Origin of the sequence: Flavobacterium hungaricum, assembly GCF_015182285.1 — a bacterium.
Lineage (GTDB): Bacteria > Bacteroidota > Bacteroidia > Flavobacteriales > Flavobacteriaceae > Flavobacterium > Flavobacterium hungaricum.
In genome coordinates, this window is sequence record NZ_PRDM01000002.1 from 1,095,757 (window position 1) to 1,261,348 (window position 165,592).

Genomic DNA, 165,592 nt, shown 5'->3' on the forward strand with positions numbered 1-165,592 from the left:
AAAGAAGCATTAAAAGTCCTCTGAATTCAGTAGTTTCAGTAACTTCTGTTTTTGCTGAAGCTACTGAATTAGAGTGTCTTAAAATTTAGAAAAGCGAGGTTTGAAGATTACTTTTACATCCTGAAAAAAAAAACGTAGCGATGAACAAAAATGCAATCCACAATTTTAATATTTCAATAGAAAATAGTGCTGATATACAAAGCTCAGAACAGCTGACTCAAACCATGATAAAAGAGCTGGCAAAAGTTTCAAAAGAAATCAATCAGCAAAAAGACATAGAACAGCTTTGGAACGAATACAAGGAGCAAAATGTTGTTCTAAACCTTTCTAAATCCTCAACCGAAAAAGGCGCCAAAGACACCACTGCTGCAATGTTCGAAAAAACAGCAATTTCTGAAGGCACTACTTTTTCGGTTTTTGGAGACAATATTTCAACTACAAATAGTGGAGGTATTTCTTCAATGACCACTTCAATTTCAAATGCTCTAAACGGAGGAGATGCTGATCATTCTGATACATCAGCCGGCATTACTTCTCTGTTCTCGAGAGCAGAGGAAAGTCTGATCAATTTTACCAGTACCACAGAGCAGGTTTATGGAGCTGCAGGACAACAAAGTTTGATGGTACCTCAGATGTTTCAAACCAATATATATGATCCTTCTATAGAAGTTATTAAAGCCGAAATCAAAAAGAAATTAGATTTTGCAAATGAAGTAAAGGATGTAGTAGGAATTGAATATTGGACGCGAATTTCTAAAGCTTTTGAGAATAGGGCTGTGGCTTCAGATTTTATTGATAAACCAGGAGAAATATTGTTTACAGAAATGTACACTGCTTTGAAAAAGTCAGCTCCAATTGTAGAAATTCGAAATTTTGATTGGGAAATCGTTCGTCCCAAGATGATTAAAGCAATTGATGATAAAATACTCAAAGGTCCTATTTCTAAGGAAAATAAAAAAAGATGGGAAATCATTAGAGGCCAGCTGGCAGACGATAAAGTTGATATTGCGAACCTTTTTCAACATGATGAACTGTTTTTATTACTTAAAGAGGTTGAAGGATTAGATATCCTTCCTGGCATGATATCAATCACAACTAAAACAAAAGTATATCCTAATTTAAGCCCAAGCAGGATGTACGCTCCTATCGGAAAAGAAAATGTTTATGCATTCCTTAAAAAAATAGATGAAATTGATGATAAGGGAAGAAGTGTAAGCAAAGGAGCAGTAAGGATTAAAAATACAGAAGCTCTATCATTTATAGTGGGAGAAAGTTTAGAATTTTTCCTTGACGAGAAATTGATTACTGAAAGTTCTAATAAAAAAGAAGACATTAATTGGATTGTTTACAAAGATTCAAAAAAATTAGGTGCTGATTTTATAAATGAAGGTACAACATTCTCGTATAATTTTGATGCTCCAGGAGCCTACATTGTAGAAGCATTTGGATCAAGTCCCGGCGCAAATAGAAAGGCAACATCAAATAAATCAGCATTTGTAAAATTTAATGTAATTGCTCAGGAAATTAAAATTACAGCTCCAGTTAATGTTAAAGATAAATTCACAAGACCTTTTAGTGAAGAGAAAACATTTAAAGTGTCTCTTAAAAATACTACCGTCCAAACATTAAATCCTTTAAAACTTTATTATCAGATCGAAACTGCAATTAATGGTAAAGTAGCTGTAATTTCAGAAGAAAGAGAGTTAGATGCGACAGGAATTATCAAACTAGCTATGCCTGATTTAGCTGCTTATAAAATTAAAGTTTCTAGTAAAGATCAATATGGATTGGTTAAGGAATTTAAAACTTCAGTAATTAAAAACGAAGTAACCAGTATCGGCTGTCTTAATGGTTCTCCGAAGAGAAATATATTCCTGGTTGGTAATTCGGGAAGTAAATTAACCTTAGAAGCGAAAACGTATAAAATACCACCTACAGAAAAGGAAAAACAAGATGTAAAATGGATGATTTACGATTCTAATAATAGGCCTTATATTCAATCTTGGGAGACTATTACAAACGAAAATGATGATCCTAAAAGGCCATTTATCCTCAGATGGGAATCTTTTATTGTATCTATTCCCCAAAAAGAAGGGCATTATACAGTAGAGGCTTACTATGATACTAAAAAAGGGCCCAAAGATGGTGCAGTTTTTAAGATGGAAGTGAAACAGCCGGAAATAAAGGAAGCTTATTGGGCTTCTAAAGATGGCAGCAAAAAAATAACCTCTGGTTTTTCTGGAGAAAGCAATTGGATAAAAGCCAATATTCCCTATTATGAAAATCAATTGGTTAGAATCTATTTTTATTTGAATAACAAAAAAACGAATCATTATTGTGATGTTAAAACCAATGAGAATGGGGAGATCTTACAAGAAGTAAAATTTGATTCTAACTTTAAGAAACTAATTGGTTTTCCAGATAATGGAACTGCAAAAGTAGGATTTAAATTATTAGGAATTCAAAATAGTAATCCGTACACGTTTAAGAAACCAGCCAATTATGAATTTAGTACTATTTTATATGTTACTACTGATAAAAAAGTAGTTGATGTTTACTTTAGACATGATGGCAGCCGATTAAAATCTGAAGATCAAGTTCCGTTTGGCAAAAATGGAGCAATGATTGCTATAGCGGCTAAAACCCAAAATATGGTAGGAGATGAAGTAACACTGAAGGTTCATAAAGTGGGAGAAGATCCTGTTTATATCAGCAAAGTAAGGGTTGATTCAGAAGGAGTAGCTGCCGCAAGTTTTCTTATGAGAAACGTTGATAAAAAACTTAAACTTGGGGAAACAGTAAAGTATTATGCTGGTGTTGAAGGACATTCTACAAAACATTTAGATAATAAAGTTTTGGTTATGATTGTGGGGGAAAGTAAAAGGAAAGAGAAGCCGGAAATTATTTTTCCACTGTTAGAGAAACCAATAAATGACACTAATGAAAAATGGGGTGAGAATTATAACTGGACAGCTGATGATGGACGTAATCAAGCAACATTTGATTCTTACAGAGAGAATCGAACTAGAAAACATGCAGCAAGAGACTTGTATACAGAACCTGAAACAGAAGTGATTGCTATTGCTGATGGAAAAGTATTAGAAACAAGATATTTCTATGCAGGAACAGATCAAGTAACAGTTTTACATAAATTAAAAGATGGGAGAAAATTTATTGCCAGGTACGGTGAATTGAAACCTAATAGTGTTGAAGTAAAGGCAGGGGATGTAATCAAACAAAAAACAGTAATTGGAAAAACAGGAAAATTAAGAGGAAAATCTGTTATAACGGGACAAGATATTTATATGCTGCATTTTGAAATTTTTTCGGCTGAGGAAGATGAAAGTATTGGTGATCCTCTTACAAACACACTAAACGGCTCACCTTTTAAGCGTAGAAAAGATTTAATAGATTCTATAGATATTTTATTAGAAGGATATAAAAATACTTTTGAAGTTAATAAAGGAACTAGAAAAGAAGTTCAGATGCTTAGTATTAGCGAAAAAGGGAAGCAATTTATAAAAGATTGGGAGCTTTTCAAAAGGGAAATGTATGATAAAGACGGAGATAACAATTCAAAAGGTAACTGTACCATTGGCTATGGACACTTAATACACACTGGTGAGTGTGACGGAAGTTCTTCTGAGGAAAAATTCAGAGATGGAATTTCAGAGAATGAAGCAAGTAAGTTATTTGATAAAGATATTTTAAAATTTGAAAAAGTAGTTAAAAATAAAATTAAAGTGCCCCTTTACCAACATGAATTTGATGCTTTGGTGAGCTATGTTTATAACATAGGCCAGGCATTTAATGCTCCAAACTTGATAGGTCATTTAAATTCTAAGAATTATAATTTGGCAGTTGAAGATATTGAAACAGGCTCACAAAATATTAAACGACGCAAGCAGGAAAAAAATATGTTTTCAAATGGGAATTATAATTCAGCACATTAAAAATTTATAAAAAAAATGTATTTTCGTTAGTAAAAACTATAAAAAATGATAAAGAAAATAAGTAACATATTGATAATTTTAATAGGATTATCAAGTTGTAAACAAGAGAAAAGTAAAATCCAAAATCCTTTAACAAATCAAAATGATAGTGTTACTTCAAATTATATTTTAGAGAAAAATAAAGATACAGAATTCTTTAATCCAGCAACTCTAGAGGGTAAATGGGAACTTAAAAAATCATTAATTGTAAATTCTAATAGTTCTAAAATAAATAAATTTGAAATCTTAAACAATGAATTTATTTTAGGTGATGAAGATTGTAATGCCCATTTTAAAATTGATTCTATACATAATTTGGAGTATTATATTGAGGGACATTTTTATGGTCATTCATTAAAAGACGAAATGAAAATTTTAAATAGAAAACTTTATGATTCATTCAAAATTAATAGTAATACATTCAAAGGAGCTATAACTACAACATGTGATACTCCATTCCATGAGTTGTATTTATTTGGAGATAATTTAGTTGTTTGGTACTATGGAAACTATATGCAGTTTGTTAAAAAGAAAGAAGATAATAAAGTACTTCTTTTTAAATGTAAAGAAAATGATAATGGTAAATCTATATATGATGATCCTTTAAACAAGATTTGTGAATGCAACGAAAGCACATTTGAGAATGCTTATAAAATCTTTTATGATGAATCACCAGATTATTTGAAGAAAGATCTATTAAAAAAACTTCCTGCTAAAAACTTTCAATGGAAATCAGAAGATGCAGATGTTAGCTACAAATGGATAGCTAATGATACTTTAAAAATTGATATGAATTTTCAAGGAGGAGAAAATCATTATGTGTTTTATCAAAACATTAAAAATAAAATAGAGTACAAAGAATATTTATCCTTGCCGTAATTTTAACATAATTAATTTAAGAAAGCTTATAGGAAAATATTAGATAAAAACAAAACTGCGTAAAGGCTAAAGGGTATTTATGCAGTTTTGTTTTTGTTTAAAATCTTACAATAAAACAAGTAGTCATAAAAAGTTGACTTCTTGTAAGAATCAACTAATTAAATCATTTTTGCTTAAACTAATCAAATCAATAAATTTATTATGAGCAAAACAGTATCAGAATTAACGACAGAACAATTAATAAAAAGAAAACAATTATTGAAAGGAGTTTTAATCGGAAGCGCAATTGTCTGGTTTTCATTGATTGGAGCTATTTTTTTTCTTTTAATAAAAAAATCAAATAGTTTCCTTCCAGGAATGATTCCGGTTTTTGCTTTACCAGTTGTTTTAATGCCGCTTTTTATTCATTTAGGGCAATTGAGTAAAGAAATCAAATCTAGAAAAGAAAACTAATTTTTTAAGTTATGAGTGAAGGAAAATGCTTGAATTGCGAAAGAATTGTAACGGAGAATTATTGCCCAAATTGCGGACAAGAAACCAGCACGCACCGCTATTCTCTAAAACATTTTTTTGTTCACGATTTTATTCACGGAATTTTCCATTTTGACAGTGGCTTTTTCTATACCATAAAAGAGCTTTTTACAAGACCGGGACATAGTGTAAGGGAATTTATTCAAGGAAAAAGAATAAAACATTTTAATTACTTTGCCACTGTAATTATCCTGCTTACTCTCAATTACTTTTTAGCCAAATGGTCGAAAGTAGATTTGACTGAAGTTTTTAATAGCGCTTCTGGTCTTTCTAAAGTGATTAAAGATTATTCAAAAATTACAAACTTTATCGTGATTCCGATTTATGCTTTATTCACTTATGTAATCTTTAGAAAAAGCAAGCAGAATTTTACTGAAAATTTGGTATTGAATATATTCCTTCTTGCAGGAATCATTACTTTTCGTGTTTTTATTTATTGCAGTATGATTTTGACAAATAATGTTGAGGTAATCCAGATCACAAATCTTATCGTAACCATTTTGGTCTATATATACATTGCTGTTTTCTTTTATCAATATTTTTCGGCATACAATTACAATAAAATCAATTTGTTAATTAGAGTATTCTTAATAGCTGCTTTGTTTTTACTTACAAAACAAGGAGTCAATAATTTAATTAACGAAATTGGAATGCGATACATGCATTAAGATATTCTGCGTGACTCAATAAAAAAAGCTTCAGATTGCTCTGAAGCTTTTCGTTAATTATTTATAAAATACTTTTAGAAATTAGTATTTACCTTTTTAGAGCGGTCTGCAATGTAAGAGATTAACCAAGTTACTTGTCCGTCTTTTACAAAATAAATTTTCTTTGATGCTAAATCTGGAATACTTTCAAGACAAGTTAAAAGTATATTGTTTGCAGAAATCAGGTATTTTTGGTCGTAAGTGCTTAAAACTCTTGCAGCTTCTTTGTTTGTTTTTCCAAGATTAGTATACTTATTAAAGTTGTTTTTTAAAATAGCATCATAATCGATAACATCCTGAAGAGTTAAAGTAATATAGTGGTCTTTAACATTTTCGTCATAAAAAAGAGTTGAAAACGCCCAAACAGCACCACCAGATAAATATAATTTATCCTTTTTGGCTAAAGGAGGGTTGGCATCAAATAATTCTTTGGTCTTTTTGCGTAGGATAACATTATAATCAAAAGATTTTTCCTGAAAAGTCGACATATCGTTTACTTGGCTTTTATTTACCACTGTTTTTTCTACAGCATCGGTAAGTGTCATTGTACCAAAACTAAGCTCCAAAGGAACAAACTCTAATTTATTGTCTTTAAGTTCATCAATATAACCTCCTTTAGTAGTTTGAGCACCGATATCAAGTAGGAAAGCACTAGCAAAATCAACCGGCGGAATTGCACCTTTTACCAATGTTTTAGCTTCTTCGTTCACGTTAAGAACATCAACATTTTTGTTGGTTAGAGTAGAAATTTTGTTCGTTAAAACATCAATGTTGCGAGCAGAAGAAAAAACCGGAGCGGCAACGATAAAAATATTTTCTTCAAGAATCTTGTGGTTGGCTCTTATTTGTTTTAATTGATCTACAACGATGACACTCGTTTTAGTAATATCTTCCTGAGTAAGTTCTCCGTTAGCGGCAATATGATCCGCAAACGGAATTCTCTCTGTCCAAAAAGAAAGAATTTTATAGTCTGCTTTTCTGATATTGCTTACGTCCAGAACAGAAACCTTTATTGCTCTGCGTCCGATTTCAATTCCAGCGTAAATGTTTTTTTGAGAAAATACGTTGATGGAAAAAAATAAATTTAAAAGAATAAAAAATAAAATCTGGGGTTTGTTTTTTTTAAGCATTATAATATAATTGTGGTATTAGTATAATTTGATAAGACTATAAATTATAGCTCAATATCAAGTTTAAAAAAGTATAAAGTAAACATTATTCAATATGAGATCGCAAATTTATAAAAACATCTAGGAATACAAACTTAGTTGTAAAGAAAATGTGATTATTAAATCATTAAATTTATCTGATTCTTAAGATTTGTGCAGGAAAAGCAGAGCTGGGATAGCTTTTTTTGGATTATTTGTAATTATTTAGATTCAAATTGAATCACCTAACAATTAAGTAAGAGTTTGCTTTCAAATTGATATTTAAGACTAATCTTTAGTATTATAACTTCCGAAATAATTCTGAAATTTCAACATTTAAAGCCGTACTGATACGAATAAGCTTATCAATACCCATTATTTGCTTTCCGAGCATATACCTTCTTAAGGCTTCTATATCTAAATCTGACTCGTGAGCTACGTGTCTTACTTTAAGATTTTTTTCTTTTATAATTTCTCTTATATTATCCCCGACAATTTTCACAGATTCAGGTACTTCTTTCTTTCTCATTTCTAAATTATTTAGAATTGAAAAATAGGATTAAGTAGTTAAAAAAACAGGAACGTATAAATCCAGTTAAATATGACTGTTTTTTTTATATATTTGTTTTTTTAAAGTTTGTAATGAATGGATTAAAAATTGATAATAAGAGTATTAATATGGAAAATCAGGAGATAAGAGATCTAGAATACATTAAAAGAATGTCAAACCAATATTTGAATATCTTAAAATTAAATACGGATAAAAATTATAATGCACAGAAATTAAAGTTTTAAATTATTCTGAATTTGGTTTTTATTATCACTAACCTACTAAAGCTTTGTATACTGTCCTTGGAATACGATCATAATGAAAAATTATCTTTAGACATTGGATTGGTTTTAGAACAAGTACTTCATTTATTTCCAATTGATGAAATGGAATTGCCGGATATAATTAAAGAGGTATAAATATATGGGTCTAAATAAAATTTAATGAGAGGTGTTTTATTAGTGAAATAATTCATCTGTTATATTGCGTTTTTTTTAAAATACTTTTTATTGTCAAATCTTTTGTTGAATAAGTGTCTTTACTTTTATAAAAAAGAGTTATATATTAGCTTTCTAATGATTTTTAAATCAAAAACAAGTAAATGAAAATCAATATTCTAAAGTCAAAAATTAAGCGCAGTAATTTAAAAGAATATTCAGGAGATTATTTTAGAGATGATAGTTCGCAAATTGTTGTTTTTTTGAATAAAGAAGGTAAATCAGCCTTATTTGGAATCCAAAAAGAGGAGGGAATATATACCATTGTTGGAAAAAAATCGGTTTATTACTCTACGATCTTTAGTAATCCTAAAGAAATACCATTAAGCAGTTTCTCCGAAATTTTGCATCAGAATGCATTAAAAAGGGGGAAAGGTGTAGAATTCGAGTTTTTGCAGTTAAATGATAATGAAGATTCGGTTTGGCTGCATAACCAAGAAACAATGAATGCGCTTTGGAATATTATTCTTTGGATTAATGGGTAAAGCATACCAAGATAAGGAAGAATGTCAATTATTACATTTATTAAGAAAGATTTGAAATCAATTCTTTAGAGCCCAAAAGCAAAAAATAATGACACTGGAACATAAATTACTGTCCAATGAATTTGGGAGTATACCCTTTTGTTTCGAGAAAGTGATGTGATTTAAATCTTTCAATTAAATTGGAAGTAAAATCGGTATAAGTTTTCATGAATTTTTCAGAATAGAGAATGTAGACAACAAATTCATCCATATCACAAATGTTATAAAAAAAAACACCACTTACAGTAAGTGGTGTTTTTTGTAGTAGCGGGAAGCATTCAAATATCTAACCAGATTGTCTTGGATTATTACAGTATTTTAGGATGCGTATCTTAAATTTTTTTAAGCTTGTTGTTTGTTTAGCCATTTGTACAAATGCCAAAAAGCATCACTCAAATTAAAAAGTCTTTTGAAAATTTGTAGTGAAAAAAAAATATATTTGAGAGATAAATAAGGTATGAAATTTATCATGCATAGCTATCCAAATTTGGATGGCTTTGTGTGGTTTTGTCACACATATAAAATAAGTTGGTCGCAATTTTGCGAGACATCTCACTTACATTAATTAACAAGAAATAAAAAATGAAATTAACAATTACAATTGGACTTCTTTTAATTGGACATCTTACATTTGGGCAAGATAGAATTCAAAAAATTGACAGTTTACTCAATTCTCTTTATTCAAAAGAGAAAATCAATGGAAATTTTCTAATTGCAGAAAAAGGGAAAGTTATTTATAGCCATAGTTTTGGACTTGCAAACGAAACAACAAAAGAAAAATTGAATGAAAATTCGATTTTTGAATTGGCATCCTGTTCAAAACAGTTCACTGCTATGGGGATAATGATACTTAAAGAAAAAGGAAAATTGAATTTGGACGATGACATCGAAAAATACTTACCCGAACTTTCTTTTTATAAAGGTGTAACTGTAAGAAACTTATTGAATCATACTGGAGGTCTGCCAGACTATATGCAGCTTATGGATAGTTTATTTGACAAATCTAAAATTGCCACTAACAAAGACATAATTAATATATTTAGTAAACATCAGCCAAAAATATTATTTGAACCAAATACTAAATGGGAATATAGCAACACGGGCTATGCACTATTGGCATCAATAATTGAGAAAGTATCGGGTTTGACATACGCTGACTATCTAAACACAGCTATTTTCCAACCGTTGAAAATGAAAAATACCTTTGTTTACACTCGTAGATTGTCGCCAAAGAAAATAGACAATTATGCTTTTGGTTATGTTTACTCAGATAGTTTGAAAAAATATGTTTTACCAGACGAATTGAAAGAAACTAAAATGGTTATTTGGCTTGATGGTATTGTTGGAGATGGAACAGTTAATTCAAATGTAAAGGATTTATTGATTTGGGATAGGGCATTATACACCAATAAATTACTCACAAAAGAGGGGATGAAAGAAGTTTTTGAATTAGTAACTTTGAAAGACGGAGCTAAAAGAAATTATGGTTTTGGCTGGGGAATTGAAGAAAATGCTGATTTTGGAAAAATTGCAAACCATAATGGTGGTTGGCCGGGTTATGTAACTTTTATCGATAGACATATTACAAATGATAAAACAATAATAATACTTCAAAATCACAACAACGTTACAATTCCTTCAAAAGCAATTAGAAATATTCTGTATAATAAACCATTGCCTGTGCAAAAAATCAGAAAAGAAGTTATTATTACAACTGAAGAACTTCAAAAGTTTGTTGGGACTTATCAAGTTGAAAAAGATTTTGAAATCAAAATTTCATTAGATAAAGACCAGCTATTTTCACAATTGACAGGACAAAATGTGTTCCCGATATTTGTAGAAAGTGAAATGTTATTTTTCTATAAAGTAGTAGATGCGCAAATTCAGTTTGAAAAGAACGAAAAAGGAGAAATTTCAAGTTTGTTTTTATTACAGAATGGAAATAAGATAGAAGCAAAACGGACGAAATAAAAACTGCCAAAAGTCTCAGACTTTTATAAAATAAAATCGATATAAAACAAAAAAGCTTCAGATTTCTCTGAAGCTTTTCTCGTTGTAGCGGGAACAGGACTCGAACCTGTGACCTTCGGGTTATGAGCCCGACGAGCTGCCTACTGCTCTATCCCGCGATGTTTCGGGTGCAAAGATACGCCGATTTTTGAGAAAAACAATGAAAACTTAAAAAAATGTTTTATTTTCTGTATTAACTTGATATGACTACCTTTGCAGAATAAATTATATTCAAAATGTCACATAAAGCAGGTTTCGTAAATATTATCGGGAATCCAAACGTTGGAAAATCAACTTTGATGAATGCCTTTGTTGGAGAAAGATTATCCATCATTACGTCAAAAGCACAAACTACACGTCATAGAATTTTAGGAATCGTAAACGGAGAAGATTTTCAATTGGTCTTGTCCGATACTCCCGGAATCATTAAACCGGCATACGAAATGCAGGAATCGATGATGAATTTCGTAAAATCGGCTTTTGAAGATGCTGACATTTTAATCTACATGGTCGAAATAGGGGAGCAGGACTTAAAAGACGAAGCTTTTTTCAATAAAATTATTTATGCTAAAATTCCGGTTTTATTATTATTGAATAAAATCGACAATTCAAACCAAGAACAATTAGAAGAGCAAGTGGCTTTTTGGAAAGAAAAAGTGCCAAATGCAGAAATTTTTCCAATCTCGGCTTTACAGAATTTTAATGTTCCCGAAGTTTTTGGCAGAATTATCGAATTGCTTCCAGAATCTCCAGCCTATTACCCAAAAGACCAATTAACAGACAAACCAGAACGTTTCTTTGTAAACGAAACCATTCGTGAGAAAATCTTGTTGAATTACAGTAAAGAGATTCCGTATGCCGTAGAAATTGTTACAGAAGAATTTCACGAAGACGAGAATATTATTAGAATCCGTTCGGTAATCATGGTCGAGCGCGATACCCAAAAAGGAATTATTATTGGCCACAAAGGTGCAGCTCTAAAAAAAGTAGGGATGGATTCTCGTACCGATTTAGAGAAATTCTTCGGAAAACAAATTCACATCGAACTTTACGTAAAAGTGAATAAAAACTGGAGAAGCAATGCCAATATGTTAAAACGTTTCGGTTATAATCAGTAATAGGTTTTGGGCGTGTCCGTCCGCCATCAGTTTCAAACGAAATTTACTGAACGCTGCTTCAAAATATAAATGAAGTGAAAATCCTTTTGTACAATGAAATAGAACAAAAGGATTTTTACTTCTATCCCTCAGGCATATTTAACTTAAAAGAACATTCATTTTTTAATCGGCATAAATGAAAATTAAAAAGATTACGCTTTTAATAATTTCGGTTTTAGCTTTAAGTTTTGCAGGCATAAAAACGATAAAAAAAATAAACCTCAATCGGAAGTACAAAATAGGTCAGGTATTGGATAGTTTAAATGGCGTAAAAGTTTTTTATAATGGCGGTGTAGACAATGTTATGGAACGAAACGTTACAAAAGACAATTACAATTTAGGCCTTAAATACCAATGTGTCGAATTCGTAAAAAGATATTATTACGAGCATTACAATCACAAAATGCCGGATGCATACGGACATGCAAAGGACTTTTTTGATAAAAATGTTAAAGATGGAGAATTAAACGAAAAACGAAATTTGATTCAATTTACAAATCCATCCAAATCAAAACCTAAAGTTGGAGATTTGGTTATTTTTTCGGGTTCGTTGTTAAACAGATTTGGGCATGTGGCCATAATTTCTAAAGTTTCTGAAAATGAAATCGAAATTATACAGCAGAATCCAGGACCGTTTAGCAGTTCAAGAGAAATATTTGCGTTAGATCACAAAGACAAGAGTTATAAAATTGACAACAACAGGCTTTTGGGATGGCTGCGAAAAGAATAATGCCGAAAGGTTCTTAATCCTGTAAAGTCCTAGCCCTGATAGAAGTGGAAATCCTTTTTTATTGTTTTTTCTACAATAAAAAAGATTGAAACGGATAGCAGGAAACAGCTCCAGAAAAAGTAATCCGTTTTTGGTTTTCAATTCCAATTTAGGGAATGTTTTTGGAAGATAGTACAATCAAAAATCAAAAAAAAACTTAGGTACTTAGAAACTTAGCATCTTAGGAGCTTTTTTTAACTACCTTTGCAAAAAATTAAAACACAGTATTTTGGGTTTGCAATTTATATGATTTTGTCAAAAGCGAAATCTAAAATCTAAAATCCTGAATCTAAAATTCAAAAAAATGAATAACATTGTTGCGATAGTAGGAAGACCTAATGTAGGGAAATCGACCCTTTTTAATAGGCTGATACAAAGAAGAGAAGCTATTGTAGATTCTGTATCTGGGGTTACCCGTGATAGAAACTATGGTAAAAGCGAGTGGAACGGAAAAGAGTTTTCTGTCATTGATACCGGAGGATACGTTCGCGGATCTGATGACGTTTTTGAAGGCGAAATCCGTAAACAAGTAGAGCTTGCTATCGACGAAGCCGATGTTATTATTTTTGTGGTTGATGTTGAAGAAGGAATTACGCCAATGGATGAAACCGTGGCAAAATTACTTCGTAAAGTAACAAAACCAGTTTTGCTGGCTGTAAATAAAGTGGATAACGCCATGCGTGAGAAAGATGCAGTGGAGTTTTACAACCTTGGTTTGGGCGAATATTTTACGTTTGCCAGTATTTCTGGAAGCGGTACGGGAGATTTGCTAGATGCTTTGATCGAAGCATTTCCAGATAAACCAGAAGTTGAGGTTAAAGAAGACTTACCTCGTTTTGCAGTAGTAGGGCGTCCGAATGCGGGTAAATCAAGTTTTATCAATGCTTTGATTGGTAAAGACAGGTATATTGTAACCGATATTGCGGGAACAACCCGTGATGCAATTGATACCAAATTTGACCGTTTTGGTTTTGAGTTTAACTTGGTTGATACTGCGGGAATTCGTAGAAAAGCCAAAGTAAAAGAAGATTTAGAATTTTATTCTGTAATGCGTTCTGTTAGAGCTATTGAGCATGCAGATATTTGTATATTGGTTATCGATGCAACCCGTGGATTTGAAGGGCAGGATCAGAGTATTTTCTGGCTGGCTGAGAAAAACCGTAAAGGTGTTGTAATCTTGGTAAACAAATGGGATTTGGTAGAAAAAGATACTATGTCTACAAGAGATTACGAAGAGAAAATTAAAAAAGAACTAATGCCTTTTACAGATGTGCCTATTCTTTTTGTTTCGGCTTTAACCAAACAGCGTTTGTTGAAAGCACTAGAAGCTACGGTTCAGGTTTTTGAAAACAGAAAACAAAGAATTCCGACTTCAAAATTCAATGAATACATGTTGAAGGTTATTGAGGCGTATCCGCCGCCAGCAACAAAAGGGAAATATGTAAAAATTAAATATTGCATGCAATTGCCGACAGAGGTTCCTCAGTTTGTATTTTTTGCCAATATGCCGCAATATGTAAAAGAGCCTTACAAGCGTTACCTGGAAAATAAAATTAGAGAAAATTGGGATTTTTCTGGAGTTCCGATCGACGTTTATATCAGAGAAAAATAAAAAAAAATGAGTCCCCGGAATAGGGGACTTTTTTATGTTTGGTGTCTTCATAAATTAGAAGATTGCTTTTTTATTGGCACTATATTTGGATAAATGTGAAAAACACAATTAAACCTTTTGCGTTTTATTAAGTCTTATTGATCTAACTAACCTAATTTTATGACCAGAATTTATTCATTTTTATTGTTTTTAGTTTTCGCTTATTCGGCAAATGCCCAAAACAATATCGTTATCAAAGGAACTGTGATTGATATTAACTCGCAGTTACCGCTAGAACTGGCGACAGTATATTTTACAACTGTAAAAGATTCTACTATTATTGAATATGCTACTACAGACAAAAACGGAAACTTTGTAATAAACACTAAAAAATACGATAAACCAGTATTTTTAAAAGTGAACTACACGGGCTACCAAGCTTATTTTGAAGAACAAAAAGGACTTTCTGAAAGTAAAGATTTTGGTAAATTGTACATGATTGAAAATACCAATGTTCTGGATGAGGTGGTGATTAAAACCGAAGCACCGCCAATTACGATCAAAAAAGATACTTTAGAATTTAATGCCAATTCGTACAAGGTTCGTCCGGATGCCAATGTAGAAACGTTACTAAAACAACTGCCGGGATTTGATGTCGATAATACAGGAAAAATTACCGTAAACGGACGTGAAGTAACGCAGTTTTTGGTTAACGGAAAAACATTTTTTGACAAGGACGGTGCCATTGCGATTAAAAACCTTCCAGCAGATATTATAAAAAAAGTGCAGGTTTCTGATTTTAAAACCAAAAAAGAAGAGCTGGCCAAACAGGAATCAACTTCAGATTATTCGACTGTAAATATTACGATTGACGAAAAAAAGAATAAAGGATATTTTGGTAAAGTGCTTGGCGGATACGGTTCTGACGAACGTTACGAAAGCAGTTTGATGATGAATTTCTTTAAAAATAAACAAAAAATCAGCGTTGTAGCTTCGTCAAATAATATCAACTCCACAGGTTTTTCTATGGATGAGGTTTTTGATAATATGGGCGGCGGCCGAAATGCCAAAGGCGGCGGACAGGGAGCTTCTAGCGGCGGTAAAGGAATTACGCAGTCTACTTTGGCAGGAATTAATTATTCTGATGACTGGACCAAAGAGCTGGAATTTATGAGCAGTTACAATTTTACAAATTCGGTAACTAAAAATGACAGCAAATCGAATCAAGTAAGCTTTTTGCCAACCGGAAATATTATTACAGAAGCAGATTCTAAAACAAAAAATGAAAATACGGGGAATAATGTCAATTTTGAATTAGAATACAAAATTGACCCTACGATGCGCCTTGTTGTGGCTCCAAAATTGAATCTGTCGCAATCTACCAGCAATAATGCTTCTTCTTCTTTTTCTGAAAATGAAAATGGAGAGGCATTGAACGAAAGTACGGGGATATCGCATACTGACGGTTCTAATACGAACTTTGCCAACAGCATTAATTTCAATAAAGTTTTTGAAAAGAAATCACGAAATCTAAGTATTGTTTTTAATAACAATAACAGTAAAAATGATTCTAACGGAATCAATATTTCAGAGACCATTTTTTATCAGGATCAGAAGCCGAATGATGAAAGAAATCAAAATGCAAAAAATACTGCAAAAACTGATACGTATGCCATTGATGTAGAATATACGGAACCTATTACAGATTCGCTGCGTGTGCGTTTCGGAACTGATTTTAACTGGCAGTCTTCGATCAATGATCAAAAAACATTTGATTTTGATGAGGCGGAGCAGCAATATTCTGATTTGAATTTATCGTTGACGAATTATACAACATCCAAACAGAATTCGATTTCGCCAAAAGTTGGAATCACATTACAGAAAAATAAATACACGCTGAATTTAAATTCAAGAACTTCGATTGTTGAATTTGACAATCATTCTTTTTATCTTAATCAAGCGACAGATTTGAATAAAAGATACATGCTTCCGTACGGCAGCGCACAACTGCGATACAAATTTAATCGTTCAAAGAATTTGAGTTTTAAATATGATTATTCTAATTCGCTTCCGTCTGCAACACAGTTAATGCCGGTAGCCAATTTAAACAACCCATTAAATAGTGTAATCGGAAATCCAGACTTAAACCCGATTGAGAAAAACAGTGCCGGTATCGATTTTAAGAACTTTGATTTTAGAACACGTTCGGGCTACAGTGTTTATCTTAGAGGAGATTATTATAACAATGACATCGTTTCTACTTCAATTTACGATGAAAGCGGTAAAAGAAATACCACTTATGTAAATATTTCTGGAACATATTCGGCTTCGCTTGGAGGAAACTGGAACCAGCAGATTAAAAAAGACGCACATACGATTAGATATGGTCTTCGTCTAAGCGGAAATTACAATTTTGATAAAGGATTTACGAATGATGTTTTGTATTACGCAAAATCGGTTGTACTAACACCGAGCCTCTATGCATCTTATGATTATGGCGAGGTATTGTCGATTGCGCCTTCTTATAGTTTGTCTTACAATGAAACACGATACGAGAACTATTCAAGAGATGCTACTTCGAATGTAATTCATAGAATTAATCTGCAGACAACATCGTATTGGCCGGCTAATCTGATCTTTGGAAATGATTTTGGATATACGTATAATTCAAACATTTCTGATGATTTCAAAAAAGATTTTTTCCTATGGAATACAAGTTTATCGTATGGATTTTTAGATAAAAAATTATACGCAAAAGTAAAGGTATATGATGTTTTAAATCAAAACCAAAGTGCTACAAGAACTATCTCGGCTACCTCTATCCGTGATGAAGAAAATACCGTTTTAAAGCGTTATGTAATGTTCTCATTAGCGTATAAGATAGGAAACTTTGCCGAAAGCAAAAAAGGAGGGAAGAGACAAAGAGGATCTTAATTTTTTAGGTTCAAAGGTTTACAGTTCCAAAGCGACATAAATATTAAAAAGCCTCAATCCAATTCAAATGGATTGAGGCTTTTTGATATTCAATATTTAAAATTGATCGATTTAGTGATTGTTCAAAGACTTGTTGTTTCTTCTGAATCAAAAACGGCTGTAATTTTTTTATTTAAACCTAAGAACAATTCAAGCTGCGGGAGTATCTCCATTTGTAAAAACCGAACTTCTGGATTGTCTTGTTCTTTGTATCTTATTCGTGGAGTTAGTTTAATTGCAACAACAGAATTTCGCTTTTGGACTGTCAAAATATAATTGAAACTATTTGAACTTGATTTTGAAACAACATCCATTACGTTGTTTAGTAAAGTTATTTTCTTTTTTCCGAGAGGTGTAATTTTGAATAATATGCCTTTATTTTTGTCGAATACCAAAGTAGTTTTACTGCGAATCAACAAATGATATAAACTGCTTAGAATTACAAAAAATAGGATAGCGGAGGCTATGGGCAAAACAATTTGAAGATGATTTTGTTCTAGTAAAATGATGCCGCCGGCTATGATGATTATTCCTATTGTGAAACTTATCAGCAGGTTTGAATTTTCATACCAGTACGGATCATAAGAAATTTCATTTTCAGATATTTTAAAATTATAATAGTTCTCCATTGCCGCCTTAATTCGTTTACATTTAAAACGTATACAATCTGTGTGACTTAGATTTGAAACGAGATAGTACGTGTATATTTTGAAGTAAATTTCAGGGATTAATTTTGTGCAAAGTGCCTCTAAAAGTTTTTAAAATAATAGTTTAAGACATTTTTCTATTTAAAACATTTGACATAAAAAAAAACGAGATACATTTTTAAATGCATCTCGTTTTTAAGACTAAAACTAACTAACCGCTTACAGCGAATATTTTATTGTAACTCCGTACGTTCTTTGATCACCAATTACACCAGCATATTGTCCTGCATTACCTCCAGCAGGCAATAATTGCTCATAATAATCTTTGTTTAGTAAGTTACGTCCCCAAAAGTGAACAGATAGTCCTTGTGAAGCGCGGAACCCCAAACGAGCATTAAAAATAGCATAACCTGGAACAACTAGATACTTAGAAGCAGAAGGGCTTGACGAGAACTCAGAACGGGCATAAGAATCAACAGCTAAGAAAATTTTTCCAGCATTTCCAAAGAATCTTGCGTTATCAGAAAGTTCACCTCCCAAAGATCCTGCCCATCTTGAAGCTCCTGGAAGCGCAGATCCAGAAACATCTTTAAATGATACTGGAGCTCCAGTTTCTTCTAATGGAAGTGGTGCATTTGTGAATTTCACATATTTACCATCTGTATAAGTTGCGGCACCATTTATGGTTAAGTGTGAGCTTACTACAAAACTTGCATCAACTTCTACACCTTGTACACGTACTTTATCTGCATTAGCAAGATAACCTCTGTTTACACCCAATTCTGCAGCCTGAACGTTAGTTTGGAAATCATTAATATCTGTTTGGAATAAAGCCAAGTTGAAGATTGAATTTCTAAAAGGAGATGTTTTTACCCCAACTTCATAATGATATACTTTTTCAGGTTTGATAACAGCCAATTCTAGTAATGGCTGTCCAGCCGAATTTGTTGGAAGTCCGGCAACGTTTACACCAACTGGTTTGTAACTTTTAGCAAAAGTTCCATAAGCATTAATCTTATCCGAAGCTTTTACAGTAACCGTAATATTACCAGAAAAATCAGTGTTGTCGATAGCCGAATCAAATGCTTGATCTGAGTATACTTGTTTTTTTAAAGCCAGTAATGCAGGATCTGTTGTTTGTAAACCTCCGTATGTTGTACGTGCATAATGTGCATCTTTTTTATCGAAATTATATCTTAATCCTGGTAAAACATGTAACCAGTCTGTAATAGCCCAGTCAATTTGTCCAAATACTGCAGCACTAGACGCTCTGATATTCGCATCTGTTTTGATTCCGTATCCTTCAAACAATCCTGGTGTTTTCCATAAAGCACTAGTAGAACTTTGCGCAAATCTCCATTGAGCACTTCCAGATTCTTCAGTTCCGTCCGTTTGTGATGTTTGGTCAATGAAGAAAACACCTGCAACACCGCTGATTCTAGAAGTCAACTGTCCTGCGTAACGAACCTCTTGGGTGATTTGTGTTTGTCTTGTAGGGTTTTGAGATTTTGCCAATACTTGTAATCCTGTAAAATCCCTGTCATTTGACGGATCCCAGTTCCAAAAACGCCAAGCTGTTGTAGAAGTAAGCGTTCCGCCTCCAATTTTAGTGTCAATATTCAAAGAGAAACCTCCCATATCCTGATTAGAACGCCATGGAGTATCTTGATCTATTTTACGATCAAATGCATTTTGACTTGGAAGCTGGTAATTCAAATCCTTAATAATAGCATCAAACTGACGATAAGCTGCTCTTTGCGTTGGTGCTACTCCGGCAACTACCTGCGCATATCCGTCAGGACGCTGTGTTGTAATATCGGCAGCAAAAATAATATTTGTATTTACAGTTGGAGTCCAAAGTAACTGACCTCTAATTCCTTGATTGTTTAATGTATTTGTAGGTCTTCCTGTTGCAACATTATCTACCAGACCATCACGTTGTGTTCCTGAGAAAGATATTCTTCCGGCCACTTTTTTTCCTAAAGCACCTGTTAAAGAGGCTTTAGCCTGCAAGAAAGAATAATTTCCGTAGCTTACTTCAAAATCAGCACCAGAAGTAAAACTTGGCTTGCGAGTAGTGATGTTGAATGCTCCAGAAGTAGTGTTTTTTCCGAATAAAGAACCTTGCGGCCCACGTAAAACCTCAATTTGTTCCACGTCGATAAAGTCAAGAGTTGTAGCTGCCGGACGAGCGTAATAAACGCCGTCAACATAAAAACCAACACCAGGATCAATTCCGTCATTGGTTAATCCGAATGGTGAACCCAAACTTCTAATATTGATACCTGTATTTCTTGGATTTGAAGAATAAAGTTGTACTGAAGGAACTAATTCTTTAATACGATTCACATTAAAAGCTCCTGTTTGTTCTGCTTGTTTTCCTGTAATTACAGAAATAGCAATAGGCACATCCTGAACTTTTTCGATTCTTCTTCTTGAAGAAACAACAACTTCAATAAGTTCATTTTCTTCTTTAAGAGCAACTTGAATTGGATTTACCGGAATGGCAGTTAATTCAATTTCAGTTGTTTTATAACCAACGTATTGAATCAAAAGAGTCAATGGTAATCTTCCTTTAGAATCAATTACAAATTTACCGCTGTTGTCTGTAATCGCGCTGTTAGTAGTTCCTTTAATCACCACGTTTACGGCTTCTAAAGGTATATTTTCGCTTGTTGTAACTACGCCTTCAACGTTTTGCGCAAATGAAATAGAGAAAGTTAAAAAGAATAATAGTGTAAAGATATTTTTTATAGATGTTTTCATTTTTATATTAAGTATATGTGATTAGTAGAATTTAAAATTATTTTTTTTAAAATCAACACATACACATTACAAATGAATTGCTTTTAACAGCTGCTAAAAGTCTTGTTTGTTTGTTTTGCAAAATTTTTGATACACCAGATGGACTAAAATGTACTTTCATGTTAAAACTTTTGTAAATGGTTAGTTAAATATTTTGTGCAAATATAAATATTAATTCTATCGATTTACTAGGAATTAAAAAATATTTTTTTATTTTTTTACTAATGAGGCGATTGTGATGCCCTCCATAGCTTTTAAAGTTTTGTCACGAATAAGCATTAAACCGTGGCGCAGACTGCATTCGTCCTCGGTTTTGCAATCAGAGCAAGGTTCGTAGAAGTTCAAAGAAGCACAAGGTAAAAGTGCAATTGCACCGTCAAATAATCGGTGAATTTCTGCTAGAGTAATATCATTTTTTGATTTTATCAGATAATAACCGCCAAATTTTCCCTGCTTACTGCTAACAAAACGACCGCGTTTTAGATCTAGTAAAATCTGTTCTAAAAACTTTTTAGGAATATTGGCTCCGTCAGCAATTTCTATCGTTCTAGAAATGTGATTTTCGTCTTGTTCTGCTAAATAAAGTAAGGCCTTAAGGGCGTATTTTGCTTTATGTGATAACATCTATATTGAATTGTAAATTGTAAAAGTAAGATTTTTTAAACTTGAAACCTAAAACAAAGAAAACTTGAAACAAAATTATTGTTTTACCAGCTGCCTCCAGAGCCTCCTCCAGAGAACCCGCCGCCGCCAAATCCACCGCCGAAACCGCCTCCGCCACCAGATGATCCGCCTCCAAAACCTCCGAAACCGCCGCCGCCGCTTCTTCCAAGATTACTTAAAATAATAACATCAAGAAGACTTGGTCCGCCGCCACTGCTGTTTCCAGAGTTACCGCCTCCGCGTTTGTTTCTAGAAAGTAAAATCAATATGATGACAATAATTACGATAAAAGGCAGGATAGGAAAACTTTGTCCTTTACTTTTTTTGCGTTCGCTCTTGTATTTGCCTTTAAAAACATCAAATAAGGCATCGGCACCTTTATCTAATCCTTTATAATAACTTCCTGCTTTAAACTCAGGAATAATAATATTTCGGGTTATCTCACCGCCAATTCCCGCAGTCAGCCTGTCTTCTAAACCATAACCAGGCGAAATCCAGATTTTTCTTTCGGTTTTGGCCAATAAAATCAAAACGCCGTTATCTTCTTTTGCCTGACCGATTCCCCATTCCTGCGCCCATTTTGGCGTAAGGATTCCGATGTCTTCTCCTTTTAAACTTTCGATAGTAATAACGACAATTTGAGTTGAGGTTGAGTCAGAATAACGAACTAGTTTTTCTTCCAGCTGCGTTTTTTCAGAAGCACTCAAAACATTCGCGTAATCGTAAACAGAAGTCTGAAAACTTGGTTTTTTCGGAATATCAAATTGTGCAAAAACACTTGAAAAGGTAAAAAAAGCGATTAACAGAAAGGATAATTGAAAGATTCCTTTAGAATTGAAAGTTTTAAGAGTGGAAATTTTCATTAGTTATCCTTTAGAGATTTCATTAGATAATTCGTTTACATCATCTTCAGATGAAGGGAAATATTTTTTCAATTGTTCACCGGCATTTAAAATCCCATCAACAATTCCTTGTTTAAATTTTCCCGCTTTAAAATGGCTGGTCATAATATCTTTGGTACAATCCCAAAAATCGTTAGAAACCAAATCATTAATTCCTTTGTCACCGCAGATCACAAAGTTTTTATCATCAACTGCAAAATAGAGTAATACTCCATTTTTAAGACTTGTTTCATCCATTCGCAATTCATGAAAAACTTCTAAAGCTCGATCATAAGGAGCTTTAGAAGTTGTTTTTTCTATATGTACTCTAATTTCGCCAGAAGTATTTGTTTCGGCTACGCGGATAGCTTCAACAATTTCTTGTTCTTCTTCTTTCGTTAAAAAATCTTCTACTTTTGACATGACTGATTTTAGAGTTTAGAGGGTTGATTTTAGATGTAACGTCTAAAATTTTTTTCTTAGAATTTTACTTCAACTGGTTTATCTGCTCCAGTAGAAGCTTCAAAATATGGTTTTTCTTTGTATTCACTCAAGAACCAATTGTTAGGAATCTTTAACACATAACCATTGTAAACTTGAACAGACTCATTAAAACGAGTTCTTGCAGTAAGAATCTGGTTTTCAGTACTTGCTAATTCGTCTTGTAATTTTAAGAAATTCTCGTTTGCTTTTAAAGTTGGATATTGTTCAACAGAAACCAATAATCTTGATAATGATGAAGATACACCGCTTTGCGCCTGATTAAATTCTTTTAATTGCTCAGGAGTTACGTTACTTGGATCAATTGTTACCGAAGTAGCTTTTGCACGAGCTTCTATTACTGCTGTTAAAGTCCCTTTTTCAAAATCTGCAGCGCCTTTTACCGTGTTTACTAAGTTCCCGATAAGATCGTTACGTCTTTGGTAAGCTGTTTGAACATTTCCCCATTCTTTATTTACTGCTTGACTGTGCTGTAATGCAGTGTTTTTAATTCCAATTGACCAAAAAGCAATTATCGCAATCAGTGCAACAATAATTCCTACAGGGATTAACCATTTTTTCATATTAGTTTAATTTAAGTTTATTTCAATTTTTAATTACAATTCGTTTTTGATGTCGTTTAATTGTGTTTTTATGGATTCTAATTTACGGATTATTTCGAATTTATCTAATGTTTTCTTCTGACCTTCCTTTAAGTGAATTTTAGCTCCCTCGAGTGTAAAGCCTCTTTCTTTTACCAAATGATAAATCAGCTGTAAATTAGTAATATCATCCGGCGTGAACATCCTGTTTCCTTTGGCATTTTTTTTCGGTTTCAGGATATCAAATTCACTGTCCCAAAATCGTATTAATGATGCATTGACATTAAAAGCTTTGGCAACTTCGCCAATGCTGTAATATCTTTTGTCTTTGGAAAGTTCAATATGCATGATTTGTTTTTTTCTTATTTATTTCAAAATTACTATTTTTTTAACAATACTAATCTAATGATTGATTTTCTTGGTTTGCCATTTGTGAAATTGCAATATATTCTACAGCCGAAATATTTCCGTAATAAAAATTCAACGGATTGACTACTTTTCCATCTTTATGCACTTCGTAATGACAATGCGGTCCTTCAGATCTTCCTGTGCTTCCTACATAACCAATTACATCGCCGCGTTTTACTTTCTGCCCAGGACGACAATTGTATTTGCTCAAATGCGCGTACAAACTTTCGTATCCAAAACCATGCCTGATTACAACATGATTTCCGTAGCCAGAAGCCGTATTATCGGCTCTTTCTACTACGCCGTCGCCAGTGGCATAAATCGGAGCGCCGGTGTTGGCCGTAAAATCCATCCCGTTGTGCATTTTTCGCACTTTCGTGAAAGGGTCAATACGGTACCCGAAACCAGAAGCAACACGTTTCAAATTCTCATTCTGCACCGGCTGGATTGCCGGAATGGCTAATAACAAATTCTCTTTAGCTCCAGCTAATTTTAAAATTTCATCCAGAGATTTAGACTGAATGGCTAACTGCTTAGAAAGTTTGTCAACTCTTTTAGTCGTGTTTAATACCAGCTGCGAATTATTGTATCCTTCCAGTGCTTTGTATCTTTCAGGATTTCTGAAACCGGCTTTTCTAATAGAATCTGGAATTTCTGTTTTATTAAAATAAACGCGGTAAATATTATTGTCTCTTTCTTCTAAGGCGTCTGCTGCTTCATCAATTGCGTCTAGTTTTTTATTTAAAATAGCATATTGCAGTTTTAAATTTTCAATTTCACGTGCTTGTAAACGATCTTTGGGAGTTTCAAAATAAGGAGTGTTAATCAATAATACAAAAACTAAAAAACCGAACAACGCCGAAGCTACTAAAAACAGTAATGCATAACCTATTTTTATTCTTTTTCTGGTTTTTATTTTCGTATAAGCCAGATTTTCTGAGTCGTAATAATATTTTACTTTCGCCATATTTTAAAATACCCTATTTTTGCAGCTTGTAAAAACTAGTTAGTCGACAAATTTACTAAATGTTACGGTCGTTAACTGCTTTTTTTCAAGATTAAAATAATTAGATAATTGAGTCAATTAGATAATTAGATAATGAATAAAGTAAATGATTTATTGCTTAGACTATGAGTTTTTCAATTTAAATTTTCTAATTCTCACATTATCAAATTGGCAAATTAATAAAAGATACATTTTCTTAATTACAATATGAAATCACAAGACGTACGTAAACAATTTCTAGACTTTTTTAAAAGCAATGGGCACTTAATTGTTCCATCGGCTCCTATCGTCCTTAAAGACGATCCAACTCTTATGTTCAATAACTCGGGAATGGCCCAGTTTAAAGAATTTTTCTTAGGGAATGGAACTCCAAAAAGTAAAAGAATAGCCGATACGCAAAAATGTCTTCGTGTTTCAGGAAAACATAACGACCTTGAAGATGTAGGTTTTGACACCTATCACCATACGATGTTTGAGATGCTTGGAAACTGGTCTTTTGGAGATTATTTCAAAAAAGAAGCCATCAATTGGGCTTGGCAGTTACTGACAGAAGTTTATAAAATTCCAAAAGAAAATCTGTATGTTTCGGTTTTTGAAGGAAGTAAAGAAGATAATGTTCCTTTTGATCAGGAAGCTTGGGATATCTGGAAAACATTAATTGATGAAGACCGAATTATCCTTGGAAACAAAAAAGATAATTTCTGGGAAATGGGAGATCAGGGACCATGCGGACCTTGTTCTGAAATTCACGTTGATTTACGTCCGGAAGCTGAAAAAGCATTAGTTACAGGGAAAAGTCTGGTAAACAACGATCACCCGCAGGTAGTTGAAATCTGGAATAATGTATTCATGGAATTCAACCGTAAAGCAGATGGATCTTTGGAAAAACTTCCGGCACAACACGTTGATACCGGAATGGGATTTGAGCGTTTGTGTATGGCTTTGCAAGGAAAAACATCCAATTATGATACGGATGTTTTTACACCGCTTATCGAAAAAGTGGAGCAGATTACAGGTTTAAAATATACTCCAAACGATGTCACTCTGAGCGGAGTCGAAGAGTCAGAAGAACAAGATAAAACTAATATTGCGATTCGTGTAGTGGTAGATCACGTTCGTGCGGTTGCGTTTGCAATTGCCGACGGACAATTACCATCAAACACAGGAGCTGGTTATGTAATACGCAGAATTTTGCGTCGTGCTATTCGTTACGGATTTACATTTTTAGGCACAAAAGAGCCTTTTATTAACAAATTGGTTGAGGTTTTAGCAAACCAAATGGGCGAGTTTTTCCCAGAGATCAAATCGCAGCAGCAATTGGTTACCAACGTAATTCGCGAAGAAGAAGCTTCTTTCTTAAGAACATTAGATCAAGGACTGCAGTTGTTAGAGAATGTTGTGAATGAAACTTCTGGAAAAGAGGTTTCTGGAGCTAAAGTTTTTGAATTGTATGATACTTTTGGTTTCCCGAAAGATTTAACAGCTTTGATTCTAAAGGAAAAAGGATTCTTTTTTAATGAAGAAGAATTTGAAGTTGAATTACAAAAACAAAAAGCACGTTCCCGCGCTGCTTCTGAAGTTTCTACAGAAGACTGGAATGTTTTAATTCCTGGAAATGTAGAAACATTTGTAGGTTATGATAAAACTGAAAATGAAGTAAAAATTACGCGTATCAGAAAAGTAGATTCTAAAAAAGACGGTATTTTGTACCAAATCGTTTTAGATAATACGCCATTTTATCCAGAAGGAGGAGGACAAGTTGGTGATAAAGGAACGTTGGTTTCTGCAAACGAAACAATTGAAATTATTGATACGAAGAAAGAAAACAACTTAATTCTGCATTTTGCAAAACAACTTCCAGAAAATATTGAAGCAGGTTTTGCTGCAAAAGTAAATACCGATTTAAGAACATCGACTTCAAAAAATCACTCGGCTACGCACTTGATGCATTTGGCTTTGAGAAACATTTTGGGAACTCACGTAGAACAAAAAGGTTCATTGGTAAATCCAAATTACTTACGTTTTGACTTTTCTCATTTCAGTAAAGTTTCTGATGATGAAATTAAGCAGGTAGAAGCTTCTGTTAACGCTCAAATCGAAGCGCAGCTGCAATTGGTAGAACACAGAAACATTCCGATTAAAGAAGCTTTAGATAAAGGCGCAATGGCTTTATTCGGCGAAAAATACGGAGACAATGTCCGTATGATTGAGTTTGGAGAAAGTAAAGAATTATGCGGTGGTATTCACGTAAAAAATACCTCAGACATCTGGCATTTCAAAATCATTTCTGAAGGTGCTGTAGCGGCAGGAATTCGTCGTATTGAAGCGATTACTGGTGATGCAGTTAAGAACTTCTATGTAAGTCAGGAAAATACATTAGCAGAGATAAAAGAAACACTAAAAAATCCGCAGGATATTTTAAAATCGGTTGCATCACTTCAAGATGATAATGTAAAATTGAAGAAACAAGTGGAGCAGTTGTTAAAAGAAAAAGTAAATGCTTTAAAATCTGTTTTAGAAAATGATTTCCAAGAAGTAAACGGCGTAAATTTCCTTGCAAAACAAGTAGATTTAAGCATGGCTTCGACTAAAGATTTAGCACAGGCAATTGGAAGTTCTAAACCAAACGCATTTGTTTTCTTAGCTTCTATTGAAGACGGTCAGCCAAATATTCACTGCTACATCACAAAAGAATTAGCAGCAGCAAAAGGTTTAAACGCGAATGCAGTGATTAAAGAATTAGGGAAATACATCGACGGAAATGGAGGAGGACAGCCTTTCTTCGCTTCTGGAAAAGGTAAAAACGCTGATGGAATTGCTGAGGCTTTGGCTAAAGCAATTGAATTTTTGAATTAAAGATACTAAGGGTCTAAGGTTCTAAGTTGCTAAGATTCTAAGATTTTAAAATTATAGATAAAGTAAACCCGACAGGCTTTTAAAACCTGTCGGGTTTTGTGTTTATATATTTATTTTTTCTCATTTTATGTCATTTCGACGAAGGAGAAATCTCCGCGAGAAGCTCGACAAAGATTGGATTCAAATTGCGGAGTTACTTGCGGAGATTTCTCCTTCGTCGAAATGACAAATAGTAGGTTTGTTAGGTTCTCTTAATAAAAAACTCAAATCAATAGCAGGTTAAAAGAAAAGGCTTTAGCCAAACTATTACGTTTGGCTAAAGCCTTTCAGCTTTATTTATAATGCATCCAGCTAAACCTGGACACTATTCAAAACTTAGTATCTCAGAAACTTAGCAATTTAGCAACTTAGAATCTCAGAAACTTAGAATCTTAGCAGCTTAGAACCTTAGTAACTCAGCAACTCAGAACCTTCAATTACTTTCTTTCCCCAATCTGCTGACGCCACATAGCGTAATACAAGCCTTTCTCAACGATCAAATCCTCGTGTTTACCCTGCTCGATGATTTTACCTTGCTCTAAAACAAAGATTCTATCAGCATGCATTACGGTAGATAATCGGTGAGCGATTAAAACTGTAATTCTATTTTTATCTGAAATATTTCGGATTGTAGCGTTAATTTCTTCTTCGGTAATAGAATCCAAAGCAGAGGTCGCTTCATCAAAAATCAATAAATTCGGATTTCTTAAAATGGCCCTTGCGATTGATAAACGTTGTTTTTCACCGCCAGAAACTTTAATACCGCCTTCACCGATTGTGGTGTTTAAACCGTCTTCGGCACGCTTAAGAAGTTTGTCGCAGCTTGCTCGTTTTAAGGCATCGTATAAATCTTCGTCGGTTGCGTTTGGTTTTACGAAAAGTAAATTTTCTCGAATAGTTCCAGAAAACAATTGTGCATCCTGAGTTACAAAACCAAGCTGCTTTCTTAAATCAAGTAAATCAATTTCGGTAGAATCGATATCATTGTATAAAATTTCTCCTTCTGCCGGAGTATACAATCCAACCAAGAGTTTTACCAAAGTTGTTTTTCCAGATCCAGAAGGACCAACAAAAGCGACAGTTTGTCCCTGTTTGATTTCGAAATTGATATTTTCGACCGCTTTAAATTTTGCTGTTCTGTGCTGAAAACTCACATTAGAAAAAAGTAATTTCTGAATGGCACCAACATGTTTTGGCGTTTTCGGACGAAATTCTTTTGGAGCGTTCAATAAGTTTCTGAAATTTTCCATAGAAACTTTTGTTTCGTTCAAAGCAATAATAAAATTCCCTAATTCTTGTAAAGGACCGAAAATGAAGAACGTAAAAAATACCATCGTCAATAAATCACCAACAATGATTTTTCCTCCAAACAAGAAATAATACAATGCAAAAACAACACAAGTTCTTAAAAAGTGAACCGTTGTTCCCTGAATAAAACTTAAACTTCTGATAAAACGAATTTTTTCTAATTCTAATTGCAGGATTTTAAAGGTATTTAAATTCAAACGCTTTTCTTCCTGATACGTTAATCCGAGACTTTTTACGAGTTCAATGTTTCGCAAACTTTCTGTTGTAGAACCCGCCAAAGCATTAGTTTGATTCACAATTTTTCGAGAAACGATTTTAATCTTTTTACCCAAATATAAACTCACCAAAGCAATAATAGGCGCTGTAACTAAAAAGATAATTGAAATACGTAAATCAATTCGGGCTACATAGACAATGACGAAAATGAATCCGATAATAGTTTGAAAAATTAATGAAATCGAAAGTGTAATTAGTTTCTCCGAATCAATTCGAACTTTGGTCAATTTACTTAAAGTTTCGCCGCTTCGCTGGTCTTCAAATTCAGCATACGGAAGATCAAGCGATTTTTTGATTCCGTCAGTATACATCTGTGCCCCAGTGCGCTGAATGACAACATTAGTAAAATAATCCTGAAAGTTTTTGGTAATTCTGGAGATCATTGCAGCACCAAGCGAAAGCCCAAGCCAAAAAGCCAGTGATTTGATAAAACCCATTTCGTTTCCTTTGTATTTTGCCAGGCCGACACCGCAGTCCTGCATTAATTTTCCTGTAATTACAGAGTCTGACAAACTGAAACAAATGTTGATCGTAGCCATAATCAAAGCAAAAAACAACAACATTTTATGTTTGATGATGTAGGTATATAATAATTTCATATAAGTTTTTAGAAAAATGGAAGATGCAAAAGTAAGGAATTGTTTTAGTTTGTGATTATGTTTTTTGTTATTAAAAATGTAATTTTTTAACGCTGTTAAGTTCCAGTAAAAGTTGATAATTATTTGTTTTTCTATAAAAGATATTTTTTTAAATGTAGCATTTAAAACAGAAAAACTATTTGCTTGTAATGAGGAATCCCGTAAGGTTATTGTTTTTGCTTGCATTACGTTTGCTTAAATAACAAAAACAAATTTAATACCATAACAAAATGAAAAAAATTTTATGTCTTTTTGGAGCTTTGACTCTAGTGTTGACTTCTTGTTCTAGTGATGATTCTTCTTCAGAATCAAGTGATAATGTTTTACTAAAAAAAACAATTATCACAAATTCTGACGGAGAGAAAACTACGATTAATTATAAATACGATGGTAATAAAATAGTAAGCGCAATAGATGATTCTGGAGATTCGAATATGTATTACACTTATACAGGAGATCTAATTACTAAAATAGAATACAAATATCCTGACGGAACAATTGATCAAATAAATACTTATTCTTATAATGCAGAAGGTAAATTAACAACTTTTTTAAGAGTCGATCCAGAAATGGATTGGGGAAATAAAGAAGTTTATACTTATAACACAGATGGTACAATTACTGCTCAAGCATATTCAGGTGATTCTAAAACTCAAACACTGAAAGGAACGGTTAATACCATTAAATTTATAAACGGAGAAGTTAGCGAGATAGTAAGTGCAGCAAGCTGGGAAAATCATAAATACACTTATGATGATAAAAATAATCCTGAAAAAAATATTTTAGGAATGGATAAGATTGCATTTGTTGACGGAGAAGCAAATGGAGTTAAATTTAACATTTTAACAGATACATCAGAAGGTGATTTATGGACAAATAGCACCTTTACTTATAATGATAAAGGATATCCAACTAAAGAAGTTGATAAAGGATCTGATAGTTTAGGTACTAGTGAGTATTTCTATTAAAAAAAAATCTTTATTTCTACAAGCCAGATTATGTCTGGCTTTTTTTTGTTATTTAAAAATGTAATTTTTACTAATTTACATAATTTAACTAAAATATTTTTAATTAAATCACTGGTTATTATTCTTTTAAGTGGTGTGCGGGTTAAATTATATATTGTGATGCGGAATCCCGTAAGGTTATTGTTTTTGGTTGCATTACGTTTGCAGCATTAATATTTAACATCAAAACAAAATGAAAAAATTTTTATGCCTTTTCGCTGCATTAGCTTTATCTCTAAACTCTTGTTCAAGTGATGACAGCAGCTCTGAAGGAGGATCTTCTGCAACAGCTTTGCCATCAAAAATTACGCTGACAACTGTTGAAAACGGAAAATCAGGATCTCTTGATTATACCTTTACTTATGACGGAAACAAATTGAAACAAATTTCACTTTCTGACGCTTCAAAATACGTTTACACTTACACTGGAGAGGTTATCACTAAAGTAGAATATTTTAGATCAAGTGTTTTAGTTTCTACAGACGTTTACGCATACGAGAATAGCAAATTAGTTTCTAAAATTACTACACAAGCTTTTGGTTCTACAATTCAGGATAAATTGACATTTGTGTACAATGCCAACGGAACAGTAAATGCAAATCTGTCTCAGATAGAAGACAGAGTAGAAACTAAATACGATACTACAACTCTTTATACATTTGCAAATGGAAATATCGTTTCTACTGAATATTATGATGGTCTAAAAGAAAAAATCACCAATACATTTGACGATAAAAAAAGCCCATTTGTTAATATTACAGGTTTAAAACTTTTATTAGATTTAGCTCAAGTTGACAGTGATGATTTTCAATTTGATTTTCATTCTGGAAATAATGCATTGACTAGCGTAACAGTAAATTATGATGAAGACGGAAAAGCTGTTCAAACTGTAAGTACAGACTATAAAAACAAATACAATGCTAATAATTTCGTAAGTGAAGTATTTGCTGGAGATGCTAATGACTCTTTCAAAATTCAAATTACTTACTAATAATTAGTAAAATACTTTTTAAAAATCCTCATAATCTGTTTTTGATTATGAGGATTTTTTTTATTGCTGAAAAATCGTGAAATTCGTGTTCAAATAAAAAGTATGCAATTCAGAACACAAATTCCTATTCAGAAAAGTAAAACTCCAATCGATTATAATTCGAAAGTACTTTCTATTGGTTCCTGTTTTGCAGAAAATATGGCGGAGAAATTCGATTATTTTAAATTTCAGAACGAGACCAATCCGTTTGGAATAGTTTTTAATCCCGTTTCGATTGAGAAGATTATTCAGAGAGTAATTCATCAGGAATTTTATCAAGAGAAAGATGTGTTTTTTCACAACGAGCGCTGGCATAGTTTTGAAGTACATTCAGACTTAAGTAATGCCGATCGTCAAGAACTTTTAGAATCTTTAAATAAAGCCGTTCAGGAAACGCATAGACAACTAAAAGAAGCAACGCATATCATTATTACCTACGGAACTTCGTGGGTTTATAGAAGCTTAGAAATTGATGAAATTGTCGCCAACTGCCATAAAGTGCCTCAAAAGCAGTTTTCAAAAGAATTATTATCAACAGAAACAATTCAGAAAAGCATTCAAAACACAATTGATTTAATTCAGACTTTAAATCCAAATATCCATTTCATTTTTACGATTTCTCCCGTACGTCACATTAAAGACGGTTTTGTCGAAAATCAATTAAGCAAATCGCATTTATTTGCAGCCTTGCATTCTAATCTAAAATCTAAAATCAACAATCAACAATTATATTACTTTCCCTCATACGAAATCATGATGGATGAGCTTCGTGATTATCGTTTTTATAATGAAGATATGCTGCATCCAAATCAGATTGCGATCGATTATATCTGGAAACTTTTCAGTGAAAATTATATTTCAGAAAACAGTATTTCTACAATGAAAGAAGTAGATGAAATTCAGAAAAGCCTTCGTCATAGAAGTTTCAATCCAGAATCAGAACAACACGAGAAATTCCTTCAAAAATTGCGACAGAAAATAGAAATTTTAAGTGCAAAACTGCCTCATATAAAATTTTAGCGATTTCAATATTTTGTTCTTTCACCATCATTGGTTACAAAAAGCTTTGTGCCACAGCTTCTTTGTGGCATAAAAGAACCAATTTGCAGTAAAATTTTAGAATAATCCCCCGAAATTATGTAAATTGTTAAGGTTTAAATTTTACATTTTTGTAAAATGTATAATCCTGCTTTTTTCAGAAGCAATCAAATCCTGTATTTAATTGACGTATGAATAAGAAAACGACTCATTTTCTAAAAAAAACATTGCGTGTACTTTTATGGTGCGTCGTTTCTATAATTGCACTTTTATTACTTCTTATCATTTTAATTCAGGTTCCGTCGGTTCAAAATTTTGTCAAAGACAAGGCAATAACCTATCTGCATAACAAAATTAAAACTAAAGTTTCTTTAGATCATATCTCTATTAAATTTCCAAAAGATGTAGTTCTGGAAGGGTTTTATTTTGAAGACCAGAAAAAAGATACACTGCTGGCGGGTAAAAGGCTGGAAGTAGATGTCGATCTGTTTAAATTGATAAGCAGTGAACTCGAAATCAATTCTGTTATTTTAGAAAATACTACTGCCAATATCTCTAGAAACAAAGAAGGCGTTTTTAACTTTGATTACATCATAAAAGCTTTTGAATCTAAAGAACCAAAAGTTGAAGATCCAGACAGTAAGCCTTTTAAAATCTCAGTCGTAAAAGTAAATCTCGACCAAATCAATTTTAATTTTAAAGATGATTATTCTAAAAATGATATTCGGGTAAAACTGACTCATTTTGATACCAAGTTTAATAAATTCGATCTGGATCAAATGAATTTTGATATTCCGAATATTGCCTTAGACGGATTAAAAGTCGTTTTAAATCAAGATGTTGTAGAGAAAATCGCAGAAGTTTCTATTAAAACAGTTGATACTGTTTCGAAACGGCCGGATTTTAAATTAAAATTAGGAAAAATTGCATTATCAAAAATTGATATAGCTTATGATAATAAAGATTCCAGATTAGATTCTGGAATAAAATTAGGAAACTTAAATTTAGCAGTAAATGAAATCGATCTTACAAAACAGCTTTTGGATTTTGATACTTTTGAAGTTAAAAATCTTAAAGGAAATCTACGTCTGGGTGCAAAAGATAAGCAGATCCAGGCACCAAGCCTCGACACCACAGCCATAAAACAAGCGGGATGGAAAGTAAAACTCAATCAAGTTGATTTAGAAAATATTGCGTTCCAATTTGACGATATGCAGTCAAAACCTGCGGCAAAAGGAATTGATTATGCGCACATGGATTTGAGTAAATTCAACTTTGAGGCCGAAAAGCTCTATTATTCAAGCGATACCATTTCGGGAAATATTAAAACGTTGACTGTAAATGATAAAAGCGGTCTTCAGATTCAATCCCTTAAAACCGAATTCTTTTACGGGCCCAAAAATGCTTCTTTGCACAATCTGTATTTAAGAACTCCTCAGACACTCGTTCAAGATAAAATTGACGTGAAATATGCTTCTCTGGAGGCGCTTAAAAAAGATTTAGGTAATCTGAGTTTAGATGCCAATTTAAAACAATCTAAAATCGGTTTTAAAGATATTCTTCTTTTTGTGCCTGATTTGCAAAAACAAAATCCTTTTAAAAGCAATCCCAATGCAGTTTTGAGTTTGAATGCAAAAGTAAAAGGAAAAGTAAAAGATTTAAATATTGCGCAGTTTGAAATGAGTGGTATCGGAACGACAAGAGTTTCCCTTTCGGGGAAAATCAAAGGACTTCCTGATGCGCAAAAATCGTATTTCGATTTAAATATTAAAAAACTTTCCAGTACTTCAAAAGATATCAATTCGTTTGTGCCGGCAGGAACAATTCCGAAGAACATTGAGATTCCGTCACAAATTAGTTTGACAGGAAAGTTCAAAGGTTCTGTGCAGAATTTCAATACCAACTTAGCTTTAAACAGTAGTTTTGGAAATGCAAAAGTGGATGCGCTTTTTGATCAGCGCATTAAAAAAAGAGAGAAATACGACGCAACGGTTTATTTATTAGATTTCGATTTAGGCCGATTAATCAAAAACGATTCTATCGGAAAAATTACGCTTAAAGCGAAAGTAAAAGGAACAGGTTTAGATCCAAAAACGGCAAATGCAGCGATTGATGGTTTGGTTAAGAAAGCCGTTTTTAATCGATATGAATACAAAGATTTAGCTTTAAAAGGCAGTATAGAAAACGGTTCTTTTGCAGTGCAATCTGGAATGAAAGACCCGAATCTTAAATTTGAATTAACAGCCAGCGGCGATACAAAAGATAAATATCCGTCAGTAAAACTAAAACTGAATTTGGATATTGCCGATTTAGAAAAATTAAATCTGCACGCGGGACCAATGAAATTGCGTGGTAATGTAGATGCAGATATTGCCAACAGCAATCCGGATTTCTTAAATGGGAAAGTGTTTCTTTCGAACATTCAAATTTTAAAAGAAGCAGAACCAATCGTTTTAGACTCGATTCGCGTTGTGGCTTTTGCCGATAAAGACAGCAATTCGATTAAAATTTCGTCGCAGTTTTTAAAAGCAGAGGTGGTCGGAAAATACAAACTGACGACTTTGGCCAATTCAATTCAAAATTCATTATCAAAATATATTGAGCTGCAGAATCCAAAAGTAAACGCGGAGTCGGATGAACAAAGATTAGCATTTACATTAAAAGTAGACAACGATCCGATATTGTTTAAATTATTGCCAAAACTTACCGGTTTAGAGCCTTTTACAATAACGGGGAATTATAATAATAAAACCGATTCTCTGGCTGTAAAAGGAACAATTCCGCGCATTGTTTATGCTGAAAATACCATTTCTGATGCCAAAATAAATATCGAAGCCAAAGAAAATGCGTTAGAATATTTGGTTTCTGTGGCCGGCATCGAAAGCGGTTCGCTTAGAATTCCGTTTACTAGTCTGTCTGGAAACGTTCAGAATAATATTTTGACTTATGCGCTGGAAGTAAAAGATGCGAAAGAAAAACAGCAATACTATATCGCCGGAAATTTGAACCATGAAAATGCTAAAAACATTTTTAAAATTGATGCAGAATCTTTTGTCTTGAATTATGATAAATGGAGCATTGATCCCGAAAACGCCGTTGAATTTGGAGATAAACGACTTTACATCAATAAATTTTATTTGGATAATGCAGGGAATCAATTAAAAATACAATCGGAAGGAACTGAAAATAATGCGCCCCTCAAAGTGGAGTTTGTAAACTTCAACATTGAAACCATTATGAATATCGTTAAAAAGGACGAGAAATTAATGCAGGGTTTGATAAACGGTTCTGCTTTGGTAGAAAACGTAATGACAAGTCCAACATTCACTTCAGATTTAAAAATTGATGATTTTACTTTTAAAGGAGAAAAAGTCGGTGATCTAGAAGTAAAAGTAGACAATAAAACGGCCAATACGCTTGCAGCAAATGTGGTATTAAGTGACGAAGGAAACGATCTGAAACTTACAGGAGATTATCAGCTCGATGCCGGAAATTTTGATTTGGATTTAGTTATTAATAAGCTGAACATCAAAAGTATTCAAGGCTTTAGTATGGACAATATCAAAGAAGGAAGCGGCTATTTGTCAGGGAATTTTAAAGTTACTGGAAATACTGCAGCGCCAAAGGTTAACGGTGAATTAAACTTTAACGATGCTGCTTTTAGAGTAACGCAGCTCAATTCGTATTTTAAAGTTAAACAAGAAAAAATTGCCATCAATAACGGTACTATTTCATTTGATAAATTCTCACTTTTAGACGAAAATGATAACGAATTATTTGTAGACGGCGATATTAAGACACCTGATTTTAAAGCGTATAATTTTAATTTATTAGTACAAGCTAATGATTTTAGAGCTATAAATTCTAAAGCAGCAGACAATGATTTGTTTTACGGAGATTTATTTTTAGATACCAAATTAAATATCAAAGGAAATCTGGATGCTCCAGTAGTTGACGGAACAATCAAAATCAATAAAGAAACTAAGTTCTCTGTGGTATTGCCGCAATCAGATCCGTCAATTGCTGATCGTGATGGAATTGTAGAGTTTGTCGATGAAGATAATATGTATCTCAAACAAACTGTTGAGATGCAGAATCAGCTCAATCAATCGGAATTGAAAGGAATGAACGTAAATGTAGCCATTACCATCGACAAAGAAGCCGAACTGAATTTGATTATAGACAAAGGAAATGGGGATTATCTGAGATTGAAAGGAGAAGCAGAACTAGTAGGCGGAATTGATCAATCGGGTAAAACAACTTTGACGGGGAAATATGAGTTTAATGAAGGTGCGTACGAAATGAATTTCAACGGAATCAAAAGAAAATTTGACCTTCAGAAAGGAAGTTTCATAACGTGGAACGGCGAACCGACCTTAGCAAATGTAAATATTACGGCTATTTATAAAGTAAATACAGCTCCAATAGATTTAGTAGGAAGCCAGCTTCCAACTAATGATTCGGCAAAAAGAAATGTGTACAAACAAAAGCTTCCTTTTCAGACTTTATTGAAAATGAATGGTGAATTAATGAAACCTGAGATTTCTTTTGGAATTGTATTGCCTGACGGAAATTACGACGTTTCTTCTGATGTGGTAGAGACGACTCAAGCCAAATTAAAACAGTTGGAACAAGATCCTGCAGAATTAAATAAACAGGTTTTTGCACTCTTGTTATTAAACCGATTTGTGGGCGAAAATCCTTTTGCGAGTGAAAGCGGCGGTACAAGTGCAGAAACCTTAGCGAGACAGAGTGTGAGTAAAATACTTTCGCAGCAATTAAATAATTTGGCGGGCGAACTTATTACCGGTTTTGAAGTGAATTTTGATTTAGAATCTACAGAAGATTATACTTCTGGAAACATGCAAAATCGTACAGACTTGAATGTAGAAGTTTCTAAAAGATTATTAGACGACCGATTGAAAGTAACCGTTGGAAGTAGTTTTGGCGTAGAAGGGAATGAGCGTGCTAATGAAGAAAGTACTAACATTGCCGGTGACGTTGCGCTGGATTACCAATTGACAAAAGACGGACGTTATGTAGTCCGCGCTTACAGAAAAAATCAGTATCAGGTTGCCGTTGAAGGTCAGGTGGTAGAGACAGGTGTTGGTTTTATCATCACGATGAGTTACAATAAATTCAGAGAGCTCTTTCATCGTACCGAAGCTGAAAAAGAATTGATTAAAGAAGAAAAAATCCGAAAAGAGAAAGAAAAGCAGAAAAAGAAAGAGGAGAAGGAAAAAGAACAACTGCAGGAAAATAAGGAAGAAAACAAAATTGAAGGAAATGAGCAAAAAACATAATCATACAACAAACTATTTTACAAAGTGTGTGGCACTGTTTTCCTTGTTTTTTATTTTAGGATGCAGTAACACGAAATATCTTCCAGAAGGTGATTTTTTGTATGTTGGAGGTTCTGTAAAGGTGAAAGATTCGATTATCAAAAAGAAAGACAGAAAAGCGCTGGAAACGGAATTGGAAGGTCTATTGCGCCCAAAACCTAATAAATCGTTCTTAGGATTGCGCCCAAAATTATGGTTTTACAATATTGCGGGCGAACCCAAAAAACAAAAGGGATTAAGATATTGGCTGAAAAATAAGGTTGGAGAAGAACCTGTACTTTTCAGCAAAGTCGATTTGGATTACAATGCATCGGTTTTACGAAATTATACCGAAAACAAAGGCTTTTTCAAAACCCGTGTCAGCGCCGATTCTACTGTTAGAAACAAAAGGGCAACGGCAGAATATGTGGTAACGCCAAGGAAACAATACATCATAAAAAGCGTGACTTTTCCGGACGATTCGCTAAAAATGTCGAAAATTATAGGACGTTCGAGTCGAAGAAGTCTGCTGAAAGTAGGAAAACCGTATGATTTGGATTTAATCAAAGCAGAAAGAGAACGTATCGATGCGAGATTAAAAGAAAAAGGATATTATTATTTTAATCCCGATTATCTTCTGGCACAGGTCGACAGCAGTAAAGGCGATCATGAAGTTAAAATTAAAATTGTAATCAAAAACGAAACGCCGGCAAAAGCCCTGAGAGCTTATACCATTAATAATATATTTGTCTATCCTAATTATTCTCTGGCAAACGATACCATGGTTTACAGACAGAGAGATATTGTAAAATATAAAGATTTTACGATAATTGATACCGCAGATACTTTTAAACCAAGAGTTTTTGACCGAACAATTTACTTTAAAAAAGGCGATTTATACAATAGAAAAGATCATAATTTAACGCTCAATAGATTTGTCAATCTCGGAACCTTCAGTTTTGTTAAAAACGAATTCAAACCTTCTGACAGTATCGATAATGCTTTAGATTCGTACTACTTTCTAACACTTTTGCCAAAGAAATTCATTCGTGTTGAGGTTTTAGGAAAAACCAATTCAGCTAGTTATACCGGAACCGAGATAAACCTGAATTGGAACAACAGAAACTTTTTTAGAGGGGCAGAATTATTTACTGCTTCTGTTTTTGGAGGAGCCGATTTTCAGCTTGGCGGACCTAATAAAGGGAGAAACATTTATAAACTTGGAGGCGAAGTTAGTCTGACTTGGCCGAGATTTATCACGCCTTTTAATATTGAAGGAAACAGCGAATTTGTGCCCAGAACCAAAGCAACGCTTCGTTACGAATATCAAAAAAGAACACAATTGTATGCATTAAATTCGTTTAATACATCGTTTGGTTATTTGTGGAAAGAAAACATTCGTAAAGAACATCAATTAAATGTGATTGATGTGACGTATGTGAGTCCGAATCATGTAACTCCAGAATACCAGCAGGATATTGATGAAGATCCAGCCCTAGGCAGAGTAATAGAAAAACAATTAATTTTTGGACCAACCTACAATTATACGTATACCAATACGATGCAGAAACGCCGAAAAAACACGATCTATTTTAATGGTGAATTAGATTTGGCGGGAAATATCACGGGTTTGGTTACAGGTGCAGATTATAAAAAAGATAATGTAAAAACAATTTTCGATGTTCCATTTAGCCAATATGTAAAAATCAGAACCGATTTTAGGCATTATTTAAAATTGGGAAAAGAAAGCGAATTAGCCAGCAGATTAATTGTAGGTGCAGGATTTGCATATGGGAATTCGAAAACCCTGCCAACGTCCAAACAATTTGTGGTGGGGGGAACCAATAGTATTCGAGCTTTTAGAGCAAGAACTTTAGGGCCTGGAAGTTATGTTATTCCGCCGCAAACAAATCTCACTTACACGCCTGATCAATCTGCAGATTTAAAATTGGAATTCAATACCGAATATCGTGCTAAACTTTTTAGTATCGTACGAGGAGCTGTCTTTTTTGATGCAGGAAATATTTGGCTCTTAAACGCGGATCCCGATAAACCAGGTGCCGAAATTTCAAAAGATTTTATGAAAGAAATTGCAATTGGTGCAGGAGTAGGTTTGCGTTTTGATTTGTCTTTCTTAATTTTAAGAACAGACTTAGCAATCCCGCTTAGAAATCCTGCGTTGCCAGACGGACAAAGATGGTTAATCGATAAAATTGATTTTGGAAATGGTGCTTGGAGAAAAGACAATCTGATTCTGAATATTGCGATTGGATATCCGTTTTAAGTTTTTTAATTTTTTCGCCGCGAATTCACGAATTAGCTCAATTCACAGTTTGCTAAATTTTAATTTCACGAATTTGAATTTGTGAAATTAAATATATTTATCTCAAAGAGGTTAGCGAAAATTCGTGAATTCGTGGCGAAAAGAAAAAAATCATGGCGAAAGATCTCAGAAAAAAGAGCTAAATTGGTCTAAAATATTTTAGAGAATGCAAAACTTGATCAAAAGAATTATAGGTGTTGGTGTTATTGTTTTACTCATTGTGCTCGCTTTTAAGTATTGCGAATTCAAGAAAAGTGATGATTCTGATATCGAATACAATACCAATTTAATTCAACAGCAGATTCTTAACGTAGGAAAACTGGTGGTGACCGAAGGACATTTCTCTGAAGTGGTGACGTATAAAAACCAGCAGAAGTATTTTCTGGATATGCTTTCATTTGAAAAGAAAGCGCTCATTGTAGTCAATGCCGATGTAACAGTTGCTTACGATTTACACCAAATGAAATACGATATCGACGAAAAAAACAAAACAATCACGATTTTAAATATTCCGAAAGAAGAAATTAAAATCAATCCCGATATTAAGTTTTATGATGTTGAACAAAGTAAACTGAATCCGTTTACGGGTGATGATTATAATAAAATCAACAAATCGGTAAAAGCCAATCTGGCCAAGAAAATCGAAAAATCTTCACTTAAAACAAATGCGCAAAACAGACTTATCAGTGAATTGTCTAAGATTCTAATCCTTACAAATTCAATGGGCTGGAAACTGCAATATAATGGCAAAACTATTGAATCTGAGAAAGAGTTTACTGAAGATTTGAAGCTTTAAGTTACTCCGCCATGAAGGCGCTAATACACTAAGTTTTTTTTCCTCATTATTGTCATTTCGACGAAGGAGAAATCTCCACAAGTAGCTCCACAAAGTTTTTACAATCTTTGTGGAATTGTCGCGGAGATTTCTCCTTCGTCGAAATGACAACTGTAAGTAACTTTTAATTGTCGAAAATAAAAAAATCTTTGTGTCTTAGCACCTTCGCAGCAAAAAAAACTAAACTTTCGCAGCAGAAAAAATCAAATCCAAACCGCCAGAAATTAAATGAGAAACTTCAGGGCGTTTTTCTTTTAATTGCTCTAAATATGAAACAACTTCTTGTAAAAGGGCATCAGAAGAATCTTTTAAAAGCTCCGCAATTTCAACAGAAAGCAGCCAATCGTTGGTATGATTTTCTTTTAATTTATGAAAGATGTTTTGAAGTGCTGCAGTTGACTTTTTATTTATACGAATTTCACGAACAGCAGCGTACAGATTTTCCAATTCGTCACGTTCCTCTGTGTGTTTTGTTTTAATGGTCTGTGTAGTTGGGACATTGTTGATCAAATCAAAACTATTGACATCGGCAGGCCCAGAAAAAGCAGAAACTACTTTTTTACCAATGGCCATATCATAATTACCCCATTCTGGCTGAAACAAAATCGTTTCGCCATGCGTTACGGTACAATTTCTAAAACTAATCAGGATAATTTCTCCGTGCAGGTTTCTAGAACCTGTGATAATTTCACCTTCAACAATAATATTGCCTTCAAACTCCAGTTTTACCGTTTCATTTTCGACAATGCTATAAGCTTGTAAATCCTTCGGACTCATATCTTCGATAGCCAGATTAAAACCTTTCAATTTCCCAATCGGACTTCCAAATCCATGCGGATGCGTTAACGTTCCGTGCCCTACCAGTTCTTTTTCTCGGTAAGCCAAAGCCGTTTTTCCCGTAGTCTGAATATAAACCGGTTTATGATCTTCTTCAATAACATTTGTAAAAACACCAGAAATTTGTAAACCTGTACTCAATTCAATTGTTCCCAAAGCATTGGATTGAATCAATTTCTGAATTCCAGAAAGTCCTCCAGTTCTCAGAGCCATTTTATTAGCAAATTCTTCCAGAATCAAACTCAAATAAGAGAAGGTCGGAGTAACATACAATTGCGGTTGTAACTGCGTAATATCAAAATTTTGATTCGCAGCAGTAATATCGTAAGGAATTTTCTTGACGTTATCTGTCATGCACCAGGCACTTTCACCAATAGAAGAAAGTAATCCGGCACCGTATATTTTTGGATTTTCAACCGTTCCGATTAAACCGTATTCGACTGTCCACCAATGTAAATTACGAATCTGTGCCATTTCAGACAATTCGCCCATATTATTTTGTAAATCGGCAACCGCTTTTTCTGCTTCTTCTATTTTTTCCTGCGGTGTATCTTCGGCTTCTTTCAAAATAGAAAGCAGTCGAATTGCCTCATACATCTGGTAATCTTTGTGAGACGAAATCGCTTTACAGCCAATTTCTCCAAAACGTCTTAAATATTCTGCATATTCAGGATTAGCAATTATAGGAGCGTGGCCGGCACCTTCGTGAATAATATCGGGTGCGGGTGTATATTCGATATGTTCCAGCTGACGGATATCTGAAGCGATAACCAAAACATTATAAGCCTGAAATTCCATAAAAGCATTTGGCGGAATAAATCCGTCTACTGCAACAGCAGCCCATCCAATTTCGCTTAAAATGCGATTCATGCCGTACATACTCGGGATAGAATCAACTTCGATTCCCGTTTTCTTTAGTCCATCCAAATAAGAACTGTGTGCGACTTTAGACAGGTAATCTACGTTTTTGCGCATCACATAGCGCCAAACGGCCTGATTAATCGGACTGTAGTCACTATAATCTTGCGGCTTAATAAATTGCTTTAAATGTTTTGGCAATCGATCTAATAGCGGATTAGTTTCAATATTTGGATTCATTTCGAAAACGTTGTAGATTAAAATGTAAAATTACGAATTTCAAGTGCTAAAATAAATTTTTTCTAAATAGATTTTTAAAAATAAGATCGTTTTCTTGCGCAATCTTTAATTTGAAGACTTTGGTATAAAAAACATCTTGATAATTTTTCTTTATCTATTAATGCTAAATATTTCTTGCAAGAAAATGGTTAGTTTTACACCTGCTGTCATTTCAGATCCAATACATAATTATGAAAGTTATTTTAATCGTTTTAGTCCTAGTCATTCTGATTGTTTTAGGTTTTAGATATTTGTTTTTTAAAATCGGGAAACCTGTAAATTTAGAAGTATCGAATTCTTATTTTCATCATTACAGAAAAAGTATAATCGTTTATTCTCCAATGGGAAATTGGTTTGAATTAGGTTATTTTGAGTTAGATGCAGATGTTGCTACTTTTCAGCCTTTAAATGTTGATTTTGGGAAAGATAAAAATAATATTTTCTGGAAAGGAAGAAAGCAGCTGGTTGATTATGATACTTTTGAAGTTGAAGATTTTTATCTCATTAAAGACAAAAATCATGTTTACAGTCGGGATGGCAGAAACTTTAACGAGTTAGAAATAATCAAAGATGCTGATCCTAAAACATATCAGTTGCTAGATCCGTCGATTACAGATTACCGACGTTATTATTGGTTTAAAGACGCTCATTCTGTTTATTATAAAAATAAAAGAATCACTGTAAGTCCAAAAACTTTTAGGCCTTTAAACGACACAATTGCTGTTGATGCTGATTTTATTTATGCAGTTCTCAACTTTAGAGGAGAAGGAGCGAAAATGATTGAGGTTGATGAGGTGGTCCAAAAACACAAAATGATTGAAGGCGAAATTCATGCTATAAACGAAACGTACGCTAGAATTGGTAATTCAGTCGTTTCTGCTTTTACAAAAGCGGAGTTTGAAATCAACACTTTTGATGCTATTACAGTAATCCGTGAAATTGATTATTGGCGAATTATAGTGAATAATCTATTGATTGATAAAGGTGTAATCTATCCCGAAATTGATGCGGAAAGTTTTGAATCATTACGATATGATTTTTCAAAAGACAAAAACGGCGTTTATTATAACTTCAAAAAAATTGCTGGAGCAGATTCTTCAAACTTCGAAATTCTTTCAGATCAATATTCTAAAGATAAGCAAAATGTGTATTTTGAAGATGTGATTTTAAAAGGAGCAGATGCCGAAAAATTCAAATTCTCGTCAGAATATAAAAAATGGGAAGACGGCAAAAATCAATATAAAAATGGACAAATTATAGCATCTACAAAATAAAAGTATTGCTTTTATAATCCCTGATTTCTAAAATATTCAATTTTATGGCTGAACATAAACGCCATATTGGTCGCGCGCATTTTAGCTTCTTCGGTAATTGGGCCGGCAAATTGAGCATCGATTGTTGAATTAAAAATAGCAATCCAGCGATCAAAATGCGTCTTATCTACAGGCAGTTGTTTGTGCGGCGGAAAAGGGGTTCCAGAATAAGCGCGGACATCAAATAAAATGGTCTGCCAGAAATTGTACATTTTTTGTAAATGCGGTTCCCATCGGTCTTGCAGTTTATCGTTAAATATAGGCCCGATAAGGTCATCTTTTCTTACGTTACCGTAAAAAGTATCAACCATTTGTTTAATGTCTTCTATAGTGGTTATATCTTTAAGAGCTGTCATTTTCTTTAGGAATAAAATTGAATGCAAAAGTACGATAACTTTTTTTTGGCTGGCTGATATTTATCATAATCAAATTGTCTAGCCAATCAATTGTGTAAACAAATCCTGATTGTCGTTTAGGTATTGAAATTCAAATCCGTTTTGTGTCATATTGAGTTTGATTGACATGATATCATTTTTGTTTTTCAATTCTAACCCCACAACAACAGAGCCTACTTCGCGGTTGTTTTTTTTATGAAACTGAAAATAAGTGATGTCATCATCGGGTCCTAAAATGTTATTTACAAACTCTTTTAAAGCACCAGGACGCTGTGGGAACTGAATCATAAAGTAGTGCATTAGTCCTTCATACAATAAAGAACGTTCTTTAATTTCTGCCGTTCTTTCAATATCATTATTACTGCCGCTTACAACACAGACTACAGTTTTGCCTTTTATTTTATCTTTATAAAAATCCAAAGCAGCAATGGTTAATGCGCCAGCTGGTTCAACGACCATTGCTTCTTCATTATACAATCTCAAAATAGTAGTGCAGACTTTACCTTCGGGAACCAAAATAATATCGTGAAGATTCTGTTTACAGATTTCAAAAGTTGTGTCGCCGACTTGTTTTACAGCAGCACCGTCAACAAATTTATCAATGGTTTTTAAAGGCGTGTTTTTGTTTTCTTCAATCGAAGTTTTCATAGACGGTGCACCTTTTGGTTCAACGCCGATAATTTTAGTATGCGGACTTAAATGTTTGAATACTTCAGAAAGGCCAGAAGCAAGTCCGCCGCCGCCAATCGGTACAAAAACGTAATCAATAGGTTCTTTATAACTTTCTAAAATTTCCAAACCTACAGTTCCTTGACCTGCAATTACTTTTTCATCATCAAAAGGATGAATAAAAGTTTTATGGTTTTTAATGGCATCCGCAGTTGCAGAGGCGTAGGCATCATCAAAGGTATCTCCGGTAAGCACAATTTCGACAAACGATTTTCCAAATAACTGAACTTGTTTTACTTTTTGTTTTGGAGTTGTTTTGGGCATGTAAATTTTGCCTTGAATCTGAAGTAAACTGCAGGAATATGCAACGCCTTGCGCGTGATTTCCGGCACTTGCGCATACAATTCCGTTTGCTTTTTCTTTTTCGTTTAACGAAGAAATCTTATTGTAAGCACCTCTAATCTTGTACGAACGTACAATCTGTAAATCTTCCCGTTTCAATAAAATGGTTGATTTGAATTCGTCTGAAAGATTTAAATTTTGGGTCAAAGGCGTTGCAGCAACTACACTTTCGAGCTGCTTTTTTGCATTAAGTACTTCGTTAAATAAACTCATCATGTTTTGTTTTTTTGCCAAGAATTACACGAATTGAAACTAATTTTATTCTCTTGGAAAAAACAATTCGTGCTAATTGGTGCAATTCGTGGCTATTTTAAAATCTTTTTTAAAATAAAAAACCTCCCAATTGGGAGGTTTCTATAAATTATATTTTACTTACTTATATAACACCTCGCCATTACTGCTGAATTGCAATAATGCTGCTAATAGCGATAATAATGTTAGTAGAATTAGTCATTTTTTCTTGATTGAAAAACAAATGTACTTAAAATTATTTTTTTACAGGCGGGTATTGCGCTAAAATTTTGTTTACAAACTCTGCTACTTTTTGATCTTTTTTATCAATATTTCGTGTCAAAGTACCTTGACCTTCACCTTGCCAGATCATTTCTTTCTTTTTAGCATCGATTAAATCAATATACAAAGTTCCTTCTGTAGAAGTAGAAACCGTAGTTTGATTACCTCCATACATCATCCAAGGATTCCATCCCCATCCCCAGCCGTAACCCCAGCCGGCGCTGAATTGGTTTACATTTACCTGCTCTCTCGATTTGGTAAAAATATTGATTAATAAATCTGGGTTTTCACTTTTAGTCAACCCTTTGGCCTGCATTTCATTGTCAATTGCATGCAGGATTCTTCGTTTATCTAAATCGGAAATTTCAACCTTATCAATTCCGGGCTTAAAGAAAGCATACGTTTTATAAGGCGCAAAATCTACATTTTTATCGTAGTCAGAATATACCGTAACACTGCTGCAGGAAGCAAGTACCAAAAGCAAAAAGACAGGAATTAGTTTGAAAGTTCTCATATTATTAAAAATTAAGTGTTCTTGTTGTTAAAGTAAACTCTCGTCAACAAAGTTGGGTAAAGTTACCTTTAGTAAAGGCTCTACGTCCATTGCTCTTTTTATGGCAAAAACAGCACCTTCATTTCGAGCCCAGCTTCTTCTTGAAATTCCGTTGTTAACATCCCAGAAAAGCATTGATGCTAAACGTTTTGAAGCCTCTTTAGAACCATCAAGAACCATACCAAACCCGCCGTTTATGACCTCTCCCCAGCCAACTCCGCCGCCGTTATGGATTGATACCCAGGTTGCTCCTCTAAAACTGTCTCCAATTACGTTATGAATGGCCATATCGGCTGTAAAACGAGATCCGTCATAGATATTTGAAGTTTCTCTGTACGGAGAATCTGTACCCGAAACATCGTGATGATCGCGCCCTAAAACCACAGCTCCGATTTCGCCTTTTGCAATTGCCTGATTAAAAGCTTCAGCAATTTTAACTCTTCCTTCCGCATCAGCATAAAGAATTCGGGCTTGCGAACCTACAACGAGTTTGTTTTCCTGTGCGCCTTTTATCCATTTAATATTGTCCTGCATTTGCTGCTGAATTTCGTCTGGAGCCGTTTTTGCCATTTCTTCTAATACTTGAATGGCAATTGCATCCGTTCTTAATAAATCTTCAGGTTTTCCAGAGGTACAAACCCAGCGGAAAGGACCAAATCCGTAATCGAAACACATTGGTCCCATAATATCCTGAACGTAACTCGGATATTTAAAATCGATATTGTTTGCTGCCATGACAGCTGCGCCTGCGCGTGAAGCTTCTAGTAAAAAGGCATTTCCGTAATCAAAAAAGTAAGTTCCTTTTGCCGTGTGTTTGTTAATTGCATCGGCATGTCTGCGAAGGCTTTCCTGAACTTTTTCTTTGAATAACTCCGGATTTTCAGCCATCATTTTGTTGGCATCTTCAAATGAAATTCCAACCGGATAATAACCGCCTGCCCACGGATTATGTAAGGAAGTCTGGTCTGAGCCTAAATCAATTTTGATATTTTCTTTATCAAAACATTCCCAAACATCAACTACATTTCCTAGATAAGCAATAGAAACGGTTTCTTTATTGGCTTTCGCCGAGTTAACTCTCTTAACCAATTCTTCGGTAGAAGTTACAATTTCATTAATCCAGCCTTGTTCGTGGCGAATTTTGGTAATTTTTGGATTTACTTCGGCGCAGACCGTAATACAGCCGGCAATATTTCCTGCTTTTGGCTGTGCGCCGGACATACCGCCCAAACCAGAAGTTACAAAAAGATTTCCTTCAGGATTAAGTTTTATTTTTCTAAAACCATTCAAAACTGTAATCGTAGTTCCGTGTACAATTCCCTGCGGGCCAATGTACATATAACTTCCCGCAGTCATTTGTCCGTATTGCGAAACTCCCAAAGCATTCATTTTTTCCCAATCGTCAGGTTTAGAATAATTAGGGATCACCATTCCGTTTGTTACCACAACTCTTGGCGCTTCTTTGTGTGATGGAAATAATCCCATCGGATGCCCTGAGTACATTGTTAAAGTCTGCTCATCTGTCATTTCAGACAAATACTGCATTGTCAATAAATATTGTGCCCAGTTCTGAAAAACAGCACCGTTTCCGCCATAAGTGATCAACTCATGCGGATGCTGCGCGACAGCATAATCCAGATTGTTCTGAATCATGTGCATAATCGCTTTTGCCTGCAATGATTTTCCCGGATATTCATCAATTGGTCTTGCGTACATTTTATAATCTGGACGAAGACGGTACATGTAAATACGCCCGTAAGTCTCTAATTCTTCTGAAAATTCAGGAATTAGTTCGGCGTGGTGTTTTGGATCGAAATAACGCAAAGCATTTTTCAGTGCCAGTTTTTTTTCTTCTGCCGAAAGAATTTCTTTTCGTTTCGGAGCATGATTAATAGCGGGATCGTAAACCTGCTTTGGCGGTAATATAGAAGGAATTCCTTGTTGTATTTGTTCTTTGAAAGTCATTTTTTAAGATGCTAAGTTGCTTTTTTTAAAGTTCTAAGTTACTAAGAATCTAAGTTTCTAAGATTTTATTCAATAATCTATTATGAAAGTAAGTAACTTGTTTTATAATTGTGTCGCCCCGCTGGGGCTTAAATGTGCATGATAATTTTATTTCTATAAATATTTCGCTCCTAACGGAACTTATTTAGTATTTAAATTCGCATTACAATTTTATTTCGCTTCAAATGGAAACAGCAATAAGCCTTGGAAAGGCGAAATATTTATAGGAAATTATAGTCATCAAAACAAAAGCTCCATAGGAGCGAAATGTCCATGAAAATTCGAAAAAAATGATTATCTCATTTTAAAATGGACACATTTCATAATTTAAAAAAAACTATGGATAACGAATATCCGACCTATGATAGGATTTGTGGATTTTAATCCTAAATTTTCTTGAGCGGATATCCATGTAAATATTTTAGATTTTAGACTTAGATTTTAAATTGGAATTTGGAATTTGATTCTAAAAATAAACTTCCTCATTAACACAAAAAGGCATTTTTTTATTCTCAAAAAGCGCAATTATATTTTGTGCTGCACAAACTGCCATTCCGTTCCTGGCTTCGTAAGTTGCAGAACCAATATGCGGCAATATACAACAATTTGAAAGTGATAATAGGGGATTGTCTGGCTTCATGGGTTCCGGATTGGTAACGTCAAGTCCGGCACCCCAGATTATATCATTTGTCAAGGCATCAAACAAATCATTTTCATTATGAAATTTTCCTCTTGCGGTATTGATAAAAATGGAATTGCGTTTCATTTTTGCAAAAGCATTTTTATTGAATAGTTCGTTATTTTCTTCGCTGTAATTAGAATGAATACTTAAAACATCACTTTGTGAAAGTAAAGTTTCAAAATCTACATACGCAGCGTCCAGTTCTTTTTCGGCATTTTCATTCTGAGAGCGATTGTGGTAAATAATGTTCATTCCAAAAGCGGCTTTGCATTTTTGGGCCATTTCAAAACCAATTCTTCCCAAACCAAATATTCCGAGTGTTTTCCCGTAAAGTTCCTGTCCTAAATTGGCTAGCGCATTAAAACTTCCCCAATCGCCATTTATAATTCTTTTATGATTGAAAAATGATTTTCGGGCAACACTCTGCATTAGTAAAAAAGCAACATCAGACGTTGCTCTGCTTAAAACATCGGGTGTATTTCCAACAGGAATATTTCGCTTAGTCGCAGATTCCATATTAACAGAATCAAAACCTACAGAAAACAGAGCGATGCCTTTTAAATTTGGACACTGATTAAAAAAATCTTCGTCCAGATTGTTAGAACCTACATTTAGAAGAGCATCATGCTGTTGACAGAATTTTATTAATTCGGCTCTGGATAAAACATTCTCGGTGGGATTTAGGGTAAACTGAATGCCTTTTTCCTGAAGTAATGCAATGCCGGCTTCGGGTATATTTTTATTTATAAAAACGTTCATTTTGTTTATATTTTTAGATGTTAGATTCTTGGACTTCTTAGATTTTTTTGAAGTTAAAAATCATATCTATCTTTAGTGAGGTTAGTTTAATTTAAAATTCACTTTCAATAATTATCTAATTATTAAATTGGTACATTTTCTAATTGGATTATTTCTTAATCCGGCCTGTTTTTTTATCGTATCCGTACGGACAGTGACGACAGCCGCTTTTACAGCAATAACCACGTTTTAAATGGTGTTTTTCGGTAAAGCATTTGTAACCTTCGGGCGTATAGTAAAAATCTTCGCCTTCGATTAATTTATTTTCATTACTTTGCTCTTTCATAAATCTGCTTCGCGTTCATTTTTGTGATAAAGTATAATCAAAAAACAATTATTCTGATTATGATTTTATTGAAATTGAACAATTTTATAGTTACAAATTTATAAATTTTACAGCCAATGTTTCTGATTGTTGCCAAATATTTAATTCCGAAAGGTTATCGAGGAATGGCTGTTTTTCCGTTTGTATTAATGAAATATGATTTTGATAAAACTAATAAAGTCTTTGTAAATCATGAAAAAATACATTTGAGACAGCAGTTTGAGATGTTAATTCTTCCGTTTTTTATTTGGTATGTTTTAGAGTTTTTTATTCGTTTAGTGCAATATAAAAACAAAGATCTGGCTTATCGAAATATTAGTTTTGAAAGAGAAGCTTATGCAAATGAGAACGATTACAATTATTTGAAAAACCGATCGTTATTTCAGTTTTTAAAATATATTAAAGCAAAATGAAAATCTTAAACCAACAGATTCCAATCACTTTTCAGAATGGTATTTCTTTAACTATAAAACGAGAAGATCAAAATCATCCGTTTATTTCTGGAAACAAATTACGAAAATTAAAATACAATTTACTTCAGGCTAAAGCCGAAAATAAAAAAACATTACTGACTTTTGGAGGTGCATTTTCAAACCATATTGCGGCCACTGCTTATGCGGGAAAAGAACAGGGTTTTAAGACTATTGGAGTCATTCGCGGAGACGAACTTTTAGATAAAATTGAAGAAAATCCAACGCTGAAATTTGCTCAGGAAAACGGAATGCAATTTGACTTTGTTTCCAGGGAAGATTATCGTTTAAAAACAGAAATTTCATTTATAGAAAAGCTGAGAGCCAAATTCGGCGATTTTTATCTGGTTCCGGAAGGCGGCACAAATGAATTGGCCGTAAAAGGCTGCAAAGAGATTTTGACCAATGAAGATTCTATTTTTGATTACGTTTGCTGTGCTGTGGGAACCGGCGGCACAATTTCTGGATTAATTAATAGTGCATTGCCAAATCAGAAGATTTTAGGCTTTCCTGCGTTAAAAGGTGACTTTTTACAAGAGGAAATTCGTATTTTTGCAAAAAAAGATAACTGGAATTTAATTTCTGACTATCATTTTGGAGGTTATGGCAAGGTAAATTTAGAATTAATTGAATTTATTAATACTTTTTTTGACCAAACAAATGTTCCATTAGATCCAATTTATACAGGAAAGATGGTTTTTGGCGTTATAGATTTGATACACAAAAATTATTTTCCTGCTAACACAAAAATTTTACTCATTCATACCGGCGGACTGCAGGGAATTGAAGGAATGAATTTGAAATTGAAGCAGAAGAAATTACCAATACTTAAAAGTAATGATTAAAAAAATTGTATTACTTCTCGTAATATTAGCATTAGCAAGCTGTTCTTCCAGTAAGCCTGCAATCGCGACGACTAAAAAAGCGGCTGCTGTACAGAGGCCGAGAGTTGCATCCACCAAAAAATCAACTCCTGTAAAACCAATTGGTAAAAATTACCCTTCTACAAATAATACAACAGAGGTTATTCAGTCTACTTCCAAAACCACTGTAACCATCGATTTGATCAATAATTATGTTTTGCAGTACAAAGATATTGCTGTTGGAAACATGAAAACCTACGGAATTCCGGCAAGTATCATTTTGGCGCAGGGAATTTTAGAATCAGGGGCGGGAAGAGGAGATTTAGCATTAGAAGCAAATAATCATTTCGGAATAAAATGTCATAAAGACTGGCTTGGTGAAAGTGTTCGTCATGATGATGACTCGGCTCAGGAATGTTTTAGAAAATATCCTCACGCATCAGAATCGTATAGAGATCACGCTTTGTTTTTGGTTGGAAAAAAAAGATACGAATCACTTTTTACCTATGAAAAAGATGATTATAAGGCTTGGGCAAAAGGCTTAAGAGCTTGTGGTTACGCAACAGATCCTAATTATCCCGATAAATTAATCAGTTATATTGAGCGTTATAACCTGCATCAATACGATTGTCAGGTTACAGGAAAAACGTATGTTGCGATTAACAAAACGGCACCGGCTAGAAGTTCATCTTCAGCTGTAAATTCTGATCCAAAAATAAATATGAATCCATATGATCCGAATTTATATGAAGTTCAAAAAGGCGATACGCTTTACTCAATTTCAAAGAAATTCAATTTACTAGTTGATGATTTAAAAAGAATAAATAATCTAAGTGATAACGCGATTTCGATCGGACAGAGGCTGAAGGTGAAGTAAGTTTTTTAGTTTTTAGTTTCAGCGGCAGTTTTCAGTTATGTGTAATATGAAAAAGAAAGTTTTAGTACTAATTGCTGCTTTTGCAACAGTTTTAATTATCAGGCTCTTTTTTGGAGTTTACGAGCATGATGAGTTTGCAGAAAGCCATCTTTTTGTAAAACATCGCCCAACCTGGAAATGGAAATTTTATTCTCCTCAGGGAATGTCAGATACAAAAATCGAAGAACTTTCGGAAGAAAAACAAACAGAGCAAAAATATTTTAATGAGTTTATAAGAGATCAGGGCCTAAGTAGGTAATCTAAAATCTAAACTCAAAAATCTAAAATCAAAAATGATATATAAAAGAAGTAGTCAGCTTTTTGCTGAAGCAGAAAAAGTAATTCCGGGAGGTGTAAATTCTCCAGTAAGAGCATTTAAAGCGGTAGGAGGAACTCCGATTTTTGTAAAAAGTGCTAAAGGTGCTTATTTGTACGACGAAGACGGAAACAAATTAATAGATTATATTAACTCTTGGGGGCCAATGGTTTTGGGTCATGCTTACCAGCCTGTTGTAGACGCTGTTATTGAAAAAGCAAAACTAGGAACTTCATTTGGAATGCCTACTGAGTTGGAAACAGAAATTGCAGCTTTGGCCGTTTCTATGGTTCCGAATATTGATAAAATTCGTTTTGTAAATTCGGGTACAGAAGCATGTATGAGTGCGATTCGTCTGGCTCGCGGGTTTACAAAAAGAGATAAAATCATCAAATTTGCAGGTTGTTATCACGGTCATTCTGATTCCTTTTTGATTCAGGCCGGAAGTGGTGCGGTAACTTTTGGAGCTCCAAACAGTCCAGGAGTTACAGAAGGAACTGCAAAAGATACTTTATTAGCGAAATACAATGATTTAGAAAATGTAAAAACTTTAATAGAAGCTAATAAAGGAGAAATTGCGGCCATTATTATTGAGCCTGTTGCTGGAAATATGGGCTGTATTCCGCCTCAAAAAGGATTCTTGCAAGGTTTAAGAGATTTGTGTTCTGCAAACGGAATTCTTTTAATTTTTGATGAGGTAATGACTGGTTTCCGTTTAGCAAAAGGCGGTGTTCAGGAATTATTTAATATTGACGCCGATATTGTTACTTTCGGAAAAGTAATCGGGGGCGGACTTCCGGTTGGAGCTTTTGCAGCACGTGAAGAAATCATGAATCATTTGGCACCTCTTGGGCCCGTTTATCAGGCAGGGACTTTATCAGGAAATCCGTTGGCAATGGCGGCTGGATTGGCAATGTTACAAGCTTTAAATAATGATGCGGCAATCTTTACCCGTTTAGAAGAAAAAACAGCTTATTTAGAAGCAGGAATCGACCGAGTTTTAAAAGCGAATAATGTTGTTTTTACGATTAACAGAGTAGGTTCTATGATTTCTGTACACTTTGATGCAAATCCTGTTGTTGATTTTCAAACAGCAGCAAAAGGAGATAATGAAACGTTTAAGAAATTCTTTCACGGTCTATTAAATGAGGGTGTTTATATTGCGCCATCTGCATACGAAACATGGTTTATTACTGATGCTTTAACGTATGAAGATTTAGATTTTACCATCAATGCAATCGACAAAGTTTCTAAGAATTTCTAAAATTAGAACTATATTTTTTTTCAATTTAAGGCTCTGTTTTTGTTTAAAACAGAGCCTTTTTTATTGCTTTTAGTGAGGAGAGTATCTTAGTTAATGAAAAGTTAATAAGGCTGTTTTTCTGCTTATCTTTAGAATAAAATTTATTTTTGTTTATCATATCACTATTAAAATAACCGTAAATGAAGAAAATTTACATTTTTGCTGCAACGATAGTTTTCACGCTATTGCCCGCAGGCCAATTTGCACAATCAAAAAAAGACAAATCTAAAAAAGGAGAAACTGCTGCAGCACCGCCAGAAAAAAAAGCAGAATCTTCTATAAAAGATTATAATAAAGTAATTACAAAAGATGCTGTTTCGGACCCAGGTCTTTTTACGGTACATAAAGTAGATAAAAAGTATTACTTTGAAATCCCAAACAAATATTTGAACAAAGACATGCTTTTGGTAAGCAGAATTGCTAAACTCCCTGCTAATTTGGGCGGTGGTTATGTAAATGCAGGATCAGAAACCAATGAACAGCTCATTGTATGGCAGCGTTTTCAGGATAAAATTTTAATTAAATCAAAATCATTTAATGCAGTTGCAAATGATACGCTTCCGATTAGTATTTCGGTAAAAAATAATAATTACGAGCCGACATTATTTGCTTTTGATATCGCAGCATTTAGTAAGGATTCTGCCAATACAGTAATCGATGTAACCAAATTTTACAGCACAGATGTTAAAGCAATCAGCGGTATATCCGCAGAAATGCGCGAAACTTATAAAGTAAAAGGGCTTGATGATTCTAGAAGTTTCATTAATAGTGTTAAAAGTTTTCCTATGAATATTGAGGTTATTCAGGATATGACGTATAACGCTTTAAAACCTTCTATGCTGGAAGATACCGAGACGATTAGCATTCAAATGAATCAATCGATGATTTTACTTCCAGAAGTTCCTATGAAACCCCGAATTGCAGATCCTAGAGTGGGCTGGTTTACTGTGAGTCAATATGATTACGGAAGCAATGAATTGAAATCGGATCTTAAAACTTACATTCGCCGCTGGAGATTAGAACCAAAAGATCCAGAAGCTTATAATAGGGGAGAATTGACAGAGCCGATAAAACCTATTGTTTATTATTTGGATCCTGCAACGCCAGCAAAACTTAGAAAATACATCAAACAAGGTGTAGAAGAATGGCAGAAAGTTTTTGAAACAGCAGGTTTTAAAAATGCTATTATCGCAAAAGATGCTCCTACAAAAGAAGAAGACCCCGATTTTAGTCCAGAAGATATTCGTTATTCGGTGATTCGATATGTGGCAAGTACAACAAGAAATGCAGTTGGACCAAGTGTTTCTGACCCTAGAACAGGCGAAATTATAGAAAGTGATGTAATATGGTATCACAATCATTTACGTTCGTATAGAAACCGTTATTTGCTTGAAACTGGAGCGGCAAACCCATCGGCAAGAACTTTGCAGACAAGCGATGAAGAAATGGGCGAAATGATGCGTATGGTAATCGCTCACGAAGTTGGGCATGCATTAGGATTTCCGCATAATATGGGAGCCAGCTGCGCTTTTGATGTTGAAAGTTACAGAAATGGTGCTTTTACACAAGAAAATGGAATCGCAGCCAGTATAATGGATTATGCACGCTATAATTACATAGCACAGCCTGGAGATCAAAACATTCGTTTTATCCGTAAAATGGGGGCTTACGATCATTATGCTTTGAATTGGGGATACAGAGTAATTCCGAATGCTAAAACGCCAGAAGACGAGAGAAAAACGCTGGACAAATGGATCTTGGAAAAAGCGGGAAATCCAGTTTATAAATTTGGAAAACAAAGCAGTGCTTTTGATCCATCTTCGCAGACAGAAGATATTGGAAACAATTCGATGAAAGCCGGTACTTACGGTATGAAAAACTTAGAATTTGTTGCCAGTCATTTAAGTGAATGGACCAGCAGTGTGACCAATAATTATCAGGATTTAGATGAATTGTATAAAGAAATGCTGGATGTTTGGAGCCGTTATGTTGGGCATGTTGTAACCAATGTGGGCGGTGTTTATGAAAATACTAAAAATCCAGACCAGAAAGGAACTGTTTACGAAGTGGTGCCAAAAGCAAAACAATTAGAGGCTATGAACTGGCTTCAAACTAACGCTTTTGCTTCACCAACCTGGATCGTAAATATTAATGTACTTAAAAATACAGATTACGCAGGTTATACAGAGCGTTTTCGAAATATTCAGGTACGTCAATTAAATAATTTAATGAGTCTGGGACGCATTGGGCGATTAATGGACAACGAAATTCTGGGTGCCGAAACTTACAAAGCGCTGGATTTCTTTAAGGATCTTCGAAAAGGAATCTGGAAAGAAGCGAACGCAGCAGGAAATGTTACTGTTTACAGAAGAAACCTGCAGCGTGCTTATATCGATAGAATGGCATTTTTGATGACAGAAGAAATTAAGCCAAACGACCGATCTACAGCTTATTACAATGTATCTCAGTCAGATCTTAGGGCTCTCGTTCGCGGGGAGTTAACTAGTTTAAAAAAGACTTTAACAGCTGCAAAAGCTTTGGGAGGAAATACCGAAACCAAATATCATTATGAGGATTGTATTAAAAGAATTGATTTAATATTGAATCCAAAGTAATACCAAAGTAACAAGAAACAAAAAAGAGGCTTTAAAAGCCTCTTTTTTGTTTAAATGAATGTTATTTTTTATCTTTTTTATGCTCCTTCATTTTGTCTTTGTGCTCTTTTTGAAGTGCGGTCCATTTTTTATATTGATCTGTATTTAAAATAGATTTCATTTTAGCATCAGCTGCTTTGTGATCTTCTTCCATTTGTTTTTTCATGGCTTTTCTTTCAGCTTCAGTTGGTTTTGCATCACCTCTGCTTTTTTTAAGCATTGCCATTTTGGTACTTCTTTCAGATAAAAGCTCGCTCACTTGTTTTTGCTGATCCGCATTTAAATTTAAATCTGTTGTTAATTTTTGCAAATGTGCAGCGTTACGTTCTTCCGGGTTTTTAAAGTCACCTTTATGATTTCTTTTACCATGATGTCCTTTGTGTTCTTTTTTAAGGGCCGTCCATTTTGCATATTGATCAGCATTTAAAATCGCTTTTACTTTTGCATCGTTAGCTTCTTTTTCAGCAGTCATTTGTTTTTTAAAAGCTTCTCTTTCGGTATCAGTAGGTTTTGTTTTACTGTCTTTTCTGGTTTCTTTGAATTTTTGTTCTTTAGCAGTTCTTTCAGCCAAAAGTTGTTTAAATTGTTCTTGTTGTTTTTTATCTAAACTTAATTCAGAAGTTAATTTTTGTAAACGCTTTTCGTTACGTTGTTCTGGAGTTAAATGTTCTTTTTGGGCATGTGATGTTTTTTGGCTCACATCTTGTGCAAAACTTACTATTCCAACGAATAATAAAGCAGCAATAAATAATTTTTTCATTTTTCGTTTTTTTTTAAGGTTATAGCAATTAGACTTCAATGATTATACTAAGTTTAATCGAATTGTCAGATTTGTCTTTTATTTAACACAAATTATTAAAGAAAAGCTAATGATTAGAAATAATAAAAAAGAGGCTTCTAAAGCCTCTTTTTTGTATTAAATTTTTTCTTTGCGATCTTTGATTTTATCCATCATCTTTTCCTTTTTTTCTTCCTGAAGTGTTTTCCACTTAGTGTATTGGTCTGGTTTTAAGATTGATTTCATTTTGGCGTCATTCGCAGCAACTTCGTCTTCCATTTGTTTTTTAAAAGCTGCTTTTTCTTCAGCAGTGGTTTTACATTACTGTCTTTTCTTTCTTTGCGTGCTTCCTTAAATTGTTCCGCTTTAGCACTTCTTTCTGCTAAAAGCTGTTTTACCTGTGTTTGTTGATTTGCATCTAAACTTAATTCAGATGTTAATTTTTGCAATTGTTTTTCATTGCGTTGTTCAGGAGTTAAACGTTCTCTTCTTTCTTGTGCAAAACTTGCTATTCCAACAAATAGCAAAGCAGCAATTAATAATTTTTTCATTTGTAGTTTTTTTAAAGTTATACCAATTAGACTTTTATAAGAGTAATAGGTTTAATTGAAGTTTAAGAATTATAAATTATTTAACAGTTTGAAAACGAATATCTTAAAATGAAATTAGTTCTTTTAAAAGTACGAATTATTTGCTTATTTTTAGAGTATCAACCAATTATAACTAAGAAATAGAAAATATGAACACAGCTGGTAATGTCGAAAATCATAAAATTGCTTTTTTCTCTACACAACCTTATGACAAGGTATTTTTTAATAAATACAATACTGATTTTAAATTTAATCTTGATTTTTATGAAACGCAGTTAAATCCGCAGACTGTAGTTTTAATAGAAAATGCCTCTATTGTATGTGTGTTTGTAAATGATATTGTAAACGAACAGGTTATAAAACAATTGGCAGACAAGAATATAAAAATTATCGCCTTACGTTGTGCAGGATTTAATAATGTAGATCTAGAAGCTGCCAAAAAATATGGTATTAAAGTTTGTCGTGTTCCGGCGTATTCACCTCAGGCAGTTGCAGAACACGCCATGGCCATGATTTTAACTTTAAACAGAAAAACACATAAAGCCTATAACAGAGTTCGTGAGCAAAATTTCTCTCTAAACGGATTATTAGGTTTTGATTTGTTCGGAAAAACAGTCGGAATCATCGGAACGGGAAATATCGGAAAAGCTTTTGCTAAAATTGCATTAGGTTTTGGCTGTAAAGTTCTCGCTTATGATATTGTACAAAATGAGGAGATGAGACACGATGGTGTTTCTTTTGTTGGTTTAGAAGAAATATTCAAATCAAGCGATATTATTTCCCTTCATTGCCCTTTAAATGATCAAACCAAGCATGTGATCAACAAAACGTCAATTTCCTTCATGAAAGACAATGTTATGATTATCAACACCAGTCGCGGCGGATTAATTGAAACTTCGTCGGTTATTGAAGGTTTGAAAGAAGGAAAAATAGCTTATTTAGGAATTGATGTTTACGAACAAGAAGAAAAATTATTTTTTAGAGATCTTTCAGCAGACATTATTCAGGACGATAATATTCAGCGTTTAATGAGTTTTCCCAATGTTTTGGTTACCGCACATCAGGCATTTTTTACCAATGAAGCCCTAACCCAGATTGCATTGGTAACTTTCAATAATATAAAATCATTATTGATCGAAAATGATATAGAAAATAAGGCAGCGCTGCTGGTTTAAATTGAATTAGAGCTGCAAACCGGACACGTTTTAAGTCTGCTGGGTGTATGGTGTCGAATATTTTTTGTAATTTAATAAGATGAAAAGGAATTTAATGAAATTTAAATCACAAATTATGAAACAGATCATCTGGTTTTTTGCATCAATTGTGCTTTTTTCTTCTTGTCAAAGTAAAGAGAAAACCAAAGAAAATATTGTAAAGACGATTGCTTTAGATACGTTGTCTAAAACGGTTGCTGGTACAGCGAATTTAAACGAAGTTCCTGAAAAAGATCATAAAACAGTACAAATGATCAGGGAACAGCTTTTAGTATTACTAAAAAATGATCTGCCTGCAATGAAAAAAGAAGATCGTTTTTTCTTTTACGATGCTTTTGATTTAAATAACGATAAAAAGGACGACTATTTTGTTGGTTTCTCCAATTCTTATTTCTGCGGCAGCGGCGGCTGTTCGGGTTTTATTTTAAATAATGACGGCAGTTTGATCAATAAATTTTCTGTAACCGATTTCCCGATTTTAGTGACAACAACTTCTTCTGAAAAGTTCTACGATCTTTTAATGAAAAGCGGCGGATTGTATCATTTGGTCAAAATGAAAGAAGGAAAATATCCGTCCAATCCTTCAATAGAAGAGAAATGGAAAGGAGAGGCTCCAAAAGAAAGCATTAAAGTTTTGGATATTTATGACAAGAAACTAGAGAAGTATTCTTTTTAAAATAGAAAACCCGACAGGTTTTTAAAAACCTGTCGGGTTTGAAATATTATAAATCTAGATTGGAATTTTTAAGAAAAATTACCCCACCAACTCCACAAATTTAAACTCACCATCAACAGCAACTTTAGTCAAGCCATGTTTAGCTAAGTTTTTCATAGAAGAATCCCATTTTTTACCGCTTAAGTTTGCAGCAACTTTAAGCTGAGCTAATTCCATTTTATTTTCGTTAGCTTTTAATAAAGTAATAATTATTTTCTCTTCATCATTTAATTCCACTTGAGCCAATTTTTTCTCCGGACGCATTTGCGGGAACAATAAAACTTCCTGGATAGAAGCGTTGTTTGTCAAATACATAATCAAACGATCCATTCCAATTCCCATTCCAGAAGTTGGCGGCATACCGTATTCAAGCGCTCTTAAGAAATCTTCGTCGATAACACCATTTGCTTCATCATCACCTTTTTCAGCCAAACGCATCTGGTCTTCAAAACGCTCACGCTGATCAATTGGATCATTTAATTCAGAATACGCGTTTGCAATTTCTTTACCGCAAACCATTAATTCAAAACGTTCTGTAAGATCTGGATTGTCTCTGTGTTCTTTACAAAGAGGTGACATTTCTTTAGGATAATCTGTAATGAAAGTTGGCTGAATATAGTTTCCTTCGCATTTAGCACCGAAAATTTCATCTATTAATTTTCCTTTACCCATTGTTTTGTCAACGTCAATTCCCATTCCTCTTGCAGCCTCAAACAATTCTTCTTCGGTTTTACCAGAAATATCAAAACCAGTAAAATGTTTAATAGAATCGGTCATGGTAACACGTGCATAAGGCGCTTTAAAATTGATTTTATGCTCGCCAAAAGTCACTTCGCTGGTTCCGTTTACGGCAATTGCACAATGCTCAAGCAAGCCTTCTGCAAATTCCATCATCCAGTTGTAGTCTTTGTAGGCTACATATATTTCCATTGCGGTAAATTCTGGATTGTGCGTTCTGTCCATTCCTTCATTTCTGAAGTTTTTCGAGAATTCATAAACACCTTCAAAACCACCAACAATTAATCTTTTCAAATACAATTCATTCGCAATACGCATGTAAAGCGGAATGTCAAGCGAATTATGATGCGTAATAAAAGGTCTTGCAGCAGCTCCACCAGGAATTGATTGTAAAACTGGAGTTTCAACTTCAAGATATCCAGCATCGTTAAAATAACCACGCATTGCAGTATACAACTTCGTACGTTTGATAAAGTTTTCTTTAACCTGCGGATTAACAGTTAAATCTACATAACGCATTCTGTAACGTAACTCAGGATCTGTAAAAGCATCGTGAACGTTTCCGTCTACATCCACTCTTGGTAAAGGCAGCGGACGAAGCGTTTTACTCAAAAAAGTAAATCCGCTGACGCGAACGCATTGCGCACCAACTTGTGTAGTGAACAATTCACCTTCGACACCAATAAAGTCTCCTAAATCAGTTAATTTTTTAAAAACCGTATTGTACAAAGTTTTATCATCACCTTCACACAAAACATCACGATTTACGTACAATTGAATACGTCCTTCGCTATCCTGCAATTCAGCAAAACAAGCTTTACCTTGATCACGAACACTCATTAAACGTCCCGCAACGATAACCTTCTTACCTTCTTCAAAAGTTTCCTTTATCTGCTTAGATGTATGATTTACAGGAAAAAGATTTGCTGGATAAGGATTGATTCCTAAGTTGCGTAAGTTCTGAAGTTTTTCTCTTCTAATGATTTCTTGTTCTGATAATGCCATTTTGTGCTTTATTTTTTTAAGTGCGCAAAGATAAAAAAAAGAATGCAGAATTTAGGATGCAGTTTTTAGATTTTTTGCAGCACCAATTTATTGTATTTCAATGACGTTCAGTCCCGCTATCCGCATGTATCTTTTCCTCCCTAAAGAAGGGAGAAAAAGGATACCGCTTCTATCGGGGCTGGATTAGAGGTTTTTGTTTTCAAAAGAAGTTATAGTAAGGATGTTTAGAAAATAGTAATCTTAGTATCTTAGCTTCTTAGAAACTTAGAATTCTATCCTGATAAATGAAATACGTATCAATTTTTTTACTCCTGATTTTTTTCGCAAGCTGTCAAATTACAGAAACGATTACAATTAATCCGGACGGAAGCGGTGCTATAGAAGTTGAACAGCTTCGTGATGAAAACGGTTATATGCAAATTGCCGGACAAGAATATTCTAAAGAAAATATATTTGAGGATACTACTTATGTCTTTAAAGAATATATAGACAAATACAATGAGAATTTCAGAAAATATCTGCCAGAAGAAAAAAAGTTGTTTCAAAAATATACTAATGTAAAAGTGCATCTCAAAAAGAGTTCTTTCGAAAAAGAATTCAAAACTACATTATCACTGCATTTTGATCAAGTTTCAGAAATTCCAGATTTATACAAAACAGAAAATTATGCTTCAGATATAGAGCATAATTATGCACTAACTGCAGAAAATCATTATTATGTCATCCATTACTATTTTGACGGAAAAATTTTCAAACGCAGTGTTTCAATTACGAATACAGCTGAATTCGAAAATGCAAAAAAGCAGTCAGAAGAATTTGAATCTCAATATGGTTTGTTGAATCTTACGCAGCATTATATATTAAAGTATCATTTTCCTAGAAAAATACAATCATGTTCCAATCCAAAAGCATTCATTAGCTCAGACAAAAAAACGTTGGACTTAGAATTCAAACTTTCTGATTTTTCACGCGATCCACAAATTACTAATATGGAAGTTGTTTTAGAATAAAAATTCTGAATAGTTTTTAAAACAAAGTACCTTCGTCGCTCCATCAACTTAAAATCAAAAAAATATGAAAAAAACATTACTTTGTTTTCTTATAGTACTATGTATGTCAAGCTGTATGCTAAAAGAAAAAATGATTATCAATGAAGATGGATCTGGAACTTTTTCTTACGGATTTGATATGTCACCGATGTTTAAACTCGGAATGAAAAAAACAGATTCTACAAAAATTAATAAAGTAGTAGATACTTCATTTACTTTTAAAGAAGTATTTGCTAAAATACAAGACAGCATCTCTAAGTTGCCAAATGCAGATAAAGAAAAAATGGCGATGCTGGAGAAAGAAAAAGAAAAATTAAAAATTCTGGAAAATTTTAAAGTCAGCATAAAAATTAATGAAGAAAAGCAACAGTTTGAGTATAACATGGCATTTGATTTTCCAAGTACAATGGGCGCACAAAAGCTTGCAACGCCAGCAGAAAGTTTAGAAGCACTTGCCGCTGCAGATAAAAAGCGATTAGGAGCTTTCAGTGCGATGCCAAAACCAGAAGAAAAGTCGAGCGCATCTATCTTCTATGACGGTAAAGTTTTTATCAAGACGGTAATATCTTCTGAAAAAGATAAAAAGGTTAAAAAGAAAAAGGAAAAAAAGGAAAAAAGTGATGATCCATTCTCAAAAAAAATGGACGATATGCTCAAAGAGTGTAAGTATATTGCTGAGTATCATTTTCCGAAGAAGATTAAAACCGTCTCAATCAAAAATGCTGTAATAGCAGCAGATAGAAAAAGTTTTACTGTAGAAGTTCCGTTAGAAAATATGCAGGAAAGTAGTGTGGATTTTGGTTTTAAAGTAGAGTTCGAGCAATAATTGGAGATTTCCTATAAAGCTTATTTTTAAAATTAGTCTTTGTATCTTTGATAAAAAATATACTAAGATGAAATTATATAAACTGCTTTGTTTTTCTTTTTTAATAACAGCCTTAACAAGCTGCACTTTTACTGAGAACATTACTATTAATGAAAATGGAACAGGAAAATTTTCTGTAGACATGGATGGTTCGGCTTTAATGGAAATGGCGGGTGACCAAATAGGAAACCAAATGGGAGCGACTGCCAAAAAAGACATCGATTCTACTTTTACTTTTAAACAAGTATTTGCCGATAAAAAGGATAGTATTGCTAAGTTGTCTCCAGAAGCACAAAAAGAAATTAAAAAGCTGGAAAATTTTGTGGTGACGACTAAAATGAGTTCTGAGAAAAAACAATTTTTTTTAACCATGGCTACCGATTTTAAAAATGTAAATGAACTGCAGGATATTTTGCAAACAGCAAGTGTCTTACAGAAATTAGAGGGTGGTGCAAATGCAAATCCGCTAAGCAGTGGTTTGGGAAATAATAACAGTAAATTGAGTTATAGCTATAATGGAAAGAAATTTACTCGTAAAGCAGTTATTGATCAGCAGAAATTGGCAGAAAAGAAAAAAGACTCGACAGGCGCAGGTGATATGTCCAAAATGATGTTTGCCTCTTCTAGCTATGTGGTCAAATATCATTTCCCGAAAAAAATAAAGAAAGTTTCGAATCCAAATGCATTATTCAGCGACGATCGAAAAACAATGACCATACAATATACTTTTACGGATTATATGGAGAATCCAGACAAACTTAACTTTGAAGTTGAGTTTGAAAAATAATGACGATGAATAAAAAAATTCAGCTTCAAGATTTAGGAAGCAAAGATTATAAAGAGACTTGGGATTACCAAGAAGAGCTTTTTAAAGACATAGTCGATTTAAAAATTAAAAACAGAAGAGAAGAGCTTGAATTAGAAACACCCAATTATCTTTTATTTGTAGAACATCCTCATGTGTATACTTTAGGTAAAAGCGGTGATTTTGAAAATCTGCTCTTAAATGAAAAGCAACTTGAGGCTAAAGGTGCTTCATTTTACAAAATTAATAGAGGAGGAGATATTACCTATCACGGACCGGGACAAATTGTAGGTTATCCTATTCTTGATTTAGAAAATTTCTTTACAGATATACATAAGTATTTACGATTTCTAGAAGAGTCTATTATTCTTACCTTAGAGGAGTACGGATTAAAATGCGGACGAAGCGAAGGTGAAACAGGAGTTTGGCTGGATGTCGGAACTCCATTTGCACGCAAAATTTGTGCATTGGGCGTTCGTGCTTCTCGTTGGGTTACCATGCACGGCTTTGCTTTAAATGTAAATGTAGATCTAGGATATTTTGATAACATTATTCCCTGTGGTATTCGGGGAAAAGGGGTGACTTCTTTAAATGTAGAACTAGGAGTAGATAAAGTTGATGAAAATGAGGTAAAATCAAAAATCTTAAAACACTTATCGCAATTAATGGAAGCAGAAATTCTATAATGTGATTTAAAAAAGACATAGAAAAATAATAAGTGAAAGCTGAAAGAACTGTTGTGGTTTTTTCAGCTTTTTTTGGTTATTTGAATAATGAATTTTGATTGTGAAAAATATAAAGATGCTTAAAAGTCAATAAGAATGTCTTTTTTGAGTCTCATTAAACGCTCAATTTTTTAGATTATTGTCCCTTTTTGATATTTTTTTTCTTTGGAAAAAGCAGTGCCTCACTTTTTTTATAAAATTTATTCATAAAATACTTAGTAAAATAAGTCTTCCTTTTGCTCGCATAGTGCCATAAATACTGTAAAAACGCTCATTTTTGTTTAATTTTAAGGTCCTTAATAAAAAAAAAAGCTTTTACGTTTTTTGATTGGATTATGTGTTGAAATATTTCGATTTTGGATTTGTATTTTATGAATAATTCAATAAAATCAACTTATTTTGAAATTATGGCAAATTGTGCGGCAGGTTTTTGGATAGTAAATAATTTAAGAAGATTTTAAGTTAAATGCCCGTTATTCCTTGTGATTACAGGAAAACAAAAAAAGAGTAAGATTTTTGAGAAATGTGTTTTTTTATTGGTAAAAAAATACAATTTATTAATCAAGTGTTAAACTGCTATTAAAGAATTACAACTTTTATATTGAAAAATGTTTGTTATTTTAAGAAATAATTAAGATGTTTGCGATCTACTAATTCAAAATAAATTAAAATGAAATTAAAATTTAAATGGATTTTTACGCTATTTATAGCGTTATCTATGCAGTTTTCTTTCGCTCAAGAGAGAACTGTGACTGGTACGGTATCTGATAAGACAGGTGCTATCCCAGGAGTAAACGTTTCTGTTAAAGGAACAAAAACTTCTACTCATACTGATTTTGACGGTAGTTATTCAGTAAAAGCAAAAACAGGAGATGTTTTAGTTTTCTCATACGTTGGTATGTCAAACAAACAAGTTACTGTAGGAACTTCAAATTCTATTAGTGTGGTATTAGAATCAGAAGCTCAATTAATGAACGAAGTAGTTGTAGTAGGTTACGGTGTTCAGAAAAGAAAAGAGGTTACAGGTTCTATCTCTAAGATTGCTGGAAAAGACATCGCTAACTTAGTTACTCCATCTTTTGAAGGTGTTTTGGCTGGTAGAGCTGCTGGTGTTCAGGTTTTAACAAACAGTGGTATTATTGGTGGTGCTCCAAAAATTAGAATTAGAGGTATTGCATCTATTTCAGGATTAACTGAGCCATTAATCGTAGTAGATGGTGTTCCAATTTTTTCTGGAGATATTGGTGGTGTTTCTGCTACAAATGGTTTAGCAGATATCAATCCAGATGATATTGAATCTTTTGACGTTTTAAAAGATGGTGCTTCAACAGCTATTTATGGTTCTAGAGCAGCTAATGGTGTAATCTTAATTACAACAAAAAGCGGTAAAAAAGGAACTCTAAAAGTAACTTATTCAAGTGTTTTTGGTGTTGCAAGTGCATCTAAAAAGTATAGTTTACTACAAACACCTGATTTTATTACTATTGCTAATGAAAAGAGAACAAATTCAGGTTTAGCTCCATGGGCAGCTGGAACTACATATAATACAGATTGGCAAAGTGCTGTTTTGAGAGATGCTCCACAAATGACACATAATCTTAATTTTAGTGGTGGTTCTGATAAAACTAAATATTATTTGTCTTTAGGTTACACAGATCAAGAGGGTATCAATCTAGCTAACAGTATGAATAGATTTTCTATCAGAGCTAATATTGATCAAGAAGTTAATAAATGGTTGTCTATTGGTACTAATTTAACTGTTAGTAGAACAGAATATAATGGTTTAAATACTAATAGTAATGGTCTTTCTGGAAATATTTTTAATACTATCAGACAATTACCAAATACGCCTATTTATGATGCAAGTAACCCAACAGGATACAATTTAACGTTGCCATTAACAACTAACGTTGTAGGTAAATGGGATAATGCTACTGTTCAAAGTGAAGGTATTTCAAATATTATTTATATCCTAGATCACAATATTTATAAATCAAAAACTCAAAGAACATTGGCGAGTGTTTTTGCAAATGCAAAAATTACTTCAGATTTGAGCTATAAATTACAAGTAAGTTCTGATAATGCTATTACTACAGGTTTTCAATATTGGAACCCAGTTCACGGTGATGGAGCAGGTAGAAACGGTTACTTGTATAATGATGTAACTGATTTACAAAGATGGAACTGGCAAAATATTTTAAACTACAAACATACTTTTGCTGAAAATCATAATTTAGGTGTTACTGCGGTTGCCGAATACCAAAAAACACAAACTAAAGTATCTTGGGGTTCTGGATCTGATTTATTAAGTGATTTCTATGATAAAAACTTAGTAACTAATTCATATACTACTAAAGATTCTGGAGGAGGAATTACTGAAAAAGGTATTATTTCTTATTTAGGACGTGTAAGTTATAACTATAAAGAAAAATATTTCCTTCAAGGATCTATCAGACGTGATGGAATTTCACAATTCGAATCAGATGTTAGATACAACAATTTCCCTGGAGTTTCTGCAGGTTGGACTGTTTCTAAGGAAAGTTTCATGGAAGGAATTAACAATGTAGTTTCTGATTTTAAAATTAGAGCATCTTATTCTGAAGTAGGAAACGTAGATGTATTAGGTGGAGCTGCTTATCCTTCAAAAGGTTTAACAATTAGTTCTCCATACGGTTCATTAAATGGTATTGGATATTCTCAATTTGGAAATAGTTTATTACAATGGGAAACAAGTAAAAAAATTGACTATGGTGTTGATTTAGGTTTCTTAAACAATCGTTTAACTTTAGGTTTTGATTACTTTAAGAATGATATCGACGGTTTAGTTTTAGCTGCTCCAGTAGCACCTTCATTAGGTATTCCAGGTAGTGTAATCAACAGTAACGTTGGTAAAATGTTCAACGAAGGATATGAATTTTCTGCGGCTTTTAAAGCTATCAATACTCAGAATTTTTCTTGGGACGTTGCTGCTAACTTGACGCTTGCTAAAAATGAGGTAACTCAATTGCCAAGTGGTGATATTATTGGTGGATCTTATACAACAGATACTAATATTGCTCCAAATATTATTATTAGAAAAGGAGAATCAATTAACTCTCTTTACGGATTTGAATACTACGGAGTAAACAAAGCTAATGGTAATCCAATTTACTACAAAGCTGATGGTACTTTAGTACAAGGAAATTTACCAGGTTCTACATATTCTGTGTATGATGCTGCAAATCCTGCTGATGTAAGTAAAGGTGCAACGCTAACAAATTCAGACAAGAAAATATTAGGAAACACACTTCCTAAATATTACGGATCATTCTCATCAACCATGAAGTACAAAAATATTGATTTCGGTTTTATGTTTAGATTCAGTGGAGGTAATAAAGTTTTTAACTCTACAAGAAGAGAATTAATGACTCAAACTTTGAGTAATAACGGAACTGAGATCTTAGGAAGATGGCAGAGTGTTGATAATCCTGGAGACGGATGGACACCAAGATTATATGCTAGTACAAACAACACAACAAACTTAAATGGTAGTGCGACTTCTCGTTTTGTTGAAAAAGGAGATTTTATTTCACTTGATAATATCAGCATAGGTTATTCTTTACCAAGATTAATATTAGATAAAATCGGAGTTGATACATTCAGACTTTTTGTACAAGCTCAAAATATTTGGTTAATCTCTGATTATAAAGGTATTAATCCTGAAATGGAAACGGCTGGTGTGGATATTAATGGAACTCCACGTTCTAAAGTAGTATCAATGGGAATAAATGTAAGTTTATAATAAAGACATATGAAAAATATAATAAAAACAATTTTGCTTTCTGCAGTGGTACTCGGGATGGGTTCATGTACAGAAGAAAAAATATTGGATTTAGAACCAATTAATAACATATCTGAAAGTGCTGCATTTTCAACGCCTTCATTAATTGCTTCATCTATGAATGGAGTATATAATGCAGCTGCAATTGGTCAATATAACTCAACTAGCGCAAACGGTGGTAGAGGTTATATTTGGGGAGCAGCTTTCGTTGAGCAAGGTGATTGTAGAGGAGAAGATGTTGTTAATACACAAGCATTTTTTCAGATCACTTACGAAGGTAGTTACGATGCTAATACTGCAAATAATGTTTACTACTGGATTGATGGTTATAGATTAATCAACAGATGTAATCTTATGATTGAAGGTGTTAATGGAGCTGTTGCAAAAGGAATTATTACTCAGGCTGTTGCTGATGATTATATTGGTCAAGCTAAGTTTTTAAGAGCTATTACTCATTTTGAATTATTAAACTATTTCGCTAGACCTTACAATTTTACTCCTGGTGCTACTCACCCTGGACTTCCATACAGAGAAGTTGGTGTTAATACTGCTGCCGAAATTGAATCTGAAACAGCAAAACCAAGAAATACAGTTGCTGAATGCTACACTAAAATTTTAGCTGATTTAACAGATGCTGAAGCTTTGATAACTTCAAACGGTGTAACTGGAGGTAGAGTAATCGCTAAGGCTACAAAATCTGCAGCAATTGCTTTTAAAACTAGAGTATATCTTCACCAAAGAGACTGGGCAAACGTTATTGCAGAGGGAACTAAATTAACTGGACGCTATAGCTTAACAGCTGCTCCAAATGGTCCTTTTGTTTTTGCTTCTAATTTAAATAATACGGAGTCTATTTTCTCAATTCAGCATTCTGCTACTGCTAATCCAACAACAAATGGTGCATTACCAAGTATGTATAAGCAAAGAGTCTTGATTGCAATTAGTCCAATTATCTGGAGAAATCAATTTTGGTTGGCAGATGATAAGAGAAGACAAGAAGGTGTTATGATTAATACACCTAGCTCAGGTGCTAAATATTCAAACAAATATACAGATGTAACGAATAATTCAGATGCTGCTCCAGTTATCAGATATGCAGAAGTACTTCTAAACATGGCAGAAGCTCAGGCTCGTTTATCTAATTTGTCAGGTGCTTTAACGTTATTGAATTCAGTTAGAGATAGATCTTTGGCTACTCCAGCGACTCAGTCTTATACATCTACATCATTTACGACTAATGCTCAAATGGTGCAGGCTATTATTGCTGAAAGAAGAATCGAATTTCTTGCAGAAGGACGTAGATGGTCTGATATCCAAAGATTACAAGGGGATGATTTAGCTCCTATTAACGGTGTTCCTGCTAAAGTTGCAAATGGTGTTCCTGCAGCTGCAGATTATACTTTAGGTACTCCTTATACTGGTACATTAGCTGTTGCTGCGATCCCTAATACTGATCGTAGAATGTTATGGCCAATACCTCAAGTAGAAAGAAATACTAATCCAAATGTTGCTCAAAACGATGGTTGGGAATAATTAGTATTCTATTATAAAGCAAAGCCCTCAATTTTAAATTGAGGGCTTTTTTTATTTAAAATACAATTTGTAATTAAAATAATTACAAATCCAAAAAATCAAGTTTTAGTTGTTCCGGCAGCAATCTAAAACTCATTCGGTGGTACTTTGTAGTACCGTATTTTTTTATGGCTTCGCGATGTTCTATTGTTGGATAGCCTTTGTTTTTTTTCCAATTGTACATCGGAAATTCTTCATGAATCATATCCATATATTCATCACGATAGGTCTTTGCTAAAACGGATGCCGCGGCAATGCTTAAAAATTTAGAATCGCCTTTTATAATACTTTGGTGCGGAATCGATTTTAAGAGTTCTATTTCTTCCAAAGAAAATTGTTTTCCGCAGTTGCTTTTTAATCCTAGTTTCGAGTTTAATGATCTATTTCCGTCTACAATAATGAATTCTGGTGTATGACTTAATTTTAAAATGCACTCCTGCATTCCTTTCATGGAAGCGTTTAGAATGTTTATTTCGTCGATTTCATCTGGGTATAGATGTGTAACGGAGTGGGTTAAAGCTTGCTCTTCGATAATTGGTTTCAGAAGAAATCTAGTTTTCTCAGATAATTGTTTACTGTCGTTAAGTAGTGCATGCGTAAAGTCATGAGGAAGAATTACCGCAGCTGCAGTAACAGGGCCTGCGAGACATCCTCGTCCAGCCTCATCGGTTCCTGATTCTAAAACAAAACCTGAAAAATTGGATAAAAGCATTGTATTGTTATTTTTGAATTGCAAATATAATTAAGGAACTATAAAGTATGTAGATTTTATTTTTAGGCTTATATTTTTTTGCACTGTTAGATAATAAATTATTTCGAAAAATGTTTAGATGAAGTATAATAAACAAGAAAGTTAGAAGATTAAAAAATAAAAGCTGGCAGTCAGTCAAGTTTCCTTCTTGAGTTTTTGTAGCAGTTTAATAATTGCTATTGAAAAAAAAGTTAATACTTACAGATACTTTTTTATTTATATGCGATTATCTTTTACCTTTGCTCTACAAATTTTATCGAAATAATTATATATAAAGCCATCAAATGAGAATATTCATTTTTCTATATCTTTTAGTTGTTCCAACTTTATTGTTTTCGCAAGAAAAAAACGCTTCTAAGAATAATTTAGATATGAATACAAAATATTCTAGTATAACAGATACAGTAAAAAAGAAAAAAGCAAAAATTGCAACAATCGATCAGTATCAAATTATTACGCTAGAACACGATACTACTTATGTAGATACATCGTTAACCCTAAAAAGTGCTTACAAACAAAATCATCTTAGGAAAGATACTTTCGGACTATTGCCATTTTCTAATATAGGACAGACTTATAATACACTTCAATATAGTTTGACTAGTTTTTCGCCTTATCCTGAAATTGGTTTTAAAGGAAAACATTTTAATTATATGGAGGCTGATGAGATTCGTTATTATTCAGCTGCAACTCCATTAACAGAATTATTTTTTAATACTACTATTAATAAAGGACAAAATGTAGATTCGTTTCTTACATTGAATGTTTCAAAAAATCTTAATTTTTCAATTGCTTATAAAGGTTTAAGGTCTGAGGGTGATTACATCAATCAATTAGTAAGTGCTGGAAATTTTAGATTTACAACGAGCTATGCTACCACAGATAGAAGATACGCAATAAATGCGCATTATACTTACCAAGATATTTTGAATGAGGAGAATGGAGGTATCACAACGACTTCGGATTTTGAAAGTGATAATAAAGATTATAAAAACCGCCAGAGATTACAGGTCTTTTTGACTGATGCAGAGTCTTTTTTAAAGGGTAGACGTTTGTTTTTTGATCATGCTTTTAGAATAAATCCAAGAAATGCTTCTAATAATTTATACGTAACTCATCAATTGAATTACGAAAATAAATTTTATGAGTACAAACAGCCTACCGTAACATCTTCAATTAAAACTGCGACGAATACTTTGCAAGTACAGCGTTTTGGAGATTCTTACTTGACAAGTAATATTAATGATCAGACTAGATTTGAGAAACTCTATAATAGAGTTGGTCTCACCTACGAAAACACACTCTTAGGGAAGTTTAACTTTTTTATTGATGATTACAGGTCAAATTATGAATACAATCGTATAATTGTATTTGCTCCTGATAGTATTATTCCAAATCATTTGTATTTACAGATTAATAATTTTGGAGCTCAATACGAATATCAAAAAAATAAATGGAACGGACGTTTTTTCTATTCAAGATCAATTACAAATCAATCGCTTTCAGATCTTGATGCAAAATTAAGATATAATTTGAATGACAAAATTAAGTTTGATTTTAGATACCGAAACATTAACAAACTGCCTAATAACAATTATAATTTGTATCAAAGCAGCTGGGTGGCGTATAACTGGGCAAACAATTTCAAAAACGAAAAAATTAATTCCTTAAGTGCCGAAGTATTGACACCATGGGTTAATCTGCAAGCGCACTATTCTGTTTTAAAAGATCATCTATACTTTAGAGATAAAACAACAGCTACACAGAAAGATAGTTTGATTCAGATTATAGAGCCTGCACAATATGGCAATGCAATTAATTATTTAGAAATAAAAGCAAACAAGGAATTTAAATTTGGCAAATTTGCATTAGACAACACTTTCCTGTATCAAAAAGTAGATCAGTCAGATTTGATATTAAATGTTCCAGATTTTGTTACTAGGAATACATTGTATTATTCAACCTACTTTTTTAAGAAAGCGTTGTATATTCAAACTGGATTTACTTTTAATTATTTTACCAAATATTACGGAGACAGCTATAATCCTGTAGTCTCAGAATTTTTTGTGCAGACCGATAAGAAAATTGGAGATTTTGCAACTTTTGATTTTTTTGTAAATGCTAGAATTCGCCAGACGAGATTTTATTTGAAAGCAGAACATTTTAATGCTGCTTTTTCGCAGAGTAATTATTATTCAGATCCTAATAATCCGTATCGTGATTTTGTGATTCGATTTGGTTTGGTTTGGAATTTCTTCCAATAAAACCGATTATGACTTTTAGACCAAATTCAAAATTTAAATAAAAATGGACTTTTCAAAAAATATTTTAGAGACAATTGGGAATACACCTTTGGTGAAGCTCAATAAAATTGTTGCAGAAATCGATGCTTTAGTATTGGCAAAAGTCGAAACTTTTAATCCAGGGAATTCTGTAAAAGACAGAATGGCCGTAAAAATGATTGAGGACGCAGAAGCTGACGGCAGATTAAAACCTGGAGGAACAATTATCGAGGGTACTTCTGGTAACACGGGAATGGGATTGGCTCTGGTGGCTATTATTAAAGGATACAAATTAATATGTGTAATCTCAGATAAGCAGTCTAAAGAAAAAATGGATATTCTTCGCGCAGTTGGTGCGAAGGTTGTAGTTTGCCCGACTGATGTTGAGCCGACGGATCCAAGATCTTATTATTCGGTTTCAAAGCGTTTGGCAGAAGAAACTCCCAATTCATGGTACGTTAATCAATACGATAATTTGTCGAATTCATTGGCTCATTATGAACAAACTGGTCCAGAAATTTGGAAACAAACAGAAGGGAAAATTACACATTTTGTCGTTGGAGTGGGAACAGGAGGAACCATTTCGGGAGTTGGAAAATATCTGAAAGAGAAAAACCCAAATATCAAAATTTGGGGAATTGATACTTATGGTTCTGTTTTTAAAAAATATCATGAAACTGGTATTTTTGATGAAAACGAAATTTACTCTTATATAACAGAAGGAATAGGAGAAGATATTTTACCAAAAAATGTTGATTTTTCTCTTATCGATGGATTTACTAAAGTGACGGATAAAGACGCTGCAGTATATACTAGAAAAATAGCTTTGGAAGAGGCAATTTTTGTTGGTAACTCTGCCGGAGCATGTATCAAAGGTTTGCTGCAGTTAAAAGAACATTTTAAACCAGATGATGTTGTTGTGGTTCTTTTTCACGATTCGGGAAGTCGTTATGTCGGAAAAATGTTTAATGACGATTGGATGCGTGAGCGTGGTTTTCTAGAAGAAAATGTAACAAAAGCTGAAGACGTTATAAAAGACCATATTGATAAAGAATTAATTGTTGTTAGAACTGAAGAATTGGTTTCACATGCTATTGAAAGAATGAGAAAATATAAAATCTCTCAAATTCCGGTAGTTGATATTAATGGTTTTGTAGGTTCTGTTGACGAAACAGATTTATTCAGAAGTTATGTTGCTGATAAAAATGTTGCCGAAAAACCAATTAAAGAGGTGATGGGAAAACCTTTTCCAATTGTGAAATTGGGTACGCCGATTGAAGAAGTTTCGAAACTTTTTACAAAAGAAAACGATGCTGTTTTGGTTGATTTACAAAATGGACATCATCATATTATTACAAAATACGATATCATTGGGTCGATAAAATAAAGACCATATTAACTCTTAAAAAGCCATAATTGTTTTATAAAAGTTCATTTATGGCTTTTTTTATGCTTTATTATCAAATTTGTTTTAGTTTTTATTTTAAGAATTAAGGTCTATAAAATATTTTATTTGTAAGATTTTATTTAATTTATTTTGTATTTTTATTTTTTAAAATTCAAAAGCCTAATACAATGAGAGAAGATTTTATTCATTATCTCTGGAGATTTAAAAAATTTGACACAACAAATTTACGAACAACTCAGAACGAGCCAATTACCATTATAAGATCTGGAGATTATTTAGAACTTTCGGGGCCGGATTTTTTTAATGCACAGCTGATAATTGGGAATCAAAAATGGGCTGGAAATGTTGAAATTCATACAAAAGCATCTGATTGGTACAATCATTTTCATGAAAAGGATAAAGCTTATGAAAATGTAATTCTGCATGTGGTTTGGGAAAATGATTCAACCATTTTTAGGAGGAATAACACTGAAATTCCTGTTTTAGTTTTAAAAAATTATGTATCAAAAGACATTATTTCCTCTTACAATTCTTTACTGGTTGCAAAGACTTGGATTTTTTGCGAAAAAGAACTTTCTCAAATAGACAATTTTACTTTTAAAAACTGGCAGGAAAGATTGTTTTTTGAACGATTGGAGCGAAAATCTCAATTTGTAAAAGAATTGCTTTTAGAACTTGAGAATGATTGGGAAGCAGTTCTTTTTTGTTTATTGGCGAAGAATTTTGGTTTAAATACAAATGGAAATTCGTTTTTACAGATCGCTAAAGCAATTCCTTTTTCGATTATAAGAAAAGAAAGTTTTGAGCTGGGAAATTTAGAAGCATTATTATTAGGTACTGCTGGATTATTAGAAAAAGACTATCAAGATGTCTACTGTATCGATTTAAAAATTCGCTACTTTTATTTGGTTGACAAGTATAAGATTTCAAAAGCATATGTTGATAATGTTGAATTCTTCAAGCATCGGCCAGATAATTTCCCGACGATTAGACTTTCGCAGCTTGCAAATTTATATCATACAGAACAGCATTTGTTTTCTAAGATAATTCATTTGAATTCCGCTCAAAAAGTTTATGAAACGATTAAAGTTTCGGCTGGTCTTTATTGGCAGACCCACTATCAATTTGATAAAGAGAGTTCTTTTAAGTCAAAGTTTTTGTCCAAATCTTTTTTAGATTTGATAATTATCAATACTATAATTCCAATTCAATTTACTTATGCGAATACCATTGGTGAGTCTATTTCAGAAAATCTGATTTCATTTATGATGGGAGTTACTTCAGAAAAAAATGCCATTTTAGATAAGTTTGAATCTTTTGGCATTTCATCAGAAAATGCTTTTGAATCGCAGTCTCTTTTAGAGCTTAAGAATGAATATTGTAATAAAAAAGGCTGTTTAAAATGTGCCGTTGGAATGAATCTGCTTAAGGGATAAATTTTGTTTTAGATTTTGTACTTTTGCTTTAAACCCTTTAAAAATTAAATGATGTCGGCAATTTTAAGATTAAAGTTCTTTTTTGAAAAATACGGCTTTCATGTATCTTCTAGATTGGCAGATAAACTTGGTATGCGGGTCACAAGTGTACGATTGTTTTTTATTTACATTTCGTTTGTAACCGCAGGATTGGGTTTTGGGGTATATCTAACATTAGCATTTTGGATAAGACTTAAAGATTTAATAAGATCAAAAAGAACCTCTGTGTTTGATTTATAAAAAAAGCTCCAAATTTAATTTGGAGCTTTTCTATGAAAATTTATTCTTCAATTCTGTCATTATTAAGTCGAGATCTTTTCTTGCTGTATCCAAAATATACAAGAATACCAATTGCAAGCCAGCCTAAAGATAATAATTGAGCATCTATACTTAAATTAATAATAAGGTAAGTGTTAATTGCAATTCCTAATACAGCAATAACAGGTAATGCAGGAACTTTAAAGGTTCTGTTTAATCCAGGTTGTTTAACTCTTAAGATCCAGACAGCGATACAAACCATTGTAAAAGCAAACAAAGTTCCAAAACTTGTCATATCAGCTAATTTGTTAATTGGTGTAAAAGCTGCTACTGTTGCAATAATTCCGCCCAAAATCATTAGGTTCGTTTTTGGAGTTCCCGAAACAGGATTTACTTTAGAGAAAACAGGAGGAATTAATCCATCTTTAGACATTCCTAAGAAAATTCTAGATTGACCCATAATCATTACCATTAATACAGAAACTAAACCAATAGTGGCAGCTACAGTAATAATAGAACCAGCCCATCCTTGTCCTGCAATATCAAAGGCATAAGCAACTGGCGCTTTAATTGCTTCAGGATATTTTCCTAGAGGATTAAAATCTTGATAATTCATCATTCCCGTTAATACTAATGAAACAAGAATATATAAAGTTGTACAAATTAGTAATGACGCAATAATAGCAAAAGGAACATCTTTTTTAGGATTGATTGCTTCTCCAGCTTGAGTAGAAACAGCGTCAAAACCTACATAGGCAAAGAAAATAGCTGCTGCCCCAGAGATGATACCGCTTATTCCGTAAGCATTATGTGTAGTCTCTTTTTCAATAATTTGAGTTGCATCTGGAATAAATGGATACCAATTTGAAGTTTTGATAAAAAACAGACCCGCAACAATTACGAAAATTACAGCAGAAACTTTAAGGATTACGATAGCATTATTAGCTTTTGCGGCACTTTTCGTTCCTCTTATTAGTAATGAAATAACTAAAATTACAATAAGGAAAGCAGGAAGATTCATAGAAAAACCTTCTCCTGTGTAACTTGCAGGATCTGTTGTAAGCCAGTCAGGAAGATGAATGCCAAATATTTTGAGTAATTTATTAAAATAACCAGACCAAGAAACGGCGACGGTCATAGATCCCATAGCATATTCGAGAATAAGTCCCCAGCCAATTATCCAGGCAAAAATTTCCCCAATTGTACCGTAAGCATATGCGTAAGCAGATCCTTCAACAGGCAGAATTGATGCAAATTCAGAATAACAAAGAGCAGCAAATACACAGGCAATACCTGCGATAATAAAAGAAATTGCTAATGCTGGACCAGCGTGATAATAAGCTCCAGTTCCGGTAAGTACAAAGATTCCTCCACCAATAATGGCACCTACTCCAATCGCAGTAAGGCTCCATTTTCCTAAAACCCTCTTTAAATCACTTTTTTTCATATCTGCTTCAAAAGCAGATATTGGTTTAACTCTCATTATTGACATACTATAAATATTGGTTTATTGTTATTAAGCTCCAAATGTATTGTTTTTTGTAAAAAATAAAAACAAATATTTCTTTTTAAGTTATAAAAGATTAAAAAAAAATGTAAGACTCTCAGGAATTTTTCTTCAAGTGCTGAATTTCATTAAATTAATTGGGCTTTTGTAATGGAATAGATAATTTGTAATTAAGCAAGTATTTTTAATAAAATTCTTAATAAATTTATCGATTTTAATAGATAGTAAGTATTCAATAAAAATTTTATTTTTTGATAATGAATTTTAAACAAATAAAACGTTACTTTTTATTTACAAAGCAACAGCAAACAGGAATTTTAGTTCTTTTTGTAATTATCGTTTTACTGCAGTTTTTTTATTTTTTTTCGGATTTCAAAATACCGCCGCACAATAATCCAGAAGAAACAAAGTGGATGGCTTTGCAGGCAGAAATTGATATTATGAAATTAGATAAAAATAAAGAAGTAAAAAAAGTTTATTTGTTTAATCCCAATTATATAACAGATTATAAAGGGTATAAACTTGGGATGTCAACCGTAGAAATTGATCGTCTCTTGGCTTTTAGGAAAGAAAATAAATTTATTAATTCTGCTGAAGAGTTTCAAAAAGTAACTAAAATTTCGGATTCTTTATTAGCAGTTATCGCGCCCTTGTTTAAATTTCCCGATTGGGTTAAAAATGATAAATTTAATCAAGAGAAAGAGAAACGAAATTATAGTAGTACTTCTAAAGTAGAAAAAATTACAATTTTGAATCTTAATGAAGCAAGTCAAGAAGATTTAATAAAAATATACGGAATTGGAGAGGGACTTTCGAAACGAATATTAAAGCAAAAAGAAGTTTTGGGCTGCTTTGTGTCTATGGAACAATTAAATGATGTGTGGGGACTTTCTCCAGAAGTTATTACAGAGTTGAATAACCATTTTAAGGTAATTCCAAATGATAACATTAAAAAAATTAATGTTAATGAAGCCTCTTTAAAAGAGCTCAGTCAGTTTCCGTATTTTAATTACGGATTAGCAAAACAAATTGTTACTACGCGAAGTATGGAAGGAAATTTCGCTAATATTGAAGAATTAATAAAAATTAAAGGTTTTCCTGTTGAAAAAGCAAGAATAATTAGTTTATATTTGAAGTTATAAAAATAGCATATGAATTTTGAATATAATGAAACGCAGTTGATGATTGCAGAATCTATTAAAGATTTTGCTGAAAAAAATATCAGACCTTATATAATGGACTGGGATGAAAACCAAATTTTCCCTACTTCTCTATTTAAACAACTTGGAGAGATGGGATATATGGGGGTTTTAGTACCAGAAGAATATGGCGGTTCTGGATTAGGTTATCATGAATATATTACAGTAATTGAAGAAATTTCAAAAGTAGATCCTTCAATTGGATTGTCAGTTGCAGCGCATAATTCTTTATGTACGAATCATATTTTGACTTTTGGGAATGAAGAACAAAAGAAAAAATGGCTTCCTAAACTTGCCATTGCAGAGCATATTGGAGCTTGGGGATTAACGGAGCACAATACAGGATCTGATGCTGGAGGTATGAATACTACTGCTGTTAAAGATGGAGATCACTGGATTGTAAATGGTGCAAAAAACTTTATAACACATGCAATTTCTGGAGATATAGCCGTCGTGATTGTTCGAACAGGCGAAAAAGGAGATTCTAAAGGGATGACTGCATTTGTTTTTGAAAAAGGAATGCCTGGATTTACATCAGGAAAAAAAGAAAATAAATTAGGAATGCGTGCCAGCGAAACAGCCGAATTAGTTTTTGATAATTGTCGAGTGCCGGATGCTAATAGGTTAGGAGAAGTGGGGCAAGGATTTATTCAAGCTATGAAAATACTAGACGGCGGGCGTATATCAATTGGTGCAATGTCGTTAGGTGTAGCTAAAGGTGCTTATAATGCAGCGCTAAAATATTCTAAAGAAAGACATCAGTTTGGTCAGTCTATAAGTAATTTTCAAGCTATTGCCTTCAAATTATCGGATATGGCTACTGAAATTGAGGCTTCTGAACTATTGTTACATAAAGCGGCATTCTTAAAAGAGCAGCATAAACCAGTGACTTTGAGCGGGGCTATGGCAAAAATGTATGCTTCTGAAGCTTGTGTTAAAATCGCAAATGATGCTGTTCAGATTCATGGAGGATACGGTTTTACAAAAGATTATCCAGTAGAAAAATTTTATCGTGATGCTAAATTGTGTACTATTGGTGAAGGTACTACCGAAATACAAAAGCTGGTTATTTCTAGAAATTTATTGAAAGAATAATAACAAGGAATAAATAATAGCTGTCATAAATCTATTTGTCTTTTCTTTTTTCTAAAAAAAAACAAATTTATAGTTTCTAATTCATAATTAATATATACATTTGCAGCCTTAACGAGAGGAGGTGTCTATATTATGTTAATTATACCAATTAAAGACGGAGAAAATATCGATAGAGCATTAAAGCGCTATAAAAGAAAATTTGATAAAACAGGAACTGTTCGTCAATTAAGAGCACGTACTGCTTTTATTAAGCCTTCTGTTATCAAAAGAGCTCAAATTCAAAAAGCGGCTTACATTCAAGGCTTGAAAGATAGTTTAGAAAGTTAGTAAACGACTTTTTTAAAATAATTACCGTTAGTGATCAAAATGTTTTAATTTTGATGCTAACGGTTTTTTTTGTTCTTAATTTTTAAAATATGAAAACAAATAAAGAGGCTTTTAGTGATTATCTTCTGCTTGAAAAGAAATACTCGCTTCATACGGCTGAGGCTTATATGGGTGATATTTTGTCTTTTGAGGATTTTTGTAAATCTAATTTCGAACAAGAAGGTATTGAACAGGCAGGTTATAGTCAGATAAGGAGTTGGATTGTTGATTTGGTTGATCGAAATGTATTGAATGTTTCTATAAATAGGAAGATGGCGTCTTTGAAAGCTTTTTATAAATTTCTTTTAAAAACGAAGCAGATTGAAGTTAATCCGATGTTGAAGCATAAATCTTTGAAGACGCCTAAAATAGTTCAAATCCCTTTTTCTGAAAAAGAGTTAAAAGATTTGCTGGTTCAGATAGATTCTCCTTTGGGTTTTGAAGAGGTTCGTGATAAGCTTATTGTTGAGATGTTTTATATGACAGGAATGCGTCGAGCGGAATTGATAGGATTGATGGTTAAGAATGTTGATGTTTATTCTGGAGTGGTAAAAGTTTTGGGTAAAAGGAATAAAGAGCGTATAATTCCTGTTTTGCCCATTGTTGCAGATCAGCTTGGTTCTTATTTAAAGGAGAGAGAAGCGTTGAATGAGGTGGTGGATTCTGATTATTTTTTTCTTTCCAAAAAAGGGTTAAAATTAAGCGAATCTTTTGTTTATCGATTAATAAATTCATACTTTAGTAGGGTCTCAGAAAAGGTGAAAAAAAGCCCGCATGTGTTACGGCATACTTTTGCTACTCATCTTTTAAATAATGGGGCAGATTTGAATTCGGTTAAAGAATTGTTAGGGCATTCGAGTTTGGCATCGACACAGGTTTATACTCATAATAGTTTGGCGGAACTAAAAAAAGTATATAAAGGTGCGCATCCTAGAAATAAGTAATAATTCGAAAATGTTAAATCTTAAAATTTGTATTATGAAGGTAGATGTTCATGCGGTTAACTTTACTGTTGACAGAAAATTGGTCGATTTTATTCAAGAAAGAATGGGTAAATTAGAAAAATACTATGATCGTGTAGTGTCGTCTGATGTTTTTTTAAAAGTTGAAAGAACGAGTGATAAGGAGAATAAGATGGTGGAGATAAAGATTAATGTTCCTGGTGACGATTTTTTAGTAAAGAAACAGTGTAAAACTTTTGAGGAGGCGGTTGAGCTTTCGGCGGAATCTTTAGAACGTTTACTTGTAAAAAGGAAAGAAAAAATAAGAGCACATATTTAATTGAAATTTTTTTCGAAAAATGTTTTGATTAAAAGATAAAATACCTACATTTGCAGTCCGTTAGAAATAGCGGACTTTTTTAATGTATTCGCCGATGTAGCTCAGCTGGCTAGAGCAGCTGATTTGTAATCAGCAGGTCGTGGGTTCGAGTCCCTCTATCGGCTCCAGAAAAGTTTCAAATACGATTTGAAATGTGTTCTTTTAAAATATTGAAATACAATAATTTGTGTTTAAATTTTAAGGTTTTGGGTTTTGTCTAAAGTCTGGAATTTATAGTCGTGAATTATTAAAGGGGAGATACTCAAGCGGCCAACGAGGGCAGACTGTAAATCTGCTGTGTGAACTTCGCAGGTTCGAATCCTGCTCTCCCCACAAAAAAAAAGAAGTTGAGATTTTGGATTGTAGGTTTTGGATTTAAAATCTGAGATCTAAATTCAAGAATCTGAAATCAGAACTCTCTGCCGACTTAGCTCAGGGGTAGAGTGCTTCCTTGGTAAGGAAGAGGTCACGGGTTCAAATCCCGTAGTTGGCTCAAGTAAGTAGGAAATTGAAAATTAATATATAACTAAGATTAAAAATTAAGTAAAATGGCAAAGGAGAATTTTAATCGTTCCAAACCGCACTTAAACATAGGTACAATTGGACACGTGGATCACGGAAAAACTACATTAACTGCAGCAATTACAAAAGTATTGTCTGATGCTGGTTACTGTCAAGCAAAATCGTTTGATCAAATCGATAACGCTCCAGAGGAGAAAGAAAGAGGTATTACTATTAATACATCACACGTAGAGTACGAAACTGCTAACCGTCACTACGCTCACGTTGACTGTCCAGGTCACGCGGATTACGTAAAGAACATGGTTACTGGTGCTGCTCAAATGGACGGAGCTATCTTAGTAGTTGCTGCTACAGATGGTCCAATGCCACAAACTCGTGAGCACATCCTTTTAGGTCGTCAGGTTGGTATTCCAAGAATCGTTGTTTTCATGAACAAAGTGGATATGGTTGATGATGCTGAGTTGTTAGAGCTTGTTGAAATGGAAATTAGAGATTTATTATCTTTCTACGAATATGATGGAGATAATGGTCCTGTAGTTCAAGGTTCTGCTTTAGGAGGATTGAATAATGATCCTGCTTGGGTACCAAAAATCATTGAATTAATGGATGCTGTTGATGCTTGGATCGAAGAGCCAGTGCGTGACGTAGCAAAACCATTCTTGATGCCGGTTGAAGACGTATTTACAATTACAGGTCGTGGAACTGTTGCTACAGGTCGTATCGAAACTGGTATTGCTAATACAGGTGATGCTGTTGAAATCATTGGTATGGGAGCTGATAAATTAACTTCTACTATTACAGGAGTTGAGATGTTCCGTAAAATCCTTGATAGAGGTGAAGCTGGAGATAACGTAGGTTTATTGTTAAGAGGTATTGATAAAGAATCTATCAAAAGAGGAATGGTTATCATTAAGCCAGGATCAGTAAAACCACACGCTACTTTCAAAGCTGAGGTTTATATCTTGAAAAAAGAAGAAGGTGGACGTCATACTCCATTCCACAATAACTACCGTCCACAGTTCTACGTACGTACAACTGACGTAACAGGAGTTATTACTTTACCAGAAGGAGTAGAGATGGTAATGCCAGGAGATAACTTGACTATCAATGTTGCTTTATTAAGCCCAATCGCAATGAGCGTAGGTTTACGTTTTGCTATCCGTGAAGGTGGTAGAACTGTAGGTGCAGGTCAGGTGACTGAAATCATAGGATAATCCTATAAAAATTATAAAAAGCCAGTTGATTTTCTTAACTGATATCACTGGCTTTTAATTACGGGCGTAGTTCAAGGGTAGAATAGCGGTCTCCAAAACCGTTGATGGGGGTTCGAATCCCTCCGCCCGTGCAATAAAAAATAGATCAAATGACAAAAGTTACTAATTATTTATCAGAGGCCTTCGAAGAGTTAAAGTCGAATGTTACTTGGCCAGCTTGGGCTGAAGTTCAGAAATTAACAATTGTTGTAGCTGTATTTTCTGTTCTGTTTGCCTTAGCAACTTGGGGAGTTGACGAATTATTTGCTAAAGCTTTGGCTGGATTTTTTAACTGGTTAAAAGCGTAATTTTTTTGTGATGGCAGATAATAATGTGAAAAAATGGTATGTAGTTAGAGCTGTTAGTGGTCAAGAGAATAAAGTGAAAGCTTATATCGAGACTGAAATAGCTAGGCTGGGTATGGAAGATTATGTTTCTCAAGTTTTAGTTCCAACTGAAAAAGTAGTAACTGTAAAAGAAGGGAAAAAATTGTCTAAGGATAAAGTTTACTTTCCTGGATATGTAATGATTGAAGCGAACCTGGTTGGAGAGATTCCTCATATTATTAAGTCAATTACAAGTGTTATTGGTTTTTTAGGAGAAACTAAAGGTGGAGAGCCTGTTCCTTTGAGGCTTTCAGAGGTTAATCGTATGCTAGGTAAGGTCGATGAGCTTACTGTTAGTACAGATACTCGTTCTATTCCATTTACTGTTGGAGAAACTGTCAAAGTTATTGATGGACCTTTTAACGGCTTTAATGGATCGGTTGAAAAAATCAATGAAGAAAAGCGTAAACTTGAAGTAATGGTTAAGATTTTCGGAAGAAAAACACCATTAGAATTAAGTTTTATGCAAGTTGAAAAAGTATAATTTTTTGTTACATATATAATAACCATTGTAATCGCTTCCATTGATTACAGTGTTAAATTTTTTAAAAATGGCTAAAGAAATTAGTAAGGTAGTTAAACTACAAGTTAAGGGAGGTGCTGCGAATCCGTCGCCACCGGTTGGACCTGCTTTAGGAGCTGCTGGGGTAAACATCATGGAGTTCTGTAAGCAGTTTAATGCTAGAACTCAGGATAAACCTGGCAAAATTTGTCCAGTGCAAATCACTGTGTACAAAGACAAATCATTCGATTTTGTTGTTAAGACTCCTCCAGCAGCGGTTCAGTTAATGGAAGCTGCAAAGCTAAAATCTGGTTCTGGTGAGCCTAATCGTAAAAAAGTAGCTAGTGTTACTTGGGAACAAATTAGAACTATTGCTGAAGACAAAATGCCAGACTTAAATGCTTTTACAATCGAAAAAGCAATGAGTATGGTCGCTGGAACAGCTAGATCTATGGGTATAACTGTATCAGGAGATGCTCCTTTTTAATTAAGAAAAAGACATGGCAAAATTAACAAAAAAGCAAAAAGAGGCTGCTTCAAAAATTGAAAAGAACAAATTATACTCTCTAAAAGATGCTGCGGCATTATTGAAAGTTGTTGCTTCTGCAAAATTTGATGAGTCTGTTGATATCGCAGTTCGTTTGGGTGTAGATCCAAGAAAAGCGAATCAAATGGTTAGAGGTGTAGTTACATTACCTCACGGAACTGGTAAAGACGTTAAAGTATTAGCATTGGTTACTCCAGACAAAGAAGCGGAAGCTAGAGAAGCTGGAGCAGATCACGTTGGTCTTGACGATTACTTACAAAAAATTAAAGACGGTTGGACAGATGTTGATGTAATCATCACTATGCCTGCTGTTATGGGTAAATTAGGTCCATTAGGTCGTATTTTAGGACCAAGAGGTTTAATGCCAAACCCTAAAACAGGTACTGTAACTATGGATGTTGCAAAAGCTGTTCAAGAGGTTAAAGCTGGTAAAATTGACTTTAAAGTTGATAAAACTGGTATCGTTCACGCAGGAATTGGTAAAGTTTCTTTTGGAGCTGAGCAAATTGTTGACAACGCACACGAAATTATTCAAACATTAATAAAACTTAAACCAACTGCTGCTAAAGGTACATACATCAAAGGTATTCACCTTACAAGCACTATGAGTCCTGCTATTGCATTAGACCCAAAGGCAGTATAATTGGTAGTTAAAAATTTTTAGTATGACTAGAGAAGAAAAATCAATCGCGATTGAAAATTTAACTGCGCAGTTAGCTGGTACAAATATCATTTATGTATCTGATATTTCTGGTTTAAACGCAGAAACAACTTCAAACTTACGTAGAGCTTGTTTTAAAGCAGGTATCAAATTAGAAGTTGTAAAGAACACTTTGCTTGCAAAAGCAATGGAAGCTTCTGCTAATGATTATGGTGATTTACCTACAGTTTTAACTGGTAACAGTGCTATTTTCATTTCTGATGTTGCTAACGCACCTGGAAAAATTATCAAAGATTTCCGTAAGAAATCTGATAAACCAGTTTTAAAAGGAGCATACATCAATTCTGAAGTATATATTGGAGATAACCAATTAGATGCATTAGCAACTATCAAATCAAAAGAAGAGTTACTTGGAGAAATTATTGGATTATTACAATCTCCAGCTCAAAGAATTATTTCTGCTTTACAAAACAAATTCGCTGGAAGCGAAGAAGAAACTGAAGCATAATAATCAAAACAAGGGAGCTTATTTCCTTGTAGCTTAATTAGCGCACAATAATTAAATTATATTTTTTACAAATCATTTTAAACGATAGAGAAAATGGCAGATTTGAAACAATTCGCAGAACAATTAGTTAACTTAACAGTTAAAGAAGTTAACGAATTAGCAACAATATTAAAAGATGAGTATGGTATCGAGCCTGCTGCTGCAGCTGTAGTAGTTGCTGCTGGTGGTGGAGAAGGTGCTGCTGAAGAAGCACAAACTGAATTTACAGTTGTATTGAAAGAAGCTGGTGCTTCTAAATTAGCAGTTGTGAAATTAGTAAAAGAACTTACAGGTTTAGGTCTTAAAGAAGCTAAAGATGTAGTTGACGGTGCTCCATCAAACGTAAAAGAAGGTGTTTCTAAAGAAGAGGCTGAAGGTCTTAAAAAATCATTAGAAGAAGCTGGAGCTGTAGTTGAGCTTAAATAATTTAACTCAGTTTTAAAACTAGGTTTAGGTCTTGAGTCATAAGCTCAATGGCCTAAACCATTTTTCGTATAATAAAATATATAAAATTTTATTAGCAAATAGTTTAAAATACATAGAGTTTTTGATCAATACGAAGAAAAAAAATTAAACTTAGAATTTTCGTTTATTTTTAAAGATGTATTGATTTTAAAAAGAAAGTATAAATTAAACAATGTGTTTTTACACAAAAATCTACTTTTTTTTAATCAAAATTTTGTTCATTGATGATAACAAATCAGACTGAAAGATTGAATTTTGCCTCTACAAAAAATATTCCTGACTATCCGGATTTTCTAGATGTTCAGGTTAAATCCTTTAAAGATTTTTTTCAATTAGAAACTAAATCAGACGAGAGAGGCAACGAAGGATTGTACAATACCTTCATGGAAAACTTCCCAATTACAGATACAAGAAATAACTTTGTATTGGAATTCCTTGATTATTTTGTAGATCCGCCGCGTTATACAATTCAAGAATGTATAGAGAGAGGTCTTACCTATAGTGTACCTTTAAAAGCTAGGTTGAAACTATATTGTACAGATCCGGAACACGAAGATTTTGAAACTATTGTACAAGATGTTTATCTTGGTACAATTCCTTATATGACTCCAAGCGGTACTTTTGTTATCAATGGTGCTGAGCGTGTAGTAGTATCTCAATTACACCGTTCTCCTGGGGTTTTCTTTGGACAATCATTCCACGCAAACGGAACTAAACTTTATTCTGCCAGAGTAATTCCTTTTAAAGGATCTTGGATAGAATTTTCTACAGATATCAACAGTGTTATGTACGCTTATATCGATAGAAAGAAAAAATTACCTGTTACAACTTTATTCCGTGCTATTGGATTCGAAAGAGATAAAGATATCCTTGAGATTTTCGACTTAGCAGAAGAAATTAAAGTTTCTAAAACAGGTATCAAAAAATATATTGGAAGAAGACTTGCTGCACGTGTATTGAATACATGGCATGAGGATTTCGTTGATGAAGATACTGGAGAGGTAGTTTCTATCGAACGTAACGAAATCATCCTTGATCGTGATACTATTATCGATAAAGATAATGTTGAAGAGATCATTGATTCTAACGTTAAATCTATTTTGTTACACAAAGAGGATAATAATCAAGCAGATTATGCTATTATCCACAATACATTACAAAAAGATCCAACAAACTCTGAAAAAGAAGCTGTAGAGCACATTTACCGTCAGTTGCGTAACGCTGAACCGCCTGATGAGGAAACTGCTCGTGGTATTATAGATAAATTGTTCTTCTCTGACCAACGTTACAACTTAGGTGAGGTAGGTCGTTACAGAATGAACAAAAAATTAAATTTAGATATCCCAATGGATAAGCAAGTGCTTACTAAAGAGGATATCATTACTATTGTAAAATATTTGATCGAATTGATCAACTCTAAAGCAGAGATTGATGATATTGATCACTTATCAAACCGTCGTGTTAGAACAGTTGGTGAACAATTGTCTCAACAATTCGGTGTTGGTTTAGCACGTATGGCTAGAACTATTCGTGAGAGAATGAACGTTAGAGATAACGAGGTGTTTACACCAATCGATTTGATTAATGCTAAAACATTATCTTCGGTTATCAACTCTTTCTTTGGTACTAACCAGTTGTCTCAATTTATGGATCAAACGAATCCATTAGCTGAGATTACACACAAAAGAAGACTTTCTGCACTTGGACCAGGTGGACTTTCGAGAGAAAGAGCTGGTTTCGAGGTTCGTGACGTTCACTACACACACTATGGTCGTTTATGTCCGATTGAAACTCCGGAGGGACCAAACATTGGTTTGATTTCATCTCTTGGTGTTTATGCAAAGGTAAACGGAATGGGATTCATTGAAACTCCATACCGTAAAGTAACTAATGGTGTAGTTGATTTAGAAAGTACTCCAATTTACTTAAGTGCTGAAGAAGAAGAAGGTAAAATGATTGCTCAGGCAAACATTGAAATGGATGAAAGTGGTAAAATTACAGCTAGCAATGTTATTGCTCGTGAGGAGGGTGACTTCCCAGTTGTTGAGCCAAATGTAGTTCATTATACAGACGTTGCACCGAACCAGATCGCTTCAATTTCGGCTTCATTGATTCCTTTCTTGGAGCATGATGATGCGAACCGTGCGTTGATGGGATCTAACATGATGCGTCAGGCGGTTCCGTTGATCCGTCCTGAAGCTCCGATTGTTGGTACAGGTTTAGAGCGTCAGGTAGCTTCAGATTCGAGAGTATTAATCAATGCTGAAGGGCATGGAACTGTTGAATATGTTGATGCAAATATCATTACTATTAAATACGATCGTACAGAAGACGAGAGAATGGTTAGTTTTGATGCTGATGAGAAAACATACAACTTAATTAAATTTAGAAAAACCAATCAAGGTACAAGTATCAACCTGAAACCAATCGTAAGAAAAGGGGACAGAGTTATTCCTGGACAAGTATTGTCAGAAGGATATGCTACTCAAAATGGTGAATTAGCTTTAGGTAGAAACTTAAAAGTTGCGTTCATGCCATGGAAAGGGTACAACTTCGAGGATGCGATTGTAATTTCTGAAAAAGTAGTTCGCGATGATATTTTTACATCTATCCACGTTGATGATTATTCATTAGAGGTTAGAGATACTAAGTTAGGAAACGAAGAGTTAACAAACGATATTCCTAACGTTTCTGAAGAAGCTACTAAAGATTTAGATGAAAACGGTATGATTAGAATTGGAGCAGAGGTTAAACCTGGCGACATTTTGATCGGAAAAATTACACCAAAAGGAGAATCAGATCCTACTCCAGAAGAAAAATTGCTTCGTGCAATCTTCGGGGATAAAGCAGGTGATGTAAAAGATGCTTCATTAAAAGCTTCTCCATCTTTACACGGTGTAGTTCTTGACAAAAAATTATTTGCAAGAGCCGTAAAAGATAAACGTAAACGTACTCAGGATAAAGATGCTTTAGGCGCTTTAGAAATGGAATTCGAAACTAAATTTGTTGAATTAAAAGACAGATTGGTTGAAAAATTATTCTTGATCGTAAACGGAAAAACATCTCAGGGTGTAATGAATGATTTGGGTGAAGAAGTTTTACCAAAAGGTAAAAAATATACTCAAAAAATGCTTTACGCAGTAGAAGATTTTGCTCACTTAAGCAAAGGTCAATGGGTTGCTGATGACGCTACAAATAAAATGGTTAATGATTTGATTCATAACTATAAAATTAAGCTGAACGACTTACAAGGATCTTTAAGAAGAGAAAAATTCACTATTACAGTTGGGGATGAATTACCATCTGGAATCTTGAAATTAGCGAAGATTTATATTGCTAAAAAACGTAAGTTGAAAGTAGGGGATAAAATGGCAGGACGTCACGGTAACAAAGGTATTGTTGCTAGAATCGTTCGTCATGAAGATATGCCTTTCTTAGAAGACGGAACACCAGTAGATATCGTATTGAATCCACTTGGGGTACCTTCACGTATGAACATTGGTCAGATTTATGAGACTGTTCTTGGATGGGCTGGTATGAACTTGGGTAGAAAATTTGCTACTCCAATTTTTGACGGTGCTTCTCTAGACGAGATCAACGCTTTGACTGATGAAGCTAACGTACCACGTTTTGGACATACATACCTTTATGATGGTGGAACTGGAGAGCGTTTTGCACAAAAAGCTACTGTGGGTGTAATTTACATGCTTAAATTAGGACACATGGTTGATGATAAGATGCACGCACGTTCTATCGGGCCATACTCATTAATTACGCAGCAGCCATTAGGAGGTAAAGCGCAATTTGGAGGTCAGCGTTTTGGAGAGATGGAGGTTTGGGCACTTGAAGCTTATGGAGCATCAAGTACACTTCGTGAAATCTTAACAGTTAAATCTGACGACGTTATTGGTAGAGCTAAAACTTACGAAGCTATCGTTAAGGGTGAGTCTATGCCAGAACCAGGTTTACCAGAATCATTTAATGTATTGATGCACGAATTGAAAGGTCTTGGACTTGATATTCGTTTAGAAGAATAGTAAAAGTTTTGTAATCGGTCTCATTTTTTAATGGGACTGATTACTCATTTATATAAGTTTTTAAAGATTTATACCCGTAACCCGTTCCGATTTTTTATATGCATATATAATTAGCACTTCAAATTAGATTTGGAGTTTAGAGAAGTAACTCGAGGTAGTAGCTGAATGATTAACTCTTTTCTTTTAAAGAGTAGATTATAAATCTAAAATCAATTTTTTAATTGCAAATAAATCAATAGTAAAAACTATGATGAATAATAGAAACAATAATAAAGATAAAAATCAGGTAAAAAGATTTAATAAAATCTCTATCGGATTGGCTTCACCAGAATCTATCTTGAAAGAATCAAGAGGAGAGGTTTTAAAGCCTGAAACTATCAACTACAGAACGCACAAACCAGAACGTGACGGACTTTTCTGCGAAAGAATCTTCGGACCTGTTAAGGATTTTGAGTGTGCTTGTGGTAAATATAAAAGAATTCGTTACAAAGGTATCATCTGTGACCGTTGTGGTGTTGAAGTTACTGAGAAAAAAGTACGTCGTGACAGAGTAGGACACATCAACCTTGTTGTGCCTATTGCTCACATCTGGTACTTCCGTTCTCTTCCAAATAAAATTGGTTATATCCTTGGTCTTCCATCTAAGAAATTAGATATGATCATTTACTACGAAAGATACGTAGTAATCCAGGCTGGTATTGCTAAAAATGCAGATGGAGAATCATTACAAAGATTAGATTTCTTAACTGAAGAGGAATATTTGAATATTTTAGATACTCTTCCGCAAGAAAACCAATATTTAGATGATATGGATCCTAATAAGTTTGTTGCCAAAATGGGAGCAGAGTGTATTATGGATTTATTGGCTCGTATTGACTTAGATGCTTTATCTTATGAATTAAGACACAGCGCTAATAATGAGACTTCTAAACAACGTAAAACTGAAGCTTTAAAAAGATTACAAGTTGTTGAGTCATTCCGTGAGTCTAACTTAAACCGCGAAAATCGTCCAGAATGGATGATCATGAAAGTGGTTCCAGTTATCCCGCCAGAATTACGTCCACTTGTGCCGCTTGATGGAGGTCGTTTTGCAACTTCAGATTTGAACGATTTATATCGTCGTGTAATCATCCGTAACAACCGTTTGAAAAGATTGATGGAGATTAAAGCTCCAGAAGTTATCTTAAGAAATGAGAAACGTATGTTACAGGAATCTGTAGATTCATTATTCGATAATACTCGTAAAGCTTCTGCTGTTAAAACAGAATCTAACAGACCATTAAAATCATTATCTGATTCCTTAAAAGGTAAGCAAGGACGTTTCCGTCAAAACTTACTTGGAAAACGTGTGGATTATTCTGCTCGTTCGGTAATTGTTGTTGGTCCTGAGTTAAAATTATACGAATGCGGATTGCCAAAAGATATGGCTTCTGAATTATACAAACCTTTCGTTATCCGTAAATTGATTGAAAGAGGTATTGTAAAAACAGTAAAATCTGCTAAGAAAATCATTGACAAAAAAGAGCCGGTAGTTTGGGATATCCTTGAAAACGTAATTAAAGGACACCCAGTATTACTTAACCGTGCTCCTACTTTGCACAGACTTGGTATTCAAGCATTCCAACCTAAATTAATTGAAGGAAAAGCGATTCAGTTACACCCATTAGTATGTACGGCATTCAACGCCGATTTCGATGGTGACCAGATGGCAGTTCACTTACCATTAGGACCAGAGGCTATTTTAGAGGCACAATTATTAATGCTTGCGTCTCATAATATATTGAACCCTGCAAATGGTGCTCCAATTACGGTACCTTCTCAGGACATGGTCTTGGGTCTTTACTATATGACCAAAGAGCGTATTTCTACAGAAGATCACATTATTTTAGGTCAGGATTTGACTTTCTATTCTGCTGAAGAAGTAAATATTGCATTAAACGAAGGAAGACTAGAATTGAATGCTCGTGTGAAAATTAGAGCAAAAGATTTTAATGACGCTGGAGAATTAGTGTACAAAATTATCCAAACAACTGCAGGACGTGTATTATTCAACGAAGTAGTACCAGAAGCAGCTGGATATATCAATGACGTATTGACTAAGAAAAACCTTAGAGATATTATCGGACACATTTTAAGTGTGACTGATGTACCTACTACAGCAGCTTTCTTGGATAATATGAAAGATATGGGGTATAAATTCGCATTTAGAGGAGGTTTATCATTCTCTTTAGGTGATATTAGAATTCCAGAACAAAAAACTAAATTGATTGCAGATGCCAGAGAGCAAGTTGAAGGTATCTCAACCAACTATAACATGGGTCTTATCACCAATAACGAGCGTTACAACCAAGTTATTGACGTATGGACTTCTGCGAATGCTCAGTTAACAGAATTAGCAATGAAAAATATTAGAGAAGACCAGCAAGGTTTTAACTCTGTATATATGATGCTTGACTCTGGGGCGAGGGGTTCTAAGGAGCAGATTCGTCAGTTAACAGGTATGCGTGGTTTGATGGCTAAGCCTAAAAAATCTACTGCCGGTGGTGGTGAGATTATTGAAAACCCGATTCTTTCTAACTTTAAGGAAGGCCTTTCGATTCTTGAGTACTTCATTTCTACTCACGGTGCTCGTAAAGGTCTTGCGGATACGGCTCTTAAAACGGCCGATGCTGGTTACTTAACAAGAAGGCTTCATGACGTTTCTCAAGATGTTATCGTTAACATCGAAGATTGTGGAACTTTAAGAGGTGTTGAAGTAGCTGCATTGAAGAAAAATGAGGAAATCGTTGAATCATTAGGAGAAAGAATTTTAGGACGTGTTGCATTACAAGATGTAATTAATCCGCTTACTAATGAAGTAATGGTTCAATCTGGACAGCAGATTACTGAAGCAATTATGAGAACGATCGAAGCTTCTCCAATTGAAAAAGTAGAGGTTAGATCTCCATTAACTTGTGAAGCTTTAAAAGGTATTTGTGCTAAATGTTACGGTAGAAACTTAGCTACTGGTAAGATGACACAAAGAGGTGAAGCTGTCGGAGTTATTGCAGCTCAGTCTATTGGTGAGCCAGGTACACAGTTGACACTTCGTACGTTCCACGTTGGAGGGGTTGCTGGAGGTATCTCTGAAGAGTCTAGTATTGTTACAAGATTCAACGGTAGATTAGAAATTGAAGATTTAAAAACAGTTAAAGGAGAAGACGGAGAAGGAAACTCTGTTGATATCGTAGTTTCACGTTCAACTGAGTTGAAATTGGTTGACGAGAAAACTGGAATTGTTTTAAATACACATAACATTCCTTATGGATCTAGTATTTTTGTAAATGACGGAGATACTGTTGCTAAAGGAACTGTAATCTGTAAGTGGGATCCATATAACGGTGTAATTGTTTCTGAGTTTACTGGTAAGATTGCTTACGAAGATTTAGAGCAAGGACAATCGTTCATGGTTGAGATCGATGAGCAGACTGGTTTCCAGGAAAAAGTGATTTCTGAGGCAAGAAACAAAAAATTAATCCCAACTTTATTGGTTTACGGTAAAGAAGGAGAATTGATTCGTTCATACAACTTACCAGTAGGTGCACACCTTATGGTTGAGAATGGTGAGAAAATTAAAGCAGGTAAAGTATTAGTAAAAATTCCACGTCGTTCTTCTAAAGCAGGAGATATCACGGGAGGTTTACCAAGAATTACGGAGCTTCTTGAGGCTCGTAACCCTTCAAACCCAGCAGTTGTATCTGAAATTGATGGTGTTGTATCTTTCGGTAAAATCAAAAGAGGTAACCGTGAGATCGTTATCGAATCTAAATTTGGTGAGATTAAAAAGTATTTAGTTAAACTTTCCAGCCAGATCTTAGTACAAGAAAATGACTTCGTAAGAGCGGGAGTTCCATTGTCTGACGGTGCTATTACACCAGACGATATCTTGAGAATTCAAGGACCGGCTGCTGTTCAACAGTACTTGGTAAATGAAATTCAAGAGGTTTACCGTTTACAAGGGGTAAAAATTAATGACAAGCACTTTGAGGTAGTTATTCGTCAAATGATGCGTAAAGTAAGAGTTCAAGATCCAGGAGATACATTATTCTTAGAAGATCAATTAATTCACACTAAAGACTTTATCGTTCAAAACGATAAATTATATGGTATGAAAGTAGTTGAAGATGCTGGAGATTCTGCTGTATTAAAACCAGGTCAGATTATTACACCTCGTGAATTACGTGATGAAAATTCATTATTGAAACGAAATGATAAAAATCTTGTTGTAGCAAGAGACGTAATTACTGCAACTGCAACACCAGTATTACAAGGTATTACAAGAGCTTCGTTACAAACTAAATCATTCATTTCTGCGGCTTCATTCCAGGAGACAACGAAAGTACTTAACGAAGCTGCTGTAGCTGGTAAAGTAGATGATCTAGAAGGATTGAAAGAAAATGTAATTGTTGGACACAGAATTCCCGCGGGAACTGGTATGAGAGAATACGATAACACTATCGTAGGATCTAAAGACGATTACAACGAAATGATGGCTAATAAAGAAGAATATATTTATTAATTTAGGAAACTATGAGTAATCCGAAACAACAACAAGAGCAAATTAATATTGAGCTAGACGAAACGATTGCAGAAGGAATTTATTCTAATCTTGCGATTATAAATCACTCATCATCTGAGTTTGTTTTAGATTTTGTGAGCATTATGCCCGGTATTCCTAAAGCCAAGGTAAAGTCAAGAATTGTCTTGACACCGCAACATGCTAAAAGATTGTTGAGAGCAATTGGAGAAAACATCCACAGATTTGAAGCAGCCCATGGTGAGATCAAAGAAACGGAGCAAGCACCAATTCCGCTTAATTTTGGTCCTGCGGGACAAGCATAAAGTATTAAAGCCCCTTTTTAAGGGGCTTTTTTATTTTGAAATGTAATGAAATCTATAAATGCAGTTAATCCGATTTTACGTCTCTTTATCGATTATATTAGGATTTTTTGTACGATTTATCTAAATTAGTAATTCCTTATAAATGAATTTTTTTTGAGATATATAATGACTTAGTAAGGTTGCATTAATTCAAATAAAAAAAGGAGCTGTCTAATAATGAGATGGCTCCTTTCTATTTATATAAGCATTACATAAGCTAACAAACATTCTTGGTCAAAAAAAAACGCCTCAAAAATGTGATTTGAGACGTTTTATTCTTGTTTTTGGATGAGAATTAATTATTTGCCAGCTCTTTGATGCTGCAAGGTATATCCATTAAACATTAATTCTTTTACTATCATTGCAGCAGTTTTATCTGTACTCATTTTATATTGCAATACTCCAGCTGTATCAGGTTTTACCTTAAAAACTTTGCTGTCATATGTTATAAATTGTTCGTATAAATAACCATCAAAACCAGGATGTTTACTACTCATGTTATACCAAGTTGCAATCAAATTTCCGTCTAAATCAAATACTTCATATTTTTGAACACCAAGGCTTGTTGTTGAGGCAATTTTTATTGTGCCAATGTTTTTATTGTTAGGATCTTTTGAAGCTGCACTATATATTGATCCTGAATCATCAATTGTAATTTGATAACTCTCCATTCGTTTTTGTTTCTCTATTCCTGCAGCGGCTTCTTCTTTAATTTTGGTTGAAACTCCAGAAGCGTCACCATTTATAAAATTTTCAATAGCGTCAGTATTTAAACCTTCTGAACTTAAAAACCCTTTATCAATAAATGCTTCCATGGCACTTTTTTGCTGATTCAATGGGTTGAATTTTTTATAATCAACTTCATTTGTTTTTCCTGTTTTTGCACTTTTTAAAACCATCCATCTTTTACCTGAAGATTCTAAAAATTTAAGTTCAGCGCTCACTGTATATTGTTTGTCTAAACTTAAAACTTGAAAATTAGGTTTCTTTCCTTCCAAGTAAGCAACTACTTTTTCATCAATTTTTACTTCATCATTTTTAACTTTAATTTCTTGGGCAACGGCACAAATAGTGAAAATTGTTGCAGTAATCGTACAAAGGATTTTTTTCATTTTTTATGATTTAGATTTGGTTATGTTTTTATAAAATATTTTTTACTAAACAAAAGTAGATTATTATTTTAAATACTGACGCTATTAAATTTTATTGGGAATGATAAAAATATCAGGATTAGAACTGATATAAGACATGAAAAAAGGCTGTTTAAATAATTAAACAGCCTTAGTATTTCAATAAAAATAATATTTTAATCAAACTCAGAAGTAAAGTACAACTTAACGCTTGGATATTTACTCTGGGTCATTTGAATAGTAAAATCAGAATCGGCTAAAAATACTAATTGTCCGTATTTATCGTGGGCTAAGAATTTTTGTTTGATACGTTTAAACTCTTTAAACTCTTCATTCTTAGCGTCATCAGGTTTTACCCAGCAAGCTTTATGAACAGGGAAATTCTCATAGGTACATTTTGCGCCGTATTCATGCTCTAGACGATATTGAATAACTTCATATTGAAGTGCTCCAACGGTTCCGATCACTTTACGATTATTCATCTCTAAGGTAAATAACTGTGCTACACCTTCATCCATTAATTGGTCAACACCTTTATCAAGCTGTTTTGCTTTCATCGGATCAGCGTTGTTGATGTATCTAAAGTGTTCTGGAGAGAAACTCGGAATTCCTTTAAAACTCATTATTTCACCTTCAGTCAAAGTGTCTCCAATTTTAAAGTTTCCTGTATCGTGTAAACCAACAATATCACCGGGATAAGAAATGTCTACAATCTCTTTTTTCTCTGCAAAAAACGCATTCGGACTAGAGAATTTCAAATTTTTCTTCTGGCGAACATGGTAGTAAGGTTTATTTCTTTCAAAAGTTCCAGAAACAATTTTAATAAAAGCCAAACGGTCTCTGTGTTTAGGATCCATGTTTGCGTGAATCTTAAATACAAAACCACTCATTTTTTCCTCTGTAGGATCAACCAAACGAGTTTCAGAATCTTTTGGTCTTGGAGAAGGAGCAATTGTTACGAAACAATCTAACAATTCACGAACCCCAAAATTATTCAAAGCTGAACCAAAAAATACAGGCTGGATTTTTCCGTCAAGATAATCCTGACGTTCAAATTTAGGATACACTTCATCAATTAATTCTAATTCCTCACGAAGTTTTTCAGCCGCCTTTTGCCCAACAATTTTATCTAGTTCAGGATTATTCTGAACATCAGAAAAAGCAATTGTTTCTTCAATATTCTTACGACTGTCTCCGCTAAAAAGGTTGATGTTTTCTTCCCAAAGATTGTAAATTCCCTGAAAATCATAACCCATTCCGATAGGGAAACTTAAAGGCGTAACTTTTAAACCTAGTTTTTGTTCTACTTCATCCATTAGATCGAAAGCATCTTTACCTTCACGGTCTAATTTATTGATGAAAACAATCATCGGAATGTTACGCATTCTACAAACTGCAACCAATTTCTCTGTTTGTTCCTCAACCCCTTTTGCAACGTCAATAACCACAATAACACTGTCTACAGCAGTTAAAGTTCTAAAAGTATCTTCAGCAAAATCCTTGTGTCCTGGAGTATCAAGAATATTGATTTTTTTGTCTTTATAATTAAAAGCAAGTACCGATGTTGAAACCGAAATACCTCTTTGGCGTTCGATTTCCATGAAATCAGATGTTGCTCCTTTTTTAATTTTATTGTTTTTTACCGCACCAGCTTCCTGAATTGCACCTCCAAATAACAGTAATTTTTCAGTTAATGTTGTTTTACCAGCATCGGGATGCGATATAATTCCGAATGTTCTTCTGCGTTGTATTTCTTTTAAAAAGCTCATATTTCGTATAAATAGGTTGCAAAAGTACTATTAATTACGGCTTAATAAAAATATTCACTTCGTAAATTTAAAGCCTTGCTTATCATTCAAGAGAAGTTTTTTGGCTGCGACACAACTAAAAAGAAAAGGCTGCTCAAAAAGAACAGCCTTTAGAATAGTCATTTTAAATTACTGATTAATTGACCAAACTGAATATCCTTTTGGAGGACATTGTATTTTTACCCATTTGTCTGCTTGAGTAGTTGGGTACCAAGATGAGTTTCCTGTAAAATCTTTAATCTGTGTGTTTGCCCAATTGGTCTGAATCCATCGTTCCTGCCAAGCATCAGAGTTGTTAATATACACTACCAAACCAGGATTTCCGTTGTACCCGTTTCTTCTTGCAACATATTCGTCATTATCAGAATATAAAATTGAAGTATTTCCGGTTGCTTTATTATTGTGAATCCAGATCAGATTATTCAATTTGTTTTTATCAAGCCATTCTTCATAATCTCTGTAGAAAATAGTAGGGTAGCCTTCGTGAGTTAATATATAGGAGTAAGCTAATAATTTGTTTGAAATTTCGTCTGTATCATGATTGGCAACAAAAGTCACTGCTTTGTACGGATTGCGCTTCCACATCATATCATCGTTTAATAATGCTAAATTATTTCCGTCAAAAGCATCATTCATTTTGTAATAACAAGCAAAATCAAATACAGAACTATTGGCATTATTGGCCCAGTCATTTAGCACATTAACATTTGAATCCCATAATTCACCAACCGAAAAACCTCCTACATTCGCATTCCATGCATTTACAACCCACGCACCAAATCCTTTTACATAGTCAAATCTCCAGCCGTCAAACTTCATGGTATTTTTGTAATATTTACCAACTCCGTCTGATCTTACCCAAAGCCAATCCTGTACATGAGGATTTGCATGGCATAAATCAGGAAAGCCGCCAAATGAGCCTTCATCGTTATTGCCGTAACTGTTTTTATAGAAGTCATTATAATTACGTGTAAATTTTCCAGAAGCCACAGCGCCAAAATTCGTCCAAGTATTGGTGCCTGTAAACGGATTTGCCTCGGATTGTCCGCCACTATTGTGATTAATTACAATGTCAGCGTACACTTTCATATTTTCGGTATGGGCTTTCGTAATTAGACTTACCAATTCAGTTTTAGAGCCAAATCTCGTTTCTGTAGTTCCATTTTGATTATAGTCTCCAAAATCAAAATAATCTGTAGGATCATATCCCATAGAAAAAGCTCCATTTTGTGCTTTAGAAGCCGGTGGAAGCCAAATAGAACCAATTCCAGCATTCGACCAAGCGGTTACTTTTCCGCTTACAGTATTCCACCAAGTTCCGCCAGCAGGAACGTCCCAATAAAAGGCCTGCATCATCACACCCCCTCCAGGATTGTCAACATATTTTCCTGTAGTTGAAGAGTTGGAAATACCTGTGCTAAAAGGTTTTCCGTCGTGATTGGTTACGTTAATAACTTTAAACTGCTGACTTGCAGCTTTTGAATCAATTTCGCTTACTTCATTAGAAGAACAAGCTCCGAAAATAAGAGAAGCCGTGGTTAGGAAAAAGAATAATCCTTTGGTTTTTTTCATAATAGTTTGGGTTACGGTTAAATAGTTAAGTGTGTAATTACTGAATCTGATGTTTTTAAATACGATATTCTTATTTTAGACACCTTAAAAATGATAATTACGCATCTAAAGTATGTTATTTTTGAATTCAATTAATTTATAAGAAAAAATTTATATTACGAAAACGTTATAGTGTTGAAAACTTTCGGATTTAAAGGTTGAAAAATGTCTTTAAGTCTTTCAAAATGTTTTTATTAGAAAATAATTTTAATTTAGATTCACTCCTGTATTTGTATTTTACAATAACAGCCTATAATTTTTTGTTAATAGTATAGCAGATAGTTGTATTATGTAATTGAATTGTTATTTTTGTTCGTTATAAGTTATAAAAGAACTAGACGTTAATTATTTATACAGTTTGATTTAATTCTCGTGTAAAAAATAGCTTCGAGCAAAAAATCTAAAGCAGGTCTTTATATTCAAATAAAATTTTAAAAATGTTATTAAAAAAATTACAGCTAAAAACAATTGATTGCAGCTTAATGCTGGCCGTTTGTTTTTCATTTTTTTTCACTTCAATTGTTACCGCACAAGAGATTATTCCAGATGCTGTAGCTCAAAAACCTGTTGAAACCCCTACTGGCGGTAAGCTAAAAATTGATGGTATTATTGCTACAGTGGGAGATTATATTGTTTTGGATTCTGATATTGATAAAGGATTTTTAGAAATTGCAGCTCAGGGCGGTTCTATAAAAGATATTACAAGATGCCAAATGCTGGGTAAACTTTTGGAAGATAAATTATACGCGCACCAAGCCATTCAAGATAGTATTATAGTAAGTGATGCCGAAGTGAGAACCATGATGGAAGACCGTTTAAACTATATGGTACAGCAAGTTGGTAATATTGATGAAGTTGTAAAATATTATAAAAAAAGTTCTGTAGAGGAGTTTAAAACTTATTTTTCTGATATCTTAAAAGAACAAAAGTTAGCCTCAGAAATGAGAGATAAAATTGTTAAAGATGTTGAAATTACGCCAGAAGAGGTTCGTAATTTCTTCAAAAAAATTCCAAAAGAAGAACTTCCTACTTTTGGCGCCGAAATGGAAGTAGCACAAATTGTGGTTGAACCTAAAGTCTCTGCAGAAGATAAGCAAAAAGTTAAAGATAGATTAATTGCCATTAGAAAAGATGTTTTAGAAGGATCTAGTTTTGCTACTAAAGCTGTTTTATACTCACAGGATCCAGGATCATCAAAAAATGGAGGTTATTATAAAATGACGAGAAAGACACCGTTTGTTAAAGAATTTAAAGACGTTGCTTTTAGTTTGCAGGAAGGTGAGATTTCAGAACCTTTTGAGACTACATTCGGTTTTCATATTATCATGGTAGATAAAATAAAAGGACAGGAAGTAGAATTGCGTCATATTTTAATTTCTCCAACCGTTTCTGAAGCTGCTTTAAAAGAGGCAAAAGAAAGAATCACAAATATTAGAAATAAAATTATCAATAAGGAAATTACTTTTGCAGATGCAGCAAGAACTGAATCTGATGAAAAAGAAACAAGAGCAAATGGTGGTACTTTAGTAAACCCGACAACGCAAGATACTCGTTTTGAATTGACAAAAATGGATCCTACTTTGTACAGTTCGGTTTCTAATTTAAAAGGAGATGAAGTTTCTCAACCGCTGTTGAATACAGACGACAAAGGTAAAAAAACATATAAGCTGATTACTGTAACCAACAGAATCGACGAGCATACAGCAGATTATGCTAAAGATTATACTAAAATTAAAGAATTAGCATTAAAAGAAAAACAAATCAGTGCGATTGCAAAATGGTTTGATACTAAAATTAAAGATACTTACATTAAAATTATTGGAGAATACAGAAGTTGCGAATTTGCAAATAACTGGTTGAAAAAATAATTTTTATTAAACAAATAAAAAGAGTTAGTTTTATGATTTCATAGAATTAACTCTTTTTAATTTTAAATACTTCATAAATGTCTGACGTAACAGCAATTCACAATTTAGTTCAAAAAAGAAACGAATTAAAAAACGAGATAGCAAAGATAATTGTAGGGCAGGACGCCGTTATAGATCAAATTTTACTTTGTATTTTTTCTGGCGGGCATGCACTTTTAGTAGGTGTGCCAGGATTAGCAAAAACCTTAATGATAAACACGTTGTCTCAAGCATTAGGTTTAGATTTTAAAAGAATTCAGTTTACTCCGGATTTAATGCCATCGGATATTTTAGGAAGCGAAATATTAGACGAAAATAGACAGTTTAAATTTATTAAAGGACCTATTTTTTCGAATATTATTCTAGCCGATGAGATCAATAGAACACCTCCAAAAACACAGGCTGCTTTATTAGAAGCCATGCAGGAACGTTCAGTTACTATTGCAGGTCAGAATTATAAATTAGATCTGCCTTATTTTGTTTTGGCTACACAAAACCCAATTGAGCAAGAAGGAACATATCCTTTACCAGAGGCGCAGTTAGACCGTTTTATGTTTGCTATTAAATTAGAATATCCAACTTTTGAAGAAGAGGTACAAGTAGTTAAACGCACCACTTCTGATGTAAAGACACAAATAAATCCGTTATTTAGCGCTCAGGAAATTATAGATTTCCAGCATTTGATCAGAAGGATTCCTGTTGCGGATAATGTTATTGAATATGCCGTAAGCTTAGTAAGCAAAACACGTCCTGATAATGCATTGACAAATGATTTTGTTAAAAACTATTTGGATTGGGGAGCGGGTCCAAGAGCTTCGCAAAACTTAATTTTGGCAGCAAAAGCCCACGCTGCTTTTAATGGGAAATTCTCGCCGGATATAGAAGATGTAAAAGCGGTAGCAATTGGAATTCTGCGCCACCGTATCATTAAAAACTATAAAGCAGATGCAGAAGGAATAACAGAAGAAATTATAATTCAGAAATTATTATAAAAACAAAAGACCTGATAACTTATCAGGTCTTTTTGTTTAGATTAGGTTTGTAAGTTTCGTTTATTAAAACAATTGGCGAGTTATAAAACAATTTCAAAAACATGACTTCAATAAATGAAGTGTATTTTTTGCCGTTGCACTCGTACCACCAGCTGGAGTAATAAAGTTGTTTGTTTTTCTCCATTTTATTAAACCAGATTTCGTCTTTATCATTTAATATTTTTTTAGTTTCAATAATGTTGTAGCCATTTCCTGTCCAGCATACCAGCGGGTTATGCGAAGGGGTTTTTATGTAAATTAATTTTTGATCTGTGTTAATTTTGTAAACCTCATTATTTACCCAAGAGCCATTAGTGTGCTCATATTTTTCAGGGATTTTAATAACTGGCTCGTTTACGTCTTCATTTTTCATTTTTATACTAACGGCTAAGACCACAACGAATGCAATCAAAACCAAAATATTTTTTGAAGGTTTTACGATTTCATTTTGACCTTCGATTTTGGGTTTTATAAAGCGAATAAGCAAAAGCATTGGCAGTATTTGATAGATGACAAAACAAATTAATCCGATGCTGTGATGCAGTGTGTTTTCCTGAGTACAATCGAAAAAAATCAATGTAATTATTCTGAAGTAATTCGCTATTAAGTTGAGAAGTACTGTTAATGAGCAAAAAAGAATGATGGAACCGATTGTGTAATTTCTTTTTTGCTTTTTTTCTTCAAGAGTCATCAAAATGGCAGAGGATAATAGACCTGTTTTAAACATTGATAATCCCATACAGGCAGTGTCAATTGTTATTTTAGATTGATTGATATAGAAATTTACACCCTCAATTTTATCTACAACAATGAAGTTTTTTAATGTTAAGTAGACTACATAGCAAAGGTTTTGTTTGATCTCTGTGGTAAGGTGAATGAAAAAAGTATTGAATAACGTAGAGAAAAGCAGCAGGCAGATAAAAGCAATGAACGAAAATTTTTGGGTGAAATAATGAAAAACTAAGCATAGAAATAAAAGTAAAGCCAAAAAGTGAACCGATTTTGTAAGCAATCTATAACTTACAAATTCAAATAGTAGAAGTAAAGTAAATACGAGATAATTGATCTTAAAATTGGTTTTTCTGCCGCCGATTATAAAAAGGCCTAGTGAAACCACAATTCCAAAGAAATCGTGGTTTGCACTAATAATCAGAATTTTATAATTTATTATAAAAAGTAATAAAATTGCTGACAACCCTAAAAGAATTGATTTGTTTTTCAAAATAAAATCCTTCATTAACTAATGGCTTTTTGTTTTCTGTAATACATTAAAATTATGGTCAATCCGATAATAATCATGGCCCATTCGTATGGTTCTGGAACTGCCCCATCATTGTTAATGGATGCATTTCCTAAAGTATCGATATTCTTTTCGATTCCATTATCTTCATAGTCACGATCTGTTTCCAGAACAAGCAAAGATGAAATAGGAGTGACGATATTGGCATCTTTTGCCAGTTCAACATATTGGTTTTGCGCAAGACTGTCGTTCTGAATTCTGATCTGATCGTTGAGAACTTTTCCGAAACAAAACATTCTGTACAAATGGTTAGAACCTTTTAAGGATGTTTGGTTCGTTTCGGGATTTTCGTGAATAGAAATTCCAGCTGTTTCTAAGTTGATACTGTTGTGCTCAGTTTTAAATTTTATGAAATAATTGTTAGCGATAAGAGCTTTGCTGTTATTGATGTCCGTTTGAAAATAACTTACATATCGCTGTTCTTTTATGGTCTGCCAAAACGGATTTACGTTTTCGGAAATATTAATGACTTTAATATTTTTATCTTTCACACTAGTTTTAATCTTTTGCAAATATTTTGAAGTCTCAAGTTCTTCAAAGTTTGGAGAAAAATTGCCGCATTTTGTAATGACTAAACTGTTATTCTTCAGATCAAAAAGAGGCAGAAGAGAATAGTTTAATTTTTTCAAATCATAAAATAATTCTCGATAATTGGAGAGATTAATTTCCTGTTTAATTCCATTATTGAAAACAAAATAAGTCTTGTTTTTTAGGTGTAAGATCTGTTCTATTTCGCTGATTTCCCATTCGTTGTTAAGATCCATAATAATTTCGCTTGGCGTAAAAACAACTTTTTCTCGAACTAAGGGTTTTGTTTCGTAGTTTTTATTTTTCCATATAAAAGAGCTGCTTGCATTTTTTGGTTTTACGGCAACTTCTGCCTGCCATTTTTCTAATCCAGTTGTTGTATTGATGTAGTAAGTATCAGAAAGCTCGAAATCTTTTGTCGCTTTAAAAGCGGTTTTATCATTGGTTTGAATTCTTGAAACTGTAGAGGCATTATTAATATTGGGGCCTTTTATGCTAAGGCTCTCATAAGTTAAAATATTGTTTTTTGCTTTTAAAGGAGTTGTAAAACCACATTTAAAAGTTCGAGGCAAGTCTTCAGTAATAGGAAAAATTCTTACTGTTACTCTGTTTCCTTCTTTCCATTGCATCAAAGAGGGATCTCGAGCCTCTTCACCAACAATTTTATTGTACGCAGCTTTTGCTTTTTCTTTAGTAGTCAAAACGCCTTTTCTTTCGATACCATTTACCCATAAAGACAGTGAGGTAGCGACAGAACCTTCTGGAAGCTGAAAAGAATAAATAGCCTCTTTTTCTCCCCAGCTGTCCTTTTCACAAGCTACATCAATCGTTAATTCTGTATAAGCCAATCGATCGTTTGGATAGATTTTGACATCTTCTTTTATGTTTTTTGTAATTAAATCTTTTCCGCTCCATAGATATTCTTCCGCTTCAAGTCTTTTGTCAAAGTTTGAACGTAAGATGTTTATTTGATCGTCTGTACTTAAGTTATTTTCTTCGATAAAATAAAAAGCCAAGTTTAAAAAAGGGTCGTGCGTTTTTCTTTCATTATATTGAATATTTCTGCGAAAGCCGTCAAACCCCTTGAGGCTAAAAAAATTATCGGTTGCCATATATACGATGTCTTTTTTTAGGAGAATTTCATTAAAAAAATTAGGTTTCAAATTTTGCGAAATACGAATGTAAGAAGGAAGATCGTCGTTGTTGTCAAATATTTTGGTAATGCCGCTGTTGTTTATTTTTTTGCTTTCAGTGCTTAGAAACATTGTAAAAATTAGAAATCCTGAAGCTATTACAAGTAATCCGGAGCAAAAAGGCAGGAAGTCTTTTTTGTCTAAAGAAAATTGTTTTATGAGTACTAAAGAGTGAATTATAAAAACAATTGCAGGAACTAAACCATAAAAACCCAAGCCTAAAACGATAATGCCAAACAACGAAAAGATGCTAATAGGAATAAGAAAAACAGCATAATATAAAATCAATAAAATAGAACAGCCATTAAGAAAGTAAGAGGCTTTGTTCAAAAGCCTGCTTTCGACTTTATTGTAAATACTGAAATTAGTTATACAGAATATAAAAGTTAAAAGATAAACCCAAATTGGGAGGTTTTCAAAAATATTCATCTGAAAATTTAGAGAGAAACAGCCAATAAACCAGTTAAGAAATAAAAAAGGAATTAAGTGCTGGTATTTTTGAAGATTTCTTAAAACTTTAAAAGTAACAAAGAGTCCGTATGGAACTTGAACCAAAATATTAATAAGAGAACTTTTTTCAAAAGTTTCAGAGTCGAGTTTACTGGCTATCAGAGAGGAGATTAAAAGAGTAATACTGAATAGACTGATCAGCAGACTGAACTTTACTCCAGCTTTATCATTCCAAAAGCGATTTAATTGATTTGTTTCCATATAAAGTTATTTTATTTTTAAAGTACTTTGCATTGCAAAGTTAAATTTTTTAATGAAACAGCAAAAAATATTTTCACCTTTTTTTAATTCTAAATTCACCCAAGAATTACGGATCCGAAAAAGCTTGATTTAGTCCCAAAACAGCAAACTATAACGTTGTAAATTTTAATTTAGAACAATTCTTTATGAAAACAGAGGTAAAATCTTACTTGGTTCGTAACATTAAATTTCGACTTTGTTAAAGAAAAGATATTAAAATATCAATAATTCATTTTTTAAAAGCAAAATTGAGGTATTCGCAAAAACTTACATTGAAAATCGTTTTTTAACAATAATATTTTTTGAAAAGGCGAGTTCTATTATATTTTTTTTAGTTCTCGGCATTAATCATTAAATTTGCATACAAAAAAATAAAAAATACCTTTTACAAGAAAATATGAATATTTATAAGGACTACATTCAAGAAATTGAAGAAAGAAAAAATCAGGGTCTTCACCCAAAGCCAATCGATGATGCGGCATTATTAAGCGAAATTATTGCTCAAATTAAAGATTTGAATAACGAATATCGCAATGATTCTCTTAAGTTTTTCATTTATAATACTTTGCCTGGTACTACTAGCGCTGCTGGAGAAAAAGCTCAGTTTTTAAAAGAGATTATTCTTGGTGAATCTTTAGTAGAAGAAATTACTCCAGCTTTTGCTTTTGAGTTATTATCACACATGAAAGGTGGACCTTCTATCGAGGTTTTACTAGATTTAGCATTAGGTAACGATGCTGCTGTTGCTCAAGAAGCAGCAAAAGTGCTTAAAACACAGGTTTTTCTTTACGATGCAGATACAGATCGTTTAAAAGAAGCCTATAAAAACGGAAGTGTAATTGCTAAAGATATATTAGAAAGCTATGCTCAAGCAGAATTCTTTACAAAACTTCCAGAAGTAGCAGAAGAAATTAAAGTGGTTACTTTTATCGCTGGAGAAGGAGATATCTCTACAGACTTACTTTCTCCTGGAAATCAGGCTCACTCACGTTCAGACCGTGAACTTCACGGTAAATGTATGATTACGCCAGAAGCACAAAACGAAATAGAAGCTTTAAAAGCAAAACATCCTGACGCAAGTGTGATGTTAATTGCTGAAAAAGGTACAATGGGTGTTGGTTCATCTAGAATGTCAGGTGTAAACAACGTAGCTCTTTGGACTGGTAAACAAGCTAGTAAATATGTTCCGTTTGTAAATATTGCTCCAATTGTTGGAGGAACAAACGGTATTTCTCCAATCTTCCTTACAACGGTTGACGTTACAGGAGGTATTGGTGTTGATCTTAAAAACTGGGTTAAAAAATTAGACTCAGAAGGAAATGTTTTACGTAACGAAAATGACGAACCAATCCTTGAGCAGACTTATTCTGTTGCTACAGGTACTGTTCTTACAATCAATACAAAAACAAAAAAACTATACAATGGTGATCAGGAATTGATTGACATGTCGAAATCATTCACGCCGCAGAAAATGGAATTCATTAAGGCTGGTGGATCTTATGCTATTGTATTTGGTAAAAAACTACAGACGTTTGCAGCAAAAGTTTTAGATATTGAAGCTCCAGCTGTGTTTGCTCCATCAAAAGAAATTTCTATTGAAGGACAAGGACTTACAGCGGTAGAAAAAATCTTCAATAAAAATGCTGTGGGTATCACTCCAGGAAAAGTTTTACACGCTGGTTCAGACGTTCGTGTAGAAGTTAATATTGTTGGTTCTCAGGATACAACAGGATTGATGACTGCTCAGGAATTAGAATCTATGGCAGCTACAGTAATTTCGCCAATCGTTGACGGTGCATACCAATCAGGTTGTCATACCGCTTCTGTATGGGATAAAAAAGCGCAGGCTAATATTCCTAAATTGATGAAATTCATGAACAACTTTGGTTTAATCACGGCTCGTGATCCTAAAGGAGTTTATCACTCAATGACAGACGTAATTCATAAGGTACTTAACGATATCACGATCGACGAATGGGCAATCATTATTGGTGGTGACTCTCATACAAGAATGTCAAAAGGTGTTGCTTTTGGTGCTGACTCAGGAACAGTTGCGCTTGCATTGGCTACTGGTGAGGCTTCAATGCCAATTCCGGAGTCTGTAAAAGTGACTTTCAAAGGAGATATGAAAGGGTATATGGATTTCCGTGATGTAGTTCACGCTACTCAAGCTCAAATGTTACATCAGTTTGGTGGAGAGAATGTATTCCAAGGTAGAATTATTGAGGTTCATATCGGGACTCTTACTGCTGACCAAGCCTTTACATTTACAGATTGGACTGCAGAAATGAAAGCAAAAGCTTCTATCTGTATTTCTGAAGATGATACTTTGATCGAATCATTGGAAATTGCAAAAGGCAGAATCCAGATCATGATCGAAAAAGGAATGGATAATGATAGACAAGTGCTTCAGGGCTTAATTAATAAAGCAGATAAACGTATTGCTGAAATTAAATCGGCAGAAAAACCAGCGTTAACTCCAGATGCAAATGCTAAATATTATGCTGAGGTTGTAGTTGATTTGGATCAGATTTTTGAGCCAATGATCGCTGACCCAGATGTTAATAATGTGGATGTTTCTAAACGTTATACTCACGATACTATCAGACCATTATCTTTTTATGGTGGTGTGAAAAAAGTTGATCTAGGATTTATCGGTTCTTGTATGGTTCATAAAGGCGATATGAAAATCCTTGCTCAAATGCTTAAAAATGTTGAAGCCCAAAAAGGTAAAGTAGAGTTTAATGCACCTCTTGTAGTGGCGCCGCCTACTTACAACATTGTAGATGAACTAAAAGCAGAAGGTGACTGGGAAGTTTTACAGAAATATTCTGGTTTCGAATTTGACGATAATGCTCCAAAAGGTGCAGCGCGTACAGAATACGAAAACATGTTATATCTAGAGCGTCCAGGATGTAATCTTTGTATGGGTAACCAAGAAAAAGCAGCTAAAGGAGATACTGTAATGGCAACTTCTACGCGTCTTTTCCAAGGTAGAGTTGTAGAAGATACAGAAGGTAAAAAAGGAGAGTCGTTACTTTCTTCAACGCCGGTAGTAGTTTTATCTACAATCTTAGGAAGAACTCCAACTATGGAAGAATATACAGCAGCTGTAGACGGTATTAACTTAACAAAGTTTGCGCCTTCTAACAAACAGTTGGTTATGTAATTACATAAATGTTAAAATAATTGAGAAGCCCGAGTAATAAACTCGGGCTTTTTGTTTAATTACTCTTGTATTTTTTGTAACTTGTCGTGTTCAAAAAAATAACAAAAACAATTATAAGACTTATGGCTTTTGATATTGAAATGATTAAAAAAGTGTACGAAAACATGCCAGGGCGTGTTGACAAAGCACGTGAAATAGTTGGTCGTCCACTTACTTTGACTGAGAAAATTTTGTACAATCACCTTTGGGATGGAAATCCGACCAAGGCATTTGGTAGAGGTGTAGATTATGTAGATTTTGCACCCGACCGTGTAGCTTGTCAGGATGCAACAGCACAAATGGCGCTGCTGCAATTTATGCACGCTGGAAAAGCAAAAGTTGCAGTTCCGACAACGGTGCATTGTGATCACTTAATTCAGGCAAAAATTGATGCAGCAACAGATTTAGCCAGAGCAAAAACACAAAGTAATGAGGTTTTTGATTTCTTGTCTTCTGTTTCTAATAAATACGGAATTGGTTTTTGGAAACCTGGAGCGGGAATTATTCACCAAGTAGTTTTAGAAAATTATGCTTTTCCAGGCGGAATGATGATTGGTACCGATTCGCATACTGTAAATGCAGGCGGTTTAGGAATGGTTGCCATTGGTGTCGGAGGAGCAGATGCTGTAGACGTAATGTCTGGTATGGCTTGGGAGCTGAAATTTCCTAAATTAATCGGAGTAAAATTGACGGGTAAATTATCAGGATGGACAGCTCCAAAAGATGTAATTCTTAAAGTTGCCGGTATTCTGACTGTAAAAGGCGGTACTGGTGCTATCGTTGAATATTTTGGTGAAGGTGCTACTGCAATGTCTTGTACAGGTAAAGGAACCATTTGTAATATGGGGGCTGAAATTGGCGCAACAACTTCTACTTTTGGTTACGATGATTCTATGAGTCGTTACCTGCGTTCTACAAACAGAGCCGATGTTGCCGATGCTGCGGATAAAGTAGCTTCTTACTTAACAGGAGATCCGGAAGTATATGCAGACCCGCACGAATATTTTGATCAAGTTATCGAGATCAATCTTTCAACATTAGAGCCGCATTTAAATGGTCCTTTTACGCCGGATTTAGCAACGCCGATTTCTAAAATGAAAGAAGAGGCCATTAAAAATAACTGGCCATTACAAATTCAGGTTGGTTTAATTGGTTCTTGTACCAACTCTTCATACGAAGATATCTCTCGCGCGGCTTCATTAGCCAGACAAGTTGCAGATAAAAATTTAAAAACTAAAGCACAGTTTACCATTACTCCAGGTTCTGAAGTAGTGCGTTCTACTATTGAAAGAGACGGATTTATTGATACTTTTCATAAAATTGGAGCAACTGTTTTTGCTAATGCCTGCGGACCATGTATTGGTATGTGGGATAGAGAAGGAGCAGAGAAAGAAGAAAGAAATACCATTGTTCATTCTTTCAACCGTAACTTCTCCAAACGTGCAGATGGTAATCCAAATACCTTAGCTTTTGTTGGTTCACCAGAATTGGTTACTGCGCTGGCAATTGCGGGAGATTTAGGTTTTAATCCATTGACAGATAAATTAATAAACGAAGATGGTGAAGAAGTAATGCTAGAAATCCCAACAGGAGACGAACTTCCTTCTAAAGGTTTCTATGCAGAAGATCCAGGTTTTCAAGCGCCGGCTGCTGACGGTTCGGGTGTTGAGGTAGTAGTAAATCCAGCATCAGAGCGTTTACAATTATTAGCTCCGTTTAATGCTTGGGACGGAAAAAATATTACGGGTGCTAAGTTGTTGATTAAAGCATTCGGAAAATGTACAACAGATCATATTTCTATGGCTGGGCCTTGGCTGCGTTTCCGCGGACATTTGGATAACATTTCAAATAATATGCTGATTGGTGCGGTAAACGCATTTAACCAAAAAACAAACTCAGTTAAAAATCAATTGACAGGAGAATACGATGCAGTTCCTGCTGTAGCTCGTTCGTACAAAGCGGCTGGAGTTCCGTCAATTGTTGTGGGAGATCACAATTACGGTGAAGGATCGTCTCGTGAGCACGCTGCTATGGAACCTCGTTTCTTAGGGGTGAAAGCGGTATTGGTAAAATCATTTGCTCGTATTCATGAAACCAACCTTAAAAAACAAGGTCTTTTAGGATTGACATTTGCGAATGAAGCAGATTATGATAAAATCCAAGAAAATGACACGATCAATTTCTTAGATTTAACAGAGTTTGCTCCAGGAAAACCATTAACATTAGAATTTGTTCACGCAGATGGAACCAAAGATGTCATCTTGGCTAACCATACCTATAACGAAGGGCAAATTGGCTGGTTTGTTGCAGGTTCTGCATTAAACTTAATTGCAGCTGGAAAAGCTTAATAATTAGATTTCTATATATTGCAAAAATGCCCTGTACGAACAGGGCATTTTTATTTTGATGATTTGATTATTTTTAAAATTAGTTTGCCTTGGCTAAATTATTTTGTGATAAAACTCTAATTAGATTAGGTCTTGTGGTATCAAATTCATCCAGAGAAATGCTATATGTTTTTGATGAAGGAGATGTTATGTAATTGGTAAAATCATATCCTCCAATGATGTATAATTTGTCATTTAAAAAATGCATTACAGCAGATTTTAGTTCAAGCTTGATAAGGTATTCTTTAATTAGTTTTGATTTTATATTGTAAACGAACAGTCTTCCGTTTTCAAACATGTAAATGGTATCGTCATTGTATGTAATTGCAGGATTTTCGAGTCGACAAAGCAAAGTTGCTTCATTTTTCCAGCTTTCATTTGTTAAATCAAAGCTCTGAATTTCAGAAAAACCCCTGTTGTCAGTATTGCCAATTGTAAATATTTTATCTCCAATCAAAACTCCATTTACTTCTTGGGCTACTGGCATCTTTGCTAGTTCATACCATAAACCAGAAGTTAAATTGTATAAATGGACCTTATCTGTAAAAGTTTTTAAACCACTTTCAGTTGATCTTATTGAGCCTCCCATAACAATGATATTATCCTTATAAGTAAAAGAAGCAAAGTTTACAGCTTTATGGGGGTTGGTTTTGTCAATTACAAGTTTGTTTGTCTTAAGATCAAAAACTTCAATCTCGTTGTCTAAATATTCGCGTTTTTTAGAGATCGGAGTCCTTTTTCCTCCAAAAATATAAAGTGTATTATTGTGAAGATTTACACTATGATAAGCTCTTTTTTTAAATTTTTGATTTGATTTCTCCCATAAATCGGTTTTTGGGTCATAAATAAATAGATTTCCCATGTAAAAAATTTTATCTCTATCACTTCCTAATTCTAGCAGGTATCTATTTACGTAGTCAGGATCGCTAAATCTAGCGGGATCACCGCCTGTATTTTTTGATCTTATAGTAGTTAAAACATTCCATTGTTCGCTGGTATCACCTCCAGCTACATAGATCTTGCCATTTGCTGTTACAGAACCGAAAGAATAAATGCCGTATTCTAAAGAAGAAAGTTTTGTAAAATCAAGTTTAGATTTTAATTTCGACCAGCTTTTAGTAACATTTACATTATTTAGTGTTTCGATATCTTCTTCAAGTGAAATACTGTTATTTGATTTATGTAAATCTGTAATAGCGATTTTTGATGTAATATATCCAATATGAGAAATCTGAAGAGTGTCGTTTGTTTTTATTTTATTATTCAGTGAAAATTCTCCTTTATCATTGGTTAAAGTCCCAATTTTAGTACGCAATGCATAGATATTGGCATCTTCTATCGGTAAATTAGTCACTTGAGATTTAACAATTCCGCTTACTGCTTGCGCATTTATAATAAATGGCAGTAAAATGATGATGTAAAATAGTTTTTTCAAAGTGAATAAGTTTGGTTTTCGATTGAATTTTTTAATATTAGTTTGCCTGTACTACATTATTTTGTGATAAAATTCTAATACGGTTTGGTGCTGTAGTGTCAAATTCGTCAATAGAAATGCTGTACACTTTTGATGAAGGAATCTTCATGAACGAGCCAAATGAATAACCTCCGATAATATACAATTTGTTATTTATAAAATGCATAGTAGAACTTCTTAATTGAAGATCAACAAAGTATTCTTTAATTTGTTTTGATTTTGTATTGTAAATTGACAGCTTCCCATCTTCAAAAAGGTAAATGTCATTATCGTGGCAAGTAATTGCGGGATTTTCTAGGTGAGAGATCAAGGTGGCTTCATTTTTCCAAGTTTCATTTGTTAAATCAAAACTCTGAATCTCAGATGGATTTTTGTTGTCATGATTTCCAATGGTAAAGATTTTATCGCCAATTAAAACTCCTTTTACTTCTTTGGCAATTGGCATTTTTTCTAGCTCATACCATAATCCAGAAGTGATATTGTACATATGTACTTTATCGGTGAAAGTTTTCAGTCCTTTTTCGGTTGATCTTATTGAGCCTCCCATAACAATGATGTTGTCTTTGTAGACAAAAGAAGCAAAGTCTGCTGCTGGATGAGGATTGGTTTTGTCAATAGTAATTGTATTTTTATTCAGATCAAAAACTTCAATTTCGTTTTCTAAATATTCAAATCTTTGGTTTATAGACATTCTTTTTCCTCCTAAAACATAAAGTTCGTTGTTGTAATAATTTACATTATGATAAGCTCTTCTCTTGAATTTTGTATTTGATTTCTCCCATACATCTGTTTTAGGATCATAAATAAGCAAGTCTTCTCTGTAAAATTTTTTGGCTACTTGCATTTGAAGTAATTGTCGATATTTTTTTTCGAAGTTAGGATCGTTGTCATAGCTTATGCTTCTTTCTTTTAAAATGTTTAGTACATTCTCTTCTTCGCTGATATCACCGCCTACAATATAAATTTTGTCATTTATGACTGTAGAACCAAAAGAATAAAGAACATTTTTTAAAGATTCAAGTGGAGTAAAGTTAAGTTTGGATTTTAATTTTGCCTTATGATTTGTAATTTCTACATTATTTAAGGTTTCAATATCTTCTTTCAGTGAAATAATATAATTGGAATTTTTTAAATCTCTAATCGAAATTTTTAGCGTGATATAACCAATATGAGAAACCTGAAGAGAATCATTTGTGTTAACTCTGTTGTTAAGTGAAAATTCGCCTTTCTCGTTGCTTAATGTTCCAATTTGACTGCTCAGAGCATATATATTAGCATCTTCTATCGGCAGATTGCTGGTTTCAGACTTGACAATTCCATTTATTGTTTGTGCATTTGTAATAAATGGTAATAAGAGGATAGCGTAAAATAGTTTTCTCATAGTTTGCTTTTGGTTTTAGTGGTTGAAAAAAATCTCACATAAAGTTTAATTTTAAAAATATTGGCACAAAATTTATGCCGTAATTTCTTATCTGGTAAAAATAAGTTGTTAAAAAATGTGTTTTTTTTACTTTAAAAAGTTAAATTCGCGATACACATAATAAAATTGATTTTTTTGAGTTTAAAATTTAGCTTTTTGAGCTCTTGAAATAAAAATAAAGATGTAATTCAAGAAAAGTATGGTTTATAAGTTAATAGCAGTATTGTTTTTTTTAAGCTTTGGAGCTTTCGCTCAAGAAAATTTTATAAAGCACAAAATTTCACAAGGAGATAATCTTACTGTTATTGCAAAAAAATATGGGGTTAAGGCAAAAGATATTGCAGACGCTAATCCAAATGCTCCTAAAATCCTAAAATTAAACTCTGTTCTTCTTATTCCGAATAAAAATAAAAACAACTCAAAGTCTAAACCAGTTGAAGCAGTTGTGTCAAATACTCCATCAGGTTCTCATGAAGTAGCGGCTAAAGAAACGCTTTGGGGAATTTCAAAAAAATACAATATTTCAGTCGATGAATTAAAAAAAGCAAACCCGCTTTTAGAAACAGAAGGACTCAAAATCGGTCAGCAGATTGTTATTCCGTCAAAAGAAAATCCTATAATCGAAAAACCTGCCGAGACTGAAATTGCTTCTACAGACGTGGAGCTTTTTAGGGAAGTTAAACCTAAAGAAACCAAATATGGTATTTCTAAAGAATACGGAATTACTGTAGCAGAATTGGAGCGTCAAAATCCCTCAATAAAAGGAAAAGTCCCTGCTGGATATCTGCTTAAAATAAAAGTTACAAAAGAAAAAGCCGATGCGATTCAAGCGTTGCAGCAAGTTCAGCAAGCTAATGCGGTAAATGCTGGTGGTTCATTAGATCAAGTTGCTGAAAATAGTGCTGCAGAAATTAAAAAAGATTCGACTTATGTTCAGAATCCAAGTAATAATTCGGAACTGATAGAGCGTCTGATTGCAAGTGCAACTGAAAATATAGGAACCAGATATCGATCTGGAGGTACTACAAAAGCAGGTTTTGACTGTTCTGGATTAATGATTTGTACCTTTAATAATTTTGATATTAAACTGCCTAGAAGCTCCATAGAGCAATCCCGAGTGGGTACAAGAGTAGCTTCTGAAGAGGCTCAAAAAGGAGATTTGATTTTCTTTAAAACAAACGGAAGGCGCCATATCAATCATGTCGGCATGGTCGTAGAAGTATCAGACGGAGAAATAAAATTTGTGCATTCGTCAACTCACGGCGGGGTTATGATTTCTTCAACAAAAGAAGCGTATTATACACGCGCATTTTCTCAGGTTAATCGTATTTTGAATTAACTAAACTTGTTTTTAAGGAGTTCTATTTGAAGCGGTTTGTTCCAAAACCCCGACACGTATTTGTTTTCTTTGACTTTTTTTATTTCATCTAAATCTAATGTTGAGGAAAGAACAAAAATTTGAATTTTATCTTTTACTTCTTCTTCAAGATTTTGAAATTGATCTAAAAATTCAAATCCGTTCATAATTGGCATTTGAATGTCCAAAAAAATCACCAACGGTTTTTGTCTTGCATTTTTCAAAAGCCAGTCTAAACCTTCTTTTCCGTTGTTGGCAATATAAAGCAGATTGATATCTAATACTTTTTTGAGTATTTTTTTAATGACAAATTGATCAATCAAATTGTCATCGATTAGTATAAATCCCATATTAGACTCCATGTGGTTTCGGAATAGTTACGATAAATTTACTTCCTACATTGCTTTCAGAAAAAACGGCAATTTCTCCTTTGATATTTTCAATGGCTTCTTTTACTATGTAAAGTCCTAGTCCAGAACCTTTGTTTTTGTTAGTTCCAAAATACATATCAAAAATACTCTCTTTAAATTCATCTCGTATTCCGATACCGTTATCCGAAACTTCAATTTTATTTAATCCGTCACTGCTGTATGTTTTGATGCTGATAAACATTTCCTTTTTGCTGCAGTCGGCATATTTTATAGCATTAGAAAGTAAATTGTTGATAATGATTTTTAATCGTAATCCGTCACTTTCTATTTGATCCACCAAAAGCTCTTGCGTTATTTTTATTCGATTCGCATTTTCGATATGCATCAGCTGAAGAATGGCTTCGTTGAACAGCTCCTTCAAGCTTACTGGTTCCATAACAATTTCTTTTCTTTTGTTTTTAGAATAATCGATAATGTCGCTTATAAATTGGTCTTGCCTGGTGAGACTGCAATTCATCATTTGCAGATAATTTCTGATCTGCGAGAGATCGTCCTCTAGGGCTGTAATCTCAATTAAGCCTTTTAGCGAAGTAATCGGCGATCTTAAATCATGAGAAGCACTGTAAACAAAACGATCAAGTTCGCGATTTACAATAACAAGATTTTCATTTTTTACTTCAGTTTCTTTTTTGGAAACTAAAAGTCTTTTTACCATTATCGAATAATAAAGACAGACACTGCATATGATAATCAGTACAAAAAAGACATTAGTAAAAATTAATAAACCTTTTATTTTTCGGGTGCCTTCTCCTAGTATGTTAGAAAAATTACGTTCGTTAATGGTTAAGCTGTCGCTGATAGTGCTTATTTCGTGAAGGAATTTCTGTCTGTCGGACGGGGTTAAGATATTGCGTTTGATTTTAGCATTTATCTGCTCTCCAATCACAAAAAGCCTAAATATTAATTTGTCGCCTTTTCCCCATTCGTCGATTGCCTTAGATAAAAAAGAAACATTTTTAAAGTTGTCAAACAGCCATATAACATCGTCAAGATCTTCTTCATGATTACGGCCAATCAAAAATCCGTTTCTTGCAACTTGATTGTCTCCTGCTTTTAATAGCGTAATCCGGGCAATTCCATCGCCTTGAGGCACTTTTATTTCCTCCAGATATAATTTCCATTGCTGTGGATCTTTGGTGTATAGATAGGTTATAAGATGTCTGGAGGCATCTTTTTGTCCTTTAGAATAATGTGATTCTCCATTTACATAGGCTCTGTTTGCAGAAAGAATTTTAATTGTAAATATATTGATACAAATCAGCAGCGCGCAAGAAATAAAAACAATTAAAATAAGAATAAATACATTTGGAAAACGAAAGTTTTTTAGAGCTTGCAGCTTTAACATAGATTCTTGTTTGTAGGTTAATAATAAAGCGCGTTTATGCTTATTTAAAATAGTAAACAAACTTATGGAGCAAAGCTTGTTGGAGTATTTATTAAACGTTTGTTAAATTGTTTTTTCGTTATAAAAAATGTGATCTCTTTGAATTTGTCAAATATAGTAAAATTTATATTACACTTTTTTAAAAAATAATTAGAAATATTTGTTTTTTAAAAGATTGAAAATTAGTATTTTGATTGGTTTTTAAAGTCTATTGTAATTTTGAAGAATTGAAAAAAAATATTTTGGCGAGGTAATTTTGCTGTAATAACAAATCTTAAAATTTTGTGAAAATTAGTAGCTTAAAATCAACTTTTGTTTAAGGGTTGTCTTGGTTTGTTTCAAAACCAAAACTAAAAGGAAGCATATAAAATCAATCTTCTAAAAGCATAAATAGAAGGAACTGCTGGGAAATAAGCATTGATTCTTTTTTGAAATTCGGCGGTTAACTCGTGAAATTCAAGTTCACTTAAACGCTCCTGATAAACAGTTAGAGCTGAACCGGAAATAAAATCAAAAAAGTCATTTTGATTTTCTGAAATAATAGGATAAACTTTTTCATAAACGACCAGATCTTTACCGCCATTTTCAAAAAGTATTTTGGCATATTGATCTAAATTTAAAACAGGCGAAGGTCTTGTCCAATTTTTTAAGTAAGAAGCAAAGGGCTGTTCTTGAACTAAGTTGAAAAGTATTTTATTGAGGATGTTTTCGTTTTGCTGAGGCATCTGAACGGCAAGCTGTCCTCCAGAATTAATTCGGGAAATTATTTTAGGAAAAAGCGCTTCGTGATGATCAATCCACTGCAAAGCGGCATTTGAAAAAACTAAATCCCACTTTGTATCCTTTTCTAATTGATCTGTAATTGATATTTCCTGAAACGTTACCTGAGTTTGATCAGGAACTTTTGCCAGCATTTCGGCCGAATTATCGATTCCAACCACAATCGGATTAGTAAGTTTTTGAGCAAGTTTTTGAGTAAGTTCACCTGTACCGCATCCCAAATCAATAACTTTAAGATTTGGTTTATCTATAATGTGGCTTGTTAAATCTGCAAAAGGCTTAAAACGGTCTTCTTTAAATTGATTGTATTTAGTAGGATCCCAAGTCATGATAATGTTTTTATTTAAAGATAAAAAAATCTTTAAAGTTTAAAAAATTAATGCTGACTTACTTAGTTAATCTCATGCCAAAAATGACCACAGCCATTTTTGCATTCTGTAGTTCTTCTTTCGGTATCTGTGATTTTAAAGATCCACAGTAAACAAGTTATCGTTTTTTTGTTTTCATTTTCTGGAAGTACAGCCAATTTATTAAAAGCTATTTTGGGAGAAAATTTTTGAAGGATAACAACTGGTGTATAAGTTGGTCTTAGCGGAATGCTGTTTACCGCTTTTTGATACGTTTTGGAATTATAATCTGATTTCTCCGGAATAGAATTTAAGATGTAATAGTGCAGCGTTGTAAAAAGTTGTTTAAAATCATACTTGTCTTCTAACAAAAGATGTAATCCAAGATGAAAGTCGATTTTATCCTGAGCAATTTTATTGATTAGTAGTTCTTTCTGATTCATAAATAAAAAGCAAAATCTCAGCTAAAGATACTGTTTCTCAAAATACAATTGTTTAAAAACTAACGGTGTTGGGAAAAGGGTTTATTTTCCATAAAAAAAGCCGCGAGAGAATCGCAGCTTTAGTAATAGAAATCAAATTTATTTAATTTTTTTAAATCTATAGGAACATCCCTCTATACAATTCATATAGGTTGGGATAGTATTATTTTTCCCTTTTCCATTTTATAATTTTCAATGAAAGTTCCCGGCGTATTCTCTATTCCAGTTGTAAAACCTGCACAATCAAAATCCAAAGTCAGTAAATTGGTTTCCAAAGTATAGTTACCAGATTGGCAGTCATTAAATCTTGTAGAGGTAAAAGTTCCGTCATTTTTAAAGGTATAGGTATAGCCGTTATTTATAGCGATCCATTTTGTATTTACGGTACCGTCTCCTACATAACCTTCGGATAATTTCCAAGTACCCACTATACCATTTTCTTTAGTACCGTTTTCTCTGTCGTTGCTGCAGCTTAATTGTAAAATGATAACAAACAGCAGGAGTATTATTTTTTTCATCTGTTTTAGTGTTTGGTTATTTTATTCTCTTAAAACTACTTCCGAGACCATCATAATTATTATCACTAATGTTCAAAATAAGACCATCATGAACGGTAATAATGCCTCTTGTTGTAAAATAGATTGGTTCGTCTAATTCTTTAACATCAAAATTAATATAATCTTCCTCTTTACCACTGTGAATAGATTTTTCTTTCCTAATCTCAAAATTACCATTAAAAATCTCTTTCCCATTTTGCAGGATCGAAAAGGTTTTGTTTTTCGCTATGATCAATGTCATTGAGCTTTTGGTAGATTCAGGAGTAGTTTTGATGTGGGCTGCAATGCCTCCTCCGGTCCCAGTCCAATCCCATTTTCCGTAGATTTCTGGACTAATGTAAACAGCATCGTCTGAATTGCATGAAACAATACTGCACGCAAGTATAAATATTGTAATAAATTTTCTCATAATTTTTTGGTTTAATTATAAGATGAATAAATTATAATTTGGTTGCGTATTGTATTCTAAAAAAAAACAAAAGGACATAAGAACTTAGTTTAAAGCTCTAATTTATTGATTTTCTTTATCATTAAGAAAATTAAAATACTGACAATTAAAAATGGAGTAAAATAAGAAATAACAATCAGGCCGTCTGTAATTGTTTGGTCTAATGAATGAATAATCATTCCTAAAGACCAAATAGCAATCGCAATGATATTGAATGTTTTTGAAACGCCGATTTTAGAAAGAGATAACAATATTATAGCCAGCACATTTAAAATGGTACACAGCAGCAGGAAAAAATGAATGATAAAAGCTGTTATTCCTTGATAACAAGAACCACCTCCTATATAGAAAATTTTGGGAGTAAAAATTTTGGTCAGAATAGTAACGCTGATTAAAATAAATAAGAGATAATATTTTGTTTTCTTGCTCATGATATTAATTTATTGAAAGGCCTGATCCAAAATTTAGTTCATCTCAAATATATAATATACTTTGATAATTAAAAGTTGTTTTGCGGTATAATTGATAATATGCATGAGGAATAGAGGCGTTATCTCTCGATTAAGAAACATTCATCAAATAATATTGTGAAGATATTTTTATATTTAAGAATGGTGAATTGCAGATTTTAGAAGAGAATTTAAAAATCATTGAATAAAAAAGTAAAATCTACAGTCTAAAAACTAAAATTTATAAAAAAATAATATCTTTAACCAACCTAAACCAAAAAAAATGCAAGAAGAAAACCAAGAAAATTTTAAAAGAGAACTCGGACTATTAGACGGAACTATGCTTGTAGTAGGTTCTATGATCGGATCGGGAATATTTATTGTAAGCGCAGATATCGCTCGTCAAGTAGGTTCTGCGGGCTGGCTGACTTTGATCTGGCTTTTGTCAGGTTTGATTACAATAATAGCGGCAGTAAGCTACGGCGAATTAAGTGCTATGTTTCCAAAAGCTGGAGGTCAATATGTTTATTTGAAAGAAGCTTATAATAAGCTAATTGCATTTTTGTACGGCTGGAGCTTTTTTGCAGTAATCCAGACAGGAACGATTGCTGCGGTTGGTGTTGCTTTTTCAAAATTTGCGGCTTATTTGTATGAGCCATTCAGCGACGAAAACATACTTTATGAGTTAGGAGATTTTAAGCTTAATGCAGCCCAGCTGGTTTCTATTTTCACCATTATTTTATTAACGTATATCAACAGCCGTGGAGTAAAAAATGGTAAAATTCTACAGACGGTTTTGACTATTATTAAAATCCTTTCGCTTCTAGGGCTGATTGTCTTCGGATTAACACTTGCTGCAAAAGCTTCTACTTGGGATGCAAATTGGGTAGATGCATGGACTCCTAAAACCTATAATGCTGCAGATGGTTCTTGGCTTCCTATAAGCGGTCAGGCATTAATTACCGGAATTTCGGCCGCAATGGTAGGATCTTTATTTTCTAGTGATGCCTGGAATGGTGTAACTTTTATTGCGGGTGAAATCAAAAATCCGCAGCGTAATGTTGGTTTGAGTTTGTTCTTAGGAACTTTCATTGTTACCATAATTTATGTTTTAACCAATATCATGTATCTTGCAGTAGTTCCTTTTGAAGAGATTGCAACCGCAAAATCAGATCGAGTTGCTGTAGTAGCTTCGCAGTATATATTTGGTAATATCGGAACTTTGATTATTGCGATCATGATCATGGTCTCGACCTTTGCCTGCAACAACGGATTAATTATGGCTGGAGCCAGAGTATATTATACCATGGCAAAAGACGGATTGTTCTTTAAAAAAGCGGCAGAATTAAATGATTTCAGTGTTCCTGCCTGGGCTTTGTGGGCGCAGTGTATTTGGGCATCGGCTTTATGTCTTACAGGAAAATATGGCGATTTATTGGACTTTGTAATTATCATTGTCTTGATTTTTTATATTTTAACAATTTACGGAATCTTTATTCTACGTAAAAAAATGCCAAATCTAGAAAGACCTTATAAAGCTTTTGGATATCCGGTATTACCAATGTTGTACATTATTATTGCTGCAGCAATTTGTATTTCGCTGCTCATAACAAAGTTTTCAACTTGCGGCTGGGGTGTTTTAATTATGCTGACCGGAATTCCGGTGTATTACATAACCAAACCAAAAGAAAATTAAAATTTAGAATCCAATACAAAAACCGCAGTTTAAATTTTTAAACTGCGGTTTTTTTGTGTCAATTAAAAGGACTTTACATTCGATTTATAAAGCTTAGTGCTGAAGTAAGAATTAAAAAACCGAGCTGTAAAAATCCTTTAATTATTTTAAATATTTTTTTAATTCTGCAGCAGCTTGCAGGAACAAAGCTTTTGTTTGCGGAATTTCGGCCAAGCCATTCAATAAACCAAAATCATGAATTACGTCGTTGTAGCGAACCGTTGTCACAACGACCCCGGCATCACTGAGTTTACGTCCGTATGCTTCGCCTTCATCTCTTAAAATGTCATTTTCTGCAACCTGAATTAAAGTAGGAGGCAAGCCTTTTAACTGTGATAAACTGGCTTGAAGCGGCGACGCATAAATTTCTTTTCTCTTAGACGGATCTACATATTGATCCCACATCCATTTCATCAGCGAGGCAGTCAAGAAGCGTTGTTTACCGTAAAGTTTATAGGATTCTGTTTCAAAATCAGCATTGGTTACCGGCCAGAAAAGAATTTGAACTTTGAATAAATCTGTTCCTTTTTCTTTTGCCATCAAAGCACTTGCCGTGGCTAGATTGCCGCCAGCACTGTTGCCCACAATTCCGAGTTTACTGCCGTCAACATTAATTTCGTTTCCGTGTACCGCAATCCATTTTGCTGCAGCATACACTTCATTTACAGGCTGCGGATATTTGTGTTCTGGCGAAAGCGAATAATTGACAAAAACACCCGTAAAACCCGTTAAAACGCTTAAATCTCGAACCATGCGTTTGTGTGTCGGATAATCTCCAAGAACCCAGCCACCGCCATGAATAAACATAAAAACAGGCAGTTTTCCTTTTACTCCCGATGGGCGTACAATATTCAGTTTTATTTTATAACCGTCAACAGTAATTTCCTTTTCAGATTCTTCAATTCCAGACAAATCAACTTTAAAAGCATTTTGCGCTCCAACAAGTACATTGCGGGCGTCAGCAACGGGAAGTGATTCTAACGGTGGTCCTCCGCCATTTAGCGGTTTCAAAAAAGCTTTTACAGCAGGAGTCAAATGCGAATCTGATGCATAATCGGTTTGCGCGTAGCTTTTCGTTGTCAAAGCGCCTAAAATTATATATGGAATTACTAACATTTTTATGATACTTATATTTTTCATGATCTTAAAATTAAATTTACTTAACAGAATAGGGTAGTGATAAATTACCGCTGGCAACAGCATACACTTTATAGACTCCAAGCATGGGTTTACTGCCTTCACTATCGTGCGAGCCGCCGGCGCCAGTACTAACTTCCATATAACAGCTTACAGCATCAAACTTAAAATTGGTTTTATTATTGATTCTAAAATCAGGTACAATCACTTTTATCGAATTTTCTTTGGTCACGATATTAAACCCCGGACTGTCCATGTACATTGCCATTCCGGGATTCGTAGGAGGCAGTACTACATTTGGATCTCCTTTTTTAAATTCCCTTACAGAAAGTCCGCCGCCAACACGTTTATCCTCTACCAGAAGCACCCAGTGCGCATGCCAGATTAAACCGTCGTTGAGGTAATCTCCATCCAGATTTTCGTCCCAAAGTGGGGTGTCTTCAAAGTCAGGATGCGAAGTAAGCGCCAAAGCTGCAATTCCTTCGGCTTGACCGAAACCAATATCAGCAGCTTTTAAAGTAGTCGGAAAAACATAACCTAAAACTGGAGCGCCATTGAGTTGTCCCACAGCTTTAGGCGTCGTTTTTCCTGCAGATCCTTCTACTTTTATTGTCCAAATCGTAATGCCGAGATCGGTGTTGTGCGTTATCGAAGCCGATTTTATTTTGAAATCATTGTTGTTATAGCTGCTGCATTTATCGCATGCGTTGGAGAGTGAATGATTTAGAAATAGAATAATCAGATAAAGAATTGATTTTTTCATGATGTATGTGGTTTAATGTTAATTGATTTTAAAAAACCAATAGATATGCCACATAAAATAAAAGCCCTAAATAGAAGGATTTAAGGCTTTTGTCCATTTTTATTAAATGTTATATTTCGTGAATTACATTCGATCTAGTGAAATTTCGTTATAATAGAACTTAGAAAAATAGGGTGAAGAATAGAGAATAGAGAATAAAGAATTGTGCCTAAATAATAATCTATAAAAATAAAGTATAGAAAAAAAACTTTGACACTTAGTGCCTTTGCGACAAAAAAATCAGTTACCAGACAAATCGTTGGTAATTCGTTCTTCTGTAGGTCTCAAAAAAATGAGATAGATTATAATCAGTATGCCGAATAATATAAAGTCAGGTTTCAAAAATAGAAGAAGAAAAGCGGCGCCTTCTAAAACAGCCCACCTCATGATCGAAGCTGCTTGATAAATAGGGAGTTTGTCTTCAAGTTTTAACTTTGGATCAATTTGTTTTAACTGCGATTTAAACAAGAAACTGCTGAAAACAAATGCCAAAACAGGTATCAAAGCATATACAATCGAAGAAGAATCAATCGTTGGGATTTTTTTTAAAGTTTCGACAGTAAGATCTCCTATAAAATAATAGACGAGAATTGTTCCTGCGCAAATTGCAAGATGGATAATCTGCAGGGTTTTGATTTTTTCGGTCATGATTTGGTTTAATTTGATTTAATGCAAGTTAAAATTAATTATTTTAAAATGAGTACTTTATGTTCCAGATTCCAGTTTTCAAAATGAAAAAACGAATATTTCCTGAAGCCTCTCCAATTAAATTTAAAGATGCAAAAGTTTTATATCATGCAGATTATGCAGATTTAGAATGATTTATCTGCTAAAATCTTTTAAATCTGCATGAAACAAAAAAGTAATGCAAAAAAAAATGTAAAGTCTTTATTTCTATTGTTTTGCGTTTAAATTTAGGCTCAAATTATATTTCGTCGCACTATTTAGTCTTAAACTTTACGGTTAAGAAACAAAAAAAGACACTCGAAAGTGTCTTTATGAAAATAATGTTATTGAAGCTAGAGAGATTTAAACCACTTCAGATTCAACAGACGATTTTATAGTTGAATTAATAATATTTATGGTAAGCGGATCTGATTCTCCAGAGAAAAACGCCTCCAGAATTTCTTCAAATATCGGATTAGCATTTTCTACCATAGAAAACAAAGTCATGCAGGAGCGTAGTTTTCGCGCATCTAAATCGCCAAAAATCCCATCTGCAGATTTCATTTTAAAGGTTAATAAAAGTTCAGAGATTTCAATTAAATGTTTCCCTAAAATAGGATGTTCCATATAATCAGCGGCTTCTTTTAAATCGTTAATGCCGTATAGAATTGCCGTATCGCTCTGTCCCAATCCTTTTATTTGCGGAAAAATGAACCACATCCAGTGTGTTTCTTTTTTCCCTTTGCTGATTTCAGAAAGAGCGGTAAGATAAAGTTTGTTCTGCGCATCTAAGAAACGCGATAGATCATTGTTCGAATAAGCCATTACGGTATTGTATTTAAAAAAAGGTTGCAAAAATAGTAAAAAAGATAAGTTCTGCCTAATAAAACGTTCATACAGTGTATGTTTTAACTTTTAGAGCAAGTAATATCTTACGTCAGATTTCATGAGAAAAACTTCTTTTTGTAATTTAATTCTATAAAAATCAAAGAATTCTATTCGTTCTTCTAAAGGTAAGATTGATCCTTGGTAAAACATTCCGAGCCGTTTTTGGAACCTGATGCTGCCAATAACTATTGGTCGTTCCTGCCATCAATAAAAAAGATCCATGATGAAGCGGAATCTCTACCTGTGGGATTTCTTTACTGTATTTATGACGAAGACGGAACATTCTGGTTTCGCCAAAAGTGACCGAAGCAATAATTGGGTTAGGTCCCGTATTATGTTCTTTGTCGCTGTGCCAGCCTACTCCGTCGTTCCCATCTCGGTATAAATTAAGCAGTACGGTATTAAAGTCAAGCTGCGTTTCTTTTTCGACACGACCTCTGATCTTTAATAATTCATAGTTCCAGTCAGGTCCCTTGAGATCTGCACCAGGATTATCTTTGTCTTCATACCAGGCAATCATTCTAGGCACGGTATAGGTTTTATCATAAATTTCCATTTCATATTCTCTCCATTTAGTCTTGTGGAGAAGTCTTTCGTAAAAAAGATCAGATTCTTCTTTGGTAAAAAAATTGTCGATCAAAATCAATTCAGAATCAGGAATGTCGAATATTTTTCTTCCTCCCAAACCTGTTGTAAATAATTCGGTGTCGTTAAATAGTGTCATGATTCTATTTATTTTTTGTCAATTTCAATCCATACAGGAGCGTGATCACTTGTTTTTTCCCATCCTCGCACGTAACGATCAACTCCGCCCGAGCGTAAAACTTTAGCAATCTGCGGACTCAGTAAAAAATGATCAATTCTAAGTCCTGCATCTCGTTGAAAAGCATTCCTGAAATAATCCCAGAACGTATAGATTTTCTCGTTGGGATATAAGGTGCGAATTGCATCTGTCCATCCTTGCGAGACTATATCTTTAAACGCTTTTCTAACTTCGGGTAAAAAAAGCGCATCTTTCACCCATTTTTCGGGTTTATACACATCCAGTTCTGTCGGCATAACGTTATAATCGCCAACGAGAATCACAGGAACTTTTAAACTTAATAATGTTTCGGCTCGATGCGCCAGACGATCAAACCACTTTAATTTATACTCTAATTTTGGTCCTGGTGCCGGGTTTCCGTTTGGCAGATAGAGGCAGGCAATTACAATTCCGTCGATCAAAGCTTCGATGTAACGGCTTTGTACATCATCTTCATCTCCAGGAAGAATACGTGTTACTTCTTCAATTTCCATGTTTCTGGCAAGGATTGCAACACCGTTCCATTGTTTTTGTCCGTGCCAGATGGCATTATACCCCGCATCATTAATTGCTTTAACTGGAAACTTATCCTGAGGTGCTTTTAATTCCTGAAGGCAGACAATATCTGGTTTGGCTTCTTCAAGCCATTGTAATAATACATTCAATCTTCCGTTGACTCCGTTTACGTTATAAGTCGCTATTTTCATAGTAGATTTAATTAGTTGTATATTAAATTTACAAGTTTTTAAGCATTAAATATTTTAATGAAATCACAATTGTTATTTTAGAAAGTGTTTGCTAAAGAACATTTTACCGGGATATTTTTCGGCGTAAGCAAAAATTAACTGCTCAATGTATTGATTGCTTTTGTAAAGCGTAACATAACTTTTTACATCTTCAGGATCATTAATGGCAACATCTCTTGGTATATATCCCATTCCGTGAAAATGACCGTTTTCTATCCAAATGCAGCTGCGTTCGTCTGCCGTTCTTCCTTTATCTATAATCGCAAAAGTAGGCCTGTTGTGTAGTAAAAAATCAATCGCATTGTCAACTTGCTCGTTATGAATTAATACATCTGGCAGCTCTTTTGTCTCGGGAGTATAGAAAAATTCTCCTTCTTCGGGTCTTGAGTATTTGCAAAAGCGGTGATCGATTTCAAATTGCTCTGCAAGACTTCGGAGTAAATTTATCCCCACATGCAAGCTGTTAAATTCGTGAATGCAGACTTGAAACTTGCTGACTTTGCCAATAGCCAGATATTTATAACCGTTTCGGGCTTCGTATTGATAAATGCCAAATTTGGCTTCAAAACGTTTTAAAGCCCTGTTATAAGTCGGCCAGAGTTTCTTGATTTCGCTGCATTCTAAAAGAAGCGCCATGAGTTCGGTAGCACAGACTTCAAAAGAAATTCCGTAAATATCCCGAAGAAAATGCTGTCTCTGCGGATTAATATTGTTACCCGTAAAATGCGATGTTACCCGTTTTTTTAAATTAATAGCTTTCCCGACATAAATCACTTTTTTGGCCTGATTGTAAAAATAATATACTCCGGGTTTTTCGGGTAACGCATCAAAATCTTCTGGCGGAAGGTTTGGCGGTAAACGTTGATCTGGTGCTGTTTTTTTAATCATTTGATCGATTATACCTTCATCGTCCCATTCGCGTAAGAGAGAAAATAATTGAGCAGTAGCATCAGCATCGCCGCCAGCACGGTGTCTGTTTTCTAAACCAATATTCAATGAGTTACAAAGATTTCCTAAACTGTAAGAACCCAATCCAGGCTTGATTTTTCTGGCAGCGCGAACGGTGCACAATTTTCTGGCAGTCCATTTAAAGCCAGCTTGTTCCAATTGATGACGCACAAATGAATAATCGAAGTTTACGTTATGAGCAACAAAAATACGATCGGTAAGCATTTCCAGAACTTTTTCAGAAATAGTATCAAAGATTGGAGCGTTGGCTACCATTTCGTTATTAATTCCTGTTAAGCCAAAAATAGAAGGCGGAATCTCTTTTTCGGGATTCACAAGGGTTTCATAACGATCAAGCACAGTTGTTCCGTTGTGAATGATAATCGCGATTTCTGTAATGCGGCTGTGACTGGCATTGCCGCCTGTGGTCTCGATATCTACTATGGCATATTCCGTATTTTTCATCTGTATATAACGTAAATTTTTCTTCGGTTATTTTTAGCCTAAAAATTTCATTCTATGTCTCGGCAGATTAATTTCTTTTGCCTGTGGGTAAGGCTCACGATGCGTGGGACTAACATCTTCCTTAATTAACTGCTGTGTTTTAAACTGATCTTTAGCATCCATATAACGGGGATCCGGAATAAAAGGCATTTTTGCCATTTTGGTTATCGTTATGGTTGGAAAATGATAATCAACTTCTACATTTCCTAAAAGCAAATAACAGCCTCCGCCCTGAAAAGGATGCTGCACCAGACTATCTGGAAAATGTGCCGTATCAAAATAAGTACCTTCATGATCAATCCAGGTGCCAAAATACATATTCCCTTTTTTGGTAGGTACTTGCTTTCTGGCAATGAGATAAGCCAGCATTCGAACCTGTTTTTTATGATGGGAGGCAAGATCCTTTGCCATAACATCGCCGCGATATTTGGTTTGTAATAAATCAAAAACGGTACACGATACAGGAAAGCTCAAAAGTTCGATTTCATCAAAAGCATCTTCAAAAAGAGAACGTTCTAAAGTGGGAAGCTTATATTCTTTAACGGGTTCTTGTAAAAGCATTAAACTTCTGCTTTCTGGTTTAAAATTATTCAGAAGCAAACTTGCAATAACAAGAAGCTGATTTTTGGTTTTTCCTATAAAGCGAAAAGCATCTATAAAAATCAAAATTTTAATGCTTTCAATGCCAATTGGAATTCGATTGATAAAATCCTCCAAAGAAAGAAAATCACCATTTTTTGCTCTATCGGCTTCAATCAAATTTGCTGTTTTTGATTCTAAACCCTGCAAATGCATAAAACCTAGGTAAATATCATTTCCGTAAACTGTAGTTTGATATTCGCTTTTATTCACACACGGATTAAGAATTGCTGCTCCAGACATGCGTGCTTCGTGTACATAAACTTCGGTTCTGTAAAATCCGCCTTGATTGTTGATTACGGCGGTCATAAATTCTACAGGATAATTGATCTTGAGATATAAGCTTTGGTAACTTTCTACAGCATAAGAAGCAGAGTGTGCCTTACAAAACGAAAAACCTGCAAAGGATTCAATCTGACGGTAAATTTCCTGACTAAGTTCTTCAGGATGTCCTTTCTCGGCACAACAGGCAAAGAAATTGTCTTTTACTTTTTGCAAAGCCTCTACAGAACGTCCTTTTCCAGACATGGCACGACGCAGAATATCGCCGTCGGCAGCCGGAAGTCCGCCGTAATGCTGGGCAATTTTAATAACATCTTCCTGATATACCATAATGCCGTAAGTTTCGCCAAGATGCTCTTTAAAAACCTCATGGAAATACTGAAACTGATCTGGATTGTTGTGACGAAAAATATACTCTTTCATCATTCCGGATTGTGCCACGCCGGGACGAATAATAGACGAAGCGGCTACCAGAATTTTATAATTATCACATTTTAAACGACGTAATAAGCCGCGCATAGCGGGACTTTCGATATAGAAACACCCAATGGTTTTTCCTTGTGCCAAATGAACATTGCAAACCGCTTCATCCTTAGAGATTGAAGTGTTTCGAATATCCACTTTTATACCTCGGTTTTTTTCGATTAGCTTTACGCTGTCATCAATATGTCCAATACCGCGCTGACTTAAAATATCGAATTTTTCGAAACCAATTTCTTCCGCAATATGCATATCAAAAAGAACAATTGGAAAACCTTTTGGAGGCATTTCAAGAGGTGTGTAATTGGTAATTGGTTCTTCGGAAATAATAATACCGCAAGCGTGCATACTCCGCTGGTTGGGGTATTTGCCCATCATCAGGCTGTAATCCTGAACGAGTTTTACAATAGAATTGGTTTCTTGTAAAGCCATCGGATTTTTCGCCAGCATATCCAATTCTTCTTTTGGGAGACCAAACACTTTTCCGACTTCCCTGAAAATAGAGCGGTGTTTGAATTCTACATTGGTACCGCAAAACGCAACATGATCACGGCCGTATTTATCGAAAATATATTCTAAAATCGTATTGCGTTCTTTCCAGCTCCAGTCGATATCAAAATCAGGCGGACTTTTTCGATTTAAATTTAAAAAACGCTCAAAATACAAATCCAATTCTATCGGACAGATATCAGTAATGCCTAAACAATACGCAATGATACTATTGGCGCCACTACCTCGGCCAATATGCATAAATCCCTGACTATTGCTGTACTGAACGATGTCCCAGGTAATTAAAAAGTAACCGCTGAACTCTAATTCGTCAATTACTTTGAGTTCTTTTTCTATACGTTTTTTTGCTATTTCATGATTTTCGCCATAGCGCCATAATAGGCCTTCATGAGCCAATTGAGTCAGTTTCGCTATATCGCCTTCGCGATTTTCAGTAAAAAACTTTTTGTTTTTAGGCGTTGAAAAATCATATTGAAAATTACAAGAATCGGTTATATACTGCGTGTTTTCAATGATCTGAGGGTAGTTTTCATAATAAGGCAGCAACGATTCTAAAGGCAGGATTTTTTCAGAAGTCCTGCAGTAATCAGATTCAGTCAGTTTCGATAAAATGATATTCGTATCAATCGCACGCAGAATTTTATGAAGATTAAATTCTCTTTTATTTCTAAAGGTTACCGATTGCAGTATAACCATTTTAGAAATTTTATCTTTATGCTCTGATGTAAAAAGCTTGGAAACTTCATCAGGACGAATGCCGATAAATTCATTTTCACGAAGCGTTTTCGGAGCATTTTCTAAAGTATAAATCACAAAAACCGAATCAAATTCAGGAGCGGTCAATGGCAGAGATGCTCCACTGAAATTATGTTTCGTCAAAAAATGATTCATTTCGCCTAAACCTTCGGCATTTTTGGCCAAACCAATATATCGGAATTGATGATGGCATCGAAATTCCATTCCTACAAGCGGCTTAATTCCTGCTTTACCGCATTCTCTTATAAAGTCATAAATTCCGGTAACGGTATTAATATCTGTCAATGCCATTGTTTTTACGCCAGACAAAACAGCCTGCTCAACCAATTCCTTAAGCGGAATAGTGCCGTAGCGCAATGAATGATAAGAATGACAATTGAGATACATTATTTAATACGTTTTAAAATTTCGTCTTTATTATTAGGTTTAAAAGAAGCTCCGGCACAGCGCATTACGGCGTCAAAACCGTAGCGGCTTTTCATTTTATCCATGGCAGCATAAAGCGAAAGCATTTCCTGAGTATCTTCAAAAAGATCAATTTGATAGGTACCTCGCACGAGTCCGCTAAAGCGAATGCCGATCAGCCGCAGCCGCATACGACGCTGGTACAACTTCTCAAAAAGTTCCATTACATTTTTAGTTAAAAGATGATCTGCAGAAGTATAAGCTACCCTGCATTGTTTTGTTTCGGTATCAAAATTGGCGTAACGTATTTTAACCGTAACCGTTGAGGTCAGCCATTGTTCGGACCGAAGCTGGAAAGAAAGTTTTTCCACCATTCCTAAAAGCACTCTTTTCAATTTGGCAATGTCAATAGTATCCTGAGAAAAAGTATGTTCTGTAGAAATTGATTTTCTTTCGGTATAAGGTTCAACAGGCGTATGGTCGATTCCGTTGGCTTTTTTCCAAATATCCAGGCCGTTTTTGCCAATCATCTGCTGTAAAACCTCGGGAGGCATTTCGGCTAAAGTCTGAATTTTACGAACGCCGATTCGGGACAAAAGCTGAAAAGTGACATTGCCAACCATTGGTATTTTCTGAATTGATAATGGATTTAAAAAATCTTGTACTTTTTGTTCCGGAATTTCAAGATTTCCTACAGGTTTACCTTCGCCGGTTGCAATTTTAGAAACCGTTTTATTAATAGATAAAGAAAAACTAATAGGAAGCCCGGTTTCTGTAATGACAGATTGTGCCAATTCATTTGTCCATTTATAGCTTCCGTGAAATTTATCCATTCCGGTAATATCCAGATAAAACTCATCGATACTGGCTTTTTCTAAAACAGGTGCTTTTTCCTGAAGAATTTCAGTAACATCATGAGATAACTGCGAATACAATTCCATGTCGCCTTTCATAACTTTTGCGTCCGGACAAAGTTTTAATGCCATACGAATTGGCATCGCAGAACGGACTCCAAATTTACGGGCTTCATACGAACAAGAAGCTACAACACCACGATCACCTCCGCCTATAATAAGCGGAATACCATTGAGTTCAGAGTTGGTGCGTCTTTCGCAGGATACAAAAAAAGTATCCAGATCCATATGTACAATTGCCCTTGCCATTTTTTCCTTTTTGTATAAAGCAAAATTAGTACAGATAATAACATTTTTACTATATTTGCTGTTCCAAATTATAACAAATTAATTATGTCCTTATTTTCAGACAACATCAGAGCATTAAGGGTTAAGCATAAAATATCTCAGGAGAAATTAGCTGAAAACCTTAGCATTACCAGAGGAAGATACGTGAAATACGAAGACGGAACTTCGGAAGCACCGTATGATATTTTGAAGAAGATTGCCTTGTATTTTCATATGAGCATCGACTTGATATTATCTGTAGATATTCGTAAAATTGATGTACAAAATTTGATCAAACTAGAAGGTAATCGACTTATTCTGCCGATACAAGTAGATAGTTTTGGAGAAAATTTTATTGAAATTGTATCTCAAAAAGCAAAAGCAGGATACCTTAACGGTTATGCTGATCCGGAATATATCGAAAGTTTACAGCAGATTACACTTCCGTTTTTAGGTCCTGGAAAGCATCGCGGATTTCCCGTTGAAGGCGATTCAATGCCGCCGCATGAAGACGGTTCGATTATTATTGGCCGTTACGTAGAAAAATTAGGAGAAGTTATGGACGGAAAAACTTATATCCTCATTACTAAAAATGAAGGAATGGTGTATAAACGTCTTAATAAAAACAAGAAGAACACTTTGGTTTTAGAATCCGACAACAGTTTTTATCCGAATTATGAAGTGAAAGCTTCTGATATTTTGGAGATTTGGGAATACGAATGTAATATTGGACGTTCTGATAAAAAACAAGAAATGACGGAAACAGAAGCAATGAAAGATTTGCTTTTAGAATTGAAAAGAGAAGTTCGAGAGATTAAGAATAATACTTCGAATGCATAAAAAGTTTATATTAGCTGATATAAACAATATTCTATGAAACGATATTTACCTATTCTGTTCTTATTTGTAATTTTTCACGGATTTGCTCAAGATTTACCCACAGAACCCGCAAATGGTTTTGCTTTTCCGATAGGATCTAAATTCACAATTAAACTGGTTCCAATTGATTCTGTAAGTTTTAAATATTCGATTATAAAGTATGAGCCGTTTAGAGAAACTGTAGATACTTTTTATAATGAAAATTTGTTTGCTAAAAAAGGAGAAAAAGATACGATTGATTTTTATTTCTGTTTAGGAACAAATGGTAAAACAGAAGAGGAAAAGAAAAAGAATATGCAAGTGCTGTTAATTTTCAAAAACAGATCTAAATATACAATGTCGTATGACTCTGATATTCAAAGAAAAGAAGAAGGAGAGTATGAGAAAACTTCTAACATGGGCACGTATAAAGGAGCAATAGGAACTGAAATGTGGCCGTATATGATACATTCAATTGGTTTGAACAATTTTAAAAGAAAATAAACCAAATGAATTCTGAAAGTTATAAATGGACAAAAAGATTTCTAATTCTAACACCTCTGTTTTTATTATTTTGTATGATTGCCGCAGGCGGAGGACATGGATTTGTTCAACCTATTTTTGCTTTATTTCCATTTGCTGCTTTTACCTGTATTTGGTTTGCAGAGCTTTCTTTTTTTAATTTAATTCTAGCCATTCTTCAATTTCCAGCTTATGGATTGTTGATTGACAAATCAAATGATAAAAGAAAGACGATGTTAATGATTTCAATTCTTCATATTTTAATTGTGGGATTGATTTTTGTTTTTGTGAATGAAAATTGGAATTTAAAATAAGGCTTGACCCTTAAAAAAACATTTTAAATGATTCAAAAATGAACATCCAAAAAGCCAAACCCGAAGATCATATCTGTTTAACGGAAATCACTAAAAAGTCAAAAGCTTATTGGGGATATTCTGAAGAACAAATTGAAAAATGGAGTAATAATCTAACCATTACAATTGAGTATATCCAAAATAATGATGTTTTTAATTTAGTAGAAGAAAGCAAAATCATTGGTTATTATTCTTATTTAAAACAGGAAAATAATCAGATAAAATTGGACAACTTATTTCTTCTGCCGAAATATATCGGAAAAGGATTTGGTGTGTTTTTAATGAATGATTTTCTACAAAGAATGCGAAACGAAAAATATGAAAAAATAATTCTTGACTCGGAACCAAACGCAGAACAATTTTACCAGAAAATCGGATTTAAGAAGATTGGAGAATTTGAAACTTCAATCAAAAATAGATTTATGCCGATTATGGAAATGAATCTATAATTTCGAAGAAAAAAAATCTGTCACTAATTCACGAATTTTGATTTAAAATAATTCGTGAATTAGTGGCGAAAAAAAACTTAAAAAACCTTCACAAACCCCAATCCATATTGTTGCCCGTTGTAAAAAGGCATAATCATAGAGGTCGATTTGTTTTCGGTTGATGATTTGAATAATTTTTTAGTGATATACGGATTCATCCAATAAGCAATTTTGGTACTCAAAATCCCAATTCCGGCTCCGGCAGCAACATCAGTCAGCCAATGACGATTGTTGTAAATTCTAAATAATCCCGTTCCGGTAGCAACGGCATATCCGGCAATTCCGTACCAAATCGATTTGTCTTTGTATTCCTGCCATAAAAATTCGGCTCCGGCAAAAGCAGTTGCGGTATGTCCGGAAGGAAAAGAATTGTTCGAACTTCCGTCAGGCCTTTCTTCGTGTACAATCGATTTTAAACCCAAAACTGTCGAAGCCATTATAACATACGAAGTCACAAATATAACAGAACGATCCCGCATATTATTTTTACCTTTTACACCAAAAGCATTCAAAGCATAAACAGATGCCGCAGGCGCATATTGCGAGAAATCATCAATGGTAATTTTCTCGTCAATATCTTCGGTAACCTCTTTTTTTATTTGCGAATTGAAACTCAACAGCTGATCATTTCCAATTCCAATAACACCATATCCAATTAATACACTTGGAATAATTAATTGTTTGTAATTAAATTTTAAACGATTTGAAGTACTGTCAATTTTAGTAATAGAATCGTTTTGCTGTGCATTCGCAGAAAATAATCCGAATAAAAATACAAGGGAAATTGTTTTGTGGAACATTGTTTTTGTCGTTTTACTTTGCAATAGTAACGAATGTTCGACCTTGGTATTTTGGGCTTAATTGAACCTTAAGCGAATATTAATCTATTGGTTTTAAATGAGGTAGTTGAATTAAGATTGGCTAAATATTAGACGATTAATAACTATTTAATTTTTCTTTTTGCCGGGTTTTGACGATTGTCCCAAAAAGATAGTATCTCGATTTGACTATTATTAATTTCATAAAAAATCAAATAAATTTTCATTGGAATAACCCGGGTAATTTTATTGGAAGTAAGCCTTCCTATAAACTCATTATTAGAAAGAGTTTCTAATAAATCTTCAACCTCTTCAAGAATTTTTAAGCTGTAATCAGAATTTTCATTTCTAAGAGCATAAAATTGAAGAACATTAGAAAATTCAAGTTTGGCAAGATCAGACCAGATTATTTCTTTTTTAACCATTCTCTCATTTCTGAAATTACATCTTCATTTTTATGAAAATCACCATTTTTTATTTGATTTCGGCTTGTTTCAATAGAAGATTGCTGTTCAAGATTTAATTCATATAGAGACTGTTCGGAAGAATCAAAAATAGTTTGAAGCGCTTTTAAAAAATTCATGTCTTTTGAATCTCTAATTCTTGAGATCAAATTTTCTTTTATTTGTGCTGTCATGTCCATATCAAATTCTTTTAATACTCAAAATTAAAGATTTCTTTTCAAAGTAGTACTAATAATTATACTTTTAACGAAAACCAAAAAGTACTTCCCAATCCTAAATTACTCTCAACTCCAACATTTCCATTTTGAGCCTCAATAAATTCTTTGCTAATTGCTAAACCCAATCCCGTTCCGGATTTCTGACTTCCCGGAACCTGAAAATATTTATCGAAAACTTTGTCTTTGTATCGCGTGTCAATTCCTTTTCCGGTGTCGATAACCTGAAATATAATTTGGTTGTTTTCTTTTTTTAGTTTGATGATAATCGTACTTTTTTCAGAAGAATACCGAATCGCATTCGATAAATAATTAATTAAAACCCAGCCCGTTTTTTCGCTGTCGGCTTTTACATCTTGCAGATCTTTATCGGCATCAATCAACAGGTTTATTTGTTTTTGATCGGCTTGAACTTTTACAGCTTCAACGGCATAATTTACAATTTCGTGCGGATTGCTTTTTTCAATATTCAGCTGAATATTTCCGGTTTCTAATTGAGACAGATTAAGCAATTCTCCCGTAATTTTCAATAAGCGCTGACTGTCATCTTTTATGCTTTCTACCAATTGTTTTTGGTCGTCGTTCATGTCGCCCGTTTTAGCATTTTCAAGCAATTGAAGACTTAGTTTTATAGAAGCAATAGGTGTTTTTAATTCATGCGAAACGGTCGCAATAAAGTTGGTTTTGGCAAAATCAAGTTCTTTAAAAAGCGTAATGTTTCTCAGAATAATCACATCTCCAATATTAATTTCTTTTTCTTCGCCTGTTGGAATTATGGTAATATTCAGAATTTCTTTTTCAAAATAACTTTCTTTTCCGTGCGCATAAATTTTAAGTGGCTGCTTTTTAGGAGAATCTGCATCCTCTTTTAAAATCAAAGAACGAATCAAATCATTCGACAAAGCTAGAGTAGAAGCCGATTTCCCGATAACATCTTCCAGTTTCAGACCAACAATTTTCAAGGCTTCATCATTGGCAAACAAAACAATTCCTTCATTATCCAAACCAATAATAGGATCGTGCATATTATTGATTAAAGTTTCCAGTCGTTTCTTTTCGAAAAAGAGTTTATACAAATTACTATCATTATATTCCTGAAGTTTTTGCGCCATCGTATTAAACGATTTTGCTAAATCACCGTATTCGTTGTGATTGGTAAAATGTACGCGTTCTGAATAATTTTTATTGGCAATTTCCTTAATACTCAGTGTCAATTCTTTAATAGGATTCGCAATATTATTGGGTAGATTGACTAGTAAATTAAAGGCAATTAAAAAGCATAAACTTCCCACAATAGCAATCCATAAATTAGCATTTTCTGCGGTAAGTTTGGCGATATCGCTTTTCTGTTTTATGGCATCGAGATTCAACTTCATAATCGCAAAAATATCTTGCCTGATTTGCGTTTTTACAGTTTCATCGGCACTATTTTTTTCTAAAAGAGCAAAACTTTTCTCCAGATTCGCAGTTGCTTCTTTTTCGCCCGGCTCGGTTACATTTTGCGTTTGTTTTTCAAGATATTCTCTGAAAACATGAATATTATTATCAGGGCTCGCTTTAATTTCATCCAAAGACAAAATCATATTTCGCGAATATTCCAGCGTATTATAATTCGCTTTTAGAATATTCTCTGTGTCTGCTTTTATCAAAAAAACAGAATAACCGCTAACTAACGAAAGTATAATAATCATTAGAAACAACAATCCAACCCCCAGATTTAATTTGGTTTTAATTCTCATAATTTTAATTTTTGTAAAATGTTGGTTGTGAGATGTAAAATGTATTTCACAAAGATCATTTCACATTTTACATCAAACATTTCACGATAATATAACAAGATCAACATTTGATAAAGACAGTTTATTTAGCAAACGCCTGAAAATTGTTGTAGACAAAATTACTTTAAATAAATTCAAATGCGGTTTCCCGATACATACAGTTGTAATTTGTTTTTCTTCGGCGGTAATCAAAATCGCATCGGCAATATTTTTGTTTTCTAATTTAATAACTTCTGCGCCCAATTGTACGGCGAGTTTAAAATTATTAATTAAATGTCTTTGTTTGTCTAAAGCAATTTTGGTACTGCTTTCTTGCGGTGTTTCTACATACAAAACATACCACGATCCGTTGTAATAACTGGCTAGTCGTGCTGCTTTTCTAATCACAATTTTAGCCGTTTTATCATTACTGCTAATGCAGGCCAATAATTTTTCATGTCTTAAAGCATGAAGATTCGGAACTTCATTCTCAACTTTTCGAACGACTTGACTCGCTACTTCTTTCAAAGCCAGTTCTCGAAGTTGAAGAATTTGTTCCGATTTAAAAAAGTTCGTCAAAGCCGTCTGAATTTTATCCGGAGTATAAATTTTTCCTTCTTTCAAACGCGCAATCAAATCTTCAGAAGACAAATCGATATTGACTACTTCATCTGCCAATCGCAAAACATTATCTGGAATTCGTTCCTGAACATCAATGTTTGTAATACGCTTTACATCCTCATTTAAACTTTCAATATGCTGAATATTAACTGCTGAAATAACATTAATTCCAGCTTCCAGAATTTCTAAAACATCCTGCCAGCGTTTTTCATTTTTGCTTCCTTCAATGTTTGTGTGTGCCAGTTCATCTACAATAACCACTTCTGGACGAAGATTTATTATAGCCTGAACGTCGAGTTCTTCCAATTCTTTCCCTTTATAAAAAATGGTCCGTCTCGGAATTATCGGCAAACCCGCTAATAATTCATGCGTTTCCTTTCGCATGTGCGTTTCGATGTAGCCAATTTTTACATCGATTCCGTTTTTCAATAACGAATGCGCTTCCTGAAGCATACGAAAAGTTTTGCCCACACCGGCGCTCATCCCAATGTAGATTTTAAACTTCCCTTTTCTTGATTTCTGAATTAAATCGAGAAAGTGCTGTGCGTTATTATTTTCTTCTTTCATAGTTTTTGCCACAAAGGCGCTAAGACACTAAGTTTTTTAGCCACAGATTGCACAGATTAAAAGGATTTTTAAATGTCTTTGTGTAGGTTTATTTGCCACGAATTACACAAATTTCCACGAATTATATTTAAATAAAAATTTGTGTAATTCGTAGCGAAAAAAATCCCTCCAATCTGTGTAATCTGTGGCAAGAATATTTCTAGAAACTAATCGCCAGCGAACTCGTTACAAACGTATTCGTATCCGTTGGAAGATTATCTTTATTGGTGAAGATTTGATCTTTACTTGAAAGATTTCTTGCTTCAATTCTAAACATAACATTATCAGTAACTAAGTAATCAAAGTTAGCCGAAAATCCGTAAGTTTTAAAACCATTTGGTGTTTCAGTTGCGATAATTACACCTTTTTCATCGCTGTAATATTCACCGCGCGCTGCAAGCTGAATTTTATCTGTTGGTTTGTATTGTAGAATCAAAACTGGCGAAAACCAAGTATCATATTTTTTACTGCTTTTAGCCGATTGTTGTGATCCAACATCAAAACCAGCAGTTACGTTTGTTTTCTCCGTTACTTTAAACTGTCCGTAAAAATTATTAAAATAACGCCATTTTTTATCAATATCCGGCTGCTCATTTCCAACATAAGTGCTCCAGTTCAAAACAACTTTATCAGACGGTTTGTAAGTAACCTGAGTTCCAAAAGCAGGCGTCTGATTGCCTTCTACTTTTTCAATTCGCTGCCAGCCGTTTAAGTACATTCCTGCCAAATACCATTCTCCAGATTCTGAGGTATAACCAATTTTAACTCCCGTTTCATAATAAGGAGAATTCTCAGCCAAAATACTTCTCGTTAAAGTCTGGCAGTCTTTGCCAATGGCGCTTTCAAAACCAATATGCGACGGCATAATCCCCGCATCAATCCACAAATTATGAGTCGATGAAATCTTTACACCCACATTTGCTTCGTAAACATTTTTCAACAAACCCTGCTCGGCAGCCATATTATATTCGGCATACGTTCCCGCCATCAAGGCAAAATTCCCCCGAATATTTTCTTTCGAATAATTCACTTTTGCCATACCCAAATTCAGGTTTACCTCGTTGCTTTTATTGTAACTGTAAAAAAAGTTTGGCCGTGTATGATCTTCCGGTTTCCCGAAATCATAGCTGTAATAAGCGTCTACATATCCTGAAAATGTAAACGGACTTTTTGATTCTTCTTGTGCGTGTAAATTGCTAAAACCAAAAGCGATTAAAGCAGTAAGTATTATTTTTTTCATTTTTGTGGTATTCTATTATTTATTTGTAGATTTTTTAGGAGCTATTTCCCGCTATCCGTTTCAATCTTTTCCTGGCTAAAGAAGCCAGAAAAAGGATTTCCACTACTATCGGGGCTAGGGCATTTGGGGTAAAAAAGGCGTTTTTGTTTTCTGCAAGGTTTTTAAAATCTTGTAGATATTTAATTTTATAATTTAGTTTTTATCGCTTAGTTTGTCATTTCGACGAAAGAGAAATCTTCGCAAGAAGCTCCGCAAAGAATATCAAATTAATTTTAAAGTTTAGTTTTATCGCTTAGTTTGTCATTTCGACGAAGGAGAAATCTTCGCAAGAAGCTCCGCAAAGAATATCAAATCTGTGACGATCTAGCAACGAAGATTTCTCCTTCGTCGAAATGACAAGAATGCGCATAGAAAACCTTAGTATCTCAGAACCTTAGTATCTCAGTATCTTAGAGTCTCAGAACCTTAGAACCTTAGCATCTTAGAGTCTTACCTAAGCGCATCCAGCGCTACATTCAATTCCAAAACATTAACCGTTTCCGGACCAACAACTGCAGTATTAATTTTAGATTCAACCAAAGCTTTTACTTTAGCTTCATCCAGTTTTCTTTCTTTAGCAATTCGTTTTACCTGAATCAAAGCGCCTTGCGGAGAAACATTCGGATCTAAACCACTTCCTGAAGCGGTAACCATATCTGATGGAATATCAGATTTTTTCAAATAGGGGTGAACCAATAAAAGTGTATCAATTCTTTTTTGAACCAAAGCCAAATATTCGGCATTACTCGGACCTTTGTTACTTCCAGCACTTCCGGCAGCATTATAGTCAACGGCAGAAGGTCTTCCCCAGAAATAATTCGACTTATCGAATTTCTGACCAATTTTTTGATAACCAACCACTTTTCCGTTAACCGAAATCGTTTCTCCTTTTCCTTGATTTGGAGCAATTTGTGCGATTCCGTAAATCGCAAGAGGATAAATAACCGCAAATAAAATCAAAGTAAATACGGTAAGTTTTAATAGTGAAAATAGATTTTTCATTTTTTTTATTTTTAGAGGTTCTAAGGGACTAAGGCTCTAAGGGACTAAGAAAAAAAACTTAGGACCTTAGTATCTTAGAACCTTAGCAACTTTTTTTTACATAAATAGTGCTACTAGTAAATCAATAACTTTAATTCCGATGAAAGGAACGATCAAGCCGCCAAGACCATAAATCAAAAGATTTCTTTTTAAGATCGCACTGGCTCCAATTGGACGATAATCAACACCTTTCAGCGCAAGCGGAATCAAAATTGGAATAATAACCGCGTTGAAAATTACAGCCGATAAAATGGCACTTTCAGGACTATGCAAATGCATAATATTCAAACCTTGCAACGCAGGAATCGCAGTAATAAAAAGAGCAGGAACAATAGCAAAATATTTCGCAACGTCATTTGCAATAGAAAAAGTAGTTAAAGTACCTCGAGTCATTAAAAGCTGTTTTCCAATTTCAACAATCTCAATTAATTTCGTTGGGTCATTGTCAAGATCGACCATGTTTCCGGCTTCTTTTGCAGCTTGAGTACCGCTGTTCATGGCAACTCCAACATTCGCCTGAGCAAGGGCAGGAGCATCATTTGTTCCGTCACCCATCATGGCAACCAGTCTTCCTTCGGCCTGTTCTTTTCTAATGTAATTCATTTTATCCTCAGGTTTAGCTTCGGCAATAAAATCATCAACTCCGGCAGCTTCTGCAATAAATTTAGCCGTAAGCGGATTATCTCCCGTAACCATAACCGTTTTGATTCCCATTCTGCGCAAACGCTCAAAACGCTCTTTCATTCCGGTTTTTATAATATCCTGAAGCTCGATAACACCTTGAACTTCATTGTTTTTAATTACTACCAATGGTGTTCCTCCGTTAGACGAAATTGTAATAACTTGCTGTGCAGTATCTTCAGGGAAAGCATTTCCGGCTTGCTGTGCAATATTTTTTGCTGCATCCTGTGCGCCTTTTCTAATATTGGTTCCGTCTTTTAATACTACTCCAGAAGTTCTTGTTTCAGCTGTAAATTTTATACTATGTGAGATGTTTTCTGTAAGAAGTGAAATGTCTGATTGCATTTTACTATTTACATCTAAGATTTTACCTAACTCGAGAATACTTTTCCCTTCAGGAGTATCATCTGCAAGCGAACTCAAAACAGCTGATTTTACAAAATCATCAAAAGAAATGCCTTTTGTTGGATAAAAATTGGTTGCTTTTCTGTTTCCAATTGTAATTGTTCCGGTTTTATCCAAAAGCAGTACATCAATATCTCCGGCAGTTTCAACCGCTTTTCCAGATTTTGTAATTACGTTGGCACGTAAAGCTCTGTCCATTCCCGCAATACCAATCGCAGAAAGCAATCCTCCAATTGTAGTTGGAATTAAACATACAAACAAAGCAATGAAAGCCGCAATCGTGATGGGTGCGTTGGCATAGTCGGCAAACGGTTTTAGCGTAACGCACACAATCACGAAGATTAAGGTAAATGCGGCTAATAAAATGGTTAGGGCAATTTCGTTTGGTGTTTTCTGACGGCTCGCACCTTCAACCAAAGCAATCATTTTATCCAAAAAGCTTTCGCCTGGTTCAGATGTTACTTTTACCTTAATTTTATCTGATAATACTTTTGTTCCTCCGGTTACAGATGACTTATCACCTCCCGCTTCCCGAATTACAGGAGCACTTTCCCCGGTAATGGCACTTTCGTCGATCGTAGCCAGACCTTCGATAATTTCACCATCAGCAGCAATTAAATCACCGGCTTCGCAAACGAAAATATCGTCTTTTTTTAATGCCGAAGAACTGATATTTCTGATTTCTCCATTTGGCAGAATTTGTCTTGCAGGAGTTTCTTCTCTTGTTTTTCTTAAACTATCGGCTTGTGCTTTTCCTCTTGCTTCGGCAATTGCTTCGGCGAAATTGGCAAATAAAAGTGTTGCCAGTAAAATCAAGAACACAATTAAGTTATAAGTAAAACTTCCCTGATCATTTGCACCCATTAATATTGAAATACAGACAGCAAACATAATGGCTGTTCCAATTTCTACGGTAAACATTACCGGATTTTTGATCATCATTTTTGGATTCAGCTTGACAAAAGACTGCACTAAGGCTTCTTTTACCTGCTTACTTTCAAACAATGATGTGGATTTATTAGTTGTCATTTTCTTGTAAAAAGTTAAATGTTATTTGTTAAATGTTATGCGTTGAAAAAACACATAGATTGTAAAACATAGCCAGTGGTTTCAACCGCTGGGACGCAACGTATATCACAATCTTCGTCCCTGCAATTCGTTTCCCGTGGTTGAAACCACGGGCTATATTGAAATGCGAATGGTAAAATCGTTATTCTAACTATGTGTGAAAACGAGTTTTCTTTTTTATAGATTTAAATTCTATGCCTATGTGTTTAAATTATCCAGCATTTTTATTTTAAAGTAAAGAATTCTGCCAATGGACCTAAAGCTAAAGCTGGGAAGAATGATAAAGCAGCGATAATTGCGATTACGGCAAAAGTCATGATTCCGAAAATTGATGTATCTGTTTTTAAAGTTCCTGCACTTTCCGGAATGTATTTTTTACCTGCCAGTAAACCAGCAATTGCCAATGGTCCAATGATTGGAATAAAACGGCTTAACAGTAATACAATTCCTGTAGTGATATTCCAAAACGGATTATTATCTCCTAAACCTTCAAAACCAGAACCGTTATTAGCCGCGCTCGAAGTGTATTCGTATAACATTTCTGAGAATCCGTGATTTCCAGGATTGTTTAACCAGCCTGTTGCGTTACCGCTGAACCAATATCCCATTGCGGTATCGTGTGCAGCAAAATAAGATGCTAAAGCTGTTCCTGCTAATATTAATAAAGGATGAAGAATAGCGATAAAAGCGGCTATTTTAACTTCCCGTGCTTCGATTTTCTTCCCTAAAAATTCAGGAGTTCGACCCACCATTAATCCAGAGATAAATACAGCGAGAATAATGAAAATGTAGTAGTTCAAAATACCCACGCCGCAACCGCCGTAAAAGGCATTTACCATCATAGATAATAATTGCATTGCGCCAGAAACCGGCATCGAACTATCGTGCATACTGTTTACAGAACCTGTAGAAATTACCGTTGTGGCAATACTCCAGAAACCTGACATGGCCGGGCCAAACCGAACTTCTTTTCCTTCCATCGCTCCAGTTGCTTGTGCAATACCCATTTTTTCGATAGCAGGATTTCCGTTGAGTTCGCTCATAACTGTTGGAACAACCAGAAGTAAGAATCCAACCGTCATTACACCAAAAATAATATTGGCTAATTTTCTTTTGTTTAGGAAAAATCCAAGTGCAAAAATCATTGCAAACGGAATAATCATCTGCGCCCAAAGCTCAACTCCATTCGTAAAATAAGTCGGATTTTCTAAAGGATGTGCTGAGTTGGCTCCAAAGAAACCACCACCATTTGTACCAATATGTTTAATAGCAATAAAAGCTGCAGCAGGTCCGCGAGAAACTTCTACATGATCGCCTTGCAGCGTTGTAATAGCATCTTTACCTTCAAAAGTCATTGGTGTACCGCTAAATACTAATGCGATAGCCACTATTGCTGAAAGTGGTAATAAAATACGAGTACAGCTTTTGATGAAATAATTGTAAAAATTACCCAATTTTTCTGTAGTTCTTTCTTTCATTGCCGTGAAAATCATTGCAGCAGCAGCCATTCCGATACCGGCAGAAACAAACTGAAGAAACATCAAGACGATTTGTGAAAGGTAAGAAACCCCGCTTTCGCCTGAATAATGCTGTAAGTTACAGTTAACCAAAAATGAAATAGCAGTATTAAATGCCAAATCTGGCGTCATAGAAGGGTTGTTGTCCGGATTAAGGGGTAAAGAACCTTGAAACAATAAGACAAAAAAGCAAAGAAAGAACCAAAGCATATTGATACTTAAAAGTGCTTTTAAGTGTTGTTTCCAGTTCATTTCTTCAGCCGAATTAATACCGCTGATTTTAAAAATAAATTTTTCAATGGGATTGAAAATGGGGTCAAGAAGTGTTTTATCTCCCAAATAAACTTTAGCAATATATTTTCCTAAAGGAATCGCTAAAACAATGGTTAGAATAAAAATACCAATGACGCCTAATAATTCTGTGTTCATATTTTTTATTTTTTGTGAGATGTGAAATGTAAAAAGTGAGATGTAATTTGTAAAAAAGGATTGACGCATAACATCTAACTTCTCACTTATAACTTTTCACTAGATTAAAATTTTTCGGGTTTGATTAAGACATAAACCAAATACACGAAAACGGCGATTGAAATAATAAATAGTGCGGTCATGATTTAGATTTTTTCAAAAAATTCGACTGACATAAAACAAATTGCAAACAGCACAACGGCCAATGCGAGTAAAAGAAATGTGATCATAGGATTATTTTAGATTTGTGAAATGTGAAATGTGAGAAGTAAAATGTTTTTTGTGAAAAGTGATGAACATCTTACATTTCACAAAAAACATTTCACTAATTAAACTCCTGAAGCATTAACCTGCTTGATATATTCCGCTTTAAGCGTTTGAGGAAAAAGATGTGAAATGTTGCAGTGACGCATTTCCATAAAAGAAGAAACCGAAAAAACATACACATTAGAAATGGCATTTTTTGTTTCGATGCTTCCGGTTATAAACAAACGTTCGGCAAGAGCCAGACATTTCTTCGCTCTCACGATATTGCCCGAAATAATCGATTTTTTAGTGATTTCGGCAAAGCGTTCAGCTTGTTTGTAGATTGAGGTAACTTGAGTTTTCATTTGGAATGAATTTTAATGTTCTCCCTCCTTATGCCAAAATATGTTCCGAAAAAGTCAAGATACAGCTAAAGTGCTGTCAATAAAAGGAATGTAGTTATGTGCCAAAAATCAGGCATAAAAAAAGCCTATCATTTTGATAAGCTTTTCTCGTTTTGATATGTTATTGTCAAGCTCCGGAGGAGCGAAATATTTATAGAAATAAAGGATCATAGTTATTAGAGCCCCAGCGGGGTGACCTATTTTTTTAGATTGCGTAGGTGTCGCTCCGCTGGAGCTTTTTTTCACTGGCAATAAATAATCTATAAATATTACGCTTCTCCGAAGCTTTAAAAATTGATATTAAAATTTGCCATTGATATTGGAATTTGGAATTTTTTAAATTTTGGAATTTTCAATCCCATATTCTTCTAATTTTCGATACAAAGTCGCAATTCCAATTTCTAATAATCGAGCCGTTTCAGCTTTATTGCCTTTTGTATAATTTAAAACCTTTTGTATGTGCAGTTTTTCAACACTCTGCATAGAGAAAGCCGACATTGATTTGGTAGTTTTCTCCGCCTGATGCTGCATTTCGTATGGCAGAACGTCTGAAGTTAAAGTATCGCCATTACTCAAAATAACCGATCTTTCGATGATGTTTTTAAGTTCGCGGATATTTCCCGGCCAGGAATAATTTTCTAATTTCTGCAGAAAATCATCAGCAATATGTAATGTTTTTTTGTTTGTTTTCTCAGAAAACTGTTTGACAAAATGATGCGTCAAAACGGCAATATCTTTAATTCTTTCACGTAAAGACGGCAGTTTTATTTCGAAGATATTTAAGCGGAAATACAAATCAGAACGGAAACGATGTTCATCGCTTTCTGTTTTCAAATCTCGGTTTGTAGCGGCAATTAACCTGAAATTGGATTTTTTTGGAGTTGTGTCGCCAACCGGAATATACTCAGAAGTTTCTAAAACACGTAATAATTTCGCCTGAAGATCAATTGGCATTTCACCAATTTCATCCAGAAATAAAGTACCGCCATTGGCTTCTTCAATAAAACCCTTTTTGTCTTTCAGAGCTCCTGTAAAAGCGCCTTGTTTATGACCAAAAAGTTCACTTTCTAAAATTTCTTTACTAAAAGTACTGCAGTTTAAAGCGACAAACGATTTCCCTACGCGATTGCTGTTTTCATGAATAGCCTGCGCAAAAACTTCTTTTCCCGTTCCGGTTTCACCCGTAAGCAAAACAGTTGAATCTGTTTTGGCTACTTTTTGAGCGAGATCAATAACTTGTTCGATGCCTTTTGATTTTCCGATAATGGTACTGAAAGAATATTTATCGTTAATACGTTTTTCGAGCTGCTGCACCTTTTTTTGCAAATGCACTTTTTCAACTGCTTTATAAAGAAGCGGGATAATTTTATCATTATCATCGCCTTTTACAATATAATCAAAAGCACCATTTTTCATTGCTTTTACACCATCAGGAATATTTCCAAAAGCGGTTAAAAGAATAACTTCGACAAAAGGAAATCCTGTTTTAATATTTTCAACAAAATCAACTCCATTTCCGTCTGGCAGTTTTACATCACATAAAACCACATCAATATCCATTTGTTCGAGTTTTTTATAACCTGATTTTAAATCTTTGGCTTCAAAAACTTCAAATTCTTCTGATTTTATAATGCGTGCCAGCAGACTTCGTAGTTTTTCTTCGTCGTCTATAATTAAAATTTTGTGTGTCATTTGTAAATAATGCTAAACCGAATTGGTATTTTGATGTACAAATTTAGGTTTTAAATCATTTCCGTTTTTGATTCAATGGAAATTCATGCGAAAATTCAATTTTGATAATGGTACCGTTATTGTTTTCAATTTTTAAATTCGCTGCAAGGTCATCGCTCAAACCTTTTATAAGCATCATTCCAAAAGAATTTGGTTTTGCATTGTTGAGGTTTGCATCAAACCCAATTCCGTTATCAGCAATAATAAGACTATATTTATTTTCAGCTTTAGTTTCCAGCGTAATATAGATCATTCCTGTTTTTTCATCAGGAAAAGCATATTTTATCGAATTTGTAATCGCTTCATTCAAAATCAATCCAATTGGTACTGCGTGTGCAACATCCAATTCCAACGGATCAATTTTTATTTCAAATCGAATTCTTTGTCCAAGCGAAAAAGATTCTTTTAGATATTCAGCCAATTCCTTAATATAATTCGGCATATTGATAGTCGAAATATTTTCAGAATTATATAATTTCTGATGAATAAGCGACATCGAATGTATTCTATGCTGACTGTTTTTTATGGCATGCAATGCCATATCATTATCCAAATAAGCAGATTGCGAATTAAGAAGACTAATCACAGTTTGGAGATTGTTTTTTACACGATGATGAATCTCTTTCAACAGCCATTCTTTCTCCTCTAATAAATGGGTAAGGTTGAGGTTTTTTTGGTGGATTTCTTTTTCTTTTAATTCCAGTTTGGCATGATTTCGCTGTTTTAAACGGTATCGGTTAAATAATAAAGCAATGATAACCAGCAATAAAATCAAACTCCAGATCGATACGCTGTTTAAGAGTTTCGATTTTTGCAATTCGCTTTTTTGCAATTTATCCTGATCATTCAAAAGTTTTATTTTTTGTTCTTTAGAGGCCGTTTCATAATCAATTTTTAGTTCATCAATTTGTTTGTTTTTGTTGATGCCGCTAGTAGAATCACTAAGTTTTTTTACATTTCTATAATGCTCTAAAGCGCCCAGATAATTGCCATTAAGCGAATCAATTTTGTATAATGAATATTGAAAGATTTCTGAATTATAAGGTTTTTTGTGGATTTTAGAAAGTGCAAAAACTTTATCTGCATAAAATTTAGCCTTTTGTGCATCATTTATAAAGGAATAAAAATAGGCCATACTTGCATAACAATGAGTAACTTCTCGAAAGGTTTCGGGCGCATTTAATTGTCGCGCATAAGAATCCATTTCGATAAAATATTTTTCTGCTAAATCATATTTCTTTAATGATCCATAACAGTTGGCTCTTGCATAAGCTACAAGCATTTTGTCAAAAATACTTTTTGGAGGATAGTCAGCAGTTACACTGTTAATATAAGCCAGAGCTTCTTTGTCCTTTTTCTTTATCGACAAAGCCGAAACAGCACCTATAAAACTTTTGTACCAAGTACCTGTATCTAAAGTTTTTTGCCCAATTTTAATGCTTTTTTTATACAATTCCAGCGCTTCTTCATTATGCCCGTAAGTATTATACACATCCCCAAGACGTGTGTAAAAAATATCACCAAATGTATAATCCTTTTCAGCTTCCATTCTTTTTACACTTTTTAAGGCATAATATAGGGCAGTAGGAATATTGTGCTGCCCCAGTTCAATAAAAGTTATGGTTGTTTCTGCAAATTGCTGATGCTTAAAACCAATTTTTCGCAAATCGACTAAATTTTGGTAAAGCCTTTTTTTGGCTTCATTTATTTTTCCTCCCCAAAAATAAATGGTGGTAATCTTCATGTAATTTTCAATTCTTTTCTCTTCCATTCCTAACGAAGCATAAAGAGAAACGGCTTCTTCGAGAATTTTTTCTTTTTGAGGATCTAAATTAAACAGAAGTGTTCCGTAAGCATCTAATGCCTGAGCAAGACCAAGTTGATCCTTTTGTTTTCGGCAATCTTCAATCACTTTCAAAAAGAGTTTATTTCCTTCTGCTTGATTATTAGCTTGATAATAAAATTTCCCTAAAAGAAGTAAACTTTGATTTTGCCATTTTTTAATTTTTAATTGATTAGAAACAGATACTGCTTCATCAATATAAATTTTTGCATTTTTAAGATCTTCTGGTCTTGAACCCGGCTTGAAAAGATAAAAATTAGACAATTGAAGCAATAATTTAAGACGGTCTTCATTTCTTGATTTAGCTAAAAGTTTTTTAGCCGAATCAATAGTGCCATTATGAATTAAGTCATTTCCAATTAATGGTTTTCCATCATTAAAACCTTCATCACACGCTAAGGACAAAGGCAGCTTATAAGCCTTGCAGACTATTACAACAGCACTATCTACATCTATTGCACCTTGATTGGCATTATACAAATACATCGAAGCAGATTGAATAAGCAGTCTTTTTTTCTTTAGGTCATATTGTTTTAGTGCAGAAGTATTTTGTGCAAATGATTGAAATGCAAATGCAATAGCAAAGCAGAAAACATAAAGTGATTTCATACAAGTGTTGAGGATTAATTGGTTAGTGGTTTTTTGGTCTCACAAATATAAAAAGAACACAACTGATTGTTTGATAAAATATCAAGAAAATTCACATTAAAACTCTTTTTCATGAATTTTATTTTGCAAAAAAGTTAATTAAGTACGTTTTATTAACTAATTTTAGCTCAATATTTTATAAAGATATAATACTAAAAATGCTACAATTATGAAAACGGCTTCCGGCTATACTGATAATTCACTTGAAATGACCCCAAAAAAGCGAATTTTAATTGTTGAAGATCAATTTATAGAAGCACATGATTTGCAATTAATTTTAGAAAAGGCAAATTATGAAGTCACTGGAATTGTCCGTTCTGTGGATCAAGCCCTAGAACAGATTGAATTTGAAAAGCCAGATTTGGTTTTTCTGGATATCATGCTTCGAGGCACTGGAAACGGAATAGATCTGGCTCATATTTTAAAAGAAAAACATATTGCCTTTATTTTTGTATCGGCCAATTCGAGCAAAAAAATCTTAGATCAGGCCAAAACAACAGAACCTTATGGCTTTATTGTAAAACCTTTTAGAGATCAAGATGTTTTGACAACGCTCGAAATTGCATTTTACAGAAAACAGTACAGCTTAGAATCGCAGTTAAAACAGCAGCTGTTAATGCAGCATGAAATTATCGAAATAATTGATTCTAAACTAAAATGGGAAGAAGCACTTTTATTATTAGGAAAAAAAATCCAGACTTTCATCCCGTTTGATTATTTAGAAGTTGGTTTTGCCAATTCGACCTATTATGATAATCTCGGAATCATGCGAAAAAATCAAGACGATTATCAAATTATAAATGCCGCTCGGCTTTCTAAGATCGCAGACATTTCGATCGTGGAATTAAATGAAACCTATCAAAAATCTAAAACTGATACTGCACCTATTATATATAGTGAAGAAAATTTGATTAACAGCTTTCAGGCCGCACCCATAAAAAGTATTATTGCTCATAATTTCGGAATCAAATCGTATTTGGTTTTTCCGGTTACTGTTTCCTCACTTCAGAGATTTTATTTTACTTTTTACAGCCGTAATTTTAACATGTACAGCGATGAAAATTTAAAATTACTCTCAGGTTTAGAGAACAGCTTAATTCAATTTATTACAAAATTATATTCTGGAGAGATTATAAAAACAACAGAGAATAATTCTCAAATCAGCAGCCAGAAGAACACAAAATCAGAAAAAACAGTTTTGAACTGTGAAGGAATTATTGGAAACAGCACACACATGATGACTGTTTTTAATTACATTAGAAAGGTAGCTCCGTCTGACACTTCCGTTTTGGTTTTGGGCGAAAGCGGTACAGGAAAAGAAAAAATTGCTCAAAATATTCACGCTTTGTCGCCAAGAAAAGACCAGCCTTTGGTTATTATTAATTGCGGCGCAATACCCGAAAATCTGGCAGAATCGTTATTGTTCGGCCATGAAAAAGGAGCTTTTACAGGAGCTTTAGATAAAAGAATAGGAAAATTTGAATTGGCAGATGGCGGAACAATTTTTCTGGACGAAATAGGGGAGATGCCCTTAGAGCTTCAAGTAAAACTCCTGCGCGTTCTGCAAGAAAGAGAAATTGAGAGAATCGGCGGAAAATCTCCTATAAAAGTGGATGTTAGAATTATTGCAGCAACCAATAAAAATTTAGAAGAAGAAGTGGCAGCCGGAAGATTCCGAATGGATTTGTATTACCGCCTTCATGTTTTTCCGATCATGGTACCGCCTTTGCGAAAAAGAAAAGACGACATTTCTATTCTAGCCGAGCATTTTATCAATCTGTACAGCGGTAAAATGAATAGAAAAGTACCAGCACTTTCAGAAAATGCACTCCAGACGATCTTAAATTACAATTGGCCTGGAAATATTAGAGAACTAGAACATGTAATACAACGTACCCTTTTGCTGACAGATGGAAATGTAATTAAGGACATCGAATTGTCTATGTCATCCAAAATACATCCAGAACAAACCGCAGAATCATTTTCAATTAAAACAATTCTAGAAAATGAACGGGATTATATTTTATATATTCTAAAAAAATGCAACGGAAAAATATCTGGTGCCGGCGGTGCAGCAGAAATTTTAGACATTCATCCCTCAACATTAAATTCAAAAATCAAAAAACTCGAAATAAAACGAGAAATCAATTAAACAATTTTATACAGCCAGTCAACAATACAATCGGCAGTTTCTTTCCAGTTCGATTGTATTAAAACCAAATGATTGGTGTTCTTGCATTCTTTATAACAAGTTATAGAATGCAGATTTCTGTATTTTTTAAAATTTGTATAAATAAGTTTTTGAGGGATCAATTTATCATCAGAACCCGCCAGAAAAAGCAGCGGCACATGAGGTTTTCTAAAATTGATTTTAGCTTTCGCCGAATACAAATCCCGTATTATTAATTTAGACTCTGGTATCACATATGCAGCATAAGCATTTTTTTGTTCTTCAATTAGCAGACAGTTCACAAACAGTTCCTGCCATTCTTTAAAAGTAATCAAATAACTTTTTTGACTTGAAGTAAATAATCCTAACGAATTCCTAATTCGATTGTAAAAAGAAAACTTTCCCGTCCATATATTTTGAGGTGAAAATGAGTGTATGCAGACAGCACAGAGCGCTAGATCTTTTTGCACCAAAAGCTGTGTCACAAGTCCGCCGTATCCATGACCGATCAAAATTGGTTTTTCAGAAAGTGTCTCAATTGTTTCGGTATAATAATCCAATAAATCACCTAACCGATTTGAAATAATTTTAGCAGTATCCTTTTTTCTCAACACAGGCGGAGATTCATTCTTGTAAGGCCAAGGCGGTGCAGTAGTTTTGTACCCGTGAGATTCAAAAAAAACAATCCACTTTTCCCAGCACAAATGACTTATAAAAGCTCCTGTAATAAATACGATTGTTTTATTATTAGATAAATACATATAATTTGGATTTGCAGATTTCTAAAATTATTTCATAGTATTATCTCAAAGACAAACGACATGCCTTTTTTAAAAGCATTGATTTTAAAGCGTTATTCCGTTTTTTGTTTTACACAAATTATTATATATCGTTAAAACCAAATTCTAATTCTTGAAATATCATTTTTTAGATTGATAATTGTAAGGGAATGTATTTCTATATTTGATAAAATGAATCACCTCAATGAAAACAGCCTTACTCCTTTTATTTCTGACTTTTGGAATTAGTTCTTTCGCTTTCGCGGAAAGCGATTCTTTAAAAAAGCTGCCCAAGACGATTACATTCAAAATCAAATTAAAATCGGCTGAAAAAATAAAAGTGACCGCTTCACGATTAAAATACAACAAACATTTTGCCTATAGTTTTACACTTGACGACGGCTACAGGTCAGCTTATTTAAATGCATTTCCATTATTGAATGGAGGAAAAATCAGCAATTCGGATAAAAACGAATGGAAAATCGATCAGGGTGGAGACGGAACAACTTCAAAAGGTCTTTTTTATTCAGACGGATTCGGAAATAAAATCCCATTTAAATTGGCTTTGGCGGTTAACGGTGGTTCAATTCGGGATTTACCGGCAAACCGCGGCCATATTTCCTGGCCTGAAATTAAAGAAATATACAATGCTGGGTGGGATATTCTCAATCACGGTTTCCATCACGCAACAAAACACGGCACAAATTATTTGACAGAAGTTACAGAAAACACCAAATCGATCCAACAGCATCTCGGTTTTACGATGGCACATTTTGTTGTTCCCGGTGGAGAAAGTGATGAGAAATATTATTTAGAATATGAAAAAGAGGCGCTTAATAACGGCTATTTTTCGACAGCGTCTTATTTTGGTGCCGGTCCCGTTTTTAAAGTAAATTCTAAATTAGATTTAGATAAAATGATTTCTGCTCGAACTTTTGTACAAAGTTCAACGGACACGACTAATTTTAAAACGATGGAGCGTTACTTAAAAACAGTGGATTCAATTGTTAAAAAGTCAGATCCCGTTTGGTTTAATGAATTCACACACGGAACAGGAAATGGAAATCTATGGAATTTAAGCATGCGTTTTCCAGATTTTAAATATTATATGACAACCCTTGCCAATAAATACGGAGCAAAAGGAAACGATTCCATCTGGATGGCGCCATGGCAGGAAGTTTACGAATACATTTGGTTAAGAGACAGAATAAAAGTCGATTACAAACAAAAAAATAAAGAAATAGAAGTTACGATTGAATTGCCAGAAATTCCAGAAACATTTAGACATCGAGATATTTCATTAGCAATCGATACTTCTTCAAAATTTGAAATCGAATCAAGTAAAGATTTAAAAATTAAAGACGACGGAAAAACAACTCACAAACAGATTTTAATTCAATTGAAATAAAAGTTTTTTGCCACAGATTAAAGGATTAGAAAGATTTTTTTTGCCACGAATTCACGAGTTTCTCTAATTCCTATTTTTTTTTACTGGTTTTTATTTTAAACATAGCCCGTGGTTTCAACCACGGGCACACAATATGTAATTACACCCGATTCGTAACGTTTTCCGTGGTTGAAACCGCGAGCTATATTTTGAGCATTTGCGAAAACTAAAATTAAAAATTCGTTGAAATTCGTGAAATTCGTGGCAAAAAAAACTAATCAACTTCCTTTTCGTTATCTTTTATAAAAGTATCGATATTCATTAAATACGGATCAATAACAATACGTTGAGGTTTTGTTTTGAGTTTGATTTTGCCTTCAATTGTATTGTTTTTTATTGTAAATGTAAAACGCGATAACTTTCCGTTTTCATCATAAATCACAACATCTATTGTACTGTCGTTTGGAATTGATTTTCGTTCTCCAGTTGCATTTTCTCTGAATTTCTTAGAAAACGCTTTAAAATAAACCTCATAAAAGCCATTCTTTTTACTACTTGAAACCGATTCTATTTTTGAAGAATAGGTAATAATCTGCTTAAACATTTCATCTAATTTTGGATATAGTTTTTTATCCGTTACGGCATAAATCTCTTTTAATAAATCCTCAGAATCAGGAAACGGATTTGGATATTTATAATGATTCAGAAAATTTTTCAAAGCCAGATTGACTTTTTCTTCACCAATTAAAATCCGAAGTTGATGCATCACCAGCATTCCTTTATCATAAGGTAAATGCGGGGTGTCGTAATTGGTTTTGTATAAAGGCGTTTCAGGATCGTAACTTCGGTTGCTCAAGTACAAATCAAGATGGATTTTTAAAGTTTCAAGCGCTTTTTCCAAACCATGTTCCTTTTCATAAAGCATCAATTCTGTGTATTGCGCCAAAGTTTCGGTCAAAATCCAGCTTCCTTCTTTCTGTTCCGGACTTATCTGTGCATTTCCCCACCATTCGTGCGACAATTCATGCGCCGTTAATTGATTGATAACATCTTCTTTATCCTTGTTGTTGAGGTTGCTGTAAAAACCAAAATTCTCTTTCATAAAAACAGTCGATGGATACGAAGTCGCCGCAAATCCATCCGCGAAAGCAGAAACTTCGGCATAACGAATTGTTTTATAAGTATATTTATCAAAATTGTTTTGGCAATAATCTAAAGTGTTTTTTACATCCTGAATTAGTTTTTTGATGTTTCTGGAATGTCTTTTATCAAAAAAAACTTCAATAGAAATTCCTTTATAATTCGTCTTTTTGATTTGATATTCCGCAGAAGAAAAAGCAAATCGAAACGGAATCTTGCCGTTCGATTTATAATGAAAATAATTGCGGTTGTCTTTTTTCCAACTCCCAATAAAATCTCCAACACCAATCGCCGTTTGATTTTTAGAAGTCGAAACCACAGCATCATAATCAACAAAATCATAGTTAATTTCCGATTTGTCTTCCAGTTTTTTAAGAGGCGTCTGCGGTTTCAAATGTCTTTTTGCACGCTCTTTTTTACTGCTGATTTCATTCGATTCCTGATAACCAAAAAGCGGAAAATAACGGCTCATTCGCATAAAAGAACCATTTTCGATTATAGAATTAAAAGCCGTATGTCCTTTAAAAGGTGACCAGTAAGATTCAAAAGAAAAATTCATTTTCATTTTTTGCTTGGGCAGTAAAGGTTTTTGTAATCGATACCAGTAATGATGAAAAGCAGCAACATCATCTAATTTTTTAGAATTTGGAATCTCAACGGAAGTCAGTTTTGAATTTCGATCTATATATAGGAGTAAACTATCAATTGGTTTTTCAGAATTATTGACTAATTCATAAATGCCTTTTACTTCATAACGGTTTTCTTCAGGAAATAAATCGACTTTGCTTTTTACAGAAACAATTTTGGGCTGAGGTAGATTTGTATATTTTTTAAATTGATTTTCATATTTCTCGCTCCAATTATTCTGATCGTCTTCGGTCAAATATGGATATTCAATATTGGTTTTATAAAAAAGATAACTTCCAAAACCGACAAAAAGAATAATTCCGAATCCTAAAATTGCTTTTTGAATACCATTAAATGAATTTCTGCGAAAGGTTTTTACGATTGAAGCATTTCGTTTCCATAAAATTCCAGTCAGGGTTAAAAGGATTAAAGCCAATCCAAAATTGTACAACATCGAAGCATGAAACGGAAAAGTGTATTTTCCGAAACCATTCAAATCAAAATATTCTGTTTTAAAAGCATTTCCAAAACGAAATAAAGGATGTGAAATTCCTAACTTCTCTCCAATTCCGGTACAAAACAAAATGCAGACAAAAACCGAAATCGCAAGTCCGATGTACTTATTTTTGATGAAAGTCTGAATGGCAATGATCAAAATTGAAATTAAAAGCAACGGAAAGCCAATGAAATAAAACAACGAAAAGTAAAGACTAATTTCGATGGGAGCATTCGCATTCATAATTTGAAATCCGCATCCAATGAAAATACTTATCGCAATTATGATTATCGGAATAATAAAAAGAGCCGTCAATTTTGCCAGCAAAACAACAAATGGAGAATAAGGCGCCGTATTTTCTAGCATTTCAAATCTCGAATTTTCACTTCGGTTTAATAATTCACTGCTGTAAAAAAGCAGAATCAAGATCAGAATAAAAGGCAGACGATCCATAATGGTGGTAATCATCAAAGCAGTATCGGTGATTTTTTCAGCCAAGCGGATGCCACCGTCAATTTCATCTGAAATCTCAATCATTAATAATGCAGAGAATAAAAAAATGATCAACAAAAACGGAATTCCTTTCAGAATTAAATAAATATCTAGTTTTATATTGCTTTTAAAAACCGCAAAATTATGCCTGAAAGTTTTGAACTCAATGTTTTCTGGAATTTCCGAAGAAAGGATTTTTACTTCTTTTGAAATAGTTTTTGACGTTTTTATTTTTTTAGTTTTCGTTTTTCGGAATGAAAACAATCGATACGAAACAAAAAGTAAAAGGAGGGAAACAGAAATCCACAGTATTCGATTGAATAAAAAGTTGCCAGAAAGCGAAATCAGTTCGGTATTTTTTTCAATCGAGGTCCAATATCTCGTTTGTTCCAAGAAAGCTGCCAAACCAAACGGATCTATTTTGGCTGCTAAAGACATGGCTTTCGCCGAAGACGGAGAAGCATTTGCAAATAGGGGCGAATTCGAAAAAATCGAACCTGCTATATATAAGATGTAAATTAATAATCCGCCGACATAAATTAAGAGTTTGCTTCGCGTAAGCCAGGCCAGAGCAGTCAAGATAGAAAGGCACAAAAAAATATTCGGAATCACAATTACAAAATACGGCCAGAGATAATTTATTATTTCAAAAGGGCCAATCTCGCTTTTAGAAAGCCATGACATTTGATGTCCAATTATCATTCCTGTAATAAACATCCCTAAAGAAATTATGGCGATTGCAAACGCGATAATAAATTTAGGCGCCAAATAATAAAACTTAGAAATAGGAGAGGAGAAAATAATCGAATCGAATTTCGTTTCATATTCTTTTAAAAAACTCTGTGCCGCTTGAAGTGTAATCGAAAAAATCGTCATCAACGAAATCAGGCCAATTGCATAAGTTAAAACATACGGACTATTTTTGTAAGCACCCGAAAAAGAGAAGTTCGCAAACGCGCTGACAAAAAATCCTAAAACCAAATAAATAATAAACGTGGCATAAAAAGTCCAGCTTCTACTGTTGTTATGCCATTCAAATTGAATTAATTTAGAAAACATAACCTTAATTTTGAAGTTGATTTTGACTTAAAACACTAAAATAAACATCGCTTAAATCTGGAGAAATCAATTCGAACCCAGAACTTGGTCGTGCATCGGAGAAAACATGAATATTGATTTTCCCTGAATTTAAATGCGAAGAAATGATATTGAAATTCAATTGATAATTTTTCAATTCTGTTTTTTGAATCGCTTTTATCCAGATTTTATCTTTCAAAGAATCAATTGCGTCATTAGGTTTTCCTTCCAAAATCAATTTTCCGTTGGAGATAATCGCCATTTTAGGACACAAATCTCGAACGTCTTCTACAATATGAGTTGATAAAACAACGATAATGCTTTCGCCAATTTCGCTCAGTAAATTATTAAATCGGTTTCTTTCCTCTGGATCAAGGCCAGCCGTTGGTTCATCCACAATAATAATCTTCGGATTTCCAAGTAAAGCCTGTGCAATTCCAAACCTTTGACGCATACCGCCGGAGAAAGAATGAACCGCTTTATCTTTATGCTGTAATAAATTAGTCTGCTGTAATAAATATAAAATTTGATCTTGTCGTTCCTTTTTGTTGACGATTCCTTTTAGAACTGCCAAGTGATCGAGCAGACGATAAGCAGAAATTTTAGGATAAACACCAAATTCCTGCGGAAGATAACCTAGGTTTTGTCTGATAAACATGGGATTTTCCAGAATATTAATTCCGTTAAATTCAATAATTCCAGAAGTAGGTTCCTGCAAAGCGGCGATAGTTCGCATTAAACTGGATTTTCCGGCGCCGTTTGGTCCTAATAAACCAAACATTCCGTTTGTAATTTCAAGCGATAATTGGTCAATCGCTTTCGTGCCGTTCTCATACGTTTTGCTGAGATTTTTGATTGATAAACTGTTCATTTTTTGATTGATTTAGATGATTGAATGAATTATGATTTGAAAAAATTAGGCAATAGAATACCTGTCGGCTTCAAAAACCGATTATTATGTTTAGAAATTAAGATTTAAAAGAAAGCTATTCCGATACGTATTCTAAGATATCGCCAGGCTGACAATCCAAAATTTTACAGATAGCTTCGAGAGTATCAAACCGAATCCCTTTTGCTTTTCCAGTTTTTAGAATCGATAAATTGGCAGGCGTAATATCTAATTTTTCTGCCAACTCTTTACTCTGCATCTTGCGTTTAGCAAGCATTACATCAACATTTACAATTATTGGCATAGTTATATAAATAAGTCTTGTTCGTTCTGAAGGTTTAAACCTTGTTTAAAAATGGCGGCTAAAAAGTAAGCAAAAACACCCAGCATTCCGTGCAATACTATAAAAAGTGAAACTTCATTGTCTAAAGGCACAAAAAAGAAAGCTGCAAATATTACAATTCCCGGAATCAATAAATTAGATAAGTAGAAGCGCCTTAAATGAGAAATTCCGTTTGCGGTAAATAATTTAGGCTGAAAAAATACTTTAAAAACATTACTGCTCAATAAAAAGAAAAGTCCATACAAACTCAAAGGTGCCAAAAAATCAAAAAGAATATAGGGCAGGTTATAATCTCCCAGCATTAATGGATGGCTAGTAAAAGGATAGCAAACCTGAAAATACTTTCCGTTATCCTTAAAAGTCAAAAACAATCCCGTTACTAAATTAAAAACAGAATATGCGGCCAAAAAGAAATAAACAACAGCCAAAAATCGGGTAAAGTAAAATAATATCCTAGATACAATATGAGTGGTCTTCATATATTGAAAAGTTAGATTTATATTGCAAATGTATAATTAATTATCGTAAAACAATAATTAATTATTAAAATTACACTTTTGGAAAGCTTTAGAAATATTATAAATCTATTAACATTCGAAAACAAAAGGCATCCGTATAAATGAGTTAATTTTGCATACTAGCATTTTTTTATATGAAAAACCCAATTTCAGTCTCATTATTAGACCTCGCTATCATCACTCAGGATAGCAACGCCGCAGAAACATTTCAAAAAACAAAAGACATAGCGCAATTAGCAGATAATTTAGGATACAAGCGATTTTGGCTGGCAGAACATCATAACATGGCACACGTTGCAAGTACAGCAACGGTTGTTTTAATTGGTTACGTAGCAAGTCAGACCAAAAATATTCGTGTAGGTTCTGGCGGTATCATGCTGCCGAATCATTCTCCTTTAGTAGTTGCCGAACAATTTGGAACTCTGGAAACGCTTTACCCAAACCGAATCGATTTAGGTTTAGGAAGAGCACCTGGAACAGATCAGCCAACTGCCGAAGCAATCAGAAAAGATTTTTTTGAGCAGGCACAGCGTTTTCCGCAAAATGTAAGCAAACTTCAAGAGTATTTCTCTTCCGAAAACGAAACAGGAAAAGTGCGTGCATTCCCAGCTGAAGGATTAAAAGTCCCAATTTGGATTCTAGGTTCAAGTATGGACAGCGCAGCTTTGGCTGCGGCGTATGGATTGCCTTATGCTTTTGCTGGACACTTTGCACCCAAGCTGATGATCCAGGCATTTGAATTTTATCGCGAAAACTTTCAAGCTTCAGAATATTTAGACCAGCCAAAGACAATGGCTTGTGTTAATATCATTGCGGCAGACACAAACGAAGAAGCAGAACTATTGTCTACAAGTTTGTACCAAATGTTTTTGAACTTAATTAGAAACGACCGTAAAGGTTTACAGCCTCCAGTTCCTTCATTAGATGATATTATGAATGAAGCAGAACGTTTTCATGTCAATCAAATGACAGCCGGAACATTCACAGGAAACAAAGAACAATTAGTAACCGATTTGAAAAAGTTTATTGACTACGCCAGAATAGACGAACTAATGGTAACAAGTCCAATCTTCCATCATGAGGCAAAGCTAAAAAGCATTCAAATCACCAAAGAAGCAATCGATAGTCTAAACGAAAGTATACATATATAAGTATACTATATATAAGAGTAGATTTCATTCCCACAACCCGACAGTTTTCTAAACCTGTCGGGTTTCTTTTTGCTGTTCTATATATAAGTGTAAAATCATTTCTCTGAATAATCCTTTCTGTTTTTAATTCGGTATTTCAGGAATTTGGAGCTGTTACCTGCTTTCCGCTGTATCTTTTGTTTTTTAAAGAAAAAAACAAAAGGATGCCGCTTCAATCAGGGCTGGGCAGACATAATGAAAAGATGATTATGTTGTAAAATCAGCTGAAAGGACTGCTTAAATCTGAAAATTCCACAAAAGGGGTTGTTGAAAACCCTTTGAAAATGCCAAAAACACGCTTAAAAGAAGAAAAACCTTACGTAATTTGAAAAGACTTTGATTTGTAAAGCTGCTGTTATCAAAGAGTTAAGAAAAACGGTTAAAAAAGATGGGAAAAATGTAAAATAAAAGCTTGTTAATGTAAATAAAGGTGCTACTTTTGCACCCGCAACAACGAAAGACGTTCACTGAAATACTGACAAGAAAACGAATCGAAGCTTTGAGAAAAGCGAAAAAAAAGATTCAAAAAAGCTTGTGAGATTTAAAAATGCTTTTTACATTTGCACCCCGCAAAACACGGAAAGTTCCTTGAGATACTGATAGAGAAATTAAGAAAAAGAGACGATAAAAAAGTTCCAAAATTTTTTTAAATTTTTCTTGCAGGAAACAAAAAGAATTTCTAGTTTTGCACCCGCTTTGAGAAACAAGCGAGACAAAAAGAAATACACGTTCGTAGACATATTGAATTGACAGCCGTCCCGATTACATCGGGACAAAAGAAATAAGAGTAATAGAGTCGTAAGATTCGAGAGAGACTGATAGTATTTATCGTTTAATAATATAAAAAATATACGATGAAGAGTTTGATCCTGGCTCAGGATGAACGCTAGCGGCAGGCTTAACACATGCAAGTCGAGGGGTATATGTCTTCGGATATAGAGACCGGCGCACGGGTGCGTAACGCGTATGC

General features: G+C 33.9%; 130 protein-coding genes, 5 tRNA genes and 1 rRNA gene. 69 read left to right on the top strand and 67 right to left on the bottom strand.

The genetic code is table 11. The features are described from left to right. Nucleotides 1-140 precede the first annotated feature (140 nt). The 4 genes from C4F50_RS12640 (at nucleotide 141) to C4F50_RS12655 (ending at nucleotide 6,070) form a co-directional block, all read left to right on the top strand. On the top strand, nucleotides 141-3,953 hold the full coding sequence (locus C4F50_RS12640) for a glycoside hydrolase family protein (RefSeq protein ID WP_194139016.1): 3,813 nt from the start codon (nucleotides 141-143) through the stop codon (nucleotides 3,951-3,953). A 45-nt stretch (nucleotides 3,954-3,998) separates the two neighbouring features. Beyond that, nucleotides 3,999-4,871 (top strand): hypothetical protein, encoded by an 873-nt coding sequence (locus C4F50_RS12645; protein ID WP_194139017.1) that lies wholly within the window; start codon nucleotides 3,999-4,001, stop codon nucleotides 4,869-4,871. Between the two features lie 201 nt (nucleotides 4,872-5,072). After that, the gene (locus tag C4F50_RS12650; RefSeq protein WP_194139018.1) at nucleotides 5,073-5,324 is read left to right on the top strand and encodes a hypothetical protein; all 252 of its coding nucleotides are present in this window, start codon (nucleotides 5,073-5,075) and stop codon (nucleotides 5,322-5,324) included. An 11-nt stretch (nucleotides 5,325-5,335) separates the two neighbouring features. Further along, nucleotides 5,336-6,070 (top strand): DUF3667 domain-containing protein, encoded by a 735-nt coding sequence (locus C4F50_RS12655; protein WP_194139019.1) that lies wholly within the window; start codon nucleotides 5,336-5,338, stop codon nucleotides 6,068-6,070. 74 nt (nucleotides 6,071-6,144) lie between these two features. Here C4F50_RS12655 and C4F50_RS12660 read toward each other — a convergent pair whose 3' ends face one another. Both C4F50_RS12660 and C4F50_RS12665 read right to left on the bottom strand, forming a co-directional pair. Next, complete coding sequence (locus C4F50_RS12660; RefSeq protein ID WP_194139020.1) at nucleotides 6,145-7,239, bottom strand: exopolyphosphatase; 1,095 nt, start codon at nucleotides 7,237-7,239, stop codon at nucleotides 6,145-6,147. A 319-nt stretch (nucleotides 7,240-7,558) separates the two neighbouring features. Further along, the gene (locus tag C4F50_RS12665; RefSeq protein WP_194139021.1) at nucleotides 7,559-7,786 is read right to left on the bottom strand and encodes a helix-turn-helix domain-containing protein; all 228 of its coding nucleotides are present in this window, start codon (nucleotides 7,784-7,786) and stop codon (nucleotides 7,559-7,561) included. 622 nt (nucleotides 7,787-8,408) lie between these two features. Between C4F50_RS12665 and C4F50_RS12670 the strand changes: the two genes are divergently transcribed. Next, on the top strand, nucleotides 8,409-8,789 hold the full coding sequence (locus C4F50_RS12670) for a hypothetical protein (RefSeq protein ID WP_194139022.1): 381 nt from the start codon (nucleotides 8,409-8,411) through the stop codon (nucleotides 8,787-8,789). 106 nt (nucleotides 8,790-8,895) lie between these two features. Here C4F50_RS12670 and C4F50_RS25625 read toward each other — a convergent pair whose 3' ends face one another. Continuing rightward, nucleotides 8,896-9,039 carry a GIY-YIG nuclease family protein gene (locus C4F50_RS25625; RefSeq protein ID WP_228012010.1) on the bottom strand — a complete coding sequence of 48 codons (144 nt, stop codon included), beginning with the start codon at nucleotides 9,037-9,039 and terminating at the stop codon, nucleotides 8,896-8,898. A 371-nt stretch (nucleotides 9,040-9,410) separates the two neighbouring features. Between C4F50_RS25625 and C4F50_RS12675 the strand changes: the two genes are divergently transcribed. Continuing rightward, complete coding sequence (locus C4F50_RS12675; protein ID WP_194139023.1) at nucleotides 9,411-10,799, top strand: serine hydrolase; 1,389 nt, start codon at nucleotides 9,411-9,413, stop codon at nucleotides 10,797-10,799. A gap of 85 nt (nucleotides 10,800-10,884) precedes the next feature. Here C4F50_RS12675 and C4F50_RS12680 read toward each other — a convergent pair. Beyond that, nucleotides 10,885-10,957 (bottom strand) — tRNA-Met (locus C4F50_RS12680). 117 nt (nucleotides 10,958-11,074) lie between these two features. Here C4F50_RS12680 and era point away from each other — a divergent pair. From era to C4F50_RS12700, 4 genes are all read left to right on the top strand, one after another. Further along, nucleotides 11,075-11,956 (top strand): GTPase Era, encoded by an 882-nt coding sequence (gene era, locus C4F50_RS12685; RefSeq protein ID WP_194139024.1) that lies wholly within the window; start codon nucleotides 11,075-11,077, stop codon nucleotides 11,954-11,956. 175 nt (nucleotides 11,957-12,131) lie between these two features. Then, on the top strand, nucleotides 12,132-12,725 hold the full coding sequence (locus C4F50_RS12690; protein WP_194139025.1) for a CHAP domain-containing protein: 594 nt from the start codon (nucleotides 12,132-12,134) through the stop codon (nucleotides 12,723-12,725). 343 nt (nucleotides 12,726-13,068) lie between these two features. Next, the gene (gene der / locus C4F50_RS12695; protein ID WP_194139026.1) at nucleotides 13,069-14,376 is read left to right on the top strand and encodes a ribosome biogenesis GTPase Der; all 1,308 of its coding nucleotides are present in this window, start codon (nucleotides 13,069-13,071) and stop codon (nucleotides 14,374-14,376) included. A 159-nt stretch (nucleotides 14,377-14,535) separates the two neighbouring features. Beyond that, nucleotides 14,536-17,289, top strand: a complete 2,754-nt coding sequence (locus tag C4F50_RS12700) for an outer membrane beta-barrel protein (RefSeq protein WP_194139027.1) — start codon at nucleotides 14,536-14,538, stop codon at nucleotides 17,287-17,289. A 122-nt stretch (nucleotides 17,290-17,411) separates the two neighbouring features. Here C4F50_RS12700 and C4F50_RS12705 read toward each other — a convergent pair whose 3' ends face one another. From C4F50_RS12705 to C4F50_RS12740, 8 genes are all read right to left on the bottom strand, one after another. Then, nucleotides 17,412-17,957, bottom strand: a complete 546-nt coding sequence (locus C4F50_RS12705; RefSeq protein WP_194139028.1) for a hypothetical protein — start codon at nucleotides 17,955-17,957, stop codon at nucleotides 17,412-17,414. 237 nt (nucleotides 17,958-18,194) lie between these two features. Continuing rightward, a complete protein-coding gene (locus C4F50_RS12710; RefSeq protein WP_194139029.1) occupies nucleotides 18,195-20,741 on the bottom strand; it encodes a TonB-dependent receptor in 2,547 nt (848 codons plus the stop codon). A 249-nt stretch (nucleotides 20,742-20,990) separates the two neighbouring features. Continuing rightward, on the bottom strand, nucleotides 20,991-21,404 hold the full coding sequence (locus C4F50_RS12715) for an RrF2 family transcriptional regulator (RefSeq protein ID WP_194139030.1): 414 nt from the start codon (nucleotides 21,402-21,404) through the stop codon (nucleotides 20,991-20,993). Nucleotides 21,405-21,487: 83 nt separating this feature from the next. Next, a complete protein-coding gene (locus C4F50_RS12720) occupies nucleotides 21,488-22,306 on the bottom strand; it encodes a TPM domain-containing protein (protein WP_194139031.1) in 819 nt (272 codons plus the stop codon). 3 nt (nucleotides 22,307-22,309) lie between these two features. Continuing rightward, nucleotides 22,310-22,747 carry a TPM domain-containing protein gene (locus C4F50_RS12725; RefSeq protein ID WP_194139032.1) on the bottom strand — a complete coding sequence of 146 codons (438 nt, stop codon included), beginning with the start codon at nucleotides 22,745-22,747 and terminating at the stop codon, nucleotides 22,310-22,312. Nucleotides 22,748-22,803: 56 nt separating this feature from the next. Further along, nucleotides 22,804-23,388: a LemA family protein gene (locus C4F50_RS12730; protein ID WP_194139033.1), complete on the bottom strand. Its 585-nt coding sequence runs from the start codon at nucleotides 23,386-23,388 to the stop codon at nucleotides 22,804-22,806. Between the two features lie 33 nt (nucleotides 23,389-23,421). Next, on the bottom strand, nucleotides 23,422-23,754 hold the full coding sequence (locus C4F50_RS12735) for a MerR family transcriptional regulator (RefSeq protein WP_194139034.1): 333 nt from the start codon (nucleotides 23,752-23,754) through the stop codon (nucleotides 23,422-23,424). A 49-nt stretch (nucleotides 23,755-23,803) separates the two neighbouring features. Then, nucleotides 23,804-24,781, bottom strand: a complete 978-nt coding sequence (locus C4F50_RS12740) for a M23 family metallopeptidase (RefSeq protein WP_194139035.1) — start codon at nucleotides 24,779-24,781, stop codon at nucleotides 23,804-23,806. 246 nt (nucleotides 24,782-25,027) lie between these two features. Here C4F50_RS12740 and alaS point away from each other — a divergent pair, with 246 nt between their 5' ends. After that, nucleotides 25,028-27,676: an alanine--tRNA ligase gene (gene alaS, locus C4F50_RS12745; RefSeq protein WP_194139036.1), complete on the top strand. Its 2,649-nt coding sequence runs from the start codon at nucleotides 25,028-25,030 to the stop codon at nucleotides 27,674-27,676. A gap of 476 nt (nucleotides 27,677-28,152) precedes the next feature. Here the strand turns inward: alaS and C4F50_RS12750 are convergent, their stop codons facing one another. Further along, nucleotides 28,153-29,898 (bottom strand): ABC transporter ATP-binding protein, encoded by a 1,746-nt coding sequence (locus C4F50_RS12750; protein ID WP_194139037.1) that lies wholly within the window; start codon nucleotides 29,896-29,898, stop codon nucleotides 28,153-28,155. Nucleotides 29,899-30,167: 269 nt separating this feature from the next. On the opposite strand from C4F50_RS12750, the gene C4F50_RS12755 reads away from it, so the two are divergent. From C4F50_RS12755 to C4F50_RS12780, 6 genes are all read left to right on the top strand, one after another. Then, nucleotides 30,168-30,905 carry a hypothetical protein gene (locus C4F50_RS12755; RefSeq protein WP_194139038.1) on the top strand — a complete coding sequence of 246 codons (738 nt, stop codon included), beginning with the start codon at nucleotides 30,168-30,170 and terminating at the stop codon, nucleotides 30,903-30,905. Between the two features lie 232 nt (nucleotides 30,906-31,137). Next, on the top strand, nucleotides 31,138-31,935 hold the full coding sequence (locus C4F50_RS12760; protein ID WP_194139039.1) for a hypothetical protein: 798 nt from the start codon (nucleotides 31,138-31,140) through the stop codon (nucleotides 31,933-31,935). Nucleotides 31,936-32,037: 102 nt separating this feature from the next. Next, nucleotides 32,038-32,994, top strand: a complete 957-nt coding sequence (locus C4F50_RS12765; RefSeq protein WP_194139040.1) for a GSCFA domain-containing protein — start codon at nucleotides 32,038-32,040, stop codon at nucleotides 32,992-32,994. A gap of 209 nt (nucleotides 32,995-33,203) precedes the next feature. Then, complete coding sequence (locus tag C4F50_RS12770) at nucleotides 33,204-38,315, top strand: translocation/assembly module TamB domain-containing protein (RefSeq protein ID WP_194139041.1); 5,112 nt, start codon at nucleotides 33,204-33,206, stop codon at nucleotides 38,313-38,315. Beyond that, on the top strand, nucleotides 38,299-40,617 hold the full coding sequence (tamL, locus tag C4F50_RS12775) for a translocation and assembly module lipoprotein TamL (protein WP_194139042.1): 2,319 nt from the start codon (nucleotides 38,299-38,301) through the stop codon (nucleotides 40,615-40,617). Before C4F50_RS12770 ends, tamL begins: the two co-directional genes overlap by 17 nt. Nucleotides 40,618-40,822: 205 nt before the next feature. Then, a complete protein-coding gene (locus C4F50_RS12780) occupies nucleotides 40,823-41,452 on the top strand; it encodes a DUF4230 domain-containing protein (protein WP_194139043.1) in 630 nt (209 codons plus the stop codon). A 219-nt stretch (nucleotides 41,453-41,671) separates the two neighbouring features. On the opposite strand, the gene C4F50_RS12785 is transcribed toward C4F50_RS12780, so the two are convergent. Further along, entirely contained in the window at nucleotides 41,672-43,426 is a 1,755-nt protein-coding gene (locus C4F50_RS12785) for an aromatic amino acid hydroxylase (protein WP_194139044.1), read from the bottom strand. Between the two features lie 230 nt (nucleotides 43,427-43,656). Between C4F50_RS12785 and C4F50_RS12790 the strand changes: the two genes are divergently transcribed. Beyond that, on the top strand, nucleotides 43,657-44,739 hold the full coding sequence (locus C4F50_RS12790; protein ID WP_194139045.1) for a DKNYY domain-containing protein: 1,083 nt from the start codon (nucleotides 43,657-43,659) through the stop codon (nucleotides 44,737-44,739). 11 nt (nucleotides 44,740-44,750) lie between these two features. Here the strand turns inward: C4F50_RS12790 and C4F50_RS12795 are convergent, their stop codons facing one another. The 6 genes from C4F50_RS12795 to C4F50_RS12820 all read right to left on the bottom strand — a co-directional run bounded on the left by C4F50_RS12795 (nucleotide 44,751) and on the right by C4F50_RS12820 (nucleotide 51,080). Continuing rightward, on the bottom strand, nucleotides 44,751-45,134 hold the full coding sequence (locus tag C4F50_RS12795; protein ID WP_194139046.1) for a group III truncated hemoglobin: 384 nt from the start codon (nucleotides 45,132-45,134) through the stop codon (nucleotides 44,751-44,753). 78 nt (nucleotides 45,135-45,212) lie between these two features. Further along, nucleotides 45,213-46,457, bottom strand: a complete 1,245-nt coding sequence (gene ilvA / locus C4F50_RS12800; protein WP_194139151.1) for a threonine ammonia-lyase IlvA — start codon at nucleotides 46,455-46,457, stop codon at nucleotides 45,213-45,215. Nucleotides 46,458-46,731: 274 nt separating this feature from the next. Further along, a complete protein-coding gene (locus C4F50_RS12805) occupies nucleotides 46,732-47,271 on the bottom strand; it encodes a DUF4136 domain-containing protein (protein WP_194139047.1) in 540 nt (179 codons plus the stop codon). 27 nt (nucleotides 47,272-47,298) lie between these two features. Further along, nucleotides 47,299-49,275, bottom strand: coding sequence for a urocanate hydratase (gene hutU, locus C4F50_RS12810; RefSeq protein WP_194139048.1), 1,977 nt, complete (start codon nucleotides 49,273-49,275; stop codon nucleotides 47,299-47,301). Between the two features lie 505 nt (nucleotides 49,276-49,780). Next, nucleotides 49,781-50,755, bottom strand: a complete 975-nt coding sequence (locus tag C4F50_RS12815) for a 2-hydroxyacid dehydrogenase (RefSeq protein ID WP_194139049.1) — start codon at nucleotides 50,753-50,755, stop codon at nucleotides 49,781-49,783. A 148-nt stretch (nucleotides 50,756-50,903) separates the two neighbouring features. After that, complete coding sequence (locus tag C4F50_RS12820; protein WP_194139050.1) at nucleotides 50,904-51,080, bottom strand: C1orf53 family protein; 177 nt, start codon at nucleotides 51,078-51,080, stop codon at nucleotides 50,904-50,906. Between the two features lie 116 nt (nucleotides 51,081-51,196). On the opposite strand from C4F50_RS12820, the gene C4F50_RS12825 reads away from it, so the two are divergent. The 6 genes from C4F50_RS12825 (at nucleotide 51,197) to C4F50_RS12850 (ending at nucleotide 57,602) form a co-directional block, all read left to right on the top strand. Beyond that, complete coding sequence (locus tag C4F50_RS12825) at nucleotides 51,197-51,532, top strand: hypothetical protein (RefSeq protein WP_194139051.1); 336 nt, start codon at nucleotides 51,197-51,199, stop codon at nucleotides 51,530-51,532. Beyond that, a complete protein-coding gene (locus C4F50_RS12830) occupies nucleotides 51,529-52,434 on the top strand; it encodes a 1-aminocyclopropane-1-carboxylate deaminase/D-cysteine desulfhydrase (protein ID WP_194139052.1) in 906 nt (301 codons plus the stop codon). The genes C4F50_RS12825 and C4F50_RS12830 overlap by 4 nt, the downstream gene beginning before the upstream one ends. Next, nucleotides 52,427-53,329 carry a glucosaminidase domain-containing protein gene (locus tag C4F50_RS12835; protein WP_194139053.1) on the top strand — a complete coding sequence of 301 codons (903 nt, stop codon included), beginning with the start codon at nucleotides 52,427-52,429 and terminating at the stop codon, nucleotides 53,327-53,329. Before C4F50_RS12830 ends, C4F50_RS12835 begins: the two co-directional genes overlap by 8 nt. 46 nt (nucleotides 53,330-53,375) lie before the next feature. Continuing rightward, on the top strand, nucleotides 53,376-53,627 hold the full coding sequence (locus C4F50_RS12840; protein WP_194139054.1) for a hypothetical protein: 252 nt from the start codon (nucleotides 53,376-53,378) through the stop codon (nucleotides 53,625-53,627). 34 nt (nucleotides 53,628-53,661) lie between these two features. Next, nucleotides 53,662-54,948: a glutamate-1-semialdehyde 2,1-aminomutase gene (gene hemL / locus C4F50_RS12845; RefSeq protein WP_194139055.1), complete on the top strand. Its 1,287-nt coding sequence runs from the start codon at nucleotides 53,662-53,664 to the stop codon at nucleotides 54,946-54,948. Between the two features lie 179 nt (nucleotides 54,949-55,127). Next, complete coding sequence (locus C4F50_RS12850; protein WP_194139056.1) at nucleotides 55,128-57,602, top strand: zinc-dependent metalloprotease; 2,475 nt, start codon at nucleotides 55,128-55,130, stop codon at nucleotides 57,600-57,602. A 61-nt stretch (nucleotides 57,603-57,663) separates the two neighbouring features. On the opposite strand, the gene C4F50_RS25630 is transcribed toward C4F50_RS12850, so the two are convergent. The 3 genes from C4F50_RS25630 to C4F50_RS12860 form a co-directional block, all read right to left on the bottom strand. Further along, nucleotides 57,664-58,401, bottom strand: a complete 738-nt coding sequence (locus tag C4F50_RS25630) for a DUF4890 domain-containing protein (protein ID WP_228012011.1) — start codon at nucleotides 58,399-58,401, stop codon at nucleotides 57,664-57,666. A gap of 156 nt (nucleotides 58,402-58,557) precedes the next feature. Next, nucleotides 58,558-58,698: a hypothetical protein gene (locus C4F50_RS25635; protein WP_228012012.1), complete on the bottom strand. Its 141-nt coding sequence runs from the start codon at nucleotides 58,696-58,698 to the stop codon at nucleotides 58,558-58,560. Further along, nucleotides 58,662-58,970 carry a hypothetical protein gene (locus C4F50_RS12860; RefSeq protein WP_228012013.1) on the bottom strand — a complete coding sequence of 103 codons (309 nt, stop codon included), beginning with the start codon at nucleotides 58,968-58,970 and terminating at the stop codon, nucleotides 58,662-58,664. Before C4F50_RS12860 ends, C4F50_RS25635 begins: the two co-directional genes overlap by 37 nt. Before the next feature lie 188 nt (nucleotides 58,971-59,158). On the opposite strand from C4F50_RS12860, the gene C4F50_RS12865 reads away from it, so the two are divergent. After that, a complete protein-coding gene (locus C4F50_RS12865; RefSeq protein WP_194139057.1) occupies nucleotides 59,159-60,184 on the top strand; it encodes a 2-hydroxyacid dehydrogenase in 1,026 nt (341 codons plus the stop codon). A gap of 115 nt (nucleotides 60,185-60,299) precedes the next feature. Continuing rightward, nucleotides 60,300-60,899, top strand: a complete 600-nt coding sequence (locus C4F50_RS12870; RefSeq protein ID WP_194139058.1) for a hypothetical protein — start codon at nucleotides 60,300-60,302, stop codon at nucleotides 60,897-60,899. A gap of 78 nt (nucleotides 60,900-60,977) precedes the next feature. Here the strand turns inward: C4F50_RS12870 and lysS are convergent, their stop codons facing one another. Continuing rightward, on the bottom strand, nucleotides 60,978-62,681 hold the full coding sequence (gene lysS, locus C4F50_RS12875; RefSeq protein ID WP_194139059.1) for a lysine--tRNA ligase: 1,704 nt from the start codon (nucleotides 62,679-62,681) through the stop codon (nucleotides 60,978-60,980). A gap of 284 nt (nucleotides 62,682-62,965) precedes the next feature. Here lysS and C4F50_RS12880 point away from each other — a divergent pair, with 284 nt between their 5' ends. From C4F50_RS12880 to C4F50_RS12905, 6 genes are all read left to right on the top strand, one after another. After that, nucleotides 62,966-63,691 (top strand): hypothetical protein, encoded by a 726-nt coding sequence (locus C4F50_RS12880; protein ID WP_194139060.1) that lies wholly within the window; start codon nucleotides 62,966-62,968, stop codon nucleotides 63,689-63,691. Between the two features lie 202 nt (nucleotides 63,692-63,893). Continuing rightward, the gene (locus tag C4F50_RS12885) at nucleotides 63,894-64,556 is read left to right on the top strand and encodes a hypothetical protein (protein WP_194139061.1); all 663 of its coding nucleotides are present in this window, start codon (nucleotides 63,894-63,896) and stop codon (nucleotides 64,554-64,556) included. Between the two features lie 67 nt (nucleotides 64,557-64,623). Continuing rightward, entirely contained in the window at nucleotides 64,624-65,382 is a 759-nt protein-coding gene (locus C4F50_RS12890) for a hypothetical protein (RefSeq protein WP_194139062.1), read from the top strand. Between the two features lie 5 nt (nucleotides 65,383-65,387). Further along, on the top strand, nucleotides 65,388-66,086 hold the full coding sequence (gene lipB / locus C4F50_RS12895) for a lipoyl(octanoyl) transferase LipB (RefSeq protein WP_194139063.1): 699 nt from the start codon (nucleotides 65,388-65,390) through the stop codon (nucleotides 66,084-66,086). A 709-nt stretch (nucleotides 66,087-66,795) separates the two neighbouring features. Then, nucleotides 66,796-69,906 (top strand): SusC/RagA family TonB-linked outer membrane protein, encoded by a 3,111-nt coding sequence (locus C4F50_RS12900; protein WP_194139064.1) that lies wholly within the window; start codon nucleotides 66,796-66,798, stop codon nucleotides 69,904-69,906. Between the two features lie 9 nt (nucleotides 69,907-69,915). Beyond that, a complete protein-coding gene (locus C4F50_RS12905) occupies nucleotides 69,916-71,478 on the top strand; it encodes a RagB/SusD family nutrient uptake outer membrane protein (RefSeq protein WP_194139065.1) in 1,563 nt (520 codons plus the stop codon). 82 nt (nucleotides 71,479-71,560) lie between these two features. On the opposite strand, the gene rnhB is transcribed toward C4F50_RS12905, so the two are convergent. After that, nucleotides 71,561-72,229, bottom strand: coding sequence for a ribonuclease HII (rnhB, locus tag C4F50_RS12910; RefSeq protein ID WP_194139066.1), 669 nt, complete (start codon nucleotides 72,227-72,229; stop codon nucleotides 71,561-71,563). A 323-nt stretch (nucleotides 72,230-72,552) separates the two neighbouring features. On the opposite strand from rnhB, the gene C4F50_RS12915 reads away from it, so the two are divergent. The 4 genes from C4F50_RS12915 (at nucleotide 72,553) to C4F50_RS25640 (ending at nucleotide 77,673) form a co-directional block, all read left to right on the top strand. Then, complete coding sequence (locus C4F50_RS12915) at nucleotides 72,553-74,532, top strand: putative porin (RefSeq protein ID WP_194139067.1); 1,980 nt, start codon at nucleotides 72,553-72,555, stop codon at nucleotides 74,530-74,532. 43 nt (nucleotides 74,533-74,575) lie between these two features. Then, complete coding sequence (locus tag C4F50_RS12920) at nucleotides 74,576-75,937, top strand: pyridoxal-phosphate dependent enzyme (protein ID WP_194139068.1); 1,362 nt, start codon at nucleotides 74,576-74,578, stop codon at nucleotides 75,935-75,937. A 188-nt stretch (nucleotides 75,938-76,125) separates the two neighbouring features. Then, complete coding sequence (locus C4F50_RS12925) at nucleotides 76,126-77,394, top strand: DUF2851 family protein (protein ID WP_194139069.1); 1,269 nt, start codon at nucleotides 76,126-76,128, stop codon at nucleotides 77,392-77,394. Nucleotides 77,395-77,445: 51 nt separating this feature from the next. Further along, complete coding sequence (locus C4F50_RS25640) at nucleotides 77,446-77,673, top strand: PspC domain-containing protein (protein ID WP_223710042.1); 228 nt, start codon at nucleotides 77,446-77,448, stop codon at nucleotides 77,671-77,673. Between the two features lie 40 nt (nucleotides 77,674-77,713). Here C4F50_RS25640 and C4F50_RS12930 read toward each other — a convergent pair whose 3' ends face one another. Then, nucleotides 77,714-79,183 (bottom strand): APC family permease, encoded by a 1,470-nt coding sequence (locus C4F50_RS12930; RefSeq protein ID WP_194139070.1) that lies wholly within the window; start codon nucleotides 79,181-79,183, stop codon nucleotides 77,714-77,716. A gap of 455 nt (nucleotides 79,184-79,638) precedes the next feature. On the opposite strand from C4F50_RS12930, the gene C4F50_RS12935 reads away from it, so the two are divergent. The 19 genes from C4F50_RS12935 (at nucleotide 79,639) to C4F50_RS13025 (ending at nucleotide 96,979) form a co-directional block, all read left to right on the top strand. After that, a complete protein-coding gene (locus C4F50_RS12935; RefSeq protein WP_348537003.1) occupies nucleotides 79,639-80,340 on the top strand; it encodes a ComEA family DNA-binding protein in 702 nt (233 codons plus the stop codon). Nucleotides 80,341-80,349: 9 nt separating this feature from the next. Continuing rightward, on the top strand, nucleotides 80,350-81,492 hold the full coding sequence (locus C4F50_RS12940; protein WP_194139072.1) for an acyl-CoA dehydrogenase family protein: 1,143 nt from the start codon (nucleotides 80,350-80,352) through the stop codon (nucleotides 81,490-81,492). Between the two features lie 132 nt (nucleotides 81,493-81,624). Then, nucleotides 81,625-81,819 carry a 30S ribosomal protein S21 gene (gene rpsU, locus C4F50_RS12945; protein WP_026730435.1) on the top strand — a complete coding sequence of 65 codons (195 nt, stop codon included), beginning with the start codon at nucleotides 81,625-81,627 and terminating at the stop codon, nucleotides 81,817-81,819. An 89-nt stretch (nucleotides 81,820-81,908) separates the two neighbouring features. Continuing rightward, complete coding sequence (locus C4F50_RS12950; RefSeq protein ID WP_194139073.1) at nucleotides 81,909-82,802, top strand: tyrosine-type recombinase/integrase; 894 nt, start codon at nucleotides 81,909-81,911, stop codon at nucleotides 82,800-82,802. 34 nt (nucleotides 82,803-82,836) lie between these two features. After that, nucleotides 82,837-83,139, top strand: coding sequence for a ribosome hibernation-promoting factor, HPF/YfiA family (gene hpf / locus C4F50_RS12955; RefSeq protein WP_125722466.1), 303 nt, complete (start codon nucleotides 82,837-82,839; stop codon nucleotides 83,137-83,139). A 90-nt stretch (nucleotides 83,140-83,229) separates the two neighbouring features. Beyond that, nucleotides 83,230-83,306 (top strand) — tRNA-Thr (locus C4F50_RS12960). Nucleotides 83,307-83,430: 124 nt separating this feature from the next. Next, nucleotides 83,431-83,511: transfer RNA gene (locus C4F50_RS12965), tRNA-Tyr, on the top strand. 88 nt (nucleotides 83,512-83,599) lie between these two features. Further along, a tRNA-Thr gene (locus C4F50_RS12970) sits at nucleotides 83,600-83,671 on the top strand. 55 nt (nucleotides 83,672-83,726) lie between these two features. Next, the gene (gene tuf, locus C4F50_RS12975; RefSeq protein ID WP_194139074.1) at nucleotides 83,727-84,914 is read left to right on the top strand and encodes an elongation factor Tu; all 1,188 of its coding nucleotides are present in this window, start codon (nucleotides 83,727-83,729) and stop codon (nucleotides 84,912-84,914) included. A gap of 60 nt (nucleotides 84,915-84,974) precedes the next feature. Further along, nucleotides 84,975-85,045, top strand: a tRNA-Trp gene (locus C4F50_RS12980). An 18-nt stretch (nucleotides 85,046-85,063) separates the two neighbouring features. Beyond that, complete coding sequence (secE, locus tag C4F50_RS12985; RefSeq protein WP_194139075.1) at nucleotides 85,064-85,261, top strand: preprotein translocase subunit SecE; 198 nt, start codon at nucleotides 85,064-85,066, stop codon at nucleotides 85,259-85,261. Between the two features lie 10 nt (nucleotides 85,262-85,271). Then, complete coding sequence (nusG, locus tag C4F50_RS12990) at nucleotides 85,272-85,823, top strand: transcription termination/antitermination protein NusG (RefSeq protein ID WP_194139076.1); 552 nt, start codon at nucleotides 85,272-85,274, stop codon at nucleotides 85,821-85,823. Between the two features lie 67 nt (nucleotides 85,824-85,890). Further along, complete coding sequence (rplK, locus tag C4F50_RS12995) at nucleotides 85,891-86,328, top strand: 50S ribosomal protein L11 (protein WP_008466923.1); 438 nt, start codon at nucleotides 85,891-85,893, stop codon at nucleotides 86,326-86,328. A 13-nt stretch (nucleotides 86,329-86,341) separates the two neighbouring features. Next, nucleotides 86,342-87,031 carry a 50S ribosomal protein L1 gene (gene rplA / locus C4F50_RS13000; RefSeq protein ID WP_012024013.1) on the top strand — a complete coding sequence of 230 codons (690 nt, stop codon included), beginning with the start codon at nucleotides 86,342-86,344 and terminating at the stop codon, nucleotides 87,029-87,031. A 22-nt stretch (nucleotides 87,032-87,053) separates the two neighbouring features. Further along, the gene (gene rplJ, locus C4F50_RS13005; RefSeq protein ID WP_194139077.1) at nucleotides 87,054-87,557 is read left to right on the top strand and encodes a 50S ribosomal protein L10; all 504 of its coding nucleotides are present in this window, start codon (nucleotides 87,054-87,056) and stop codon (nucleotides 87,555-87,557) included. A 93-nt stretch (nucleotides 87,558-87,650) separates the two neighbouring features. Further along, nucleotides 87,651-88,022: a 50S ribosomal protein L7/L12 gene (gene rplL / locus C4F50_RS13010; RefSeq protein ID WP_007807437.1), complete on the top strand. Its 372-nt coding sequence runs from the start codon at nucleotides 87,651-87,653 to the stop codon at nucleotides 88,020-88,022. Nucleotides 88,023-88,285: 263 nt separating this feature from the next. Next, complete coding sequence (gene rpoB / locus C4F50_RS13015) at nucleotides 88,286-92,098, top strand: DNA-directed RNA polymerase subunit beta (protein ID WP_194139078.1); 3,813 nt, start codon at nucleotides 88,286-88,288, stop codon at nucleotides 92,096-92,098. A 247-nt stretch (nucleotides 92,099-92,345) separates the two neighbouring features. Next, on the top strand, nucleotides 92,346-96,656 hold the full coding sequence (rpoC, locus tag C4F50_RS13020; RefSeq protein WP_194139079.1) for a DNA-directed RNA polymerase subunit beta': 4,311 nt from the start codon (nucleotides 92,346-92,348) through the stop codon (nucleotides 96,654-96,656). A gap of 11 nt (nucleotides 96,657-96,667) precedes the next feature. Continuing rightward, complete coding sequence (locus C4F50_RS13025; RefSeq protein WP_012024017.1) at nucleotides 96,668-96,979, top strand: DUF3467 domain-containing protein; 312 nt, start codon at nucleotides 96,668-96,670, stop codon at nucleotides 96,977-96,979. A gap of 338 nt (nucleotides 96,980-97,317) precedes the next feature. Here C4F50_RS13025 and C4F50_RS13030 read toward each other — a convergent pair whose 3' ends face one another. The 3 genes from C4F50_RS13030 to C4F50_RS13040 all read right to left on the bottom strand — a co-directional run bounded on the left by C4F50_RS13030 (nucleotide 97,318) and on the right by C4F50_RS13040 (nucleotide 101,528). Next, the gene (locus tag C4F50_RS13030; RefSeq protein WP_194139080.1) at nucleotides 97,318-98,130 is read right to left on the bottom strand and encodes a hypothetical protein; all 813 of its coding nucleotides are present in this window, start codon (nucleotides 98,128-98,130) and stop codon (nucleotides 97,318-97,320) included. Nucleotides 98,131-98,324: 194 nt separating this feature from the next. After that, nucleotides 98,325-99,917 (bottom strand): peptide chain release factor 3, encoded by a 1,593-nt coding sequence (locus tag C4F50_RS13035; protein WP_194139081.1) that lies wholly within the window; start codon nucleotides 99,915-99,917, stop codon nucleotides 98,325-98,327. A 168-nt stretch (nucleotides 99,918-100,085) separates the two neighbouring features. Next, complete coding sequence (locus tag C4F50_RS13040; RefSeq protein ID WP_194139082.1) at nucleotides 100,086-101,528, bottom strand: alpha-amylase; 1,443 nt, start codon at nucleotides 101,526-101,528, stop codon at nucleotides 100,086-100,088. A gap of 476 nt (nucleotides 101,529-102,004) precedes the next feature. Here C4F50_RS13040 and C4F50_RS13045 point away from each other — a divergent pair, with 476 nt between their 5' ends. Continuing rightward, entirely contained in the window at nucleotides 102,005-103,435 is a 1,431-nt protein-coding gene (locus C4F50_RS13045) for a peptidylprolyl isomerase (RefSeq protein WP_194139083.1), read from the top strand. 77 nt (nucleotides 103,436-103,512) lie between these two features. Further along, nucleotides 103,513-104,466 carry an AAA family ATPase gene (locus tag C4F50_RS13050; protein ID WP_194139084.1) on the top strand — a complete coding sequence of 318 codons (954 nt, stop codon included), beginning with the start codon at nucleotides 103,513-103,515 and terminating at the stop codon, nucleotides 104,464-104,466. Nucleotides 104,467-104,488: 22 nt separating this feature from the next. Here C4F50_RS13050 and xrtN read toward each other — a convergent pair whose 3' ends face one another. Beyond that, nucleotides 104,489-105,742, bottom strand: a complete 1,254-nt coding sequence (gene xrtN / locus C4F50_RS13055; RefSeq protein WP_194139085.1) for an exosortase N — start codon at nucleotides 105,740-105,742, stop codon at nucleotides 104,489-104,491. Then, the gene (locus C4F50_RS13060; protein WP_194139086.1) at nucleotides 105,742-108,237 is read right to left on the bottom strand and encodes an XrtN system VIT domain-containing protein; all 2,496 of its coding nucleotides are present in this window, start codon (nucleotides 108,235-108,237) and stop codon (nucleotides 105,742-105,744) included. The genes xrtN and C4F50_RS13060 overlap by 1 nt, the downstream gene beginning before the upstream one ends. 436 nt (nucleotides 108,238-108,673) lie before the next feature. Between C4F50_RS13060 and C4F50_RS13065 the strand changes: the two genes are divergently transcribed. Beyond that, complete coding sequence (locus tag C4F50_RS13065) at nucleotides 108,674-111,445, top strand: bifunctional aconitate hydratase 2/2-methylisocitrate dehydratase (RefSeq protein WP_194139087.1); 2,772 nt, start codon at nucleotides 108,674-108,676, stop codon at nucleotides 111,443-111,445. 122 nt (nucleotides 111,446-111,567) lie between these two features. Then, a complete protein-coding gene (locus C4F50_RS13070) occupies nucleotides 111,568-113,832 on the top strand; it encodes an aconitate hydratase (RefSeq protein WP_194139088.1) in 2,265 nt (754 codons plus the stop codon). Nucleotides 113,833-113,911: 79 nt separating this feature from the next. Here C4F50_RS13070 and C4F50_RS13075 read toward each other — a convergent pair whose 3' ends face one another. Next, nucleotides 113,912-115,306: a Kelch repeat-containing protein gene (locus C4F50_RS13075; protein ID WP_194139089.1), complete on the bottom strand. Its 1,395-nt coding sequence runs from the start codon at nucleotides 115,304-115,306 to the stop codon at nucleotides 113,912-113,914. A gap of 37 nt (nucleotides 115,307-115,343) precedes the next feature. Next, nucleotides 115,344-116,726, bottom strand: a complete 1,383-nt coding sequence (locus tag C4F50_RS13080; protein WP_194139090.1) for a Kelch repeat-containing protein — start codon at nucleotides 116,724-116,726, stop codon at nucleotides 115,344-115,346. Nucleotides 116,727-116,964: 238 nt separating this feature from the next. Here C4F50_RS13080 and C4F50_RS13085 point away from each other — a divergent pair, with 238 nt between their 5' ends. Next, on the top strand, nucleotides 116,965-118,104 hold the full coding sequence (locus C4F50_RS13085; RefSeq protein ID WP_194139091.1) for a C40 family peptidase: 1,140 nt from the start codon (nucleotides 116,965-116,967) through the stop codon (nucleotides 118,102-118,104). Here C4F50_RS13085 and C4F50_RS13090 read toward each other — a convergent pair. From C4F50_RS13090 to C4F50_RS13120, 7 genes are all read right to left on the bottom strand, one after another. After that, complete coding sequence (locus tag C4F50_RS13090) at nucleotides 118,101-118,472, bottom strand: response regulator (protein WP_228012014.1); 372 nt, start codon at nucleotides 118,470-118,472, stop codon at nucleotides 118,101-118,103. The two genes, C4F50_RS13085 and C4F50_RS13090, sit on opposite strands and share 4 nt — an antisense overlap. A gap of 1 nt (nucleotide 118,473) precedes the next feature. Then, nucleotides 118,474-119,898, bottom strand: coding sequence for a sensor histidine kinase (locus tag C4F50_RS13095; protein WP_194139093.1), 1,425 nt, complete (start codon nucleotides 119,896-119,898; stop codon nucleotides 118,474-118,476). A gap of 389 nt (nucleotides 119,899-120,287) precedes the next feature. After that, nucleotides 120,288-121,046, bottom strand: a complete 759-nt coding sequence (locus tag C4F50_RS13100; RefSeq protein ID WP_194139094.1) for a methyltransferase domain-containing protein — start codon at nucleotides 121,044-121,046, stop codon at nucleotides 120,288-120,290. 62 nt (nucleotides 121,047-121,108) lie between these two features. Further along, nucleotides 121,109-121,507 carry a DUF5958 family protein gene (locus C4F50_RS13105; RefSeq protein ID WP_194139095.1) on the bottom strand — a complete coding sequence of 133 codons (399 nt, stop codon included), beginning with the start codon at nucleotides 121,505-121,507 and terminating at the stop codon, nucleotides 121,109-121,111. Between the two features lie 182 nt (nucleotides 121,508-121,689). Continuing rightward, a complete protein-coding gene (locus C4F50_RS13110; protein ID WP_194139096.1) occupies nucleotides 121,690-122,064 on the bottom strand; it encodes a lipocalin family protein in 375 nt (124 codons plus the stop codon). A 16-nt stretch (nucleotides 122,065-122,080) separates the two neighbouring features. Further along, nucleotides 122,081-122,512, bottom strand: a complete 432-nt coding sequence (locus tag C4F50_RS13115) for a hypothetical protein (protein ID WP_194139097.1) — start codon at nucleotides 122,510-122,512, stop codon at nucleotides 122,081-122,083. Nucleotides 122,513-122,601: 89 nt separating this feature from the next. After that, complete coding sequence (locus C4F50_RS13120) at nucleotides 122,602-122,982, bottom strand: hypothetical protein (protein WP_194139098.1); 381 nt, start codon at nucleotides 122,980-122,982, stop codon at nucleotides 122,602-122,604. Between the two features lie 301 nt (nucleotides 122,983-123,283). Between C4F50_RS13120 and C4F50_RS13125 the strand changes: the two genes are divergently transcribed. Then, nucleotides 123,284-124,696: an APC family permease gene (locus tag C4F50_RS13125; RefSeq protein WP_194139099.1), complete on the top strand. Its 1,413-nt coding sequence runs from the start codon at nucleotides 123,284-123,286 to the stop codon at nucleotides 124,694-124,696. A 141-nt stretch (nucleotides 124,697-124,837) separates the two neighbouring features. On the opposite strand, the gene C4F50_RS13130 is transcribed toward C4F50_RS13125, so the two are convergent. The 9 genes from C4F50_RS13130 to dinB all read right to left on the bottom strand — a co-directional run bounded on the left by C4F50_RS13130 (nucleotide 124,838) and on the right by dinB (nucleotide 135,463). After that, nucleotides 124,838-125,875 (bottom strand): alpha/beta hydrolase, encoded by a 1,038-nt coding sequence (locus tag C4F50_RS13130; protein WP_194139100.1) that lies wholly within the window; start codon nucleotides 125,873-125,875, stop codon nucleotides 124,838-124,840. A 16-nt stretch (nucleotides 125,876-125,891) separates the two neighbouring features. Then, a complete protein-coding gene (locus C4F50_RS13135) occupies nucleotides 125,892-126,635 on the bottom strand; it encodes a hypothetical protein (RefSeq protein WP_194139101.1) in 744 nt (247 codons plus the stop codon). Between the two features lie 279 nt (nucleotides 126,636-126,914). Then, nucleotides 126,915-127,322: an MFS transporter gene (locus C4F50_RS13140; protein WP_194139102.1), complete on the bottom strand. Its 408-nt coding sequence runs from the start codon at nucleotides 127,320-127,322 to the stop codon at nucleotides 126,915-126,917. Between the two features lie 381 nt (nucleotides 127,323-127,703). Next, the gene (locus C4F50_RS13145; RefSeq protein ID WP_194139103.1) at nucleotides 127,704-128,165 is read right to left on the bottom strand and encodes a DUF1810 domain-containing protein; all 462 of its coding nucleotides are present in this window, start codon (nucleotides 128,163-128,165) and stop codon (nucleotides 127,704-127,706) included. Between the two features lie 160 nt (nucleotides 128,166-128,325). Further along, nucleotides 128,326-128,952: an alpha-ketoglutarate-dependent dioxygenase AlkB family protein gene (locus C4F50_RS13150; protein WP_194139104.1), complete on the bottom strand. Its 627-nt coding sequence runs from the start codon at nucleotides 128,950-128,952 to the stop codon at nucleotides 128,326-128,328. Between the two features lie 8 nt (nucleotides 128,953-128,960). Further along, nucleotides 128,961-129,737, bottom strand: coding sequence for an exodeoxyribonuclease III (xth, locus tag C4F50_RS13155; RefSeq protein ID WP_194139105.1), 777 nt, complete (start codon nucleotides 129,735-129,737; stop codon nucleotides 128,961-128,963). Nucleotides 129,738-129,809: 72 nt separating this feature from the next. After that, on the bottom strand, nucleotides 129,810-131,189 hold the full coding sequence (locus tag C4F50_RS13160; RefSeq protein ID WP_194139106.1) for an exonuclease domain-containing protein: 1,380 nt from the start codon (nucleotides 131,187-131,189) through the stop codon (nucleotides 129,810-129,812). Between the two features lie 33 nt (nucleotides 131,190-131,222). After that, nucleotides 131,223-134,282 carry a DNA polymerase III subunit alpha gene (locus C4F50_RS13165; protein WP_194139107.1) on the bottom strand — a complete coding sequence of 1,020 codons (3,060 nt, stop codon included), beginning with the start codon at nucleotides 134,280-134,282 and terminating at the stop codon, nucleotides 131,223-131,225. Next, nucleotides 134,282-135,463 (bottom strand): DNA polymerase IV, encoded by a 1,182-nt coding sequence (dinB, locus tag C4F50_RS13170; protein WP_194139108.1) that lies wholly within the window; start codon nucleotides 135,461-135,463, stop codon nucleotides 134,282-134,284. The genes C4F50_RS13165 and dinB overlap by 1 nt, the downstream gene beginning before the upstream one ends. 84 nt (nucleotides 135,464-135,547) lie before the next feature. On the opposite strand from dinB, the gene C4F50_RS13175 reads away from it, so the two are divergent. The 4 genes from C4F50_RS13175 to C4F50_RS13190 are packed head-to-tail and all read left to right on the top strand — an operon-like array spanning nucleotide 135,548 to nucleotide 137,663. Then, the gene (locus C4F50_RS13175) at nucleotides 135,548-136,321 is read left to right on the top strand and encodes an XRE family transcriptional regulator (RefSeq protein WP_194139109.1); all 774 of its coding nucleotides are present in this window, start codon (nucleotides 135,548-135,550) and stop codon (nucleotides 136,319-136,321) included. A 33-nt stretch (nucleotides 136,322-136,354) separates the two neighbouring features. Next, nucleotides 136,355-136,843, top strand: coding sequence for a hypothetical protein (locus C4F50_RS13180; protein ID WP_194139110.1), 489 nt, complete (start codon nucleotides 136,355-136,357; stop codon nucleotides 136,841-136,843). Between the two features lie 5 nt (nucleotides 136,844-136,848). Continuing rightward, nucleotides 136,849-137,175 carry a hypothetical protein gene (locus C4F50_RS13185; protein WP_194139111.1) on the top strand — a complete coding sequence of 109 codons (327 nt, stop codon included), beginning with the start codon at nucleotides 136,849-136,851 and terminating at the stop codon, nucleotides 137,173-137,175. A 38-nt stretch (nucleotides 137,176-137,213) separates the two neighbouring features. Continuing rightward, nucleotides 137,214-137,663, top strand: a complete 450-nt coding sequence (locus tag C4F50_RS13190) for a GNAT family N-acetyltransferase (protein ID WP_194139112.1) — start codon at nucleotides 137,214-137,216, stop codon at nucleotides 137,661-137,663. A gap of 77 nt (nucleotides 137,664-137,740) precedes the next feature. On the opposite strand, the gene C4F50_RS13195 is transcribed toward C4F50_RS13190, so the two are convergent. The 13 genes from C4F50_RS13195 to C4F50_RS13255 form a co-directional block, all read right to left on the bottom strand. Next, a complete protein-coding gene (locus C4F50_RS13195; RefSeq protein WP_194139113.1) occupies nucleotides 137,741-138,502 on the bottom strand; it encodes a phosphatase PAP2 family protein in 762 nt (253 codons plus the stop codon). Nucleotides 138,503-138,645: 143 nt separating this feature from the next. After that, nucleotides 138,646-138,945, bottom strand: a complete 300-nt coding sequence (locus C4F50_RS13200) for a type II toxin-antitoxin system RelE/ParE family toxin (protein ID WP_194139114.1) — start codon at nucleotides 138,943-138,945, stop codon at nucleotides 138,646-138,648. After that, a complete protein-coding gene (locus C4F50_RS13205; protein ID WP_194139115.1) occupies nucleotides 138,927-139,163 on the bottom strand; it encodes a hypothetical protein in 237 nt (78 codons plus the stop codon). The genes C4F50_RS13200 and C4F50_RS13205 overlap by 19 nt, the downstream gene beginning before the upstream one ends. Nucleotides 139,164-139,219: 56 nt before the next feature. Beyond that, nucleotides 139,220-140,938 (bottom strand): ATP-binding protein, encoded by a 1,719-nt coding sequence (locus C4F50_RS13210; protein ID WP_194139116.1) that lies wholly within the window; start codon nucleotides 140,936-140,938, stop codon nucleotides 139,220-139,222. An 81-nt stretch (nucleotides 140,939-141,019) separates the two neighbouring features. Continuing rightward, nucleotides 141,020-142,144 carry a universal stress protein gene (locus C4F50_RS13215; protein ID WP_194139117.1) on the bottom strand — a complete coding sequence of 375 codons (1,125 nt, stop codon included), beginning with the start codon at nucleotides 142,142-142,144 and terminating at the stop codon, nucleotides 141,020-141,022. Between the two features lie 199 nt (nucleotides 142,145-142,343). Further along, on the bottom strand, nucleotides 142,344-143,423 hold the full coding sequence (locus C4F50_RS13220; RefSeq protein WP_194139118.1) for a porin: 1,080 nt from the start codon (nucleotides 143,421-143,423) through the stop codon (nucleotides 142,344-142,346). A 489-nt stretch (nucleotides 143,424-143,912) separates the two neighbouring features. Further along, the gene (locus tag C4F50_RS13225; protein WP_194139119.1) at nucleotides 143,913-144,464 is read right to left on the bottom strand and encodes a K(+)-transporting ATPase subunit C; all 552 of its coding nucleotides are present in this window, start codon (nucleotides 144,462-144,464) and stop codon (nucleotides 143,913-143,915) included. 96 nt (nucleotides 144,465-144,560) lie between these two features. Next, nucleotides 144,561-146,618: a potassium-transporting ATPase subunit KdpB gene (gene kdpB / locus C4F50_RS13230; protein ID WP_194139120.1), complete on the bottom strand. Its 2,058-nt coding sequence runs from the start codon at nucleotides 146,616-146,618 to the stop codon at nucleotides 144,561-144,563. A 263-nt stretch (nucleotides 146,619-146,881) separates the two neighbouring features. Then, the gene (gene kdpA, locus C4F50_RS13235; protein ID WP_194139121.1) at nucleotides 146,882-148,603 is read right to left on the bottom strand and encodes a potassium-transporting ATPase subunit KdpA; all 1,722 of its coding nucleotides are present in this window, start codon (nucleotides 148,601-148,603) and stop codon (nucleotides 146,882-146,884) included. A gap of 104 nt (nucleotides 148,604-148,707) precedes the next feature. Further along, on the bottom strand, nucleotides 148,708-148,785 hold the full coding sequence (gene kdpF / locus C4F50_RS13240; protein ID WP_081909388.1) for a K(+)-transporting ATPase subunit F: 78 nt from the start codon (nucleotides 148,783-148,785) through the stop codon (nucleotides 148,708-148,710). 186 nt (nucleotides 148,786-148,971) lie between these two features. Further along, complete coding sequence (locus C4F50_RS13245) at nucleotides 148,972-149,253, bottom strand: DUF7674 family protein (RefSeq protein WP_194139122.1); 282 nt, start codon at nucleotides 149,251-149,253, stop codon at nucleotides 148,972-148,974. 375 nt (nucleotides 149,254-149,628) lie between these two features. Continuing rightward, entirely contained in the window at nucleotides 149,629-150,984 is a 1,356-nt protein-coding gene (locus C4F50_RS13250; RefSeq protein ID WP_194139123.1) for a sigma-54-dependent transcriptional regulator, read from the bottom strand. A 55-nt stretch (nucleotides 150,985-151,039) separates the two neighbouring features. After that, nucleotides 151,040-153,475 (bottom strand): sensor histidine kinase, encoded by a 2,436-nt coding sequence (locus C4F50_RS13255; protein WP_194139124.1) that lies wholly within the window; start codon nucleotides 153,473-153,475, stop codon nucleotides 151,040-151,042. A 208-nt stretch (nucleotides 153,476-153,683) separates the two neighbouring features. Between C4F50_RS13255 and C4F50_RS13260 the strand changes: the two genes are divergently transcribed. Continuing rightward, nucleotides 153,684-155,666 (top strand): sigma 54-interacting response regulator, encoded by a 1,983-nt coding sequence (locus tag C4F50_RS13260; RefSeq protein ID WP_228012015.1) that lies wholly within the window; start codon nucleotides 153,684-153,686, stop codon nucleotides 155,664-155,666. On the opposite strand, the gene C4F50_RS13265 is transcribed toward C4F50_RS13260, so the two are convergent. After that, nucleotides 155,663-156,445, bottom strand: a complete 783-nt coding sequence (locus C4F50_RS13265) for an alpha/beta hydrolase (RefSeq protein ID WP_194139125.1) — start codon at nucleotides 156,443-156,445, stop codon at nucleotides 155,663-155,665. The genes C4F50_RS13260 and C4F50_RS13265 overlap by 4 nt on opposite strands. 223 nt (nucleotides 156,446-156,668) lie before the next feature. On the opposite strand from C4F50_RS13265, the gene C4F50_RS13270 reads away from it, so the two are divergent. Beyond that, entirely contained in the window at nucleotides 156,669-157,871 is a 1,203-nt protein-coding gene (locus C4F50_RS13270) for a polysaccharide deacetylase family protein (protein ID WP_194139126.1), read from the top strand. A gap of 253 nt (nucleotides 157,872-158,124) precedes the next feature. Here C4F50_RS13270 and C4F50_RS13275 read toward each other — a convergent pair whose 3' ends face one another. The 4 genes from C4F50_RS13275 to C4F50_RS13290 all read right to left on the bottom strand — a co-directional run bounded on the left by C4F50_RS13275 (nucleotide 158,125) and on the right by C4F50_RS13290 (nucleotide 163,393). Next, a complete protein-coding gene (locus tag C4F50_RS13275; protein ID WP_194139127.1) occupies nucleotides 158,125-161,664 on the bottom strand; it encodes an ABC transporter permease/M1 family aminopeptidase in 3,540 nt (1,179 codons plus the stop codon). A 4-nt stretch (nucleotides 161,665-161,668) separates the two neighbouring features. Beyond that, the gene (locus tag C4F50_RS13280; protein ID WP_194139128.1) at nucleotides 161,669-162,553 is read right to left on the bottom strand and encodes an ABC transporter ATP-binding protein; all 885 of its coding nucleotides are present in this window, start codon (nucleotides 162,551-162,553) and stop codon (nucleotides 161,669-161,671) included. 115 nt (nucleotides 162,554-162,668) lie between these two features. Further along, entirely contained in the window at nucleotides 162,669-162,875 is a 207-nt protein-coding gene (locus C4F50_RS13285) for a helix-turn-helix domain-containing protein (RefSeq protein ID WP_008466864.1), read from the bottom strand. Nucleotides 162,876-162,877: 2 nt separating this feature from the next. Further along, nucleotides 162,878-163,393 carry a DUF2975 domain-containing protein gene (locus tag C4F50_RS13290; protein WP_194139129.1) on the bottom strand — a complete coding sequence of 172 codons (516 nt, stop codon included), beginning with the start codon at nucleotides 163,391-163,393 and terminating at the stop codon, nucleotides 162,878-162,880. Between the two features lie 173 nt (nucleotides 163,394-163,566). On the opposite strand from C4F50_RS13290, the gene C4F50_RS13295 reads away from it, so the two are divergent. Together C4F50_RS13295 and C4F50_RS13300 are read left to right on the top strand one after the other, a co-directional pair. Then, the gene (locus tag C4F50_RS13295; protein ID WP_194139130.1) at nucleotides 163,567-164,583 is read left to right on the top strand and encodes an LLM class flavin-dependent oxidoreductase; all 1,017 of its coding nucleotides are present in this window, start codon (nucleotides 163,567-163,569) and stop codon (nucleotides 164,581-164,583) included. An 890-nt stretch (nucleotides 164,584-165,473) separates the two neighbouring features. Further along, nucleotides 165,474-165,592, top strand: a 16S ribosomal RNA gene (locus tag C4F50_RS13300); the annotation flags it as partial.

Excerpts from the sequence above, each read along its gene's own strand:
- C4F50_RS12640 (WP_194139016.1), top strand. The coding sequence starts at position 141 with ATGAACAAAAATGCAATCCACAATTTTAATATTTCAATAGAAAATAGT.
- C4F50_RS12645 (WP_194139017.1), top strand. The coding sequence starts at position 3,999 with ATGATAAAGAAAATAAGTAACATATTGATAATTTTAATAGGATTATCA.
- C4F50_RS12650 (WP_194139018.1), top strand. The coding sequence starts at position 5,073 with ATGAGCAAAACAGTATCAGAATTAACGACAGAACAATTAATAAAAAGA.
- C4F50_RS12655 (WP_194139019.1), top strand. The coding sequence starts at position 5,336 with ATGAGTGAAGGAAAATGCTTGAATTGCGAAAGAATTGTAACGGAGAAT.
- C4F50_RS12660 (WP_194139020.1), bottom strand. The coding sequence starts at position 7,239 with ATGCTTAAAAAAAACAAACCCCAGATTTTATTTTTTATTCTTTTAAAT.
- C4F50_RS12665 (WP_194139021.1), bottom strand. The coding sequence starts at position 7,786 with ATGAGAAAGAAAGAAGTACCTGAATCTGTGAAAATTGTCGGGGATAAT.
- C4F50_RS12670 (WP_194139022.1), top strand. The coding sequence starts at position 8,409 with ATGAAAATCAATATTCTAAAGTCAAAAATTAAGCGCAGTAATTTAAAA.
- C4F50_RS25625 (WP_228012010.1), bottom strand. The coding sequence starts at position 9,039 with ATGGATGAATTTGTTGTCTACATTCTCTATTCTGAAAAATTCATGAAA.
- C4F50_RS12675 (WP_194139023.1), top strand. The coding sequence starts at position 9,411 with ATGAAATTAACAATTACAATTGGACTTCTTTTAATTGGACATCTTACA.
- era (WP_194139024.1), top strand. The coding sequence starts at position 11,075 with ATGTCACATAAAGCAGGTTTCGTAAATATTATCGGGAATCCAAACGTT.
- C4F50_RS12690 (WP_194139025.1), top strand. The coding sequence starts at position 12,132 with ATGAAAATTAAAAAGATTACGCTTTTAATAATTTCGGTTTTAGCTTTA.
- der (WP_194139026.1), top strand. The coding sequence starts at position 13,069 with ATGAATAACATTGTTGCGATAGTAGGAAGACCTAATGTAGGGAAATCG.
- C4F50_RS12700 (WP_194139027.1), top strand. The coding sequence starts at position 14,536 with ATGACCAGAATTTATTCATTTTTATTGTTTTTAGTTTTCGCTTATTCG.
- C4F50_RS12705 (WP_194139028.1), bottom strand. The coding sequence starts at position 17,957 with ATGGAGAACTATTATAATTTTAAAATATCTGAAAATGAAATTTCTTAT.
- C4F50_RS12710 (WP_194139029.1), bottom strand. The coding sequence starts at position 20,741 with ATGAAAACATCTATAAAAAATATCTTTACACTATTATTCTTTTTAACT.
- C4F50_RS12715 (WP_194139030.1), bottom strand. The coding sequence starts at position 21,404 with ATGTTATCACATAAAGCAAAATACGCCCTTAAGGCCTTACTTTATTTA.
- C4F50_RS12720 (WP_194139031.1), bottom strand. The coding sequence starts at position 22,306 with ATGAAAATTTCCACTCTTAAAACTTTCAATTCTAAAGGAATCTTTCAA.
- C4F50_RS12725 (WP_194139032.1), bottom strand. The coding sequence starts at position 22,747 with ATGTCAAAAGTAGAAGATTTTTTAACGAAAGAAGAAGAACAAGAAATT.
- C4F50_RS12730 (WP_194139033.1), bottom strand. The coding sequence starts at position 23,388 with ATGAAAAAATGGTTAATCCCTGTAGGAATTATTGTTGCACTGATTGCG.
- C4F50_RS12735 (WP_194139034.1), bottom strand. The coding sequence starts at position 23,754 with ATGCATATTGAACTTTCCAAAGACAAAAGATATTACAGCATTGGCGAA.
- C4F50_RS12740 (WP_194139035.1), bottom strand. The coding sequence starts at position 24,781 with ATGGCGAAAGTAAAATATTATTACGACTCAGAAAATCTGGCTTATACG.
- alaS (WP_194139036.1), top strand. The coding sequence starts at position 25,028 with ATGAAATCACAAGACGTACGTAAACAATTTCTAGACTTTTTTAAAAGC.
- C4F50_RS12750 (WP_194139037.1), bottom strand. The coding sequence starts at position 29,898 with ATGAAATTATTATATACCTACATCATCAAACATAAAATGTTGTTGTTT.
- C4F50_RS12755 (WP_194139038.1), top strand. The coding sequence starts at position 30,168 with ATGAAAAAAATTTTATGTCTTTTTGGAGCTTTGACTCTAGTGTTGACT.
- C4F50_RS12760 (WP_194139039.1), top strand. The coding sequence starts at position 31,138 with ATGAAAAAATTTTTATGCCTTTTCGCTGCATTAGCTTTATCTCTAAAC.
- C4F50_RS12765 (WP_194139040.1), top strand. The coding sequence starts at position 32,038 with ATGCAATTCAGAACACAAATTCCTATTCAGAAAAGTAAAACTCCAATC.
- C4F50_RS12770 (WP_194139041.1), top strand. The coding sequence starts at position 33,204 with ATGAATAAGAAAACGACTCATTTTCTAAAAAAAACATTGCGTGTACTT.
- tamL (WP_194139042.1), top strand. The coding sequence starts at position 38,299 with ATGAGCAAAAAACATAATCATACAACAAACTATTTTACAAAGTGTGTG.
- C4F50_RS12780 (WP_194139043.1), top strand. The coding sequence starts at position 40,823 with ATGCAAAACTTGATCAAAAGAATTATAGGTGTTGGTGTTATTGTTTTA.
- C4F50_RS12785 (WP_194139044.1), bottom strand. The coding sequence starts at position 43,426 with ATGAATCCAAATATTGAAACTAATCCGCTATTAGATCGATTGCCAAAA.
- C4F50_RS12790 (WP_194139045.1), top strand. The coding sequence starts at position 43,657 with ATGAAAGTTATTTTAATCGTTTTAGTCCTAGTCATTCTGATTGTTTTA.
- C4F50_RS12795 (WP_194139046.1), bottom strand. The coding sequence starts at position 45,134 with ATGACAGCTCTTAAAGATATAACCACTATAGAAGACATTAAACAAATG.
- ilvA (WP_194139151.1), bottom strand. The coding sequence starts at position 46,457 with ATGAGTTTATTTAACGAAGTACTTAATGCAAAAAAGCAGCTCGAAAGT.
- C4F50_RS12805 (WP_194139047.1), bottom strand. The coding sequence starts at position 47,271 with ATGAGAACTTTCAAACTAATTCCTGTCTTTTTGCTTTTGGTACTTGCT.
- hutU (WP_194139048.1), bottom strand. The coding sequence starts at position 49,275 with ATGACTTTCAAAGAACAAATACAACAAGGAATTCCTTCTATATTACCG.
- C4F50_RS12815 (WP_194139049.1), bottom strand. The coding sequence starts at position 50,755 with ATGAACGTTTTTATAAATAAAAATATACCCGAAGCCGGCATTGCATTA.
- C4F50_RS12820 (WP_194139050.1), bottom strand. The coding sequence starts at position 51,080 with ATGAAAGAGCAAAGTAATGAAAATAAATTAATCGAAGGCGAAGATTTT.
- C4F50_RS12825 (WP_194139051.1), top strand. The coding sequence starts at position 51,197 with ATGTTTCTGATTGTTGCCAAATATTTAATTCCGAAAGGTTATCGAGGA.
- C4F50_RS12830 (WP_194139052.1), top strand. The coding sequence starts at position 51,529 with ATGAAAATCTTAAACCAACAGATTCCAATCACTTTTCAGAATGGTATT.
- C4F50_RS12835 (WP_194139053.1), top strand. The coding sequence starts at position 52,427 with ATGATTAAAAAAATTGTATTACTTCTCGTAATATTAGCATTAGCAAGC.
- C4F50_RS12840 (WP_194139054.1), top strand. The coding sequence starts at position 53,376 with ATGAAAAAGAAAGTTTTAGTACTAATTGCTGCTTTTGCAACAGTTTTA.
- hemL (WP_194139055.1), top strand. The coding sequence starts at position 53,662 with ATGATATATAAAAGAAGTAGTCAGCTTTTTGCTGAAGCAGAAAAAGTA.
- C4F50_RS12850 (WP_194139056.1), top strand. The coding sequence starts at position 55,128 with ATGAAGAAAATTTACATTTTTGCTGCAACGATAGTTTTCACGCTATTG.
- C4F50_RS25630 (WP_228012011.1), bottom strand. The coding sequence starts at position 58,401 with ATGAAAAAATTATTTATTGCTGCTTTATTATTCGTTGGAATAGTAAGT.
- C4F50_RS25635 (WP_228012012.1), bottom strand. The coding sequence starts at position 58,698 with ATGGAAGACGAAGTTGCTGCGAATGACGCCAAAATGAAATCAATCTTA.
- C4F50_RS12860 (WP_228012013.1), bottom strand. The coding sequence starts at position 58,970 with ATGAAAAAATTATTAATTGCTGCTTTGCTATTTGTTGGAATAGCAAGT.
- C4F50_RS12865 (WP_194139057.1), top strand. The coding sequence starts at position 59,159 with ATGAACACAGCTGGTAATGTCGAAAATCATAAAATTGCTTTTTTCTCT.
- C4F50_RS12870 (WP_194139058.1), top strand. The coding sequence starts at position 60,300 with ATGAAACAGATCATCTGGTTTTTTGCATCAATTGTGCTTTTTTCTTCT.
- lysS (WP_194139059.1), bottom strand. The coding sequence starts at position 62,681 with ATGGCATTATCAGAACAAGAAATCATTAGAAGAGAAAAACTTCAGAAC.
- C4F50_RS12880 (WP_194139060.1), top strand. The coding sequence starts at position 62,966 with ATGAAATACGTATCAATTTTTTTACTCCTGATTTTTTTCGCAAGCTGT.
- C4F50_RS12885 (WP_194139061.1), top strand. The coding sequence starts at position 63,894 with ATGAAAAAAACAGATTCTACAAAAATTAATAAAGTAGTAGATACTTCA.
- C4F50_RS12890 (WP_194139062.1), top strand. The coding sequence starts at position 64,624 with ATGAAATTATATAAACTGCTTTGTTTTTCTTTTTTAATAACAGCCTTA.
- lipB (WP_194139063.1), top strand. The coding sequence starts at position 65,388 with ATGAATAAAAAAATTCAGCTTCAAGATTTAGGAAGCAAAGATTATAAA.
- C4F50_RS12900 (WP_194139064.1), top strand. The coding sequence starts at position 66,796 with ATGAAATTAAAATTTAAATGGATTTTTACGCTATTTATAGCGTTATCT.
- C4F50_RS12905 (WP_194139065.1), top strand. The coding sequence starts at position 69,916 with ATGAAAAATATAATAAAAACAATTTTGCTTTCTGCAGTGGTACTCGGG.
- rnhB (WP_194139066.1), bottom strand. The coding sequence starts at position 72,229 with ATGCTTTTATCCAATTTTTCAGGTTTTGTTTTAGAATCAGGAACCGAT.
- C4F50_RS12915 (WP_194139067.1), top strand. The coding sequence starts at position 72,553 with ATGAGAATATTCATTTTTCTATATCTTTTAGTTGTTCCAACTTTATTG.
- C4F50_RS12920 (WP_194139068.1), top strand. The coding sequence starts at position 74,576 with ATGGACTTTTCAAAAAATATTTTAGAGACAATTGGGAATACACCTTTG.
- C4F50_RS12925 (WP_194139069.1), top strand. The coding sequence starts at position 76,126 with ATGAGAGAAGATTTTATTCATTATCTCTGGAGATTTAAAAAATTTGAC.
- C4F50_RS25640 (WP_223710042.1), top strand. The coding sequence starts at position 77,446 with ATGTCGGCAATTTTAAGATTAAAGTTCTTTTTTGAAAAATACGGCTTT.
- C4F50_RS12930 (WP_194139070.1), bottom strand. The coding sequence starts at position 79,183 with ATGTCAATAATGAGAGTTAAACCAATATCTGCTTTTGAAGCAGATATG.
- C4F50_RS12935 (WP_348537003.1), top strand. The coding sequence starts at position 79,639 with ATGAAATTAGATAAAAATAAAGAAGTAAAAAAAGTTTATTTGTTTAAT.
- C4F50_RS12940 (WP_194139072.1), top strand. The coding sequence starts at position 80,350 with ATGAATTTTGAATATAATGAAACGCAGTTGATGATTGCAGAATCTATT.
- rpsU (WP_026730435.1), top strand. The coding sequence starts at position 81,625 with ATGTTAATTATACCAATTAAAGACGGAGAAAATATCGATAGAGCATTA.
- C4F50_RS12950 (WP_194139073.1), top strand. The coding sequence starts at position 81,909 with ATGAAAACAAATAAAGAGGCTTTTAGTGATTATCTTCTGCTTGAAAAG.
- hpf (WP_125722466.1), top strand. The coding sequence starts at position 82,837 with ATGAAGGTAGATGTTCATGCGGTTAACTTTACTGTTGACAGAAAATTG.
- tuf (WP_194139074.1), top strand. The coding sequence starts at position 83,727 with ATGGCAAAGGAGAATTTTAATCGTTCCAAACCGCACTTAAACATAGGT.
- secE (WP_194139075.1), top strand. The coding sequence starts at position 85,064 with ATGACAAAAGTTACTAATTATTTATCAGAGGCCTTCGAAGAGTTAAAG.
- nusG (WP_194139076.1), top strand. The coding sequence starts at position 85,272 with ATGGCAGATAATAATGTGAAAAAATGGTATGTAGTTAGAGCTGTTAGT.
- rplK (WP_008466923.1), top strand. The coding sequence starts at position 85,891 with ATGGCTAAAGAAATTAGTAAGGTAGTTAAACTACAAGTTAAGGGAGGT.
- rplA (WP_012024013.1), top strand. The coding sequence starts at position 86,342 with ATGGCAAAATTAACAAAAAAGCAAAAAGAGGCTGCTTCAAAAATTGAA.
- rplJ (WP_194139077.1), top strand. The coding sequence starts at position 87,054 with ATGACTAGAGAAGAAAAATCAATCGCGATTGAAAATTTAACTGCGCAG.
- rplL (WP_007807437.1), top strand. The coding sequence starts at position 87,651 with ATGGCAGATTTGAAACAATTCGCAGAACAATTAGTTAACTTAACAGTT.
- rpoB (WP_194139078.1), top strand. The coding sequence starts at position 88,286 with ATGATAACAAATCAGACTGAAAGATTGAATTTTGCCTCTACAAAAAAT.
- rpoC (WP_194139079.1), top strand. The coding sequence starts at position 92,346 with ATGATGAATAATAGAAACAATAATAAAGATAAAAATCAGGTAAAAAGA.
- C4F50_RS13025 (WP_012024017.1), top strand. The coding sequence starts at position 96,668 with ATGAGTAATCCGAAACAACAACAAGAGCAAATTAATATTGAGCTAGAC.
- C4F50_RS13030 (WP_194139080.1), bottom strand. The coding sequence starts at position 98,130 with ATGAAAAAAATCCTTTGTACGATTACTGCAACAATTTTCACTATTTGT.
- C4F50_RS13035 (WP_194139081.1), bottom strand. The coding sequence starts at position 99,917 with ATGAGCTTTTTAAAAGAAATACAACGCAGAAGAACATTCGGAATTATA.
- C4F50_RS13040 (WP_194139082.1), bottom strand. The coding sequence starts at position 101,528 with ATGAAAAAAACCAAAGGATTATTCTTTTTCCTAACCACGGCTTCTCTT.
- C4F50_RS13045 (WP_194139083.1), top strand. The coding sequence starts at position 102,005 with ATGTTATTAAAAAAATTACAGCTAAAAACAATTGATTGCAGCTTAATG.
- C4F50_RS13050 (WP_194139084.1), top strand. The coding sequence starts at position 103,513 with ATGTCTGACGTAACAGCAATTCACAATTTAGTTCAAAAAAGAAACGAA.
- xrtN (WP_194139085.1), bottom strand. The coding sequence starts at position 105,742 with ATGAAGGATTTTATTTTGAAAAACAAATCAATTCTTTTAGGGTTGTCA.
- C4F50_RS13060 (WP_194139086.1), bottom strand. The coding sequence starts at position 108,237 with ATGGAAACAAATCAATTAAATCGCTTTTGGAATGATAAAGCTGGAGTA.
- C4F50_RS13065 (WP_194139087.1), top strand. The coding sequence starts at position 108,674 with ATGAATATTTATAAGGACTACATTCAAGAAATTGAAGAAAGAAAAAAT.
- C4F50_RS13070 (WP_194139088.1), top strand. The coding sequence starts at position 111,568 with ATGGCTTTTGATATTGAAATGATTAAAAAAGTGTACGAAAACATGCCA.
- C4F50_RS13080 (WP_194139090.1), bottom strand. The coding sequence starts at position 116,726 with ATGAGAAAACTATTTTACGCTATCCTCTTATTACCATTTATTACAAAT.
- C4F50_RS13085 (WP_194139091.1), top strand. The coding sequence starts at position 116,965 with ATGGTTTATAAGTTAATAGCAGTATTGTTTTTTTTAAGCTTTGGAGCT.
- C4F50_RS13090 (WP_228012014.1), bottom strand. The coding sequence starts at position 118,472 with ATGGGATTTATACTAATCGATGACAATTTGATTGATCAATTTGTCATT.
- C4F50_RS13095 (WP_194139093.1), bottom strand. The coding sequence starts at position 119,898 with ATGTTAAAGCTGCAAGCTCTAAAAAACTTTCGTTTTCCAAATGTATTT.
- C4F50_RS13100 (WP_194139094.1), bottom strand. The coding sequence starts at position 121,046 with ATGACTTGGGATCCTACTAAATACAATCAATTTAAAGAAGACCGTTTT.
- C4F50_RS13105 (WP_194139095.1), bottom strand. The coding sequence starts at position 121,507 with ATGAATCAGAAAGAACTACTAATCAATAAAATTGCTCAGGATAAAATC.
- C4F50_RS13110 (WP_194139096.1), bottom strand. The coding sequence starts at position 122,064 with ATGAAAAAAATAATACTCCTGCTGTTTGTTATCATTTTACAATTAAGC.
- C4F50_RS13115 (WP_194139097.1), bottom strand. The coding sequence starts at position 122,512 with ATGAGAAAATTTATTACAATATTTATACTTGCGTGCAGTATTGTTTCA.
- C4F50_RS13120 (WP_194139098.1), bottom strand. The coding sequence starts at position 122,982 with ATGAGCAAGAAAACAAAATATTATCTCTTATTTATTTTAATCAGCGTT.
- C4F50_RS13125 (WP_194139099.1), top strand. The coding sequence starts at position 123,284 with ATGCAAGAAGAAAACCAAGAAAATTTTAAAAGAGAACTCGGACTATTA.
- C4F50_RS13130 (WP_194139100.1), bottom strand. The coding sequence starts at position 125,875 with ATGAAAAATATAAGTATCATAAAAATGTTAGTAATTCCATATATAATT.
- C4F50_RS13135 (WP_194139101.1), bottom strand. The coding sequence starts at position 126,635 with ATGAAAAAATCAATTCTTTATCTGATTATTCTATTTCTAAATCATTCA.
- C4F50_RS13140 (WP_194139102.1), bottom strand. The coding sequence starts at position 127,322 with ATGACCGAAAAAATCAAAACCCTGCAGATTATCCATCTTGCAATTTGC.
- C4F50_RS13145 (WP_194139103.1), bottom strand. The coding sequence starts at position 128,165 with ATGGCTTATTCGAACAATGATCTATCGCGTTTCTTAGATGCGCAGAAC.
- C4F50_RS13150 (WP_194139104.1), bottom strand. The coding sequence starts at position 128,952 with ATGACACTATTTAACGACACCGAATTATTTACAACAGGTTTGGGAGGA.
- xth (WP_194139105.1), bottom strand. The coding sequence starts at position 129,737 with ATGAAAATAGCGACTTATAACGTAAACGGAGTCAACGGAAGATTGAAT.
- C4F50_RS13160 (WP_194139106.1), bottom strand. The coding sequence starts at position 131,189 with ATGAAAAATACGGAATATGCCATAGTAGATATCGAGACCACAGGCGGC.
- C4F50_RS13165 (WP_194139107.1), bottom strand. The coding sequence starts at position 134,282 with ATGTATCTCAATTGTCATTCTTATCATTCATTGCGCTACGGCACTATT.
- dinB (WP_194139108.1), bottom strand. The coding sequence starts at position 135,463 with ATGGCAAGGGCAATTGTACATATGGATCTGGATACTTTTTTTGTATCC.
- C4F50_RS13175 (WP_194139109.1), top strand. The coding sequence starts at position 135,548 with ATGTCCTTATTTTCAGACAACATCAGAGCATTAAGGGTTAAGCATAAA.
- C4F50_RS13180 (WP_194139110.1), top strand. The coding sequence starts at position 136,355 with ATGAAACGATATTTACCTATTCTGTTCTTATTTGTAATTTTTCACGGA.
- C4F50_RS13185 (WP_194139111.1), top strand. The coding sequence starts at position 136,849 with ATGAATTCTGAAAGTTATAAATGGACAAAAAGATTTCTAATTCTAACA.
- C4F50_RS13190 (WP_194139112.1), top strand. The coding sequence starts at position 137,214 with ATGAACATCCAAAAAGCCAAACCCGAAGATCATATCTGTTTAACGGAA.
- C4F50_RS13195 (WP_194139113.1), bottom strand. The coding sequence starts at position 138,502 with ATGTTCCACAAAACAATTTCCCTTGTATTTTTATTCGGATTATTTTCT.
- C4F50_RS13200 (WP_194139114.1), bottom strand. The coding sequence starts at position 138,945 with ATGGTTAAAAAAGAAATAATCTGGTCTGATCTTGCCAAACTTGAATTT.
- C4F50_RS13205 (WP_194139115.1), bottom strand. The coding sequence starts at position 139,163 with ATGGACATGACAGCACAAATAAAAGAAAATTTGATCTCAAGAATTAGA.
- C4F50_RS13210 (WP_194139116.1), bottom strand. The coding sequence starts at position 140,938 with ATGAGAATTAAAACCAAATTAAATCTGGGGGTTGGATTGTTGTTTCTA.
- C4F50_RS13215 (WP_194139117.1), bottom strand. The coding sequence starts at position 142,144 with ATGAAAGAAGAAAATAATAACGCACAGCACTTTCTCGATTTAATTCAG.
- C4F50_RS13220 (WP_194139118.1), bottom strand. The coding sequence starts at position 143,423 with ATGAAAAAAATAATACTTACTGCTTTAATCGCTTTTGGTTTTAGCAAT.
- C4F50_RS13225 (WP_194139119.1), bottom strand. The coding sequence starts at position 144,464 with ATGAAAAATCTATTTTCACTATTAAAACTTACCGTATTTACTTTGATT.
- kdpB (WP_194139120.1), bottom strand. The coding sequence starts at position 146,618 with ATGACAACTAATAAATCCACATCATTGTTTGAAAGTAAGCAGGTAAAA.
- kdpA (WP_194139121.1), bottom strand. The coding sequence starts at position 148,603 with ATGAACACAGAATTATTAGGCGTCATTGGTATTTTTATTCTAACCATT.
- kdpF (WP_081909388.1), bottom strand. The coding sequence starts at position 148,785 with ATGACCGCACTATTTATTATTTCAATCGCCGTTTTCGTGTATTTGGTT.
- C4F50_RS13245 (WP_194139122.1), bottom strand. The coding sequence starts at position 149,253 with ATGAAAACTCAAGTTACCTCAATCTACAAACAAGCTGAACGCTTTGCC.
- C4F50_RS13250 (WP_194139123.1), bottom strand. The coding sequence starts at position 150,984 with ATGACACACAAAATTTTAATTATAGACGACGAAGAAAAACTACGAAGT.
- C4F50_RS13255 (WP_194139124.1), bottom strand. The coding sequence starts at position 153,475 with ATGAAATCACTTTATGTTTTCTGCTTTGCTATTGCATTTGCATTTCAA.
- C4F50_RS13260 (WP_228012015.1), top strand. The coding sequence starts at position 153,684 with ATGAAAACGGCTTCCGGCTATACTGATAATTCACTTGAAATGACCCCA.
- C4F50_RS13265 (WP_194139125.1), bottom strand. The coding sequence starts at position 156,445 with ATGTATTTATCTAATAATAAAACAATCGTATTTATTACAGGAGCTTTT.
- C4F50_RS13270 (WP_194139126.1), top strand. The coding sequence starts at position 156,669 with ATGAAAACAGCCTTACTCCTTTTATTTCTGACTTTTGGAATTAGTTCT.
- C4F50_RS13275 (WP_194139127.1), bottom strand. The coding sequence starts at position 161,664 with ATGTTTTCTAAATTAATTCAATTTGAATGGCATAACAACAGTAGAAGC.
- C4F50_RS13280 (WP_194139128.1), bottom strand. The coding sequence starts at position 162,553 with ATGAACAGTTTATCAATCAAAAATCTCAGCAAAACGTATGAGAACGGC.
- C4F50_RS13285 (WP_008466864.1), bottom strand. The coding sequence starts at position 162,875 with ATGCCAATAATTGTAAATGTTGATGTAATGCTTGCTAAACGCAAGATG.
- C4F50_RS13290 (WP_194139129.1), bottom strand. The coding sequence starts at position 163,393 with ATGAAGACCACTCATATTGTATCTAGGATATTATTTTACTTTACCCGA.
- C4F50_RS13295 (WP_194139130.1), top strand. The coding sequence starts at position 163,567 with ATGAAAAACCCAATTTCAGTCTCATTATTAGACCTCGCTATCATCACT.